Raw genomic sequence first — 217,535 nt, forward strand, 5'->3', positions numbered from 1 at the left:
GTGATGGACGAGCTGGCCGAGATCTTCGCCGATCTCGGCTTCGCGGTCGCGACGGGCCCGGAGATCGAGGATGACTGGCACAATTTCACCGCGCTCAACATCCCCGCGAGCCATCCCGCGCGGGCGATGCACGACACATTCTATTTCCCGGAAAACCAGCAGCGCGATGGCAAACCGACCCTGCTGCGCACCCACACCTCTCCGGTCCAGATCCGCACCATGACCTCGCAAGAGCCGCCGATCCGGATCATCGCGCCCGGCCGCACCTATCGCAGCGACAGCGACGCGACCCACACGCCGATGTTCCACCAGGTCGAGGGCCTCGTCATCGACCGCGACATCCATATGGGCCATCTCAAATGGACGCTGGAAACCTTCGTGAAGGCGTTTTTCGAGCGCGACGATATCGTCCTGCGCTTCCGCCCCAGCTATTTTCCCTTCACCGAGCCCTCGGCCGAAGTCGATGTCGGCTATAGCCTCGAAAACGGCCGGCGGATCATCGGCGGCGATCCGAACGCCGAAGAAGGCGGCTGGATGGAAATTCTGGGCTCCGGCATGGTCAACCGCCATGTCATCGAAGCCTGCGGGCTCGACCCCGACGAATGGCAGGGCTTCGCCTTTGGCTGCGGCATCGACCGGCTCGCCATGCTCAAATACGGGATGGACGATCTGCGGGCGTTCTTCGACGGCGATCTGCGCTGGCTCCGCCATTACGGCTTCTCGGCGCTCGACGTGCCGACGCTCAGCGAGGGAGTCGGCCGATGAAATTCACCGTCTCCTGGCTCAAGGACCATCTCGACACCGATGCCGATCTCGATGGCATCCTCGACACGCTGACCGCGATCGGGCTCGAGGTCGAGGGCGTCGAAAATCCGGGCGAAAAGCTCGCCGATTTCAGAATCGCCAAGGTGATTTCGGCGGCCAAGCATCCCAATGCCGACAAGCTGCAATTGCTGACCGTCGATACCGGCGAGGGCGATCCGGTGCAGGTGGTGTGCGGCGCGCCCAATGCGCGGGCCGGGATGACCGGCGTGTTCGCGGCGCCGGGCACCTATGTGCCGGGCATCGACATGACCCTGAAACCCGCCAAGATCCGCGACGTGGAAAGCTTCGGCATGATGTGTTCGGAGCGGGAGCTGGAACTGTCGGACGCGCATGAAGGGATCATCGATCTCGGCGAAGATTCGGGCGCGGAAGTTGGCGAAGCTTATGCACACTGGGCAGGGCTCGACGATCCGGTAATCGACATCGCGATTACCCCCAACCGGCAGGATTGCATGGGGGTAAGGGGCGTGGCGCGGGATCTCGCGGCGGCCGGGCTCGGGACGCTGAAGCCCTTGCAAGTTCCTGACATCGAAGGGGAAGGCGCGGCCGATATTGCGATTCGCACCGACGACCCCGAAGGCTGCCCGGCCTTTTTCGGGCGCACGGTTTCAGGCGTGATGAACGGCGCCTCGCCGGCCTGGATGCAGAAGCGCCTGCGCGCGATCGGGCAGAAGCCGATCTCCGCGCTGGTCGACATCACCAACTATATCATGATCGATCATGGCCGCCCGCTGCACGTCTATGACCGCGCGAAACTCGGCGCGGCGCTGTTCGCCCGCCGCGCGAGCGATGGCGAAAATGTGCTCGCGCTCAATGGCAAAAGCTATCGCCTCGACGCGACGATGACGGTGATCGCGGACGATGAAGGCGTCCACGATATCGGCGGCATCATGGGCGGCGAACATAGCTCGGTGCAGCCGGAAACCACGGAAATCGTGATCGAATGCGCTTATTTCGATCCCGAAACGATCGCGCTGACCGGCCAGCGGCTCGGCCTTGCCAGCGACGCCCGCACCCGCTTCGAACGCGGCGTCGATCCGGCGTTCCTCGACGACGGCCTCGCCATCGCGACGCAGATGGTTCTCGATATATGCGGCGGCAGCGCGAGCGAAGTCGTGCGCGCCGGCACCCCGCCCGAAGGCACGAAGACGCTTCGCTACGACCCGCAACTTTGCGCAACCTTGGGCGGCCTCGACGTCCCCATCGACAGGCAGCGCGCATCGCTCGAATCCCTCGGCTTCACCGTCGAGGGAGACGGGCCGTTCACCGTTACGGTGCCGAGCTGGCGCCGCGATATCGACGGCGCGCCCGATTTCGTCGAGGAAGTGCTGCGCCTCGAACGCTTCGATTCCATCCCCTCGGTCGCCCTGCCCCGCGCCGAAGGCGTGGCGAGACCGACCGCTTCGCCCGAACAGAAACGCGAACGCACGGTGCGCCGCGCCGCCGCCGCACGCGGGCTGAACGAAGCGGTAACCTGGAGCTTCATTTCGCAAGACGAAGCCGCGCTTTCGGGCGATAGTTCAGATTCGGGAGCGCCCTGGGCGCTCGCCAACCCGATCAGCGAAGAGATGAAGGTGATGCGCACCTCGATGATCCCGGGCCTCGCCGCTGCGGCCAAGCGCAACGCGGATCGCGGCGCCGCGTCCATCCAGCTGTTCGAGGTCGGCCGCCGCTATCTGGAGGATGCCGAACACCCGACGCTCGGCCTTATACTCGCCGGCGCGCGCAGCCCGCGCCACTGGCAGGGCGGCGGCGCGCCCTTCGATGCGTTCGACGCCAAGGCCGAGGCGCTGGCGATCCTCGACGCGGCCGGCGCGCCGGTCGACAAGCTGCAGCTGTTCGGCGAAACCTCCGGTCTTTATCATCCGGGCCGTTCGGGCCGGCTGTGCCTCGGGCCGAAAAACACGCTCGCCGAATTCGGCGAACTCCACCCGGCGACCCTGAAGGCGCTCGATCTCGACGGACCTGCCATGGCCGCCGAGATCTTCCTCGACGCGATCCCGATGCCCAAGGCGACAGGCGGCCATATGCGCGCGGCCTATGCGCCGCCGGCGCTGCAGGCGGTGACCCGCGACTTCGCCTTCCTGATCGACGCCGACGCCCCGGCGGGAGACCTGCTGCGCGCGGTGAAGAATGCCGAGAAACAGCATCTGGCCGAAGCCCGCATTTTCGATATCTTCGAGGGCGAGCATGTGCCCGAGGGCAAGAAATCGGTCGCGATCGAGCTTACCCTCCAGCCCGGCGAGCGCAGCTTCACCGATGAGGAGCTAAAGGCGATTTCCGACACGGTGGTCGCCGCCGCGCAGAAAGCGGGAGGCGAACTCCGAGGATAATCCCGCCTTTGGGCCATAGGGTCGAGCGCCGCGGATGAGACAGCCCAAGATTCTCACCACGATGCGCGATTACAGCTGGGCCTTGCTGCGCGCCGACGTCATGGCCGGAGCGACCGTTGCGATGGTCGCCCTGCCGCTGAGCCTTGCCATCGCCATCGCCTCGGGCGCGGACCCCGCCGCCGGGCTCGTCACCGCGATTGTCGGCGGTTTCTTCATCTCGCTGCTCGGCGGCAGCCGGGTACAGATCGGCGGGCCGACCGGCGCCTTCATCGTCGTCGTCTTCGGGGTGATCGCCCATCATGGCTATGACGGGCTCGTCCTCGCCACCCTGATGGCCGGGATCATCCTGCTCGTCGCCGGTTTCCTGCGCCTGGGCCGGATGATCGCCTTCGTACCGGAAGCGGTGGTCCATGGCTTCACCATCGGCATCGCGATCATCATAGCGGTCAGCCAGATCGCGGATTTCTTCGGGCTTTCCGCCGCCAACCTGCCGGCCGAATTTTTCGCGAAGATCGCGGCGCTCTGGGCGGCGCGCGGCACCGTATCGCTCCCCGCGCTCGCCGTGGCGGTGACAACGCTCACCCTGATCGTCGCGTTGCGCCGCTTCGCGCCCCGTTTTCCGGGGCTGATCGTCGCGGTCGCGGCAGGCTCAGCGCTGGTCCTGTGGGGCGGCCTTCCGGCGGACACCATCGCCTCGCGCTTCGGCGAACTGCCCTCTACCCTGCCCGTGCCCGCCTTTCCCGAGATTACGGGCGCGCGGTTGCTGGAACTCTTCCCCTCGGCGCTGATCATCGCCTTCCTCGCCGGGGTCGAATCGCTGCTCTCGGCGATGGTCGCGGACCGGATGATCGGCACCAGCCACCGCTCCAATGCCGAGCTGATCGCGCAAGGGTCGGGCAATATCGCCTCCTCGCTGTTCGGCGGCCTGCCGGTGACCGGCGCCATCGCCCGCACCGCAACCAATATCCGCGCCGGCGGCAAGACGCCGATTGCAGGCATCGTCCATGCGCTGGTGATCCTGCTCGTCATGCTCGTCGCCGCGCCGCTGGCCGGCCATCTCGCCATGCCGGCCCTGGCCGCGCTGCTGATGATCACGGCGTGGAATATGAGCGAGCCATCGAAGTGGCGCGGCTTTGCCAGCCTGCCAGGCCGGGACCGGCTGCTGCTGCTGGTGACTTTGGTGCTGACGGTCGCCGTGGATCTGACCGTGGCGATCGGCGTCGGCGTTGCGCTCGGCATGGTCTTCAAGTTCCGCGACCGGAAGATCGAGCCCGAAGAGTGGGAAGCGCCGGAGCGGTGACGGAGAACGGTGCGCCACCAAATGCCGTGCCGGGCATCCGCATCAGGACGGCCGAAACGCCGTCGGACATCGCGACGATTGCCGAACTGTTCCGCGCTTACGCGGCATCGCTGGATGTCGACCTCGACTATCAGGATTTCGCGTCCGAACTGGCCGGGCTTCCCGGTGCCTATTCGCGGCCGCGCGGCGCGCTCCTGCTTGCCGAAACCGAAGCCGGAACGCCGTCCGGCTGCGCGGCCCTGCGGCCGCTTCGCGACGAGGGATGCTGCGAAATGAAGCGGCTTTACGTCGTACCCGAAAGCCGCGGCACGGGGCTCGGCCGAAACCTTATGGCGCATATCGTCGAAACCGCGCGGACCATCGGATACCGGGAAATGCGGCTGGACACGCTTTCCTCGATGGTGGCCGCGCAGGCCATGTACCGGGACGCCGGCTTCAAGCCTTGCGAGCCCTATTATGCCGGGGCGCCGCCGGGGACCGTTTTTCTCTCCTTGCGGCTTGGCGGGACGGCCGACGCCTGACGAGGGCCCTACCGGCCCAGCAGGAACACCGCCTGATCGGCCATCAGATTTGCCGCCGCGGCGCTGCGCTGCCGGTTGCCCGACAGATACCAGGCCTTTTCCACGGCAATCCCCTTGTCGCGGATCAGCGTGCGGAAATCGTGGATCGTGACATGGTGGATATTCTCGGTCTCGTACCAGTTGAGCGGCAGCGCGCCCGTCACGGGCATCCGCCCGCCGAACAGCAGCCCGGCCCGCACCCGCCAATAGGCGAAGTTCGGGAAGGAGACGAAGGCCTTGGGGGCGATGCGCAGCAATTCCTCGACGATCCGGTCGGGCGCGCGCGTCGTCTGCAACGTCTGGCTGAGGATGGCATAATCGAAGGCGGCGTCCGGATAGTCGGAAAGATCGGTATCGGCATCGCCCTGCATCACCGAAAGCCCGCGCGCCATCGCGGTGGCGACCTGCGCGGCATCCAGCTCCACCCCGCGCGCGTCGATCCGTTTCGCATCGCGCAGCGCGGCCATCAGATCGCCCTCGCCGCAGCCGATATCGAGCACGCGCACCCCTTCGGGCACATGGTTGGCGATGATTTCGAGATCGGGGCGAAGCGCGCTCATGCGGCAAAGGCCTCCGGATTGTCGTGCAGCATCAGCCGATCGGGATGCTCGGCCACGCGCCAGCCGAACTGTTCGTAAAGGCCGTGCGCATCTTGGGTGAACAGCGCCCAGCGGCGCAACCCCTTCAGCCGTTCATCGGCATGGAGATGGGCGAGCATGGCTTTCGAAAGCCCCCGCCCGCGATGATCCTCCAGCACATAGACATCGGCGAGATAGGCGAAAGTCGCCCAGTCGGTAATCACCCGCGCCATCGCGACCTGATCCGAGCCGTGCCCGATCGCGACGCAATGGCTGTTGGCGATGGCGCGCGCGACGATATCCGCCGATATCCCCGGCGACCAATAGGCGCGCGTCAGATAGGCATGGGCCGCGGCCGCATCGATCCGTGCCTGGTCATCGGTCAGGGTATAGCCCTCGGCCAGCATCACGCCCCCTCTCCCGCGCGCAGGAAGCCGTCCACCGTTGCGTTCAACTCCGGCACGTCGAGCAGGAAGGCGTCATGGCCGAACGGGCTGGAAAGCTCGACAAAGCTGACTTCGGCCCCCGCCGCGTTCAAGGCGCGGACGATGATCCGCGCTTCGGCGGTGGGATAGAGCCAGTCGCTGTCGAAGCTGATCATGCAGAAGCGGGTGCGCGTTCCGGCAAAGGCGTTGGCAAGCAGGCCGCCATGTTCCTCGGCGAGATCGAAATAATCCATCGCCCGGGTGATATAGAGATAGGAATTGGCGTCGAACCGGTCGACGAAGCTGATCCCCTGGTGGCGGAGATAGGATTCGATCTGGAAATCGGCATCGAAGCCGAAGCTTTTCGAATCGCGGGCCTGTAGCCGGCGCCCGAATTTCTCGGTCAGCCCCTCTTCGGAAAGATAGGTGATATGCGCGGCCATGCGGGCGACGGCGAGGCCCTTGGTGGGCGCATCGCCATTGGCGTAATAGTCTCCGCCATGCCAGTTGGGATCGGCCATGATCGCCTGACGGCCGACTTCGTGAAAGGCGATATTCTGGGCCGAATGGCGCGCGGCGGTGGCGATGGCAATCGCGCTCTTCACCCTTTCGGGATAGCAGGCCGCCCATTCGAGCACCTGCATCCCGCCCATCGATCCGCCGATCACCGCGGCGAGCGTCTCGATGCCGAGACGATCGAGCAGCATCGCCTGGGCGCGCACCATGTCGCGGATGGTGATGACCGGGAAGCGCATCGCATAGGGCTGGCCGTCCTCCGCCTCGCTCGCCGGACCGGAACTGCCCATGCAGCTGCCGAGCACATTGATGCAGATAACGAAATGGCGGGCGGGATCGATCGGCTTCCCCTCGCCCACCATCCTCGTCCACCAGCCCGGCTTGCCGGTCAGCGGATGGGCCGAGGCGACGAACTGGTCCAGAGTCAGCGCGTGGCAGATCAGGATCGCGTTGGATTTGTCTTCGTTCAGCTCGCCATAGGTTTCATAGGCGAAGTCGAGCGGCGCGAGGCTCGCCCCGCCATCGAGCGCGAGCGGGCCCGGCAAGGTCAGGGTGCGCGCGGCACCGAAAGGCGAAGTATCGTCGGCCATGGCCTCCATTCCCGCAAGTCCAGCGGCGCTAGGGCCGGAAGGCGCGGCTTGTCAACGCGCGCGCGCTGTCGCAAGGGATCGCCCATGACCGGACCGAACCCCAAGCTCAGGCCCAAGCCGTGGATCGACGCGATCACGCCCTATACACCCGGCAGTTCCAGGGGGCCGCGCGGCGAGGCGCTGACCAAGCTCTCCTCCAACGAAAACCCGCTCGGCACGAGCGAAAAGGCCGCCGAAGCGCTGGCGAACGCGAAGGGCCGGCTTTCCCGCTATCCCGACGGTGCGTCCGAAACATTGCGCGCGGCGATCGGCGAACGCTACGGGCTCGATCCCGCGCGGATCGTCTGCGGCACCGGGTCCGACGAGATCCTGCACCTCGCCGCGGGCGCCTATGCCGGGGTCGGCGACGAAATCCTCTATTCGCGGTTCGGATTCTCGGTCTATCCGGCCGCCGCCCAAAGGGTCGGCGCGACGCCGGTGGAAGCGCCGGACACCGATTATGCGACCGATATCGACGCGCTGATCGCGGCGATCACGCCCAATACACGCGTCCTCTTTCTCGCCAACCCCAACAACCCGACCGGGACCTTCTGCGCGGCCGCCGATGTCGCGCGACTTCATGACGCCACGCCGCCCGATTGCCTGCTCGTCGTCGACCAGGCCTATGCCGAATATCTGGAGCCGGGCGAGGGGGACGGCGCGCTGGAACTGGCGCACGCCGCAGACAACATATTGATAACACGTACTTTTTCGAAGATTTACGGGCTCGCGGCGGAGCGGATCGGCTGGGCCTATGGCCCGCCGCCGGTGATCGAGGCGCTCAACCGCATCCGCGGGCCCTTCAACGTAACGACCGGCGGGCAGGAAGCGGCGATCGCGGCGCTCGGCGACCGGGAATTCATCGAAAAGAGCCGGCTGCACAACACGATGTGGCGCGCCTGGCTCGCCGAACGGATCGGCAAGCTCGGCAATGCCGGCCTGCGCGCGATTCCCTCCAAGGCCAATTTCCTGCTCGTCCTGTTCGAAGGCCCGCTTTCGGCCGAAGCCGCCTATGAAGGGCTGGTCGAGCGCGGCTATATCACCCGCTGGCTGCCCGGGCAGGAATTGCCGCACGGCCTGCGCATCTCGATCGGCACCGAACAGGAAGTGCGCGGCCTCGCCGAAGCGCTGGAAGAGCTCGTCTCAGCCGCGCTCTAGCGTGTTGATCGCCTCATGGACCCGCCGCTCGATCTCCTCGCGGTCGAGCCCGGGCGGAATCGGATCGAAAAACCGGTAGGTGACGGTGCCCGGCCGCTTGATCCAGCTGTCGCGCGGCCAGACATGCCCGCTTTCCACCGCCACCGGCACCACCGGCAGCCCGACCATCTTGTAGAGCCCGGCAAAGCCGGATTGCAGCGGTGGCGTGGTGCCCGGCCGCACGCGCGTGCCTTCGGGAAAGATCACGATCGAGCGGCCGCTCGCCACCATGGCGCGCGTCCGCTTCAGCATCGCGCGCAGGGTTTTCGCCCCGCCCTTGCGATCGACCGAGATCCCGCCATAGCGATGGGCGAGCCAGCCCCAGGCGGGAATATCGGTGAGTTCCTTCTTCAGAACCGGCACCGGCGTATCGAGGCGATTGAGCAGATCGAGCGTTTCGAACATCGCCTGGTGCTTGGCGGCGAAGAACACCTGCTCTTCGGGAATGACGCCCTCGACCCGCGTGCGAATGCCGAGGATCCAGCGCGCGCAATGCCCGTGAAAGGCGACCCAGGCATGGATCACCGCGTGCATGGGCCGCTCGCCGAGCACGGCGCCGATCAGCGCCGCCATCACGAACGGCACGGTTATTCCATAGAAAACGAGCGTATAGACGGCTGTCCGGAGTGCCGCCATCGCGTCAAATGCCGATCAGCGCGCCGATCCGGCGCAGTAGATACTTGTTATATTCGAGAAACAGCTGGGTGAAGCTCGGCTCGCTCGCCACCGCATCGGTGATGAGGTCGACGCCGTCGTCCAGCTCGCGCGCCAGCTCGAAGCGCGCGCGCGGCATATGCCAGTCGGTGGTGACGAGGCGCACGCTGGTAAAGCGGTTTTCACGCATCCAGCGGGCGGCTTCGGCGCCGTTGCTGCGCGTATCGACCGCGTCCTGGCCCAGATCGATGCAGCATTCGAACAGGTCTTCGGGCTCTCCGGTTTCCGCGGCGAGCTCGGCCGGGCGCACCGTGCGGTTGACGCCGGAGACCAGCATCCGTTCGGCATGGCCGTCCTTCAGCAGCGCGATTCCACGGTCGATGCGGTTCTCGCCGCCGGTCAGCACGATGATGGCATCGGTTTCCGACGGCGCCGCCGGGCCGGGCAGCAGGACGACAAAGGCCGCAAACCCGAGCGCCCACAGGAGCAGGATGGCAGCGAGAATACGGCGGATCATGGCGCGATTGTCATTATGGCGGTTACAGCATCTTCCGGAGCACGCCGATCACCGTAAAGCGCGCGACGAGCGTCGCCAACACCGCACCGGCGAGCGGCAGGACGAACAGGACGAGCCACGCCGTCCAGGGCAGCGAGGCCGAGCCGAGCAGTTCGGAGCCGACCGCGCCGATCCGCTGGCCGAGCAGCAGCAGCACGATCACCGCCGAAAGGAAGCCGACCGCCCCGCCGAACAGCGCATCGAGAGCGATCCGCCGCTGGAAAAGCCGGGCAATCTGGATATCGGTCGCCCCCATCAGGTGGAGCACCTCGATCGTCGAGCGGTGGGTGTTGAGCGCGGCGCGCGCGGCGAGGATCACCGAGGCGGCCAGCGCACTGCCGATCAGGAGCACCAGCCCGAGCGCGAGCCAGCTCAGCGAACGGATCAGCCCGGCGAGCGGCGCGAGGAATTGCGCGTGATCGTCCACCCGCGCCGCCGGTGCGACGGCGGCGATATCCGCCTCCACCTCCCCGAGCTGCGCGTGCAGCGCTTCGCTGAGATCGGCATCGATCATCGTCGGCACCGGTATGCCCTCCTCCTCGGCCGCGGTGCCGAGAAAGGGTTCGATCAGCCGGTCGATCTCCTCGTCGGGCACGCGCGCGACATGACTGACCCCGTCCATCGCGGCGAGCGCCGCCATCGCCGCGCGCGTCTGTTCCTCGCGCAGGTCCGGATTGGCCTCGACAATCTGGACGGTGATCCGGTTGGCGATGCCGCCGGTCACATTGCGCGCGGCATTGGCGAGCGCAAGCCCGCTCGCCGCGGCAAGCACGGTGAGGAACATCATGATCGCGATCACCCAGGGCATCGGCCCCGACAGCCGCCCTTCGGTCAGCAGCCGGCGTTCGGCGGGGGTGGCGGAAAAAGGAAAGATCATGCGCCGGGCTTGGGGCGTCGCCCGCGCCCCGCTTCGCGCGGCGGATTGCGGAGCAGCCCGGTCGGATCGGCCAGCCGCCCGCTATCGAGCCGCATCATCTGCGCATTCGACACCCGGCTCAGCAGATGGATGTCATGGGTCGCCACCACCATCGTCGTGCCGAGCTTGTTGAGCGCATCGAACAGATGGAGCAACCGCGCCGCCATTTCAGGATCGACATTGCCGGTCGGCTCGTCGGCGATCAGGATTTCCGGCCGGTGGATCACCGCGCGCGCGATCGCCACCCGCTGCTGCTCGCCGCCCGACAGCGTCGCCGGCCTTGCGCTCGCCCGGTCGGCGAGCCCGACCCAGGCCAGCATCTCGTTGACCGGCGAGACGAGCTCGCTTTCCTCGACACCGGCGACGCGCAGCGGCAGCGCGATATTGTCGAAGGTCGAAAGGTGCGGGACGAGGCGGAAATCCTGGAAAACCACGCCGATCCGGCGGCGGAAGCCGGGCAGCCGATCGCGCGCCAGCGTCACCACATCGGTGTCGAACAGCCGGATCAACCCGCGGCTGGGCCGCTGGGACAGATAGAGCAGCTTCAGGAGTGACGTCTTGCCCGCACCCGAAGGTCCGGTCAGAAAATAGAAACCGCCCGTATCCAGAGAAAAGGAAACATCGGACAGGGTTTCCGCGCCGGTCCCGTAGCGCAGCCCGACATTTTCGAACTGGGCAATTGTCGTCGCCATGATCGCCGAGCCATGGCACAGCGCGCTATCCGCCGTAAAGCACACAATGCAAGGCGGTTAGCGGCTTGCCAGCAAGGGCCCTGCGCGCGTAGATCGGGCGAGGCTTAGAACCCTGTTTTGCAACGAGTTGGCGTCCCTTTCGCATGATCCTCCAGTGCCCGGCCTGTTCGACCCGCTATCTGGTTCCCGATACGGCGATCGGCGTCGACGGGAGACAGGTGCGCTGCGCCAGTTGCAAGCATAGCTGGTTCGCCGAAGGCGCCGCGCTCGCGCCGCCCCCTGCCCCGGCTCCTTCACCGCCGCCGCCACCCCCCGCGCCGCCGCCCGCCGAGCCCGTGCAGCGGGAATTTCCCGATACCCCGCCGCCCGTCGCCGAAGAGCCGGTGCGCGAGGAAGTGGCGAGCACGCGGCGAGTGCGCGATTTCGTACGCCATGACGCGGAGGAGGCGGATACCGATCCTTTCGGCTACGAACCGCCCTTCAAGCCGCGGCGCAACCCGGCGAAAATGTGGACGGCGATCGCGATCGGCCTCTTCCTCATCCTGGGATCGGCGATCGGCGCGCTCGCCTGGTTTGGCCCCCCCGGCTTCCTTTCGGGGATCGGAATCGGCGAGGACGCCGCCGAGAGCGCGCTCGACGTCCAGCTCGTGCGTGCGCCCGAGCGGCGAACGCTCGCGAGCGGGCATGAGCTGCTGTCGATCTCCGGCCGCATCGTCAACATGACCGACGAGGAACAGCAGGTCCCCGATATCCGCGCCGAGCTGCGCAACGCCCAGGGCACCGTCGTTTATGACTGGACGATCCAGGCGCCACAGCGCACATTGCCGGCGCGGGAAATGGTAGAGTTCAATTCGGCGGAAATCGACATTCCAAGAAGCGCCGAAGAATTGAACCTCAAATTCGTGCCTTTCGACGGGGCTTCCTGAACGGGAACCGGTGAGGGGCACCCAGCCATGGGAGACCCGCAATCCATATCGGCATTTTAACAGGGGGCGGAGACGTTCCGGGGCTCAATGCGTGTATCCGCGCGATCACGCTCGGCGCCATCGATCTCGGCTGGCAGGTCACCGGCTTTCGCCGGGGCTGGGAAGGGTTTCTGCGGATCGACCCGTCCGATCCCGAAACCATCGCCCATCAGAGCTGGACGCTCGACCGGGAAAGGGTGCGCGGCATCGATCGCACCGGCGGCACCATCCTCCATACTTCGCGCACCGATCCGCGCACGCAGGAAGCGGGCGACCGTACCGGCCATGTGCTCGACGTGCTCGACAAGCTCGGCATCGACGCGATGGTGACCTTGGGCGGCGACGGCACCCTGCGCTTTTCGGCCCATCTTTCGGGCCAGGGCTTTCCCGTCATCTCGGTGCCCAAGACGATGGACAATGACGTGTTCGGCACCGATTATTGCATCGGCTTCTCGACCGCGATCTCGCGCTCGGTCGAGGCGATCAACGCGTTGCGCACCACCACCGGCAGCCATGAACGGATCGGCATCGTCGAACTGTTCGGCCGGCGCTCGGGCGAGACCGCGCTGCTCGCCGGTTTTCTTGCCCAGGTCGATCGCACCGTCATCGCCGAAGTGCCCGCCGATCCGGGCGCGCTGCTCCCGCTGCTCGTCGAGGATCGGCACCATAGCGGCGCCAATTACGCGATGTGCGTGATTTCCGAAGGCGCGCGCATCCAGGGCGAAGAGAAGAATGCCGAGCTGGGCATGACCGGGACGCAGCGGTCCGACGAAGGCGTCGGCCACAGGCTGGCGCGGACGATCGAGGAGGAAACCGGCGTCGGCACCGTCGTCCAGGAACTCGCCTATCTGATGCGGGCGGGCGAGCCCGATGCGATGGACCGGATGGTCGGCTTCGCGTTCGGCGGGCTCGCCGTGCAACTGCTGCGCGACAAGAATGCCGGGCGGATGGTGGCGCTGAAGGACGGCAATTATTGCCATGTCCCGATCGCGACGCTGCTCGAAGGTTCGAAGACCGTCGACGTGCGCAACCTTTACGACCGCGAGGCCTATCGCGCCAAGCTGATGCGCGTCGAAGGGATGCCGATGTTCCTCTACTAGGCGCGCCCGGCGACCTAGTGGAATTCGAACAGGCGCAGCTCGCGGCGTTCCCCGGCCGGGGCGGCGCGATCCCGATAGCGGGCGAGATGGGGGACGCGATCCGCGCGCCGCTGCTCGCGGCCGAAATCCGTGAAATCGATCTCTTCGCCGGGCAGGATGACCGCGCTCGCCCGGGCCCGCGCCTCTGCGCCCGGCCGGCGCGGCGAATCCGCGACGAGAATCGCGAGGGCGAGAGCGAAAGCGGCGGCCATTGCCCCTCGCTAACCCCCGGAAAAGCGCGAAAGAAGGTTAAGAAATGGTTAACAGCAGCGAAAAGGCGTGGAAAAGAGCGTTAATTCGCGGCGTTTGCCGGTTTTTCGTCCTGCGCGTCCGTCCGGGCGCGTTCTTGTGTTGCGCGCGCCCAACCGCTTTGCTAGAGGCACGCGCCTGCCAGGGCCGGTCTGCACCGGCCTTTTTTGAAAATGTGCGGTCGTGGCGGAACTGGTAGACGCGCAACGTTGAGGTCGTTGTGGGCGAAAGCCCGTGGAAGTTCGAGTCTTCTCGACCGCACCATTTTCAAACAGTTTCAGAGATTTACGGGAAAATCGGCAAAGTCGCGCGGCGCGACTTTGTAGCGGTCAGAATTTCCCTGGCAGGAAATCGCCGCGCCAGCCCGAATAGGTCGAGTCTGACAAATCGAAGCCTTATTCGGCCGCGGCGACCGGGGCCGGGGCGGCGCTGCCGACGGCGATCGTGCCGAGGCGCACCGTGTCGTCCTCGTCGGTCACGAAGGCGCGGCGGCCGAGCTGGGCCGGGGCGCCGATCGCATCGGCAGAAAGCCGGGCGAGGCGCACCGAGTATTCGCCATAGGGCACGCCTTCGAACAGAAAGAAGCCGTCGAAATCGCTCCGCGCCGTCTTCACGACCATGCCTTCGACATCGACCAGCTCCAGATCGACGCCCTCGAGCGCACCGCCACCCGCACGGACCAGGATTCCCTCGATTTCGCCGGCGCTGACCAGCGGCAGTTCGACGACCGCCGAGATTCCGGGGCGCGGCGTCACGACCACGCCGGGTCCGCGCGGCTGGACGAAGGGATCGGACAGCGACGAGGTATCGATGCCGACGAGAACGGGGCGATAGGGCGCAAGGCCGGTGACGATCGCAAAGCCGTTTGCATCGGTCGGCTCGTTGGACGGCGCCCGGCCGGTGGTGATCTGCACGCCTTCCTCATAGGGTTCGTTCGGCTGGCGGGTGCCGTCATTGTTGAGATCGCGGAAGACCCGCGCAACCGCCTGGCCGCCGCTCGCCAGCTTGTCGGCGGTCATCTGCACGCCGCCGCGCGGGCTCGGGCCGATCGAAAAAACGAGATTGAGCCCCGCCGCCACCGATCCGTCGGTCGCCGCTTCGGCCGATGCCGTCACCGCGAGCCGGCGGAAATGCCGGACATAGCCGACGCTGGCGCGCGCGCGATCGAGATCCGCCTGATAGCCGAGCTCCGCGCGCCACGAACTGTTTTCGCCATTGCCCCATTCGGCCGTCAGCGCCGCGCTTTCAAAGGCGGTGGACGGCGCAAGCCGCCAGCGCGCTTCCCCGCGCAGGCGAACCCGTCCGATCCGGCCATTGGCCAGCATGCCGGCTATGGTTTCGGTCGGCGGATCGGCGCTGCCGGCAATCGTCTGGCGCCGGAAGCCGAATTCGCCGGTCACCGCGAAACGGCGCAGATTGGCGGAAATCCGGGCCGCGACGTCGATCTGGTCGACCCCGCCCGCGCGCGTCAGATAAGTGCCCTGCACGCGTAGCGGCATGACGGCACGCCCGAGTTGGATGCTGTGATCGACCGAAAGGCTGTGCCGGCCGGTCACATTGGTGCCGTAGCGCTCGGTACGGAAATCGCGGGCAAAAATCGATTCCGCGCTCACATAGGCGCGCCCGAAACGCCCGAGAAACTGCGCCCGCGCCGCATAACCGCCATTGTCGGACCAGGCGCCCGTCATCTCGACCAGCGCGGGGCCGACCGCCCGGCGCACCGACCCTTCGAGAACCGTGACCCGTTCGTCGGCGATCACCAGGCTGTTGACGTGAAAGGCGAGCGAGGTTTTCGCGTTGAGCCCGCGTTCGACCGCGAAACCAGCCCGCCAATTGGCCGCGCGCACGAACGCATTGGCGTCAAGATTGACGAGATCGCGATTGTCCTGGCTGACGCCCGCCCAATACCAGGTCTGGCGCGGCGGAATGCTCTCCACGCCGACATTGACGATTTCGGTTTCGCGCCGGACCTGGCCCTGGGGGCCGTACAGCACGATTTCGAAGCGGTTGATCCCGTAGCGCAGCTCGACATCGACAAATTCGTACCGGCCATCGCCGCGATCCATCGAAAAGGCCAGCAATTGGCCGTTGCGATAGAGTTCGGCCTCCCATCCGCTGGGCAATTCGCCGCGAAAGGTCCGCCGGTCGAAACTGTCGGGCTGGTCGAGCGGCCGGTTGGTGACGACCGCGCCGCGGCCCGGGGTCGGCTGGATCGCGATCGGCGAATACTGGCTCGTGACGTCACCGATCGCGAAATGGGTCGCGCCGAGCGGCCCCAGCAAATTGCCCGCCGGCGAACTGCGGAAAGCCCGCATTCTCAGCGATTGCGGCGTTCCGCGATCGTCCGAAGCGAGCCGCGCATCGACCGATGCCGTCAAGACTTCACCGGCGGCATAAATCTCGTAGCGGCGCTCGATACCGCTGCGATTGCGTTGCCGATCACGCAAACCGCCCAATGTCAGCACGACATCGACCGACGGCGTGCGCCACATCCGGTAGGGCATATCGGCCTGGGGAAGGGTCGAAAGATCGAAATCGAGGCGCGGGCGCAGCCGGGAGGCGCGCGCCTGGCGCTCGAGCGCCATTTGCACGGGCAAAGGCTGGTCGGAGCTCAGCACCAGCAGCGCGTTGCGCATATCGGCTTCCATCTCGATGCCAAGCCAGCTCGCCAGCGCCTGGGTGGCCACGCACCAGCCCTCGGGCGTGTCGTAAATGACGCCTTCGGGCAGATTCTCGCTGGCCTCGCCGAACCGGACGCGGCCCCGGCCCCTGTCTATAACTATTTGGTTTTCTTCGTTAAAAGCCCAACCTTCGGCGCGATTCGTATCCTCATCGATGGAAACGGGCACGTCCAGCGCGGCGATCGTATCGGCAAGATCGATGCAGATGCTGCCGGGCGTCTGATAGCCGCGAACCCCGTCGCCGAGCCGATATTCGCCGAGACGGACGTCGAAAAGCAGGGAATCGTCGGGATTGGGCTCCCATCCGCCGCCGCCGGCCTGGGCGTGACCGGTCGAGACGGCGAAAAACGCCGCCAGTCCGGCCAGGAAAATCTGTGTTTTACGCCCCCAGCGAAGCATGATCGCCCCGCCACCCGGATGCCGCGCCTAGCGCAGCACCGCCTGGGTTTCGGCAATCAGGCCACCGCCATCGCCATCGGGCTCGCGATACTGGATCCGTACCGGGCCGGCGAGCGTGCCCTGAAATTCCTCGCTGACCGGCACGATCACCGTGCGCTGGCCGATTTCGGTGTAAACGGCGATGCCGCGCGCCCGGGCGATCGGCAGGTCGATGCCCGGCCGGGTGACGATGACCTCGCCATAGGTCGATCGTTCCCCCTGGCGCGAAAGATCGAACTGGATCGCGCGCACGCCGTTATCCTCGACGATCCGGGGATTGGCGATGGCCGCGGTCGCCGTCAGATTGCCCTGGCGGACGATGATCGGGATGGTGACGCCGTAAACCGGGATCAGGCGGATCGCGAAGCCTTCGCTAGGCCCTTGATTTTCCTCGGCAACCGGGCGCGGGCGCGGAATCGCGCGAAACAGCATATGGACGCGATATTCGCCGTCCGGCAGGTCCTGCGGCGGCCGCACGCCGATCCGCACCGCCTGGGGCTGGTTCGGCGGCAACACCACGCGGCGCGGCGCATAGCGGATCATGTCCAGCGCCGCTTGTTCGGCTTCGTTCGCGTTTTCAATCTCTTCGAGACCGCCGTCCGGCGTCATCCGCCGCAGTTCGAGCGAAATCCGGTAGGTCGCCTCTTCGGTGCCGATATTGTTGAGGATCACCTCGGTCCCCCGCGATCCGTTGAGCACGACGCGGGTCGGCGCGACGAGCAGGTCGTTGGCATGCGCCGGGGCCGGGGCAACGGCGGCAGCGACCGCGAGGGCGGCGGCCGTGCAGGCAAAACGGGCACTTTTGGAAAGAAAGGCGAGTGTCATTATGGGATCTCCGTCGGTATCGGCCGGGCAGGAAGATGAGCGCCCGGAAACACGCGAAGAACCTCGCAAATTTTGGTTATTATTCCGTCAAAATGCCGATTTGGGACGAAGAAAATCCCGGTGGCGCCAAGGCGTCACCGGGATAGTTCAGGAAAACAGCGCCGGGGCCGAGGCCCCGGCTACCGGTTTACCGGCAAATTACTGGTAGTTCGCGCTAACCGCGATCGTACCGGTATATACGCCGGTCGGCTGAGAAATGCCGACGTTGAGCGTGCCGCCGACATACAGCGGAACCGCCGCGCCGGTCATCGCCAGCGTGGCCGACGAGAAGTTGAACGCAACGCCCATGGTGTCGCCACCGCTGGTCAGAACGGCGCTCGAACCATTGTCGGTGATGTCGACGGTCTGGCCGTTCGAACCCGTGACGTTGAACTGGCCCGACGCATTGGTGCCGGCACAGGTGAGGCCGGCGCCGCAGGTGCGCGTACCGGCGGCGTTCGCCGCGATGGCGACCGTGCTGGCAGCCGTCGTGCTCGGAACGATCGTGCCGAAATCGAGATCGGCAGCCTGAACGATCGTGACCTGCTCGAGAATCTCGGCCGTCGCGGTCGCCGTAGCATCGGCAGCCTGGGCAGCGCTGGCACCGAGGCCAAGCGCGGCAACCGCCGAACCGGCGGCGATAGCGTTAAACAGTTTGTTCATTATCTGGTCCCTTTTTTTCACATTTCCGAATTTTCGACTGAACGGAACGTGTCCCCCGCGCCATTCGGGGGCCTTTTTGGCGGGACCTGCTTCAGATTTTGCTGATGGAACTGGTTAACGCGCGATTATTTTCCAATAACGGAAATTCACTCATATTCGGCGTGGATCCGCATCCGGCCGTGAAACCGGCCGATATCGTCGCCGTCGACGAGGATCCTGCCGCCGAAGGAAAAGCGCAATTCGCCATTATTGCCGATTCTCGGCTGGCCGGGGAGGTCGGTGCGCATGTCGACAAGTTCGAGCCGGCGGCCGCCGGGCGCGTGCATCACGATCTCGTCGGGCATGTCGATGCGCACGGCGCGGCCCTGATCGCCGCGGATCAGCACTTCGCCGCGCATATACATGCCGCCGACGCTGGCGAGCCGGTCCAGCCGCCGCGCGCCGGTCACCGGATCGATTTCCGCCGCGCCGCCATTGGAATCGATAAGCGCCATGCGATCGAAATCGATGGCCGTCGTTATATCGATGCTGATCGGCCGGCGCGGACGCGCCTGGTCGACGATCGGCGCCGCTTCCTGGCATAGCCTGCAACCCTGCGCCGCCGCCTGCGAAGCAGGGGCCGCGGGAAGCAGGCAAAACGGCAGGATCGCCAGAGGAAGGGCGCGCATGTCCATCATTCCATTTTCGGCTGCAACCGTTCAATATTTCGTTAACGATCAAAGCCTGCCATAGAAGCAGGACAGCCGTGATATGCGCCTGCAAAACAGAAGCACGATCCTTCCGACGCGCCTGGAAAGGGCCTTTCTTGCCATCAGCAACGCCCCACATAAATGCGATCGGCACTGCGACGCCCACGCACGACATCCACACCGCCTTTATCGACTGGGTCGCGGCGCGGCTCGACAATAGCCGCGAACGCGGGCTGTTCGAACGCATGGTGAAGCGCGCCGGGATCGGCCATCGCTGGTCGGTATTGCCGAAAACCGCCGGCGGTGGATCGCCGGTCGCGGAGGGCGGCTTCTACGAAAACGGCATGCCGCCGACCTCCCAGCGCATGGCGATCTATGCGCAAGCCGCGCCGCAACTGGCGATGGAGGCGATCGCCGCCCTGCCCGAAGCGCCCGACCCCGCCGGCATCACCCATCTCGTGGTCGCCAGCTGCACGGGCTTCACCGCGCCGGGCCTCGACCAGCTGATCGCGAGCCGGCTGGGCCTGTCGGGCAGCGTCGAGCGGACGCTGGTCGGCTTCATGGGCTGCTATGGCGCGGTAACCGCGCTGCGCTCGGCCTGGCATATCGTCCGTTCCGAGCCCGAAGCGCGCGTGCTCGTCGTCGCGACCGAGCTTTCGACGCTGCATCTGCAGACCGGCGGATCGATCGACGAATTTCTCGCCATGCTGCTGTTCGGCGACGGCGCGGCGGCGGCGATCGTCAGCGCGGAGCCCAGCGGCCTGGCCATCGACCGGCAATTTGCCGCGACACTCCCGGAATCGGGCGATCTTATCCGCTGGCATATCGGCGATACCGGCTTTGCCATGCATCTTTCGGGCGAAGTGCCGGGACGAATCGGCGAAGCGCTCGGCACCGACGGCTTTCGCGGCGCGGTGTGCGGCGGCGCGGATCCGCAGACGGTGGACGGCTGGGCCGTCCATGCCGGCGGCCGTTCGATCCTCGATGCGGTGGAAAAGGCGCTGGGGCTCGGCACCGATGCGCTCGCCGCGTCGCGTGCGATCCTCGCCGAAAGCGGCAACATGTCGTCGGCGACACTGATGTTCGTGCTCCGCCGGCTGATGGCCGGGCCCGGCATCGACAATGGCGTCGCCATCGCCTTCGGGCCGGGGCTCGCTGCCGAAGGCTTCGGCTTCCGGAGCGCCTGATGGTCCGCCTTTCCGAGCGGACCATCGCCGAGGAGCAGATGGACGCGGCGGACCTGCCCCCCGAAACCTATGCCGCCGTGCTGGCCGATCTCGAAAAGGCCAATCGCTGGACCTTTTCGGCGCGGCCGACGCTCGGCTTTCTCCAGCGCGCGGTGGGAAGCAGGCGCAGCTTCAGCCTGCTCGATGTCGGCTTCGGCGAAGGCGGGATGCTTCGGGCGATCGCGCATTGGGCGCAAAAGCGCGGCATCGAAGCGCGGCTCGTCGGCATCGATCTCAACGCCAAGAGCCGCGCCGCGGCGCAAGCCAAAACCCCGCCCGGGCTCGGCATCGACTATCGCAGCGGCGATTATGCCGATTGCGAACCGTTCGACTGCATCCTTTCCAACCTCGTCGCCCATCATATGACCCATGACCAGCTCGTCGCCTTCCTGAAACATATGGAAGCGAAGGCATCGGCCGGCTGGCTGGTCAACGATCTTCACCGCCACGGCTTTGCCCATAGGGGCTATCCGATCCTCGCGCGGATCATGGGCTGGCACCGGATCGTGCGCGAGGACGGCACCCTGTCGATCGCCCGGTCCTACCGGCCCGGCGAATGGCCGCCGATCCTCGAAGAGGCAGGGGTTGCAAATGCCGCGCGGATATTCCGCGCCTTCCCCTTCAGGCTGTGCGTCGAACGGCTGCGCTGATCGTCGGCGGCGGGCCGGCCGGCGCGGCGGCGGCGATCACGCTGGCGCGCGGCGGCGCGGCGGCGCTGGTCGTCGAGCGCGACGCTGAAACCCGCGACCATCTGTGCGGCGGCTTTGTCAGCTGGCGGACCCTGGAAACGCTCGCGCGGTTAGGACTCTCCGCCCCGAAGATCGGCGGCTACGGGATCGACCGGGTCAGGCTGTTCGCCGGAAACAGGGCGGCGCGCGCGCGCCTGCCCTCGCCGGGCATCGGCGTGTCCCGGCGGCGGCTCGACGAGCTGTTGCTCGGCGAAGCGGAAGCGGCGGGGGCGGAGGTGATCCGCGGCATGGCGGTGCGCGAAGCCCTGCCGGGCGCGGCGCGGCTCGCCGATGACAGCGAGATCGCGGCCGAGGCGCTGTTCCTCGCCACCGGCAAATATGAGCTGCGCGGGGCCAAGCGCGCGGCATCGCCCGCCCAATGGATGGGCCTGCGCTATCGCTACGCCGCAACCCCGTCGCTCGCCGAGGCGCTGGCCGGGACGATCGAACTCCATTTCTTCGAGGGCGGCTATGCCGGGCTTTTGCTGCAGGAAGACGGAACCGCCAATCTCTGCATGGCCGTGCGCCGCGAGCGGCTGGCCGAGGCCGGCAGCGATCCCGGCGCGATGCTCGACCGGCTGGCGGCCGAAACGCCGAGCCTGGCGGAACGGCTGGGCCGGGCGGGAGACCTGGTCGCCCATGATGCGGTGGGGCTCGTCCCCTATGGCTGGTGCGCGCGGCAGGGCGAGGCCGGGCTGTTCCGGATCGGCGACCAGGCCGCCGTCATCCCCTCGCTGGCCGGCGAGGGAATCGGCATCGCGATCGCCAGCGGCATCCTTGCGGCGCGCGCCTATGCGCAAGGCGGGCCGGCGGCCGCGCCCGCCTATCAGCGGGCCTTCGCCCGGCGCGCCCGGCGGCCGCTGGCGGTGGCGGGGCGGCTGATGCGGATGGCCGAAAGCCCGCGCGCCGCCGGCCCTGCGATGCGCCTGGCGCAGATACCGGGCCTTGTCGCGCTTCTCGGCCGGTTGACGCGGATCGCCGCCTAATTCGGTTGATTTGGCGGCGCAGGCGATTCATATGCTCGAACCATGGAAAAGCTCGACCTCAGCGAGGCCGAATGGCGCGAACGGCTGACGCCCGAACGGTATCATGTGCTGCGCGAAGGCGGCACCGAACGCGCCTTTGCCGGCGATCTCTACGGAAATCACGAAACCGGCACCTATCTATGCGCGGGCTGCCAGCTCCCGCTGTTTTCGAGCAGCGCCAAATATGACAGCGGTTCGGGCTGGCCGAGCTTCACCAAGCCGCTGAGCGACGAGGTCGTCACCGATCATGTCGATACCGGCCATGGCATGGTTCGCACCGAAAGCCGCTGCGCCCGCTGCGACGGGCATCTCGGCCATGTTTTCCCGGATGGCCCGCCGCCGACTGGCCTGCGCTATTGCATCAACAGCCTGTCGCTCGAATTCGAGCCCGAGAAATGAGGTGGCCGCGGCGCGTCACGAGAGGTGACGGCTCGCCGCCAGCCGGTATCCCGACCGGCGATTCAGCATTGGTTCAGTCGCAAATCGGGCTTGGTGGGGCCATCGTGAGAATGGACAAGGCGCGCACTTAGGGCGGGACGGTATATGGCGAGAAGCAAAGCGGCGCGCGGACCATTTTGGCGGTTCACGATCGGCTTCATCAAATATGGGCTTTATGCCGCCTTGCTCGGCTTCATCGCGCTCGCCGTCGCGGTCGGCATCGCGATGTCCTCGCTGCCCGATTTCGAGACGCTGCAATCCTCGCCCAACGGCCAGACGGTACGCGTGCGCGCGGCCGACGGCACGGTGATCTTCGCGATGGGGCCGAGCTACGGCCAGTGGCTCAGCCATGACGATATCCCGCCGGTGATGCGCGACGCGATGATTTCGGTCGAGGATCGGCGCTTCAACTATCATCTGGGCATCGATCCGATCGGCATCGCCCGGTCCGGCTGGGTGCGAATCCAGCGCGGCAGCTGGGCGCAGGGCGGATCGACCATAACCCAGCAGCTCGCCCGCAACCTGTTCCTTACCAACACGCGCACCTTCGGCCGCAAGATCCGCGAGATGATTCTCGCCATCGCGATGGAGATACGCTTTTCCAAGGACGAGATCCTCGAACTCTATCTCAACCGCGTCTATTTCGGCGGCGGCGCCTATGGCATCGACGCCGCTTCGCGCCGCTTCTTCGGCCATTCGGCGCGCGAGCTCGACCTGAACGAGGCCGCCGTCATTGCGGGGCTGGTGAAGGCGCCCTCGCGCTATTCGCCGACCGCCGACGCCGAGGCCGCGATCGGCCGGGCATCGGTGGTGCTCGACCTGATGGTCGAAACCGGGCGGATCAGCGCGGCCGAAGCTGCGCAGGCGGCGCCGACCGAGGTTCGCCTGGCCGCGCAGCCGCGCCAGAATTCGGTCCGCTATTTTACCGACTGGGCGCTCAACCAGCTCGATTTCATGATCGACGAAACGCGCGCGCCGATCGACGTCTGGACGACGCTCGATCTCGACATGCAGGCGCGCGCCGTCGCCTCGATCCGCACCCATACGCCCCAGGGCGCGCAGGGCGCGCTCGTCGCGCTGGATCGGGACGGCGCGGTGCGCGCGATGGTCGGCGGCACCGATTATGTAACCTCCAACTATAATCGCGCGGTCACATCGGTGCGCCAGCCGGGATCCTCCTGGAAGCTGTTCGTCTATCTCGCCGCGCTCGAAAACGGCTATACACCGGGCGACCGCGTGGTCGACGAACCCGTCGAATGGAATGGCTGGCAGCCGCGCAACAGCTCCGGGCGGTTTGCGGGCGAAATGGATGTGCGGTCGGCCTTTGCCTATTCGGTGAACACCGTCGCGGCCCAGCTTGGCGCCGAGGTCGGCCTGCACAATGTCGCCAATATGGCGCAGCGCTTCGGCATATCGACGCCGATCAACACCCACCCTTCGATGGTGCTCGGCACCTCCGAAGTGCGTGTGATCGACATGGCGCGTGCCTTCGCCTCGGTGCAGGCACAGGGCATCGCCGTCGAACCCTATGGCATCGTGCGGGTGACGATGGAGGATCCGCGCACCCATGAGGAACGCGAACTCTACCGCGCCGAAGTGGACCAGTCCCGGGTGCTGGTCGCCCCCTATGTCGCGGCCGAAATGACCGACCTGCTGCAGACCGCCGTCGCCACCGGCACCGGCCGGGCCGCGCAGATCGGCCGGCCGGTCGCGGGCAAGACGGGGACGACCAGCTCCAACAAGGATGGCTGGTTCATCGGCTTTTCCTCCGGGCTGACCACGGCCGTGTGGATGGGGCGCGACGATGCCCGGGCGGTTCCCGGCCTGCAGGGCGGCCGCGCGCCGGCCCGCGCCTTTGCCGATTTCATGCGCTACGCCGTCGCCAGCCGCCCGGTGGAGGAATTCGATACCGAGGTGACCCTGCCCGAATGGCAGCTGGAGGACGAGGACGACGCCTATTTCGGCAATCCGCTGGACGAGCCGGAAGTGTTCGTCGACGAGAATGGCATGCCCGTGGGGGGCGGCGGCTATGGCCAGGCCCCCGGCTATGAAGATGTGCCGGTACCGGGCAATGCCGACGAGGCCTGGCTGGACGAGGTGCTGCGCCGGAGCGAAGGCGAACGCCGGGCCGAACAGCGGCGCGACCCCGAACCCGGTTTTCCGGGCGAAGGAGGCCAGCGCCAGCCCGCGCTACGCCCTCAGGAAGACCGGCCGATCCGGTAGAGCGCCGCGCCGTTTTCCTTCAGCCATCGGCGCTCGGGCGCGGGATCGGCGCCGAATATCTCTTCGACCAGCGCATGGAAACGCGGCCCGTGATTCATATGGACGCGGTGCGCGACCTCGTGCGCGGCGGTCGCCGAAAGCACCCGTGGCGGCGCCATGACGAGCCGCCAGTTATAGCGGATCGCGCCCGATGACGAACAGCTGCCCCAGCGCGTCCGGGGATCGCCGATCGACACCTTCGCCACCGGCACGCCGGCAAGCGCGGCATAATGGGCGGTTTCTTCGGAAAGATGGCGGCGGGCCTCGGCCTTGAGCCAGCGGATCGCCCGTGTCTCGACCGCCTCTTCGGGTCCGCCGAAGCACAGCCGCTCATCTTCCAGCCGCGGGGTGCGGGGGCGCGAAGCCTCCCAGTCGATCAGGATGGTGGCGCCGCGATAGGGGAGCGGCGCGCCGGGCAGGACCGGCCGTTCGGGCGCGACGCGCGAAAGTTGGGCCTCCACCCAGTCGCGCTGGCCCTCGGCCCAGCGTTCGGCGCGGGCGAGACTGGCGCGCGGCGGCAGGCTGAGCACCACCGCACCGTCGCGCGGATCGACCCGCAGCTTCATTCCCCGGGCGCGGGGATGGCGGCGGACGACAAGCGCGCGGCGATGGCCCCCACCTTCGAAGACCACGCCTTCGGAGACGACGCCGGCGCGGGTTTCAGAGCCGGCGATCGACAATGTGATGCTCGAGCGATCCGGCATCGACTTCCGACACCGTCCAGCCGCGCGTCGATTCGCCGGCGCGGTGAACGGCCTCGGGATCGCCGCAGACCAGATAATGCCAGTCGGGCAGGGGCTCGCCATTGGCGAGCAGCCGATAGGCACAGGTTTCCGGTAGCCAGGGATGCCTGTTCACGTTGCGCGCGGTGAGGCGCAGGCAATCGGGCACCCGGGCCTTGCGGTGGCGATAGTCGCTGCAGCGCGCGCTATCCCGGTCCAGCAATTTGCACGCGACATTGGTCGGCAGCACTTCGTCGGTATCGGCATCCTGGATCTTGTGCAGGCAGCATTTGCCGCAGCCGTCGCACAGCGATTCCCATTCGGCCCGCGTCATCCGGTCCAGCGTCTTGGTTTCCCAGAAATTTCCGGTCATCGCACCCAGCGGCGCAGCGTATCGACGATGGTTTCGGTTGAATCCTGGAGCGGCAGGATGGCGAGCGGTTCGCCGTCGGGGCCGAACAGGGTGGCGTTGTTGGTGTGGTTGACGAGATAGCGGCCCGACCCGTCATCCTCCTCGATCTCGTACCAGGCGCCATAGGCTTCGACCATAGCGTCCAGCTGTTCGCGCGTGCCCGTCATGCCGATCAGGCGGGGATGAAAATTCGCGGTATATTCGGCCAGGACCTCGGGCGTGTCGCGACCGGGATCGACGCTGACGAAGATGGGCACCAGTTTCCCCGCCGCCTCCGCATCGTCGGCTTCGAAGGCCCGCAGCGCGCGGCCCAGATTCTGCATATCGACCGGGCAGACGTCCGGGCAGAAGGTATAGCCGAAATAGACGATCCGGTAGTCGCCCGCGAAATCGCTTTCCTGCGCGGTTTGGCCGCTTTCGTCGGTCAGCGTGAAATCGCCGCCGATCGCCGCGCCCTGGAGCGGCGGAGCCTCCTGCGCCGCCGTATCGCCGCCGGGCGAGCAAGCGGTGAGCGCAGCGGCAAGCAGCAGCGGGAGAAAACGGATTTTGGGGAAGGGGAGATCGTTCATGACAGCGCCAGTCATGCTTTGCTAAAGGGGTGCTGGCAAGTATCGATACGGGGTGCCCAGTTCCATGTCCTTTTCTGTTTTCCGGAAGATTTCCGCCGCCGCGATCATGGCGGTGCTGGCCGCCTTGCTCGTGGCCGAGCCGGTCGCCGCGCAATTTTCCAACCATTACAATTATCTGCGGGGCGTGCGGAATCGCAGCTACGAGGAAGTCAGCGAGATCATCGAGCAGCCGGGCGGCGCCGCGATCATCAACGCCCGCGAACGCGCCACCGGGCTCGGCGCGCTCCACATCGTGACGCGCGACCGCGATACCCAATGGCTGCTCTACCTGCTGCGTCACGAGGCCGATCCCAATATCCGCGACAATGACGGCAACACGCCGCTGCACATCGCCGCGCAGATCGATTTCGCCGAAGCCGTGCGCTGGCTGCTCGTGGTCCGGGCCGATGCGAACGCTCGCAACAGCCGCGGCGAGACGCCGCTGATCCTGGCCGTGCAGCATCGCAATCCCGATATCGTCCGCCAGCTGATCGACGCCGGCGCCAATCCCGAAGTCGCCGACAGCGTGATCGGCCTTTCGGCGCGCGATTACGCGGTTCGCGACGGCCGCTCGCAGCATATCATCGATATTCTCGACACCGCCCAGCCGGTCGCCGAACAGGCGCCCGTCGTCGGCCCGACGCCCTGACCGGCAGCCGAAGGGCGTTCAATCGAAGCCGGCGAGATGCGGGTCCGACAGCGCCAGCAGGCGCGCCGCGGCGCGCCGCCCGAAGCGCAAGGTTTCCGACTTTCGCCGGGCGGGCGCCATTTTTTGCGCCGTCGCCTCGCGAACGATCGCCGCGTCATAGGGATCGGCGACGATCAGCCCGGCAATGTCGGGCCGTAGTTCTTCGCGGGCGCACAGATCGAGATCGAACCCGGCCGGCACCGCCCAGAAATAGCGGTCGCAATAATCGAGATAATCGGGCCATTTGCGATCGCCGAGCAGATCGGCCCGGCTGACCTTGATCTCGACGATCACGATCTCGCCCTTGGCGTCGATCGCCATGATATCGGCGCGCCGGCCGTTCCCGAGCGGCACTTCGCTCAGCGTGACCAGTTCCTGCCGGTAAAAGAGGCGCGATACCCCGCGCGCGACATCCATCGCCGCCAGCGAATCGGTTTCCAGGGACATGTGCGAATCCGTCATCGCGCAAGGCTAGAACAAAGAACGAACGCTTGGAAGGCCCCGCGGGGCGCGTTCAGGATTGGCCGATAAATTCCGCGAGCCAATCGTCGGGCGGGGGGCTGTCGATCTCGACGACCCAGATATCGGGATCGAATTTGCGGCGGCGCTCCAGATATTCGGCCATCGCCGCCGGGTCTGCGGGATCGGCGGGGCCGGCTTCGACCCAGTGATAGCCGCCATCGGGCGCAAGCCCTCGTTCGCGAAGCCCGCGCGTCACGCCACGATCGGTGAGTACGAGCAGCACCGCCCCCGAAATCTCGTCGCCATGGGTCATCACCATCGCATGGCCGCCGGCCGCTTCCACCGTGCGGCGCAGGGCGCCGATCAGCATCCGGCTTGTGAGCCGCGTGTTCATGCCGGCAGGCGATAGCCGTCGAGCGAAGACAGCGCGATGCGCGATTTCATGAAGGTGCCGGTTCCGCGCGCGGCTTCTTCGCCCTCGGCATCGATGAGCCGCGCTTCGGCGACGAACACGCGGCGCTGGCCCGATACCCAGCGCCCCTCGGCCGTGACCGGCCCCGCCGTCAGCGGCCGGGTGAACAACAGGTTGAAGCCGGTCGTGAGCAGGAAGCGGTCCGAGACCAGGCTGTTCGCGGCATAAAAAGCGGCATCGTCAAGCATCTTGAAATAGCTGGTGCCATGAACCGCCCCGGCGGCGTGATAATAGCGCTCGTCGAGATCGAAGCTGATCCGCGCATGGCCGCTTTCCGGGATTTCCAGCCGGGAATCCCAGATGCGGTTGATCGGCGCGGCGGCATAAAGCGCCTCGAGCGCCCGAAAATGCGCTTCGGCGCCGGCGAGCGGCGCGCCGCTCTCGCCCAGCTCAGGCAGCGTGCGCCGCCTCGATATCGGTGAGCAGCGCAAAGAGCGCATCCTGCGAGCGCGCGCCGCGCAGCTTGGCAACGAACGCCTTGTCGCGCATCCGCCGGCTGATCTTGGCGAGCAGCCGCAAATGCACCGCGCCGTCGCCATCGGGCGAAAACAGCGCGAAGACGAGATCGACCGGAAGGTCGTCCGCCGCGTCATAATCGACCGGTTCGGCAAGGCGCAGGAACACCGTGAAGGGCTTTTCGAGACCGGGAATGCGGCCGTGCGGAATCGCGACCCCGTCCCCGAACCCCGTCGAGCCCAGGGATTCGCGCGCCTCGAGCTGGCGCGTCAGGATTTCGGAATCGATCCCGGTCAGCTCGGCGGCATGACCGGCGATCAGCCCGAACAGCGCCTTCTTGTCGGCCGCGCTCTGGCCGAACAGAATGAAGGCGGGATCTGGAAACGCGTCAAACTCGCTCATGGAACACCTTGATATCGCACGGGCGGCCGGGCCGAAGCCGGCGCCCATGCTGATGATTTTCTTCAAACGGGACGTTCTGGTTCTACCCACCCGATCGAGCCGTCCCGGCGTCGATAGACCATGTTATATATACCGGTGTCGGTATTTTTGAAGAGCAGCGCATTGGTGTTCCGCAAATCCAGCATCCAGACGGCGCTCGAGACGCTGGCATCCGGAATATCGACCTTCAGTTCGGCGATGATGGGCGGATTGTCTTCCGGCGTTTCCTCGTCTTCGCTGCCCTTGAACACCGTATAGCCGGCATTGGGCTCCGGCATGATCGCCGGCATGTCGCCATTGGCCTGTTTGTGATGGTCCTTGAGCCGGTTCATATGGCGGCGCAGCTGCTTTTCGACATGGCCGGCCGCTTCCTCGAAGGCGGCATGGGCATCGCCGGCGCTGCCGGCCTCGCCCTTCAGGATCACGCCCTGCATGACATGGGCGACGATCGTGCAGTGAAAACCGTGATCGTGCGGTCCCTTGCCGAAGGTCACCTGCGCCGAAATGGTGCGCGAGAAATATTTGTCGGCGATCGCGGTGAGCCGCTCCTCGACATGCTCCTTCAGCGCCTCGCCGGTTTCGACCTGATGACCCGATACACGAATATCCATCGCTTTATCCTTCACAATTCAGGCGCCGGAGGGGATCCGGCACCGCCACATTCAACCCGCCTTGTCCGGTTCGGCCGGCCATAACGGGTCGTCGATCCCGGCAACGAAAGCCGCGTGCCGGGCCAGTTCTTCGGCGCTCGCGCGATGCGGGCGGGGTTCGCGACGCGGACGCCGCGGCGCGCGTTGCGCCCCGTCGGCTTCGGCGCCGGCAACGACGCGCGCGGCCTCGTCATCGGCCAGCACGAGCCCGATCTGGCGGCCGCCGGTCAGTTCGACATAGACCTGGGCCAGCAACTGCGCATCGAGCAGCGCGCCGTGCAGGACGCGCTGGGAACGATCGACGCCGTAGCGCGAGCAGAGCGCGTCCAGGCTGTGCTTGGCGCCGGGATGCTTCGTGCGGGCGATCGCCAGCGTATCGACCATCCGTTCCCGGGTGAGGATGCCATGGCCGCAGCGTTCGAGCTCGGCATTGACGAAGCCGAAATCGAATTGCGCATTATGCGCGACAAGCGGGCTATCCTCCAGAAAATCGAGAAAGCCGGGCGCTTCGTCGGCAAACAGGGGCTTGTTCGAAAGAAAGGCTTCGGAAAGCCCGTGCACGGCAAAGGCTTCGCCGGGCATGTCGCGCTCGGGATTGAGATAGACGTGGAAGGTGCGCCCCGTTTCGACCCGATTGACCATCTCGATGGCGCCGATTTCCACGAGCCGGTGGCCATCGGTTGGGCTGAGGCCGGTCGTTTCCGTGTCGAAAACTATCTCACGCATTGTTGGCAATATCGGACGTCGTGATCCCTTAAGCAAGTCACGAGTGCGTCAATCTGTGCCCGCGTATCGGCCAGCGGCGTGCCCGTATCGACGATGAAATCGGCGCGTTTCCGCTTTTCCTCGTCGGGCATCTGCAACGCGAGAATATGTTCGAATTTTTCTTCGCTCATGCCCGGACGCGCCAGCACACGCTTGCGCTGGACGTCGGCCGGAGCGGAAACGACGAGCACGGCGTCGAGTCCCGCCCGGCCGGTCTTTTCGAACAGCAGCGGGATATCGAAGACCACCAGCGGCGCATCGGCATGTTCCTCGAGAAACGCCGTGCGGCCGAGGCCGACCGCCGGGTGGATCAGCTCCTCGAGCGCGGCGAGCTTTTCCGCATCGCCGAGCACGGCTTTCGAGAGTTTGGCGCGATCGACGCCGTCCGGCCCGGTGGTGCCGGGAAACAGCGTCTCGATGGCCTGGACGAGCTCGCCGCCCGGGCCCTGCAGGCGGTGCACCTCGGCATCGGCATCGAACACGGGCACGCCAAGCGCCGCGAACATCGCCGCAACGGTCGATTTGCCCATGCCGATCGATCCGGTGAGGCCCAAAATGATCATCGCGCAACCGTCACCGCGTCAACAACTCCCTGAGTTCCCCGTCATGTTCGCGCGGCGCGGCTTCACCGAAAAACGCCTCGAACGCGATTCCCGCCTGGCCGATCAGCATATGGAGCCCGTCGACGGCGCGCAATTTCGCCGCCCGCGCCGCGGCGAGCAGCGGCGTTTCAAGCGGGGCATAGACGACATCGCAGACCGTCGCGCCCGCGGGAAGCGCCGCGATATCCATCGGCAAGGGTGGATAGCCCTCCATCCCGAGCGCGCTTGCGTTGACGAGAAGGTCCGCCGCGATCCATGGCGCATCAAGCGGCCGCGCCTCGCCGCGCATGCCCAGCCCGGCAAGCAGGGCCGCCGCTTTCTCGACATCGCGGTTGTAGAGATGGACCCGGCCATAGCCGTGCAGCGCCAGCGCGATCAGCACCGCGCGGCTTGCCCCGCCCGCGCCGATGACGATCACGTCGCTATCCTCGAAATCGACATCGGCAAAGGGTTCGAGAAAACCGAAAACATCGGTGTTGGTGGCAACGAGTTCGCCCTGAATGGGGGTGACGCAATTGGCTGCTCCGGCTTTTTTCGCCGCGCCCTCGCAGCGGTCCGCAATCTCGATCACCGCCGATTTATGGGGGATGGTGACGTTGCAGCCGCGCCAAAGAGGGTCGGCCCGCCGCCCGGCGAAATAGGCGCGCAGTTCCTCCGCCTTGACATGGGCCAGCCGATATTCGGCATCGATGCCGAGCTTTTCGAGCCAGAATCCGTGAATCAGCGGCGATTTCGAATGGGCGATCGGATCGCCGATCACCTCTGCATAGGCTTTGGTCATGCGCGCATCACCCCCCGGACGCGAAGATAGTCGAGCAGCGGGAGCAGCGGCAGCCCGAGAACGGTGAAATGGCTGCCGTCGATCCGCGTGAAAAGCTGCGCGCCCGGGCCCTCGATCCGGTAGCCACCGGCGCAGCCGCCGACGGCCGGCCATTCCTCATCGAGATAGGCGTCGAGGAAATCGCCGGAAAAATCGCGCATCGCGAGCTTGGCGACATCGATATGGCGCCAGACCGGCTGGCCGCCTTCGCAGATCACCGCGGCGCTCGTCTGGCTATGGGTTTCCCCGGCGAGCGCGCGCAGCTGTTCGGCCGCTTCCTCGCGGGAGCCTGCCTTGTCGAAGATGCGGGCGCCGAGCGAGGCGACCTGGTCGCAGCCGAGAACCAGGTCCTGCGGGAAGCGCCGAGAGAGCTTGGTCGCCTTGAGCTCGGCCAGCGCATCGGCGAGGTTGCGCGCGGAGATGCCCTCGGCGGTAAGCGCGGCCTTGGCGGCCTCCTCGTCGATACCGGCGGCCATCGGGGTAAACGGCACGCCCGCCGCCTCCAGCATGGCCCGCCGCGAAGCACTTTGCGATGCGAGGATCAGACCGATGGCGCCTGCTCCTCCTTCTCATTGTTGCCCGGCGCGTCTTCGGCGTTTTCACGCGAGGAAACGATGTTGAGGATCGCCGCGGCGCTTTCCTCGATCGACCGGCGCGTCACATCGATCACCGGCCATTCATTGTCGGCGAAGATGCGGCGGGCAAAGGCGACCTCTGCCTTGACGCGCTCCTCGTCGACATAATCGGTTTCGGGCGCCTGGTTCAGCGTCAAGAGCCGGTTGCGGCGAACCTGGACGAGCCGGTCCGGGCTGGTCGTCAGGCCGACGATGATCGGGTTTTTCAGGCGGTAGAGCGTATCGGGCGGCGGCGCTTCGGGCACCAGCGGAACATTGGCGACCTTGTAGCCGCGATTGGCGAGATAGATGCTGGTCGGCGTCTTCGAGGTGCGCGAAACCCCGGCAAGGACGATATCGGCGGCGTCCCAATCTTCCGCGCCGACGCCGTCGTCATGCGCAATCGTATAGTGGATCGCCTCGACGCGCCGGAAATAGGCCGCGTCGAGCGTATGCTGGCCGCCCGGCCGCTCCTTGGCTTCCATGCCGAGCAGGCGCGAGAGCGCGTCGATCACCGGATCGAGCGCGGAAACCGCGGGCAGGCCCATCGCCCGGCAACGCATTTCCAGCCGCCGGCGGACATTGTGATCGACCAGAGTATAGAGGACGAGGCCCGGCTGTTTCCCGACATCGTCGAGCACCCGGTCGATATGGCCTTCCGAGCGCACCATCGGCCAGAAATGCTTGATCGTCTCGACATCGTCGAACTGGGCAAGCCCGGCCTTGGCGATATTCTCCAGCGTCTCGCCCGTGGAGTCCGAGATCAGATGGAGGTGAAGGCGGATCATCGAATGGAAGACTTTCCAGCAGCGGTGCGACGCGGACAAGCCTGTGGACAAGCCTGCGCGTCAAGCTAGCGGAAAGCGCGGGATAGAGGCAAGCCATCGATTCGGCCCCGCAATGCGATTTTCGATCCCGAACCTCTTCCACAGGGAATGGAATCCGTGCACAGCCTGTGAATCACCGGGATAAGCAAGGCGACTCCGGCCCGGCTGGCGGCCTATCGCGAGTCAAGCTGTTGGCATTCCCGGCAACCGCGCATAAACCCCGCTCTCAAGCCTCCAACTGACTCCATCAATTTAAGATTCTTATAAGTATAGATAGTGATAGAAGAGCCCTCCGAGACGATCGAACCTCTGACCGGCGAGCGCAAGCTGCTCGGCGTGCTGAAGGGCGAACGGCGCGATCCGCCCCCGCTCTGGCTGATGCGCCAGGCCGGCCGCTATCTTCCCGAATATCGCGAGCTCAGGGCGAAGAAGGGCGGCTTTCTCGATCTCGTCCATGACAGCGAAGCGGCCGCGGAGGTGACCCTGCAGCCGATCCGCCGTTTCGGCTTCGACGGTGCGATCCTGTTTTCCGACATTCTCGTCATTCCCCATGCGCTCGGCCAGGATCTCTGGTTCGTGGAAGGGGAAGGGCCGCGGCTCGCGCCCCCGCTCGTCGATGCGGCGCTCACCTCGCTGGAGCGCGCGCCCGAACGGCTCGATCCGGTCTACGGGACGGTCGAGACGGTGGCCGGGCTGCTGCCCGATGAAACGACGTTTCTGGGTTTTGCCGGTAGCCCCTGGACGGTGGCGACCTACATGGTAGCCGGGCGCGGCAGCCGGGACCAGGGCGAGACGCGGCGCGCGGCCTATGGCGATCCGCAGGCCTTCGGCGCGATCATCGACGCGATCGCCGAGATCACGATCGGCTATCTTTCGCGCCAGATCGAAGCGGGCGTCCATGCCGTGCAGCTGTTCGACAGCTGGGCGGGCAGCCTCTCGCCCGCGCAGTTCGAACGCTGGGTGATCGCGCCCAATGCGCGGATCGTAGCCGCGCTCAAGGATCGCCACCCGGACGTTCCGGTGATCGGTTTCCCCAAGGGATCGGGCGAGAAGCTGCCCGCCTATGCGCGCGAGACCGGGGTCGATGCGCTGGGCCTCGACGAGACGGTCGATCCCGTATGGGCGAATGCCGCCCTGCCCGACGATCTCCCGGTGCAGGGCAATCTCGATCCCCTCGCGCTGATCGCCGGCGGCGCGGCGCTCGATGCCGCGACCGACCATATCCTTCGCGCCTTTGCCGGCCGGCCGCATATCTTCAATCTCGGCCATGGCATCCTGCCCGACACGCCGATTTCTCATGTTGAACGGCTGGTCGGCCATGAGCGAAAAGGCTGAGCGATGACGACCATGCTTGCCCTTGCCTATCCCTGGATCAAGGCCGCCCATATCATCTTCGTGATCTTCTGGATGGCGGGATTGTTCATGCTGCCGCGCTTCTTCGTCTATCACCAGGAAGCGCCCGAAGGATCCGAAGAGGCGCGGCGCTGGATCGAGCGCGAGGACAAGCTGGCGACGATCATCATGAACCCCTCGATGCTGATCGTCTGGGTGCTCGGCTTCACGCTCGTCTATCTGCTCGATCTCTGGCTGCAGCCCTGGCTGATCGCCAAGCTCGCCATCGTCATCGGGCTGTCGGGCTATCAGGGCTGGCTGATGGGATACCGGAAAAAACTGGCGCGCGGCGAACGGCCGCTCTCGTCGAAAAAGCTGCGGATGATCAACGAGATTCCGGGCGTCGCGGCGGCGATCATCGTGATCCTGGTGGTCGTGAAGCCCTTTTCCTGAAGGGGCGCTGGCCCATCCAACAGCTTGACTCAGCGGCCATGCTTACCTAATTCGCTGGCCAAGCACCCGCTGCCTATCCTTGCGCAGCGCGAAACCATTCCAGCGCCAATTTCCTGACATCGACGCTCGAATACCCCCATATTTTCCGCCGGGAATCCGACAATGCATCTCAAAGACCTGAAACAGAAAAAGCCCGCCGAACTCGTCAAGATGGCCGAGGATCTGGGCGTCGAGGGCGCTTCGACCCTGCGCAAACAGGATCTTCTGTTCGGCATCCTCAAGGCCGAGAGCGAAGAGGGCGAGGAAATCTTCGGCATGGGCACGATCGAGGTGCTGCCCGACGGTTTCGGCTTCCTGCGCAGCCCCGAGGCCAATTATCTCGCCGGCCCCGACGATATCTATGTTTCACCCAACCAGGTTCGCAAATTCGGCCTGCGCACCGGCGACACGGTCGAGGGCGAGATTCGCGGGCCCAAGGACGGCGAACGCTATTTTGCGCTGACCAAGCTCAACCAGATAAATTTCGACGATCCCGAATATCTGCGCACCCGCGTCAATTTCGACAATCTGACGCCGCTCTATCCCGACGAGAAGCTGACGCTCGACAGCGACGATCCGACCGTGAAGGACAAGTCGGCGCGCGTCATCGATATCATCTCGCCCCAGGGCAAGGGCCAGCGCGCGCTGATCGTCGCGCCGCCGCGGACCGGCAAGACCGTGCTTCTGCAGAATATCGCCCGCGCGATCACCGACAATCATCCCGAGGTCTATCTGATCGTGCTGCTCATCGACGAGCGCCCCGAGGAAGTGACCGACATGCAGCGTTCGGTGAATGGCGAGGTCATCTCCTCGACCTTCGACGAACCCGCCCAGCGCCACGTCCAGGTCGCCGAGATGGTGATCGAAAAGGCCAAGCGCCTCGTCGAGCACAAGAAGGACGTCGTGATCCTGCTCGATTCGATCACGCGCCTCGGCCGCGCCTACAACACCGTCGTGCCGAGCTCCGGCAAGGTGCTGACCGGCGGCGTCGACGCCAATGCGCTGCAGCGTCCGAAGCGGTTCTTCGGCGCCGCGCGTAACATCGAGGAAGGCGGATCGCTCTCGATCATCGCCACCGCGCTGATCGATACCGGCAGCCGCATGGACGAGGTGATCTTCGAAGAGTTCAAGGGCACCGGCAACTCGGAAATCGTTCTCGATCGCAAGGTTTCCGACAAGCGCATCTTCCCGGCGCTCGATGTCGGCAAGTCCGGCACCCGCAAGGAAGAGCTGCTCGTCGACAAGGACAATCTGGCCAAGATGTGGGTGCTGCGCCGCATCCTCATGCAGATGGGCACCGTCGATGCGATGGAATTCCTGCTCGACAAGATGAAGGATTCCAAGACCAACGAGGATTTCTTCGATTCGATGAATCAGTAGGCTTTCGGGCGCGCGATGGTTCTCGAGCACGCCCTTCTCCATGTCCGGCCCGGCGAAGCCGAGGCCTTCCAGGCCGCGATGCGCGAAGCGAAGCCACTGATCGAAGCCTCGCCCGGATTCCGCTCCATCGAACTGCGCCCCGCCGCCGAACAGCCGGAACTGTTCCTGCTGCTCGTCGGTTGGGACGATATCGCCAGTCATCGCGATGGATTTCGCGGTTCTGATCGCTACAAGGCGTGGAGCGATATCCTCCATCGCTTTTATGAGCCGATGCCCTCGATAACCTATTTCGGAGCCAGCCTGTTCGATGCTTGACCTGATCGCCTTCGTTTCCCACGCGGCACCGCCCTCAGGGCTCGGCTCGCTGGCCGAAATCTGGCAGGCGATCGTCACCGATTTCAGCAATATCGGCTCTCCGGCGGCGATGGCGGCCTTTGGCCAGGTCGTGCTGATCGATCTGGTTTTCGCCGCCGACAACGCGATCGTCGTCGGCGCGCTCGCCGCCGGGCTTCCGGCCGAACAGCGCCGCAAGGTCATCCTGATCGGGATCGGCGCGGCGCTCGTCCTGCGCATCATTTTCGCGCTGATCGTCACCGTGCTGCTCGGCATCGTCGGGCTTATTTTCGCGGGCGGCCTGCTGCTGCTCTGGGTCGCCTGGAAATTCTGGCGCGAGCTGCGTCATGAGGGCGAATCGGGCGGTTCGGACGAGGTCATGGGCGACGAACATTCGGGCCTGAAGCCCGCGCGCAGCTTCTGGGGCGCCGTCTGGGCCGTGACCGCGGCCGATGTCAGCATGAGCCTCGACAATGTGCTGGGCGTCGCCGGCGCGGCCCGCGAACATCCGGGCATCCTGGTGATCGGCCTGTTGCTCTCGGTGGCGCTGATGGGCCTCGCGGCCAATGTCATCGCCCGCTATATCGAGCGCTACAAATGGATCGCCTATCTCGGCCTGCTCGTCATCCTCTGGGTTGCGGCGCGGATGATCTACGAAGGTATCATCAATCCCCAGGTCGGGGTGATGACGCTGCTCGGCTAGCGCGTTCGATCAGCAGCCTGTTGCGCGGATAATCGATCACGAAGCGGTGATTGGAGAGCGCTTCGGCGCTCAGCAGCATCGCCGGTCCGTCGCCGATGCCCAGCGTATCGAAAATGGCGAGATCGGTTACGCCGAGCCGCGAGCGGCCGAATGTCGCGCCGCCGATGCTGAACTGGCTGACGGTAAGCTGCGCCATATCCTGGACATGGCCCGAAGCGCCGGTGATCGGTTCGCTGCCTTCGCTACCGGGGAAGGGGCGCAAGCCGATTTGCCGGGCGGCTTCGTGATTGACGATATTCTGGACAGCGCCGGTATCGAGCAGGGCGGGTATCCTGAGGCGGCCGATCCGCACCTCGATCAGGATCAGCCCGTCGCGGCGTTCGTAAAAGGGAATGATCGCCCAGTCGGCGCCCGAGCGCGCGAAATCCGCACGCGGATCGAACAGCCGCAGGCGTCGTCCGGCAAGATCGAACTCCACGACATGGCGGCGCAGGAGATCCGCGCCAATCAGCCCGTCGGCTTCGACGGGCGAGGCGAGGCGCGGGAAACCGAAGGCGCCGACGCGCTGGAAACGCCGTTCGCCCAGCCGCAGGCTGGCAAGGCGGTAGAAAAGGATCGCAGAGCTGCCGGTCGCGCCCTCGACCTCCGCCGGTTCGCCGCTACCCGCAAGGCCCAGCCGGGCGATGGTGGCGTCGGTCAGCACGGTTTCACTAGCCGCGGTATCGACGATGAACCGGCCGGTCACCCGGTCGTTGAGTGTCACCGGAACCTGCGGCAGGCCGAGCCAGGGCGCGTCGAGCGGCAGGCTGGTGACGCGCTGGGCCTGGGCCGGGGCGAAGGCCGAAGCGGCAAGGCCGAGCGCGAGGAAAAGGGCTATGAGACGGGAAAGCATGGCGCGTACTTGTAGCCCGGCCCGTGAACGCGTGTTGAATAATGATACGGAAAAGAGCGTTAACTCGCGGCCTTTTCAAGCTGGGCCGCCATCATTTCCCATAATTTGTTGATCGCTTTGAGCGGCCGCACCATCACCTTGAAATCCGCGATCTCGCCCGCCGCGTTCCAGCGGATGATGTCGATGCCGTTGATATGAACGCCGTCGATCTCGGCGGTGAATTCGAGCATCGCATTATCGCCCGCGGCGATCGTGCGGACATAGGCGAAGTTCGCATCGCCAAACACCTGGTCGGCGGCGCGAAGATAGGCAGCGGCGCGTTCGCGCCCTGCTTGCGGCGTATGGACGACCGGCGAGTGGAAAACGGCATCCTCGGCCAGCAGGCCGAGCAGCGTTTCGGGCGCATGATCGCCAGTTGCATAATCGAGCCAGCGCTGGAGCCGGGGGTCGGTCATCGATAAACCTCCATTCCGATTGGTCAAAGCAGATGTGTTCCCTGCCATTCGACGCCGACGGGGCCGGGATCGTGGGCCAGCGAATCCATGCCCACTATGTCGCCGGGTTCGAGCATGTCCGCCGTCTTGGTTCGCCACCTGAGCGTTTGACCTTGCGCGATGGGTGCCCGTTCGTAGATGAGTTTGGGTTCGCCTGCGATTTCGAAGCTGTCGAGCCGGGAACGGCTAACATATCCGGCTTCCAGCGCGACCAAGGTAAGGATTGAGCCGCCGAAAACGCGCCTGCGTTTTCCGACGAGCTCGAACCGCATCTAGAGATGCTCGGCGAAAAAGGCTTCTGTGCGGCTGTCGGCGAGCGTTGCGCCCGCCTCGTCGCGGCGGTTGCCGGTTTCGGTCGCAAAGCCGTGATCGAGGCCTTCATAATCGTAGAGCGTCACCTTGGGATGATCGTCGAGCCCTGCATGCATTGCGGCCTGCGCTTCGGGCAGGACGAAATGATCGCCGGTCGGGACGTGCAGCAGAACGGGATGGGCGATGGCATGGGATTCGCCGATCAGCCCGTCGATACCGACGCCGTAATAGCCGACGCTCGCATCGATATCGGTGCGCGCGGCGGTCATGAAGGCGAGGCGGCCGCCGAGGCAATAACCGACACAGCCGACCTTGGGCCGTCCTTCGCCGCCATCCAGTTCTTCACGCGCGGCATGGATTGTCGCCTCGATATCGCGGATCCCTTCGTCCTGATCGAACTTGCCCATCAGCGCGAGCGCGGTCTTGAACTCCTCCTCGACATCGGGATCGAGCTCGACCCCGGGCTTCAGCCGCCAGAAGAGATCGGGGGCAAGCGCCAGATAGCCGAGCGACGCCCAATGGTCGCACTTCGAACGGATGCCAGGATTCACGCCGAATATCTCCTGTATGACGATGATCGCGGCCTTCGCTTCGCCCTCCGGCGCGGCGCGATAGGCACCGAACATCTGATCGCCTTCCAGGGTTTCTATCTTGGTCATGCCGCCCATCTTCGTCCTTCCTTTCCTGCTTCGTGGTTGAGCAGTGCTGCTTTGGTGTCGATCCCGCTGCCGCCCGAATAATAGCCGATCGTACCGCCGCTCGCGATGACCCGGTGGCACGGGACGATCAGCGGCAGCGGATTGCGACGGCAGGCCTGGCCGATGGCGCGCGGGCCCGACGAAGCGCGCCGGGCCAGCTCGCCATAGCTTTGGGTTTCACCGTAGGGCACGGCAATAATCGCCGCGCGCAGCTCCTCGCCGCGCTGCGTCGAGCAGGGCGCGAGCGGCAGGTCGAAGCGGGTCAGTCGCCCGGCGAAATAGGCGCCGATCTGCCTGGCCGCCTCGTCGAGCAAGGGGTGGTCGGCGGCTTCCGGGTCCGCGTCGGCGGCCAGCAGCCGGACTTGCTCGATCGCCTCGGCGCCGGCCGAGATGGCGATCGCGCCGATCGGACTTGCGATAATCCGGCAGGTCATGGACGGGGTTTCGCGCATCTCCTAAAGAAAGACCAGCCTTTTGAGGAGCCAAGCCCGATGAAAGTCACCGTCGATGTCGATTGCACGCCCGAGGAAGCCCGGCGCTTTCTGGGTCTTCCCGATCTGGGGCCCGTCCATGACGTCTATCTGGACAAGATCAAGGAGACGATGAAGGACGGGATCACGCCCGACACCATCGAGACGCTGGTCAAGAGCTGGGGCCCGATGAGCGATGCCGGGCTTTCGATGTGGACGCGTTTCTTCGATCAGCTCGGCAACGCGGGCTCCTCCTCCAAAAAATAGCGGCGGCGGCGTGGCGATATTATCGGACGATGGCGCGACGATCTTCGCGCTGTCGACGGCGGGCCTGCCGAGCGCGATCGCGATCGTGCGCACCAGCGGGCCGGCAAGCCGGAGTGCGCTCGAAGCGCTGGCGGGCCGCGTGCCCGAGCCGCGCTACGCGGCGCTGATGTCGCTGCGCGATCCCGCGGACGGGACGCCGATAGACCGCGCGCTCATTCTCTGGCTCCCCGGGCCGGCGAGTGAAACCGGCGAGGATATGGTGGAGTATCACCTTCATGGCAGCCGCGCCGTAGCGTCCAAGTTACTGGAAACACTCGGTAAATATGATGAAATGCGGCCTGCGGAAGCGGGCGAGTTTCTGCGCCGCGCCTTTTTGAATGGCAAGATGGACCTGACCGCGGCGGAGGGGCTGGGCGATCTTCTCGACGCGGAAACCGAAAGCCAGCGCCGCCACGCGCTGGCGATAGCCGAAGGCGGGTTGGCCGCGCGGATTGCCGGCTGGCGCGAACGGCTGCTGGGCGCCGAGGCGCGGCTGGAGGCGGTGCTCAATTTTTCCGACGAGGGTGATGTCGGCGAGGGGGATGAAAGCTTCGCGCTGGACGCCGCGGACGATGTTCACGGTGAAATTATGGAAACGCTCGCGGCGCCGCCGGCCGAGCGGTTGCGCGACGGAATCCGGGTTGCGCTCGCCGGGCCGCCCAATGCCGGCAAGTCGACCCTGTTCAACGCGCTAGTCGCGCGGGAGGCGGCGATCGTCTCGCCGGTCGCGGGCACGACGCGCGATGTGATCGAGGCGCCGGTCGATATCGACGGGATCGCCTTCGTCTTCAGCGATACCGCAGGGCTGCGCGACAGCGGCGAGGCGATCGAGGAAGAAGGGGTTCGGCGGGCGCGCAGCGTATCCGAGCGATCCGATATCCTTTTCTGGATGGGCGAGACGGCCGACGCGCCGAAGGGGGATCATATCATTATCCTGCATCCGCGCGCGGACGAGCCGCGGCGGGCAGCCAAACCCGCCGAGGCCGCCCTGTCGGTTTCCGCCACGACAGGAGAGGGGATGGCGGCCTTGCGCGCATTGCTGCTGGAACGCGCACGATCGCTTCTGCCGCGCGAAGATCAGCTCGCGCTGAACCAAAGGCAGCGCCTGGCGTTGCGGGAAGCCGCGGATGCGCTGGCCGAGGCGCGGGCGGGGGACTGGATCCTCCTCGTAGAAGCCCTGCGTGGCGCGCGGATGGCGCTGGAGCGGCTGGGTGGGGGCGGCGGTGTCGAGACGATGCTCGACGCGCTGTTCGGCCGATTCTGCATCGGCAAATAGCACTTCGCGTCGAAATTCGCGGGGGTGTTTCACGTGAAACATCTTGGAGTCGGATGCGCGCGCTGATACAGGCGCGCCATGGCAACATCGCTATCATCGGACCGCTATGACGTGATCGTCGTGGGCGGCGGCCATGCCGGCTGCGAAGCGGCGGCCTCGGCCGCGCGGATTGGCGCGAAAACCGCTTTGGTCTCGATGCGGCGCGACATGATCGGGGCGATGTCCTGCAATCCGGCGATCGGCGGGCTCGGCAAGGGCCATCTCGTGCGCGAGGTCGACGCATTCGACGGCTTGATCGGTCGCGCTTCGGATGCGGCGGCGATCCATTACCGGATGCTCAACCAGAGCAAAGGGGCGGCGGTGCGCGGCCCGCGCATCCAGGCGGATCGCGCCAAATATCGCGCGGCGATTCATGCGCTGCTCGGTGCCGAACCGCAGCTCGACATCGTCGAGGCCGAGGCGACGGCGCTGGATCTCGCCAGTGAGGGCCGGACGGTGCGCGGCCTGGTCCTCGATGGGGGCGACCGGGCGCTGGCCGGGAAGGCGGTCATCCTGGCGACCGGAACCTTTCTCGGCGCGAAGCTGCATTTCGGCATGTCCAACCATGCCGGCGGCCGGGCCGGGGAACGCGCGGCGACGGCACTGGCACAGCAGCTCTATGCGGCCGACCTTCCGATGGCCCGACTCAAGACGGGGACGCCGCCCCGTTTGGATGGCCGCACCATAGACTGGGCGTCGCTCGCGATGCAGCCTTCGGACGGGGGCGACTGGACCATGGCGCTGGCGACAGAAAAGCGCGAGAATCCGGCGCTTTTCTGCGCGATAACCCGCACCAATGCGGTGGCCCACGATATCATCCGTGCCTCGCTGGACCGCTCGCCCTTGTTCGCCGGGGAGATTACCGGGCAGGGCCCGCGCTACTGTCCCTCGATCGAGGACAAGATCCACCGCTTCGGCGATCGCGACGGGCACCAGATATTTCTCGAGCCCGAAGGTCTCGGCGATCCTCTTGTCTATCCCAACGGTATCTCGACCTCGCTGCCCGAAGACGTCCAGCTGGCCTTTTTGCGCGCGACCGACGGGCTGGAGCAGGTCGAGATCGTCCAGCCCGGCTATGCGGTCGAATATGATCATGTCGACCCGCGCATCCTGGGTCATGATCTTGGCGTGCGGACGATGCCGGGGCTTTACCTGGCCGGGCAGATCAACGGGACCACCGGCTATGAGGAGGCGGCGGCGCAGGGGCTGGTCGCGGGCATCAATGCGGCGCGACTGGCCGCGGGCCAGGATCCCGTCCGGTTCGACCGCGACGACAGCTATATCGGGGTGATGATCGACGACCTCGTCCTGCAGGGCGTGACCGAACCCTATCGGATGCTCACGGCGCGCGCCGAATATCGGTTGCGACTGCGCGCCGACAATGCAGTAACCCGGCTAACGGACAAGGCGGAGCGCTGGGGCTGCCTTTCCTCCCGCCATCGCGCGTTTGCCAAGCTCCGCCTCGCCAAACTCGATACAGTTCGCGGCGTCATGACGTCGAAAATCGATGCCGATGCCGCGGAAAAGGCGGGGATCGCGATCGGCCAGCATCGCGAGACGCGGAGCCTCGCCGAATGGCTGCGTTTGCCGGGAGCAACCGCCGGAGCGGTTCGCGCGATGGCGCCGGAGCTTAGGGCGATATCCGATGATATTCTCGACGAGGCGATCGAGGATGTGCGCTATGCGCCCTATCTTGAACGGCAGGACCGGGAGATCGCGCGGGTCGGCGCCGACGAACGCATCCGCATTCCCGAAACGCTCGACTATGCGGCGATAGCCGGCCTGTCGAACGAGATGATAGAACGGCTGGAGACGGCCCGGCCCGCGACCCTGGGCGAGGCCGGGCGCATTCCCGGCATTACGCCCGCAGCGCTGGCTGCGATTCTCGTCCATGCCCGCCGCCGCGCGGCCTGAGCCGATGGACGAGCTAGCTGTCAAACAATGGTTGGTCGATCGGCTGGATGTTTCACGTGAAACATTGGGGGCGCTGGACCGCTTCGTTGCGCTGCTGCTGGCCGAAGCCCGGCAGCAGAACCTGATTTCGCGCGCGACGATAGAGGATGTCTGGAGCCGCCATATCCTTGATTCCGCGCAGCTCCTGCTGCTCGCGCGCGAATATGGGGCCGGGGACGGCGATTGGCTGGATCTCGGGTCGGGTCCCGGGCTTCCGGGTATCGTTCTGGCACTGGCCGGGAATATGTCGATAACCCTTGTCGAGGAGCGCGCGCGCCGGGCGGCGTTTCTGGAACAGGCGGTACGCGCGCTCGGGCTGGACGACCGCGTGACGGTAGAAGGCAAGAAGGTGCAGCGCGTCGAAAACCGGGGCTATAGCGTGATCACGGCCCGGGCCTTCGCGCCGCTGCCCAAGCTCTTCGATCTCGCCTATCGCTTTGCGCGGCCGGGCAGCTTGTGGATATTACCCAAGGGTAAGTCTGTGGAAGAGGAACTGGCCGCGGTGCGCGGGGCGTGGCAAGGTCGATTCGAAACTGTGCAAAGTGTGACCGACTCGGAGTCCTTCATACTCCTCGCACAAGATGTGAAGCCGGAGAGACGCCGATGATTCGACTGGCCGTCGCCAATCAAAAAGGGGGAGTGGGCAAAACCACGACCGCGATCAATCTCGCGACGGCTCTGGCCGCTTCGGGGTGGAAGGTGCTGCTGATCGACCTCGATCCGCAGGGCAATGCGTCGACCGGCCTGGGCATCAGCCATAGCGAACGCAAGCTTTCGAGCTACGATCTGCTGACCGGCGAGGCCGGAATCGAGGAGGCGGCGATCCCGACCCGGGTTCCGCGGCTCGATATCGTGCCTGCGACGGTGGACCTGTCGGGCGCCGAGATCGAACTTGTCGACTATGAACAGCGCACCGAACGGCTGAACATGGCGGTGGCCGAAGCGCCGCCGGGCCGCTGGGACGTCTGTCTGACCGATTGCCCGCCTTCGCTGGGCCTGTTGACGATCAACGCGCTGGTCGCGTCGCCCTCGCTGCTGGTGCCGCTCCAATGTGAGTTTTTCGCGCTGGAAGGGCTCAGCCAGCTATTGCAGACTGTGGAGCGGGTGCGCGAGCGTTTCAATCCCGATATCTCGATCTTCGGCGTCGTGCTGACGATGTACGACCGGCGCAACAACCTCTCCGAACAGGTGGCGGCGGACGTTCGCGCGGTACTCGGCAAGCTCGTCTTCGATACGGTTATCCCGCGCAACGTGCGGCTTTCCGAAGCGCCGAGCCACGGGCTTCCGGCGCTGATCTACGATTATCGCTGCCCGGGCTCCGAAGCCTATATGGCGCTGGCCCGCGAAACGATCGCGCGGCTGCCCAAGGCAGCGCGGGCAGCGTGAGAGGCGATACGATGAGCGCAGCAGATCCCGACAAGAAGAGCCCGCTGAAGAAGAAGCCGAGCGGCCTTGGTCGCGGGCTTTCCGCGCTGATGGGCGATGTCGAACAGGAGGCGCCGGTCAATGTCGCGCCCGACGACGGCGCCGTCCAGCTGCTGCCGGTCAGCAAGCTCGCGCCGCATCCCGATCAGCCGCGCCGCCATTTCGACGAGGAGGCGCTCGGCGAACTCGCCCGCTCGATCGAGGCGCGCGGCGTTATCCAGCCGATCGTCGTCCGGCCGCAGGGATCGGCCTATCAGATCGTCGCCGGTGAGCGGCGCTGGCGCGCGGCGCAGATCGCGCATCTTCATCAGGTCCCGGTCATCGTCCGCGATTTCGACGATGCCGAGACCCTGGAAATCGCGCTGGTCGAGAATATCCAGCGCGAGGATCTCAACGCGATGGAAGAGGCCGAAGCCTATAAAAGGCTGATCGACGATTTCGGGCACAGCCAGGCGGCGCTCGCGCGGCTCGTTCACAAGTCACGCAGCCATGTCGCCAACCTGTTGCGGCTGCTCGACCTGCCGAAGCGGGTACGCGATCTCGTCGTCGACGGGCGGCTCGACATGGGCCATGCGCGCGCGATCATCTCGGCACCCGATCCCGAAAGCCTGGCGCTGACCATCGTCAGCCGCGGTCTTTCGGTCCGCGAGGCGGAAGATCTGGCGCGTCGGGCCAAGTCGGGCGGCGGCAAGCCGAGCGCGGCGCCCAAGGAACGCGATCCCGATATCGTCGCGCTCGAAAAGCAGCTTGGCGAGGCGGTCGGCCTTGCGGTCAAGATCGATTTTTCCGGCAAGGCGGGCAATGTGACGGTCGGCTTCAGCTCGCTCGACCAGCTGGACATGATCTGCCAGCGGCTGTCCGGCGAGAAGATCTAGCGCAGCATCCGTGCCTTGCGGGCGATCGCGAACAATTCGTCATTCGCGGCGAGCAAGCCCGGCCCGCCCGAACTTTTCACCATCCGCTCGGCCTGGCTGGCCCGGCCGATCGCGGTGGCCAGCGCGTCGCTCGGCCAGCGCTGCAGCTGGTCGGTCACCACGCCCTTTTCTTTCCAGAAAATCGCGCGCCCGGCCTTGGCGATCACCGCCTGGGCGCTGTTGCCCTGCTCGACCTCGGCGCGGAGCGAGGCGAGCAGAATCAGGCGGCGCAGCACCGCGCGGAGCAGCGGCACGCCGACCATGCCTTCGCTCGCCAATTGGGTCAGCTCGCTGTCGAGCGCCGCGAGATCGCCGGACAGTACGACATTGGCAAGGCGGGAAAGATCGCCCTCATCGGCATTGGCGGCGACAGCGTCGAGCGTATCATGCTCGGCGCGGCGCGGCCGATCCGGCGCGGCATCGAGATAGAGCGCGATCTTGCCGATCTCGTTGGCCAGGATCGCGCGATCGCCATGGCAAGCGCGCGCCAGCCGATGGGCGATATCGGGCGCTACCTGCAGCCCCTGTTCCTGCGCAATCTCGATCACCAGCCGGTCGGCATCCCGCCCTTCGGGCGCGTAGCTCGCAAAGGCCATCGCCGCATCGCTGCCAAAGGCGAGCTTGACGAGCTTGTTGGTCGGCCGGAGCGCGCCGGCGATCGCGACCACCGGATTGCCGGCCTTTTCCGCCTCCAGCAGCGCCTCGACCGACGCGGCGATCTCATCGCCGGCGGGATCGATGCGGATATAGCGCGCGCCGCCGAACAGCGAGATCGCGGCGGCTTCGTCGGAGAGCAAGGCGGGATCGGATTTCAGATCGGCACCGGTCAGGTCGATCCGCTCGGCCTCTTCGCCCATCGTCCTGGCGAGCAGCGCGGCGAGCGCATCGGAGCCGGAGCGGTCCGGGCCGTAGAGAAGGAAAAACCGCACATCCTCGCCCGGCGAGGAAAGCGCGCGGGCGATCTGGTTGCGGTTCGCTTTCACCTTACGGCCCTTCGGATGCGGCGCCGGGGGCTTGTCCTTCGCCGGGCTCGTCCGCGGTGCGGGTCGCATAGAGCGCGATGCGCGCCACGATCTGGTCGGCGACCTGCTGGGTGAGATTTTCGAGCGCCGAATCCTCGGCGGCGATCGTCGCATATTCGGAAGATACGACGTCGACGCCGGCATCGGCGCCGGCGGTCGCATCGAGCAACACGGTGCCGCGATCGGCGGCGACCAGCTGGAAGCGCGCGCGCAGGGTGCGGCGTTCGCGCGTCACGGCATTGTCGGCGCGCACGCCGAAGCCGGTAATCTGGTCGTCGAGCTCCACCTCGAGCCGGTAGCGCGGCGGGGTGCTGCCTGCCGCGCCGAGCCGCTGTTCCAGCGCGCCGCGCATCAGATAGCCGGCCCGCCCCGGAATCTCGCCGACCTCGACCGAACCGAGTGCGGCGCGCGCCGGCGAGGATGCGCCGCCGTAAAGCGGGCGCAGTCCGCAGGCGGACAGGGACGTCAGCAGGAGGAAACACAGGGCGAAGGTGCGGATCACGCGACGATGTTTACCAGACGATCGGGGACCACGATAATCTTTTTGGGTTCGGCGCCGTCGAGTTGCCGCATGATCTTGTCGGACGCCAGCGCCAGCGATTCCAGATCGGCCTTGCCCGCGCCCTTGGCGACCGAGAGCGTATCGCGCAGCTTGCCGTTGATCTGGACGGCGATCGTCACCTCGTCTTCGACGAGCAGCGCGGGATCGGCCTCGGGCCATTGCGCATCGGCGACCAGGCCTTGCTCGCCGAACTGCGCCCAGCCCTCCTCGGCGAGATGCGGCGCCATCGGCGCGACGAGGCGTACCAGGATACGCACGGCGGCGTCCCGGCTGGCGGAGGCGTCGGCCTTTTCGATGGCGTTGGCGAGTTCGTGGATCTTGGCGACCGCCTTGTTGAAGGACAGGTCCTCGATATCCTCGGCGACCCCGGCGATCGTCTGATGGAGCTTGCGGTCCAGGGCCTTGTCCTCGCCTTCGCCGGGCTGGTTGCCGTCGATCAGCCGCCAGAGCCGCTGGACGAAGCGCCAGGCGCCCTCGATGCCGGCCTCGCTCCACGGCAGGTCGCGTTCGGGCGGGCTGTCGGACAGCATGAACCAGCGCACGGCGTCGGCGCCATATTGATCGATGATCGGATCGGGATCGACGGTGTTCTTCTTCGATTTCGACATTTTCTCGACACGGCCCGGCGTAACCGGCTCCCCGCCTTCGATCGCCACCCAGTCCTCGCCGTCCTTCGTCACCTCGCCGGGCGAAAGCCAGCTGCCGTCCCCGGCCTGATAGGTTTCGTGGGTCACCATGCCCTGGGTGAAAAGGCCGGCGAAGGGCTCCTTCACGTCGAGCATGCCCATACGGTTGAGTGCGCGCGTCCAGAAACGGGCATAGAGAAGGTGCAGGATCGCATGCTCGACCCCGCCGATATACTGGCCGACCGGCAGCCAGGCCTCGGCTTCGGCCCGGTCGAACGGCGCATCATCGGGCTGGCTGGCGAAACGGATGAAATACCAGCTCGAATCGACGAAGGTGTCGAGCGTGTCGGTCTCGCGCCGCGCGGGTTCGCCGCATTGCGGGCAATCAACATGCTTCCATGTCGGATGGCGATCGAGCGGGTTGCCGGGCGTTTCGAAATCGATGTCTTCGGGCAGGACGACGGGAAGCTGGTCCTTGGGCACGCCCACCGGCCCGCATTCCTCGCAATGGATGATCGGGATCGGCGTGCCCCAATAGCGCTGGCGCGAAACGCCCCAGTCGCGCAGCCGCCATTCGGTCGTGCCTTCGCCCCAGCCTTCTTCCTCGGCGCGCTCGATGACGGCAGCCTTGGCCGCTTCGATGGTCATGCCGTCGAGGAAACGGGAATTGACGAGCGTGCCCTCGCCCGACCAGGCCTCGTCGCCCGCGAATTCGGCTTCGCTATCGTCGCCATCAGCGACCACGCGGCGGACGGGAAGATCGTATTTTCGCGCGAAATCCATGTCGCGCTGGTCGTGTGCGGGCACCCCGAAAATCGCGCCGGTGCCATAGTCCATCAGCACGAAATTGGCGATATAGACCGGTAGTTCCCATTCGGGCTGGAACGGGTGGGCGACCGTCAGCCCGGTGTCGAAGCCCAGCTTTTCCGCGCTCTCGATATCGGCGGCCGATGTCCCGCCGGACTGGCATTGTGCGACGAAGCGCTGCGCCTCGGCGCTGTTCTCGGCCACCGCGGCGGCCAGCGGATGATCGGCGGCGACCGCGACGAAGCTGGCGCCGAAGATCGTGTCGGGACGGGTCGTGAACACCTGCAGGTTGGTCTGGCCGGTCACCGGCTGGGAAAGCTTGAAGCGGAAGCGCAGGCCGCGGCTCTTGCCGATCCAGTTTTCCTGCATCAGCTTCACTTTGTCGGGCCACTGGTCGAGCTCGCCCAGGCCCGAAAGCAGGTCTTCGGCGAAATCGGTGATCTTCAGGAACCATTGCGACAGCTTGCGGCGTTCGACGGTCGCGCCCGAGCGCCAGCCCTTGCCGTCGATCACCTGCTCATTGGCGAGCACGGTCATGTCGACCGGGTCCCAGTTGACCGCCGATTCCTTGCGATAGACGAGGCCGGCTTCGAACAGGTCGAGGAACAGCGCCTGCTCCTGACCGTAATAATCGGGTTCGCAGGTGGCGAGCTCGCGGCTCCAGTCGAGCGCGAAGCCGAGCCGCTTCAGCTGGTCGCGCATCGCGGCGATATTGGCGCGCGTCCATTCGCCCGGATGCACCTTCTTTTCCATCGCCGCATTCTCGGCGGGCATGCCGAAGGCGTCCCAGCCCATCGGGTGCAGCACTTCATGGCCGGTCATCCGCTTGAAGCGCGCCAGCACGTCGCCCATCGTATAGTTGCGGACATGGCCCATATGGATGCGCCCCGAAGGATAGGGGAACATCTCCAGGACGTAGGATTTCGGTTTGGCCGCGGCGTTGTCGGCGGCGAATGTCTGGGCGTCGTCCCAGGTCTTTTGCCAACGCGCGTCGGCCGCTTTCGGATTGAAGCGTGACGCCATGGGTAGGGGCCTTTAACCGATCACGGTGCTGCGGCGAAGCTCGCGGGCACGCGTCAGGATGATTTCCTCGAGCCGCTGGACGGTCGCGGCCTGGACCGGCGCCTCCAGCCATTGCGAGCCGTTGTAAAGCTGGCGCGAGGCGGCGACGCGCAGCGCATCGGCGCGCAGGTCCGCATCGAGGATGGTGACGGTCAGCTTCATCCGTTCGGTCGGGGCCGAAGGGTTCGCATACCAGTCGGTCACGATCACGCCGCCGGCGGAATCGACCTGCGCCATCGGAATGAAGGAGAGCGTCTCGAGGCTCGCGCGCCAGAGATAGCTGTTGACCCCGATCGTCGTGACCTGGGCGGGCGCGAGCGTTTCGCTGGGCCGATCGTTGCCGCCGCCGCACGCGGCAAGCGCCAACGGCAGAAGGGCTGCAAAAACGGCGGGACGCGAAAATGACATGATACTCACCTAAGAACGATGGGCTGTACGGGTTCGAGGCTGCGTTATAGCCGGTTGGGCTGGCCCGGCAAGCAGCGTTTTCCCGCTCGGGAGACGGCGATTGTTGAGGTTACGCAACAGTTGACGGGATTCGACTCAAGGATGTGGTGCGACTCGACGGCTTCATGCTAGGGCAAGGCCGCAGGGAGAAGAATAGAGTAATGTTTGGGCGAATTTCATTGGCAGCATTGGCGGGGACCGCCTTGGCTGCGGCCGCTTTGACGGCCATGCCCGGTGCCGCCGAATCGCAGGCGCGCTCCCTGTCCTTGCGCGAGGCGCCGGCGCTTGGAACCTTCACGCCCGCTTCCGCCGATCCTCGCATGGCGCGCGCTTTGCGCCGCGCCGGCATTTCCAGCCGCGGCCTGCGCTTCACGCCTTCGGCCTCGCGACAGGGCGATCGCCCGATCACCGTCGCGGTCCGCAGCCGCGCCTCGACCTCGGCCCGTGCCGATCGCGCCGCGGAATTCGCGATGGGAACGACATCGAGCGGCGCGACGGCGATCACGCCTTCGGCCTATAATCTGGGCGTCTCGCTCGGCTGGCGGCGGTTCGCCCTGTCCGGCGACATGACGCGGGTCGATAACGCCATAATCCCCGGCAGAAGCCGCGAATCGACCGATGTCGGCGTCAGCTATTCGGGCCGCCGCTGGTCGACCCGGGTCCAGGTTTCCGCCGACCGGCCGACGCCCGAATCGGCGCCGAGCATCGTCGACAATGAAGAGCGCGTGGCGCTCGATGTCGGCGGGTCCTACTCGATCGCCCGCAATCTCGATATCACCGGCGGCGTCCGCTATCAGCGCCAGCACCGGATCGAGCAGCAGGCCGATGAGCCGCAGGACAGCCAGGCCGTCTATATCGGCACGGCCTTCCGCTTCTAGAATTCCTTCGGCGTCAGCGCGCCGATCCCCGCCCAGCCATAAATGCCCATGCCGCGCAGGCCTTTCGCGCGCCGCGCGTCCATGCCGCCGAGCGCGATCACCGATATCCGGGTCCGCCGCGCGAGGAGGCCGAATCGCACGCGGCCCAGCATCTTTGCGCCCCGATGCGACTCGGTCGCGAAAACCGGCGACAGGAAGACGAGATCGGCGCGGGCCTGTTCGGCGATCCGCAATTCGGCCGGATTATGGGCGGCCACCGTGCGAATCATCTCTCTGGCGCCGATGCGGCGCGAGCGGTGATGGAAGCCGTCGGCCCGAACGCGCCGGGCCAGCCGCTGATCGCCGGCCATGACCATGATGAGCCCGCGCGCGCGCGCGATCCGGCGAATGCGCGCGGCCAGCCGGCGCCGGTCGTCGATCGGCAGGGAATGATGCCGCACGATCACGCCGCTGCCGCGCGGCAGGCGGGCGAGCGACGGCCATAGCCGGTCGCCCTGCCGTTCGTCGGTCATCAGCCAGAGCGTCGGGAGAGGGTGGCGGCGCGGCACGCGGCTTTCTATAGCAAGCCGCATGGCAGGCGACATCCCCGATAACCCCGAAGCCCGGCTCGCGTCCGTCCGCGAGGAGATCGCGCGCATGGCCAAAAAGGCCGGGCGCGAACCCGGCGACGTGACGCTGGTCGCAATCTCCAAAACCCATGATGCGGAGGCGGTCCGCCCGCTGATCGCCGCCGGGCAGCGGGTCTTCGGCGAAAACCGGGTGCAGGAAGCACAGGACAAATGGCCGCCGCTCAAGGCGGCGGTGCCGGATATCGAACTCCATCTTGTCGGCCAGCTCCAGTCCAACAAGGCCGAGGATGCGGTCGCCCTGTTCGACGCGATCCACGGCGTCGACCGGCCGTCGCTGATAAAGGCGCTCGCCAAAGCGCTCGCAAAGATGGAGCGGCGGCCGCTGCTTTTCGTCCAGGTCAATATCGGGGAGGAGGAGCAGAAGGGCGGCTGCGCCATCGCCGATCTGCCCGCGCTATTGGAAAAGGCCGCGGATGCCGGGCTCGGCATATCCGGGCTGATGTGCATCCCGCCTGCGGATGTCGAGCCGGCGCCCTATTTCGCGCTGCTCGCCAAGCTCGCTAAGGAAAGCGGCATCGACCGGCTCTCGATGGGCATGTCGGGCGATTATGGCACCGCCGTGATGTGCGGCGCGACCCATGTTCGCGTCGGCACCGCGCTGTTCGGGAGGCGCTAGGGGCCCTGGCTAAAGCTGGTGGCCGGTCCGGTCGCGCTTGGTCGAGAGATAATGCGCATTGTGCGGGTTCTCGCCATGTTTGTGCGGCACGCGCTCGGTGACGGTGATTCCCGCCGCTTCCAGCCCTGCCACCTTTTCCGGATTATTGGTGAGCAGGCGCACGCCGGACTGGCCGAGCAGTTCCAGCATCCGCGCCGCGACCCGGAAATCGCGTTCGTCGATCGCGAAGCCGAGCCGGGTATTGGCGTCGACCGTATCGAAGCCCTGATCCTGCAGCGCATAGGCGCGCAGCTTGTTGACGAGCCCGATGCCGCGCCCTTCCTGCCGCAGATAGAGAAGAATACCCCAGCCCTCCTCCGCCATCGCCGCGAGCGCGCCCTGGAGCTGCGGACCGCAATCGCATTTCAGCGAAGCGAGCACGTCGCCGGTCAGGCATTCGCTGTGCAGACGCACGAGCGGCGGCGTGCCGCTTGGCGAGCCGATCAGCAGCGCGATATGTTCGGCGGCATCGGCCTGGTGGCGAAAGGCGACGATCTCGGCCTTTTCGGCCGTGGCCACCGGCAGCTTCGCCCGCGCGGCGATCGTCAGTCCGGCGGGATCGTCATAGGCCTCGATATCGGCGGCGGTCACCGCGTCCGCAGCCTCGCCCGCAGTGACGAACACCGCCGGCAGCAGTCCGGCGAGCCGCGCGAGCTTGAGCGCGGCGGCCGATGCTTCCGGATACTGCACGGCGAGCGCGCGGAACGGGCCTTTCAACGGTTCTTTCAGGTCGAAGGCCGGATCGGCGATGGCGGTCGCGGCGGACAGATCGTGCCAGGCTTCGCGCCGCACGCGCACCGGCGCGCCGGGCCTTGCTGCTTCGAGCTGATTGGCGAGCTTGAGCGTTTCCGCGCGGCCCGCGCCGATCATGATGTCGGCGAGCGCCGAGCCATCGAACGCGGCGAGGCTCTCAGCGGTCGCCGTCTCGATCGCAAGCACCCGGATCGCCCCGGTTTCGTCGGCCAGCGCGGCCGGCCAGCCACGCCGCAGCGCGTCGATCGCGCGCGCGACCTTGCGGCTCTCGCCGGGAGGAGCAGATCCGTCAGACACGGAATTCGGTCACCAGCGGCACATGGTCGGAGGGCTTGAACCAGCCCCGGCAGGGTTCGTGGATACTGTGGGCAATCGCCTTTTCGGCGAGTTCGGGGCTGGCCCACATATGATCGAGCCGCCGGCCGCGGTCCGACGTTTCCCAGTCCTTCGCGCGGTAGCTCCACCAGCTGTAATAGCGTTCGGGCGGGGGAATGAAGCGGCGGCCGAGATCGACCCAGTCATGGGCTTTCCGGAGCGTATCGAGCGCCTCGACCTCGATCGGGGTGTGGCTGACGACTTTCAGCAATTGTTTGTGGCTCCAGACGTCGGATTCGAGCGGCGCGACATTGAAATCGCCCACCAGCAAGGTCGGCCGGTCAAGGCCTTTCGACCATTCGGTCATCCGCTCGAGGAAATCGAGCTTCTGGCCGAATTTGGGATTTTCGTCGCGATCGGGAATGTCGCCGCCTGCCGGCACATAGACATTTTCGAGGTGGAAGCCGCAATCGAGCTGGACGCCGACATGACGCGCCTCGCCATTGGCCTGCCAGTCGAGCCTGTCGTCCTCGCGGAACGGCACCTTGCTGACGATCGCCACGCCATGATGCATTTTCTGCCCGTGCAGCGCCTGATGTTCATAGCCCAGGGCCTTCAGCGCCTCGACGGGAAAGGTGTCGTCGACGGTCTTGGTTTCCTGCAGGCACAATATGTCCGGCGCTTCGTCTTTCAGGAACTGCTCGACGATGCCGATGCGGAAACGGACGGAATTGATGTTCCAGGTCGCGATCTTGAGGGTCTGGGCCATGAATGAGCGTCTAGCGGGCGCGGGCGGCAAGCGCCACAGCGTGTTTGATCGTCAGAATGTTGCTGACGCGGGGCTCGGCCGAACGGTCGAGTCTGAACATGGAATCAAAAGGCCCCTGCTCCGGGGGCATATATGGAGCAGGGGCCGAACCTAGCAATTCGTCACGCTAGGCGGGAGGCTGGGCGGTTTGCGGGTAACAGGGGAAATCCCGCAAGGCCTTTGGCGCCTCCACGAAACCGGTTTACCGCCGATTACCTGACGCCCGGATGAATGAATCGCGGCAATTTGACGGCGAGAGGAACCGGACCGGCCCCGAAACGCCCGTGCGCCGGGACGAACCGATGGGCGTCAGCGCCGCCGGTTGCGCGGCCGGGGGTCGCGATAGCGGAACGTGCTGTCGGCGATCGCCATGCCGAAGCGCTGATTGGCAAGATTGATCGTCGTCTGGTTGTTCTGCGAATCCAGCACCGTCCAGCCCTGCAGCATCAGCCCGCCCGGCGCGGAGGCCATGCGGCGGAAGGTGATGGTGATCGTGCCATATTCGGGATGTTCGGGATCGTGCGCGCGGATGCGGATCTCGCTGCCGGTCGCCGAGACGACGCGGGCGAAGCGCGAAATATCCCGTTCGGGGTTGAGCAGCACCGAAAGCGGCGAATCGCCGATCGGCCATCGCTGCACCTGGCGTACGTCATAATCGACGAAGGTCAGCGCGCGCCCGTCGGACACGACGAGCATGTTGACGCCGGGTTCGTACTGGAAGCGAATCTTGCCGGGGCGCTTCAGGGACATGCGGCCGCGCACGGCCTGTCCGCCGCGCCCGCTTTCGACGAAATCGGCTTCCATGGTATTCACGGCGCGCAGGTGGCGCTGGACCTGGGCGAGCGTGTCCTGCTGCGCCTCGGCGGGCGCGGGGGCAAGAAGCACGCTGCCGGCGATCGCGATCGGCGCGGCGGCAAGCATCAGGGTCGCAAGGGTGGGGGCGGCAAGGCGGTGCATATGTCTATCCGTCTTTCGTTCGTAAGGTTCGCGGCGGTTACTGCCGATCGCCCATTGAACGCAAACTGAACCTCATGGTTGCATCCGGTTCAGCTGGCGGGGCGCGTCAGGCCGGATTGCCCTCGAGATCGATCAGCACTTCGCGCCGGCCGACATGGTTGGCCTGGGACACCTTGCCCTCGGTCTCCATCCGCTCGATCAGGCGCGCCGCATTGTTGTAGCCGACCCGCAGCTGGCGCTGCAGATAGCTGGTCGAGGCCTTCTGGCTCTCGGCGACGATCTGGCAGGCCTTGCGATACAGCTGGTCTTCGGCCGAATCCTCGCCCGCCGGCTGGCCGTCGAACGTATAGCCGCCGTCCTCGGGCTCTTCGGTCACGGCCTGGATGTAATCGGGCTGGCCCTGTTCGCGCCAGTGATCGGCGACCCTGCGGACTTCCTCATCGGAAACGAAGGGGCAATGCACGCGGGCGATCTGCTTGCCGCCGGGCATGTAGAGCATGTCGCCCTTGCCGAGCAATTGTTCGGCGCCCTGTTCGCCCAGGATCGTCCGGCTGTCGATCTTGGAGGTCACCTGATAGCTGATCCGCGTCGGCAGGTTCGCCTTGATCACGCCGGTGATGACGTCGACCGAGGGGCGCTGGGTGGCCATGATCAGGTGGATGCCGGCGGCGCGGGCCTTCTGCGCCAGCCGCTGGATCAGGAATTCGACCTCCTTGCCCGCCGTCATCATCAGGTCGGCAAGCTCGTCGACCACCACCACGATCTGCGGCAGCGGCTCGAATTCCAGCTCTTCTTCCTCGTAGATCGGCTGGCCGCTATCGGCGTCATAACCGGTCTGCACGCGGCGGCCGAGCGGCTTGCCCTTGGCCTTGGCCTGGCGGACCTTGTCGTTGAAGCCCTGCAGAGAGCGCACCGAAAGCGAGGCCATCATCCGGTAGCGATCCTCCATCTGCTCGACCGCCCATTTGAGCGCGCGAATGGCTTTCGCGGGTTCGGTGACGACCGGCGAGAGCAGATGCGGGATATCGTCGTAGATCGAGAGTTCCAGCATCTTCGGATCGATCATGATCAGCCGGCATTCCTCCGGCGTCATCCGGTAGAGCAGCGAGAGGATCATGCAGTTGAGACCGACCGACTTGCCCGAACCGGTGGTGCCCGCGACGAGCAGATGCGGCATCGGCGCGAGATCGGCGATTACCGGGTCGCCGGCGATATTCTTGCCGAGGATGATCGGCAGCTTCGCGGTATTGTCCTCATAGGCGGCGCTGCCGATCATTTCGCTGAGCACGACCATTTCGCGCTTGGCGTTGGGCAGCTCGATGCCGATCACGCTGCGGCCGGGGATCACGGCGACGCGCGCCGAAATCGCGCTCATGTTGCGGGCGATATCGTCGGCGAGCTGGATGACGCGGCTGGCCTTGATGCCGCTTTCCGGTTCGAGTTCGTACATCGTCACGACGGGGCCGGGGCGGACCTCGACGATTTCGCCTTTTACCTTGAAATCGTCGAGCACGGATTCGAGCAGCCGGGCGTTCCGCTCGAGCGCTGCCTTGTCGAGCGCCACGCCGCGCTGTTCGGCGGGCGGCGTGAGCAGTTCGATGCCCGGCAGGTCATAGGCGAGGTTGAGCGAACGCTGGCGCGGCTTCTGTCCCGCCGCCGCCGGACGCTGCGAGCGCGGATCGCTGATGATCGGCGCGCGCGCTTCGGTTTCGGGCGGCGCGACCTTCTTGCGCGGTTGCGGTTTCTGGGGATCGGCGAGCTTCGCCTTGGGGGCTTCGGTGATCTTCACCGGCTTGCGGCCATCGCCCCGGCGGAACAGGAAGGCGCGCTCGCTCTCGTCGAGAGCCAGGCCGCGATACCAGAGATAGGCGCCGCCGGTGAAGGCGAGCGCGGCCAGCGCCCAGCCGGCATAGCGGGCGATGTCGGCATTGCCGAACAGGCCGGTGAGCCCGCCGAGCAGCGCGCCGCCCGCATAGCCGAGCACGCCGCCAAAGCCGAGCGGCAGGCCGCGAACGCCGGGCCCTGAAATCAGGGTGAAGGCCGATCCGATCAGCATGATCGCGACGCCGATGACCAGCGCGGAGCGCGCCCAGTTGCCGAGCGGGGCATCGCGCCAGAGCCGCAGCGCGACGAGCGCCATGAGCGGCAGCAACAGCCCGGCCAGCGGGCCGAAGAAGAGCAGCAGGAATTCCGAACCATAGGCGCCGACGCTGCCCAGCCAGTTCTGGGCGGGGCCCGGCGCGGAGGTGTTGAAGGCCGGGTCGCTGGGCCGATAGCTGACCAGCGCGAGCCCGATCAGGAGGGTCAGCAGCATCAGGCCGAGCGAAACCAGCAGCGCCGTCGACCGCTGGGCCGCTCGCCGCATTGCGTCTCGCCAGGCCGGCATTTGTGCCGCCAGACCGCTACTCGCCATCTGCGCCTCCCCGTTTGTGCGCCAAATGTTCCACTTTCGCCCGTAATGCGCTGCCCGCGGACTCGGCGTCAAGCTTTGGGCGCTGTTCGGGCGGCTTTTCGTGCGTTAAAGCGAGTCCCCATGGCGACGAACGGTATCAAAAGCAGCGATGTGATCATTTTGGGCGGCGGGCTGGTCGGCCAGACCCTGGCGCTGGCGCTCGACGCGCATGGTCTTTCCTGCGCGGTGGTGGACCGGATGCCGGCCGAAGCGCTGCTCGATACGAGCTATGATGGCCGGGTTTCCGCGGTGGCGAGCGCGAGCTGGAAGATGCTCCAGGCGATCGGGCTCGGCGAGGCGCTGGAGGGCAAGGGCTGCCCGATATCGACGATCCGGGTCAGCGAAGGGATGGAGCCCGGCGCGCTCGATTTCGAACCGGCGGAGGACGAAGGCCCGCTCGGCATCATGTTCGAAAACCGGCTGTTGCGCGCGACCCTGTTCGAAGCCGCGCAAAAGGCCGAGCATGTGGCGCTCTATATGGGGCGGAGCGCCGCGGATGTGGAACGCGGCGCCGGCGGGGTCACGGTCACTTTGGACGACGGCACGCTATTGTCCGCGCCGCTGCTGGTCGGCGCCGAAGGACGCAACTCTTCGACGCGGGAGGCGGCGGGGCTCAAAATTGCGCGCTGGCGCTATCCCCATCATGCGATCGTCGCCTGTCTCAACCATGAAAAGCCGCACGGCAATATCGCCTATGAGATTTTCTACGCCGAAGGGCCGTTTGCCATCCTGCCGATGCTCGGCGATACAAACGGCCACCGTTCGGCGCTGGTCTGGAGCGTACCCGAAAAGGACGGTCCGGCGACCCTGGCGATGAACGAGCGCGCTTTTCTGGCCGAAGTGCACAAGCGGATGGACGGCTTTCTGGGCGAAGTTTCGCTCGCCGCGCCGCGCTCGGCCTATCCGCTGGGTTTCCATAATGCCGCCAAGATCACCGCCGACCGGCTGGCGCTGGTCGGCGACAGCGCCCACGGCATGCACCCGATCGCCGGGCAAGGGCTCAATGTCGGCTTTCGCGACGTCGCGGCGCTGACGCAGGTGCTGGTCGAGGGCGCGCGGCTCGGCATGGATCTCGGCGATGCGCAGCTGATGGAGCGGTACGAACGCTGGCGCGGGCTCGACACCCTGATGGTGGCGATGGCGACCGACGGGCTCACCCGGCTGTTCGGCGTGCCCGGGAAAACGGCCTCGCGCATCCGCCGCTTCGGCCTCGGCGCGGTCGGCCGGATCCCGCCGCTCAAGCGCAAATTCGTCGACGAGGCGCGCGGATCGAGCGGAAAACTGCCGCTGCTGTTGCAGGGCGTCACCGTCTAGCGAAAAAAGCCGCCGCCCCGGGGGAGGGACGGCGGCTGAGGAGAGCCCTGGAGACGGGCTTTGGGCTATTCGGCCGAAGCGAGGGCGCTCGGCTGGGGCAGGGCAACGCTTTGCACGGTCAGCGCGACACATTCGCGGGCCTGGTTGCGGCCGCGAAGATCGAAGCTGTAGCCGGTGCCGCACACCTCCTGCGCCGCGGCGCGCACGCGGCGCTGCAATATGCTGCGATCGGCCGGATCGTTGAGGTTGAGGTCGTCAAAGCTCACCGCTGCCGAGGCGGGGTCTGCCGATACGGGCTCGGCGAGCGCGGGCGAAGGGGAGAGGGCCCCGAGGAGCATGGCTCCGGGGATCAGGATGGTAATCAGGGCTTTCATGGCTTGGTCCTTTTGTCCTTGGGGAGGAAAAGCGTCGACGCGAATTATGGAATAGCATAAGTTTCAAAACGCAACTAACAACGATGTTGCACATGCGTTCTGCAAAAATGCAGAATGGCGGTCCCCAACCGGATACCGAGATAGGCCGATATGCTTGACTGGAACGATCTTCGTTATTTCCTCGCGGTTGCCGAAACCGGCAGCACGCGCGGCGCCGGGCAGATGCTGCGGGTCAGCCAGACAACCGCCGCGCGGCGGATCGCGGCGCTGGAGGAAGAGCTGGGCCTGGCGCTCTTCGAAAAACGGCAAACCGGCTATGTGCTGACCCCGGTCGGCGAGGCGCTGATCGCGCGGGCGCGCGGCGTTGGCGAGGCCGCCGCAGATTTTGCGGACCTTGCGGCGTCGCAATCGCGCGAAGTCAGCGGTACCGTCCGCTTCACGACCGGCGATATCTATGCGGTGACGGTGCTGGTGCCGATACTCGGCCGTTTACGCGATGCCTTTCCCGGCATCACGATCGAGGTCGATACGTCGGGGGAGGTGCTCGACCTCGCTGCCGGCGCCGCCGATATCGCGCTGCGCACCAGCAAGGGCCCGCCCGAAGGCGCGGGGCTTGTCGGCCGGCGGATCGCCGACGATCCCTGGACCGTCTATTGCAGCCGATCCTATGCCGAGGCCCATGGCGCGCCCCATAGCCGCGCCGAGCTTTTGGCGCACAGCTTCGTCGGCGGCGGCGGCACCCGGGTGTGGCCCGCCTATCGCGACTGGTTGCAGCACAATAATCTCGAGGGCCGGGTCTCGATGCATCACAGTTCGGCGACCGGCATGCTTTCGGCGGTGCGCGCCGGGCTCGGCCTTGCCGTGCTGCCGATGTTCATCGCCGAAGGCGATCCCGAGCTGGTCCGTTGCCTGCCGCCGCGTTCGGACAAGGATCACGGCCTGTGGCTGCTCACCCATGAGCGGCTGCGCCATACCCCGCGGGTCCGCGCGGTGATCGATTTTCTCGCGGCGGAACTCAAGCGCGCGGCGCTGTCAATCGAGGCGGGTCAATCCGAAGCCGCCGCCAGCTGACGCGCCTCTTCGGCGATCATAACGGGCACGCCGCCTCGCACCGGATAGGCGAGCCCTGCCGCGTCCGAGACGAGCTCTCGCGTTGCCGGGTCATAGCGCAGCCGGGTGCGGGTGAGCGGGCAAACCAGGATTTCCAGCAGCGCCTGATCGAAGCCGGGTTCCGTCCCGCGCTCGCTCATGGCCTCAGCTTCACTGCAATGTCGCGCGGTCGTCGCCGCCCGTGGCCTGGTGCATACGGAAAAATTCCATGAACTGGATCAGCATTTCGGACCGTTCTTCCATGCTTGCCGCTTCGAGCAGCGCCTGTTTCGAGGCGATGTCGAACGGCGCGACCTGGGTGATCATGTTGACCAGCGCCTCGTCGTCCAGCTCCTGCACCGCGTCCCAGTCCACTGCATAGCCGAGCGCGGTCGCGAATTTACGGGATTCGTCGAACAATCCCCCGCGCATGGCGATCGACAGCGGATCGGGTTCGATATCGTCGCCAAAGCCCTCGATGCTGCCTTCGATCTGACGAAAGGGGGTCGTCACATCGAGTTCGCGGATCACCCGGAAACGCGAAACGCCTTCGAGGATGACGTTGAACCGTCCATCGTCCAGCGCCTCGACCTCGGCGACCTTGCCGACGCAGCCGACTTCGAAGAGCGGCGGATTCTCGTTGTCATCCTCTTCGGGTTCGCGCGGCTGGATCATGGCGATCCGCCGGTCCCGGGCCATCGCGTCCTTGACGAGCGCGCGGTAGCGCATCTCGAAGATATGGAGCGGCAGCTGCGCACGGGGCAGCAGGATCGCCCCGGCCAGCGGGAAGATCGAAAGCCGGACGCGGGTTTCGCCCATCAGCCGAAAAGGATCGCGGAAAGCCGGCGTCGCTGCTGGGCGACCCAGGGATCTTCAAGCCCGGTAACCTCGAACAGCTGGAGCAGCTTTTGCCGCGCCGCGCCCTCGTTCCAGTCGCGGTCGGCCTCAATGATATGGAACAGATGGTCGGCCGCCGCGTCGCGATCGCCATTGGCGATCAGCGCGCCGGCGAGCGCGAGCCGAGCCTCATGATCGCCGGGATCGGCGTCGACCTTGGCCTGAAGCGGCCCGGTATCTTCCTTGGCCGCCGCGTCACCGGCGAGGTCGAGCGCGGATTGCGCGCGCTGGATTTCGGGATCGGTGGCAACTTCTTCGGGAATCTGCGCCAGCATCTCCCTCGCGTCCTCGGTCTTGCCCATCGCCACGAGCGCACGGACGAACCCCGAAATCGCCTTGGTTTCGGTCGGCGCCATTTCCATGATCTGGCCGAAAATGTTGAGCGCGCGTTCGGCATCGCCCTCGGCCAGCACATTTTCGCCCATCTCGATCAGCGGCTCGATCTCGGCCTGTTTCTGCTGCGCCTCGCCTTCGATCGGAATCTGCGTCAGGATCTGGTCGAGCGCCTGTTTCAGCGCGGTTTCGGTGCGCGCCGGTCCGAGATCGGCGACCGGCTTGCCCTGGTACATCGCATAGACGGTCGGGATCGACTGGATCTGGAACTGCGCGGCGATGAACTTGTCTTCCTCGACATTCACCTTTTTCAGCACCACGCCCTTGTCGGCATAGTCGGCGGCGACCTTTTCGAGGATCGGCGTCAGCTGCTTGCACGGCCCGCACCATTCCGCCCAGAAATCGAGGATCACGAGCTGCGTCATCGAGGGTTCGACAACGTCCTTGCGGAATTTTTCGACTTCCGCCTTCTGGTCTTCGGTCATGCCCAATTGCGTAGCCACGGGGTATCGACTCCTGCTGGATGATTTTGCCCTATATGGGCGAGCGGATGGCAGAACCCAAGGGGTGGCTAGGAGATCGCCCGCGCGGCGGAGGCCGCGTCGAGGATCTGCCGCAATTGCACGGCGCCATAATCGGGGTTCATATGGGTATGGTCGCGGGCTTCGTGCGGCACGTCCAGATCGCCGATCATCCGGACGGAGCCGGCCGAATAGATGTCCCGGGTCATGCCGTTTTCCGTACGCGTTTCCGGGTCTTGCGCCAGGATTTCCACGCCGAAGGGGTCGAGCAACGCGGCGATAGCGGCAAATGCCTCGCGATAGGCGGTTTCGATCGCGTTCCCGTCGAGCGCGCGATAGGCGGCCCGTTTCGCAAAGCGCTCCGAAGGCATGGCCTGGGGCAGCACGAAGATCGGCCTGTCGGTCGCGCCGCGGAGCGTTTCCGCGATCGAAACCGCTGCGGCGTGCTGCAGATAATCGCGCATCGCCGCCCGCATGGCCGCCGCGCTGACCAGCCTTCGTCCTTCGCCCGCGCCATGGACCGCGAAGGTCAGGGCCGTGGCGAGCGCGGTTTGAAACCGCAAGCCCAGGCCGATCAGGACGAAGCCGTCGAACTGCCGCGTGTCGAGACGGTCGGCGCCGTCCAGCTGGCTGTTGAACTGCCCGGCCACCACCCTGTCGCGCGGGTGCAGGCAGCCGGCGCGCGCCTCGATCATCGTCAAAGTGTCGCGCACGCCGGCGATGAAGGTGAGATCGACCGGCCGGTCGGGACTGGCGATGTCGAGCCAGTGGCGCTTCAGCGCCGCCAGATGCGAATCGCCGAACAGGCAAAGGCGCAGCCGCTTCTTGCGGAACAGGCTCATCATCGCGGGCGGATCATCGCGGGGCGAAGGCGTCGAGCAGGATTTCCTCGCAGACCGCATCGTCTTCGTCGTCGGCCGGATCGAGCGCATCCGTCCGTCCGGTCGCGTCTTCGCCTTCGGCGGGCCCGGATCCAGGGTGTTCGGCGAAAAACAGGCGCATCACGGCGGCGACGCCGCCGGGGTTCACCGCGCGCAGATTGGGTTCGTAGAACATGCCGCGCGCGAAGGGCGAGGCGACCATCTCGTAGGACGGGAAATAGTCGACATTGTCGAAACGCTGCTCGAGCGTACCCGCGACCGCGCGCAGCACGGATTTCGAATAGGTCGTCGCCGCGAGCACATGCGCGTCGGAGGCCGTCGCGGTGAGCGGCACCGGCGATACGGTGAGCAGGAACTTGATGTCGGGATTATGCGCTTCGATCAGCTGTTTGAAGGCCAGGAACTCGTCGAGCACTTCGCCTGCCTCGGCGTTGCGAAAATGATGATGATCGGCATTGTAGCGGCCGGCGATCGTGCCCGGGGCGGTCGGATAGGCCAGGCCGAAGCGCGTATCTTCCCAATATTCGGTCAGCCCGAAGGTGAACACGAACAGCCGCGCCTCGCGAAACGCCTCGCGCACCGCGTCGAGATGCTGGGCGCGATGCGCGAAAAGCTCCTCCGCGCTTTCCAGTCCCTCGGGCTCGACGCCGGGCCGCATCGCATCGAAATACCGGCCCTCGCGCTGCCAGATCAACGCTTCGGGATCGTCGATCGCCAGTTCGCCAAAGGCTTCGCGCGCGATCTGCAGCAGCTGGCGGGTCGTATAGATGTTGCCGTAGCGCGCCGAAAATAGGCCATAGCCGAAGCGCGCCGCGGTATCGGGTGTCATCGCGCCGGGCGGTGGTTCCTTGTCGATCACGGTAAAGCCGCGAGCCCGCATGAAACGCGCAATATGCTGGGCGAAACAGCTCCCCGCCGTGACGACCGGCATGTCGGGCGCGATATCGAATTTCTTGCGGTAGAGGTTCCGGATCGTCAGCGGGTGCTGGGCGGCGACGCCGGTTCGCCAGAATGCGCGCTCCTCGAGATTTTCATAGGGCGAATCCATGGGCATGATCCTTACCCGGCGGATCCGGCGGCTGTCATCCTTAAAGGCTTGCCCCCTTCCCGATCCCGTGCTAGCTGCGCCGCCTCTTCACAGGGTGGCAAGCATTGGCCGCTACCGACGAAGGGCGCTTAAGCGGGCGTAGCTCAGGGGTAGAGCACAACCTTGCCAAGGTTGGGGTCGGGCGTTCGAATCGCCTCGCCCGCTCCATTTTCTTCTCGAGATTTTCTTCCAGAAGCACGGCGAAGGCCGCGGCGCGCGGTCAGCAGCGCTCGTCCTTCGGCGATTCCATGACGATATAGGAAATCATCGTCGCGACCTGCGGGATCGCGCCGATCACCTCTGTGTGGAAATGCTTATAGGCGGCGAGATCGGCGGTCTCGACGCGCAGAAGATATTCCACCGTTCCGGTGACATTATGGCATTCGCGCACTTCGGGCGCATTGGCGATGGCGCGCTCGAACGCCTCCTGTTCGGCCTTGGTGTGACGGGAAAGGCCGACGGTGAGATAGGCGATAAAGTTCACGCCGCGCGCTTCCGGGCTGACGATGGCGCGGTAGCCGCGAATGGCGCCCGATTGTTCGAGCGCCTGGACGCGGCGCAGGCAGGCCGAGGGCGAGAGCGCCACCTTGGCCGCGAGCTCGACATTGCTGATTCGCCCGTCCTTTTCGAGCGCGTGCAATATATTGCGGTCAATACGGTCGAAATCGGTCATCTATTGTCGATTATGCGCGTAATTACGCAAAAAATGCAACCATTCATCTGTGTAATGCAACTATTATGCACCCATGACCTTGCTCGATACGCTTCTGGGCCTCACCGCCTTTGCTTTCGTCTCGTCGATCACGCCGGGGCCGAACAATCTGATGCTGATGGCATCGGGGATGAATTTCGGCTTCCGGCGCACCATCCCCCATATGCTGGGCGTGTCGGGCGGTTTCGTGCTGATGGTCTGCCTTGTCGGACTCGGCCTTGCCGGGCTGTTCGAAGCCTATCCGGCGGCGCGCACGGTGCTGCAGGTCGCGAGCATCGGCTATCTGCTCTATCTCGCATACCGCATCGCGACGGCGGAAGGATCGGCCGACGCGCCCGAAGCGGCCGGCGAGGATGCGAAGCCCTTCACCTTCCTCCAAGCCGCGCTCTTTCAATGGGTGAATCCCAAGGCCTGGACGATGGCGCTGACGGCGATCACCGTCTACGCCTCGCCCGCCGATCCGATCGTCGGGCTGGCGCTGATTGCCCTGGTCTTCGGGGCGGTCAACCTGCCCTCGGTCGGCCTCTGGGCAGCGGCCGGAACGCGATTGCGGCTGTTGCTGCGCAATTCCGCGCGGCGGCGGATCTTCAACGTGGCGATCGCCGCGCTGCTCGTCGGATCGCTCTATCCGGTGGTGTTTCCCTCGGTCTGAACCGTGCCGCAAACACACCCTGTCCATTCGCGCTTGCTTCCCTATGAAGGGCGCGAGGAGGCGGATGCTATGGGACATCGGGATATTCTTGCGGCCTGCGGGCTGGCCGAAGGCGCGCTTTCGGGCGGCGACCTTGCCGTGACGACCCCGGTCGACGGCAGCGTGATCGCGCAACTTTCCACCGACGATGCGGCCGCGCTCGCCGCGAAGATCGAGCGCGCGAGGGCGGCGTTTCGCGCCTGGCGCGATGTACCTGCGCCGCGGCGGGGCGAGCTTGTCCGGCTGCTCGGCGAGGAATTGCGCGCGGAGAAGGACAATCTCGGCGCGCTGGTGACGCTCGAATGCGGGAAGATCCTGCCCGAAGGGCTGGGCGAAGTGCAGGAGATGATCGACATCTGCGATTTCGCGGTCGGGCTCTCCCGCCAGCTCCATGGCCTCACCATCGTGTCCGAACGGCCCGGCCATGCGATGCGCGAAACCTGGCTGCCGATGGGCGTCTGCGGGATCATCAGCGCGTTCAACTTCCCGGTCGCGGTCTGGAGCTGGAATGCGGCGCTGGCATTGGTTTGCGGCGATCCCGTCATCTGGAAGCCGTCGGAAAAGACGCCGTTGACGGCGCTCGCGGTGCAGAAGATCTGCGAGCGCGCGCTGGCGCGCTTCGGCGATGACGCGCCCGAGGGACTGATCCAGCTTGCCCTTGGCGGGCGCGATATCGGGGAGGCGCTGGCCGCGAGCCCGGACGTCGCGATTGTCTCGGCAACGGGATCGGTGCCGATGGGTCGGGCGGTCGCCGAAAGCGTGGCGAAGCGGCTGGGGCGCTCGATCCTCGAACTCGGCGGCAACAATGCGATGATCGTCGCGCCTTCGGCGGACCTCGATCTTGCCCTGCGCGCGATCACTTTCTCGGCGGTCGGCACCTGCGGCCAGCGCTGCACGAGCCTGCGCCGGCTGATCGTGCACGAGGAGGTTTACTCCGCCCTGCTGCCCAAGCTGAAGGCGGTGTATGACGGGCTCGCCATCGGCGATCCGCTGGCCGGCGGCACGCTGGTCGGCCCGCTGATCGACGGAGATGCGCTGGCGGCCATGGCGGCGGCGCTGGAAGAGGCCGAGGCGCAGGGCGGCACCGTGCATGGCGGCGGGCGGGCGCTCGAAGACGAATATCCCGATGCCGCCTATGTCCGCCCGGCGATCGTCGAGATGCCCGGGCAGAGCGATATCGTGCGTAGCGAGACCTTCGCGCCGATCCTCTACGCGCTCAGATATCGCGATCTGGATGAGGCGATCGCGCTCCAGAACGGCGTGCCGCAGGGGCTCTCCTCCTGCATCTTTTCGACCGATGTCCGCGAGACCGAGGCGTTTCTCGCCGCTTCGGGCTCGGATTGCGGCATCGCCAACGTCAATATCGGCCCCTCGGGTGCGGAGATTGGCGGGGCGTTCGGCGGCGAAAAGGAAACCGGGGGCGGGCGCGAAAGCGGCTCGGACGCCTGGAAAGCCTATATGCGCCGCCAGACCGCGACCGTGAACTGGTCGCGCGACCTGCCGCTGGCGCAAGGGATCACGTTCGACGTTTGAGGTGTGTTTGTCAGAATTTCCCTAGCGGGAAATCGCCGTACCGGCCCGCACCCCCACCCGGCCTCCCACGAGTGTATCCTGATGGGAGGCCGGGTGGGGGTGCGGGCCGGTGCGGCGCTCGACCGCAAGGTCGAGTCTGACAAAAATCACCCCGCCGCGAAGAACATCAGATGCACGAGCCGCCCGGTTTCCGGCGAACTGCCGAAACCCGGCCCGGCATTGTGGAACTGCCAGGGCTTGAACAGGATCAGCCGGTTGAAGCGCATCGGGACGCGCGTCGTCCGCTCCCATCTGGCGGCGTTGGTCGTGTCCCGGTTGACGACATCCTCGATCAGCGCGTTGGCGTCGGCATAGCCGGTCGCGGCGATCCTGGCGGGATCGCCGGGCACCGCGTCGAGCCCGGTGCGGCGATGGCGGAAGAAATCGGTGCCCCCCCGGCAATGCTCGTCGAGGCTCAGATAGAGGATCCCCGAATAGAAGCAGGGATCGACATGGACGCCGCTCTTTCCCTTGTCGGCCTTCAGGGTCAGCCGGCAATGATTGTGGGTGGTATCGGGCGCCGGGGCGACGGGGCGGCCGACGATCTTCGAAACGCTCGCTTCGAGCCCCTGGATCGGCAGCGGGTTCGTCGAAAGCAGGCCGGGATAGTTTCCGCGCTTGAACTTCGGATCGTAATCAAGCGCCAGCGCCCGGCGCCGCGCGGCGTGCGGATCGGCAAGGAAATCGTCGAGAACGATCAGCGAAGGGAGCATGGCGGCGGTTCCCGGTGCGCGGTCATCCGCGCGGGGTGTTGCAATCGCCCGCTCCTGTCAACTTGGCGATCCTGCGGGCCGGGCGTTCGGCGCGGAGTTTCATTTGCCAGCCCGCATCGCATCCGGCATCATTCGCCGACTCGATCCGGGAGGATGCCATGAACCGACTTTCGCTATTCCCTATCGCCCTTGCCCTGCCGCTCGGCCTTGCCGCCTGCACCAGCGCGCCCGAAGCCGGCGATTTCGCGGCGGCCTGCAACGCGACCGGCAATCTCAACGAAGAGCTGTGCGACTGCCTCGACGCGCAGGCGCAGAATCTTTCGCCCGAAACCCATGAATTCGTGATCGCGACGATCGCCGAGGACGAGGACCGCGCCCGCGAACTGGCGCTCGGCCTCGATAGCGCCCAGCAGCTTGAGGCCGGGCAGTATCTGTCGATCGCCATCCAGCAGTGCATCATCGAGCTGCCCGAGACGAGCTAGCCGGAAGACCGCCGCGACATGACCGAACCGAGAAGCTGGCTGTTCGTGCCGGCCGACAGCGAAAAGAAGATCGCCAAGGCGCTGGCCGGCGATGCCGATGCGATCATCCTCGATCTGGAAGATTCGGTGGCCGAGGCGAACAAGCCTGCGGCGCGCGACCTGGTCGTCGAAACGCTGCGCGATGCCGCGCCGTCCGCGCAGCAACGCTGGGTGCGGGTAAACCCGCTGGGCGGGGGCGGCGCGGAGGCCGATCTCGCGGTGGTGATCGCCGCGCGGCCCGACGGCATCGTCCTGCCCAAGAGCGAGAATGGCGAGGATGTGCGCACGCTGGCGCGGCTTCTGGAGATTCACGAGGGCGTCGAACGGGTCGATCCGGGTATCCGCATCGCGGCGATCGTTACCGAGACGCCGAAAAGCCTGTTCGGGCTCGATCGATATGCCGGGGCGAGCCCGCGTCTCGCCGCGATGACCTGGGGCGCGGAAGACCTGTCGGCGGCACTAGGCGCGTCGAGCAAGTTCGATGCCTCGGGAGAGCTCAGCTTTACCTACAAGCTCGCCCGGTCGCTGTGCCTCGCCGGTGCGGTGATGGCGGGCGTCCAGCCCGTCGATAGTCTCTACGCCGATTTCCGCGACGAAGACGGGCTCAAGGCGGACTGCGAGGCGGGGCGCCGCGAGGGCTTTACCGGCAAGCTCGCCATCCATCCCGCGCAAGTGCCGGTCATCAACGCGGCCTTTACGCCCAGCGATGCGGAAGTGGCGCATGCGCGCGAGATTGTCGCGCTGTTCGCCGCCCATCCCGATGCCGGGACGATCGGCCTCGATGGCAAGATGCTGGATCGCCCGCACCTGGTGCAGGCGCAGCGCGTGCTGGCGCGGGCGGAAAAAGGCTAGGCGCTAGTCGCGGCTCTCGCCATGCGCTTCCTCGGCGGCGGTTTCGGCCGGAGCGCTTGACCGGCTTGCGGCAGACGCCCGTTCGCGCTGCCGTTCGGCAATGCGCGGTTCCATCAGCGCGATCGTCTCGATCCGGTCCAGCGCGTTGCGCGCCGCGATATAGCGCCGGGCATCGGTGATCCACTGATCGGCGGCTTCGCGCCCCGGCAGGCGCAGCACCTCGGCGAGCGCGGTATCGACCTGACCGACCGCCAGCTTGTCGCGCGCCCGCTGGAAACGCTGGCGCGGTGCGGGCGACGGCGTGCCTTCCTGGCGCAATATGAAAAGCTCGGACATTTCGCGCCGGGCGGCATCCCACCAGCTTTCGTCCTCGCCGATGCCGATCAGCGCGGGCTCGAGTTCGTTGAGGCGCGATTGCAGGCCGTCGAGCGTCACCGGTTGCTGCGAAGCGGCGATCACCCGGGCAACGGCCTCGGGCGCGGACCGGCCGAAGCGTTCGCGCAGCAGGCCTTCGATATAGCCGAGCGCGACCCCGCGATCGAGCGCGCGGCGCGCGGCAAAGGCGACCAGCAGTCCTTCGGCGCGGTCGGCATTGCCCGCGGCGGCGCCGGCGCGGGTGCCGATCCGGTCGATCCGCTGTTCGAGTTCGGCGACGCGGCGCGACAGGGTCACCCGTTCGGCTTCGATCTCCGCGGTGCCGGGCGCTTCGCCGACCGGGGCGCCGGGGGTTCCCGGTTCGGCAGCGTTGAGCTGGCGTTCGAGCGCGGCGACCGCATCCTGGCTTACTTCGGACGGCGCCGCTTCTTCCTCGACGGCCAGCACGCCCATCGTGCCGCCATAATTGACGAGAAACCAGCCCATCGCGATCAGCCCGCCGAGAAAGGCGACGCCGGCGATCACCAGCACGCGGACGAGCGAGCGTTGCGGGGTTTCTTCGCGTTCGATGGGTTCATAGTCGCGCGGCATGGGACGAGGGTACTTTCTGGGCTACCTTCTGGCGGTTTTCGCCGCCGCTTTACCCGATCGCTTTGGCCGCGCCTAGAGCGAGGATGCAAGCCTCGCGGCGGCGGCGAGCATGGCGTCATCGCGGGGTCGCTCGGCGGAAACCGCCCGTTTCCAGCCCGATCCGGCTTCGGCGAGCGCGGCCTTGCTGATCGCGGCGAGCGATATTCCGCGCCGCGCGATACCCAGCCGGTCGCAGTGGGCGGCAAAGAGACGCGCGGCGCGCGGCGAATGGAGCAGGGCGATGACACTCTCGCCGATCGCGTCTCGCAGCGCCCCCGGCTCGGCCGGCTCGGCGGCGTAGACGGGCAAATGGAGGATTTCGAGCCCGCTTTCGTCGAAGGGCCGGGTTTCCGCGCCGCAGGGATGAAAGATTCGCTTTCGCCCGTCCCGCCGCAGCATCTCCGCAATCGCCTCCGCCCCGCCCGATCCGGTGACGATGGTCTCGAACCCCGCTTCGCGCGCGGCGGCGGCGGTCCGCTCGCCGACCGCATAGAGCGGCAGGTCGCGGAAAGCCGCGAGCCCGCCAAGCCGCGCGGCATGGGCTGACGTCATGACGGCAGCATCGAAACCCGCCGGGTCCGGCGCGTCCCAGTCGAGGGGCAAGACGTTGAAAAGCGGGACCTTGTCGACGGCCCATCCGGCGGCTTGCGCGCGCGCGGCGGTTTCCGAGGCGCCGGGTTCCGGCCGCAGGATCAGCAGGCGTGACGTCACGCCATGCTCACCAGGCGAACAGGGCGCGCAGGGCGGGGCTCGCGCCCTCGTAAAGTGTAACCGCCAGATCCTGCGCGATTTTTTCCGGATCGTCGCCGGCCTGCGCGCTGGCGGCGCGCGCCACCGCGTCACTGCCGTCGGGCGTCAGGATCTGGGCCCTTACTGTCATGACGCCATCGGCGATTTCCGCGAGCGCGGCGACCGGCGAATGGCAATCGGCGCCGAGCGCGAACAGGAAGGCGCGCTCCGCGGCGACGCAAAGGGCGCTGGCCTGGTCGTCGAGCGCGCCGAGCAAGGCCCGGATTTCGGCCCTTTCGGCCAGCGTCTCGATGCCGATCGCGCCTTGCTGCGCCGCCGGCAGCAAGGTTTCGGTCGCGATCGCGGCGCCGATTTCGCCATGGCCGAGCCGGTCGAGCCCGGCCGCTGCCAGCAAGGTCGCATCGACCGCGCCCGTTTCGACCGCGGCGAGGCGGGTGGCGACATTGCCCCGCAAGGTCTTGATCCGGCAGTCGGGCCGCAGCGCCAGCATCTGCGCGGCGCGGCGCGGCGAGGACGTGCCGATCCGCGCGCCTTCGGACAGATCTTCGACGCCCTGCGCGCCGATCAGCCGATCGCGGACATCGGCGCGGGGCAGGATCGCGGCGATCGCGATTTCGGCGGGCCGGATCGTCTCGACATCCTTCATCGAATGCACGGCGAAATCGATGTCTCCGGCGGCGAGCGCCCGATCGAGCTCCTTGGTCCAGAGCGCCTTACCGCCGATTTCGGCGAGCGGCCGGTCCTGCACCTTGTCCCCGGTCGTTTTCACCGGAACGATCAGGATATCGGCGGGATCGAGCCCGTGCGCCGCGATCAGCGCGGCCTTGGTCAGCTCCGCCTGCGCCAGGGCAAGCGGCGATCCACGGGTGCCGAGGCGCAGGGGCAGGGCTGGCGGCGGGTTCATCGGGCTTGTGCTAGCCGGTGGCGCGGTGGCAGGGAAGGGGGATGGCGATCATCCTCGGCCTCGAATCGAGCTGCGACGAAACCGCGGCCGCGCTGGTGACTTCCGAGCGCGAAATCCTCGCCCATTGTCTGGCGGGGCAGGAAGAGGCGCATCGCCGGTTCGGCGGCGTCGTGCCCGAAATCGCGGCGCGCGCGCATGTTGACGTCATGACCCCGCTCGTCGCGCAAGCGCTTGAAGAAGCGGGGCTTTCGCTCGACCAGGTGGACGCGGTCGCGGCGACGGCGGGCCCCGGGTTGATCGGCGGCGTGATGGTCGGGCTGATGACGGGCAAGGCGCTGGCGCTCGCGGGCGGCAAGCCGCTGGTCGCGGTCAACCATCTCGAAGGCCATGCGCTCTCGCCGCGGCTTGCCGATCCCGGCCTCGCCTTTCCCTATCTGCTGCTGCTGGTTTCGGGCGGCCATTGCCAGCTGCTGCTGGTCGAGGGCGTCGGCCAGTATCGGCGATTGGCGACGACGATCGACGATGCGCTCGGCGAAGCTTTCGACAAGACGGCCAAGGCGTTGGGCTTCGGCTATCCCGGCGGGCCGGCGGTCGAAGCGGCGGCGAAGCGGGGCGATCCGGGCGCGGTGCCGCTGCCCCGGCCGCTGCTGGGTTCGGCCGAGCCGCATTTCTCCTTTGCGGGCCTCAAGTCCGCCGTGCTGCGCGCCCGCGACAGCGGCGACCATGCGGCGGACGATATCGCGGCCGGTTTCCAGGCAGCGGCGATCGACTGCCTGATAGACCGGACACGCAAAGCGCTGGAAATCGCGGGGGATGTCGCCGCGCTCGTGGTCGCCGGCGGGGTCGCATCCAATGCTTCGGTGCGCGCAAGCCTGCAGGCGCTGGCGGCGGAGGAAAAAATTCCCTTTGTCGCGCCGCCGCCCTGGCTGTGCACCGACAATGCGGCGATGATCGCCTGGGCGGGCGCCGAGCGCTTTGCCGCGGGCCTTGTCGATCCGCTCGATTTTCCGGCCCGCGCGCGCTGGCCGCTCGATCCGGATGCCGCTAAGGCTCGCGGGGCAGGAGTGAAGGCATGACGATGGAAAAGATCGGCGTGATCGGCGGCGGCGCCTGGGGCACGGCGCTCGCGCAAACCGCGGCTTCGGAGGGCGAGCCGGTGTTGATCTGGGCGCGCGAGGGCGAGGTCGTCCGCGCGATCAACGATCATTGCGAAAACCCGCTCTTCCTCCCCAATGTCCCGCTGTCGCGCAAGATCCGGGCGACGAGCCAGCTCGACGATCTCGCCGATTGCGACGCGATTCTCGTCGTCGCCCCGGCCCAGCATATGCGCGAAACGCTGGGTTCGGCCTCGATCGGCTTCGCGCCGCTGATCCTCTGCGCCAAGGGCATCGAGGCGGGCAGCAAGAAATTGATGAGCGAGGTCGCGGCCGAGGTCTATCCGGGCGCGCCGATCGCCGTGCTTTCCGGGCCGACCTTCGCGCACGAGGTCGCCAAGGGGCTGCCGGCGGCCGTTACCCTGGCCTGCGAGGATGCCGAACTCGGCGCGTCGATCGCCCAGCGGCTCGCCCGTCCCAATTTCCGGCCCTATCTCTCCAGCGACGTGGTCGGCGCCGAAATCGGCGGCGCGGTCAAGAATGTCCTCGCCATCGCCTGCGGCGTCGTCGAGGGGCGCGGTCTGGGCCAGAATGCGCGCGCCGCGCTGATTTCGCGCGGCTTTGCCGAAATGACGCGCTTCGGCCTGGCACGCGGCGCGCAGGCCGAAACCCTGGCCGGGCTTTCCGGGCTCGGCGATCTCGTGCTGACCTGTTCCTCGGTCAATTCGCGCAATTTTTCGCTGGGCAAGGGGCTCGGCGAAGGAAAGTCGGCCGAAGACCTGCTCGCCGACCGGGCGACGGTGGCCGAAGGCGCGTTCACCGCGCCGGTGCTGCGCGAGGCGGCGGTCGATGCCGGCGTCGAAATGCCGATCACCGAAGCGGTGTGCGCGCTCATCGACGGCCATGTCTCGGTCGACTTCGCGGTGGAGGCGCTAATGGCGCGGCCGCTCAAGAGCGAGGTGCGCTGAGGAGGGCGCTATGGCCGCAAGCGACGATGCCGAACAGCAGCTCGCGGCGTTCCTCGCCAAATATTCGCCGGAGATAGCGGAGCAGGGGCGCGCGGCGGTCGATCGGCTGGCGGTGCGCCTGCCCTGGGCCGACCGGCTGGTCTATGACAATTACAACGCGCTGGCGGTGGGCTTCGGCCCCGGCGAACGGCCGTCCGACGCCATCTTCTCGATTGCCCTGTTCCCGAAATGGGTGACGCTGTTCTTTCTGAAGGGCGCGGCTCTGCCCGATCCGGATGGCCTTCTCGAAGGCAAGGGATCGACGGTGCGTTCGATCCGGCTGATCGACGGCGCGCCGGATCTTGAACGACCGGATGTGCAGGCGATGATCGACCTTGCGCTCGCCAGCGAAGGTCAGCCCGCGGATCCGGTGCGCAAGGGGCGGCTTGTCATCAAGTCGATTTCGGCGAAACAGCGGCCGAGAAAACCCGCCTAGAACGCAGGTTTCCGGGCGTTTCGCGGGCATGACGCCACCGATGATGTCAGAAATCCCAGCAGATTCCCTTATGCTCCCAGTCGCCGTACCGGGTCGGCTCGAGCATCTCCTTGCCGCTATGCTCATGCGCATATTCTATCGGTTTCGGCTCGGGAACCGGCGGGTTTTCCGAAAGATGCGCGGGCGGTTTCACCCAGTCGGGCCGTTTGCCTGCCATTCCTCGCGCTCCTCGATTGCCAAAAGCGGCTTCGCACCCCATTTTGTCACGAGGAGGCGAAGACGCAAGATGAATCAGTTCAAGACCCTCATGATGCTGGCGGTTATGACGGCGCTCTTCATGGGCGTCGGGCTGCTGCTCGGCGGCCGCACGGGGATGATCCTGGCCTTTGTCGTGGCGGCGGGCATGAACCTTTTCACCTATTGGAACGCCGACAAGATCGTCCTGCGCATGCACAGCGCGCGCGAGGTCGACGCGCGCACGGCGCCGGAATTCTACGCGATCGTTCAAAGGCTTGCCCAGCAGGCCGGGCTGCCCATGCCCAAGGTCTATATCGTCGATTCCCCGCATCCCAACGCCTTTGCCACGGGCCGCAACCCCCAAAATGCCGCCGTCGCCGCGACCAGCGGGCTGCTGCAGATCCTGACCCCCGACGAGGTCGCCGGGGTGATGGCGCACGAGCTTGCCCATGTCCGCAATCGCGACACCCTGATCATGACGATGACGGCGACGATCGCCGGCGCGATCTCGATGCTGGCAAGCTATGGCTATTTCTTCCGCGGCAATGACAGGAGCGCCGGGATTGCGGGGCTCGCCGCGGTGTTCCTCGCGCCCTTTGCCGCGATGATCGTCCAGATGGCGATCAGCCGCACCCGCGAATTCGGTGCGGACCGGGGCGGCGCGGAGATTTCCGGCAATCCGCGCGCGCTGGCGACCGCGCTCGACAAGCTCGCCAATGGCGCGGCGCGGATCCACAATCCCGTCGTCGACCGCAACCCGGCGACCGCGCAGCTCTATATCGTGCCCGCGCTGTTCGGCCGCGCGCGCAGCCTGTTCTCGACCCACCCGCCGACGGGGGACCGGATCGCCGAGCTCGAAAAGATGGCGGCGGTCATCGATGTCGGCGGGCCGGGCGGCAGTGTTGGCTCCTCCGCGCGGCGCGGCGGCAGCGCGCTCGATCCGCTCGGGCCCGGCCGCTGACCGAAAACCGCCAAAAACCGGCCCAAAATCCCGAAGGCCTGGAAAGCCGGCAGGCCGCGCTGCGCCTGCTCGATGCGGTGCTGCGCCAAGGCAAGGCGCTGGACGCCGCGGCGCCGCGCGCGGTGCGCGCCCTCAAGCGCGAGGACGACAAAAGGCTGGCGACGGCAATTGCCGGCGAAGTGTTGCGCCGCCTGCCCGATTATGACGCGCTGATCGACAGCGCGACCCGGCAGAATCTGCCCCATGACGCCAAGGTGCGCACGGTGTTGCGGATGGCGCTGGCGCAGACGCTGGCGCTGGGAACCCCGCCGCATGCGGCGATTTCCACCGCCTTGCCGCTGCTCGCCGGCGGTCCGCGGCGGCTGGCACATGGCGTGTTCGGCACGCTGTCGCGCAACGGCGCGGTTTTGCCGGACATTCCGACCCTGCCCGATGCGGTGGCGAAGCGCTGGCGGAGAAACTGGGGCGAGCCGGTTGTCGCGGCGGCGGCCGCCGCCATCGCCGCTCCGCCGCCGCTCGATCTGACGCTCAAGGCGTCCGCCGAAACGGCGGCCTGGGCGAAAAAGCTCGGCGGCAAGAGCCTGCTTCCCGGCCATGTCCGCTGCGAACGCGCCTCGGTCACCGGCCTGCCGGGCTATGAGGACGGCGCCTGGTGGGTGCAGGATATCGCGGCGTCGATCCCGGCGCGGCTGATGGGTTCCGGAGAAGGCCGCCGGGCGCTCGATCTGTGCGCGGCGCCGGGCGGCAAGACGTTGCAGCTGGCCGCGCAGGGCTGGCAGGTGACGGCCGTCGACCGCGCCGAAAGTCGTCTGGCGCGACTTTCCGACAATCTCGCGCGAACCGGGCTTTCGGCGGAAGCGGTTGTCGGCGATGCGCTCGATTGGGCGCCGGATGCGCCGTTCGACGCGATCCTGCTCGACGCGCCCTGTTCCGCGACCGGCATTTTCCGGCGCCATCCCGATGTCCTCTATCGCGCGCATCCGCCTATCATCGCCGAATGCGCGGAGATCCAGGCCGCGATGCTGGGCCGCGCCGCCGGCTGGATCAAGCCGGGCGGCATCCTCGTCTATGCCGTTTGCTCGCTCGAACCCGAGGAAGGCGAGGCGGTTGCCGCCGCTTTCCTCGAAACCCATCCCGGTTTTGCCGTGGAGCCTCCGCAAAGCGCCGACCTGCCGGACGGAATCGCGCCCGCCGCCGCCGGCTTCGTGCGCGTGCTGCCCGGCGCGATCGCCGATCCGGGCGGCGCGGACGGCTTCTTCATTGCCCGATTTCGGCACAGTTGATCGCGCCTGAGCGGTTTATCCCCAAATTCTCGCGGCTTGCCGCCTTCGCTGCTTGCCCGATTCCAAGGCCTCTCCTAAGCCTGCCGGATTATGGGCCACCCCGTCCGAATTGCGCCATCGATCCTTTCCGCTGACTTTGCGAAGCTCGGGGAAGAAGTCCGTGCGGTCGACGAAGCCGGCGCGGACTGGATCCATATCGACGTGATGGACGGGCATTTCGTGCCGAATCTCACGATCGGTGCTGGCGTCGTGAAGTCATTGCGTCCCCACACCCAGAAGCCCTTCGACGTGCATCTGATGATATCGCCGGTCGATCCGTTTCTCGAAGGGTTTGCCGAAGCGGGCGCGGATACGATCACCGTTCACCCCGAAGCCGGACCGCATGTCCACCGCACGGTGCAGCGGATCAAGGCGCTCGGCTGCCGCGCCGGAATCTCGCTCAATCCTGCCACGCCTGCGAAAACGCTCGATTATCTGCTCGAGGATATCGATCTCGTGCTCGTCATGAGCGTCAATCCCGGCTTTGGCGGCCAGAGTTTCATCGAGAGCCAGCTCAGGAAGATCGAGGCGATCCGCACCCGCATCGACAAGCTGGGCAAGCCGATCGATCTCGAGGTGGATGGCGGCATCGATGCGGACACCGCGCCGCGCGCGATTGCCGCGGGCGCCGACGCGCTGGTTGCCGGAACCGCAACCTTCCGGGGCGGGCCCGAACGCTATGCCGCCAATATCGCGGCGTTGCGGGGCGAGGCATGACGATCACCGGACGCATCGCCATGCCCGATGCCGCGACGGGCGACAGCATTGATGCCGGCCGCCGGTTGGTCCGGCTCGGCGATGGCGGGCTTTCGCTTTCGGAAAAGATGGCGACGCGGTTTCGCCGTTTCGTCTGGCGCACCCCGCTCCACCGGCTGCGGCTGCGCGGCAAGTTCCCGCTCAAGCTCGTTGCCGTCCCCGAAGATCCGATCCCCGGCGATCGTACGCGCGGCCAGGCGCTGCTTGAAGGCCGCGCGCTCTATCATGGCGCCCAGATCGGGCTCGCCGATCTCGATTTCGGCGCGCTCGACGTGCCCCATGGCCTCGCCGATTACCTGCAGAGCTTCGAATGGCTGCGCGATCTCGCCGCGGTGGCCGGGCGCGACGAAACCGCGCCCATCGCCGAAAAGCTGATGCGCAACTGGCTGGAAGCCTATGCGCCGAAAGTCGCCGAATCCGGCTGGGGCCCGGATATGTGGGGGCAGCGGATCTTCTTCTGGACGGCCTATGCGCCGCTGATCCTTTCGTCGACCGATCTCGTCTATCGCTCGACGGTGCTCAACACCCTGGCGCGCGGCGCCCGGCATCTCGATCGCGCGGCCACCAAGGAATCCCCCGGGCTCACCCAGGTGCGCGCCTGGGCCGGGATCGTCGGCGCCGGACTGCTCGTCCAGGGCGGCGAACCGCGCGTCGCGCGCGGAGAGGCCGGGCTCGCCCGTGCGCTCGCCCAGACATTGACGTCAGACGGTGGCGTCATCTGCCGCTCGCCGGTCTCCCAGCTTGCGCTGGTCGAGACGCTCGGCATGCTCCGCGCCGCCTATGATGTCCGGCGGATCGAATTTCCCCAGCCTTTTCAGAATGCTGTGAGCTTCGCCGTGCCGGCGCTGCTTGGCGTCACAATGGGCGATGGCGGGCTTTCGAGCTGGCAGGGCGGATTGCCGGTGCCGGCTGGGCGCGTCGCCGCCGCGGTCGAAGCGTCGGGCCATCGCGCGCTGCCGCTGCGCCATGCGCGCGACTGGGGCTATCAGCGGCTTGCGGCCGAAGACACGATCGCGATCGTCGACGCCGCGCCGCCGCCCTCGATGCGGCTCGAAACCGGGGGCTGCGCCTCGACCCTGGCCTTCGAAATGTCGCACGGGCCGCACCGGATCGTCGTCAATTGCGGCGGCGCCGGCGGCAGCCTGCTTCCGCCGGCGCTCGCCGAAGGCCTGCGGACCACCGCGGCCCATTCGACATTGGCGCTGGCCGACAGCAATTCGACCGCGCTCAACGGCGATGGATCGCTGGGCCGCGGTGTCGTCGAGATCGAAATGAGCCGGCGCGACAGGAACGGGATCGCCCGGCTGGAAGCGAGCCATGACGGCTATGTCCAGCGCTACGGCTTTGTGCACCGCCGGCAAATCGGGCTTTCGAAGGAAGGCGACGAGCTGCGCGGCGAGGATGTGCTGCTACCCGGCGGCCGACACAAGGCGGAAAGCGCGGCCTTCGCAATCCGTTTCCATCTTGGCCCGGACGTCGACGTCACGCCGACTGCGGACAATCGCGGCGCGCTGCTGCGGATCGAGGGCGGCCCGGCCTGGCATTTCCGCTGCCGCGGGACGGGGCTGATGATCGACGAAAGCATCTGGATCGACGAGAAATCCCGCATCACCGAGACGAAGCAGCTCGTCCTTGCCGGCGAAACCGCGCCCGGCGGCGCGACGATCGGTTGGCTCTTCCGCCGCGCGGGCTAGGCCGCTAACAGGGCGGCCGATCCCGCCCCGTCAGACAATCAGGATTCTCCCATGAGCGACGTCAAAGTCACCCGCGCCCTGCTTTCGGTTTCGGACAAGAGCGGCCTTGCCGATCTCGGCCAGGCGCTCGCCCGCCACGGCGTCGAGCTGGTTTCGACCGGCGGCACCGCCAAGGCGCTGCGCGATGCCGGGCTCGACGTGCGGGATATTTCGGATCTCACCGGCTTTCCCGAGATGATGGATGGCCGGGTGAAGACCTTGCACCCCAAGGTGCATGGCGGTCTGCTCGCCGTGCGCGACAATGCCGAGCATGTCGCGGCGATGGAAGCGCACGATATCGGCGCGATCGATCTGGTGATCGTCAATCTCTATCCCTTTGCCGCGACCGTCGCGCGCGGCGCGGACCGGCCCGACATCATCGAGAATATCGATATCGGCGGCCCGTCCATGGTCCGCTCGGCGGCGAAGAACCATGCCCATGTCGCGATCGTCACCGATCCCGCCGATTATGGCGAGCTGGTCGAGGCGCTGGATGCGAGCGGCGGCATGACGTCACTCGATTTCCGCAAGCGATTGGCCGCCAAGGCTTTTTCCGCGACGGCGACCTATGATTCGATGATCGCCAGCTGGTTTTCCTTCGCCGACCAGGCGCAGATGTTCCCCGAGCGGCTGCAACTGCCGCTGCGTCACAAGCAGGAATTGCGCTACGGCGAAAACCCGCACCAGGTCGCGGCGCTCTACGTCCCGGAAATGCCGGGCGCGCCGGGGATCGCCCAGGCCGAGCAGCTGCAGGGCAAGGAACTCAGCTATAATAATTTCAACGATGCCGATGCCGCGCTCGAGCTGGTCGCCGAATTCGACGCCGCAACCCCGGCCTGCGTGATCGTCAAACACGCCAATCCCTGCGGCGTGGCCGTCGCGGGCTCGCTGCGCGAGGCCTATGAGCAGGCCTTTGCCTGCGACACGGTTTCGGCGTTCGGCGGGATCGTCGCGCTCAATCGGCCGCTTGATGCGGAAACCGCGCGGGCGATCACCGAGATCTTCACCGAAGTCGTGATCGCGCCCGAGGCCGACGAGGCGGCGAAGGAAATTTTCGCGGCGAAGAAGAATCTTCGCCTGATGCTGACCGGCGGCTTCGCCGATCCGAAGCGGCCGGGGCTGCAGATCAAGACGATCGCCGGCGGCGTCCTCATCCAGTCGCGCGACAATGGCTCGATTTCGAAGGACGATCTCCAGGTCGTCACCGAACGTCAGCCGAGCGAGCAGGAACTGGCCGATTGCCTGTTCGCCTGGACGGTGGCCAAGCACGTCAAGTCGAACGCGATCGTTTACGCCAGGGACGGCGCGACCGCGGGCGTCGGCGCCGGGCAGATGAACCGCATGGAATCGGCGCGCATCGCCGCGTGGAAAGCCCGGGATGCCGCCGAGAAGGCCGGCTGGGCGGAATCGCGGACGATCGGCTCGGCCGTCGCGTCGGATGCGTTTTTCCCCTTCGCGGACGGCCTCATGACGGCAGTCGAAGCCGGCGCGACCGCGGTGATCCAGCCCGGCGGCTCGATCCGCGACGACGAGGTGATCGCTGCGGCCAACGAGGCCGGGCTCGCCATGGTCTTCACCGGCATGCGGCATTTCCGGCACTAGCTTGTCAGGCCTTCGCTAGCGCTCGACCGCCCGGTCGAGTCTGACAAACACATCGCCGCCTGAAATCAGCTCTTCTTCCCGGCGCCGAGCTTGAAGAGCATCCGGTCTTCCGGGCCGAAGCCGCGATACCAGATGATCAGGCAATAGACCGAGAGCACGACCGGCACGCCGATCACGAGTTCGCTCCATTCGGGGATCAGGGTCGCGAGCCAGCCGAGCAGGGTCGCTGCGGCGGTCGCCCAGACCAGCGCCCAGCGCCACGGGCTGACCGGCGCGCCCAGCAGCCGCGAGAGCAGCCGTGCCTTGGCGATCGAGGCGAGGCCCAGCGCCAGCATCAGCGCGATCGCCGGGCCGGTCGCCTGATAGAGCGGCGGGAGCGCGAACTGGCGCATGATCAGGATGATCGCGACGCTGAGCGCCGCCTGGATCGCCAGCATGGCGCAGGAAATCATGAGGTTGCGGTGCCGGGCGACGTAGATCAGCGCCGCTTCGGATACCGCGGCGGTCGCCGCCACGACCTCGGCCGCGAGCAGGAAGGCGAGCACGCCGGTGCCGCCGACGAACGTCGCGCCGACCAGGCCCATCCAGGCCTCGCCCGGAATGCCGAGCGCCAGCGCCACGCCGGCTTGCGCGGCGATGATCCAGAATCCGGCCTGCCGCACCTGCTTCGCCACCGCCGCCTTGTTGCCGTCGCGCAAATTCTGGGTGATCACCGGGCCGAGAATGGGATCGAAGCTGGTCTTCAGTTTTTGCGGCAATGACGCCAGTTGCTGCGCAACATAATAGATGCCGACGATCGCCGGCGAAAAGAACAGGCCGAGGATCGCGATGTCGATGCGGCGCGACACCCATTCGATGGCGTCGGCGCCGGCCATCGGCAGGTTGCGCCAGGCGAGCTTCAGGATCCGCACGGGATTGGGCCGCCATCCGCGCGGCAGGCCATAGCTTCGCAGCAGCGGCCAGAGCGAGGCGATGAGCGCCGCGAGCATCGAAAGCACATAGGCGAGGATCAGCCCGTCGCGCAGCGAATAGAAGGCGAGCGCGAAGGCGGCGATGCTGATCGTCCAGGGTTCGACGATCGCCCGGGCGCGCACCGTGGAGGCGATATCGTGGCGATAGGCGAGCGCGGCGAGCGCGATATCCGAGGCCGCGAGCGCGAAGATGGTCAGCGGCAGCAGCCGCTCGAAGCCGACGATCGGGCTGTTGGGGAACATCGCCTGGGGAAAGGCGAACAGGATCGATGCGGCGATGGCCGAGGCCACGAAACCCGCGACCATCGCGTCCCATACGACATCGACATGCGGCCGCGAGGTCGTCGAAAGCTGCTCCGCCAGCCCGCGCTTCAGGCCGAGCGTGGCGAGCTGCGCGGAAAATTCGACGACGATCACCGCATAGGCGAACACGCCGAGCGCCTCGGCGCCGTACCAGCGGCCGGCGATGAACAGGAACGGGATACGGGCGGCGAGCCGCAGCACGAAACCGAACAGATTGGTTTGCCCGCCCTTGGCGAGCGCGGCGATATCGGACGATTGGGTCATCGCGCGGCCTTCGTCCGATCCAGCCTTTCCATGGCGGGCGTGACGCTGACGCCATGCAGCAGGATAGAGATGAGGATTACCAGGCCGATCGTTCCCCACATGCGGCTCGGTTCCTCGAAGCTGCCATGGTTGATGCCGTAGGCGAAATAGAAAACCGAGCCCAGTCCGCGAATGCCGAAAAAGGAGATCACGGCGCGTTCCGCCCGGGGGATGGCGCTACCGGCCAGCGAAAGCCAGCCGACCGCCGGCCGTATGAGGAAGATCGCGGCAAGAGCGAAGGCGATATCGGCCCAGCCGAGAAGTGCGAACAGGCCGCCGGCGGTCATCATGCCGCCGAACACGACGAGCAGGCCCATCATCAGCAGCCGTTCGGTCTCGTCGGCGAAGTCGTGCAGTCGGACGTTGAACGCGTCGTCCGGGGCTGCGTGCCGGAGCATGAGCCCCGCGACGAACACGGCCAGAAAACCGTAGCCGTGCAGCATCTCGGTGCCCGCATAGATGGTCAGCGTGGCGGCCAACGCGACGAAGCCGTCGCCGGATTGCGAGAGCCGCCCGGTCTTGGGCAGCCGGTATATGATCCATCCCAGCAGGCGCCCGCCCCCCCATCCCAGCGCGCCGCCGATCACGAGTTTGAGGATGAGGGCGTCGAGCACCCATTCGCCCACCGCCGCGACCGTGGCGCCGCTTGCCGCCAGCGCGATCGCCAGGTGCACGAAGGGAAAGGCGAGGGCATCGTTGAGTCCGGCCTCCGAGGTCAGCGCGAACCGCGCCTCGTCATCCTGCGGGCTGTCGGGCTTTTCGATCTGGATGTCGGCGGCAAGCACGGGGTCGGTCGGCGCGAGCGCGGCGCCGAGCAGCAGCGCGGTCGCCGCGCCCACGCCGAACAGCAAATGCGCCGTCACGGCCAGCGCGACGATGGTCAGCGGCATGGCGATGCCGAGCAACCGCGCCGGTATCGCCCAGCTTCGCCAGTTCAGGGCGCGGTCGATCTTGAGGCCGGCGCCCATCAGCGAAATGATGACGATGAACTCCGCCGCCTTCTCGACCAGGATCGGCTGTTCGAGGGGATGGAGCGCATAAGGGGCGAACCGGTCGAACGAATAGATGCCCATGCCGATACCGACGCAGATGATCGGCAACGACAAGGGCAGGTGCCGGACGATCAGCGGCAGCCAGGCGACGAGGAAAATGAGCAGCCCGACGCCCATCAGAAAAGGAATGTAGAGCTGCTGGAAATCCTCTGACAGCGTGAAGAGCGTCAATGCGCCGCGCCCCAGCTTGGCCCCGTTCCGATATCGACGCCCAGCGGCACGCTGATCTTCACCAGCGGCTCGGCGGCTGACGCCATGACGTCACGAATCACGGAAGTGGCTGATTCTACGTCCTTTTCCGGAAGTTCGAAGACGAGTTCGTCATGCACCTGGAGCAGCATCTTCACGCTGCCAAGCCCGGCCTTGTCGAGCGCCGGGCCCATCCGCGCCATCGCCCGCTTGATGATGTCCGCGCTCGTGCCCTGGATCGGCGCGTTGATCGCAGCGCGTTCGCTGCCCTGGCGCTCATGCTGCGTCTTGCTTTTCAGGCGCGGGAAATGCGTCTTCCGCCCGAACAGGGTTTCGGTGAAGCCGGTTTCGCGCGCCATGGTCAGCGTGTCGGTGATATAGCGGCTGATCCCGGGGAAACGCTCGAAATAGCGGTCGATAATCTCCTGCGCTTCGTCCGGCGATATTTCGAGCCGTCCGGCGAGCCCCCAGCGCGAAATGCCGTAGAGAATCGCGAAATTGACGGTTTTCGCCCGGCCGCGCGTTTCGCGGTTGACCGCGCCGAACAGTTCCTCGGCGGTGCGGTTGTGAATGTCCTCGCCGGCTTCGAACGCCGTCTTCAATTGCGGCACGTCCGCCATATGCGCGGCGAGGCGCAGCTCGATCTGGCTGTAATCCGCGGCAAGGATCACATTGCCGGGCTCGGCGACGAAGGCGTGGCGGATCTGGCGGCCGATCTCGGTGCGGATCGGGATATTCTGGAGATTGGGTTCGGTCGAGGCGAGCCGGCCGGTCTGCGCGCCGGTCAGGCTGTAGCTGGTATGGACGCGGCCGGTCTTCGGGTTGATCTGCGCCTGCAGCGCGTCGGTATAGGTGGATTTCAGCTTCGAAAGCTGGCGCCAGTCGAGAATCTTCTGCGCGATCGGTTCGCCGTCGCGCGCCAGCCGCTCCATCTCGTTGACATCGGTGGACCAGACGCCGGACTTGCCCTTGCGCCCGCCCTTCAGGCCCATCTTGTCGAACAGGATCTCGCCCAGCTGCTTGGGGCTGCCGATCGTGAACTTCTCGCCGGCGATATCGTGGATCTCGCCCTCGGTGACGTCCATCTGCTCGGCGAATTCGGCCGAAAGCCGGGCCAGCTCCTCGCGGTCGACCTTGATGCCCGCGCATTCCATGCCCGCGATCACCGGCACCAGCGGCCGGTCGACAAGCTCATAGACCCGCGTCACCCGGTCCGCCGACAGCCGCGGCTTCAGCCGTTTCCACAGGCGCAGGGTAACGTCGGCATCCTCGCCCGCATATTCGGTCGCCCGGTCCAGCGGCACTTCGGAAAATTCGATCTTCTTCTTGCCGGTGCCGACCATGTCCTTGAACTTCAGGCATGTGTGGCCGAGGAACAGTTCGGCGATCTCGTCCATGCCATGGCCGTGCAGCCCGGCCTCGAGGTCGAAGCTCATGACGATCGTGTCGTCGAGCGGCGCGATGCGGATATCGTGCTGGGCGAGCACGCCGATATCATATTTGAGATTCTGGCCGATTTTGAGGACCGCCGGGTCTTCGAAGAGCGCCTTCAGCTTGGCGAGCGCGGTATCGAGCGGAACCTGGTCGGGATTTTCGCCGAGCAGGTCGCCGCCGCCATGGCCGAGCGGAATATAGCAGGCCTTGCCCGGCGCCGTCGCCAGGCTGACGCCGACCAGCCGCGCGGTCACCGATTCGAGGCTGTCGGTTTCGGTGTCGACGGCGACATAGCCGCTATGCCGGGCGTCCGCGATCCAGCGGTCGAGCGCGGCTTCGTCGGTCACGGTTTCATAGGCGCTGCGATCGACCGGCGGTTCGTCCCCGGTTTCGGCGCCGTCGGCTTCCACCGAATGCTGGGCCCTTTCGGGGGCGGCGTCGGCCGCGCCGAGCCGGGTCAGCAGCGATTTGAAGCCGTGATGCTGGAGAAAGGCCTTGAGCGGATCTTCGGGGATGCCCTTGAGCGCGAAATCCTCGAGCGGTTCGGGAAGCTCGCAATCTTCCTTCAAGGTGACGAGGATGCGCGAGAGCCGGGCATTCTCGGCATGCTCGATCAGATTGTCGCGCATCTTGGATTTCTTCATCTCGGGTGCGGCGGCGAGCACGGCTTCGACATCGCCATATTCGATGATCAGCTTGGACGCGGTTTTCGGCCCGATGCCCGGCACGCCGGGAATATTGTCCGAACTGTCGCCCATCAGCGCCAGCACATCGCCGAGCTTGTCCGGCTCGACGCCGAATTTCTCGAGCACATGCTCGCGGCCGAGCTTGCGGTCGTTCATCGTGTCGTAGAGATCGAGCCCCGGTTCTATGAGCTGCATCAGATCCTTGTCGGAACTGACGATGGTGACCTTCCAGCCCTCTTTCAGCGCTTCCTTGGCATAGGTGGCGATGATGTCGTCGGCCTCGACGCCATCCTCTTCGAGGCAGGGCAAGGAAAAGGCGCGGGTCGCATCCCGGATCATCGGGAATTGCGGGACGAGATCCTCGGGCGGCGGCGGCCGGTGCGCCTTGTACTGGTCGTAAAGATCGTTGCGGAAGGTGTGCGATCCCGCGTCGAGGATCACCGCCATGTGCGTCGGCCCGTCCTCGGCGTTGAGCTGGTCGACAAGCTTCCAGAGCATCGTCGTATAGCCATAGACCGCGCCGACCGGTTCGCCATGCTGGTTGGTCAGCGGCGGCAGCCGGTGATAGGCGCGGAAAATATAGCTCGACCCGTCGACGAGATAGAGATGCTTCTCTTCAGACACCGAGCGGCTCTAGCCGATGGGGCGCGCCGGGCAAAGACTTTCAGGGCGCGAGAACCGTGTCCTCGGCGGCGGGGAGCGTGTCGGGAAAGTCGGTCGTGAAATGCAGGCCGCGGCTCTCGTGCCGGGAAAGCGCGGATTCGACGATCAGCGCGGCGACTTCGATCAGGTTGCGCAATTCGATCAGATCGGGCGTGACGCGGAAATTGCCGTAATATTCGTCGACTTCGCTGCGCAGCAATTCCACACGGTGCTGGGCGCGCTGCAGGCGTTTCGTGGTCCGGACGATGCCGACATAATCCCACATGAAGCGGCGGATTTCGCGCCAGTTATGCTGCACCACGACTTCCTCGTCGGAATCGGTGACGCGGCTTTCGTCCCAGGGCTGCACCTCGGGCGGCGCGGGCAGTTCGTCCCAGTGCGCGGCGATATGGCGGGCCGCCGCCTCGCCGAACACGAAACATTCGAGCAGCGAGTTGGAGGCGAGGCGATTGGCGCCGTGGAGCCCCGATTCGCTGACCTCGCCCGCGGCATAGAGGCCCGGCAGGTCGGTCCGCCCGTCGAGATCGATCAGCACGCCGCCGCAGGTATAATGTTGCGCGGGGACGACCGGGATCGGCCCCTTGGTCATGTCGATACCGAGCCCGAGCAGCTTTTCATGGATGTTCGGGAAATGCTCCTTCACGAATTCCGGCTCGCGGTGCGAGATATCGAGATGGACGTAATCGAGGCCCAGCCGCTTGATCTCATGGTCGATGGCGCGGGCGACGACGTCGCGCGGCGCGAGCTCGGCGCGCTCGTCGAAATCGGGCATGAAGCGATAGCCGGGATCGGGCGCGTCGCCGGGCAGTTTCAGCTGCCCGCCCTCGCCGCGCACGGCCTCGGTGATGAGGAAGTTCTTGACCTCCAGATTATAGAGGCAGGTCGGGTGGAACTGCATGAATTCCATGTTCGATACGCGGCAGCCGGCGCGCCAGGCCATGGCGATGCCGTCTCCGGTGGCGCCGCGCGGCGCGGTGCTGAACAGATAGGTGCGGCCCGCCCCGCCGGTGGCGAGGATCGTCGCGCGCGCGGTATGCGCCTCGACATGGCCGGTCGCCTTGTTGAAGGCATAGGCGCCCCAGACATGGTCTTCGCCCCTGGGGCTCGCGACGTGACGGTCGATGATCAGGTCGATCGCCACCATGTCCGGAACGAGCGTGATGTTGGGATTGGCCTCGGCCGCGCGCTCCAGCGCCTCCTGCACGGCCCAGCCGGTGGCGTCGTCGACATGGACGATACGGCGGTGCGAATGCCCGCCTTCGCGCGTCAGATGCAGGTCGCCGTCATCTTCATGGGTGAAGGGAACGCCGAGCCGGATCAGCCGGCCGATCGCCTCGGGCGCGTTTTCGACCACGAACTCGACCGTCTCCCTGCGGTTGAGCCCGGCGCCCGCGACCATCGTGTCCTCGATATGGCTGTCGAACGTATCGCCGGGTTCCAGCACCGCCGCGATCCCGCCCTGCGCCCAGGCCGTCGACCCGCCCGAGAGCGCGCCCTTGGCCATGACGAGAACCTTGTGCGTTTCCGCCAGCGTGATCGCCGCCGTCAGTCCTGCCGCGCCCGAGCCGATGATCAGGACGTCGTGGTCGTTCACCCGCTGCCCTCGAAATCGCAGCTGAAGCTTGCCCGGTCGGCATCGCCATAGGCTTCGTGCAGGCTGTAGACGGGGACGTAGTCCTGTTCGGCATTGTAAGGCCCTTCGACGCTTTCGCCGGCCCGCACCGGGAAGCCGGCCGCCCGAAGCGCGGGCGCGGCCTCTGCGGGCGGCACGTCGAAAACGATGCTCAGATCCCAATTATATCCGACATGCCAGGAGGCGATTTCGCCGACCGGCAGGCCCAGCCATGTGCCCTGGACCGGAATGCGCAACAAGGTGCTGCCGTCGTCGAGCCGCTCCGCCGCTGCTTCGCCAAAGGCCGGGCGATAGGCGTCGGGGATGACGATTTCGCCGGTGCGCGCTTCGGCGAGGGGATCGTCCGACCGGGCCCACAGGCTCTGATCGAGGGCGTCCAGCGCGGCGGCGCGGACGCAATTGGCCGGATCGCTATAGGCGAACAGATCGTCGAGCGCCGGTGCCGCAGGCGATGCGTCGCCGGTATTGGCCGCCGGTGCCGTGTCGCCGGCCCCGTCGCCGGTATCGGCGGACGTGCCGCTGCCGCAGGCGGCGACGAGCAGAAAAGCGGATGTCAGAAGAACGGCCCGTTTCATGCGCTTGCCTTTTCGCGGGTCAGGTTCAGGAACACGTCCTCGAGATCGGCCTCGCGCGTCGTCACGTCGATGATCGTGTGGCCCGCCTCGCCGAGCGCGGTGAGCACCTCGCCGGCATTCACCTTGTCCTTGCGATAGGTGATCGTCATCGTGTTGCGATCGACCTTCTCGACCTTCTCGAAACAGCTCTGGGCGGGCAGCGTTTCGATATCCTTTTCGACGGTGACGACCACCGCCTTTTCCTGCGCCATGTTGACGAGCTCGCGGGTCGGCTGGTCGGCGATCACCTTGCCATGGTTGATGATCGCGATTCGGTCGCAAAGCTCCTCGGCTTCTTCCAGATAGTGCGTCGTCAGCACGACCGTGATTCCCGAGGCGTGCAGCTCGCGCACATATTCCCACAGCTGCTGGCGCAGATCGATATCGACGCCCGCGGTCGGCTCGTCGAGGACCAGCACCGGCGGCGAGTGGACCATCGCCTTGGCGACCATCAGCCGCCTTTTCATGCCGCCCGAAAGCGTCCGCGAATAGGCCCGGGCCTTGTCCTCCAGATGCACGGCGCGCAGCAGCTCCATCGTCCGCCGCTTCGCCCTGGGCACCGCGTACATGCCGGCCTGGATGTCGAGCGTCTCGGCGGGCGTGAAGAAGGGATCGAAGGTGATTTCCTGGTTGACGATGCCGATCGAGGCCTTGGCGTTGCGAGGATTCTCGTCGATGTCGAACCCCCAGACCGAGGCCTTGCCCTCGGTCTTGTTGACCAGCCCGCCCAGGATATTGATCAGCGTCGATTTGCCCGCGCCGTTGGGGCCGAGCAGCCCGTAGATCGCGCCGCGCGGTACGGTGAGGTCGACGGTATCGAGGGCCTTGAAGCCGCCTTGATATATCTTGGTGACGGCTTCGATCTTGATGGCAGCTTCGCTCATGGGGTGTGCGCATAGCGCGTTGCGGGAACTTCGCAAAGCGGCGCCGCGCCAGTTTTTCCTTGGGGTTCGTTAATCATGAGTTTCAGGACTTTATTTGCCCTGGCCGTGCCATACGGCTTTTGTGGGAATGGGCATTATCTTGTCGCGCCGTGGCGCGTGGATTTCTTGTGCAGCATTGGCATTGCTGGCCGCCGCGCCCGCGCGGGCCGGTGACGGCGCCAGCACGGGCCGCGCGGAAATTTCGAGCGGGCTGACGGTCGTCCGGATCGCCGATCTGGATTTCGGCACGATCATCCCGAGCGGCGCCAACGGGCGCGTGACGATCAACCGCAACACCGGGGCCTGCGCCGCGCAGGCCGGGGCCACCCTGATCGGTTCCGATTGCCGCCGCGCCGAGTTTCTCGTCACCGGCGCGCCCTCCGCTTCGGTCAGCGTCGGTATCGATCCGGCGCCGATCACGCTGACGCGCATCGGCGGCGGCGCGACGATGGAGATGGATCAGCTGCGCGTGAATGCGGGCCCCAACAAATCGATCGGGGCGGCCGGAACGCTCACCTTTTACGCCGGCGGACGGCTGCAGGTCGGCGCCGGCCAGATGCCCGGCGTCTACGAAGCGACCTTCGCGGTTTCCGTCGACTATCAATAGCAGGGGCGGGCGCGCCATCGCGGCGCACGCGCGGCAATCGTCCTAGAAATAGGTGACGATGATCGTGAACTCGCCCTCATACAGGCCCGGCTGCTGATTCGCGCCGACCTGAAGCGTGCCGCCGACCCGGAGATCGAGCAGGCCCGCCGATGTGAGGAAGCGGTTGACCGGGCCGTTGAGCGTCAGCTGGCTGACATTCATGCTCGCGCCGCCGCCGACGCGATCGAGCACGGGCAGCGGCCCGCGATTGACCCGGACGAATTGCAGCGGCCCGCCATAGGTCCAGAATTGCGCGGCCTGGCCGCCCGCGCCCACCGGCGTGACGCCGCCGGTCGTGGTGCGGGCGTCGGTATAGGCGTTGATGACGACGGTGCCGGGCGCGCCGCCGGAAAGCATGGCGCCGAATTCGAGGTCGCTGACATTGACGAGCTGGAGCGGCAGCACGATCACGGCGCCCGCTTCGGCGTCGTCGTCCGCCGCGTGCACGGCGGCGACCGGGCCGAAAGCCAGAATGGAGGCCATGACGGCCTTGTGCCAAAAACGTTTCATCTATCCCCCCGGATCAGATCGCCCTTTTTGCGGATCAGACTGAAGATCATGTGAAATGCTGTGGTTAACGCGGGTGTAATGATCGCCGCTTTGTAAAGATCGTCTTAAGCACGTCCTTCAAAACGGATTTAAGGACCGCCCCGCTATCCCTTGCCCATGATGTGGAAAGGTTTTTCAGGGTTCTGGCGCGCGATCGCCCATGATTTCGTCGCTGCGGCGGCGCAGGCGGCGGACACGTTCAAGTCCGGCCCGGCCTGATCGCCGCGCGAGGCGCTGCATATCCGACATTGCGAAAAGCGGCGCGTGAGCGATTGCGCGGCCCGGCGGCTGTTGCTATTCGCTCGCCCGTCATGATCGATCCGCCCGAAACCCTGCGTGTCACCACCTCGCGCGTCGCTTGCGACGGCGCGAGCGATATTCCCGGCGGCGCCGCGCTCGGCCATCCGCGCGTCTGGCTGGAGATCGACGAGGCGGGTTTCGTCGATTGCGGCTATTGCGACCGGCGCTTCGTGCTGATCGGCGGTCCGGCCGATACCGCGCCGCCTCCCGCGGCCGAAACCGACAAGGGTGTATCCGCGGAATAAACGCCTTATATCCGGTGGCATGACATTCGCACCCGATCCCCGCTCGCTCCTTTATCGTCCCGATGCTCTCGATCCCGATGCCGCCAAGCGGCTGACGGCGGATATCCTGGGCACCGCCGACGATGGCGAACTCTATCTCCAATATAGCGCCAGCGAGGCCTTCGCCTTCGACGACGGACGCCTGAAAACGGCCGATTATTCGACCGATGCCGGATTCGGCCTGCGCGGCGTATCGGGGGAAACCACGGCCTTCGCCCATGCCAACGAGATCAGCGAAGCCGCGATCCGGCGCGCGGGGGAAACCATGCAGTTGCTGGATCCGGCGAACCAGCCGCGCCAGGCGCCGCCGCGGCCGACCAACCGGCATCTCTATACCGAGGCCGATCCGCTCGCCCTGGTTCCCTTCGCGAAGAAGGTCGCGCTGTGCGAAGAAATCGATGCCGCGGCCCGCGCCCGCGATCCCCGCGTCGTGCAGGTCACGGCGGGGCTGTCGGGATCGTGGAGCGTCGTCGAGATCGTCCGCCCGGACGGCTATGTCGCCACCGATATCCGCCCGCTCGTCCGGCTCAATGTCAGCCTCGTCGTCGAGGAAAATGGCCGGCGCGAAACCGGCTTTTTCGGCATGGGCGGGCGCTATGTCTACGATCGGCTGTTCGAGCCGGAAAACTGGAACCGGGCGATCGACGAGGCGCTGGCCCAGGCGATCGTCAATCTTTCCTCCGAGGCCGCTCCGGCCGGCGAGATGCAGGTGGTGCTCGGCCCGGGCTGGCCCGGCGTGTTGCTGCACGAAGCCGTCGGCCATGGCCTCGAGGGCGATTTCAACCGCAAGGGCACGTCCGCCTTTTCCGGCCGGATCGGCGATCAGGTGGCTGCCTCTGGCGTGACCGTGGTCGATGACGGATCGATCGGGGAGCGGCGCGGCTCGCTGACCATCGACGATGAAGGCACGCCGACCGGCGAGACCGTGCTGATCGAGGACGGCATCCTCAAGGGCTATATGCAGGATCGGATGAACGCCCGGCTGATGGGCGTCGAGCCGACCGGCAATGGCCGCCGCGAAAGCTTCGCCTATGCGCCGATGCCGCGCATGACCAACACCTTCATGCGTGCCGGGGAGGACGATCCGGAAGAAATCCTGTCGCGCGTCAGGAACGGCATTTTCGCCAAAAGCTTCGGCGGCGGGCAGGTCGATATCACGAGCGGCAAATTCGTGTTCAGCTGCACCGAGGCCTATCGCGTGAAGAACGGCAAGCTCGGCACCCCGATCAAGGGCGCGACCCTGATCGGCGACGGGCCGAGCGTGCTCACCAAGGTGGCCGCGATCGGCAACGATCTCGCGCTCGACGAAGGCATCGGCATCTGCGGCAAGGCCGGCCAATCGATCCCCGCCGGCGTCGGGCAGCCGACCCTGCTGATCGACGGGCTCACGGTTGGGGGTACCGCCGCAGCTTAGTTATGTGGCTATGTCATAGAGAAATATGATTGTGGCGACCGCTGCAAGGATGGGTGACCAGCCTTCCATTGGTATGCTCATCGTGCGGTGCCGCGCCGGATAAACGAGCAGCTTGCGAAGCGCATATTTGGGGGACGCACGCTTTCTGGCGTTGTAGCGACAGCCGACATACCAGTTTATGGCTGCGGCCGAGGCCAAAGCGATGGCCCAATAATATGGGGTATCTTCAATGAGCGGCACAGCTTGGAGAATGATCCCGAAAACAGTGGCCGTTGAGAGCAAAATGACGAAGGTCAGATATCCCTTACCTTGCCACCAGACTATCATCATGACTTTGGCCTCCCCGGCGAAATGTTCTAACAAGGTGAGGTGAAAAGGCGAGGAAAGGCTTCGACGGCGGCTTGTCCGAGGATCGCCGCCAGTTTCTCTATATGCCCTTCATGCACAGCGAGGCGCTCGCCGACCAGGAACGGTCGCTCGCGCTCTTCGCGACGCTGGCCGACGGCAAGCCGCTCGCCTTCGCGCGCGAGCATCACGCGCTGATCGAGCGCTTCGGCCGCTTCCCGCATCGCAATGCCGCGCTCGGCCGCGAAACGCGGCCCGCGGAAAAAGAGGCTGTCGAGAAAGGCGCGGATTGGTAATGTCGGGCTGAAAGGATCGACCATGGCCGAATTCTTCGACGCGCTGACCGACAAGCATATCGCTTTCATCGAAAAGCAGCCGATGTTCTTCGTCGCGACGGCGGCGAAGGATGGGCGGATCAACCTGTCGCCCAAGGGCTATGATGCGTTTCGCGTGCTCGCGCCACGCCGCGTCGCCTATCTCGATCTCGGCGGGTCGGGCAACGAGACGCATGCGCATCTCGCCGCCGACGGCCGGATCACCATCATGTTCTGCGCCTTCGAAAATCCCGCGCTGATCTTCCGCATCTACGGCCGCGGCGTCCCTGTCTTGCCGCAGGATAAGGGCTGGGCCGATCTCGCGCCGCATTTCACCCTGCTCCCCGGCACGCGCCAGATTTTCGATATCCAGATCGAGAGCTGCCAGACGAGCTGCGGATGGGGCGTGCCGATGATGGAGCTTGTCCATGATCGGGAAACGCTCGCCAAATATCATGCGCAGTCGGACCCCGAAACCTGGACGGAAAAGATGCAGGATCGCACGACCAGTATAGACGGCCTGCCGACCCGGCCGACCGATCGCTATATCGGCGCGGAAAGCTAGGCCGTGGCGCTCGTCGAACTGGGCCGGTTTCCCAGCGGCATCGAGGCCGCGATCATCAGCGCGCGGCTGGAGGCGGACGGCATTCCCACCGCCTGTTTCGATACCGGGATGAACATTGCCGAAAGCGTCGGCATCATGATCCCGGTGCGGATCATGGTCGACGAGGAGGATCTCGAAGCGGCGCGCACAATTATCCGGGAGGCCGAGGCGCAATGAAGATCGCCCTGGCCCTGGGCGGCGGCGCCGGGCTCGGCTGGGCCCATATCGGGGTATTGCGGGCGCTCGAGGAAGCGGAGATCGAGGTCGGCGCGCTGGCCGGCACGTCGATCGGCGGCATCGTCGCGATCGCCCATGCAGCCGGCCGGCTCGATACGCTGGAAGAGCTCGCCCATTCGGCGTCCTCGGTGCGCGCGGTGCTGCGCTATCTCGGGCCGAACTGGCGCCCGGGCTCGGTGCTCAGCGGCAAGGCGATCGCCAAGCTCATCGAAGAGCATCTCGGCGATCTCAGTTTCGACACCCTCTCTATCCCGACCGCGGTGGTCGCGGCCGATCTCATCTCGGGCGATCCGGTCGTCCTCGATAGCGGCCCGGTCTGCGATGCGATCCATGCGACGATCGCGCTGCCGGGAATTTTCCAGCCGGTCGTGCGCGACGGCCAGGTGCTGTCGGATGGCGGCGCCGTGATGCCGGTGCCCGTGCGCCCGGCGCGCGATCTCGGCCCCGGCCTGCCGGTCATCGCGATCAACCTGCAGGGCGATTATGGTGCGCGCCGTGCTGCGGTCGGCCTGGCCGACGGCGAAGCCCCGCGCGTGACGACGCTTTCCATTGTGCGCAGCGCGACCGGCCTGATGCTTTCCAACCTCGCGCGGCTTTCCATCGATCGCGATCCCCCCGATTTCGAGCTGGCCTTGCCGGTGGGCCATATCGACGTCTCCAACTTCACCCGCGCGGAGGAACTGATCGGCATCGGCCGCCGGGCCGTATCCGATTCGCTGGAAGACATCGAAGCCTTGGCTAACATTTGATTGAAAATTTTTCGATTGCCGAAGCGCAAGGAAAACAGCCGGTTCCCGGGAAAAATATAATTTTGTTATAAGGAATACGGCTTTTTTATAGCCTTTCCCATTTGACAGATATGTTGCGATGCAGCAATCTTCGGTCAGACAGGGAGGCAGTATGAAACTTATCATAGCAATCATAAAACCATTTAAGCTGGACGAGGTGCGAGAAGCCTTGTCCGAAGTGGGCGTCCAGGGGATGACCGCGATCGAGGCCAAGGGGTTCGGTCGGCAAAAGGGTCAAACCGAGGTTTACCGCGGCGCCGAGTATGAAACCAACATGGTTCCCAAGATCCGGATCGAGACGGTGGTGGCCGACGACCTTGCCCCGCGCGTGGTCGAGGCGATCGCCGCGGCCGCCAAGACCGACTCGATCGGCGACGGCAAGATTTTCACGCTCGATGTCGGTGGTGCGCTGCGAATTCGCACCGGCGAAACAGACGACACGGCTCTGTAAGGGGGATTATGATGCGATTTCTTACCAAAATGACGGCTCTCGGCGTGGCAGCGCTCGCTGCCGCGCCAGCATGGGCACAGGAAGCGGCGGAGGCTGCGGCCGAAGCGGCTCCCGCGGTGCCCAATCCCGGTAACAATGCCTGGATGATGACGGCGACGATCCTCGTCCTGCTCATGATCCTCCCGGGCCTCGCTTTGTTCTACGGCGGCCTTACCCGCACCAAGAACATGCTCTCGACGATGACGCAGGTCGGCGCGGTTTCCGCGCTCGCGATGATCATCTGGGTTATCTACGGCTACAGCACGGCCTTCGGCCCCGAAGGCAATGCCTATTTCAGCTGGGGCAACCTGTTCCTCGCCCAGACGACGCCGGACAGCACGGCGGCGACATTCTCGGACGAGGTTATTTCCGAATATGTCTTCATCAGCTTCCAGATGACCTTCGCGGCGATCACCGCGGCCCTCGTGCTCGGCGGTATCGTCGAACGCACGAAATTCGCCGCGGTCATGCTGTTCACGGCGATCTGGCTGACCATCGTCTATTTCCCGATCGCGCACATGGTGTGGGCGGGCGGCGGCCTTCTCTTCGAGATGGGCGCTCTCGACTTCGCCGGCGGCACCGTGGTTCACATCAATGCCGGTGTCTCGGCGCTGGTGGCCGCGATGATCTTCGGCAAGCGCACCGGCTATCCGAAAGAGCCGATGCCTCCGCACTCGCTGACGATGACGATGATCGGCACCGGTCTGCTCTGGGTCGGCTGGTTCGGCTTCAACGCCGGGTCGGAACTCGAAGCCGACGGCACCGCCGGTCTCGCGATGATCAACACCTTCGTCGCCACCGCCTCGGCGGGCCTGTTCTGGATGCTTGCGGAAGCCCTTTCGGGCCGCAAGGGTTCGGCGCTGGGCTTCTGCTCGGGCGTTATCGCCGGCCTCGTCGCGGTCACACCGGCCGCCGGAAACTCCGGCCCGTTCGGTGCCCTCGTCCTCGGCGCCGTGGCGGCCATCGTCTGCTACTTCGCCGTGGCGGTCATCAAGCCCAAGCTCGGCTATGACGACTCGCTCGACGCCTTCGGCATCCACGGCATCGGCGGCATGATCGGCGCCATCGGCACCGGCATCGTCTACCAGCCGATGTTCGGCGGACCCGGCGACGGTTCCACGGCCATGGGCGCCCAGGTGACGACGCAGATCATCGCCGTGCTGGTTGCCATTGTCTGGGCAGCCGTGGGCACCGCAATCGCCGCCTTCATCGCCAAGATCGTCACCGGCGGTCGGGTCAGCGAAGAAGCCGAACGCGAGGGTCTCGACCTCGCCGAACATGGCGAACGCGCTTACAATTACTAAGAGGTTCGTTCCCGCGAATAACTGGGCCGGTGGAGCAATCCACCGGCCCATTTTTTATGGGGTCGCCGCGCCGTCCGGCTGGCGGCTTTCTTCCTTCTCGCCCTGGCTATCCTCGCGCCACCGCGCCTTGATCGTGTCGCTGGTATCGCGCGACCCATCATGGCTCCAGCCGGGCGGGCCGAACATATAGCCGAGCTTGTTCCTGAGCCCCCGCACGGTGAACACGTCCTTCGCGATGCCGACCCATTCATGGATCGCCGCCCAGATCAGGTTGAAGCTCCCGAGATTCTTGATGATGCCGTAGCGCGGCCGGTCTTCGTCGCGCTCGGCCTCGAAGGTGCCGAACATCCTGTCCCAGATGATGAAGGTGCCGGCATAATTCTTGTCGAGATAGCGCGGGTTGGTCGCATGGTGGACGCGGTGGTGCGAGGGCGTGTTCATCACCGCCTCGATCCAGCGCGGGAAACGGCCGATCGCCTCGGTATGGATCCAGAACTGGTAGACGAGGTTCAGCCCCGCGCAGAAGAACACCATTTCGGGCGGAAAGATGAAGAACAGCGGCAGGCGGAAGATGAAGGAGACGCTGATAAAGCCTGTCCATGTCTGCCGGAGCGCGGTCGAGAGATTATAATGCTGGCTCGAATGGTGGATGACATGGCTCGCCCAGAACCAACGCACCCGGTGCGCCGAGCGGTGGAAGACATAGTAAGCGAGATCGTCGAGCAGGAAGCAGAGCGGCCAGGCCCACCAGACGAAGCCGATATCGAACAGTTGGTATTGTGCGATCCACAACGACAGCGCGAACACGCTCGCTCCGGTCAGCGCCCCGGCCACCGTCGATCCGGTGCCGAGCATCATCGATGTCAGCGTGTCCTTCGGCTCGTAGCGTGAGGGATCGACCCGCCAGGATATCAGCATCTCGACGAGCACGAGGATGACGAAGGCCGGCACCGCGACCTGGGTGGGGCTCGGAAGGTCAGGCATCGGCGCTCTCCCCGCCTTGGTTTTCCCATCGCGCGGCCCAGCGGGCGGCTTCCGCCTCGTCCAGTTGCAGCGCGACGTCTCCGAACATGCGTTCGCCGGTCGCGATTTTCAATTCTCCGCCCGCGCGCGTGATCGGCGGCGCGGCGCGAAACACGCGCGCGGCGATCTGCGCGCCATGCGGGCGCAGCAGCACGATATCGCCATTTTCGCCGAGCAGCAGCGCGGCGCGGCCGTCCCGGCCCAGCGCGATGTCGATCGGGCGAAAGCCGCTATGGGCGTCGCGCGCAAGCCGGGCGGCGGCCTCTTCGCTCTCGATTTGCGGCGTCGCGCCGAGCTTCAACAACCAGGCGAATCCGGCGAGGATCAGCACCGCGGCGATCGATCCGGCGAGGACGACCCAGTTCAAGGGACTATCCAGTTCATGGGAGCCGGCTCATCCGCGCCGGCTCATTTCGCCGCGGCGAAGGCGTCCATCAGCGATCGCACCGGGCCGACATCATAGCCGCCGGCCGCGGCTTCCTCGGCAATCGCGTGCGGATCGCGCCCGCCATGCGCTTCGGCCAGGGCCCAGAGCAAGGTCGATCGCGTGCCCGAACGGCAATAGGCCAGCACCTTCCCGTCATTGCCGTCGAGCGCCGCGCGCATCGCTTCGACCTGCGGCATCGAAAAGCCGGCATGGGTAACGGGGATCGCCGCATAATCGAGCCCCGCCTCGCGCGCCGCCGCCTCGATCGCCGCGCCCTCGGGCTGGCCGGGATCTTCGCCGTCGGGCCGGTTGTTGATGACAAGCGTCACGCCCTGCTTCGCGGCCTCGGCGATTTCGGCAATGGCGATCTGCGGCGAGGCCAGGAACTTGTCGGTTATGGTGCGGAACATGGGCGCTCTCCTTCGAGGCGCTCTTATGGCGATAAGGGGGCGGGGGGCAAGCGGGGAGGGCTGTGAGTAGCTGGAAGGCCAAGCTGTTCTTTGCGCTTGTCGCCGGCATAGAATTGGGGCATTCAAAGCCAATGAGACAAAATATCATTCTTGTCGTGTTTGGCATTTTCATTGTGTTTTTGCTTTCGCCAGACGCCGCCCATGCGGACAGCTGGGTACCGCCAACTGAACGAGTCTATTTATCCACTGACGAAACGGTGCGATTTACTGTGACACCTCGGTCAATCGACAACGTGCTCAATTACTTCGAAGATCAGATCGAAGGACGGGCATTGGACGGTTCCGAACCGCGCGGGCAGCTCGCGCGGCGTGGTCCGGATCATGAATGGATAACCATCTGGGAAGTCGCTTTGATCAACGACGTTGCACCAGTCAGTGCATTGGTGACCAATTCCGCAGATTACGTCGTGACTTTCGACAACTGGCATTCGGTAGGTTACGGCGACGATGTCGTGGTCATTTACGGCAGTGGGGGCGAAGTTGTCCGGTCGTTTAGATTGACCGACTTACTAAGCGAAGACCATCTGATCTCCCTGCCTCACTCCGTCAGCTCGATCTGGTGGGGCGGCGAACATCATTTTTCAGCAGACGAAACCCAGCTCATTCTGAAGGTCGTTGCGCCGGGCGCGGGCATACAGGCAGAGACCCGCGAATATCTCGATCTTGCTGTAAACCTGTCGGATGGTTCGATTGTCGAGCGGCGGGCTTCTGATTGGGCGGGAGTCGAGCAATCGGCTCGACACATTTCCGAGGAACGGCAAGCTGCGGAACGAGAAAGAGAGGAAGCCTTTGTGCGCCCTCTTCTGGCGCCGATCGACGGCACCGTGACCGATTGGCATCAATATCTGAACGAGGCATTCAATCGGGTCGATCCGGACTGGCCCTACAGCAGTGCTTCGACCACTGTATTTTATCCCCCAGATCATGAGCGGCATGAACAGTCCATCGGTTGGGCTCGCGAGAATCTGCACGATATGCATTTCGAAGGCGATTCGATGATGTTCGCTTCGCCTTCGCAGACGGCGCTGGCCGACATCCTTATCGAACTGGCGGGCGAAATTGCGCCCGATGACCTTGATGGCGTGCAAATTTATGTCGCGGCCGATAACGAGCATAGCGAGAGTATTGAAGCGGCGTTTCAATATACCGGCGCGCAATATGTCCAACTTGACCCTGCACGAGAAATCGAACAGCGGCCTGAACGGATGACTGCAGAGGGCCGTGCGAGGGCGGCGGAACAAATGATGGAAGCGATAATGGGCGAATTGGACGCCATGGTCGACGAAGTTGCTCACGAGGAATAGGCTGGAGCGAGTCGGGGCTTAACCGTCGCGCTCGCGCCCGCTGAAAACGCTGCCAGACAAAATCCCTGTCCTATTTGGAAATACTCTGTTTCATCCTGCCGGATGACGCCCGATCCCTCGCTTCCCGAGTCGCCCGGACCGCCGCGCGCTAAGGTCACATCCGAAGCGCCTATTCGGCGCGGCCCGGACCCCGTAACGCGCACTTTTCGGGGCTTTTCGCCCGAAGGCCGCACACCGGCAAAAAGGGCGTTTCGTGTCAACCGGGGCGGGCCGGTGGCCAAGAGAACCGTCGTTGCGAGGAGCCGAAGGCGACGCGGCAATCCAGTTCAACCGGCTCGTATATGCTCACTGTCGGGACTGGATTGGTTGGCCTGCGGCCGCCTTCGGCCCGCTACGCTCGCAATGACGGTAGAGGGAGCAATGCCTATGAACTAACCCGCGCCGCCGCTCAGCCGTGCGCGGCGATCACTTCGAGGAAATCCTCGCCATAGCGGGCGAGCTTGGCTTCGCCGACGCCGGAGATCCGGGAGAGCGCGCCCAGCGAGCCGGGGCGGATCGCGGCCATCTCGCGCAGGGTCGCGTCGTGGAAGACGACATAGGGCGGCACGGCGTTTTCGGTGGCGATCGCCTTGCGCTTCTCGCGCAGCGCATCGAACAGCGGATCGCCGACCGGGTTGGGGGTGGCGTTGCGGCGGCGGCGCGCCGGTTTCGCGGGCGGCAGGACGAGCGCAACCTCCTCCTCGCCCTTGAGGATCGCCCGCGCGGCGGGGCCGAGGGCAAGGCCGCCATGGTCCGTCTGGACCAGCGCCTCGCGGGTCTGCAGCGCGCGGGAAACGGGGCGGATCATCGGCGCTTCGTCGGCATCGACGATGCCGAAGACGGAGAGCCGGTCATGGCCGAGTTTCTCGATCCGCTCGGTCGTGTTGCCCATCAGCACGTCGCCGACATGGCCCATGCCGTAGCGCTGGCCGGTGCGATAGACGGCGGAGAGGAATTTGCGGGCCGTCTCGGTCGCGTCGACGGCCTTGGGCGGATCGAGGCAATTGTCGCAATTGCCGCAGCGCTCGGGCGGGCTTTCGCCGAAATGGCGGAGCAGGATGGCGCGGCGGCAGGTCGCGGTTTCGACGAGCCCGCCCAGCGCGTTCAGCCGCGTGCGTTCGCCGGCGCGGCGTTCGGGCTCGACCTCTTCCTCGATGCGCCGCCGTGCGCGGGAGAAATCCTCCGCGCCCCAGAAGAGATGCGCCTCGGCCGGATCGCCGTCGCGCCCGGCGCGGCCGGTCTCCTGGTAATAGGCCTCGATCGATTTGGGGATGCCGGCATGGGCGACGAAGCGGACATCGGGCTTGTCGATGCCCATGCCGAAGGCGATCGTCGCGCACATCACCATGTCTTCGGAGGCGACGAAGGCGGCCTGGTTGGCGGCGCGTTCTTCGGCAGGAAGCCCGGCATGATAGGCGCGCGCGCTCCGTCCGGTCGCCGCGATCTGGGCGGAGAGCTTTTCGGCGGCGGCGCGGCTGGTCGTGTAGACGATGCCCGCGCCCGGCTGTTCGTCGGTCAGCGCCTTGATCTGTTTCGGCAGCCCGGCGCGCGGCTGGACGATATAGCGGATATTGGGCCGGTCGAACCCCGCGACGATCAGGCCCTCGTCCGGAATGCCGAGATGGGCGAGGATATCCTCGCGGGTGTGCCTGTCGGCGGTGGCGGTGAGTGCGATGCGCGGCACATCGGCGAAGCGATCGAGCATCGGGCGCAGCAACCGGTAGTCGGGGCGGAAATCATGCCCCCATTCGGACACGCAATGCGCCTCGTCGATGGCGATCAGGGAGAGCGGCGTCGCCTCCAGCATCGCCTGGAAGCCGTCGCCGCTGGCGCGTTCGGGGGCGACGTAAAGGAGGTCGAGATCGCCGGCGCGGAAGCGGTCCTGCGTCGCCGCCCAGTCGGCATCGGCGGAGGTCAAGGTCGCCGCCTTGATCCCCGCGGCCTCGGCGGCGCGCACCTGGTCGTGCATCAGCGCGATCAGCGGCGAGATGACCAGCCCGGTGCCGGGCCGGGCGAGCGCCGGGATCTGGTAGCAGAGCGACTTGCCCGCCCCGGTCGGCATCACGGCAAGGCTGTGCGCGCCCGCCATCACCCGGTCGATCACGTCGCGCTGGACGCTGCGAAAGCCGGAAAAGCCGAAGGTTTCGCGCAGGATGGAATCGAGATCAGCCACGGGCGGCCACGCTATGCAGTCTCGTCCGCTTCGCCAAGGCGCGCGGGGCTGCCGGCGGCGCGCTCCTCGCGCTGGCGGGCCCACATCTCGGCGTAGAGGCCGCCCTGTTCGAGCAGCGCCGCATGGCTGCCGCGCTCGGCGATGCGGCCATGGTCGAGCACGACGATCTCGTCGGCATCGACGATGGTCGAGAGGCGGTGGGCGATGACGATGGTCGTGCGGCCCTGTTCGGCGCGCTCGAGCGTCGCCTGGATCTCGGCCTCGGTGCGGCTGTCGAGCGCGCTCGTGGCCTCGTCGAGAATCAGGATCGGCGGATCTTTCAGGAGCGCGCGGGCGACGGCGACCCTTTGCTTCTCGCCGCCCGAAAGCTTGAGCCCGCGTTCGCCGACGCGGGTGGCATAGCCTTCGGACAGGCTCTCGATGAAGCTGTGGATCGCCGCGCCCTTCGCGGCCTCGCGGATCTCGGCCTCGCTCGCGCCTTCGCGGCCATAGGCGATATTATAACCGATCGTGTCGTTGAACAGCACGGTATCCTGCGGGACGATGCCGATCGCGGCGCGCAGCGTTTCCTGTCGCGCTTTCGCGATATCCTGCCCGTCCACCAGAATACGCCCGCCGGTCACATCGTAGAAGCGGAACAGCAGCCGCGCGATCGTCGATTTGCCGGCGCCCGACGGGCCGACGATGGCGAGCTTCGAACCCGGCGCGACGACAAGATCGATGCCGTTGAGGATCGGCCGGTCGGCGTCATAGCCGAAGCGGACATTCTCGAAGCGGATTTCGCCGCGCGGCACGGCGAGCGCGCGCGCATCCTGCGCGTCGACAATCTCGGACGGGGTGTCGAGCAGCTCGAACATCGCCTCCATGTCGATCAGCCCCTGCTGCACGGTGCGGTAGACGGTGCCGAGAAAATCGAGCGGCCGGAAGAACTGCATGAGCAGCGCATTCACCAGCACGACATCGCCGGTCGTGAACATGCCCTGGCTCCAGCCCCAGACGGTATAGCCCATCGCGCCGGCCATCATGCCGTTGGTGAGCAGCGCCTGGCCGACATTCAGGAAGGCGAGGCTGTTCTCGCTCTTCACGGCGGCGCTCGCCCAGCTGGAAACGGCGCGACTGAAGCGCTGGGCTTCGCGGGCCTCGGCGTTGAAATATTTCACCGTCTCGAAGTTGAGCAGGGAATCGACGGCATGGCTGTAGGCGGTGGTGTCGAGATCGACCATGTTCCGGCGCAACTGGGTGCGCCAGCGCGTCACCAGCCGGGTGAAGACGATATAGACGGCGACCACGCCCAGGGTGACCGCGACCAGCCCCCCGCCGAACTTGACGAAGAAGATGATGCACACCGCGATCAGTTCGATCGCCGTCGGCGCGATGTTGAAGAGCAGGAAATAGAGCATCGTGTCGATGCTTTTGGTGCCGCGCTCGATGATCTTGGTGACGCCGCCGGTCTTGCGCTCGAGATGGAAGCGTAGCGAAAGATCGTGGAGATGCGCGAAGACATTTTCGGTGAGGCGCTGCGCCGCGCGCTGGCCGACCTTTTCGAAAACGACGTTGCGCAGATTATCGAACAGGACGCCGCCGAACCGCGCGCCCGCATAGGCGACGACCAGCGCGATCGCGAGCATGACGGCGGGATCGGCCGCGTCGCCCGCCGTTCCCGGCTCGCTCATATTGTCGATTACCGCCTTATAGGCGAACGGCATGATGAGGATCACCGCCTTCGCCACGAGGACGAGGGCAAAGGCGCCGATCACCCGCGCCTTCAGCCCCGAATCGTGCCTCGGCCACAGCAGCGGCAGGAAGCGGCGCAGTACGGCGAAGCCGGGCTGGCGGGAGGCTTGGTCTGTCGAGAGGCTTTCGGGCGGCATGCGCGGCCTAGATAGTGTATTTTCGCGAAACGGCCAGCGCCGTGCGCCTTCTGTGATCTGCCGCACAGCGGGAACCATCTGCCGCAGCTAATCATTGGTGATAGGAAGGGAAGGAAAGTCCAATGGGTCCGGTTTTTTACGTCATGGCAATCATGGGATGCGGCGACGGCGCGACTATGTGTGAGCAGGTTGCGCGCGGCGGCGATGTCTATCGCAGCGAGGCGGCCTGTTATGCCCAGTCGGAACAGGCGCTGATCCGCGCGAGCAGCGAGCCCTATCCGCTGATCATGGCGGAATGCCAGCAGGTTTCACGGCAAGTGGCGGAACGCATCGAAAGCCGGCGCGGCTGGTTCACCGCCAGCTGAGCGCAAAATCCGCGCGCCCCGAGCCAAGAAGATAACAGGATTGCGGGCGGTTCGCCCGATCAGGGCATGTCGAGGATGACCAGCCGGCACCGGGCTTCAGCCTCATTTTCCGAACAGTTGCGATGCGAAATGCCGATCGGCCGCACGGACAGGCCATCGGCCTCGGCATAGCGATCGCCAAGCGCGAACAGTTCTTCACTGCGAAGCTCCGTGGCATTGGCGATGGTGGCGCTTGCGCGCGCAACGGCGGTTACGCCGCCCCGCCCGGCGCCATCCTGGGCGCTGGCGGGGCTGCTGAGCACTGCAAAACCGGCAAACAGGGCCGCCCCGGCAAGCCGGAACGGGAGATTGGCCGGTCGCGCACGGGGGAAAATGCTGCGGACCATGTGGCCGCTAGACGCATCGGCGCGCAAAAAGTTTCGTCTCGCCAGCGACCCCGGTCTGGGCCCAACTGGGGGTAACATCGCCGATTTCCGGACTTTTGCGGGGGGTTACACCCTTCAAAAGCTCGGCCGGGTTTACCGTTACATAACGCTTGCGCGCTACAAGATGGTGCGAACGGGACAGGGACGGGGCGGGAATGGCGCGATTCACGAAGGATTTGCCGCAAATAGCGATGCGCGACGATGTTCGCGCCGAACTGCTGCGCGCCTTTGCGGCACCGCAGTTCGAACGCTCGCCCGTGATGCGCCGACTGCTGTCCTTTCTCGTCGAAAAAGCGGCCCAGGGCGAAGGCGCGCGGCTCAAGGCCTATACCATCGCCGTCGATGCGCTCGGCCGCCCGCCCAATTTCGATACCCAGGCCGACAGCTATCCGCGCGTGCAAGTGGGCCGGCTGCGCAAACTGCTCGACGCCTATTATGCCGAATGCGGAATTGCCGGCGATGTCCGCTTCCATATTCCCAAGGGCGGCTATGAAATGCGCTTCGAGGCTTCGGCGGTGCCCGAGCCGGCGCCGTCCGTGCCCGCCGCCCCCGAATCGCAGGATCCGCCTCCGCCCTTTGCCGGCTGGACAGGCTGGGAGATTTTCCGCTTCGCCGCCGTCGCCTTTCTGGCCGTCATCATCGGCCTGCTCGCCTGGCAGGGGCTCGAAGCGACGGGGTTCCGCGGCTAACCCGCATCCACAGGGCGTCGCTTAGAAACTGCCGCTTATCGTAAAAGTGAAGATCGGGCCGATCCGGCGGTGCCGGTCTTCGATAAAGGCGATCGGTCCGTCGCGCCGGTCGACATAGGCGATCCGCATGAAATCGTCATGGGCGTCGATCAGATTGTAGACGCTGCCGCGAACCCGCAGGCCCAGCACATCCTTATGTTCGATATAGGCGCCGAGAAAGGCAGGCTGCGTTACGAATTGCGAGAACTCGTTAAGCCGATACCCGGCTGCCTGGCGATAGCGTTCATATTCAAGCCCCCATGCAATCTCGGTGCCGGGCACGTCGTGACGGAATTCGGCTTCGATATAGCTTTGATCGTTTTCGCTGAGTGCACGCGGCACGCCGGTCAGCGGATCGTCGAGGCGGGTCTTTTCGAGCGTGAATTCGAGATCGAGCCGCGCGCCGGTAAAGCCGACCGGATCGAAATTGATCGTGCTGTTCCATTCCAGACCGTAGCGGCGGGCGCTGTCGATATTGCCCGGGGCCTCGGTGGTCGGGCTCAGCGGGACCTGGTCAACGACATCGCTGATCGATTCGTAGAAGAGGCGCGCGGTGATCGATCCCCAGGGACCGAGCGTCTTTGTCGCTTCGAGCTCCGCGTTCCAGCTCTGCGGCGGGACGAGATTGGGGTTCGACCCATTTTGGTTGTTGGTGCTGACATTCACGCTCGACACGAAATCGCCGAAATCGAGCTGGCCGACTTCGCGTTCGATACGGGCCCGGATATCGAGCGTCTCGCTGGCCCCCCAAGCGAGCGAAAGAAACCCTTTCGGCCTGTAGAAGCTGCGGGTCAGGCCACCGGTGCCGGTCTGGCTGATCTCCGAATATTCCAGGCCGATCGATGTCTGGAGAGTCAGGTTTTCGGTGAGCGGGCGCCCATAGGTGATATTGCCTTCATAGCGATCCTCGCTGACCACGGACGCGCCGCCGGGGAGCGGCACTTCCTGAAAGTCGCCACCGGGATCGAGCTGGAAGAGACGGTTCTCAATATCGAGCGAGTTGCGCGCGCCTTCGAACGATAGCTGCCAGTCGCCGCCCATCGCCCAGCGATATTCGCTGCGCAGGATAGTTTCCGCCTCGTCCGCGTCCCGCGTGAAGCGCGTCCCGGTGGAGGGAGAGCCGTCGGCGAACTCGAAGACGGCGCTTTGCTGATAGGGGCTGCGCTCGAAGCGGCGAAGGCCGATCAGCTTCAACCGGCCCGGGCCCAGCGCGAACTCGAAATCGCCGCCGATCTCGTAATTCCATTCGTCTTCGCGTTCCCGGAACCGGCGGAACCGGTCCACCATGCCCGGAAAGGAGCGGTCGGAATCCTCTCGGCCGCGGAAGATATATTCCTCATAGGAGAGGTTGAGGTTGCCGATCGAACTTCCCGGCCCGTCGAGACGGAAGCTGCCGGCAACGCGCGGCCGGTCGCCGTCGAAAGTTGCGACTTCGTACCGCCGGTCGATGATCGTCCCGGTCGCATCGGTCACGATCTCGATCCCGTCATTGCCGCTGCGGTATGAATCGTCGAGGTTGGAAAGGCTGACGGTATAATCGACCGGGCCCTGGCTGCCATTGACCGAAATCTCGCCGGTGAAGAGCCGGGGGTCGGTGTTGTGGGCGCGGAATTGCGGGCGCCAGGTGAAATTACCGCTGACACCTGTGGTTTCCGCGACGACGTTGACGACCTGTCCCGAAAGCCCTGGAATATCGAGCGTTGCCGCATCGCGGACTTCGAGCCGCGTGACGTTGCCGGCCGAGATGCGGCCGAGCGCGGTGACGGCATCGTTCGATTTTCCCGAAATCCGCTCGCCGTTGATCAGCACATTGGCGCCGCCCTGGCCAAGCCCGCGCCGGTCTTCGGCTTCGGTTATCGTAAAGCCGGGGATCTGGCGCACCATATCGAGCGCGCTGGTCGGTGAAAAACGGGCGAAATCGGCCGGCGTATAGGTTTGTCCGGTCAGCTGGGCCGCGCCCGTTTCCGCGGTTTCCGCTGTTGCCGCCGTATCGGCCGTTTCGGTTGTGCTCGCTTCCGCCGGAACGGCGAAAAACGGTACCGAGGCCAGCAAATAGGTCGTTCGCCGCATATTCCCACACACACTCTTGTTTTGTTGTCGTGCGGCGGCCTTCGCCGATTTTCGGGCATTCATCCAGAGCGGCCAGACCCGTTTCCGACCAGTCGGCTCTATTTTTCGACAAGTGTCGTAAAAGTGGGTCCGGGGCTATCGGTCCTGTGGATCGACCTCTGCAGCGCCGGAGTCCGGGTTCTGGATCGGGAGCGACCAGACGATCTGGAGCCGCAGAAAGCGTTCAAGCGTGCCCATGCCTGCGCGGTGGGCTGCGGCGCGCTTCGATAGAAGCCTCGCCAAAACGGCTTCGCGGCTGGCGGGACGCCCCCCCCGGGTACGCCCCCTGGCCACGGCCTGGGCAAACTTGAACGAGTCTGCGGTCTCCATCACATTCCCCCCCGGGAAGCACCGTCTGCGCTGCGGTGCGAAGCCCGATTACGCTGCACAACGTAACTTTGGTCTTGAAGAACACGGCTAACACGGGCTTTACGGAAAAGGTCTCGGCAAGCGCGCCTTACGGGCAGCGCATGCGGATCGAGAGGCTGCCGTCGACGGTTTCGACGGTCAACCGCTGGCCGTTCTCGCTCAATTCATAGGCGAGCCGTTCGTCCCAGGTTTCGCCTTCACCGGTAAAACGGTGATCCGCGATTACCGCTTGTGCGCCCTGCGCTTCGACGCCCGTGATCTCGGCGCGGCTTTCATAGAAGGTCGCGGTGTTCGCGGCGATAAGGAGCCGCATTTCGCTGTTCTCGTCGGCGCAGCCTTCCTCCGAAAGGTCCCAATGGCCGCGAAAACTCTCGGGCATGGCATTCAGCGCTTGCGCCGCCGGCCCGGTATCGTCCTGCGCGGGCACTGGCGCAGGATCTTCGGACCCGGGGGCGCATCCGGCAAGGGCGATCAAGGCGGAAAGCAGTAAAGGGGTGCGCATGGTCTTCTCCGGTTTGGCTAGGCCGCGTCCAGCCGCGCGATCAGCGCCTCGGCCGCGGCGGGCGCGCGAACCTTGGCGCCGTTGATGAAGAACAGATAGACGTCGCGGTTCGTTCCCACCGCCGTTTGCGGCGCCGCATAGTCCGGTCCCTCGGGTTGTTTGCCGTCGCGCCAGGCGCGCACCGTCGCCGCCCACTCACCGAGTTCGGCGTCGGGATAGCCGGTCGCCACATCTTCGCGCGCGCCCAGCAGCCGGGCATAGGAGAAGTCGGCCGTCTGGTCCGGGATATGGGGATAGGCCTCGCTGTGTGCGGTTACGATCGCCGCGTTGTGCTTGCGGGCCAGCGCGACGAATTCCGGACAGACGAAGCTTTCATGGCGCACTTCCAGCGCATGGCGCAGCGGGACACCGTCCTGCTTGCCGGGCAGCATGGCGAGGAAATCGGCGAATTCCTCCGCGTCGAATTTCTTGGTCGGCATGAACTGCCAGAAGATCGGCCCGAGCTTGTCGCCCAATTCGACGATCCCCTGGCCGAGAAAGCGGCCGATGCTCTCTTCGGCTTCGCGCAGGTCTCGGCGGTTGGTGCAATAGCGCGAAGCCTTCAGCGTGAAGCGGAATCCGTCGGGCGTCGCGTCGCGCCATTTGGCGAAGCTTTCGGGCTTTTGCAGGCGATAATAGGTGCCGTTGATCTCGATCGCGCCGAGCCGGCCCGCGGCGTGGGAAAGCTCGTCGGCCTGGCGCAGGCCTTTCGGATAGAAGGTTCCGCGCCATGGCTTGTAGGTCCATCCGCCAATGCCGACGCGTATCGCCGCCTTGTCCATATCGATCCCTTTCCTTGCCTCGCTTCTGCCATGCACCGACGATCCGCGAAAGCGCCAATGGCGCCGGGCCGTGCGAGCGGTTAGGCGATTTGCATGCGAAGACTGCGCGCCATCGCCGATATCCTCCTTGCGCTCGGCCTCATGGTCGCGCTGATACTCGCTGCCCGCTGGACTCGCGAAACCTTCGATCCACCCGAGCGGATGGGCGGCGCGGGTGAAGCGGTGCGCATTGTCGATGGCGACAGCCTGACGATCGATGGGCGCGCGGCGCGGTTGATCGGGATCGATGCGCCGGAACTGCGCCAAAATTGCACCGGGGCGGACGGCGCGGCCTGGCCGTGCGGTCGCGAGGCGCAGGCCGCGCTGGGACGACTCGTGGGGTCCGGACCGATCACCTGCGAAAGCCGGGCGCAGGACCGCTATCGGCGGGCCCTGGTCCGCTGCCGAAATGGCGAGGATCGCGATATCGGAAAAGCCATGCTGCGCCAGGGCTGGGCGGTCGCGCTGCCGCGTTATGCGTCGCCCGGCTATGAGCTGGCGGAGAGTGCCGCCCAGGCGGCGGCGCGCGGCGTGTGGCGCGGCGATTTCACACGCCCCGCCGAGTGGCGTGCGGCCCAAAGCCGCGATTAGCCGAAAAACACGCCAATTCATGGCGCATTTCGCAGACTATTCGGCTGATAGAAAGCTGTCCGCGCTCCAGCTTTCGTTATAAGCATCTGATTTATAACGATATCGAAAAACTGGCACGACTGATGCTTAATTGGAAATATACCGGGGAATGGTCTCCGGAAAGTTTCAGGAGCAAACACAATGTCGATCAATTCCATTAACGTTCAGTCCGCCTTTTCCGTCCTCGCCGCGCTCGCCATCAGCGCCCTGTGCATCACCGCGGCCGTCGGTCCGGTTGTCCCGCTCGCCTAAGGCGCAGCGGGGCATCCGCCCCGGCCTTCAACGGAGAAAAAGGAAATCATGATGACCGAGCGTTTTGCCATCGATCGCAGCAACGCCAAATTGATGGGCGTCTGCGCCGGCTTCGCCAATTGGACGGGCTGGAATGTCCTCGCCGTGCGGCTGGGGCTGACGGCGCTGACGCTGTTCCTTCTCGGTCCGGTCGCCATTCTCGCTTATGTGCTGGTAGGCTGGGTTGCGCAGCCCTGATCGCGACGATCCCCGAGACCATTCGAATTCGTTTCGCGGCCTAACGATAATTTTACCATCGGCTGTCAATAGGGCATGGTAGTCGGGATACCATGTTCCGGCACGGGGATGGATGTCGAGGGGGACTTGCGCCGATGTTTGATGAAATCCGCGCCATATATCGAGAGCTGGGCGATATCACGACGCAATTGGATGCCGCTGCCAATTCGGACTCCGAGGAAAAGGCGCGCCATCTTGTAGGCCTGCGCCGCCGTTATGCCGAGCAGAGCGCTAAGGTTGCGACGATGGTCGAAGAGCAGGTATGCGCGCCGCTCACCGGCAAGCCCGAGGCGCAGGACGTGCTGCGGAAATATCGTGAACTGACGAATGAGGCGCGCAGCGCCATAGCCTATCACCAGGCGAGCTGGCCGGCATCGATGCTCGGCACGAAGCCCGACGAATATCGCGAAGCGAGCAACAAGCTTACCGCGTTGCACAGCGCCCACCGTCAATGGGTCGTCGGCACCTTTTTGGCTGACGCCGAGCGCCTGATCGGCTGATCCCGCCGCGGGCGGGGCGCCAAGCCCGTTCCGATAGCCCATCCTTAATGTTTTAGCGGCAATGATGGCGGCTCATCGCCTCGCCGGACGGCGTGGAATAGTGGGGAAAGACAGATGTTCGACGAAATCCGCACGCTGTTTACGGAAATGCTGGATATCAACAACAGGACGGCCGAGCTCGCCCAGTCCGATGCGCCCGATCTGGCGCGAGAAATGCTGGGTCTGCGCAAACGTTATTCAGACCTTTCCTTCCGTGCCGCGGCGATGGTCGATACCGATATCTGTACAGCCTATGGCGACCACGAGCCGGCTCGCGAGACCATTCGCGAATATCGCCAGCGGAATGCGGATTTGCGCCGTGCGCTCGCCGACCACCATGCCAAATGGCCGACTTCGCTGATCGGCCAGGATCCCGAGGGCTATAACGAGGACGGGCGCAAGCTGTGTCTGCTGCAAACCGCAACCCTGGAATGGGTGCTCGCCGCCTTCCTCCCGGAAATGAGCCGGCTCGCGCAAACCCGGCCAAAGGCCGCGACAGGTTAGAGCCGCAGCGCCGCGACCAGCAATTCCGAAAACGCAATCACGATTGCCGAATAGGTTTGATCGCCGTCTGTCGATGGCAGTCTTGCCTTGGCGGCTATTTGTGCGGACAGTGCGGGCATGGCGATGGCAGGCGAAGACGGCATCAAGCTGGAGAAAAGCTGGAAGGGGCCGCTCGCGGGCGAGTTCGCTGCGCCCTATATGGCTGAGCTTCGCGCCTTCCTTCTGGCCGAGCGGGCGAACGGCAAACGCATCTTCCCGGCCGGCTCGCTGTGGTTTCATGCGCTCGATGCGACGCCGCTGGATGAGGTTCGCGTCGTCATATTGGGCCAAGATCCCTATCATGGGCCTGGCCAGGCGCATGGCCTGTGTTTTAGCGTGCGCCCGGGCGTCCGTCCCCCGCCCAGCCTCGTCAATATCTACAAGGAGATGGAGAGCGATCTCGGCATTGCCCGTGCGCGCCACGGCCATCTCGAACATTGGGCGAAACAGGGCGTCCTGCTGCTGAACTCGGTGCTGACGGTCGAACAGCATCAGGCGGCGTCGCATCGCGGCAAGGGATGGGAGCAGTTCACCGATGCAATCGTCCGCCTGGTAGCGGAGAAGGAGCAACCCGTCGTGTTCATGCTCTGGGGCAGCTATGCGCAGAAAAAGGCGGCGTTCGTGCAAAGCGTGGAGCAGGGCGGGCGCCATCTTGTGCTGAAAGCGCCTCACCCCTCGCCGCTTTCCGCCCATAACGGCTTTTTCGGCTGTCGGCATTTTTCGAAGGCGAACGCTTTTCTGGAAGAACAGGGCCGAGCGCCGATCGACTGGGCGTTACCGGCAGAGGCGTGACCCACCGGCTGGGATTCGGACCCGAAATAAACTATACTCGCCATCGCAATCCGGCCTCCAGAAGCCGGAGCCTCATCGAGCCGGGTCGTCGGGAGAATGCGCATGCCGACCATACTCGGAAATATCGAACTCTATACCGGCCCCCAGGAACTCGGCGGCGCGGATTCGCTGATCGATCCGATCGTCGACTTCATCAATCAGGCCGGTCATCGCCAGAAGTTGATGATCGCCGTGCAGGAGATCGACAATCAGCGGATCGCCGAGGCGATCATCGAAGCGCGCATCCGCGGCGCGACGATCGACCTTGTCATCGAACAGAGCTATCTGCTGAACACGAGGCGGCCCAAGCTGCTGGAGGAAGTCTGGGAGGCGGTCGGCGAACGGGAGATCAACCGGACATTGTTCGCCGCCATCCTGCGTTCGACGACCGATGTGAAGGTCGATTTCAATCCGGCGATATTCCACCAGAAATTCATGGTGCTCGGCAATTCGGTGCTGACCGGATCGACCAATTTCACCGACACCGGGGTGACGCGAAACCTGAACCATGTCCTGATCGTGCATGACGCATCGGTCGCCAACGCCTTCAAGCGGGAATTCGCCGAAATCCGCCTTGGCCGTTTCGGGAAGGAGAGCATCGGCCACAAGGAAAAGCCGCGCGAGGTAACGGTGTCGGGCATCCGGGTAAAACCGCTCTTCGCCCCCGATCATGGCCCCGAAATGGAAATCATGAAGCAGATCCTGAAAGCCAAGGATCGCATCGACTTTGCCTGTTTCACTTTCGCCCAGTCGTCGGGGATAGACGATGCGCTGATCGCCGCGCACGATCGCGGGGTCAAGGTGCGCGGCGTGCTCGACAAGCGGCAGGCCAACCAGAAATGGGCGGCGAAATCGACGCTCCAGGATGCCGGCATCGATCTCAAGATTGCAGGCAATTCGGGGCCGCTCGGCAAGGTGCACCACAAGATGATGGCGATTGACGACCAGCTCTCCATCTATGGCAGCTTCAACTATACCGGCCCGGCCAACCTCCTGAACGACGAGAATATCGTGATCGTCGGCGATCTCGAAGAAACCGCCACCGCCGCGAAGAAGAAGCAGGGCAAGATCGCGGTGGCCGCGCGCGAAGAGATCGACCGGATCATCACGGCCTTCGGCGAATAGGTGGCCGTTCCCGCGATCGTTAGCGCCCGCCGCTACCGGGTCTCGAGCAGGAACCAGAAGGCGACGCCGGCAAGCAGGACCGCGAAGGTCCGCCGCGCGAGCCGCTGGCGGCCGGGGTCGGACAGCTGACGCTGGGCGGTTCCCGCCAGGGCGACGATGGTAAGATGGATGGCGGTTGCCAGCACGACGTACAGAATGGTGAGAAGGGCGGTTTGCGGGGCGATGGCGCGCGTCGGATCGATAAAGCCCGGCAGGATGGCGATGAAGAATATCCCGGCCTTGGGATTGAGCAGGTTGACGATCAGCCCCCGCCGGAAATGGCGCGCCGCGCTTTGCCGATGGTTGGCGCGGCTCGGCGAGAGTTCGGTCGCACTGGTCCAGGCTTCATAGGCGAGCCACAGCAGATAGGCGACGCCGCCCCAGCGCAACAGCGCGAAGGCGAGCGGCGAGGCGGCGAGCAGCGCGGCCAGGCCGAAGGCAGCGGCCAGCCCTACGATCGCCAGCCCCAATGCAATGCCGGCGGTTGCCGATAGCCCCTCGCGTCGGCCCTCGACAGCCGAAACCAGCGCCAGATAGCCCATATTGGGTCCCGGGGTCAGTTCGATGACGAGCGCCGTCAGCAGAAAGGCGGCAACGAGTCCGGTCACGCTTTATCGACCCTCCATGTGGCTGCCTGCCTATGTGCAAGCCGCGTCATGGTTCTGACCATGCCATGATTGGGCGCCGGCGCGACAGTCCTGTGTTCCTCTGCTCGCAGCTGGATGGGAGGAAAGCGCGATACTGGCCCGCTTCCTGAGGATGCGATAAGGCTTGGCCATGCAACCGATGCTTGCCCGATCGACCGCCTTCGTCACGGCGCTTCTGATTTGGGCGGCGCTCGGCATACAGCTTGCGATTCTGATCCGGCAATTCGCCGATCAAGACCTTGGGTTGGCCGCGGCGGTCTGGCGCTTCTCAGGCTTCTTCACCATCCTCACCAATATGGCAGTCGCGATCGTCGCCTCGGCGATGGCGCTGCGGCCGGAGAGCCGGCTCGCCGGTCCGCGTCTCCGGCTCGCGGTCGCCGTGTCCATCGCGCTCGTCGGCATCGTCTATTCGCTGGCGCTGCGAAGCGTCTGGAATCCGCAGGGCTGGCAGGCTGTGGTGGATCATGCGCTGCACGACGCTTCGCCGTTGCTCTTCCTGCTCGCATGGGCCTTGTTCCCCCATGGCCGGCTGGGCTGGCGCGATGCGATATGGGGGATCGTCTTCCCGCTCGCTTATGTCTGCTATGCGATGGCGCGCGGCGCGGCGGATGGCTGGTATGCCTATTGGTTTCTCGATCCGGCGGCGCTTCCGGCCGGAGACTTCGTCCGCAACATCGCCCTTCTGCTGGCCGGCTTTGCGGCGGCTTCGCTGCTGCTGATCGCGATCGACAGGATATTTGCGAAACGAGTAGCGGCGATATGACCGAACAACTCCGAGGCGGATTCCACCATATCGACCTTTCCGTTTCGGATGTCGCGGCATCGAAGGCGGTTTATGGCCCGATCCTCGAATTTCTCGGCTATCGGCAGGTGACCGATAAGCCGCATCAATGCGAATGGGATCTCGGCCCCGAAGGCCGGGGCGCTTCGCTCGGCATCAAGGCCTGCGCGCCGGAAGAGGCGGGCCATGCGCATCGCCGCTATGCCCCCGGTCTCCACCATCTTGCCTGGCGCGCGGAGAGCCGCGCGGATGTCGACCGGTTCCACGCGATGCTGGTCGAGCGCGGTGTCCCCATACTCGATCCCCCCGCGCACTATCCCGAATATTCGGGCGACTATTATGCCGTCTTCTTCGAGGATCCCGACGGTATCAAGCTTGAGCTGGTCTATGCGCCCGGCTGGATTTGACGGCTATCGATCCACTTCCGCCAGCAACAGCCGGGTCAACCCTTCGGGATCGTCGAGCATCACGATATGCCCGGTAGCGATCTCATGGACGCGCCACTGGGGCGCGTCTTTCACGGTTTCGTAAAACTGGGTGAAGATCGTCGGCGCGTCGCGGGTTGCGTAGATATAGGTGCGGTTTTTCACCTGTGCTTCTTTGCCGGTGAAATGCACGGGCTCCAGCAAGGTCAGCAGCGGGTGACGGTTCATGGTGCGCAGCGGCTTCACGCCCGGCGGCATCGGGAGCGGAGCGACGAACCCGGGCTCGTCCTTCTGCGCATCGATATAATGTTTGCGCGCCGCTTCGTCGGCGATGTCCCACAGCGCCTCGCCATCGCCGGGCAGGAAAGCATCGAGATAGACGAGCGACCGGATCTTCGCGCCGATCTTCGTCGCCACGCCGGTAACGACCATGCCGCCATAGCTGTGGCCGACAAGCACGATGTCGTCGAGATCTTCGCTCTCGATCATTCCGAGGACATCGGCCACATGGGTCGAGAGCGTAATCGCCGGCGAGGCGAGATGCGCGCGATCGCCCAGCCCGGTCATCGTCGGCACGTGCACCTCGTGCCCCGCCGCGCGCAGTTTCGCCGCGACCTCCCTATAGCCCCAGCCGCCGCTCCACGCGCCGTGCACCAGCACAAAAACTGCCATCGCCTGTCCTCTCCGCTTCACTTTGTATGTCTTGCATAAGATGGCCGCACGCCTTGCGCTACATTTTCATCGGCTAACCTTTGGGTAACCCTGTTTCGCTACGGTTCGCCGCTTACCGGCACGGATATCCCGCATGGAATTTCTTTCGACCTTTAGCGCGCCTTACGCTTCGATCGCCGCTGCGCTGCTTGCCCTTGGCCTGGCGGCGATTGTGTCTGTGCGAGACCGGCGCGGGAATAGACGGCGCGCTTTGACGGAGGGGGATTTTGGCGAACAGGGCTTTCGCCTGAAGCCCATGCCCGGCGGCAAGGTTGTTGCGGTACCCGCCTTTGGCCCGTCCGAGCAGCTGAACGCCGTGATCGAGGCGCGCTTCGGCAGGAAAAGGCTTTTCGGCAAAGAGGATGCCATCGCTCTGGGAGCCGCCGAAGCGGCGCTTCGCGAGATCGGCCTTCCCTGGCGCGCCGTGGCGCGGGTGGCGGTCGGCAATATCCTCACATGCGGAGATCCGCGCGCTCTTGCCGCGGTCGAGATGAAACATCTTGCCGTCCTGCTCGTCACCCCGGCCGGAGACCCGGTTGCGGTCATCGATAGCGGTTGCGACGCGGCGGTGCGCGAAGCGTTGCGCCGGGCCGGGATCGCGCTGATCGGCGACGACGCTGCCGACCTTCGCCGCGAATTGTCAGGGCTTTCACGGCGCAAGCCGTTTATCGCCGCCTCCGCCTGACAGGCAGCAGCGGATCGATTTTGCGCGCTTTTGCGGACCGGAACGCCTAGCATTCCGGGCACGGGTCTTTCGCCCGGCAGGAGAAGATCATGGCCAAGGGTCAGAAAAAATCGAACAAGGAAATCCGCAAACCCAAGGCGGAAAAGGCAAAAAAGACCAACGCCTCCAATCCTTCGCAAAAGCCGGGCGTCGTTTCCGGGCTCGAGCATATGAAGAAATAGGCACGGGAGGTTCGGCGGATGGCCCATGATGGCGACGCGGATGCCTATGTCTATGACGAGGCTAGCGGTGAATGGATCAGCCCGGAACAGGCCGCCGCGGGCGGCGACGCCGGGGACTCACCGGGCCTGGATGTGCGCGATGCAAACGGCACGCCGCTTGCCGATGGCGACAGCGTCGTCCTCGTCAAGGATCTCAAGGTCAAGGGTGCGGGGCAGACGCTGAAGCGCGGCACCGTCGTCAAGACGATCCGCCTGACCGCCGATCCTGAAGAGATCGATTGCCGTACCGAGGGCATCTAGGGCCTCGTCCTGCGCACCGAGTTCGTCAAGAAGCGGTAGCCGCCGTGGACGATAACGAAGCGATGATGGCTGGGCTCGCAGCGGTCGGCGAAGCGGGCGTCGATATCGTGCCGGCCCTGTTCGATCGCTTCTTCGCGCGCTTCCCCGAAACCCGTGAGCTGTTCCTCAGCCTGGAAGCGGCAACCGGGCGGATGACCAACGAGACGCTGGAGGCGATGATCGGCCTCGCGACCGACGAATATTGGGTCGAAACGACCGTCATCAATTTCGTCGATCTCCATCGCAATTATGGCGCAATCCCGATGGCGCAATATGCCGCCTTTATCGACATGACCGTCAACGCGCTGGCCGAAGCGGCGGGCACGGGATGGAGCGCGCAGGCCGGTGCCGCATGGCGGCGGCAGGCCGAGCGGCTGAAGGCGATGGTCGAAGAGGCCACCGCTTTTTGAACGGTTGCGCTCAGCCGCCGGCCGCCGCGATCGCCTGGTCGATATCGGCGATGATGTCGTCGATATGCTCAAGCCCGATGGAGAGGCGCACATAGCCGGGCGACACGCCGGTCGCGATCTGCTCTTCTTCCGAAAGCTGGCTGTGCGTCGTCGAGGCCGGATGGATGGCAAGGCTGCGCGCATCGCCGATATTGGCGACATGGTAGAGCAGTTCCAGCGCGTCGATAAACGCCTTGCCCGCTTCGACCCCGCCTTCAAGCTCGAACCCGAGCAGGCCGCCAAGCCCGCCGGTCAGCACGGCTTCGGCGCGTGCCTTCGCTTCGCCTTCAAGGCAGGAGGGATGGATGACGCGCGTCACTCCCGCGCGGGTCTTCAGCCAGTCGGCGACCTTTTGCGTGTTTTCGCAATGGCGCGGCATGCGCAACGCCAGCGTCTCTATGCCCTGGATGAACTGGAAGGCGTTCATCGGGCTCATCGCCGCGCCCAGATCCCGCAGCACCACGGTGCGCGCGCGCAGGATATAGGCGATCGGGCCGAGCGGTTTCGCCGCGTCGGTCCACACCGCGCCATGATAGCTGGGATCGGGCGTGTTGAGCAGCGGCTGGCGCTCGGCATGCGCTTCCCAGTCGAAATTGCCGCCATCGATGATCAGCCCGCCGATCGAAGTGCCATGGCCGCCGATATATTTCGTCGTGGAGTAAACCACGATCGCCGCGCCATGATCGAAGGGCCGTGCGATCAGCGGCGCGGCGGTATTGTCGACGATCAGCGGAATGCCCATCGCCCGTCCCGACGCCGCGATTTCGGCCATCGGCGCAACGACGAGTTTCGGATTGGGCAGGGTTTCGGCATACCAGGCGCGCGTCCTGTCGTCGCTGGCATTCACGAAAGCCTGCGGATCGGACGGATCGACGAAGCGCGTTTCGATGCCGAGATCTTTCAGCGTGTTGGCGAACAGGTTCCAGGTGCCGCCATACAGATCCGTGCCCGAAACGATGTTATCGCCGGAGCGCGCGAGATTCTGCACCGAAAAGGCCGAAGCCGCTTGGCCCGATGCCACGGCGAGCGCCGCCGCGCCGCCTTCGAGCGCGGCCATCCGGTCTTCGAGGATCGCCGTCGTCGGGTTGCCGATGCGGGTATAGATATTGCCGAGCTCGGCCAGTGCGAAAAGGTTGGCGGCATGTTCGGTGCTGTCGAACTGATAGCTGGTCGTCTGGTAGATCGGCGGCGCAACCGCGCCGGTGGCCGGGTCCGCCCGCCATCCCGCATGAAGCGCCAGCGTTTCGGGGTGCAGTTGCTTGTCGGCCATGATCGCGAATCCTTCTTCTCGTTCCGGTCTTTGGTTCCAAGGGTCCAAGCTTAGCGGATAAGATCGCCCGGCGGGTAGCCCCCGGCGTCGCTACCTGGCGCGGGGCGCGCGCAAAGCTATCGAATGCGCGGCTCGGCATTGCCGCAACGCGCCCGACAATGTCCTGCAGCGCGCAATACCTGTTTTATGTCCTATAGCGTCATCACCCCCGGTCGCGGCGCCTTCATTCCCATCGTTTCTTCGCTGAGCGGCGCGCCCGCCTCGATCAGCGCGGCGCGGCGGCCCTTGGCATCGGTCGATAGCTGAACCGCCTCGAACGGCGCGAGACGCGCAAAGGCCGAATGGGCCAGCGCGCGCGCAACGAAGGCAGCGGTCACCGGCCAGCGCCCGGCATCGATCTCGAACCCCGCATAGCGGCCGTTCGGGAAGAAGGTCGCGATGGCGATGTCGGCGAGCCCGATATCGCCGAACAGGAAGCCGTCCTTCGGCAGTTCGTTCTCAAGATACGCGAGCAGGCGCGGCATGTCCTCGGCCAGTGTGCGCTCGATCCGCGCTTCATCGCCCGGCTCGCCCCAGACGGCGGGGTGAACGCGGCGCTGGTAGAACAGCCCCCAGATGAAAACGTCGCCCATCCGCGTATCGGCGAATTCCTCGAGCCAGCGGGCACGCGCCCGGTCTTCCGGCGAAGCGGGCAGCAGCGGATGGACGTCCGGATAGGCCTCGTCGAGCCAGGCGCAGATCACCGAACTGTCGGTGAGCACGAGATCGCCCTCGATCAGCACGGGAATGCGGCGCAGGGGCGAGAGCTTCGCGAATGCGTCGTTGCCGTAAAAGGGCGTGATCGGATCGATCTCGTAATCGAGCCCCTTCAGCCCGAGGCAGGCGAGCACTTTGCGCACATAGGGGCTGACATAACTGCCGACGATCTTCATCGCCCGCTTATGCCATGGCACGCGGGCTGTAGGACAGGGAAAACGCGGTTTCGAATCGCTTGACCGGCCATCGCAACGCCTTAGTCTTCCCGCTTTCGAGGAGGGCGTCGTCATGCAGCAATCCCGTTCTCTTGCCTATTGGCTTTGCATCGGCTGGGTCGTCCTGGTCGTGCTCTGGGTCGGCTGGGAGGCGTACAGCTATTCCGGCCTCTATCGCTGGCTTGCCGAATGGCAGATCGAACGCTGGGGCGAATATCAGCAATTCTGGACGGCGCTGGGGCCGCTCGTCCTGCTCACCATGTTCCCGCTCTCCTGGATCGGCCGGCAGGAACGCGCCCGCAAGGCGCAGGTGGACGCCGCGACGATCGCCGAAACCGGCGCGCCCCCCGATCCGCTCGATCAACTGGTGCGCACACGGCGCTTCGGGCTCCTGTTCAGCGGCCTGGCCGCGCTGGTCGCGGTCGGCGCCTATGGCTGGTCCCAGACCCTGCCCGATGCATCCGATCCGCCCGCGGAGATCGATCTGGCAACCCTGGGCGATGGCGATGTGCCGGCCGGCCCGGTCCTGTTGACCGCCGCCATCGACACCGAGAACAGCGTCACCCAGCAATCCTCCTATTCGCGGGTCGGGAGCTCGGACGAGATCAGCTATGCGACGCTCTATGTGCCGCTGATTGCCGAGGGCGCGGCGAAGGAAGGCGAGCGAGCGCCGGTCCGCGTGTTCCTCGATCGTTCGGTCTCGAACCCGACGATGCCGCAGGGCGGCGCGAGACAGGTGTTCATGGGCAACCAGTTTCGCGGTACCCTGGTAGAAAACGGCCTGCCGGGCCCGGTGCGCGCCGAGTTCGAAAATGCCGGCATCGCCATCGCCAGCCCGCATTACCTGTTGACGAGCGATAGCGCGGGCGGCCGCAAACCCTTTTACATCACCGCCGCGATTGCGGGCTTGCTTGCCTTTGCGATGCTGGCGATGGTCCCGGCGATGCAATTGCGTATATGGCGGGAACGGCGACAGCGCCGCGATTGAACAAGACGGGAGAGAGCCGTGAACGAGACGAGTGAGACGAACCAAGCGATGGTCGGCGGCTGCCTGTGCGGCGCGATCCGGTACCGGATCACCGGCGCCCCTTTGTTCGTCAGCCAGTGCGCGTGCAAGGATTGCCAGAAGGCGACCGGCACCGGCCACACGACGATCGTCGGCGTCGAGGAGGCGGACCTTCATGTCGAGGGCGAACCGAAAATCTATACCAATAGCGGCGATACCGGCGGCGCGGTGTCGCGCCATTTCTGCGGCACCTGCGGCGGGCGGCTCTACACGACGGGCGACCTGCCGGGATCGGTGCATATCGTCCAGGCCGGTTCGCTCGACGATCCGAACCTGGTGACGCCGACCAGCGCCATCTACCTCAAGGACGCGCCGCACTGGGACCGGTTCGATCCCGCAATCGAACAGTTTCAGGAGATGCGCCCGCGCCCGGCGGCGCAATAGCAGGAGGTTGAGCCGATGACCGAGGAGACGCAGCCGACGATCGCAGGCCATTGCCTGTGCGGCGCGGTAACGGTGAGAACAGCGCCGCCTGAGCCGCATGTCGACGCCTGCCATTGCGGCATGTGCCGCCGCTGGGGCGGAGGCGCGTTTCTCTCGCTCAAGCTCGTTACCGATCCGCAGATCGACGGCGCCGGGCATATCGCGCGCTATGCTTCCTCCGATTGGGCCGAGCGCGGCTTTTGCCGGGAATGCGGCACGCACCTTTTCTTCTTCTTCAAGCCCTCGAACGGCTATTCCTTCACGCCCGGCCTGTTCGACGACGCCGAAAAGTTCGAACTCGTCGAAGAGATCTTCATCGACGAAAAGCCCGCTTATTACAGCTTCGCCGGCGACGCGGCGAAGAAGACCGGCGCCGAGGTGATCGAGGAAGCGAAAGCCGCGGGCTTCAGCTTCGATTAGCCCGCCGCATCCCGCGCCGCGCGCGCGGCGGCAAGGAAGGGCGCATAATCGGCATAGTCGCGATGCTCGACGACCAGCCCGTCCTCGATGCGCAGCAGGGTGACGAACGGCATCACGCTCTCCACGATCCTGCCCTCCCCGCTGCCGTCGCCCATGTCCAGCGCCCAATCCAGCTCGCCCTCGAAGATCGCATAATGGCCGGCATGGAGCGTGCGCAGCGGGCGGAATTCCATGCGCGTAATCCCGGCATAGCCCTGGCGGAACAGGGTCATCATCGCGGCCTTGCCGTCGGCCAGCGCGCCCCCGAAGACGAGCTCCGCCGTCGGATCGCGAAAGCTTGCGGCATCGGCGAGCAGCGGCTCCAGCGCGTCCCAGTCGCGCGCAATATAGGCGGCGAAATAGGCCTCGCCGACGGGCGCGGTTTCGGCCGAGGTCGCATCGAAGTTCGGCCGCTGCTGCGCGGCGAGCGGCGCGGCGGGCAGGGCGAGGGCCAGCGCGGCCAGCGACAGGGTGGCGGTAAATGCTTTCATGGCGATGCGGGGCTCCTCTCTTCCGGGCGCGCGGCGCCCTGTATCGTCGGTTGCCGCCTCGTGGCGCCGCGCGGCCCGGCCGTCACCCGGCTTTCGACGAAGGTTCCCCGGCAAGCGGCAGACGGGCCGGTTGACACTAAAGCCCCCTTTTGCGGCGCGGCGCCCTTGCCCGGATCGCCGCGCACGGGGCGATCCCCGGTCAGCCGGTCGGCGCGCGAAAGGGCGGCGCAAAGCGCGGAAATATCGGCCTTTCGCTCGGTTCCGACATAGCGGCCGCCGCGCAGCACCGGGCGATAAAGATCGGCGCAGAGGCGCTGGGACAGCGGAGCGGGTGTGACCTTAGCGCGCGGCCCGCGCATCCCCTCGCCGGCCGGCGCGCCCATGATCGCATCCCATGCGGCGGCAAAGCCCGCCGCGCCGCGCCGGGCGCGCAGCCGATAAGCGCTCTCCCGGCTCATGCCGACGCGGTTAGCGGCGGATGTCACGCACCGCGTCTCGGCCAGCAGCCCGAGAAACGCCGCCTGCCGCCGCGGCGTCCACCCGTCGCGGCGGGGGCGCACGGGGACGGGGGTAAAGAAGGGGATGCGCGAGAGGCGGCGCTGCTGGACGGCGGCGCTACGCGGGTGCGGGGCGGGCGACTCAGGCGGAGGGGAACCGTGCGTCATCCGACAGGATGGAACACAAGATTTCCAAATAGGACAGGAAAACTTAGTGTGCAGGATGCGAAGATATCCGTCAGTATGAGGCAGAGTGGAGGGGAGTAGGAAATCGCTTCAGCCCTATTTCATACCCTTTCCAATAACACCTAAACCATGGAAAATTTCAGCCCGCTGGCATCTAAAAATTGGACAAAGAGTGGCGATTCTGAGATTGGTTAACATTCAGGAGGACCGAGATGACACGACCGGAACAAATCGCTCAAAGGGCTAGAGAACACTCAATGCAAAAGACAAGTTTGCTGAGAGTTGTGGTAACGGAAAGAGTCGCCGGAGGGAACGCTCCTCCAAAGTCCGCGCCCCACCCTTCAAATGCAGATAGAAAACCCAATAGATAGCGTTCATAGGTGAGTTTATGGAAAATAGACTCTACCAAACCTCTGATGTCTCTCGCTTCGTTCCAGAAGACAAGGACGAAGAAACTTGGAGAGACGCGTTCAGGAGGGACTACGCGAGAGTAATACACAGCCCTTCTTTCAGACGACAGCAAGGAAAGACTCAGATATTCCCGGGGCACGAGTCTGATTTCTTTCGGAACAGGCTCACGCACTCACTTGAGGTCGCGCAGATCGCGGAATCAATCGCGCACCGGCTCAACGCCACCAGTGAGTTTCTTACAAACAACCCAATCGATCCTCGGATTTGCTTCACAGCTGCACACCTGCATGACATTGGACACCCTCCATTCGGCCACAATGGGGAAGAAGCCCTAGATGAATGCATGCGAAAATACGGAGGGTTTGAAGGCAATGCCCAGACACTGAGAATCGTTTCACAGCTTGAAAAGAAACGCTATCGACCGGGGATCGAAGATGCCTTGGAACGTCGGGCTGGCTTAAATCTAACCTATCGAACACTAGCGGCAATCTTAAAATATGACGATGAAATCGCGGAGGATCGAAGCAAAGACACCAAGATTCGTAAGGGCTACTACTTCTGTGACAAAGAAATAGTTCAAGACATAAAGAGATCTGTTTGTCCAGGCATTGATTTTTCTAAAAGGAAATTCAAAACAATAGAATGTCAAATCATGGATATTGCGGATGATATCGCATATTCGACGTATGATATCGAGGACACGTTTAAGGCAGGATTTCTTTGCCCCTCAACGATTCTTACCTATGATTCGAGTGTGATGGATGCGGTTGCTGAAGAGGTCAGCAAGAAGACTGGCGATGCAGAATTCAGCGCATCGGGCGTGCTGGGGGTCTTCTTAGATATTTTTAGCCAACTGGTTATACCGACCGAGGATTTGAGCCCTGGAGTGGAAGACTCGATTGGCGAAAGAGTCTTGGCGGCACTAACCTATCAACATGATCTAGACTCGATCGCTCAGGATGGAAATCTGCGGACCTCATTTACGTCGTATTTGGTGGGACGTTTCATAAGCGGTGTTCAGCTCCAGATCGATGAGGAGCTCCCTCAACTGAGTCAGGTCTCGATTGAACCTAATACGTTTCAAGAGATCGAAGTTCTCAAGAACTTTACATATCAAGCGACAATACGGTCCAACAGAGTGGCAGTTTCCGAGTTTCGCGGAAAAGATATTGTAAGGGAACTGTTTGAAGCCCTAGATGGTAAAAAGGGAAGACTCCTGCTTCCTGACGACTTTCAAAAACTCTACGACGCAGCCGAAGGGAATGTTCCCGCTCGGAAGCGAGTCCTTTGCGATTTTATCGCTGGAATGACAGACCGCTACGCAATGGAGTTTTGGGCGCGCTTATATAGTGACACCGGAGAAACGATCTTCAAACCACTTTAGAGCCAGCGCTCCGCCTCCACATAAATTTCTCCCCCCTCTTCCCTGAACTTTGCGTTCATCTCTTCTATGCCTTTCTCGACATTCTCGCCGCTTGCCGCGATGAATTCCTCGCCCGCCGCTATGCCGCCCGCTGCACCATCGCGAGGACCAGCAGCGCGAGCGACAGCGTCGAGGCCAGCGTGCGGATATGGTTCCAGCGCGTCCATCGCGTCAGATAGTCGGCCCAGATGCGCGCGCCATCGTCGCTGGCCGGATCGGCGGCGGCGAGGGCGTTGTTGAGCGGGACGTTGCGGGCAATCGTGACGAGGAACATACCGGCGAAATAGAGCGCGCCGCCGACGGCCATCGCCGCCGCTCCGGCCGCGCCCCATGCGAGCGCGCCGATCACGGCGAGCGCGAGGCAGGACGCGCTGCTGCCGAAGAAGAGCGGCAGGAACAGCGAGCGGACGATCACGACGTTGATCGCGTTCATCGCCGCGATGCCGGCCGCCCGGTCGATGCTGCCCAGCGCGGCCATGCCGAACGCCGAAAAGGTGAAATAGACCCCGGCCATCAGCCCCACCGACAGGACCGAAAACCAGAGCAGGATCGTCGTTACCATTGCCATGTCGCGCTTCCCCCTTTGCGCGGCGCGTGCCTAGCGGGAGGCGGGCAGGTAGATTTCCCCGCCTTCTTCCCTGAATTTCTCGGCATTCTCTCTGCTCACAGCTTCGGTCCATGCCCGTAATAGGCGAAAATTTCCAGCACACGTTCGGGCGTGATGCCCTGATCCTGCGCAACGGCGAGAGGATGGCCGTCTTCCTGAACCCATAGCAACGCCCGCTGCCGGTCCTTACGCGGTTCGACCGAGACGGCCAGCGGATCGGGCCCGACATAGTCGGCGAGTTGGTTGCATAGCCAGCCGCTCCATGGCCCCCAATCCGGGTAGGTGCCGTCGTCGAACCCTTCGATATATTTCTCGAAATTGGTGCGCGACAGGGTGGACCAACAGCCGATGCCGAACGGTTCCTCAAGGCCCTGGACCGGGATGAGCAGTACAGCGCGGATCATGAAATATTCCCCGCCGAGGACGCAGAAATCCTCCGAAAGGAAATCGCCTTTCATCCGGAGGCCCGCATTGTCCTCATAGGAAACGGGGCCCGTCCACGGATCGGGAGCGAATGCCGCCAGATCGAACGGCCAGCCATGATCTGCGCCGCACTGCGCGCAATGCCAGCTACCGCTCTTCAGCTGGTCGGCTGCCGAACGCCGTTTCCTCCCCAGGCCGAACAGCGTCAGTCCTCCGCGGCCACGTAAAGATCGCCGCCCTTGCGATATTTCTCGGCCATCTCTTCCATGCCCTTCTCGGCCTCCTCGCCACTGGCGGCGATGAAACTGTCCGCGCCGCTATTCTGCTTCGCCGCGAACTCGCGCACTTCCTGCGAAATCTGCATCGAGCAGAATTTCGGTCCGCACATCGAGCAGAAATGCGCGGTCTTTGCGCCTTCGGCGGGCAAGGTCTGGTCGTGATATTGCTCGGCGGTGTCTGGGTCCAAGGAAAGATTGAACTGGTCGCGCCAGCGGAATTCGAAGCGCGCCTTTGACAGCGCGTCATCCCGCACTTGCGCGGCCGGGTGGCCTTTCGCCAGATCGGCGGCATGGGCGGCAAGCTTGTAGGTGACGACGCCGACCTTCACATCGTCCCGGTCGGGCAGGCCGAGATGCTCCTTGGGGGTGACGTAGCAGAGCATCGCCGTGCCGTACCAGCCGATCTGCGCGGCGCCGATGCCGCTGGTGATATGGTCATACCCCGGCGCGATGTCCGTGGTGAGCGGGCCCAATGTATAGAAGGGCGCTTCTCCGCACGCTTCGAGCTGCTTTTCCATATTCTCCTTGATCTTGTGCATCGGGACGTGCCCGGGGCCCTCGATCATCACCTGCACGTCCTGCTCCCACGCCAGCTTGGTAAGCTCGCCCAGGGTATAGAGCTCGGCGAACTGGGCTTCGTCGTTGGCGTCGGCGATGCTGCCGGGGCGCAGGCCGTCGCCAAGCGAAAAGGCGATGTCATAGGCCTTCATGATCTCGCAGATTTCGGGGAAGCGTTCGTAGAGGAAGCTCTCCTTGTGGTGGCTGAGGCACCATTTCGCCATGATGCTGCCGCCGCGGCTGACGATGCCGGTCACGCGTTTCGCGGCGAGCGGAACGTAAGCCAGCCGCACGCCGGCATGGATGGTGAAATAGTCGACGCCCTGCTCGGCCTGCTCGATCAGGGTGTCCCGGAAAATTTCCCAGGTCAGGTCCTCCGCGACGCCGCCGGTCTTCTCCAAGGCCTGATAGATCGGCACCGTGCCGATGGGGACGGGCGAGTTGCGGATGATCCATTCGCGGGTGTCGTGGATATTGCGGCCGGTGGAGAGATCCATGACGGTGTCCGCGCCCCAGCGGATCGACCAGACCATCTTGTCGACCTCGTTGGCGACGTCCGAGGCGACCGCCGAATTGCCGATATTGGCGTTGACCTTGACGAGGAAGTTGCGCCCGATCGCCATCGGTTCGCTTTCCGGATGGTTGATATTGCTGGGGATGATCGCGCGGCCGCGCGCCACCTCGTCGCGGACGAATTCGGGGGTGACGTAATCGGGGATGCTCGCGCCGAAATCCTCGCCGTCGCGCCTATATTCGGCCAGCCGTTCGCGGCCGAGATTCTCGCGCTCGGCGACATATTCCATCTCCGGCGTGACGATGCCCTTGCGGGCATAATGCATCTGGCTGACATTCATGCCGGGCTTGGCGCGCAGCGGGCGCTTGATGACGTTCGGGAAGCGCGCGACGCCGCCCGAGCGGTCCGGCCCGAGCTGGCCGTTATCCTCGGGCTTCAGTTCGCGCGCGTCATAGCTTTCCACGTCATCGCGCGCCATGATCCAGTCGCGCCGCAGCGCCGGCAGGCCCGCCATGATGTCGATATGCGCATTGTCGTCGGTATAGGGCCCGGACGTGTCATAGACGCGCACCGGGGCTTCGCCGCCTTCCAGGTGGATCTCGCGCATCGCGACGCGGATGCCGCTGCCCGAATGCGCGGCGACATGGATTTTCTTCGATCCGCGAATGGCGCCGGTGGTAACGCCGATTTCGGTTTTTGCGGGAACGTCTGCCATGATGAACAGGCCTTTCTGGAAGCTGGAAAAAAATGCGAACTAGACGAGCGTGACGGTGGAATTCCGGACTTCGCACCAGCCGAAAACGACCAGCGCGATGCCGAGGAGAAGCGCGATGATGCCCCAGAGGCGCGTGTTGGCCTTCAGGAAGGGCCGGGCGATGGCCCACATCACGTTCGGCACGGCGAGGAACAGCAGCCCTTCGACCAGCGCCCCCCAGCCCATGATCGCGACGAGGATCTCGGGCCAGCGGGCGCTCGACGGGTGGACGAGCAGGATCGCGGTGCCGATCGAGAAGACGAGCAGGCCGGTGATGAAGTTGATCCCGGGCGAAGCTTCGATATCGGCGAACATGCGCTGGAAGCGTTCGGGGGAAAAGGCCATGCCGAATCCGGCCGCGGCGCTGTAAAGCCCCATCGCCATGATCAGCCATCCGGTCAGTGTCAGGGAATCGGCCATCGTCTCTCTCCTCCTATGGAAGAGGGGCGGATGGCTGCTCTCGGGCCTCTAGCCGCTCCCTCCCTCCGCCGGTAAGTCCCTGTTTGAAGAGGGGCCGGATCAGGTTCTGCGGGTCGCGCGGACTTGCACCGCACCTCTCAGCCTAAGGGCTCCCCGGGGATGCGGACGATCTAGCAGCTTTGTCCGGCGTGCGAAAGCGTCAGAATGCGAGACCCAGCTGTGCGGCCTCGTCTTCGCTGTCCACCGCGATCTCCGGCTCGCCGAAACCCGACATGGTGAGGCCGAGCAGGCGCACCCCGCGTTCGTCCGGGATCAGCGTGTCGAGCAGCGCGATGCCGGTGGCGAGAAGTTCGTCGCGGCTGGCGACCGGGCGATCGAGGGACCGGGCGCGGGTCGGCGTGTCGAAATCGGCGTAGCGCAGCTTCAGCGTGACCGTGCGACCGAAGCTTTGGGATTTTTCGGCGCGCTCCCAGACCGTGTCCGCAATCTCTTCCAGCCGGGCGATCATCGCATCGCGATCGTGCAGGTCCTCGAAATAGGTGCGTTCGGCGCCCAGCGACTTGCGCTCTCGGTTCGGGCGCACCGCCCGGTTGTCGATGCCGCGCGCCGCGCCGTGAAAATAGCCCGCGCTCTTGCCGAAATGGGCGGCGAGGAATTCCAGGCTCTGCGCGGCGAGATCAGCGCCCGTCTCAATGCCCAGCCGCTGCATCTTCGCTTCGGTCGCCGGGCCGACGCCGTGGAAACGGCGCACCGGCAGCCGCGCGACAAAGGCCGCGCCCTGTTTCGGCGTGACGACGCAGATGCCGTCGGGCTTGTTCTGGTCGGATGCGATCTTGGCGATAAATTTGTTGTAGGAGACGCCCGCCGAGGCGGTGAGGCCCGTGGCTTCGTTGATGCGCGCGCGGATTTCCTCGGCGATGGCCGTCGCGGTCGGCAGTTTGCGGCAGCGCGTGACGTCGAGATAGGCCTCGTCGAGCGACAGCGGCTCCACGAGATCAGTATAGTCGCGGAAGATGGCCCGGATCTGGTTGGAAACGGCCCGGTAGACATCGAAGCGCGCGCGCACGAAGATCAGCTCCGGGCAGCGCCGTTTCGCGGTAACCGATGGCATGGCGGAGCGCACGCCGAATTGCCGCGCCTCATAGCTTGCCGCCGCGACGACGCCGCGCCCGGTCGATCCGCCGACCGCGACCGGCTTCCCGCGCAGCTCCGGGTTGTCGCGCTGTTCGACCGACGCATAGAAGGCGTCCATGTCGATATGGATGATCTTGCGCGCAGGCGGGGTTTCGGGGGCATCGGGCACGGTGGCCGTTTGGTACTCCTTCAATAAAAGGAGTCCAGTGGGGCGATGGAGCCGGGGGTATCCCGGCTCTTACAGGAAGTAGCGCATCCGGATGCGCTGGGTTCCGCCGGCGCTGTCGAGATGGAAGACGGCGGCGGCGAAGGAAGGCGGGCCGAAGGAGAAGCGCGGGTTGCGCGAAAAGCCGATGCCTTCGCGCGGGATGCCGGCGAACCGGTCGAGCTGCCGGTTCGAATTCTCGTCATGGATGATCGAGACGGCATAATTGCCCGAAGGCAGGTTGGAAAAGCGGATCGAGTGGGTGTCGGCGGCGCGGATGCTGTTGCGCGTCGCGGCCGGATCATTCTCGCAATCGGGGAAATAGTCGGCCTCGCGCGTCACGCAGACATGGATCAACCCCTGGTTGGAGCGCAATTGCTCGACATCGATCTCGAGCGTGCCGCCGCCGCTCATGCCGCCAAGCGAGAGAAAAGCGAGCGCGGCGAGCGCGGCCTTAGGTGTTGAAATGCCCGAGCCCCTTGTCGGTCCCGCAGAGCCGGTCCCAGAAACGGAAATAAAGTCCATAATTACACCTGTAATCCGCATGGTGCCGTTGATGATGGCTTGCCGTTATCAGCCAGCGCCCTGCTGCCCCCTGAACGATTATCCTCGGGAAAATCTCCCACCCCATATGGTTGGTTACTCCCATTATCGTCATGATGGCCAGCACAATAGCGAGCGCGCCGATATGGATGGGGATGAGGAAAACCAGCGCCGGAATCACGACCGCGCCGGTTACCGCCTCGATCGGGTGAAAGCTCATCGCGGCCCAGGCGGTGGGCGGGCGGCTGGCATGATGGACGGCATGGGCGATGCGGAAGAGTTTCGGCTCGTGCATCCAGCGGTGCGTCCAGTAGAACCAGCAGTCGTGCGCGAAGAGATAGGCGAGGATCGAGAGCGGCAGGTACCAGAGGGGATAGGCGGCGATATCGGCATAGATCAGCGTCCAGCCGCGGGTGTCCCAGCCCCAGGCGACGATGCCGGCGGGAACGCCGTAGATCGCGGCGCTCAGCAGCGACCAGTAGATCTCCTTGCCGATCTGCGGGCGCAGGCCCTGATACAGCCCGGGCCTTACCTTGGCCGTCAGCCAGGCGAAGCCGCCGCTCGAGAGCAGATAGCGTATGCCGACGATCGCCGTCATGGCGAACGCGGAGAGGAGGATGGCGGGGCCGGGCTGCATGAGCCTTCTCTAGACGCCCGCCCGCGTCCGATAAAGCGTTGCCGCAGTGGCGTTGGCGCGCGGGCTCGGCTAGCGATGGCGGCCGATGGACGGGTTGCATCACGATCTGGCGATTGCCGGCGGCGGGCTGGCGGGCGGACTGACCGCGCTCGCGGTTCATCGAGCGCGTCCCGATCTCAAGCTGCTGCTCGTCGAGGGCGAGACGCGCCTCGGTGGCAACCATGTCTGGTCCTTCTTTTCAAGCGATGTCGATGCGGAGGGGCTGGCGCTTCTGCAGCCGATGATCGCGCAGAGCTGGGACGGCTATGATGTCCGCTTTCCGGCGCGCGAGCGGCGGCTTTCGACGCGCTATCATTCGATCCGCTCGGCGGATTTCGACCGGGTGGTGCGCGCTGCGTTGCCGGTGGAAACGGTGCGACTGGGTGCCGAGATTGCCGATGTCGCGCCCGATGCCATCATGCTCGCTTCGGGCGAAACGATCGCAGCGCGCGCGGTGCTCGATTGCCGGGGCGGCGGCGATCTCTCGGCGCTCGATTGCGGCTGGCAGAAATTCGCCGGGCTGGAGCTGGAGCTGGCCGCGCCGCACGGGCTCGCCCGGCCGATCGTGATGGATGCGGGCGTCGAGCAGATCGACGGCTATCGCTTCGTCTATGTCCTGCCGTTCGGCGAAAAGCGCCTGTTCGTCGAGGACACCTATTATAGCGATGGCCCGGAGCTCGACGCCGACGCCATCGAAGCGCGTATTCTGGCCTATGCGCAGGCGCAGGGCTGGGCGGTCGATCGGGTTGCGGCGCGCGAGACCGGCGTGCTGCCGGTCGTAATCGGCGGCGATTTCGAGCGCTATTGGCAAGCGGGCGGGAAGGCGGCCAAGGCGGGGGTGCGCGCCGGGCTTTTCCATCCGGTGACCGGCTACAGCCTGCCCGATGCCGTGGCCGCCGCGCATTTCATCGCGCGACTTTTGCCGCTGGATGGGGTGGCGCTTGCCGAGAAGCTGCATAGATATGCCAAGGACCGCTGGACCGAGAGAGGCTATTACCGGATGCTCGACACCATGCTCTTCCGCGCTGCGGAGCCCGATGAGCGCTACCGCATCTTCGAACGCTTTTACGGCCTCGGCGAACCGCTGATCGAGCGTTTCTATTCCGCCTCCTCCACCCTGGCGGACAAGATCCGCATCCTTTCCGGCAGGCCGCCGGTTCCCGTCCACCGCGCCGTAAGAGCCTTGGCGAGTTCCAGAGGGGCAGGCAAGCGATGAGCAAGGCAGCGGTCATCGGTTCGGGTTTCGGCGGGCTCGCGCTCGCCATCCGCCTGCAATCGGCGGGCATCGACACGACCGTGATCGAGGCGCGCGACAAGCCCGGCGGGCGAGCCTATTATTGGGAGCGCGACGGCTTCACCTTCGATGCCGGGCCCACGGTGATCACCGATCCCAATTGCCTTGCGGAACTGTGGGAGCTGACCGGCGCGGACATCAAGGACGATGTCACGCTCGATCCGGTCATGCCCTTCTACCGGCTCAACTGGCCCGACGGGACGAGCTTCGACTATTCGAACGACGAGGTGGAGCTGACGCGCGAAATCGCCAAGCTCAACCCCGCCGATGTCGAGGGCTATCGCCGCTTCCTCGAATATTCGGCCGGGGTGTATGAAGAAGGCTATGTGAAGCTGGGCGCGGTGCCGTTCCTCGATTTCAAATCGATGCTGAAGGCCGCGCCGCAGCTCGCCCGCAAACAGGCCTGGCGCTCGGTCTATTCGGTCGTTTCCGGCTTTGTCGAGAATGAGAAGCTGCGCGAGGCATTATCCTTCCACACCTTGCTGGTCGGCGGCAATCCGATGAAGACGAGCGCCCTTTATGCGCTCATTCACAAGCTCGAAAAGGATGGCGGCGTCTGGTTCGCGCGCGGCGGCACCAACACGCTGGTCGCGGGCATGGTCGCGCATTTCGAGCGGCTCGGCGGCATCGTGCGGCTCGGCGATGCGGTCACCGAGATCGAGACCAAGGGCGACCGGGTGACGGGCCTCGCATGCGCCAGCGGCTGGCGCGACGATTTCGACGCGGTCGCTTCGAACGGCGATATCGTCCACACCTATCGCGATCTGCTCACCGGCACGCGGCGCGGCGACCGCGCGGCGAAGGCGCTGGAGAAGAAGCGCTTTTCGCCCTCGCTGTTCGTCGTCCATTTCGGGATAGAGGGCCGCTGGCCGGGCATCCCCCACCATATGATCCTGTTCGGCCCGCGCTATGAAGGGCTGCTTACCGATATCTACGATCATGGCGTCGTGCCGGAAGATTTCTCGCTCTATCTCCACCATCCCACGGTCACCGATCCCTCGATGGCGCCCGAGGGCCATTCGACCTTTTACGCGCTCGCACCGGTGCCGCATCTCGGCAAATTCCCGGCGGATTGGGATACGATCGGCGAGGATTGTGCCAACCGCATCCTTTCGCATATCGAGGCGCGGCTGATCCCGGAGCTGCGCCAGCGCATCGTCACCAAATTCTGGTACACGCCGAAGGATTTCGCGCAGGACCTGAATGCCTATCAGGGCAGCGCCTTCAGCCTGGAGCCGATCCTGACGCAAAGCGCCTGGTTCCGCGTCCATAATCGCGACGATATCGTGCCCAATCTCTATTTCGTCGGCGCGGGCACCCATCCGGGCGCGGGCATTCCCGGCGTCGTCGGCAGTGCGAAAGCCACCGCCGGGCTGATGCTCGACGATCTGAGGCCGTGACGGCAGCGACGGCCGATCGCGCCGCGCTCGTCGCCGCCGCGCGGGACAGTATCGCCCGCGGTTCGCAAAGCTTCGCCATGGCCTCGAAGCTGTTCGACCGGCGGACGCGGGAGCGGGCCTGGCTGCTCTATGCCTGGTGCCGGCGCTGCGACGATCTCGCCGACGGGCAGGCGCTCGGGCACGATATGCACGGGGCCGACGATCCGGCGGCGCGGCTTGCCGAGATCCGGACGAAGACCGATGCGGCATTGGCGGGCGCAGCGACCGGCGACCCGGCCTTTGACGGGCTTGCCCTGGTCACCGCCGAATGCCGCATCCCGCGCGCCCTTATCGAGGATCATATCGCCGGCTTCGCGCTCGATGCCGAAGGCTGGGCGCCCCAGACCGAGACCGACCTTCTCCAATATTGTCACCATGTCGCGGGCGTCGTCGGGATGATGATGGCGCTCGTCATGGGAGTATCGCCGAAGGAGGAAGAGACGCTGCAGCGCGCCCGCGATCTCGGCCTTGCCTTCCAGCTTGCCAATATCGCGCGGGACATCGGCGAGGACGCACGCAACGGCCGCTGCTACCTGCCGCGCACCTGGCTCGCGGAAAAGGGCGTCGATCCGCACAATCTCGGCGATCCCGCCAGCCGCCCGGCGCTGGTCCGCCTCGCACGCCGCCTCGCGGAGCTGGCCCAGCGCTACGAGGAAAGCGCGCGGCGCGGCACGGCGGCACTACCCTTCCGATCGGCCTGGGCGGTGCTCGCCGCCGCCGGCATCTATGGCGATATCGCCCGCAAGGTCGTGGCGCGCGGCGAAGCGGCGCTCGACGAGCGGGTGTTCACGACGCGCCGCGAAAAGCTCGGCTGGCTGTTCAAAAGCTGGCGGCAGGCGCTGGGCCGCTCCGGCTATGCGGGCAGGGGCTGACATGGAATTTTCCGGCCGCCTCACCATAGACAGGCCCGGCCTGGTCGACAGCCTCCGCGCTGCGCTGCCCGACAAGCTCGCCCGGGACGGTTTCCTGATCGCCGCCGCCGTGCCGTTGCGGGCGAAGCGCAATCTGGGCTGGTTCCGGCGGCTGCGGCGCGAATTGCGACGGGCGGGCGGGCGGCGCGATTTTTCGCTGCGGATGGCCAGCGCGGTGCGCTTCGAATTTCCGTTCGGGCCGGTCGGCGAGATTTCCTACTCGGTGAGCATTCCGCACCACGGGCGGGTGCTGTCGCTGTTCGTCATCGCGGCGACCCTGCTTGCCTATTGGTGGGACGGCGTGATGCCGGCGACGCTGGTCCTGCTGCTCGGCAGCGGCGCACTCGGCATCGCGCTCCACTACGCGATGCGCAAAAGCGTGATCCGCTATCTCGGCCTCTTGCCGAGCCAATATTCCGATCACCGGCTTTCTATGGGGTGACTTGCGGGGGCTGGCCGGCCGGTGCGCGCACGCCTTCATGGCCGCGCCGCTTGAGCTCCGCCTTCAGCACTTCCGGCTTCGGTGCATAGAGAAAGCCGAAGCTTACCGTGCCGTGCTTGGTCTCGACGACATGGTGGATGCGGTGCGCCTGGACGATGCGTTTCATGTAATTCCAGCGCGGGACGTAACGGTGCCTCACCCGCTGGTGCACGATCACGTCGTGAAAGCCGAAATAGATCGCGCCATAGCCGGCGATACCCGCGCCGATCCAGGTGCAGCCCGGCCACCAGCCCAGTTGCACCCCGCCGAGCAGCAGCACGAAGGAGGGGATGGCGAAGATCAGCGCATAGAGATCGTTGAGCTCCCAGTTCCCCGTGCGCGGCTCGTGATGGCTCTTGTGCAGGAACCAGCCGAAACCGTGCATCACCCAGCGATGCGCGACATAGGCGACGCCCTCCATGAACAGGATGGTGCCGAAGAACAGGAAAAGGCCGAGCGACCAGTGCATGGGGGCGATATAGCGCTGCGGGAGCGGGAGTGCGAGCAAATGCGAGGTGGCGCTCCCTTTTCTTGCGCGCGCGACTATGCTTTAGCGCTTCGCGAATTCACCCGACTCAACCGACCCAAAGAGAAGGAGCGCGCCCGCGCCATGAACATCCACGAATATCAGGCGAAGGAATTGCTGGCGAAATTCGGTGTCGGCGTGCCGACGGGCTATGCGGCCGAGAATGTCGACGATGCGGTCGCCGCGGCCGAGAAGCTGCCCGGGCCGCTTTACGTCGTGAAGGCGCAGATCCATGCCGGCGGACGCGGCAAGGGCAAGTTCAAGGAATTGGGGCCGGACGCCAAGGGCGGCGTGCGGCTGGCGAAATCGGTCGACGATGTCCGCGCCGATGCGCAGGAGATGCTCCACAATACGCTGGTCACCGTGCAGACGGGCGAGGCGGGCAAGGAAGTGAACCGCCTCTACGTCACCGACGGCGTCGACATCAAAGAGGAATATTATCTCGCGATGCTCGTCGACCGGGCTTCGGGTCGGGTCGCGATGGTCGTTTCGACCGAGGGCGGCATGGATATCGAAACGGTCGCGCATGACACGCCCGAAAAGATCGCGACGATCACCATCGATCCGCTGGCCGGCTTTACCGAGGCCGACGGACGCAAGGCGGCCGAGGCGCTGGCGCTCGACGGCGATCTCGCCCAAGCGTGCGTCGATCTGACGGGACGGCTCTACGAAGCCTTCACCAAGCTCGATTGCGAGATGCTCGAAATCAATCCGCTGGTCGAAACCGATGACGGCCAGTTGCTGGTGCTCGACACCAAGATGAGCTTCGACGGCAATGCCGAGTTCCGCCATCCCGACTGGGCCGCGCTGCGCGACGAGAGCGAAGAGGATCCGATGGAGCTCGAAGCCTCGAAGCACGACCTCGCGTACATCAAGCTCGACGGCAATATCGGCTGCATGGTCAACGGCGCCGGGCTCGCCATGGCGACGATGGACATCATCAAGCTGAACGGCGCTTTCCCGGCGAACTTCCTCGATGTCGGCGGCGGCGCGACCAAGGAAAAGGTCACCGCCGCGTTCAAGATCATCCTCTCCGATCCGGCGGTCGAGGGCATTCTCGTCAACATCTTCGGCGGCATCATGCGCTGCGACATCATCGCCGACGGCATCGTCGCGGCGGCCAAGGAAGTGGAACTCGACGTGCCGCTGGTGGTTCGTCTGGAAGGAACCAATGTGGCGCAGGGCAAGGAAATCCTTGCCAATAGCGGCCTGCCGATCGTTTCGGCGGACGATCTCGGCGATGCCGCGCGCAAGATCGTCGCCGAGGTGAAGAAATAAGGCTGCCCGGCTGGTCAGGCGCCAGCCCGGGGGTTGGCATATTACGGCGCAGCCTGTATTGACGTTTACGTGAACGTAAGGGCAAATCGAAGAACAAGCCCAGGAGGAATGAAACCATGAAGATATTGGTCCCGGTGAAACGGGTGATCGATTACAATGTGAAGCCGCGGGTGAAGGCCGATGGCTCGGGCGTCGATCTCGCCAATGTGAAAATGTCGATGAACCCGTTCGACGAGATTTCCGTCGAAGAGGCGATCCGGCTGAAAGAGGCCGGCAAGGCGGACGAAATCGTCGCCGTGTCGATCGGCCCGGTCAAGGCGACCGAAACGCTGCGCACCGCGCTCGCCATGGGCGCGGACCGCGCGATCCTGGTCGAGACCGATGACGAGATCGAGCCGCTCGCCGTCGCCAAGATCCTCAAGGCCATTGTCGACGAGGAGCAGCCGGGGCTGGTGATCCTCGGCAAGCAGGCGATCGACGATGACAGCAACCAGACCGGCCAGATGCTCGCCGCCCTGCTGGGCTGGGGCCAGGGCACCTTCGCCAATACCGTGGAGGTCGGCGACGGTTCGGTCGAGGTGAAGCGCGAAGTCGATGGCGGCCTGCAGACGGTGAAGCTCAGCCTTCCGGCGATCGTCACCACCGATCTTCGCCTGAACGAGCCGCGCTACGCTTCGCTGCCCAATATCATGAAGGCGAAGTCCAAGCCGCTCGATACCAAAACGCCCGGCGACTATTCGGTCGATATTTCGCCGCGCCTGACCACCAGCAATGTCAGCGAGCCGCCCAAGCGCGAGGCCGGGGAAATCCTTCCCGATGTCGATGCGCTGGTCGCCAAGCTTAAAGAAATGGGAGTCGCCTGATGAAGACGCTCGTCTGGGTTGAACATGAGGGCGGCGATCTGAAAGACGCCACCCTTTCCGCCGTTACCGCCGCCGCCAAGCTCGGCGAGGTTCATTTGCTCGTCGCCGGGTCCGATGTCGGCGGCGTCGCCGAAGCCGCCGCGAAAATCGCCGGCGCGGGCAAGGTCCATGTCGCCGACGATGCGGCCTATGACCACGCCCTGCCGGAAAATGTCGCGCCGCTGGTCGCCGCGCTGATGGCCGATCACGACGCCTTCGTCGCGCCCGCCACCACCACCGGCAAGAATATCGCGCCGCGCGTCGCGGCAATGCTGGACGTGATGCAGATTTCGGACATCCTCTCGGTCGAGGGCGAGAAGAGCTTCACCCGGCCCATCTATGCGGGCAACGCGATCGCCACGGTGACGAGTTCGGATAGCAAGCTCGTCATCACGGTCCGCGGCACGGCTTTCGAAAAGGCGGCCGCCGAGGGCGGTTCGGGCACGATCGAGGCGGTCGGCAGCACCGGCGATGCCGGGCTTTCGAGCTTCGTTTCCGAGGAAATCGCGCAGAGCGACCGGCCGGAGCTGACATCGGCCAAGATCATCGTCTCGGGCGGCCGCGCGCTCGGCTCTTCGGAAAAGTTCGAGGAAGTCATCACGCCGCTCGCCGACAAGCTGGGCGCGGGTATCGGCGCGTCGCGCGCCGCCGTCGACGCCGGCTATGTGCCGAACGACTATCAGGTCGGCCAGACCGGCAAGATCGTCGCGCCGGAGCTGTATATCGCGATCGGCATTTCCGGGGCGATCCAGCATCTCGCGGGCATGAAGGACAGCAAGACGATCGTCGCGATCAACAAGGATGAGGACGCTCCGATCTTCCAGGTCGCCGATTACGGTATCGTCGCCGATCTCTTCAACGCCGTGCCGGAACTGACCGGAAAGCTGTAACGCTTTTGCCCGATTTGCGGGCAGCACAGCATGGGGAAAGGGCCGCTTTTGCGGCCCTTTTTCGTGCGCGGGCGGATGCCCGTCCGCCGCGGTTCCGGGCGAAACGGAAAATCCAGCAAAATGAAGCGGTAACAATCAGATCGCGCGGCAATTCGGAATGAAATTTTTTATCTCCAACCCGTTGACCCGGATACTAATAAAAGCCTAACCCCGCATTCAGGTTGCGGCCCCGGACAATTTCGGGGCCGTCCATGCTGTGGTCGCACCGTAGCTTGTACCTTTTAGGGGGAAAATAAATGCCGATCGAACGTCCTAGCGTTATTTCCAGCGCCGAAGCAGCCATGGCTGCAAAGCCGCGAAAAGCGCGAACCGCGATCCGCAACAGCACGGCACTTGTCGGCGTTGCCGCGGCGATGTTCTTTGCCTCTCCGGCCTCGGCCGCGGACGAATGCGGCGTGCTTCCGGGTGGCGGCGGCACCGTTACCTGCGATCCGGGCAATAACGATTTCCCCGACGGCATCCTCTACATCACCCCGACCGATCCGATCACCGTCGTTCTCGGCAGCACGGTCGTCGTCGATACCGACGCGAATGGCGAGCATGGCGTCAACATCCAGGGCGGCACGGGCGCGGCGGCCGTTCAGCACGACGGTTCGATCACGACCGCGGGCGATAACGCCCAGGGCATCCGCGTCACCACGAGCGACGGCGATATCACCGTCACCGGCGCGGGCACCATCTCGACGAGCGGCGACTATTCCGAGGCCGTGGCGCTCTACTCCACTGGCACGGGCAACATCCTCGTCAACATGACGGGCGATATTTACGCCGGCGGCGCCCTGTCCGAAGGCGTTCTCGGCTTTGCCTCTGGCGACGGTTCGGTCGATATCACCGTCAACAATGTCACCGTCACGGGTAACGATGGCACGGGTGTCATCGGGATCGCCGCCGGCAATGGCGACATCACCCTCACCAGCACCGGCGCGATTTCGACGACGGGCGGCAATTTCAGCCATGGCCTGAGGGGTCTTGCCCAGGGCACCGGCAACGTCACGGTCAACGCCGTTGATATTTCGACGACGGGCGGCGGCTCGGATGCTGTCGAGGCGCGCGCCTATGGCGGTGGCGACGTCGCGGTTACCGTCACCGGTTCGATCTCGACCCAGGGCTATGACAGCGAAGGCGTCACCGCCTCGGCGGTCGGCGACGGCACCGTCACGGTTTCGACCGCCGACATAACGACGGTCGGCGACGGCGCCGAAGGCATCTATGCGCGCAGCGAGGACGGCGCGATCAGCGTCACCGCGACGGGCGCGATCTCGACGACCGGCAACGGTGCCGAGGGCGTCGATGCGGTCAGCCGGGGCAGCGTAACGGTTTCCGTTGTCGATGTGACGACGGTCGGCGGCGGATCAACGGGCATCAACGCGGAGAGCTATTACGGCGATGTCAGCGTCACCGCGACGGGCGCGATCCAGACGGCGGGCGGGGGCGCATATGGCGTCGACACCTATACGCGCTATGGCGATACGACGGTCAATGTCGTCGATGTGACGACCCAGGGCGGCGCGGACGCCGTTCGCGCGGAGAGCTATTTCGGCGATATCTCGGTCACGGCGACGGGCGCGATCCAGGCGGCGGGCGGGGGCGCATACGGCGTCGATGCAGATACCCGCTATGGCGACATCACGGTCAATGTCGTCGATGTGACGACCCAGGGCGGCGGCGACGGCATCCATGCCAACAGCTATACCGGCGATGTCTCGGTCACCGCGACGGGCACGATTTCGACGGCGACCGGGGGCGGATACGGCGTCTTCACCGCGACCCGCTATGGCGACATCACGGTCAATGTCGTCGATGTGACGACCCAGGACGGCTCAATGGGTATCGTTGCTCGGGGCTATACCGGCGATGTCGCCATTACGAGCACCGGCAGCATATCGACGGCCGGCAACGGCGCGAACGGCGTGGATGCCTATACCCGCCTTGGCGATCTGACGGTGGCCGTCGTCGATGTCGCGACATTGGGCGATAACGCGGACGCCGTCCAGGCCACGGGCTATTACGGCGATGTCGCCGTCACCGCCACGGGCATGATCTCTACGGAGGGCAACAGTTCCACCGGCATCAATGCCTCCAGCTATGACGGCGCCGTCACGGTCAATGCCGCCTCCATCTCCACCCTCGGCGATAGCTCGCTGGGCGTGGACGCCGATAGCTATGGCGATGTCAGCGTTACCGTCACCGGCGCGATCGCGACGATGGGCGCCGATTCCGGCGGCGTCGATGCGTATAGCCGCGATGGCGACGTTACGGTGAGCGTGGCCGATGTAACGACCATGGGCGACAGTTCGACCGCCATCTACGCCAATAGCTATAGCGGCAACGTCAGCGTCACATCGACCGGCACGATTTCGACCGCGGGTGCGGATTCGACCGGCGTCGACGCGGAGAGCTATGACGGTTCGCTCTATGTCTCGGTCAACAATATTACCACGACCGGCGATAACGGCGATGGCATCCTCGCCGAGACGCATGGCAATGGCACGACCACGGTGGTCGCCACCGGCACGATTTCGACCCAGGGCAATTACAGCTACGGCATCTATGCGCATGGCCATAACGGCGTCTCGGTGACGGCCAACAATGTCTATACGGCGGGCAACAACTCCGACGGCATCGATGCCGAGGATTATACCGGCGGCGACGTTACGGTGGTCGTAACCGGCACGATCGCCACCACCGGTGCCACGGGCACGAACCATGGCGTCGATGCCGATGCCTATACCGGCAACATCTCCGTCAGCGTCAACAATGTCTCGACGGTCAGCTACGGTTCGGACGGCGTATCGGCGGACAGCTATACCGGCGACATCACGGTCGCCGCCTCGGGCGCGATTTCGACGATGGGCAATTACGCCCAGGGCATCGATGCCGAAAGCAATTCCGGCGACGTCTCGGTCACCTCGACCGGCTCGATCTCGACGACCGGCGACTATTCCGAGGGCGTTTATGCCGCTTCCTATGACGGCGACGTCACGGTGGCGGTGAATACGGTTTCGACCACCGGCTATGAAGCATCCGGTGTCGCGGCATATAGCTATACCGGCAATGTCTCGGTTACGGCGACCGGCGCGATCTCGACGACCGGCGACGATGCCGAGGGCGTCAATACCGAAAGCTATTACGGCGATATCACCGTCTCGGTCGCGTCGATCACGACGACCGGTGAGGGCGCTCAGGGCGTCGACGCGGACACATATAATGGCAATGTCTCGGTCACCGCTTCGGGCGCGATCTCGACGATGGGCGACGATGCCGAGGGCGTCGATGCTTATAGCTATTATGGCGATGTGACCGTTTCGGTCGCCTCGGTCACGACCGCGGGCGAGGATTCCGAAGGCGTCGATGCCGAAAGCACCTATGGCACGGTCAGCGTGACGGCTTCGGGCCCGGTCACGACCGCCGGCCTGTATGCGACGGGCATCGAGGCCGTCAGCGGAACCGGCGATGTCACCGTTTCGGCCGCCGATGTCACGACCGCGGGCGATTATGCCGCGGGCATTTACGCCGTGAGCGATGCCGGCGCCGTTTCGGTGACGAGCACCGGCACGATTTCGACGGCCGGCCTCTACAGCTATGGCGTCTATGCCAGCAGCGCGACCGGCAATGTGGATGTTGCCGGCAACAATGTTGCGACGACCGGCGATTACGCCGTCGGCGTTCTCGCCAATGCCTATGGCACGGTGAACGTGACGACGACTGGCGCGGTTTCCACGACGGGCGCCTATGCGCCGGGCGTGGTCGCCACGGCGGCGGGCGACGTTACGGTGGCGGTGGCCGATGTTTCGACCTCCGGCGTCTATTCGGACGGCGTCTATGCCTATAGCCCGGACGGCGCGGTCAGCGTTACGAGCTCGGGCAGCGTTTCGACGGTCACCGACGGATCCTTCGGCATCCGCGCGACCACCAATACCGGGGCGGTCACCGTCGCCGCGACCGACGTTTCGACGACGGGCGGTTATGCGGCCGGCGTGTTCGGGTTCAGCTATGCGGGCGATGTCACGGTCTCGGCCAGCGGCGATGTCTCGACCGCCGGCGATCTTTCCGCCGGCGTGTTCGGCTTCTCCTATTCCGGCGACGTGTCGGTCTCGGGCAACAATGTGACGACGGCGGGCGATCTTTCGGCGGGCGTGTTCGGCGCCAGCGTTACCGGCGCGGTCAGCGTTACCGGCACCGGGCAGATCACGACGAGCGGCGACTATTCGGCCGGTGCGGGCGCTTTCGCGCTCACCGGCACCGCCGCGGTTTCGGTCGCCAATGTCTCGACGAGCGGCGATTATTCGCCGGGCGTCCTCGCCGCGGGTTATAGCGGCGCCACGGTCGTCGCCACGGGCGCGATCTCGACGGCGGGCGTCTATGCGGACGGTATCGCCGCCTATGCCTATGCCGGCGACGTGACCGTCACGAGCACCGGTCCGATCACGACCGCCGGCGCCGAGAGCGCGGGCATCGAAGCATCCACGACGGGGGGCAACGTCACCGTCAACACGGCGACGATCACCACGGCGATCGACGATGCGGTCCAGGCGACCGCCTACGGCGACGTCGCGGTCAATGTCACCGGCGGCACGGTTACCGGCGGCGGCAACGGCATCGTTGCGGAAACCACCGGCGGCGGGGTGATCGCGGTCACCAATGCCGGGACCCTGAACAGCGGCGGCGGCTTCGCGGTCGTCGCGACCGGCGGTGAAACCAGGGTCACCAATAACGGGATCCTCACCGGCGGCGTGCAGCTCAGCGCACTCGACGATGTCGTGACCGGAACCGGGCGCTTCAACGCCCGCTTCGACAGCGATTTCGGCGCCGGCACCGATACCTTCATCAACAACGGCGTGATCAGCGTCGACGGGGTCATCACCTTTACCGGCCTCGAATCGATGGTGAACAACGAAACCATCACGATGATCGACCAGGCGGTCGGCGACAGCCTGATCCTGCCTGGCGATTACACGGCGAACAGCACGCTGGCGATCGACGTCAATTCGGACGGCGCGGGTTCGGCGGATACGCTGGTGATCGCGGGCGCGGCGAGCGGCTCCACCGATGTCTTCATCAACGAGATCGGCGCGAGCCCGGTGATCGGCAATTCGGTCCTGGTGGTCGATGCGGGCGCCGGATCGCTGGACTCGGCCTTCCAGGTCTCGGACAATTCGCGGATCGTCGGTTTCCTGTTCTACACGATCAGCTACGACGCCGCGAACAACGACTATTATCTCGGCAACACCATCGCGACGCCGGTCTTCCAGCTGCCGAAATTCGGCGAAGGGGCGACCTCGCTCTGGTATCGCTCGGCCGATGCCTGGGGCGCGCACATGACCTCGCGTCGCGACGCACCGGCTGCCCGGCGGACGCCCTTCTGGATGCAATTCTACGGCGCGAATACGAACCGGGACGAGAGCTTCCCGTTCACCTCGGGCGGCGTCACCCAGCAGGTCGTGGTCGATTACAACCAGGATTATTACGGCTTCCAGACCGGCTATGAGCTCGGTCAGGGAACGTCCGGCGACGGTCTCGTCTACGGCGCGACCGGCGGCTATCTGACCTCGCATCTCGGCTTTGACGGAACCGCCGACCAGGTCCGCTACCAGGATTTCAACGTCGGCCTCTATCTCGGCTATATGCAGGGCGGCTTCTTCGCCAATGCGCTGGCCAAATATGATTTCCTCAACATGGAAATCGTCAACGCCACCGCCGGCTACGGCACCAACACCGATGGCGAGGCCTATGGCGTGCGCGGCGAGGTCGGCTATCGCTGGGACGGCGGCGGCTGGTTCATCGAACCGATGGCGAGCATCGAATGGCAGCAGGCCGATATCGACAGCTTCTCGGCGCTTGGCGCGACCATCGATTTCGACGGTTTCGACGGGCTTCGCGGACAGGTCGGCGCGCGTCTTGGCGGCCAGAGCGGCATCGGCGGCGGCAACACGCTGACCTATTATCTGGGCGGCCATGCCGTGCACGAATTCGCCGGCGAGGGGGATGTCCTCTTCACCAGCGGCGGCGTTCCGGTTTCGGTGACCAACGATCCGATCGATACCTATGGCCGGTTTGAACTGGGCTTCAACATCCTCACCGTGGCCGGCGTGTCCGGCTTCATCGAGGGCAGCGCCGATATCGGTAGCGAATATGATGGCTGGGGCGGCCGCGCCGGGATCCGCATCCCCTTCTAGGGGATCGCCGCAGGAAAGGCGGGCGCCGTCGGCTTGACGGCCCGCCTGCCCTTGCGGCAGGACGTGAGCCATGAGCGAAGAGCAGCAACCCCCCGCCACACCGGCGCCCGAAGAGGCCGCGCAAGCGGCCGAAGGAAAAACCAACATCACCGTGTCGCGGGGAATGGCCGACTGGCTGATCTCCAACAAGACGAGCTTTGCCTTTACCTCCTACCAGACGGGCCAGCTCTTCCTTGTCGGCATCACCGCGGACAACAAGGTTTCGTTCAACCAGCAGAATTTCCAGCGCGCGATGGGTGTCTGTTACACGCCCGGGCGGCTGTATCTCGGCAGCCTGTTCCAGGTCTGGCGTCTCGAAAACATGCTGATGCCCGGCCAGATCGGCAACAAGCAGTTCGATATGGTGCTGATCCCGCGCAACGCGCAGACGGTCGGCGATGTCGATGTCCACGAAGTCGGCATCGATGCCGGCGGCCATGTGCTGTTCGTGAACACCAAATATAGCTGCCTTGCGCAGCTCGATCTCGTCCACAGCTTCAAGCCGATCTGGAAGCCGCCCTTCATCTCGAAACTGGTCGGCGAGGATCGCTGCCATCTGAACGGCCTGGCGATGGATGGCGGCCAGCCGCGCTTCGTTACGGCGGTCAGCCGCTCGGACACCGTCAATGGCTGGCGCGAACGGCGGCATGAGGGCGGCGTGCTGATCGAGGTCGAAACCGGCCGCATCGTCACCGACCAGCTTTCGATGCCGCACAGCCCGCGCGTCCATGACGGAAAGGTCTATGTGCTCGATTCCGGCCGCGGCCAGCTCGTCCGCGTCGATCCCGAAAGCGGTGAGAAGACCGATATCGCCTTCTGCCCGGGCTTCCTGCGCGGGCTCTCCATCCATAACGGCCACGCCATCGTCACCATCTCGAAGCCGCGCGACGGCAGCTTTTCGGGGCTCGCGCTCGACGGCGAGATGGAAAAGCGCGACAGCGAACCCTGGTGCGGCGTGCTCGTCATCAACCTCGCCAATGGCGATATCGCCGAATGGGTGCGGCTCGACGGCCATATCGTCGAGCTATTCGATGTTGCGGCGATGCCCGGTGTGCGCTGCCCGATGTCGATCGGCCCGAACACGATCGAGATCCGCAACACCCACAGCTTCAACGCCGCTGCGCTGGATGCGCCGGCAGAGGAAGCAAAAGCCGAACCGGCGAAGCAGTCGGAAGCGGCGGCGAAGTAGCCATCTCTGCAACGTTCACTGTCTGCGGGTTCCAGGGAGCTGAAAACTGATAAAGTTTGCATAGGGCGCGGCAACCGGCTGCCCATCGCTGTCCAGCGCCGGAGCGAATTCCGCGCGTTCCATAAGATGAGCGCAAACTGCTTCATCCAACAACTCAGATCCGCTGGGCTGGATTATCTGGCATCGCGTGGGATTACCGGTTTCGTCTATCTCGAGCATGAAACCCAGCTCGCCCTGTATACCTCGGCTTAGCGCCGAGTTCGGATAGTCCGATGAGGTGACCCACCGCCCGGGGTTTCCCTGCGGTTCCGGTCCAGACTGCAAGCTGTCAAGCAGCGCCCGGTCAATATTCCATGTCCTCAGCAGATCGTCGACGCATGCTGACCACGCTTCGCGGGCCAGTTCGACATGATCGAACTGAAAAGCCACGCTACGGCGCCTTCCGAGTTCGACAGTGAGAAGCTGCTCGTCGTTCCAGGAATCGAAGAAAGCGAGATCCAATGTCGGTACGCGAATGGCATGGCTGCGATCGCTCTCGACATTGTAGATGACGGTTTCGTCCTGAACCGATTCCTCTTGCGGTGAGAGTGTTAGCGTCACGCCGAACCGTCCATATTCGGACGGTACGTCGAGCCCGATAACGGCGAGCCGGAACTGGTCGAGCGGCAGATTTCGCTCCAGCGTCACAATTACAGGATCGTCAGCATCCCCGAAACGGCGTGCCAATATGCAGGAATGATCGGCATATTCCATCTGCCACGGCGATGCCGGGCTCATGGCTCGACTTTCGGGCGTTTGGGCCGCAAGCGTAAAAGGAACAAGGCCGAGCAGTGCGCTTAAAAGAACCGAGGCCGGGCGCAGAATCATGAGTGGCTCATAGAATTATATCGACCTAATAAAAAGCCCGGCCGGGCGCGATGCCAGGCCGGGCTTTTTATTTTCGCTGGTCGAGATCGCGGTTAGGCGTTTTCTTCCTCTTTGGCGGCGTTCCAGATGGCGGCCGCCTTGTTGAGGATGACGAGGATCTTTTCCAGCGCCGCCGGCTCGTCGGTTTTTTCCATCGCCGCGAGCTCGCGGGCGAGGCGCGACGAGGCCGCTTCGAAGATCTGCCGTTCCGAATAGCTCTGCTCGGGCTGGTCGTCGGCGCGGAACAGGTCGCGCGTCACTTCGGCGATCGAGATGAGGTCGCCGGAATTGATCTTGGCTTCATATTCCTGGGCGCGGCGCGACCACATGGTGCGCTTGACCTTGGGCTTGCCCTCGAGCGTCTTCAATGCGTCCTTCAGCGTCTTGTCGGAGGAGAGCTTGCGCATGCCCACGCCCTCGGCCTTGTTGGTCGGGACGCGGAGCGTCATCTTTTCCTTTTCGAAGCGCAGGACGTAAAGCTCGAGCTGCATGCCCGCGATTTCCTCGTTCTGCAGTTCGACGACGCGACCCACGCCATGTTTGGGATAGACGACATAATCGCCGACTTCGAAGTCCAGCGCACTGGTTGCCATGCAAAGAGACCTTTCTTGGCGGATGGCCTACCGATTCGCGCAGTCGCCCCTCGCCGGACGGTGCCGCACTCCCGATTTATCCAGCCTTTTCCGCATGTTAGACAAAGCGCAGGAACTAATGTTCCCGCTTCAGGACATTATGTAACATATTTGTAGGAAAATTTCCAGTGTTGCGGCGCGGCATAGGGCCGGGCCGGCCTGGTTTTCTCCATACGGGTCCCGATCAGTCCCCTTCGCCCGGCTCCGGCGAGAAGTATTTGTCAAACTTGCCTTCTTCGCCCTTATGCTCGTCGGCATCGGCGGGCGGTTCGCGGCTCTGGGTGATATTCGGCCAGTCCTCGGCGAACTTGGCGTTGAGCTCCAGCCATTGCTCCTGGCCCGGTTCGGTATCGGGCAGGATCGCCTCGGCCGGGCATTCCGGTTCGCACACGCCGCAATCGATGCATTCGGCAGGATGGATGACGAGCATATTGTCGCCCTCGTAGAAACAATCGACGGGGCAGACCTCGACGCAGTCCATATATTTGCATTTGATGCAGGCGTCGGTGACGACATAAGTCATGGCAAGGCTTTCTCTTACGAACGCGTAAGGTGCTGCTAGCTTCGCCGGCCCCTGCCCGTCAACGCTTTCCATCAGAAGCAATTTCGAGGGTGCTATATACCTGCGCTACGCCCGCGGCCGCGATCCGCCGCTCGGGCAGGCTCTCGATCCGCAGCACGCGTACGCCGCCGGGCAGCGGAACGCTCAGCACGTCGCCGATCCGCACCATGGCATGGGCCCGGTCGATCCGCCGGCCGTCGCAGCGGACATGGCCCTTTTCGGCGATCTTGCGGGCGAGGGTGCGGGTGCGCGCGAGCCGGGCAAACCAGAGGAATTTGTCGATCCGCAGGCCGTTGTCCGCCGCGCCCATCATCCCTGGCCGAAATCGAGCTCGGCAAGCTTGGCGAAGGCATTGCCGGGCGCAGGTTTGGCGGGCCGGGATCGTGCCGTCCGCCGCCCCCGCCAGATCCATTGGGCGGGCACATCCGCGCCGTCAGTCTTCCCCGCATGCTGGAAACCGAGCGCGTGCATCAACCGCGCCAGCGCCTCGCCGGTAAGTCCGAGCGAGGTGGCGAGCGCCGGATCGGGGGTGAAGGGCCGCTTGCCGTCGCGCGCGTCATGCGCGGCGCGGGCCAGCCGCTCGGCCATGTCGATACGCAGCATCTGCCCGGCAAAGCCGCGATAGCCGGCGGTACGATAGGCGGCGAGCGCCTTGCCCTTGGGCTCGTCCAACAGCGTGGCGCCGGCGGGCGGCACCGGAGGCATTTTTTCGCCGGCCTGCGCGGCCGCCAGCGCCAGCCGCCAGCGCATGGCTTCGGGCTTCAGCAGTTTCGCGTGAAAGATGTCGAGCGCGCCGATCGTGAGGCCGAGCCGGGCCGCGCGGTGGCGCTGCCCCTTGTCCAGCGCCGACAACGGGCCGAGCGCGGTCTTGCGCGGGATCATGCCGCCGGCCTCGGCCAGCGGCGCCAGCAGGGCGCGAATCGGCGGCGGGGTATCGGGATTTCGGATCGCGGCGTCGATCTTCAGCAGCGGGCCGACCGCGGCGATGAGGGCGCGGCCGAACCAGCCTGCAAGCCGTTCGGCGATCCGTCGCTGCTGGTCGCCGCTCAGCCTGCCCAGCGTGCGTTCGAGCGCGATTTCGGGCGCGAGCAGCGTCTTGCCCGGTTTGAGCGTCGCGAGCCGTTCCCCTTTCCATCCGATGCCGATTGCCGCGCCGGGCTCCGCGATCAGCGCAAAGGCATCGTCATCCTCGGCGACCAGCGCCGCGGTCCGTGCGGCCCATTCCCCGCCCAGCCGCCGTTCGGCCGCCGCCATCAACCGCCGGGTGTCCGCGTGGCTCTCGCCGTCGCCGACGATGAAGCGGAAGCCCTCGATCCGCCCGATCGGCTCGTCGTCGACGGTCACGATGCCCGCGCCGTCGACCTGTACCGGCAGCTCGTCTTCGCCGCGCGCGCCGAGATCGCGCATCAGAACGGTCGTCCGCCGGTCCACGAAACGCTGGGTCAGGCTGTCGTGCAGCGCGTCGGACAGGCGTTCTTCGATGGCCAGGGTGCGCTCGGCCCATTTTTCCGGATCGGCGAGCCAGTTGCTGCGCTGGGCGACATAGGCCCAGATGCGGACGGCGGCGAGCCGCCCGGCCAGGGTGTCGACATCGCCGGCAAGATTTTCGAGCGCGGTGATTTCCTGCGCGAAGACCGGGCCCGGGATATGGCCCTGGCCTTCCGAGAGATGCCGGAACAGCCGCCCGGCGAGCCGCGAATGCGCCTCGCCGCCGGTCTTGCGAAAATCGGGAAGCCCGCACACGGCCCAGAGCCGCGCGACCATCGCCGGGCTCGTCGTCCGCTCGCGCACCCAGGGTTCCTGTGCCAGCGTCTTGAGGACCGCCAGGTCGACGGCCTCGGGCGCGGCCTGCAGCAGATCGTCCTCGGGCACCGTTTCGAGATCGGCGATCAGCGTATCGATATCGTCGAACCGGGGATCGCCCTCGCGCCAGTAGAGCCTGCGCAGCGGCGGGAAGCGGTGCGCCTCGATCCGCTCGATCTCGATCTCGGTAAAGGCGGTGCGCTCGTCACTTTCGAGGCCCAGGGTGCCGAACGTTCCATCGCGCTGATGGCGGCCGGCGCGGCCCGCGATCTGCGCCATTTCATGGATATGCAGCCGCCTTTTGCGGCGTCCGTCGAATTTGGAAAGCGAGGCGAAGGCGACATGGTGGACATCCATGTTGAGCCCCATGCCGATCGCGTCGGTCGCGACGAGATAGTCGACCTCGCCGGCCTGGAACATCGCGACCTGGGCGTTGCGGGTGCGCGGGCTGAGCGCGCCCATCACCACCGCCGCGCCGCCGCGCAGCCGCCGCAGCATTTCGGCGACCGCATACACCTCCTCGGCGCTGAACGCGACGATCGCCGAGCGTGGCGGCAGGCGCGACAGCTTTTTGGCGCCGGCATGGGAGAGCGTCGAGAAGCGCGGGCGGGAGATGATGTCGGCGTCCGGCGTCAACGCGGAAAGCATGGGGCGCAGCGAGTCTGAACCGAGGATCATCGTCTCCTCGCGCCCGCGCATATGCAGCAGCCGATCGGTGAAGACATGGCCGCGCTCGGGATCCGCGCCGATCTGCGCCTCGTCGATGCCGACAAAGGCAAGGTCGCGGTCGCGCGGCATCGATTCCGCCGTGCAGCAGAGCCAGCGTGCACCTTCGGGAAGGATCTTCTCTTCGCCGGTAATCAGGCCGACATTCTGCACGCCCTTGGCGGCGACCACCCGGTCATAGACTTCGCGGGCCAGCAGGCGCAGCGGGAAGCCGATCATGCCGCTCGCATGGCCCATCATGCGTTCGACGGCGAGATGCGTCTTGCCGGTATTGGTAGGGCCGAGCACGGCAGCGAGCGGCGCGCGGGCAAAATTGCTCATGGGCTCGATAATCGGCGCTGCCGCGGCCCAATGCAACCCGGCCCTGCGCCGGCAAAGCGCAAGGATTCGGCCCGTCGCCGGGGTTCAACGGCTCGCCGCATCGCGGATTCGATCCGTCTCTCCTTAATTTGACTTTAACGCTTTTTAACCACAACGCTTAAGCCCGATATCGCGCCCGATGCGCCCGGGCGCCAGACAGTCATGGAGCGGGGTCGCTTTTGTTTCAGCGCACCGAATTTGAAGGCGGACAGGCAGGCGGCTCGGCCGCCCTTTCCATCGATTCCGCCATTCCCCGCTTCGGCGAAGCCTTGCGCGCGCCCGTTTCCGGCGCCGCCAAGGGCGATCCCGGCTGGCGCGATAAGCTCGCCCAGCTTGATCTGATCGTCGACCTCGGTTCGCAGATCGGTACCAAAACCTGGTGGCGCGGCACCGCAACCTGCGCGCTGCTGTGCGGCGCGACCCTGCTGCTCGCGCCCGGGGTCAAGGCGATTCCGACGGCCGCGCCGGTGATGGACCAGACCCAATGGGACGAAGCCCGGGCCCAGGCGATCACGCCGCTGGCCTTTGGCGGCGATACCGGACGGCGCATGGCGGCGACCGAAGCGGTCGAACCGCTCGCCAACATGCCCGAACGCCCGCATATCGAACTCTCCGCGACCCTGGGCCGCGGCGACGCCTTTGCCCGCGTGCTCGAACGCGCCGGTGTCGCGCCCGACGAAGCCAATGAACTGGCAACGATGATCGGCGCGGTGGTGGCGCTCGACGATGTCCGTCCCGGCACGGTGATGGATATCGTGCTCGGCCGCCGGCCCAACCGCACGGTGCCGCGCCCCGTCGATGCGCTGGCCTTCCGCGCGCGCTTCGATCTCAAGATCGAGGTCGCCCGGGTGGATGGCGCGCTGCGCGTCAACCCGATCGCCATCGCGGTCGATGAAACGCCGATGCGCATTCGCGGCCGTGTCGGCTCCAGCCTTTATCGCTCGGCCCGCGCGGCCGGTGCGCCGCCCTCGGCCATCCAGGAATATCTGCGCGCGATCGGCACGCAGATGTCGGTGTCGGGCGATATCGGCGCCAACGCCACGTTCGACATGGTCGTCGAGCATCGCCGCGCCGAAACCGGCGAGGTCGAGATTGGCCGCCTGCTCTATGCGGGCGTCGAACGCGGCGAGCGCCGGACGCAGCTTTTGCGCTGGTCGGCGGGCGGGCAGGACCAGTGGTTCGAAGCTTCGGGCGTCGGCCGTTCGACGGGCAGCTGGCTGATGCCGGTTCCGGGCCGCATCTCTTCGGGCTTCGGCTATCGCCGCCATCCGATCCTAGGGTATCGCCGGATGCACACCGGCCTGGATATCGCGGCCGGCCACGGCACGCCGATCCGCGCCGCCGCGGCGGGTACGATCAATTTCTCGGGCCGCAACGGCGGCTATGGCAATTATGTCCGGATCAATCATGGCAACGGGCTGCAGACCGCCTATGCCCATATGAGCCGGATCGCCGCGTCCAACGGCGCGCATGTGTCGCAGGGCGACGTCATCGGCTATGTCGGATCTACCGGCCTTTCGACCGGCGCACACCTCCACTACGAGATGCTGCGCAACGGCCGGAAGGTCGATCCCCGCTCGGTGAGCTTCATCCAGCAGGCGCAGCTGACCGGCGACGAGCTGCGCCGCTTCCGCGCCACGCTCGCCAATCTCCTCGAAATCGAGCCTGGCGCCGCGATGGCCCGGCGCGAGAACAGCGAAGGCGGAGAGACGGCGGCGAACGCCCGCAGCGCGGGCGCGTCGACCCGCAGCTAGTTTCCACCAGGAACCGCAAAGGAAAAGGCCGCCCCCGCTATTGGCGGGAACGGCCTTTTGAAAGCATAGCGAGAGGCTAGCGGCCCTGGCTGCGCCAGCGCTTGATCGTGCGCTCGACGATGCCGGCTTCGTCGCCGGTCTGGGTCCAGAGTTCGGAGAAGAGCGGATCGCCCGATGCGGGGCGCTTTTCTTCTTCGAGATTGTCGAAGGCGATGCGGACGGGCACCGAAACGCCCTCGCCGCAGACGATGACTTCGCGGTTCCGCAGGGCCGGGATCACATCGAGAAAGCCGCGCGCGCCTTCGGGCATCGCGGAGCGGACATGCGCCTGATCTCGGTCGTTGTTGAGGCGCATGGCGAGGATCGTGCCGCATTGCGAAAGCACGCCCTCGGCAAGGTCGGACGGACGCTGGGTCACCAGGCCCAGCGAAACGCCGTATTTACGGCCTTCCTTGGCGATCCGGGCGAGGATCTTGCCGACCGCGCTGTCGCCGTCGATATGGCCGGCCGGGATGTAGCGGTGGGCCTCTTCGCAGACGAGCAGGATCGGGCGCTTGGCTTCGTTGCGCGACCAGATCGCATAGTCGAACACCATGCGCGAAAGCACGGCGACCACCACCGAGGTGATGTCGGAAGGCACGCCCGACACGTCGACGATCGAAATCGGCTTGCCGTTGCCGGGCAGGCGGAACACCTTGGCGATGAACTCGGCCATCGTGTCGCCGACGAGCATGCCGGAAAACATGAAGCTGTAGCGCGGATCCGCCTTCAGCTCTTCGAGCTTGGATTTGAGGCGCATGTAAGGCGCGGTATCTTTCGCCGAATCCAGATGGCCCATTTCGGTCGTGATGTTCGAAATCAGGTCGGACAGCATATAGGGAATCGGGCTGTCGACGGTGAGCTGCGGAATCTCTTCGGCAAGCCGGTTCTTGTTGCGCGCGGCCAGCAGGCATTTGGCAAGGATGTCGCGATCGCGTTGCTTGTCCGCGCCCGTCGTCGTGATCAGGACTTCGCAATGTTCCTCAAAGTTCATCAGCCAATAGGGAAGCTGGATATTGTTGACGTCGAAAATCTCGCCCGCGCCCTTGAACGCGGCGCTATATTCGCCGTGCGGATCGACCATCACGATATGGCCTTCGGGGGCGAGCTCGCAGATCCGGTGCAGGATCAGCGCGACGCTGGTCGATTTACCGGTACCGGTCGATCCCAGCACCGCGAAATGCTTGCCCAGCATCGCATCGACATACAGCGCGCCGCGAATATCCTTGGTCGGATAAACATTGCCGATCTCGATATGGGCGCGGTTTTCGGCCGCGAACATCTGGCGCATGTCCATGTCCGACACGGCGAGCACCGGCGTGCCGGGTATCGGAAAGCGGGTGACGCCGCGGCGGAAACCGCTGACGCCGGTTGAGCCGGGGATCGCGACGCCTTCGCCGAGAAAGTCGATATAGGCCGTTACATGGCTCGGATCGTCGGGATTGGCGGAGAGCGTACGGACATTGGCGACAAGCCAGGAATCGCCGACCTTCATTTTCACCTGGCTGCCGACCTGGCCGGCCATGGCGAGCGTGGGATCTTCTACGGTCCGCACTTTTTTCAGCATTTCGGCATCGACCGCGATCCGCGAGCCGGAGCCCGCAATCTCGATCACCTTGCCGATGATGACGCCCTTTTCGGGCGAATCCTGAACGGCGGAAAGGCTGCTGCCCTCGGCGTTTTCGTCTTCAGCTACCGGCCGGAAAGTGCCCAAATCGTCCATGCCAAAACCACCTTGCCCTAGAGTTTTCGATTGGCCCGGGCCTAGCAGCACAAGGGTAAATATTTCGCTTACCCTGAATCCGGGCCCGTCGGGCTAGAGACGGCGGAAAACCGCGCCTGCGATCCAGCCGAGCAGCAGCGAGAGGATCACGGCGGCAAGGCCGTAGAAAAAGCCATGTTCGGCCGAAGCGGTGGCGACGAAACGTTCGAAACCCGATTTGCCGATCCGGATCTCGCGCACTTCGCCCGCCAATACGCGTCCGTCCTGGATGAGGAAGGTTTCGGCGGTATATTCGCCAACCGGCACGCGCGCCGGAATGTCGATCCGCGCGCTGTAGAGCACGCCCTCGGTAACTTCGACCGCATCGGGCTGCTCGATATAAAGGCCGTTGCGGCTGCGCAGCTCGACCAGCCCTTCCTCGAAGCGCCGGGCTTCCTCGGACGGATTGGCGCTGGCGGGCGAAAGCTGCAGGCTGTCGACGCCGAGTTCGTAGATCGCGGCCGTGCGTTCGTCGACGATGTCGCGCATCGGCCGGGCGCTGGCGATCGCGTAGAAAGCCGGCGCCGAGCGGAACCGCGCCTGCGCGGCGTTGATCCAGATCCCCATGCGCTGCTGCTTTTCGCGCAGCAGGATCGATTGCTCGGGCCCCTTGAGCACGACGACGATATCGACGGGATCTTCCGGCACACGGCCGCCGGGATACAGGATCGCGCCGAACACCATCAGTTCGGAACCGGTGAAACTGTAGATGATCTCGATCTCTTCCTGGTCGACGGCGGGCACGAGACGCGGACGGGCCTGGCCCAGCAGCATCGGCACGAGCGCCAGGAACAGAAGGAGGCGGATCCGGTTCACGAGATTTCGATCGAATAGATTTCGTCGGGCCGCCAGCCGAGGCCGAGCGCCATGCGGATCGCGACCATGATGACGAGCGCGGCGAGGACGAGGCGCAGCCATTCGGCGTTGATCCGCGTCGAGAGCCGCGCGCCGATCTGCGCGCCGGTGACGCTGCCGATCAGCAACAGCACGGCGAGGACGATATCGACCGCATGGGTCGTCATCGCATGAACCATCGTCGTCGCCGCCGCCACGAACAGGATCTGGAACAGCGAGGTGCCGACGACCACACGCGTCGACATGCCGAGAATGTAAATCATGCCGGGGACGAGGATGAAACCGCCGCCGATGCCCAGCATCACGGTGAGCGTGCCGACGGCAAAGCCGAGCCCGAGCGGGGCGAGCGGCGAGATATAGAGCCCGGAGCCATAGAAGCGCCAGCGCAGCGGCAGGCTGGCGACGATCGGATGATGGCGGCGTGCGGGCGGCTTTATCGGAATGCCCGTGCGCCGCGCCTGGATCACCGTCCAGGCCTCGCGGATCATCAGCACGCCGATGCCGACGAGCAGGATGATGTAGAGGATCGAGACGACGACATCGATCTGTCCGGCCTTTTGCAGCTCCAGAAACAGGAAGCCGCCGAGAATCGTGCCGAATATGCCGCCGACGATCAGCACGGCGCCCATCCGGAAATCGACGCCCTTGCGCTGGGAATGGGCGGCCACGCCCGAAACGCTGGCGCCCGTAATCTGGGTGGTTGCGGAAGCGACGGCGACGGCCGGCGATATCCCGGAGAAGATCAGAAGCGGCGTCGTCAGGAAGCCGCCGCCGACGCCGAACATGCCCGAAAGCACGCCGACCAGGCCGCCCAGCAGGATGATGAGCAGCGCATTGACGGAGATTTCGGCGATCGGGAGATAGATATCCATCGTGTCCCGGGCCTACCGTTTTTCACGAGGCGGCGGAAGATGGAGTCTGGCGTTCCAGCCCGGCAATTACCGTCCCGAAACCGGCCCGGAAAAGCGGACTCTAGAAATCGGCGCCCAGGGTGAGCGCCGGGCCCGATCCCGGGCTGGCCGATCCGGCGACCCTCTCCCGCCAGCTGAGCGAAAGGCGGACATTGCCCTCGGCCGCGGGAAGGCGGAGCACCGCTTCGGGGCCGATATCGACGCGCGAGGCGCCCGGTTGGGCGGCGGCCCAGGCTGCGCCGCCAATCGACAGCGTCGTGTGCGGGGCCACGCGGATCGGTCGGGTAACGGCGGCATTGGCATCGACGAAAAGGTCGCGGCGATCGAGCCCGACGATGCCGGCCTGTGCATAGCCGTCGAACTCCAGCCCGAAGGGAAGGGGGCGCCGGTAGAGCCCGGCCGCCGCGCCCAGCGACCAGGCGTTGCGCCCGCCCCGTTCGATGGCGATCCGGCGCTCCGCGAGGATTTCGAGCGGGATGTCTGGCGACGGGCGCAGCGCGAGCCCGATCGCCGCCTCGCCGCCGTCCGCGCCCTCGAGCGGACGCGAGGCGCGTGCGATCGCCGCGATCTCGGTGCGGCGGGTGCGGCCAAGGCTGTACTGGACGCGTACGCCCGCCTGGCTGCCGCCGAGCTCGCCGCCTTCCGCCAGAGCGCGCGGCCCGCTTCCCGATCGCCATTGCCCCCAAAAGGCGACCCGCCAGGGCGAATATTCCTCGGCCCGGTTGTGATAGCCGCTATCGGCGGGCAGCGGTCGCCGGGCAAAGCGCATCAGCATCGGCTGCGCGAACGAAGGCGTGAAGGCGGCGATCCACATCTGCTGGCGGCGACGATCGTCCCGGCGGGCGGATCGGGCCGGGGCGCCGGGGGCCGGCGCCATGGCCGGGCGCGCATAGGGATCGCGCAGAACGAGGAACGGCCGTGGGTGCGGGGCCGCGCGGGCCGGGTTGCGAACTACATTCTCGTCGGAAATCGGCGATTCCGCCTCGGCCCGCCGCAGCGGAGGAAATCCGGGGATCGGCAAGGGGAGCGCCTGGGGCGCGTCGGCTGCGGCGAACCAGAAGCTCAGCCTTACGCCGATCCACAGGGTCAGGACGCCGGCGACAAAACGGATCGGCGGCGTGAACCGCATTACCGGATCTCCGCAATTGCCGGGAAGACATGGTCTGTCTTGTCCCATTGCGGCCTGCGATCGCGCGGGGCGAAGAGATAGCCCGTCACCGCGCGGCGCGCGGCCATCATGGCGATGATGTTGCCGATCACCGCGCGGGGTATCGCCAGCAATCCTTCCATCCAGCCATAGGTCTTGCCCGTGAAAAAGGCGCGCACCACGAGCCGCCAGCTCAACAAGGCGGCGTTGACCTGCAGCAGCAATATCAGGCCCCGGGGCGGCACCGGCAATGTATAGGAGGTCGTCAGCGAGACGAGCAGGAGCGCAAAGGCGAGGACCATGGCGAGATAGGCCGCCGAGAGGATGAGCGCGGCGAGAATCGAGCTGCGGTCGCGCAGCCGCATTCCGAAATCGGCCGCCCCGCGATGCCAGCCGAGCCGTTCCCAGCCATATAGCGCGATGCCCTGCACCCAGCGCGTTTTCTGCCGCACGGCCGCGCCGAGCGTGGCCGGAAAATGGCTGCGGATCGCGATCGGTTCGCCGTCCGGTTCTTCGCGCACGCGCACGAAGCGCCCGCTGGCGCCCCGTTCGGCGATGCTGAGGCCCAGTTCGTAATCCTCCGTCAGGCTGTCGGGCTGGAAAGGTGCGCCGCCGCGTTCGTCCGCGATCTTCTGCAGGATGTCGCGGCGGATGGCGCAGCCGACGCCGGCGGAGGGAACGCCGGCGCGCAGCGCGTCGCGAACCACGAGATCCTTGCCATGGGCTTCGGCGAATTCGTCGCAATAATGGCCTGCGATCCAGCGTGAGCGGATATCCGGCAGCGGCACGACCGGGATCTGGACGAGCGCATGATGCTCGATCATCGTGTCGAACAGCGGAATTTCGCGGGCATGGACGAGATCCTCGGCATCGTGAAGGATCACGGATTTGAACCGGGTCGCCATGCGGCGCTCCTCGGCGACCAACACGTGGTACAGCGTGTTCAGGCAATCGGCCTTGGTCGTCGGCCCCGCCTGGCTGTTGATCACGACACGGATATTGGGTTGCCGCGCGGCGACCGCCTGGACCTCGGCGATCGTGCCCGGGTCGTTGGCATAGCAGCCCACGAAGAGGCGATAATCCTGTCCGGCGAAACGCCAGCCGGTGGTTTCCAGCATCGTGCCGATAACGCCTGTCTCTTGCCAGGCCGGCACGAAGACCGCGTGGCAACCCGGCCGGGCCGGGCGCGGCAAGTCCGCGATATGTGTTTCGTCCCGGGCTTTGCCGAACAGGCGTTTGAGCTGGAGACCGATCCACAGCCCGTCGATGACGAGGTCTCCCAGCGCGCCGACGAGAAAGCCCGCCGCCGCGAACAGCGCCAGTTCTCTCACCGCGATCTCGGCGATCGCCAACAGCGGCTCGACCCCCAAGCTTGCCCCCTTTCGCCGGTTGCAAGCCTAGTCGAGCCTTCCTACCTCGGACAAGGCGAAATCGCGCCTCAAGTGCGGTTCCGGCGGTTTTCATCGGCCGGATTTGCCTTTAGAGCCAGTGCCGAAACCAAGAGGAGTGATCATGGCTGAACGTACAGGTGTCCGATCCGCACTGCGCGCTTTCCTGCGCAGCGAGGCTTCGGGCGGTATCGTTCTCATGGTCGCTGCCGTGCTGGCGATGATCGTCGCCAACGGTCCGCTGTACGGGGACTATCATCACATCCTCCACGACGTGCCGATGGGCCGCCTGCCGGGCTCGCATCACACGATGAACCTGCACATGTGGATCAACGATGCGCTGATGGCGATTTTCTTCCTGTTCGTCGGGCTCGAGATCAAGCGCGAATTCATCGACGGGCGGCTGGCCACATGGGAGCGGCGGCGATTGCCGGTGATGGCGGCGGCCGCGGGCATGGTCGTGCCTGCGCTCATCTATCTGTTTTTCGTGTCCGGTCACCCCGAAAGCGCGACGCTAACCAATGGCTGGGCGATTCCGGCGGCCACCGATATCGCCTTTGCGATCGGCGTGCTGGCGCTGCTCGGCAAGCGCGCGCCGACATCGCTCAAACTGTTCCTCGTCACCGTCGCGATCGTCGACGATATGGGCGCGGTCGCGATCATCGCGCTCGTCTATACGGCCGATCTCAACACGCTCGCGCTGCTGGGCGCGGCGGTGGTGATGATCGTCATGTGGTGGATGGGGCGATCGGGCATCGTCAAGATCTGGCCCTATCTGATCGCAGGCACCCTCCTTTGGTATCTGGTCTTCCTGTCGGGCGTCCACGCCACCATCGCCGGCGTGCTGACCGCAATGATGGTGCCGCTGCGCAAGACGCCGGGCGCGCCCGATGCGCAGGATTCGACGCTCCACCGGCTGGAACATGCGCTCGACTGGCCGGTCGCCTTCCTGATCGTGCCGCTGTTCGGTTTCGCCAATGCCGGCGTGTCGATGGCCGGGCTGGGGATGGAGCATATCTTCGCGCCGCTGCCGCTCGCCATCGCCGCGGGCCTGTTCTTCGGCAAGCAGGTCGGCATTTTCGGCAGCGTCTGGATCGCCGTGAAGATGGGCGTCGCCGGCAAGCTGCGCGGCGCGACCTGGCTGCAGATATACGGCACCGCTCTGCTTTGCGGCATCGGTTTCACGATGAGCCTGTTCATCGGCGCGCTGGCCTTTCCCGGCAACCAGGAACTGATCGAGGAAGCGAAGATCGGCGTGCTCATGGGATCCTTCGTCTCGGCGCTCATCGGCTATCTGGTGCTGCGCTTTGCGCCGCTCCACAAGCATCATGACGAGATCGAGGCCGCGGAAGCCGGCGAAATCGAGCGTGACGGCGACGTCGAAACGGTGTCCGAGGCATTGGCCGCCCGCAAGGCCCCCGCGCGCTGAGGCTTGCGATCCGGCCAACCTTGCTGTATTAATCAAGCAATACAGTGAGGAGAGTCGCAATGCGCACGATTATGGGAATGATAGGGCTGGTGGCGCTCGCCGCCTGCAACTCGGGTTCGTCGGAAGCGGCGGAGATCAGCGTGACACAAGCGGACGGCGAAGGCGCGACGGTGACCGGCGATGTCGCCCTCGAAGGGTTCGACCAGGTAGCGCTTCGCGGCCCGGACAATGTCGACATCACGATTGGCGATACATTTTCGGTCCGCGCCGAAGGGCCCCCGGAGGTCATCGAACTGCTCGAATTCGAACTGCATGGCGACCGGCTGGAAATCGGCCGGAAGAATGAGCGCTGGAGCGCGAGCGCGCCCAACGGCAGGGCGACGATCCATATCACGATGCCGATGATCCGCGGGGCCTCGGTGGCCGGCTCCGGCGACATGACGATCGACCGCGCCGAGGCCGAGGAGTTCGAGGCATCGGTGGCCGGATCGGGCAATATCGCGCTCGGCGAATTGCGGGCGACCAGCGTCGAATTCGATATCGCCGGGTCGGGCGATATCCGCGCGGCGGGCTCCGCGAGCGACGTCGAAATCGGGATTGCCGGATCGGGCAATGTGCGCGCCGGCGATCTGCGCGCCGAGCGGCTGGATATCAGCGTTGCCGGATCGGGCGATGTCGACGGCTATGCGACCGAACGCGTCGAGGGCAATTTCATCGGTTCGGGTGATGCCACGATCCGTGGCGGCGCCCGGTGCAACGCGCGTTCTATCGGCTCGGGGTCGCTGCGCTGCAGCTAGGCTCGTCGCTAGTCTAGGCGTGCGGCCTTTTCGACAAGGCCCGACACGCCGTCGCGCCGGTCGAGCTCGGCCAGCACGTTGCCAAGCGGCACATCGCGTTCGGCGAGCAGGACGAGCAGGTGAAAGAGCAGGTCGGCCGCTTCGCCGGTCAGGGCTTCGTCGCTTTCGCTGAGCGCGGCGATGACCGTTTCGGTCGCTTCCTCGCCGAGTTTGGCCGCGATCTTGCCGCGGCCCTTTGCGAACAGCTTGGCGACATAGGACGCGTCCGGATCGCCGCCCTTGCGGCTCCGGATCACGTCTTCGAGGCGGCTTAGTGTATCGACCATGGCCTGCATCTGCGCGGGCCGCGCGGCGGCGTCAACCGTGCCCGGCTGAAGCTCAGTTCAACCCTCGGGGTCGGGTTCCTTCTTCTTGCGGCGCTTGCTGATCTGGCGGCCGATAATCAGGCCGGTCACGCCCAGTCCGAAGAGCATCATGTCGCCGGGCGCATCGACGCTGATCGCCGAGGCCGCGAGCGCCGGCGCGCCGCCGATGGCGAAGGCGGCAGCGAAGGCGAGCATGATCCTCAGATATGACATTCTGGTGTTCCGGAAATTCTGCATGTTCCTGATATAACGCAAGAAACCGGCCAGTTTCGGGAGCAGCGCCCTGCGCGGCCCCCTTCATGGTTAATTTGGTTTTGAGATTCACGGTTACTGTAAAGTTACCCGACATTTTTAACGCCGCGCACCGGGATACCGGCGCCCGCAAGCGCCGCCCGCGCCTCGGCGATGCTGTGCGTGCCATAGTGGAAGATCGAGGCCGCGAGCACGGCATCGGCATGGCCTTCGGCGACACCCGCGACGAGATGGTCGAGCGTGCCGACCCCGCCCGAGGCGATGACCGGCACCGGCACCGAATCGGCGATAGCGCGAATGAGCTGCAGATCGTAGCCGTCCTTCGTCCCGTCCCGGTCCATCGAGGTGACGAGCAGTTCGCCCGCGCCGAGCGATGCGAGCCGCTGGGCATGGGCAAGGGCATCGATGCCAGTCGCGCGGCGGCCGCCATGGGTGAAGATCTCCCAGCCGCTTCCCGTGAGCCGGGCGTCGATCGAACCGACGACGCACTGGCTGCCGAAGCGCTCAGCCATGTCGGCGACGAGTTCGGGGCGGGAGACCGCGGCGGAATTGACGGCGACCTTGTCGGCGCCGGCGAGCAATAGCCGCCGCGCATCTTCGGGCGCGCGTACCCCGCCGCCCACGGTCAGCGGCATGAAGCACACCGCCGCCGTGCGCTCGACGATATGGAGCAGGGTGTCGCGTTCCTCGTGGCTCGCGGTGATATCGAGAAAGCAGAGCTCGTCAGCCTCGGCCGCATCATAGACGCGCGCCTGTTCGACCGGGTCGCCGGCATCCTGCAGCTCGACGAAATTGACGCCCTTGACCACCCGGCCATTGGCGACGTCGAGACAGGGGATGATGCGGGTGCGGACGGTCATCGCGAGGCCAGCGCGATCGCCGTGGCGAGATCGAGCGTGCCGTCATAAAGCGCCCGGCCGGTAATCACGCCCTCGATGCCGCTTTCGGCATGGATATTGAGCGCATGGATGTCGCCGATCCCTTTAACGCCGCCCGAGGCGATGACGGGAATATCGGTGGAGCGGGCGAGATCGACCGTGGCTTCGACATTGCAGCCCTTGAGCAGCCCGTCGCGGCCGACATCGGTGAACAAGAGCGCCGCGACGCCGGCGTCCTCGAACCGCCGGGCCATGTCGATGACGCTGACTTCGCTGGTTTCGGCCCAGCCCTGGGTCGCGACGAAGCCGCCTTTGGCGTCTACCGCGACGACGATGCCGCCTTCATTTTCGCGCGCCATATCCTTGACGAAATCGGGATCGGTGAGCGCGGCCGTGCCGATCACGATGCGCGAGACGCCGATATCGAACCAGCGCTCGACGGATTCGCGGTTGCGGATGCCGCCGCCCAGCTGGACATGGCCGGGAAAGGTTTCGACGATCCTCTCCACCGCATCGGCATTTTTCGCTTCGCCGGCAAAGGCGCCGTCGAGATCGACGACATGGAGATATCCGGCCCCGGCTTCGGCGAACAGCCGCGCCTGATCGGCGGGATCGTCGCCGTAAACGGTGGCCCGGTCCATATCGCCCTCGGCAAGCCGGACGACCTGGCCGGCCTTCAGATCGATCGCCGGAAAGATGATCATGCTCATATGTCGAACCTCAGGGTTGCCAGTCCAGGAAACGGCGCAGGAAGGACAGGCCGTAGCCTTGGGATTTTTCGGGGTGGAACTGGACGCCGATCATATTGTCGCGGCCGATCGCGGCGGTCACCGGGCCGCCATGATCGGTGACGGCATAGGCCGCGCCCGGATCGTCGAGTTCGACCGCATAGCCGTGCAGGAAATAGGCCTCGCCGCTTTCCAGCAGCGGCGGCGATCCGGCGAGATCGACATCGTTCCAGCCCATATGGGGAATTTTCAGCCGGGGGTCGGACGCGACCAGCGGCCGCACCGTACCGGCGATCCAGCCCAGTCCCTCATGCACGCCATGTTCCTCGCCGCGCGCCGCCATCAGCTGCATGCCGACGCAGATGCCGAGAAAGGGCCGCGCCCTGTCGATCACCGCGTCTCCGAGCGCCTCGATCATGCCCGGCAGCCCGGCCAGCGCGTCGCGGCAATGGCCGAAGGCGCCGACGCCGGGAAGGACGATGCGGTCGGCGGCGCGCACGATATCGGCATCGGCCGTCACCGCGACGCCCTCCGCCCCGGCAGCGGCCAGCGCATTATGCACCGATCGAAGATTGCCGGCGCCATAATCGATGAGCGCAATGCGCTCGCTCATCCGCCAAGCGTTCCCTTGGTCGAGGGAATGGCGCCCTCCTTGCGCGGATCGATCTCCACCGCGTCGCGCAGCGCCCGCGCCAGCCCCTTGAAGATGCTTTCGCAGATATGGTGGTTATTCTCGCCGTACAGCGTTTCGATATGCAGCGTGATTCCGGCCGATCCGGCAAAGCTGTGGAACCAGTGCTGGATGAGCTCGGTATCCATCTCGCCGAGCCGTTCCTGGGTGAAACCCGAATGCCATACCAGGAAGGGCCGGCCCGAAATGTCGAGCGCGACCCGGCTCAGGGTTTCGTCCATCGGCGAATAGGCCGAGCCGTAGCGGCGGATCCCGGCCTTGTCGCCCAGCGCCTTGGCCACCGCTTCGCCCAGCGCAATCGCGCTGTCCTCGGTCGTGTGATGCTGGTCGACATGCAGGTCGCCCGCGACCTTGAGATCGATGTCGATCAGCGAATGGCGGGAAAGCTGTTCGATCATGTGATCGAGAAAGCCGATGCCGGTCGAAACGGTATAGTTTCCCTTGCCGTCGAGGCTGATCTCGACGGCGATATCGGTCTCGCCGGTCTTGCGCGTGATGGTGGCCGTCCGCATGCGCCGCGCTATACCTCAAAAAGCCGGGCCTGCAACGTTCCGGCTTGACCCTCGGCGCGCGGGCGTTCACCAAAACGCCATGAGCGACGACGCCCCAGACAGCCTGATTCCCTATGACGAGATCGTCCAGGAGGCGCTGCGCGCCGTTGTCGGCCGCGTATTGAGCGAAGTGGGCGAGGCGGGAGACCTGCCCGGCGAGCATCATTTCTACATCACCTTCAAGACCCGCGCGCCGGGCGTCGATATTCCCGATCACCTGATGGAACGCTTTCCCGACGAGATGACGATCGTCCTGCAGAAGCGCTTCTGGGACCTGACGGTGACCGAAGAAGGTTTTTCGGTGGGGCTCAGCTTCAACCAGGTTCCCGCGATACTGGTCGTGCCCTTCGCGGCGATCACCGGTTTCGTCGATCCGGCGGTGAATTTCGCGCTGCAATTCCAGGCCCAGACCGAAGGCGCCGGGCCCGAAACCGCCGACCATGCCGAAAACGATCCGCCGCCGGTCGAACCGGTCGAGGACGGGTCGAACGTCGTCGCGGTGGATTTCAAACGCAAGAAATAGTCGAAAACCCCTATATTGGGGCGGGCAAAGCAGCAGGGTGTGATTCGCCATGACCGAAGAAACGCGCACGGAAACCGATTCCATCGGCCCGATCGAGGTGCCGGCCGACGCTTACTGGGGCGCGCAGACGCAGCGCAGCCTCGAGAATTTTCCTTTTCCCGCGCATGAGCGGATGCCGATCGGCATCGTTCATGCCCAGGCGGCGGTGAAGCAGGCGGCGGCGCGGACCAACAAGAAGCACGGGCTCGATCCGAAGATCGCCGATGCCATCGAGGAAGCGGCGACCAAGATTCGCAGCGGCGCGTTCGACGCAAGCTTTCCGCTGACGATCTTCCAGACGGGCAGCGGCACCCAGACGAACATGAATGTCAACGAGGTGATTGCGGGCATCGCCAACGAGGCGCTCGCCGGTACGCGCGGCGGCAAGGAGCCGGTGCATCCCAACGATCACGTCAACATGTCGCAAAGCTCGAACGACAGCTTCCCCACCGCGCTCCATGTCGCGACCGCGGTGGCGACGCGCGACGCGCTGCTGCCCGCGCTCGATGTGCTGACGAAAGCGCTGACGGCCAAGGCCGAGGCCTGGGATCATATCGTCAAGATCGGGCGGACGCATACGCAGGATGCGACGCCGCTCACCCTGGGCCAGGAATTTTCCGGCTATGCCGCGCAGCTCGTCAGTTGCAGGGCCCGGATCGAGGGCGCGCTCAAGGGCAATATCGCCAAGCTGGCGATCGGCGGCACGGCGGTCGGCACCGGGCTCAACGCGCCCGAAGGCTGGGCGACCGACATGGCCGAAACGATCAGCGACATCACCGGATTCGCTTTCGAAAGCGCGCCTAACAAGTTCGAACAGCTCGCCGCCAAGGACGGGCTCGTCTTCTTTTCCGGTGCGCTCAACACGCTTGCGGTGGCGCTCAACAAGATCGCCAACGATATCCGCTTCCTCGGCTCCGGGCCGCGTTCGGGGCTGGGCGAACTCTCGCTGCCCGCCAACGAACCGGGCAGCTCGATCATGCCCGGCAAGGTCAATCCCACCCAGTGCGAGATGATGACGATGGTCGCCGCGCAGGTGATCGGCAATAATCAGGCGGTCACCGTCGGCGGGATGCAGGGGCATTTCGAGCTCAACGTTTTCATGCCGCTGATCGGATCGAACGTGCTGCGTTCGATCGAGCTGCTTTCGATCGGCATGACCAGCTTCGCCGAGCGCTGCGTCGAGGGCATCGAGGCCAATGAGTCGCAGATCAAGGCGCTGGTCGACCGTTCCCTGATGCTGGTCACCGCGCTGGCGCCCGAAATCGGGTACGACAATGCCGCGGCGATCGCCAAACATGCCCATAAGAAGGGCCAGACCTTGAAAGAGGCCGGCCTCGATCTCGGCCTGGTCGACGAGGAAACCTTCGACCGGGTCGTGAAACCGGAGAAGATGCTGGGCCGCTAGCTTTGTAATCCCGGCGCCGGGATTCCGCCGCCGGAACCCTATTGCCGCCCCGCCCGTTAGTTGCGTGACTGCAACGAAGGAGGCGGAATCCGCAATGGAACTCGACGGCAATTTCCTGACGATATTACGCGATCAGCTCGGCGACATGGCCGAGGGATTCATCCGCATGTTGCCGCAACTCGCCGTCGGTATCGTCATCCTGCTGCTGACCTGGCTCGTCGCCAAGGGCGGGCGAAAGATCGCCCGAAAGCTGACCGGCACCACCGAGATCCGGCCGAGCCTGCTCACGCTGATCGAAACCTTCGTGACCATCGCCATCTGGATCGTGGGCGTGTTCGCCACGGCCGCGATCATCCTCCCGGGCGTTACGCCGGGGAGCATCCTTGCCGGGCTCGGGCTCGGCGCGGTCGCCATCGGTTTCGCCTTTCAGGATATTTTCGAGAATTTCTTCGCCGGGATCCTGATCATGCTGCGCGAGAAGATGCGGATCGGCGACGTCATCGAATGCGAGGGCATTTCCGGGAAGGTTGAGGCGATCAACCTCCGCGAAACCTATATCCGCAAGCTTTCGAACGAGGTGACTGTCGTTCCCAATGCGATGCTGTTCAAGAATCCGGTGGAGATTTTTACCGACGCGCCCGGGCGGCGGCACGAGGTTGTCGCCGGCGTTTCCTACGACACCGATCTCGACGAGGCGGCCAGGGTCATCGAGGATGCGGTCCGGAGCTGCGAGAAGATCGACGCCGATCGCGGGATCGACGTCTTCGCCAAGGAATTCAATTCGAGCTCGGTCGATTTCCTCGTCCGCTGGTGGTCGGGCTCCAAGCCGCGCGACGGGCATGAGAGCCGCGACGCGGTCGTCCGCGCGATCAAGCGCGCGCTCGACGAAGCGGGAATCGAGATTCCCTTCCCCTATGTCACCCATACGTTCAAACAAGCCGTACCGCTGGAGAGTGCCGAATGAGCCTGATCAGAAACATCGCCCGCACCGCGCTGGGAAGCGCCGTCACCGGAAAGACCGCAGGCCGGGGCCTGCTCGGCGCCGGTATCGGCCTTATCGCGACGCGCATAGCCACCCGGTCGCTGCCCGGCGCGGCCGTGGTCGGGGGCGGTCTGATCGCCAAATATCTCTGGGACCGCCGCCGCGAGGCGCAGAATGACGACGAGGCCTTTGGCGAGGAAGACGCGGAAATGGGCGAGGCTCGCGCCACCGGCGAAACCGATATCGCCGATGCCGCGTCGCCGGAACGGGATGAGCGCGGCCGCTAGAGCGCGGCCTGCCATTCCCGAATGGCGTCGATCGGCCATAGGAGCATGACGACGTTGAGGGTCAGATTGTCGCGGATCGTCCACAGCGTGAAGAGTTCGAAGCCAAGGGCGATCATTACTGTCGGCCACAGCCCGATCCGTCGCGCGACGAGAAAACCCAGCGCCATCCAGCCGATATCGGCCATCGAATTGATGATCGAATCGCCCGAATAGCCGAAGGCCGCCGTCGCCTCGCGGTAGCGGTTGATGATGATCGGCGAATTTTCGAGCACTTCCCAGCCCGCCTCGATCGCCACCGCCAGCGAGAAGCGCAGGCCCAGCGGCCTTCTCCGCATCCACCACCAGAGCAGGCCGTAGAAGATAAAGCCGTGGATGATATGGCTCGGCGTGTACCAGTCGGCGATATGCTGGCTGTTGTCGGGGCCATGGACCTCGCCGACCCAGAGCTTGATCTCGCCGCAGGTGCAGATCGGGTTGCGTCCCATCAGATAGAGGGCGAAGGCGGCGGCAACGGCGATCGCCGCGGCAACGAACCACCATTTGCGCGATAGGCCCAAGGTCACCCGGCCTCGCCTTCGTCGCCATTCTCCGCGGGGGGCTGGCGCGTATTCTGATCGTGGACGAGCCGCCATTCGCCGTCCTGAAGCGCGAAGACCAGCAGCAGGTAGAAGCGCGAGGGCGTATCCTGCCCTTCCACCGCGAAGGTGACGTCGAGCAGCGCGAAGCCCATTTCGGCGGTCACCTGCTTCTCGACGATTTCATATTGGAAATCGAAATCGAGCGCGAGAAACTCCCGCATGTCGGCCATATAGGCTTCGAGCCCTTCCACCCGTTCGCCGCCCGGATAGATGAGCTGGAAATCGGGGCGTTCGGTGATCGTCGCTTCGAAGGCCGGAAAGTCGCCCTGTTGGATCGCCGCCATGTGGCGCTCGAAGGTGCAATCGAAATCGCATTCGGGCGCGGGCGCTTCGGCGCTGCATCCCGCTATCAACACCAACGCCGCCAATCCTGCTAATTTCCGCATAGCGCGCCCCTTCGTCTTGACCTTTTCCGCTGCGTGCGCGAACCGGCGCTATGGCAGATCCGATTACGCGTCGCGGGCTTCTCTACGTTCTTTCATCGCCGAGCGGCGCGGGCAAGTCCACAATCGCGCGCAAGCTTCTGGCCTCCGATCCCGAGCTTACCCTGTCGGTATCGGCGACGACGCGGCCGATCCGCGCCGGCGAGGTCGACGGCAGCCATTATCACTTCAAGACCGATGCCGAGTTCGACGCGATGATCGAAGACGGGGCCTTTCTCGAATGGGCGCATGTCTTCACCAATCGCTACGGCACCCTGAAAGCCGAGGTGGACCGGACGCTGGCAGCCGGGCGAGACGTGCTGCTCGATATCGACTGGCAGGGCACGCAGCAGCTGAAACAGGTCGATCCCGACATCGTCCGGGTCTTCATCCTGCCGCCCTCGATGGCGGAACTGGAGCGCCGGCTGCGCGGGCGGGGCACCGATAGCGACGAGGTGATCGCCGGGCGGATGGAGCGCGCCGCGGCCGAGATCAGCCATTGGGCCGAATATGATTATGTTCTCGTCAATGACGATGCCGAAAGCTGCGCCGCCAAGGCGCAGGCGATCCTCGAGGCGGAACGGCTGCGGCGCGCCCGGCGCACCGGCCTCGTCGATTTCGTCCGCACGCTGATCGGCTGAGGGATCGGCCTTTTCAATTCCCCGCAACAGGCTTAGCCTTTACCTGAGAAACAGGGAGAGGGCCTCATGATACGCGTCTTCATCGGTTCGATCGCGGCGGCCGTCGCGATGTTCGTCATCGGATTCGTCTTCTATGCGACGCCGCTCGCCAATATCCATGTCGGCGGGCTGGGCGACGAGGAAGCGGCGGCGATCCAGTCGGTGCTCGCCGCGAATATGGACGCCAGCGGTGCGGATACCGTGCTCGTGCCCTATCCGGACGGCGAAGCGCAGCAGCGTATGTATATCGACGGCCCGATCGCGATGATCCACTATAATCCGAGCGGTTTCGCGCTCGGCGACAGCGGGTCCCTGGTCGGCGGTTTCGTGCATATGCTGATCACCGCCTTCCTGCTGGGCGGCGCGCTTTATTCGCTGGCCGGCCATGTCCGCGATTTCGGCGCGCGGCTGTCGATCATCATACTGTTCGGGATAGCCGCGTCGGTGTTCATGCACGCCGGAACCCCGATCTGGTATCATCAGGACTGGACCTATCATATCTACGTCGCCATCGCCGACGCGGTGATCTTCATCGCCGGCGGTGCCGTGATCGCGAAATGGTTCCTGCCGAACCGGATCGACAGCGACGACCGCTTCGGGGAAGAGAAGGCCTAGGAGGCGTCGAGCAGCCGCAGGAAGCGCATCGCGGCGGCGAATTCGCGCCGCTTCGCATCGCGGGTGGCGATCGCTTCCTCATCCTCGCCCCATTGTGCTTCCTGCCAATCCTCGTCGAGCCGGGTCGCCTCCCAAACCGCGTCCTCTTCGAACGCGCCTTCGACGAGCGCCAGCGCGCCGATCAGCGATCCACTGAGCCGGACGAGCGGCGAGAGCGGCGCGAGATGAAAGGCGTCATAGGCCTCCACCGCGGCCTTGAGCCGCGCGACGGTTTCATCGGGCTGGGCGCGGTGGACGATATCGGTCGTCGTTTCGAAGCCGATATCGTAGCGCCGCATCGCCCAGTCGAGCAGCGGATCCCAGGCCTCGTATTGGCGTTTGGCGAGTTCCGCCGGGCTGTCGACACGATAGCAAAAGAGATCGGTTTCGCCGAACACGGCCAGCTCCGAAGCGAAGCCTTCGGGATCGGGCGCGATTCTGTCGATCGCCGCATTGGCAAGGCCGGTCAGTGGCATCGAAAGCGGATCGATTTCCTCGGCCTGGCCGTTCCATTCCGCAGCGATGCCATAGCCGAGCTGCTCGCTCGGCACGGCCAGCGCGGCGCGCGCGGGCGTCTTCACCGGCCGGCCGTCGAGCGCGATCCCCCAGCCGCGATCGGTGCGGACCGCCTTGGCTTCGTCGTAAAAGCGCTTCATCGTCCAGCCTTCATTTGGAGGGCGGGCTCTTCCACCGGCGGGCGAGGATCGTGGGCAGCAGGATCGCCTCGAACGCGCCGAGCGCGAACAGCGGAAGGCCGACCAGCGGCCAGCCGCCGATGCGCAATATGTCGCCGGCCCAGATCCACATCCCCAAGATCATCAGCACGATACCGGTGAAGCGCAGCAGTTGCAGCATCTGCCAGCGGGATTTGGCCAGCCGTTCGCGGTCTTCGGGGCTCATGCAATCCTCTCCAATATACCGGCAAGTTCGTCGGGATGCTCGGCGACGATATCCGCCCCTGCCGAGACAAGTTCGTCGGCCTCGTGATAGCCCCAGGCGACGCCGACGGCCAGCACGCCCGCCGCCTTGCCCATCGCCATGTCGAAGCTCGTATCGCCGATGATCGCTGCGCGTGCTGCTTCCGCACCGGTATCGGCAAGGCAGGCCTCGATCATCGAAGGGTGCGGCTTGGAGGGATGGCGGTCGGCGGTGTGCAGGGTGGCGAAACGGTGGGTGAGGTCATGCTTGGCCAGCACATGGGCGAGCCCGCGGTCCGATTTGCCGGTCGCGACGCCGAGCAGCCAGCCCGATCCTTCGAGCGTGTCGATGGTCTCGGATATGCCCTCGTACAGCGGCTCATGGACTTCGCCGCCGGCGCGCAGCGCGAAAAAGGCGGCCTTGTAGGCATCGGCCATCGTGACATGCTCGTCGGGATGGGCGCGGGGAAGCAGCACCTGCATCGCTTCGACCAGGCTCAGGCCGACGACGCGGCGGGTGGCGGACCGGGGCGGCGGCTCGAGGCCTGCATCCGTGAAGGCGCGTTCCATCGCCTCGCAGATATTGCCCTGGCTATCGACGAGCGTGCCGTCGCAATCGAAAATGGCGAGGCGAATGCTCATGCGTCGAGATTGCGCATCCAATGGGCGATGGCGGCGCGGCCGTTCGCCTCGATCGCATCGGCGGCGCCCCTTCGCGCTTGCTCGCTCTGGTTCTGGCCGAGCTTGATCGTGCCGCGCCAGGCCTTCACCTCCATCGCGAAGCCGGTGATCGCGCCGGTCATCTTGTCGAACAGCCCATCGGCCATCTTGGCGCGCGTCCAGGGCGTTTTTTCGAGCCGGCCTTCATGCTCGGCCGCCAGCGCGTCGATCCCCGCGACCAGCTCGTCCTTCGAAAGCTTCGCCACGCTTCCTTCAAGCTCGACGGAAACATAATTCCATGTCGGCACGTGATCGGGCTCGCCATACCAGTCCGGGCTCACATAGGCGTCGGCGCCGGTTATCACGAACAAGGCGGTCTTGCCTTCGAGATGCCGGCGCAACGCATTGCCATTGGCGAGATGGAAGAACAGCCGGTCGCCCTCGAGCAGGCCCGGCAGATGGGCAACGCGCGGGCCGTCCGGCGTTTCGGCGAACAGCGTGCCGAAGCCGATCGTGCGCACGAAATCGGCCATCGCCTCGCGGTCCTGCCAGTGGAAGCGGGTATTGGGGTGCATCAGCGGCGTCCTTTCTTCGCATCGCCATTCCTCATATTGCCGGTGCCGCGCTGGCGCCGTTCGCCGCGCCGCGCCTTCCGGACATCTTTGGCATAAGCCTTGGCGGCACGCTTTTGCGCGGCGCGCTGGCCTTCCGGCGGCGCTTCGTCGAGGGCATGATCGGCGAGCGCCGGATCGAAGCCGAGACTGGCGAGCGTCGCCGTGAAATGCTCGGGCAGCTCCGCGGTGACGTCGAGCGTGCCGCCATCGGGATGGGGCAGGACGAGACGGCGGGCGTGAAGGTGCAGTTTGCGGCTGATATTGCCGGTCAAAAAGGCTTCGGAGGCGCCATATTTGCCGTCGCCGACGATCGGGTGGCCGATCGCCGCCATATGCGCGCGCAGCTGGTGCGTGCGCCCGGTATAGGGCTGCAGCGCGACAAAGGCAGCGCGGTTGCCGGCGCGCTCGATCACCTTGTAACGCGTTTTCGCCTGCTGGCCGCTTTCGTCGACATGCATTTTCTCGCCGCCCGTGCCGGGCTGTTTCGCGAGCGGCAGGTCGATCACGCCATCCTGAATTTCGGGCACGCCGATCACGATCGCCCAGTATATCTTCACCGTCTTGCGCGTCGAAAAGAGCTTGGAGAAATAGGCGGCGGCCCTGGGCGTGCGCGCGACGAGCAACACGCCGCTCGTATCCTTGTCGAGCCGGTGGACGAGTTTCGGCCGGGTATCGAGATCATAATCGAGCGCGTCGAGCAGCCCGTCGACATGATCCTTGGTCTTGGTTCCGCCCTGGGTCGCGAGGCCCGGCGGCTTGTTGAGCACGAGCGCGGATTTGTCGCGATGGAAATCCAGGCTGCGCGCGAAATCGATCTGGTCCCGGCTCAGCGGTGCGCGCTCGCGTTTCGGCTTTGCCGATTTGGGCGCTTCGGCCGGGGGCACGCGGATCAGCTGCCCGGTCTCGATCCGGTCGCCCGGCGCGGCCCGCTTGCCGTCGAGCCGCAACTGGCCGGTACGCGACCAGCGCGAGACGATGTTGAAGGTCGCTTCGGGCAGATGCCGTTTGAACCAGCGATCGAGGCGGATGCCGTCATCCTCGGCATCGACCGTGAACTGGCGGACATCGTCGGTGAAAGTCTTGCTCATGCGGTTGCCCTGACGATCCACAGGCCGATAAACAGCGCGCCGACCGAGGCGAGCACCGAAACCAGCGCATAGCCGATAGCGATGCCGAACGCCCCTCTCTCGATCATGTTGACGGTTTCGAGGCTGAACGCGGAAAAGGTCGTGAAGCCGCCGAGCAGGCCGACGCCGACAAAAAGCCGCCAGCCTTCGCCGCCATCGACATAGCGCGCGAGTATGCCGACCAGCAGCCCCATCGCGAAGCCGCCGATGATGTTCGCGCCCAGCGTGCCCCAGGGAAAGCCGGGCCCGAACTGGTGCAGCGTATAACGGCCGAGCAGGAAGCGCGTCCCCGCGCCGATCGCCCCGCCGGCCATGACGAGAAGGATAGGTGGCATAGCCGCCCTCTAGCCGAGGCCGCAGCGCTTCGCCAGTCGTGCGAACCATTCCGGCGTTCGTGCGTTTAAGGCGCTATGGAAACAATGTTTACGCCTTATTCGCTGGGCTGGGGGGACATGCTCGCCCGGCTCGGCTCCGCCTTCCTGTTCGCCGCCGCCCTTGGCTATGAACGATCCTACCACGAAAAGCCGTTCGATTTCCGGCCGTTCATCATGGTTGCGGTCACCTCCGCCGCACTGGTCATCGGGATTACCGAATTTGCCGTCCAGTCGGACGATCCGCAGCTCTCGATCGATCCCGGCAAGGTGTTTGCCGGAATCATGACCGGGATCGGCTTTCTGGGCGCCGGCGCGCTGTTTCGCGACGAACAATATGTGCGCGGCGCGGGTTCGGCCGCCGCCATCTGGGCGGCCGGCGGAATCGGGATCGTGTGCGGGCTCGGCTATCTGTGGCTGGCCGCCGTCGTCAGCGTCATTCTGGTCGCGCTGCTGTTCGCTTCGAACGGCCTGTCGAGCGTCCACGCCGTCAACGGCGACGACGAAAAGGACGGCGGCGACTAGATCCCGTTATTGGCGATGATGTCGACATCGGTGCCGCCGCCCGAACGCGGGGCGAAGATGATATAATAGGCACCCTCGTCGCGCGCGTGATAGCCGCCCAGCACATGATCGCCGTGGCGAAGCTGGTGTTCGGACGAATAGCCCGAACGAACGGCGCGCGTATAATACCAGTCGAGCAGCCGGTCCATCGAGGCCGCGGTACGGAAGCTGACGACGCGAACGCGGCAGCCTTCCGTGTTCTTGCCGGCGGCCTCTATCACCTCGGACCCCGGATAGACGGAGAAGGGCCGCGGCAGGGCGGAGGCCCATTGCATGCCATAGACGACGGGTTCGGGGCATTCGCGGAAATCGGGTTCGCTCGCCTGGCGCTGGGCCAGTGCGCCGAGCGTCGTCTCGCCCTGCGCGGCGCTGCGGCTGCCGGCCGAGCAGTCGGTGCAGTCTTCGCCCTGGGTCGGCGCGGGAACGGAGAGCAGGCGGCCCTGGGCGATGGCGCGCTGGGCGTCGGCCATGCTGTGCATCGTATCGGGGATCGGAACGCCGCTCACCGCGTCGCCGGGCAGCGCCGCATTGGCGTTGGACTGGCCGGCCAATTCCTGATCGACCATGATCTGGTCTTCGAGCGCCGTGGTCAGCGCCGGATCGCTATTGTCGGCTTCGCCGAGCAGCGCTTCGTCCATCGCCTGCGCGTCGGCATCGGTTTGGCCCGTCCCGCAGGCGGCAACGCCGAGCCCCAGAGCGAGGATCGCGGCAGTCGTTGAGAATCGGTTAAGCTTCATCGTCGGGGCTCCATCGAAGGAAGCCCGGATTTTCGCCGCCAAAGGTTACCAAAGCGTTGAAACTTATGGTGAACGCAAAAAAATTTTACGATTTCTTCACTTTTCCGCCAAAGGCGGGGCCGTGGGGCCAGCCCGCCTATTCGACATTGCCGACGACCAGCGAAACCATCGTGCTATTCGGCCCGGTGGCGGTCGCGGTGATGTTCGCGCCGCTCTCGCCGTCATTGCGGCTAGCGCTCACCGCATGCATCTGCGTACTCGTGACCTCGGTCTCGATCGTATAGCCGCGGCTTTCGAGCGCTTCGCGATAAAAGGCGATCACCTCTGCGGGGGGATCGTCGGTCTGGAAGGTGACGACCTGTCCGGAGCCACCGTCGGCGGCGCTGGCCTCCATCTGCGCGCTGCCATGGGGCTGCCCGCCGGGATAGGAGGGCAGATCGCCGGCGCGGGTGCCGGTGGAATTGCCGGTATGGATCGTCACGCTGCCGTCTTCGGAGGTGATGGTCATGCCGGGGGTTTCGCCGTCGGCATCCCGCGCGGCGACGTCTTCCCGTTCGGCCTCGCCGCCGCCCGGCATGCAGGCCGCCATCGCCAGCCCGGCCGCCGCGATCACACAGATATTCCGCATTCCGCCCTCCCTCGATCCTTGATTCGACCCGATGAGTGCCTTATATCAATAATACAGTAGAATATCGCGTAGACGGAGCCTAGCCAATGCTGAATCTTCTCTCCTTTGTCGTTGGGCTGATCGCCGCCGTGATTGCCTTTGTCGGGCTGATCCCGGTGTTCGGCATGCTCAACTGGCTGATGCTCCCGATCGCCTTTGTCGGGGTCGTCCTCGGCCAGCTCTCGTCGAGCAATGGCGGTCGCAATTTCAACCTGATCGTGATGGCGATCGGTATCGTTCGCCTCTGGCTGGGCGGTGGGATACTCTAGGCGAAACCGCCTGCCGTATCGCGCGGCTTGTGGCGGATGAGCCGCGAGGTTTCGACCGCCGCCTGTCGGTGGACGACGGCTTTCTGATAGTCGGGATCCGCGATCATTTCGAAAAAGGCGTTGGCGGCCGGATAATGGGCGACAAAGGCGGCGTCCCAGCGCTCCTCCTCCGGCCCGATCACCATGCATTGCGGTTCGCCCGACCATAAAAGCGTGCCGCCGACGCGCCGGAACACCGGCCCGCTCTCCTCCCCGTAAAGCCGATAGGCCTCGGCGCCGCTCAGGCCCTTGCCGGCCAGGTCGTGGCCCTCGGGATAGGCCGCCCTTTCGAGAAAGCGGACGAGGTTGAGCATCGCGATCGGCTGGTCCCGTTCGAGCGCCTTGAAAGCGTCGAAATGGGCGCGGCTGGGATCGACATAGCGGGGCTCTGTCATGCGCGGACTGTCCCCCGCGCCGGGCCCGTCGTCAAGCTTGCGCCCCTTGCAGCGATAATATAACATTATATTATCGCTTCCGGTTCGAGGAGAGAGAGAATGTTTCGCCACGGAATCCAGACCATCGACGCCAAGCCGATGAGCGACCTCAACACGACGCCGCTGATCGACGTGATGCTGGTATTGCTCATCATGTTCCTCGTCGCGATCCCCGTGATGACGCACAAGATCCCGATGACCGTGCCGGCCGGGCCGCCGATGATCGGTGAACCCACCGCCACGCACAGGCTCGACATTACCGCCCAGGGCGCGTTGCTCTGGGATGGCGCGGCGATCTCGACGCCCGAACTGGCGATGCGGCTGGACGCAGTCGTTGCCGATCCGGCGGCGCCCGCTCTGGAGGTCGCTGCGGCGCCTCAGGCGCGCTACGAACGGGTCAACCGGGTGTTGGCGACGATCGCGCGATCCGGTGCGCAGCGGGTCGGCTTTGTCGGCAATCGCGAGTTCGCCGGCGGCTTCTAGCGGCCGCTTGCGTGGGCGCGCGTTTCCCGGCACTATCGGGCGATGGGAAAAGCGCGATGGATTGCGGCGGCGGCAGCCGGAACGGCGGCGGTTGCGGCGGCGGCCTATTATCTCAATGAACGCAATAGCGAAAAGCCCGATTACGACCTGCTGATCGAGGAAGGGCGCTTTGCGCTGCGCGATTACCCGCCGCTCAGGGTGGCGGAAACGGTGCAGTCCGGACAGCGCGAAACGGCTTTTGGCAACGGTTTTCGCGTACTCGCCGATTATTTTTTCGTCCGCTCGCGCCCCGGCAAGAAAATCCCGATGACATCGCCGGTTCTCTGCAATCGCATCGGCGACGAGGATGAATGGCGCACCCGCTTCATGCTGCCGGTCCGGTTATCGGCCGAAGAAACGCCACCCCCGCCCGCCGGCGTCGGTATCGACGAAATCCCGGCGCGCAGGATGGCCGCGATCCGCTTCGCCGGGAACGCGGACGATGCGATGCTCGCGGAGAAAGAGGCCGAACTGCGCGAATGGATGGCGGCGAACGAAATCGAGGCGTCCGGCCCGGCAGAATATGCCTTTTACAATTCGCCGTTTATCCCTGGAGCACTGCGCCGCAACGAGGTGCTGATTCCGGTCGCCTAGCGTCCGCCGCCGATATCTTTCGCCTGCTTCAGCGCTAAATTGCCGGCGACCATGATCACGATCGCCGCGATGACAAAGCCGGTGAAGCCGCCAACCATCACGGAGACGGCGATCATGAACACGGCGATACCGGCGATCTGGGCTATGGAGATCTTTGGCAGCAGTGTCTGGCCATCGTCGGAGACGTCCTGACGCTGCCCCGCCGTTTCCGGTCCGGATGTACCGAACGCGTCGTCAAAAAATTCTTCGATACGGTCGCGGCCCATTCCGGCCGAACGGTCGGGCGGCGGCGTTTCCGCGCTTCGGGCGCTTGGCGGCGGTGGAGGTGCGGGTCGCCGGTCGGGGCGTCCGGGCATAAGCTCGGCGGCGCGTTTGGGCGGCCGGTTGGTCCGGGTTTCAAGGACGATAAGACGACCGTCCCGCTCGATTACCCGATATTCTGATGGCGGAGCATCCAAGGCGCTTTCCCTTCCGCTGCCTGTCTATACCGACAGGGCCGGACGGAAAAGCGCCTTGGTTCGGTGCGACCCGAAACGGGATTAACGGCATTCGGCATCGCTGCGGTCGATCTCCCGGCCGATCAGCGCGCCGGCGGCGGCACCGATGATCGTGCCGACGGTGCGATCGCGTCCGCCGTCGATTTCGCGGCCGACAAGCGCGCCGACCCCGCCGCCGATCAGCAGGCCGACCGTGCCGTCTTCGCGCTGGCAGCGATAGCGGCCCTCGCCGTCGCGCCAGATACGGCCGTCATAACCGCGGTGGCGACCATTGTCGTGGCCGTGGCGATAGGCGATCTGCTGGTGCCCGGCATGGCCCCAGGCGGGCGCATGGGCGGGCGGATTGGCCAGCGCAGGCGTGGAAATCGCGACAGCGGCGAAAGCAAGAAGGGGAATACGCATCACAAGGTCCTTTCCGGGGATCTTTTCGGGCATCGGTTTTTCGACCCGATAACAGCATAACTCGATTCCCTGACGAGTGGTTTCATGAACCTCCTACAACGCGCCGAAATGCGTCAAAACGTGCGGTGGGGCGGACTGGCCGTGCGGCGAACGGCCGATCAGCCGCCCTCGGCTCGGCGGAAATGCTGCCGGTTGCCAATTCGCCAGCTTTCGCCGCCATCGGTCGATATCTCCATGCGCGAGCGGAAACTGTCCCGCCCGATATCGTAGCGGGTGAAACGCAGCATGAGGCTCGATCCATCGGCCATCGGGGTGTCGGGGGTTACGCGCGTCTCGCCCGTATCGGGTCCGGTCATCCGCCACAGATGTCCGTCGGCGCCGACCGAAACCATCTCGATTTCATGCGAGGCGGGGCGCAGGAAGAAAAGGATGCCCGATGCCTGGTTGAGCGCGGGCAATGTGCTCATGCCCGATACCACGCGGTCGGGCACGACCCAGCCGAAACGATATTGCCCCTCCAGCACCCGGCTGGACCCGTCTTCGCCGATAAACTCGGTCGTCACGTCCCACAGCCCGATGACATGGCGAAGCTGGGAAACGCCTTCGGGCGCAGGCTCGGGCGGCGATGCCTGGGCCCATAGCGGGCCGGCCCATAAAAGCAGGGCGGCGGCGATCGAAGCGATGGCGCGGGCCATGGCGGTCTCTCCCTTCGGACGAGCGCCGATCATTGCGTATCGGGGGCCGCGATGGCTAGAGCGGATTCGATGAGCGACGGGGGCAAACGACGGAGAGCCGAGGCCGGGGCCAGCGAAATCGCTGCGCTGATCGGCGTGGACGGGCGGTTGCGGCTGCGCGTCACTCCGCACGCGAAGCGGGACCGGCTGACGGTCGAGCGCGATGCGCCGGGCGGGCCGCGCCTGCGCGTCTGGGTGATCGCCGTGCCCGAGGATGGCAAGGCCAACAAGGCGGTGGTGAAGTTGCTCGCGAAAGCGCTGGGGAAGCCGAAATCGGCGCTGACCATCGAGCGGGGATTAACGAGCCGGGACAAGACCATCCACATAGCGGGGGGGTAGGGGGAAGCGAACGGCCCCGTCCCGGCTCTCTCAGGGAAACGGCGCTATTCGTCGCCGCCCCAGATCACGATGCCGTCGCGAATCCCGCGCTCGGCCATTTCTCCGGCATAATCGCTGCGCGCGTCGGCGAGTTCGCCATAATATTCGTCCCAGGCGTCGCGGGCGTCCTCGGGATCGGTGGCGCGGGCAAGATCGCTGTCGAGTTCCTGCTGCGCCTCGCGGATGTCGGCGAGATAATCGTACCAGTAATCATTCTCCTCGCCGCCGATCGGTCCGGCCAAGGTTTCCGGGCCTTCCCCCTTGTCGGCGCCGGCGGCGGCGAGGGGAATGGCGAAGGCCGTGGCGAGGGCTATCGAAACAAGGCTGTTACGCATGGTAAAATCTCCTTCCGGTCAACACCCAACGGCCCGCAAGCGAGTCGGTTCATCCACGCCGCGCGATAGGCGGCGGTCCGTGAGCGCGACGCGACGAAGCGCCGCGGCAACCCGATCGGCGTTTTCAGCCCTCGCGGCGGGCGCAGGCGATGCAGAGCGCGGCTTCGGGCCGGGCGTCCAGCCGCGCGGGCGCGATATCCCCGCCGCAGCGCACGCAGATGCCGTAATCGCCCTGTGCGATGCGGTCGATCGCGCGCTTGACCGAGGCGATCTCGCGGGTCACGAGCGCCGCTTGCCCCTCCAGCGCGTCGTCATCCTCGCGCTCCACCGCGCGTTCAGAACTGTCGGGATCGGCGGGCTCGCCCAGATCGCGGGCAAGATGCGCCTGGCGCTCCTCCAGCTCGGCGAGCTGGGCTTCGAGTTTCGATTGTGCGGGGGAATGATCGGTCATCGGGTCATACTCCAAGAGAGGAAAGTCCAGCGTGCTATCCGCCGTGCCGAGTCGCTAGCCCGGGCCCGGCCGCCGGACCTTGATCGAGCGCAAAGCCGCCGGCCGGGGCAAGGGGAAGGGCGGATTGGCCTGCAGCGCCGGTTTCGCCCATTCCATGTTACCGTTCCGTCCTGCCCAGCGGGCCGGATTGTAACCGTAACATAACGTAATTTAACGGTTTCTTGGCATTTCAGGCGCAGATCAGGACTTAATTAACGCTGGGAAGAAAAGCTATGGAAACCACCGTTCACAATTCGCCGCAGCCGCCCCGGTTCGGCCGCAAGCCCCTCTCCTACCCGCAAGGGCTGCTGCGCACCAACCCGCAAGGCAATGGCGTCGTTTCGACCGATCGCTGCGCGTCCGGCCGGTCCGGCACCGGGCACAGGGCTTCCAACAGCGGCGCCGCTTCGGAGAAAAAGAGCGGTTCGCTTGTCGGGGGCATGGCCCTGTTCGGCATCGCCCTTGCCGCTTTCGGCATCGCCTTTTCCGCCTTCGGCCTTCAGGGTCCGGTGACCACCGCCTCCGCCAATGTCGCCGCGCGGATCACCAGCTTTTCCGATTGCGGCTATGATGCCAGCGAAAACTGCGTCATCAACGGCAGCAGCTTCGTGGTCCATGGGGACCGGATCCAGCTGGCCGGCATCGTCGCGCCCGATCGCTTCTCCAACTGCGCCGAGGAACGCGAAAAGGGCGCCGAGGCGCAGGCGCGGCTGATCCAGCTGCTCAACGCCGGCCCGGTGGAGCTGGTCGGCACCGGCACTACCGGCGGCCGGCTTGTCCGCGAGGCCTATATCGGCCGCACCTCGATCGGCGATACGCTGGTCGACGAAGGCCTTGCGCTGTCGGCCGGCCGCCGCTGGTGCGCCTAGCGCTTTAACCGGTTGTTGACGCTCTTGCCGCTAATCGGGCCGCGGGGGTTTTATGGACGATTATTACGCCATTGCATTGGGAGCGCTGGTCGCCATTGGCGGCTTCCTGGCGCTGTTCGTTTTCCTGGGCCTGCGCGGCAACCGGCCGGATTTGCTGGGCCCGCCCGCCGATTTCGGAAAGCGGGAGTTCGGCAAGAAGCCGGTCGTGCGCCCCGCGCCGGTCGCGCGCACGCCGCTGCCGCGCCCCGCGCCGCCCAAGCCGCAGCCCGCCATCGCCGCCTCTACCCGTCCCATCGCCGCCGAGCCGGAAGCCTTTGACCCGGCACCGGCCGATCCGGCGCCATCCAATCCGGCGCCGGGCCCCGCGCCCACGCCCGAACGCGCCGAGTTCGATCGCGTCTGGCGGCGCGAAGGATCGGCCGGCCGCGCGCAGATGAGCGAAAGCGATTACACGCCCGAACAATATGTCGAGCGCGAGGTGAAGGCGCTGCTTCTCCAGGGCCAGCGCGCCCGCGCGCTTCGCCATGTCATGTTCGCGCTCTCGATGCCCGCCGACCAGGCCGATGCCTATGTCGACCGGCTCGCCTCCGCCACGCGCTTTTAAAGGCCCCGCCTCGCCCGGTTCCATCCCCGGCTTGCGCCATGTTATGGCGAATCGGGCAAAGGGGGAAAGATGGGCAAGATTTTCCTGTCCTATGCGAGCGACGACCGGAAGCTCGCCAAGGATATCCAGGCGCGCCTCAGGCAGCACGGCCATGACGTCTTCTTCGACGAAGACAAGCTCAAGCCGTCCGACGGCTATGACCGGATCATCCGGCGGCGGATCGCGAAAAGCGATCTCATGGTTTTCCTGTGCTCCGAGCATTCGCTCAAGGAAGGCCGCTATACGCTGACCGAGCTCGAGCTCGCCGAGCGGCAATGGCCCGATCCATCGGGCCGGGTGCTGCCGATCCTTGTCGGCACCATGACGTTCGACGATCTTCCCTCTTATCTCAAGGGGCTCAGCGCCTATCGCTACAAGGGCGATCCGGTGTCGGAAATCACGCATCTCGCCGAGGAGATGGTCGGCACGCGCCGCCGGGCGCGGCGGATGCGCTATGGGGGGGCGATCGCCGGGGCCGCCGCGCTGGCGATCGGCATCGCGCTGGTCGCCGCGCAGATCGGCGGCGGGGAATCCGCCGATAGCGGCGCGCAGGCGGACGAGGTTGCGCAGGGGGATGCGCCCCGGCCGGATCCCGATATTCCCCGGGTCAATATCACGGACCAGGAGGTCGACAATTTCCACGATTACGAAACGGTATTGGAACGGCCGCTCGGCATTTCCGTCTGCCCCAAATCGCGCTTCAACGTCTTCAACTCCTCCTCGCGCCGGATCATGCTGCGCGTCGCGGTCGCCTATTCGGACGTCTACCAGGATCTCGGCCCGCTGGAGCCGGACGGCTTCCAGGAAGTCGAGACCGATACCGGGCTCGGCATCTATCTCGTCGATGCGCGGACCGACAATGTCCTCCACTTCGTCGATTTCGAAGGCGCGAACTGCGACTGACCGAAGGGCTCCGATTGCCCGCGTTCGGCCTCAGCCCGTGTGGCAATCGTTGCAGCAATAATAGCAGCCGTTCGATTGCAGATAGCGCTTCTTCGCCTCGGCCACCGCGCCATGGCAATTGGCGTGCCAGCCCAGCCCCTCGCGGTTCTTCGGTTCGGGTTCATGGCCGCAATCGGCATCCTTCTGATGGACTTCATGATCGCCATTGGCCTGCGCATTCGCGTTCACATAGAAATAGGGCATCGCCGCCTCCTCCGCCGCCCAGGCTAGCGCGCCGGGCCCGGCGATGGAGCCGCAGATGCATCCGAAACGGCGCCGCACCGGCGCGGCCGCCGGGCGGGCAAGGGCGGGACGGAAGAGCCCCGACGATTTCGTTTCGCGTCCGGCGCGGCCGGGTGTAAAATGGCTGGCCGCACAGTGCGCGCCGGAGCTGTCGCCATGATCAAGCTTGTCGCCGCCTTCCTTATCCTCCTGATTTTCGCCGCAGGCGCCGCCGCCGCGGAGGTTCCCCCCTATCCCGATGGTTTCCGGACCGAACGGATCGCCACCAACGGCACCACGCTCCATGTCCGCATCGGCGGGGCCGGCCCGGCGGTGATCCTGCTCCACGGCTATGGCGAAACCGGCGATATGTGGGCGCCGATGGCGGCCGATCTGATGCGCGATCACACCGTCATCGCGCCGGACCTGCGTGGCATGGGCCTGTCGGACCGGCCCGAGGGCGGCTATGACAAGCGCACGCAGGGGCAGGATATCGCCGGGCTGATGGACGCGCTCGGCATCGCGCGGGCGGATATCGTCGCGCACGATATCGGCAATATGGTCGGTTTCGCGCTCGCCGCCGGGCATCGCGGCCGGGTCACCCGGCTGATGCTGATCGACGCGCCGGTGCCGGGCATCGGGCCGTGGGAGGAAATCCTGACGAACCCGCTGCTCTGGCATTTCCGCTTCGGCGGGCCGGACATGGAGCGGCTGGTGGCGGGGCGCGAGCGCATCTATCTCGATCGCTTCTGGAACGAGTTTTCCGCGCATCGCGAACGTTTCGACGAAGCCTCGCGCGCGCATTATGCCGCGCTCTACGCGCTGCCCGGCGCGATGCATGCCGGCTTCGCCCAGTTCGCCGCGTTCGACCAGGACGCGATCGACAACCGCGCGATGATCGCCGAGGGCGGGCCGCTGGCGATGCCGGTGCTCGCGGCGGGCGGCGAAGGATCGTTCGGCCCGCAGATGGCGGCGGTGATGCGCGCCGCGGCGAGCGACGTGACCGAGGCCGTGATCCCCGATTCCGGGCACTGGATCATGGAGGAAAACCCGGCCGCGACCGTGGCGATGGCGCGGGCCTTTCTGGACGCGCGCTAGGGCGCAGCCGCCGCTTGACACGGAAGGGGTGTAAACACGGGGCATCGGCGCGCCGGGGCGAAGCGCGGCCATCCCCCGATTTCCGCGGGCTTGCGGCGATCGGCGGGCGCCCGCGCGGCGCGGCGGGTGTGACCTTCGAAAAAGGGCGCCGACGGCGGCAATCGGATCCAGGCGGCATCTCCCAAACGGCTATCCGGGCTGCGGACGCGCGAGGATAGCCGATCGCCCCGCCTGTAGGACAGCAAATAGGATCGTAAGCCGGACCGGTGTCGGCTGCGCGCATTGCGGACTATGGGAGAGGTTGCGCTGGGAGCCTCCGGGCGAGACCGGGACCGCTATGGCCGCCTGCTCCGCCGCACCTCAGTGAGCGGGTAATCGGTGGGCGCGGTGCTGATCGAGGAAGGAATGGCCCGGCCCTATGCGAGAGGACGACGCTAATTAGTGAACTGTCACCGCAATCCGCAATTTTCCATTCGATGGCCGATCCGATGATGACGGCTTTCGGCCTAGGGCCGGTTTTGGCGCGCAGGAGCGCGTCAAACGTCGGTTGTAGTTTGCGGTCCATCGTCTTTTTCTGGCCAAATCAGATCGACTTGGCTTTTGTTAAATCTGATGTCTGTGAATACCGCCACGAACCCGATCTCCGGAATTCGAAGCACATTTTCCCAGAAATGGAATCGAGCGTTGCTCCATCTCCACGGCGCAATTCGGGTTAATGCAGTTTCTCCATCCTCGCCCGAGCGTCCCCATGTCGCCATGTTCTTGTTATAGACTCTGTCTTGGATTTCGAGGCGCACTTTTTTCGCCCACTTCTGATAAGACTCGGCGTCCTCAGGTACCGGCCCCAATATAGATTCGAGGCGCATCGCCACCTGAATTCCCGTCATATCATAGTCTAATTCAGCTTCTTGTCTCGCCCTGGCTCGTTTCGCAGCAAGTTCGTTTTTGCGGAATTTCTCAGTTCCTTCTCCAGCGGTACGGGAGGATTCGGCCTGTCGTGCGGGTTGCGCTGCCGCCGGGGCGGGCGGTCCGCCAAAAATAGCGGTTTCAATTTTCGCGCCGGGCAAGTGCCAAGCTTGTTGGGTCGAATTGTCGCCAGCTTTTTGGCTTGAGCCGCCTGCACCTGACTGTTCGACGACGGTATTCGTGGGCTTCAGCAACCATAGCGCAGCAAAATAGAACACCGAGACGCCCAGCATGACGATGCCGATTGTCTGAATAGTGTCGGCGGTCATAATGTCACCCACGGCATTCCGCGCGTCTTCTGATGCAAAAGTTCCGAATAAGCCTGCGGCGGTGTTGATGAAGCCCACGGCAACACCGGGAGTGCTAACTAGGCTTCGGTAAACTTTCTCCCGCATATCGACTCCGTGTCAGTTGCTATGTCACGTATAGCAGACTCTGATACTTGCCGACTTGATCTGGGGTCTAGGGCTTGGGCAGTTTCGCTTGCGGCTCTGGATGCAGGATTAAGTTGGGCATGACGGAAAGACGCATGCGACGACGGTGCTAGTTAGTGAACTGTCACCGTAATTCCGCTACCTTATTTCCGTCGCGGCCCTGTTGGCGGCGGTGGCGGTGGCGTTCGCGGTACAGACCGACCGGGGCTATCGTGTAGTGGCCGTGGTGAAGGAGGCGGTGGGGGAGGTGTAGGGCTGTTCGCCAATTTCAACTCCATGGTCCTCTAAGAATGGCGTACGCCAGCAATAATATACCTAAAATAAATCCAGCGAAAGATGTGAGCAGAAGGCGAGAGACCCACAATGAAATATCCGGTGGATCTATATCAGATATCTCCATTTTATAGTATTTTTCCGTTTTTGATATCTGAGACGTATACGCTCGTGAGCTAAGGTATTGCTCTGACAGGCTCGCCAGCAATGAAATGGCTATCAGGCTCAATCCGCATATCAGTATGTTGGAAGGCTTTTGACCTTGCAATGCCTGTGAGCTGAAAAATGTTGGAACAAGTAAGAGAATCGCAGCGCTAAGCTGAATGATCGTTTTTACGAAACCATCTTCGGTTTCTCGCTTCGCTTGAGTGAGATAGTTAAGCTCTTCTAAAAGCTGATCGTAACGTTCCCATTTATCCACTTTCCGGAGTGGATGTTTGATTTTGGGCGATTTTGATATTTTCGCCATCTACTATCCCTACTCCGCCGCAACCCCCGCCTTTTCGAACATATCGTCGCCCTCGTCCTCGCCTTCTTCGTCATTGGCGTTGGCTTTCTGGCGCTTGTCGAAATTGTCCCAGACCTCGTTCCAGTTGCCGCGCGTCGCGGCCTTGGAATATTCGGTGGCGCGGGTCTCGAAGAAATTGGCGTGCTCGACGCCGTTCAGCAGCGGGGCGAGCCAGGGCAGGGGATGGTCGTCGACCATGTAGATCTGCTGCAGGCCCAGCTGGTCCAGCCGCCAGTCGGCGATATAGCGGATATATTTCTTGATCGCCTTGGGCGTCATCCCCTCCACCGGGCCCTGCTCGAAGGCAAGGTCGATAAAGGCGTCTTCCAGCCGCACCGTCTTCTGGCAGCAATCGATGATATCTTCCTTCACCGCCTTGGTCAGGCAGTCGCGCTCGGCGCAGAAGGCGTGGAACAGCTTGGTGATGCCCTCGCAGTGCAGGCTCTCGTCGCGCACGGACCAGCTGACGATCTGCCCCATGCCCTTCATCTTGTTGAAGCGCGGGAAGTTCATCAGCATCGCGAAGCTGGCGAACAGCTGCAGCCCCTCGGTAAAGCCGCCGAACATGGCGAGCGTGCGGGCGATGTCGGCATCGTTATCGACGCCGAACTCGTTGAGATAATCGTGCTTCGCGGCCATTTCCTCATATTCGAGGAACATGCCATATTCGCTTTCGGGCATGCCGATCGTGTCGAGCAGGTGCGAGTAAGCGGCGATATGCACCGTTTCCATGTTGGAAAAGGCGGCGAGCATCATCTTGATCTCGGTCGGCTTGAACACGCGGCCATATTTGTCGTGATAGCAATTCTGCACCTCGACATCGGCTTGGGTGAAGAAGCGGAAGATCTGGGTGAGCAGGTTGCGCTCGTGATCGGAAAGCTTCTGCGCCCAATCCCGGCAATCCTCGCCCAGCGGCACTTCCTCCGGCATCCAGTGGATCTGCTGCTGCCGCTTCCAGAAATCATAGGCCCAGGGATATTCGAACGGCTTGTAGGTCTTGCGGGCTTCGGTGAGGGACATGGACGGTTACTCCGGGCGGTTAGCTGTTGAGGGCGAGCGTGAAGCCGCCGAGGAAAAGGCCGAGCGCGAAGAGCATCGCGCCGACAATACGAAGGGCATAGGCGCTGGCCTCGCTGTCGCTCAGCCCAAGGCGCGCGCGCAGCGCGCCGGGCTTCAGCAGGACGGCGAGGCCGGCGATCGCGGCGACCGCGCCGATCAGCGGCATGATGGCGGCGGCGCGCGTCATCCGCGCCGGTCCCTGTACCGGTCCCGATAGACGATCACCTTCTTGCTGCTGCGCGCGCCGACGCCGATGAAGACGATGCCGATAAAATAGCCGAAATCGTACCAGCCGCCATTATTGGGCACCGCGTAGATCGCGACATTGTCCATGAACAGCGAGAGGATCCAGGCGACCGGGAAGATGAAGCCGTGCCACACGCCGAGCAGGAAGCCCGGCGCTTCGGGCGCGACCCCCGCCGCCTCCTGCCGCGCGCACGCGGCGAGCAGGATAAGCGGCGCCGAGACGGCAGCGAGGCGCGCCGCGCGGATCATTGGCAGGCCAGGCACTCGTCATAATCGGTGGTCTCGGCCGTCGCGAGTTCCACCTGTTTCGGGTCGAGCGTGTTGTCGGCCTCCACCCCGCCGGCGAAGCCCGCGCGCTGCACGGATTTCGAGCGCAGATAATAGAGCGACTTGATGCCGAGCTCCCAGGCGCGGAAGTGGAGCATCAGCAGGTCCCATTTGTCGACGTCCGCCGGGATGAACAGGTTCAGCGACTGCGCCTGGTCGATATAGGGCGCGCGGTCCGCGGCCAGCTCCAGCAGCCAGCGCTGGTCGAGCTCGAAGCTGGTCTTGAAGGATTCCTTTTCCTCGGGCGTGAGGAAATCGAGATGCTGGACGCTGCCGCCCTTTTCGAGGATCGAATTCCAGACCTTGGTCGAATCCTTCGATTTCTCGATCAGGATCTTTTCGAGATATTTGTTCTTGACGATGAAGCTGCCCGACAGCGTCTTGTGGGTATAGATATTCGCCGGGATCGGCTCGATGCAGGCGCTGGTGCCGCCGCAGATGATGCTGATCGAGGCGGTCGGCGCGATCGCCATCTTGCAGGAAAACCGCTCCATCACGCCCTGGTCGGCGGCATCCGGGCACGGCCCCCGCTCGTTCGCCAGCATCATCGAGGCTTCGGATGCCTTGGTCTGGATATGCTTGAAGATCTTGAGGTTCCAGCTCTTGGCGAGCGCGCTTTCGAAACCGAGGCCGCGGGCCTGCAGGAAGCTGTGATAGCCCATCACGCCCAGGCCCACCGAGCGCTCCTGCGCCGCGGAATATTTGGCGCGCGCCATTTCGGGCGGGGCGCGGTCGATATAATCCTGCAGCACATTGTCGAGGAAGCGCATGATATCCTCGATGAACATCGGATCCCCGTTCCACTCGTCCCAGGTTTCCAGGTTGAGCGAGGAGAGGCAGCATACGGCCGTGCGGTCGACGCCATGCTGGTCGACGCCGGTCGGCAGGGTGATTTCCGAGCAGAGGTTGGAGGTGGAGACCTTCAGGCCCACGTCGCGCTGATGCTTGGGCATCATCCGGTTCACGGTATCGGCGAAGACGATATAGGGCTCGCCGGTCGCCAGCCGCGTCTCGACCAGCTTCTGGAACAATGCGCGCGCATCCACGGTGCCGCGGACGCTGCCGTCCTTGGGCGATTTCAGGTCGAACGGGGCGCCGTCGCGCACGGCTTCCATGAATTCGTCGGTAATCAGCACGCCGTGATGCAGGTTCAGCGCCTTGCGGTTGAAGTCGCCCGAAGGCTTGCGGATTTCGAGGAACTCCTCGATTTCCGGATGGTGGACGTCGATATAGCAGGCGGCCGAACCGCGCCGCAGCGAGCCCTGGCTGATGGCGAGGGTCAGCGAATCCATCACCCGGACGAAGGGGATGATGCCGCTGGTCTTGCCGTTGAGGCCGACGGGTTCGCCGATGCCGCGGACATTGCCCCAATAGGTGCCGATGCCGCCGCCGCGCGAAGCGAGCCAGACATTCTCGTTCCAGGTGTCGACGATATTTTCGAGGCTGTCGCCGACGCTGTTGAGATAGCAGGAAATCGGCAGGCCGCGCCCGGTGCCGCCATTGGAAAGGACGGGGGTCGCCGGCATGAACCAGAGCCGCGAGATATAGTCGTAGAGCCGCTGGGCATGCTCCTGATCGTCGGCATAGGCGGATGCGACGCGTACGAAGAGATCCTGGAAGCTTTCGCCGGGGAGGAGGTAGCGGTCCTTCAGCGTCTCCTTGCCGAATTCGGTCAGGAGATCGTCGCGCGAGGGATCCTGGACGATGTCATAGGCTTGCGGGCGCACCGACTTGCTGTCGATCGCTTCCTCGGCCGGGGCGGCTTCCGGCGCATTTTCGATAAGCTTGGCCATCGCCTCTTCGGGCGTGAATCCGTCTTCCTGCGCGGCCTGCTTGTCGCCGGCCTTCGCATTTGCCTCGCTTTTCGTCGTTTCGAGCGTCTCGGCCATATCGTCCACCGGCACTTCGCCGTTATTCGCCAGATCCATCATCATAACCCCTTATCCGCCCCCTCGATATAGGAATGTTCTTCCTTCGTTCGAGTCGGGACCCATTTTCCTACACATGTTTCGTGGCCTTGCGGGAACTCATTTGCTCTTGTCCCCGATATCCACATGGCCTGTCCGAAAGGGGCGCAAACAGGAATGCCGCGAAGCGCGATCGCGGAAAATCACCACAACCTGTTGGGTAGCCCCCGGGCCAAACCACTAGTCATAGTGTCTTAACCACGATTCGGGCACAAGAGGGTAGATGCGAATTTTGTGATTCGATTCGGCGCTATTTTGATTCGCTTCATCGCAGGCGTAACGATTGTTATCGCGCGCGACGCGTGGACCAAGCTGGCCTTGCGGATATGCAAGGGAACGAAACTGGAACAAAATAATTTTTGGCAAATGTGGCTGCCAGCGGTTTGAAAAGCCCGGCGAATCGATAGGCCTCCACCCGCCGCGCCGGCTTTTCAGGCGGTTTCCCGCTCGTTCGCATCCATCGCGCGTTTGAGCGCCGGGCCGAACAAAAGGATGGCGATCGCTCCCGAAAGCGAAATCCCGCTATTGAGGATCCAGAAGCCGGTCGCGCCCATGCTTTCGTAAAAGCCGGCAATATAGCCCGAGCCGATGCCGGTCACGAAGGCGGTCAGATAGACGGTCGCCATCATCAGGGCGTTGGTTTTGGCGGGCGCGCGCCGCGATACCAGCGCCAGCATCGTCGGCCATGACCACATGAACGCCACGCCGGACAGGGTGAAGGCGATCAGCGGAAAGACGATTCCCGCCGGGCCGGCGCCGGCGAGCCAGGATCCGACGGCGAGCGACGCCATCGAGGCGGCCATGACCGCCGCGCCGATGCCGATCTTGCCGAGATCGCCGGGTTCGCGGCCGTGCCGTGCCTGCCAGCCCCAGAGCAGGATGAGCAGCGGGACGACCAGCACCGAAGCCAGCGAATCGAGCGACGCAAACCAGGGCACGGGAACCGTGCCGGCGGCGGTGGCCAGATCCACCTGCTCGGAAACCCAGATCATCCCGACATTGAAGATCTGGTCGTAAGCGAGGAACTGGCACAGGCTGATGACCAGGATTACGCCGATCAGGCCAAGCATCCGGCGTTCATGCCTTTCGAGCGGGGTAATCGGCTCGGCGCTTTTCGCGCGCGGCCGTTCGGCGGCGAAATGGCGCATGCCGCTAAAATAGATGAGGGCCGCGACGAGCATGAAGAGCCCGGCCGCGCCGAACCCGATATGCCAGCCATAGAGCTGCGCGAGCAGGCCGCAGACCACCGGGCCGGCAACCGCGCCGATATTGATCCCGGTCGAAAAGATCGTGAAACCGCGCGTTCTGCGCGCCTCGTCGGCCTTGGGATAAAGATGGCCGACCTGCGCGGCGATATTGCCCTTGAGGCAACCCGATCCGAGCACGAGCAGCGTCAGCGCGAACAGCACCGTGACCTCGAACGCCATCGCGAAATGGCCGAGCGTCATCAGCACGATGCCGATCATCACGGTCTTCTTCGCGCCCAGCCAGCGGTCCGCGATCCACCCGCCGAACAGCGGGGTGAAATAGACGAAGCCGGCATAAAGCCCGAACACCTGGCTGGCGAAGGCCTGGGTCGATAGCGGCCCGGTCATCGATTCCAGCCCGCCGCGCAGGGCGGCCATGCCCGCGACATTTTCGATATGGCCGGGCAGGAGCAGTTCCTGGACCATGTAGAGCACCAGCAGCGCGCGCATCCCGTAGAAGGAGAAACGCTCCCAGGCCTCGGTCATGGCGAGATAGGCCAGGCCCTTGGGATGTCCGAGAAAGGTAGCGGTGGGTGGCGGCGCACTGCTGGCGAGCCCGGCCCCAGTGTCGGTTGCGATACGCTTTGCCCCCCGGCTTGTCGCCGCCCGGCCCGGCAATATGCCGCGGCGCGAGGCGTGATTCCTCCAAAATAGGCGCATTGTGCAGCGAGTCCAGCGGCTTGGGCGATCTGCCCGTCAGAGGCGCTGGCTGCGCATCGGCGCGGCTGCTAGCGTCGGGCGATGCTCTGGATCGTCTTCGTCATGGGGATCGCCAATTTCTTCCTCCATCGCAGCGTGATGGAAGGGCGCGGTCCGGTGTTCGCCGAAATCGCCGCGACGCTCCGGCGATTCGGCGGCGGCTGGGGCAGCTATGTCTTCGAGTTCGCCCTGCTCGTCGCCGCGCTCGCCTTTGCAAAACAGGGCCAGCCGATGGCGCTGTTCCTCTACGGCGCCTATACCGCGCTCAACGCCGGCGCCTATATGCTGCTCAGCCAGATGAACCGCGGCCCCTAGGCGAAGCTTCAGGCGGCTTCCATGTCCATCAGCGCGTCGGGCATGGCGATATGCGCGGCGAAATCGACGATTTCGGCATTGGGCGCGCCGTTCACCGCGAAGCCCGCATAGCCCTTGTCCGCCACCTCGCGGCTGATCGAACGATAGCTGTTCACGCCGCCCACATAGGGCATGAAGATGCGCGGCTTGCCGGGAATATTGGCGCCCAGATACCAGCTGTTGGCGCGCATATAGATGGTCGGCTGGGCGATCATGTTGACATGCTCGACCCAGGCGTCCTCGGCCTCGGTCAGCGGCTCGATCGTGCCGCCGCCGATCGCCGCGAGGCAATCGGCGATCCAGCCGACATGCTGCTCGATCGACACGATCATGTTGGACAGCACCGAGGGGCTGCCCGGCCCGGTGATCAGGAAGAGGTTGGGGAAGCCCGCGCTCATCAGGCCCAGATAGGCGCGCGGGCCGGCCGCCCATTTGTCGGCCAGCTTTGCGCCGCCCCGGCCGCGAATGTCGATCTTGCCCAAGGTGCCCGTCATCGCGTCGAAGCCGGTCGCGAAGACGATGGCGTCGAAATCGCGATGCCCGGTCGCCGTGTCGATGCCGGTCGCGGTCAGCCGCTCGATCGGCTCCTCGTTGATATCGACGAGATGGACGTGATCCAGGTTGAAGGTCTCGTAATAGCCGATATCGACGCACATCCGCTTGGCGCCGGCCGGATAGTCTTTCGGGCAGAGCTTCTCGGCGGTTTCGGGATCGCGCACCTTTTCGCGGATACGGGCGCGCAGGAATTCGGCGATGGTCTCGTTCGCCCGAAGGTCGATGCCGATATCGGCATAGGATGCGAGCATGGTGAGCCCGCCATAGTCCCAGAGCTTGCGATAATGGGCCTCGCGTTCCGCGTCCGGCACCGCGAGCGCCAGCTGTTCGGGCGGGCCGAAGGGCAGGCGGATGCCGATTGCCGTATCCCGCGCCTCTTCGCGAAAGTCGGGATAATGCGCCTTCACGTCCGCCACATAATCCGGATCGAGCGGGTGGTTGTGCGCGGGCGCGATATAGTTGGGCGTGCGCTGATAGACGGTGAGCGCGCTCGCCTGCTTCGCGATGAGCGGGATCGACTGGATGGCGCTCGATCCGGTGCCGATCACCGCGACCTTCTGCCCGGTAAAATCGACGCCTTCATGCGGCCAGAGCCCGGTCATATAGGTCGGCCCCTCGAAATCCGCGATGCCGGGAATGCCCGGCACCTGCGGCGAGGAGAGGCAGCCGGTCGCCATCACGCAATAGCGCGCCGAAACGGTCTCGCCGCCATCGGTGGTCACCGTCCACCGGTCCGATGCTTCGTCGTAATGCGCGCTTTCGACGCGGGTCGAGAATGTGATGTCGCGCCTGAGGTCGAACCGTTCGGCGACATGCTGGGCGTAGCGCAAGATTTCGGGCTGGGTCGCGTAGCGCTCGGTCCAGTCCCATTCCTGCTGGAGATGCTCGTCGAAGGAGAAGCTATATTCCATGCTCTCGACGTCGCAGCGCGCGCCGGGATAGCGGTTCCAGTACCAGGTGCCGCCGACATCGTCCCCGGCCTCGAACACCCGGGCGCTGAGCCCCAGGCCGCGCAATCTGTGGAGCATGTAGAGCCCGGCGAAACCGGCTCCCACGATCACCGCATCGACGTCATTCTCCCGCATGCCATCCTCTCCCAAAGATGTCTCGGCGCGCATGATGCGGCAGGAGCGGGGTGGAGTCGAGAGGCGCAGCCTAGCCGGGAAGATCGAGGGTCAGGCGCTGCGGCGCGCCGTCGTTCACGCCATCGAACAGGACGAGCAGCGAGAGCCGGTTGCCCTCCAGCCCGATCACCGCGATCGCCTCGGCCTTGCCCTCATAGGGCGCGGAGACCGTGGCGAGCGGGGCCAGCCCGCCATCCTCGCCGCGCAGCAGGATGCGGTAGGCAATGTCCTGGTTCTGCGCCGGGCCGGTGAGGATCAGCAGCCGCCCGCCGGGCAGGAAGGCGAGATCGCGTACGCCTTCGTCCGGATCGAGGGCCAGGGGAATGGCGCGGCCCGTCCCCGCAATCTCGCGCGAGAAGAGCGCGGTCGCGCTGGTTTCGAAGAGGAAGGCGGTGCCGTTTACCGCCGGCGCGCGCAGCCCGAAGATCATGCGGTCGCCATCGACGGCGAGCCCTTCGATATTGAGCCCGTTGCCGCCTTCGAGCCGCGCGCCAAAATAGCCGGCGAGTTCGGGCGCGCGCCTGAGCAGGCCGGACAGGCGATAGCTTTGCTCGACCGCTACGGTGCCCGGCGCGACATCGGTGCCCGGCTGGTCGTCGGGCGTGATGCGCACGACGAGGAAGGAGGCCGCGTCGAATTCGTCATTGTTGCGCGAACAGCCATGCGAGCCGGTGACATAATAGGCGCCGTCGCTGAACGCGGCCGCCTCGCCATCGAGTTCGCCGTCGCCGGAAATGCCGCCGCCGCAAATGCCGGAAGGCGGGGTGCCGAGCGGGCGTTCGGGGCCGAGCAGGGCGAAACGCCGCCCGGCGCGCAGCATGTCGTTGCCGAACGCCGCCCATTGCGCCTCGGCCTCCTCGTCCTCGATGGCGAGGCAGCGCATTTCGCCGCCACCGGCCGCCTGCCAGTCGCAGGCAAGGCCGCTCACATCCTCGGACGCTTCGCCCGCCGCGCCGAAATGCCCGGCAACGGTGACGACGGGGCCGAAATCGCGCGGCGGCGCGCTGCTCTCGCCGCAGGCCGCCAGCGCCAGCAACAGGATGCCTGTCAAAGCCGCTCTCATGCCGCGCACCCCACGCATTGCGTCGCCATCGGATCGATCTCCAGCCGTTTCTCCGCGATCGCCTCGCCGCAGCCCAGGCACCAGCCATATTCGCCATCGTCCAGCCGCTTCAGCGCGGCGTCGATGCGCGCGATATCGGACTTGCGCCGCCGCGCCTCGGCATCGGCCATCGCCTGTTGCTGCATCGCGTCCATGCGCGACAGCCGGCCGACGCTTTGCTGGTCGAGCTCGACGGGCTTGCGCCATTCGGCGGCGCCTTCGTCCTCGGAGGCGAGCGCGCGGCGCAGCTCTTCCAGCCGCTTGCGCCATGTCCGTTCGTCGAAGCCATTCGCCATAAGCGATGTGTCGGGCTTGGCCGGGGCAAGATCAAGCGCTAGTCGATGCCGATGGTCAAACGTCTCGCCCGCTGGATCGGCAGCGGCCTGCTTTTCCTCCTTATCGCGATCATGCTGGCACCGGTGGTGATCCCGCCCTTTCTCGACCGCATCTATTATGAAGGCGCGCCGAGCGACCATTTCGACGGCGAGCATTTCTTCAACCCCGACGAGGGCGAAGGCGAATGGGTGGGCGATCCGACCAGCCGGACCGAGCCGCGCCGCCGGGGCAGCTTCGTGCGCGGCGCGCTGTTCGGCGATGCGCGCCCCGAATGGCCCGATCATGTCGCGGTGACGCCCGTCATTCCCGAAGCGCGCGTCGAGGGGGACCGGATGGTCGCGACCTGGGTCGGCCATGCGACGGTGCTGGTGCAAACCCAGGGGCTCAACATCCTTACCGATCCGATCTGGTCGGACCATGCCTCGCCCTTCCCGCCGCTGGGGCCGGAACGCGTGGCCGAGCCGGGCGTACGGTTCGCGGACCTGCCGCCGATCGATCTCGTCCTGGTCAGCCACAATCACTACGACCATATGGACCTGCCGACCTTGCGGCGGCTGTGGGAGCGGGACCGGCCGACCATCGTCACCAGCCTCGGCAACGATGCCGTGATCGCCAATGCCGGCGCGCAGGCGGTGACGCGCGATTGGGGCGGGCGGGTGCGCATCACCGACAATGTGGAGGTGATCGTCACCCGCAACCATCATTGGGGCTCGCGCTGGTTCGTGGACCGGAACCGGGCTCTATGGTCGAGTTTCGTCGTGCGGACGCCGGGCGGCAATATCTTCTTCGCCGGCGATACCGGGCCCGGCGACATGCGCTGGCCGCAAGAGGCGGCGGCCTACGGCCCCATCCGCCTCGCGCTCATCCCGATCGGCGCCTTTCGCTTCCAGCCCGGACAGAACTGGAGCGGCAGCCATGTCGGGCCGGATCACGCGGTGCAGGTGTATGAAGCGCTCGGCGCGGCGAACGCGCTCGCCATCCACTGGCGCACCTTCCGCCTCAGCTGGGAAGAGATCGATACGCCGCGCGCACTGCTCGCGCGCCATCTCGCCGAAGCCGGGATTTCCGAAGATCGTTTCCGCGCCGTGCCCCAGGGCACGGTTTGGGCGGTACCCGCGCTGGCGGCGCGCTAGCCCGCTTCCTCAGCGGTGCATTCGCGCCGCCATTCGCCTTCGAGCCGGCCGTTGACGGTGATATTCTCGCTGCCCGTGCCGGTGCGCATCGTGGTTATCGCAAGATCGAAGCCGGTCTCGCTGTAGCTGCCGTCGAGCGCGAGGGTGATCGAACCCGGCGTCGCATTGCAGGTCAGCCGCGCCGTAAGGGCGTCGTCGGCCATGCGGAATTCGTCATATTGGCAGGCATTGCCGCTTCCCGCCCAGAACTCCGCGGGCGGGCGATCGGCATATTCGACCGGCAGGCAAATCGTACGGGCATTGCCGCGCCGATCGCCGTCCGCCTCGATCTCGGCTTCCTGGGCGCCGCTCATCGTGGCCTGATCGACCTCGCCGATCGTTTCGGAGAGCGACCAGAGGCCGGGGCGCAGCGGCTGCTCGGCAAGCTCGCCGGTCTGCACGCGATTTTCGACGAGTTCGGTCTCGTAGGGCATTTCGGGTTCGGAATCGCCGCACCCCGCGAGCGCAAACGGCGCGAGGGCGGCCAGCGGCAGGGTATTGGGAATGAGGCGCATGGGGGAATCCTTCAATCACTTGAATTGATTGAGAAAACCTAGTCGCGGGGCGTAAAGAAACCGTATGACCGCTCTTGGGCCGGGATTAACCTTAGGCCGGCCCCACTTTGAACACGCACAGCTTGTTGCCATCGGGATCGCGGAAATAGGCGCCGTAAAAGGCCTGCGGGCCCAATTCACCGCGCACGCCCGGCGCGCCTTCGTCGGCGGCGCCCAGCGCGAGCGCCTTGGCGTGGGTCGCGTCGACCTCGGCGCGGCTTGCGGCCGCCAGCGCGATCATCGATCCGTTGCCGGCGCTGGCCGGCTGGCCGTCATGGGGCGGGGTGATCGCGATCATCGGCCGTTCCATGTCGGTGCCATAGGCGGTCGCGCCGGTCGGGAACTCCATGACCCGCTTGGCGCCCAATTCGCCGAGCACCGCGTCGTAAAAGCCGCGCGCTTTTTCAAGATCGTTGGTGCCGAACATTGCATAGCCGATCATCGCGTCATCCCTTCCGGAAGGTTCAGCAGGCCTTGCCCGCATAATAATAGTGGAACGCGACCCGATAAAGGGTGCGCGCGCCGGTGTCGTCGCTGATCGTGAGATTGCCCGCGGCGCCGATCTTCGTGCTTTGATCGGTCGTCAGCTCGAGCGCGAAGCTGGCGGTGCCGCCGTCGAGCGCTTCGGGGCGGCAGGTGAGTTCGGCGAGCAGGTCGCCGTCCCCGTCCCGGCCGATCTGGTCCATCGAACAATTATTATGGCCGTCGAGATCGAAAAAGGAGACGCCGGGACTGTCGGCATCGGCCGGGCCGATACAGCCCTGCGCGCTGTCGAGCGTCAGCCGGTCGAACAGGGCCTCGGCGGCGTCGGGCTCGATACCGCGGGTCACGAGGCTGTGGCTTTCGAGCTCTCTTAGCCAGCCGCCGGAAAGAACCTTGAACTCATGGGCTTCCTTCTCGCTCCAGAAAAGCCAGCCCAGCCCGATCGCCAGGGCGGCGAGGGCCGCGATGCCGCCGATCCACCACCATCGCCTGCCCGGCGCACGGCGGCGCCGCGGACGGGTCGGCGGGTCCGCCTCGCCGGTGTTCCGGTCGCCCGGCGACTGGCGGTGGATCGTGTCGATCAGTTTCTGGATGGTTTCGTCGCGCTGGTCGAGCCAGTCGATCCACTGATAGCCGCTCAGCCAGTAAGCCAGGCCCTGCACGTCGATATCCTCGAGGCGGACCGGGTAGATGAGTTTCTTGTGGTCGACGCCCAGCGTCAGTTCGCGGCGGACATGTTCGGACTGGTCGGATCGCGCGCAGAACAGCAGCACGATCATGTCGCACGTCCGGACCTGGTCGACGATTGCCGTATCGAACCGCGTGCCCGGCGCGATATCGTCGGGCGCCATCCAGCCCGTGATGCCGTTGCGTTCGAGGATTTCCTTCAGGTGCCGCGCCGTGCGTTCCTGCGAGCTGTGATGGCTGATGAACGCGACCGGGCGCTGCTCGTCCGAGGCGTCGGGCTTGTCGCTCATGTGCCGCTATGCTCCTTTCCCCTCAGTCCCCATAGGGCTGGTCGGGTTAACGCTTTCGCGTCAGTCGCAGGGGCCGATATGGCGTTTCGTCTCCGTGGTGACGAAACGGAATTCCCGGTTGGTCCCGGGCGCGATGGCATATTCGGCCTCGGCGTTGATTTCTTCCCAATCATAAGTGCCGCGCAGCCAGACGCGCATCGGTTCGCCGTTCAGCCAGTCCGGCCGGCATTGGAGCTGCGCGCTGAATTCGCCGCCGGTCATTTCGAGATTGCTCATCTCGCAATTGCCGCTGCCGTCGGGATCGAAGAAATCGTCGCCGGGGCTGCGGGCATCGTCCTCGTAGATGCACTGGGCGACCGCCGCCTCGTCGATCTGACGGATAAAGGCTTGCGTCTCGCTGGCATTGAGCCGCGAATTTTCGAGCGTCCGTTCGAATTCATAGCTGGTCGCCCATTGGCCGGGGCGGACCTTGAACTCCGATTCGCTGCCGCCGACCAGCGCGTTGACGAGCAGGCCCAGCACGATCGCGAGAAAGACCGCGACCGCGCCGATCACGATCCATGTCGCGCGGCTCAAGCCGGCAGCCCCATTGCCGCCGTCCGGCGCGCTGCCGGCAAGCCCCAACGGCGCCGCGTCGCCCGGTCCCGGCTTGGCTGCCGCCGGGGGCGGAGGCGGAGGGGGTGGCGGCTTCGGCGCTTCGGCTTTGGGCGGCGGCGCCTTGTCGGCTTTGCTTGCCGCTTTGGAATCTTCGGCTTTGGCGGTTTCGGATTTCGGCGGCGCAGCGGCGGTTTTGCCGGGCGCAGCCTCGGGGGCCGGTTCCGCCGGTTCCGGGTTCTCGGCGGCCGGTTCTTCGGGTGGCGGTGAAGCGGCGGCCTCGGCGGTGCCGACCTGGCGCTTGATCGTGTCGATCATCTTCTGGATGGTCGCGTCGCGGCGGTCGATCCAGTCGACCCATTGATAGTCGTTCAGCCAATAGGCGAGGCCCTTGGCATCGATATCCTCCAGCCGCACGGGATAGATGAGCTTCTTGTTGTTCTCCGCCATCATCAGCTCGCGCTTCACATGGCGCGACTGATCGGATTTCGAACAGAAGAGCAGCAGGATGAGGTCCGAGCGTTCGACCTGTTCGATGATCGCCTGGTCGAAGGCGACGCCGGGTTCGATATCGTCGGGCGCCATCCAGCCGGTCACGCCGTTGCGTTCCAGCACATTTTTCAGGTGGCGCGCAGTCTTTTCCTGCGAGCTGTGATGGCTGATGAACGCCACCGGACGTCTCGATTCCGGTTTTGCCCCCGTTGCCGCCATCGTGCCGATCCCCCTCGATATTGCCCTACAGGCCCTTGGTAGAGGCGCGCCGCGCCGCGATCAATGCGCCGCGACGCCCCCTCGGGGCGTTATTCGCCGGCTTCGGCCAGGCAGCTTTCGCCGACATGGCGGCCGTTGACCCGGCCCGCCATGTGCATCGGCCCGGCCGGGCTCGAATCGACGTCCATCGTCATCGTCATTTCATAGCTGGTCGGCGTGTAACTGCCTTCCATGCGCATGCTCATCTCGCCGCCCATCCCTTCGGGGCTGCAGGTCGCGGCGATCAGCATATTGCCGCCCGACATGTCGAACTCGCTATAGGTGCAATTGCTCTCGTCATTATTGGCGAACATGTTCGCCTGCGGATTTTCGGCCTCTTCGCGGGTGATGCACGAATTGGAGGTCTGCGCCCGGCCCATCTGCTCGCGCATCACGGCGCGCGCTTCCTCGGGCATTTGCGGCATGTCGAACTCGGTCAGCTGGATGGTCGCTTCCCAGTCGCCCGGGGTGATCGAGATATTGGCCGCCTCGACGGCCGCCTCGGCTTCTTCCTGGCTGATTTCGCCGTCGCCATCGCCGTCGGCGCTGCCGGAAGAGCAGCCCGCCACGAGCGCCAGCGGTGCCGCGAGCAAAAGGAATTTTTTCATTCTCAACCTCTCTTGAAAGCCGTGATTGCGCGCGCCCCTGTTACGCGAGCGCGCGACCCGCTTCAATCGCGATGCCGCCGCGCCGGGCCCTGCCGGCCGCGCAAAGAAAAGCCGCCAGGGCCCCAAGGGGCCAAGGCGGCTTTCCCTATCGATCGGACGCGAAACCCCTAGGCTTCACATTCGCCCGTGCGTTCGCCGCTCATCGTGCCCGACATGTTCATTTCCATCGGGCCGCCTTCGACGGCGACGGACATTTCGGCTTCCATCGTCGTCGCGGTATAGGTGCCTTCGATGGCCATGGTGGCCGTGCCCGGCTGGCCGCCCGGCGCTTCGCAGGTCGCGCTGATGTTGATCACGCCGCCTTCGAAGGTGGAATCGCCAAAGTCGCAATTCTCGCCCATCTCGTTGTTCGAGAACATGCCCTCGAGCGGATTGGCGGCTTCTTCGTCGGTGATGCATTCGGTTTCGGTATTGGCCTGGTCGCCCATCGATTCACGCATCTGGGCCACCATTTCTTCCGGCATGCCCGGCACTTCGATGTCGGTCATCGTCGTCGTCATCGTCCACTCGCCGGCCTGCAGCGAATCGCTGCCGCCGCCCGAACAGGCTCCGAGCAACGCAAGCGGCGCCGCAGCGATCAAAAACTTCTTCATTCTAACTTCCCCTCAGCTTTGAAAAATAGGAAAAATCGACCCGCTGGCGCGGACCTTGGCGGTTCGCGCATCATTGCGCAAGAGCGTTTAGCCCGTGCAGGCGCCGGTTCGTTCGCCGTTCATCTCGGCGGTAAATTCCAGCATCTCCGATCCGTCTTCGATCCGCGCTTCCAGAACCGCTTCCATCGTCGTGCCGCCATAGGCGCCCTCGATCGTCAGCACGCCGCCATCGCCGCAGCTGCCCGAGATGCTGATCATGCCGGCTTCGACGGTCGAACCCGCAAAGTCGCATTCGCCCTCCGCTTCGGCCGGCAGGAACAGCCGGGGCGCCGGATTTTCGGAATCGGCCTGGGTCACGCAAACCGGATCCATGGCGAGCTCGCGGTTGAGTTCGGCGACAAGATCGGCGCTCATCTCGTCCGACAGGCCGGGCGCGGTCGCCTCGGTCACGTTCAGCGTCATTTCCCATTGGCCGGGTTGCATCGTCTCGCTCACGCCGCCGGAACAGCCGGCGAGCATCGCGAAGCCCAGGGGCGCGCCAAGCATATTATGCTTCGTCATATATCCTCCGATCGCAGCCGGAACCAAAGATCGCGCAACCCGAAACGAATTTCTGCCGTCTTGTCGGCGCAAAGGCAAGGCTGCGGCGTTGCGAAACCGGTGCCGGGCAGCCATATCCCTTTCATCATGGCAATCGCGATCCGCACCGGCCTCGAAGAGCCCGAAACCGGCGAGGGCTTCGTTCCGCACCGCCCCGAACGGCCCGAAAAGGCCGAAGGCGGCAAGCGGTTCGAGCTGGTCTCCGACTATGAACCCTCGGGCGACCAGCCGACGGCGATCGCCGAACTCGTCGAAACGGCGCAGGCCGGCGAGAAGGACCAGGTCCTGCTCGGCGTCACCGGATCGGGCAAGACCTTCACCATGGCCAAGGTCGTCGAAGCCCTGCAGCGGCCCGCCCTGGTGCTCGCGCCCAACAAGATTCTCGCCGCGCAATTATACGGGGAATTCAAGAGCTTCTTCCCGAACAATGCGGTCGAATATTTCGTCAGCTATTACGATTATTACCAGCCCGAAGCCTATGTCGCGCGCTCGGACACCTATATCGAGAAGGAAAGCTCGGTAAACGAGGCGATCGACCGGATGCGGCACAGCGCCACGCGCTCGCTGCTCGAACGCGACGATGTGCTGATCGTCGCGTCGGTCTCCTGCCTCTACGGCATCGGCTCGGTCGAAACCTATTCGGCGATGACCTTCGAGATCAGGAAGGGCCAAAGCGTCGACCAGCGCGATATCATCCGCAAGCTCGTCGCGCTCCAGTACAAGCGCAACGATGCCGCCTTCGCGCGCGGCAATTTCCGGGTGCGCGGCGACAATCTGGAAATCTACCCTTCGCATTATGAAGACATGGCCTGGCGCATCTCGATGTTCGGCGACGATATCGAGGAGATCGCCGAATTCGATCCGCTGACCGGCAAGAAGGGCGCGATGCTCGATCGGGTGAAGGTCTATGCCAATTCGCACCATGTGACGCCGGGGCCGACGCTCAAACAGGCGATGGAAGCGATCCGGCGCGAACTCGAAGTGCGGCTGAAGGAGTTGCAGGACGAGGGCAAGCTGCTCGAGGCCCAGCGGCTGGAGCAGCGCACCAATTTCGATCTCGAGATGATCGCCGCGACGGGAAGCTGCGCGGGGATCGAGAATTATTCGCGCTTCCTCACCGGCCGTTTGCCGGGAGAGCCGCCGCCGACGCTGTTTGAGTATCTGCCGGAAAACGCGCTGCTCTTCGTCGACGAAAGCCACCAGACGATCCCGCAGATCGGCGCGATGTCCAAGGGCGATCACCGCCGCAAGCTGACGCTGGCCGAATATGGCTTCCGCCTGCCGAGCTGCATCGACAACCGCCCGCTGCGCTTCAACGAATGGGATGCGATGCGGCCCCAGACGGTCAGCCTGAGCGCCACGCCCGGTCCCTGGGAGATGGAACAGACCGGCGGCGTATTCTCCGAACAGGTCATCCGTCCGACCGGCCTGATCGACCCGCCGGTCATCATCCGCCCGGTCGAGGAACAGGTCGACGATTGCATCAACGAATGCCGCGAAACCGCGAAAAAGGGGTATCGCACGCTGGTTACGACCCTCACCAAGCGGATGGCCGAGGATCTGACCGAATTCATGCACGAAGCCGGGCTCAAGGTCCGCTACATGCACAGCGATGTCGAGACGCTCGAACGGATCGAGCTGATCCGCGATTTGCGGCTCGGCGTCTATGACGTGCTCGTCGGCATCAACCTGCTGCGCGAAGGGCTCGATATTCCCGAATGCGGGCTGGTGTGCATCCTCGATGCCGACAAGGAAGGCTTTCTCCGTTCCGAAACCTCGCTGGTGCAGACGATCGGTCGCGCCGCGCGCAATGTCGAAGGCCGTGTGATCCTCTATGCCGACCGGATGACCGGATCGATGGAGCGCGCGATCGCGGAAACCGACCGGCGCCGCGAAAAGCAGCGCGAATATAATCTGGAGCATGGCATCACGCCGACGACGATCATCCGCAACATCGCCGATATCGTCGCGCACACCGCGTCGAAGGACAGCGTCACGGTCGATACCGGTGACGAGGCGGTCAACAATCTCGTCGGCCATAATCTCCGCGCCCATATCGAAGACCTCGAAAAGCGCATGCAGGCGGCGGCGGCGGATCTGGAGTTCGAGGAGGCCGGCCGGCTGCGCGACGAAATCCGCCGGCTCGAAGCCGAGGAACTGGGCCTGCCAGAGGGCGAGCAGATCGCCCAGCCCAGGGGCCGCGCCACCGAAGGCCGGCCCGGCACCCGCAAGATGCGCTACGGCAAGACGCAGCGGAAGATGCGCTAGCCTTCGCGCCGACGCTTGACCTCCGTCCCGCGCGCTCCATAGTCGCGCCTGCAATTTTCGGGGGAGCACCAGCCGCATGACCATTTTCCGACCGCTCGCCTTGCTGACGGCCTGCGCCCTTTCCGCCCTCGCCGCCCCGGTCGCGATCGCGCAGGATGCCGCCGCCGAGGGCGAAAGCGCCCAGCCCGCGCCGCCCGAACCGCAGGTCCGCACGCGCGACATGTCGGGCACGTTCGGCGGACAGCGGATCAATTATCGGGTGACGATGCAGGAAAATCTGCTCTCCGCCGAAGACGGCACACCCGAAGCCATGGTCGTCACCACCAGCTATGTGCGCACGCCGCGCGATAGCTCGCGCCCGGTCTTCTTCCTGTTCAACGGCGGGCCGGGCTCGGGCTCTGTATGGCTGCAGATGGGCGCCTTCGGGCCGGTGCGCGTCGCCATCCCCTCCGACGCGCGCGACGATGGCGGGCCGCCCTATCCGCTGCTGCCCAATCCCGACAGCCTGCTCGACGTGGCGGATCTCGTCTTCATCGACCCGCCGGGCACCGGCTTCAGCTATCTGCTCGAAGACACCGATCCCGAACGCTATTACGGCCTGACCCAGGATGCCGAGGCGGTGGCGCAGGTGATCCGGCGCTGGCTGAACGAAAACGGGCGCTGGAACAGCCCGAAGTTTCTCGGCGGGGAGAGCTACGGCACCACGCGGACAGCGACCGTCGTCAACCAGCTCGAAGGTTCGACCTACAACGATGTCGGCCTCAACGGGCTGATCCTGATCTCCACCATTCTCGATTTCGCCGCGCGCGAACCGACGCCGGGCAACGAAATGGCCTATGTCGTCACCCTGCCCAGCATGGCGACGGCCGCCTATTATCACGGCCGCGCCCAGGCCCCTTCCGCCGCCGCCATTGCCGAGGAGGCGCGGCGCTTCGCCATCGGTCCCTATATCACCGCGCTGCTGAAGGGCGCCGACCTGCCCGCCGACGAACGTGCCAGCGTACGCGCCGAGCTCTCCCGCCTGACCGGGCTTTCCGAAGCCTATCTCGACCGCGCGGACCTGCGCGTGACGTCGCAGCGCTTCTACAAGGAACTGCTGCGCGACCAGGGGCTGACCGTCGGGCGGCTCGATTCGCGCTATACCGGCACCGATTTCGACGATGCGGGCGAGACTCCCGATAATGATCCGAGCTTTTACGGCATCGACGCCGGCTATACCGCCGCGATCAACAGCTGGACGCGCGAGACGCTCGGCTATGAGACCGACCGCGAATATCAGTCGATCGGCCGGGATCCGGGCCGGCAGTGGGACTGGTCGCTGGGCGACAACGGACGCAACGCCTATCTCAACGTCGCGCCCTATATCGGCCGGGCGATGCGCGAAAATGCCGGCCTGCGCACCTTCGTGGCGCAGGGCTGGTACGATTTCGCCACGCCCTTTTTCGGCGCCGAACTGTCGCTCAACCGCACCGGTATCCCGCAGGACCGGGTGGAGTTCCATTATTACGACGCCGGCCACATGATGTATGTGCGCGACGAGGACCGGCACCGTCTGGCCGAGGATATTCGCGCCTTCATCCGCGCGCGATAGAGAGCCGGTCGATCGCGGGTACCCTCCCTTTTGCTCCCGAAAAATGCTAGGTAAATCCGACTCATAGGGCGCAAGGGGGCACAGGGTGAGCGACGCGGATACCGGCCAGGTCACGGCCAGCGCCGCTGAAATCTACGACACATTCTTCCTGCCCGCGCTGTTCCAGCGCTGGGCGGCGCCGGTCTGCGAGGCCGCCGATATCCGTCCCGGCGATCATGTGCTCGATGTCGCCTGCGGCACCGGCGTGCTCGCGCTGGAGGCCAAGCGGCGCGCCGGCGACGGCGGTATCGTCCGCGGTCTCGACTGCAATGCCGGCATGCTGGCGGTGGCGCGCGGCGCGTCCGCCGACATCGTCTGGGACGAGGGCCGTGCCGAGGCGCTTCCCTTTGCCGACAACAGCCTCGATGCCGTGGTCAGCCAGTTCGGGCTGATGTTCTTCGAAGATCGCGGCCAGGCGCTTGCGGAGATGTGGCGGGTGCTGCGCCCCGGCGGAAGGCTGGCGGCGGCGGTCTGGGCGGGGCTCGAACGGGTGCCCGGCTATATGGCGATGGTCACCCTGCTCGATCGGCTGTTCGGCGCCGAAACCGCCGACGCGCTCTATGCGCCCTATTGTCTGGGCGACGAGAAGGCGCTGGCCCGCCTGTTCGCCGCGGCGGGCATCGCCGATGCGCAGGTGACGCTGCATGGCGGGCCGGCGATTTTCCCCTCGGTCGCCTCCTGGGTGCATACCGATATCCGGGGCTGGACGCTGGCCGATGCGATCGACGACGCGCAGTTCGCAAGGCTGCTGGCCGAGGCCGAGACCGAATTCCGGGATTTCGTCGCCGCCGACGGAACCGTTTCCTTCGCCCATCCGGCGCTGATCGTCACCGCTTCCAAGCCCGGCTAGGCGCGGGCGATGGGCCGATTTTCCGTCGCCCTTGCTTGATCTTGCGGCCCATGCGCCCCATTGATGGCTGTATGGAAATCCGTGGAGAAATGATCGTGCGCCCGCTTGTCCTTTTGGCCCTGACCGGGCTTGCGCTGACGGCCTGTGCGCGAACCGAAACCCCCGACGAGGCGCACAGCGCGGCGCTTGCGGCGCAGGAAGACTATGACCGGACCGCCGCCGACGCGCGCGGCAGCGGCGAGGACGATATCCTCGACGCCGGTTCCTCGCCCGGGCAGATCGACACCAGCGGTTCGGCGGCGCTGACGCCGGGCGAATGGACGGTGGTGACCGTCGACGGCGAGCGCATGGCCCGGTTCGGCGAAGAGGGCGAGGCGCCGCGCATCACCATCGCCTGCGAAATCGGCGGCGGTATCGATGTCCGGCTCGTCGGCATGGCGCCGCAGGGCGGATCGGAAACCGTCTATATCAGCACGCCCGAGGGGGGATCGACCTTCACCGCGTCCAATACGATCGGCGACCGGGTCGAGGCCTATATCTCGGTTCCGGCGGCGGCGCCGTTCATCGGCCGCTTGATCGCCGCCAACGGGCCCTACAGCGTCCGCCTTGGCGGCTCGGCGCGGATAACCTTCCCCGCCTCCGATGTGCTCACCAGCGTCGTGAGTTCCTGCGATCGCCGCGACACCGCCGTCACCGCAACCGAAGCCGGCACTGTGGTTCCCGCCGCCGGGGAGGAGGAATGATGCTCCGGCCGCTGCTCGCCCTATTGGCCGGGACGGCCGGAAGTTTCGTCGCCCTGTCCGCCTGTTCGGCGCAGGTGCCGTCGGCCGACGCTCCGGAGGCCGAAAGCGCGCCGGGCTGGCAGGATGCGCCGCTGGCCGCCGGAACCTGGGTGTATCGGCAGGACGATCGCGGTTCGGTGGCGCTGTTCGGCGAACCGGAGAGCGAAGCCGTGTTCCTCGTCCGCTGCGCGCTGGCCGAGCGACGCATCTATTTCTCGCGCGAAGGCACGCTCGAAGGCGGGGGGACGATGACGATCAGCACCACGCACGGCGCGAAAAGCTATCCGGCGCAGGGCGGCACCGGCGCCTTGCCCTATGCCGTGGCGGCCGCCGAAGCGCGCGACGATTTTCTCGACAAGATGGCCTTCACCCGCGGCCGCATCGCGGTGTCTGTAAACGGTATGCCGCTGGTCGCCATACCCAACTGGCCCGAGATGATCCGGGTGTTCGAGGATTGCCGCGCCTGAGCGATGCGCCGGCCGTGGATGCCGTAAAATTGTAACATTGCCGTGCAATGCGGCGCTCTTTCGCAATGCCCGAAGGGAGCGACGAGGAATGACCAAGCGTATCTGGAGCGCGTTGCCGCTCGCCCTGGCCCTGGTGGCCTGCGGCGGGGGCGAAGAGGCGGTTACCGAACCGGCGGCGCTGGAGCTGACGCCCGGCAGCTGGGCCGCGAACGACGAGCAGGCGAGCTTCGCCGATCTCGAGGGCAATCTCCTCGCGACCTTTCGCTGCGACACGGCCAGCGCCGAGCTGATCCTCGAAGCCCCGGGCGATTTTCCCGACGGCGCCCGCCCGGCGATGCTGTTGCGGGCGGGGGACTTCATGCACGGGGTCGATCCGGTCGAAGTTCGTGGCGACGCATCGGGGCCGATAAAGGTGGCGCGGCTCCCCTCGGGCGGGCCGATTTCGCGCACATTGATGACGACGAATGCGCCGATGACCATCGAAACCGAGAGCGCGCCGGCGGTGATGCTGGAGAATGGCGAAGCGCTTCAGGGCTTCCTGGAACGTTGCGCTAACGAAACAGGCCAGGAAACAAGCGCGATTGCGCGGGCCGGCGCGTCATCCGAAGGCGGTGAATAAAAAACGCCGCCTGTTTCAGGCAGCGAGCGGATGAGAATCGCTCAAAAAAAAATGAAAAACAAGCCTTGTTCGCGACTCGCGGTTGATTCAATGATTCGCCTTGAGTTCAACAGCGCGAAAGGAGGTGATCCGATGTCTCATGGTTCAGCAAGGGGGTCGGTTCAGCCGTTTCGGGAGGCGCGGGGCTAGCACCCGCCAAGGTCTTCCGGGCCGGACTCCGGCCGCTGACCATGTAAGAGGCCGCCGGGCATTGCCCCGGCGGCCTTTTTCATAGGAGCCGGCGCAACGATTTCGCCGCGGCGAAATTCTGACCCGGAATCCCGTTAGCCCCGCCTTCGGAACGGATAGGCGAGTAGCCCGCCGAAGCCCAAATCATGTTCGCCCTCCACGCCGATCGCCATGCCGATCGTGCGCGGCCTTGGATTGGCCGATCGGAACAGCCGGTCCCATAGCGAGAGTATCGCGCAATAATTGCTGTCGGTATCGGCGCGCCGATTGTGGTGATGCCGCCAATGGATGGCCGGCGTCACGATCAGGTGCGAAAGCGCGCGTTCGAACCGTTCCGGAAGCCGGATGTTCGAATGGTGGAAGACGGCGTTGGCGGTCAGGATCGCCTCGAACAGCAGCAAGGTCGCCGGGCCGATGCCGAGGATCAGGGCGGGGACCAGCCGCGCCGCCGCCGAGATCAGGATTTCGCCGAGATGGAAGCGAAAGGCGGAGCTCGCATCGAGATGCTCGTCGAGATGATGCGGGGCGTGGAAGCGCCAGAGCAGCGGGATTTCGTGATAGGCGCGGTGCATTCCGTAGGTCCAGATATCGAGCGCCAGCAGCTGGACGATCAGCGCTCCGGCCGCGCCGAGCGCCGCGAGCGGCACCAGCGGCTCGATCCCCGATGCGATCCGCCCGGTCAGGATCAGCAGCAGCGGCGCGGTCGTCAGCGCGATCACCCCGAGGCCGAAATTGCGTGCGATCCGGCGGCAATTGCCCGGAGGCGTCCTTTCCGCTGCGAACAGCCGTTCGAGCAGGAAGACGAGCGCGATCCAGAGGGCGAGCGCTATGGTCGGGGCAGAGCCGGTGAGGATGCCGTTCATGCGCCGCGGAAGCGCCGCGCGATCCGTGCCTGCCAGAGCATGAGCAGCGGTACGACGCCCAGCTCCATCGCCAGGCCGAAGCGATGGCCCGCGCCCGGCCAGCCATATTGCGCGGCCGACAGCGCCCGGGCGAGCCCGCCCGCGACCACCATCGCCCCGAGCAGGCGGAACAGGGCGGTCTTGCGTTCCACCCCCGGGATGCAGCTTGCAAAGGCGAGGCCCATGACCAGAAAGATGCCCGAAAGATAGCGGAAATGGCTGTCCAGATCGCGCGCCGGCGGATTGTCGACGCCCGAAAGTATCGCCGGGCCGGCGATCACGCTCGCCGCGCCCATCAGGATCGGCACCAGGCAGGCGAAGGCGATGGCCGTCTGCAAAACGCGCTTTTCGCCGTCCCGCGTCATTGGCGGCTGCGCGGACCGATCAGGTCGGTCCGGACATGGATCGCCTTGTTGGCGAGCCGCACCTCGTAGAGGAAGAGGATCAGCCCGGTTACCAGCAGCGCCATCACCGCGACGAAGGCGATAGCGATCGAGACCCCGAAATCGACGGCGGCGAAGCGCGTGACGAACAGGCTCGCGACCACGAGGCAGACGCCGATCATCGCCGCGGTTCCGAAAAAGACGGACCAGTTGACGATCGTCATCCGCCGGTCGAGCAGGCGCAATTCCTCGACACAGGCCGCGTCTTCGGGGCGCGGTACGGCGGGAATGCGCTCGGCGAGCTCGCGGGCCCGGTCGATAACCCGGGCGAGGCGGCCGGCGGCGAGCACGAGGAACTGCCCGATGCCGACCAGCAGGAAGGCCGGCGCAAGCGCGAGATCGATCAGCACGGCGATGTCCGCGGGCATCTGGTTCATGGCCGCTACCCTTCCCGCACCGGGCCGGGTGGGTCAAGCATTTGCAAAATGTCGGCAAAAGCGATGGGTGCGGCAGGATTTCTTATGGTGCGGGCACTGGCGCTCGCGCGCGCTTTCGCCCATGGGACTGCGACAATGACTGATACTCAAGGGGCAACCGGGCCTTCCGAGCAGCTCGGCTTTCGTGAATTCGTGGCGATGATGGCGGCAATGATGGCGCTGATCGCGCTCGCCATCGATGCCATGCTGCCCGCGCTTCCCGATATCGGCCAATCGCTTGCGGTGACCGACGACAATGAGCGGCAATGGATCATCGCCATCTTCATGATGGGCTTCGGCGTGACCCAGCTCATCTATGGCACGCTGTCCGATCGTTTCGGCCGCAAACGGGTGCTGTTGACGGGCGTGGCGCTCTATATCGTCTTTTCGGTGGTGTGCGCGCTGGCGCCGACCTTCGAGCTGCTGCTCATCTCGCGCTTCCTGGCGGGCGCCGCGCTCGCCGTCAGCCGGGTGCTCGTCATCTCGATCGTCAGGGACTGTTTTGTCGGCCGCCACATGGCCCGCGTCATGAGCCTCGTTTTCATCGTCTTCATGGGCGCGCCGGTGCTGGCGCCGGCGATCGGGCAGATCATCCTTTTCTTTGCGCCGTGGCGCTGGATTTTCGGGATGCTCGCCATTGCCGGCTCGGCCGTGTTCGTCTGGGTCGCGTTGCGGCTCCCCGAAACGCTGGCCGTCGAAGACCGACTGCCGCTCAGCTTCGCCCGCGTCGCGCAGAACTGGAAGCGTGCGCTCACCGAGCGCTATTCGCTCGGCTATACGCTGGGCTTCACCATGTTCCAGGGCGCGCTGGTCGGCTTCATCACGTCGGCCCAGCAGATCTTTTTCGAAGTGTTCGATGCCGAGCTGCTCTTCACCCCGGTCTTCGCGATGGTCGCCGGGGCGATGGCGCTCGCCAACTGGCAGAATTCGCGGCTGGTGATTCGGCTCGGTACGCGCTTCCTCGCCCATTGGGCGCTGATCGGCTTTATCGGTTTCGCGGCTATCCACCTCGCCTTTGCGATGAGCGGCTATGAGACGATCTACAGCTTCGCCATCCTGCAGGCGTTGACTATGGGATGTTTCGGCCTTGCCAGCTCCAATTTCGGCGCGATGGCGATGAACAATATGGGCCATATCGCCGGCAGCGCCGCTTCGGTGCAGGGCTTCGTCGCCACCGTATTCGGCTCGTTGATCGGGATTTCCATCGGCCAGAGCTATGACGGCACCACCGTGCCGATGATCGGCGGATTCCTGACCTGCGGCCTGCTGGCGCTGGCGATCGTCTTCTTCACCGAGAAGGGCAAATTGTTCGGCGACACTGTGGACCCCGATCTCGGCTAGGGCGTTCCGCCGGTTAACGGATATTAACGCGTGCAAAACCGGAAATCACGGATGCGGCAATTCGGCTTGCCGGATTGCTGCGCCGCAACATATGATTGGCACACATAACAAACAGGGGATCCTAGAGGCATTCGACATAGGGAGATGACTTATGAGAATGCTATTTTCCGCCATCGTCGCTTCGACGATCCTGATGAGCGCCCCGTCCCACGCCGAACCCGGCGAGCACAGCTTCGAATATGACGGCGTTTCCTACACATATACCGAAACCGTGGACGGCGATCGGACGATCCTGCGCGGCACGGCGTCTCCAGGCGGCTCGTTCCGCCTGATTATCGAGGATGGAATCGTCAGGGGCTATTCCGGTGTCGGACGCGTCCATTTTTCGGTCGCCGAAGCCTATGCGATGGCCGGTGCCGATCTCGTCGAGCTAGCATCGACCGACGATTGAGCCATGTCCGCATGGCCGCCGCCTTCCTGTAGCGGCCATGCGGGCCTGCTCCCGATAGCCGTGCCCTAGCTCGCTGGCGTTTGAGCGCCGGTGCTTCTATCGCTTCGCCCATGGGGGGCCTGCTACTCATCGTCCTGCCGGCGATCGCGTTCGTCACCGCGCTGATTTCGGGCATATTCGGCATGGCGGGCGGGCTCGTCCTGATGGGCGCGCTCGCGCTGATCGTCCCGGTCAGCGCCGCCTTCGTCACCCATGGCCTGATCCAGATGGTTTCGAACGGCTGGCGGGCCTGGCTCAATCGCGGCGATATCGTCTGGCCGATCATCGGCTGGTATGCGCTCGCCTCGCTGATCGCCGGGCTCGTTTTCGGCTTTGTCGCATGGGTGCCGTCGCGCCCCGCGGTGTTCATCGGCCTCGGGCTTGTCGGCCTATCGGTCTGGCTGCCGGCCAAACGCTTCCGGCTCGACGCGCAAAAGCCGCTTCACGCCTTCGCGTCCGGCCTGCTCGTGACCGCGACCAATCTGCTCGCCGGCGTCGCCGGGCCGCTGCTCGATATCTTTTTCGTGCGCACCGAACTCACCCGCCACCAGATCGTCGCGACCAAGGCCTTCACCCAGGTGTTCGCCCATCTCGCCAAGGTGCTGGTCTACGGCCTGCCGCTGCTCTTCGCCTCGATGGCCTCGGAAGTCCCCTGGCTTGCCATCGCCCTAGCGATTCCGCTCACCATGGCCGGAACGCGCGCCGGCAAGGCGGTGCTGGACCGGATGAGCGACCGTCATTTCCTGGCATGGACGCGCTGGATCGTCAGCGCGATCGGCGCCGTCTATCTGGTTCGCGGCCTGATGGTGCTGACGGCCGGCTAGAGCGCGTGGACAAGCCCGCGCGAGAGCAGTCGGCGGATCAGGTCGATACCGTCTTCCTCGCTGATTTCCGGCAGGTCGGCGCGAACAAAGGCGTCGCCCGATAGCGCGCGATCGAAGGCCGGGCGTTTCGAACCGATAAATTCGCTCGCGCCGCCGCGGGTGACGACCGCGAACTCGCCGCTCTCCTCGTCCTCGATGATCCGGTAGAGGCCGTTCTCGGCGGCCTGGTAGCGCTGATCCTCGGCGATCCGCTCCGATGCATATCTGATGATCCCGGCCATGTCGGGAACGCGCGATTTGAGATAATCCTCGGCGATCACGTCCAGCGGTTCGTCGATCTCGGCCTTGGCGGCAAGTTCTTCGACGAAGGCGCGGAACTGCGCCCTGGCCGGCTCGCGGTCGAAATCGCGATTGGCATAGCCCGGCGGCAGCGCGCGGCGCAGCCCTTCGGTTTCCAGCGCCGCCTTCGATATCGCTTCCAGCACGACATCGGCCCAGGTCTTGGTGACGAGGCCAAGCGTGATGTGCAGGGACGCCTCGTCGTCATGCGCCTGGGCGTCGTGCATCATGCCGCGCGGAATATAGACGGTGTCGCCGGCGCGCAGCACGAACTCTTCCTCCGGCTCGCCGATTTCGTGGACGCCGGGCTCGAAACCCTCGCCGCGAAACGGCTTGCCGACCGGTTCGTCGTAAAGCCGCCAGCTCTTTGCGCCCGATACCTGCATCACGAACACGTCGTGATTGTCATAATGCGTGCGGAAGCCCTTGGCGCCGGGCGGCGTCAGATAGACATTGGTCTGCATCGAGGCGCTGAACACGGTTTCGAGCGCGCGCACGAAATCGCCAAGCGGCTTGTGGTGCGAATGGAGGTGCGGCGCGATGATCGTCGCCTTGTCCTGATAGAGGCGCAGCAGTGCGCTGCGGTCGATCTGGTCGTTTTCCAGCGTGAAGGCGTCGCGGCGGATCTGCGGTTCGGCCCGGGTCGCGTCGATCATGCCGGCGAACAGGATATTGCCGGCGATGAAATCGTCGAGCGTCGAGACCGAGACGAGATCGTCGAACCGTCCCGGCTCGCCGCGCGAAATGACGTGCCAGCGTTCCTCGAAAATCTCGGTGAAAAACTGGCTGGGATCGACCGGGTCGAGCACGCGCTTGAGCGCGGCCAGGCATTCGGCGGGCAGGTTCTGGGTCGGGTCGTATTTGTGCATGATCTCGATATCCGTGGGGCGATGCAGCGCCATTCTGGCCGCGTGGCGGTTGCCCCTGTCTTGACCTGAAACACATAGCGCCGGGATTTTTAAGGCCCGGCGCTAGATGACAGATAGTGCAGGCGGCCTAGTTGCCGCGGCCCCGCCCGGCCGGATCGGCGCTCGGCCCGGTATCGGAATCGGTAATGCCGCTGCCGCCGCCGCGCCCGCCATTGACGGGGTCGGCGCTCGGGCCGCTATCGCTGTCGGTGACGCCGGTATAGGCGCCCCGGCCCTGGCCGACGGGATCGGCGCTCGCGCCGGTATCGTTGTCGGTCACGCCGCGGCTGGTGGCGGATCCGCCCCGGCCGTTGCCGACCGGATCGGCGCTGGTGCCGGTGTCGCTGTCGGTGATGCCGCTGCGATTGCCGCCCCGGCCCTGGCCGACGGGATCGGCGCTGGCGCCGGTGTCGCTGTCGGTAACGCCATTGCGGCTGCCGGTCGTCCGGCTGCCGTTGCTCGGGCCGCCGCGGCCATTGCCGGCGGCGTCGGCGCTGGCGCCGGTGTCGCTGTCGGTCAGCCCGCTCGGCGTGCTCGATCCCGAAGTGCTGCTGCCCTCGGTGCTGCCTTCGGTTTCGGGCGCATCGTCGCCCGGATCGGTGCCCGGCGTATCGGTATCCTCACCGCCGCCCAGGCCCAGCTGGTCGCAGGCGCCGGTTACGACCGCCATCGCCCCGATGCTCACCGTCGCGCCGACGCGCCCCAGAAACGATCGTCTGTTGAATTTGGAAGACATGCCCTCTTTCCTTCCTAGCCGTGGAGACCTTGTAAACAGCAAACGGGGCGACCGCCTCTGTGTCAAGAGGTAGCCGCCCCGGTTACATTATCGGTCTCTAGTGATCGGAGCCGCGGCCATAGCCCGCGCGGTCCGCTGTCGAGCCGCTGTCGGCGTCGGTGAGGCCGGTGCGCGAGGAGCGCCGTCCGCCACGTCCGTTACCGCCCGGATCGGACATCGAGCCGCTGTCGCTGTCGGTCACGCCGGTCCTGCTCGAGCAGCGTCCGTTGCCGCCGGGATCGGCGTAGCGCCCGCTGTCGCTGTCGGTGCAGCCGGAACGGCTGCTATTGGCGTTGCCGCGGCCATAGCCGCCGCGATCGGCGTTCGAACCGCTGTCGCTGTCCGTGACCCCGGTCTGATAGTTGCGGCGCGGGCCGCGTCCATTGCCGCCGGGATCGGCATTCGATCCGCCATCGCTGTCGGTATAGCCGGTCTGGGCGCGCACGGCGCTGGTACCGGTGACGACGCTGAGCGCGCCGATGCCCGCGGTTGCCCCTACGCGCCGGAGAAAGGACCGGCGATCAATTTTCTTACTCATACAATTCCCCTTTTCATTCTGTGGTCAATCCGATGGCGAAACACGGCGTTCCGCAATGTGGGCGGGCCGGCGAGGCGCGATGCCTTGCCGGCCCAGATGTTCATCCTGTGGCGGAAGCGTTCAACCGTTCCACGCCTAGTGATCGTTGCCGCGGCCATAGCCCGCGCGGTCTGCCGTCGAGCCGCTATCGGCGTCGGTAATTCCGGTGCGATAGTTGCGGCGCGATCCGCGTCCGTTGCCGCCCGGATCGGCCATCGAGCCGCTATCGGCATCGGTATAGCCCGATCGGCTGGAGCAGCGTCCGTTTCCGCCGGGATCGGCATAGCGGCCGCTGTCGCTGTCGGTGCAACCGGATCGGCCGCCGCGGGAATTGCCGCGGCCATAGCCGCCGCGATCGGCCGTCGAGCCGGAATCGCTGTCGGTAACGCCGGTGCGATAGTTGCGCCTGGGGCCGCGGCCCTGGCCGGCGGGATCGCGGTTCGAACCGGAATCGGCGTCGGTAACATTGCCGCTGCTGCCGCGTCCGCGCCCGACCGGATCGGCATAACGCCCGGTGTCGCTGTCGGTGACGCCGCGACTGCCCCGTCCATTGCCGGCGGGATCGGCATAGCTGCCGGTGTCGCTGTCGGTAACGCCGCTTCGGCCGCGTCCATTGCCGACGGGATCGGCATAGCGCCCGGTGTCGCTGTCGGTGG

Annotated in this window: 244 protein-coding genes, 2 tRNA genes and 1 pseudogene (2 of these 247 only partly in view); 108 read left to right on the top strand and 139 right to left on the bottom strand. The window is 65.3% G+C overall.

Annotated elements, in window-relative coordinates:
- The 4 genes in view from pheS to H6P80_RS16430 are tightly spaced (at most 34 nt apart) and all read left to right on the top strand, a layout consistent with a single transcriptional unit that may run on beyond the window.
- On the top strand, window positions 1-765 hold the 3' portion of the coding sequence (gene pheS, locus H6P80_RS01285; RefSeq protein WP_185799545.1) for a phenylalanine--tRNA ligase subunit alpha. The gene continues 345 nt to the left of window position 1, outside the view; 765 of the gene's 1,110 nt are visible here — the last part of the coding sequence; its start codon lies beyond the left edge, outside the window; it ends in the stop codon at window positions 763-765.
- Complete coding sequence (gene pheT, locus H6P80_RS01290; protein ID WP_185799546.1) at window positions 762-3,158, top strand: phenylalanine--tRNA ligase subunit beta; 2,397 nt, start codon at window positions 762-764, stop codon at window positions 3,156-3,158. Before pheS ends, pheT begins: the two co-directional genes overlap by 4 nt.
- Window positions 3,159-3,192: 34 nt before the next feature.
- Complete coding sequence (locus H6P80_RS01295; protein WP_185799547.1) at window positions 3,193-4,458, top strand: SulP family inorganic anion transporter; 1,266 nt, start codon at window positions 3,193-3,195, stop codon at window positions 4,456-4,458.
- Window positions 4,455-4,979: a GNAT family N-acetyltransferase gene (locus H6P80_RS16430; RefSeq protein ID WP_221892851.1), complete on the top strand. Its 525-nt coding sequence runs from the start codon at window positions 4,455-4,457 to the stop codon at window positions 4,977-4,979. Before H6P80_RS01295 ends, H6P80_RS16430 begins: the two co-directional genes overlap by 4 nt.
- An 8-nt stretch (window positions 4,980-4,987) precedes the next feature.
- On the opposite strand, the gene metW is transcribed toward H6P80_RS16430, so the two are convergent.
- From metW to metX, 3 genes are read right to left on the bottom strand one after another with little or no spacing between them, the layout of a single operon-like run.
- Window positions 4,988-5,578 carry a methionine biosynthesis protein MetW gene (metW, locus tag H6P80_RS01305; RefSeq protein WP_185799548.1) on the bottom strand — a complete coding sequence of 197 codons (591 nt, stop codon included), beginning with the start codon at window positions 5,576-5,578 and terminating at the stop codon, window positions 4,988-4,990.
- Window positions 5,575-6,003, bottom strand: coding sequence for a GNAT family N-acetyltransferase (locus H6P80_RS01310; protein ID WP_185800926.1), 429 nt, complete (start codon window positions 6,001-6,003; stop codon window positions 5,575-5,577). The genes metW and H6P80_RS01310 overlap by 4 nt, the downstream gene beginning before the upstream one ends.
- Entirely contained in the window at window positions 6,003-7,136 is a 1,134-nt protein-coding gene (gene metX, locus H6P80_RS01315) for a homoserine O-acetyltransferase MetX (protein WP_185799549.1), read from the bottom strand. Before metX ends, H6P80_RS01310 begins: the two co-directional genes overlap by 1 nt.
- Window positions 7,137-7,211: 75 nt before the next feature.
- Between metX and H6P80_RS01320 the strand changes: the two genes are divergently transcribed.
- On the top strand, window positions 7,212-8,324 hold the full coding sequence (locus H6P80_RS01320; protein WP_185799550.1) for a pyridoxal phosphate-dependent aminotransferase: 1,113 nt from the start codon (window positions 7,212-7,214) through the stop codon (window positions 8,322-8,324).
- On the opposite strand, the gene H6P80_RS01325 is transcribed toward H6P80_RS01320, so the two are convergent.
- From H6P80_RS01325 to ftsE, 4 genes are read right to left on the bottom strand one after another with little or no spacing between them, the layout of a single operon-like run.
- Window positions 8,310-8,999: a lysophospholipid acyltransferase family protein gene (locus H6P80_RS01325; protein WP_185799551.1), complete on the bottom strand. Its 690-nt coding sequence runs from the start codon at window positions 8,997-8,999 to the stop codon at window positions 8,310-8,312. The two genes, H6P80_RS01320 and H6P80_RS01325, sit on opposite strands and share 15 nt — an antisense overlap.
- 4 nt (window positions 9,000-9,003) lie before the next feature.
- Window positions 9,004-9,534, bottom strand: coding sequence for a YdcF family protein (locus tag H6P80_RS01330; RefSeq protein ID WP_185799552.1), 531 nt, complete (start codon window positions 9,532-9,534; stop codon window positions 9,004-9,006).
- A 22-nt stretch (window positions 9,535-9,556) separates the two neighbouring features.
- Window positions 9,557-10,450: a cell division protein FtsX gene (locus H6P80_RS01335; RefSeq protein WP_185799553.1), complete on the bottom strand. Its 894-nt coding sequence runs from the start codon at window positions 10,448-10,450 to the stop codon at window positions 9,557-9,559.
- Window positions 10,447-11,181 (bottom strand): cell division ATP-binding protein FtsE, encoded by a 735-nt coding sequence (ftsE, locus tag H6P80_RS01340; protein WP_185799554.1) that lies wholly within the window; start codon window positions 11,179-11,181, stop codon window positions 10,447-10,449. Before ftsE ends, H6P80_RS01335 begins: the two co-directional genes overlap by 4 nt.
- 143 nt (window positions 11,182-11,324) lie before the next feature.
- Here ftsE and H6P80_RS01345 point away from each other — a divergent pair, with 143 nt between their 5' ends.
- Both H6P80_RS01345 and H6P80_RS01350 read left to right on the top strand, forming a co-directional pair.
- The gene (locus H6P80_RS01345; protein ID WP_185799555.1) at window positions 11,325-12,107 is read left to right on the top strand and encodes an MJ0042-type zinc finger domain-containing protein; all 783 of its coding nucleotides are present in this window, start codon (window positions 11,325-11,327) and stop codon (window positions 12,105-12,107) included.
- A gap of 53 nt (window positions 12,108-12,160) precedes the next feature.
- On the top strand, window positions 12,161-13,246 hold the full coding sequence (locus tag H6P80_RS01350) for a 6-phosphofructokinase (RefSeq protein ID WP_328804964.1): 1,086 nt from the start codon (window positions 12,161-12,163) through the stop codon (window positions 13,244-13,246).
- A gap of 14 nt (window positions 13,247-13,260) precedes the next feature.
- Here the strand turns inward: H6P80_RS01350 and H6P80_RS01355 are convergent, their stop codons facing one another.
- Window positions 13,261-13,497 carry a hypothetical protein gene (locus tag H6P80_RS01355; RefSeq protein ID WP_185799556.1) on the bottom strand — a complete coding sequence of 79 codons (237 nt, stop codon included), beginning with the start codon at window positions 13,495-13,497 and terminating at the stop codon, window positions 13,261-13,263.
- Between the two features lie 214 nt (window positions 13,498-13,711).
- Between H6P80_RS01355 and H6P80_RS01360 the strand changes: the two genes are divergently transcribed.
- Window positions 13,712-13,798 (top strand) — tRNA-Leu (locus H6P80_RS01360).
- Between the two features lie 131 nt (window positions 13,799-13,929).
- On the opposite strand, the gene H6P80_RS01365 is transcribed toward H6P80_RS01360, so the two are convergent.
- The 4 genes from H6P80_RS01365 to H6P80_RS01380 form a co-directional block, all read right to left on the bottom strand.
- Entirely contained in the window at window positions 13,930-16,614 is a 2,685-nt protein-coding gene (locus H6P80_RS01365; RefSeq protein ID WP_185799557.1) for an MSCRAMM family protein, read from the bottom strand.
- A gap of 27 nt (window positions 16,615-16,641) precedes the next feature.
- Window positions 16,642-17,478: a fimbrial biogenesis chaperone gene (locus H6P80_RS01370; RefSeq protein WP_185799558.1), complete on the bottom strand. Its 837-nt coding sequence runs from the start codon at window positions 17,476-17,478 to the stop codon at window positions 16,642-16,644.
- Window positions 17,479-17,676: 198 nt separating this feature from the next.
- Complete coding sequence (locus H6P80_RS01375; RefSeq protein WP_185799559.1) at window positions 17,677-18,180, bottom strand: DUF4402 domain-containing protein; 504 nt, start codon at window positions 18,178-18,180, stop codon at window positions 17,677-17,679.
- 146 nt (window positions 18,181-18,326) lie between these two features.
- A complete protein-coding gene (locus H6P80_RS01380; protein ID WP_185799560.1) occupies window positions 18,327-18,848 on the bottom strand; it encodes a DUF4402 domain-containing protein in 522 nt (173 codons plus the stop codon).
- A 137-nt stretch (window positions 18,849-18,985) separates the two neighbouring features.
- Here H6P80_RS01380 and H6P80_RS01385 point away from each other — a divergent pair, with 137 nt between their 5' ends.
- From H6P80_RS01385 to H6P80_RS01405, 5 genes are all read left to right on the top strand, one after another.
- A complete protein-coding gene (locus H6P80_RS01385; RefSeq protein WP_185799561.1) occupies window positions 18,986-20,056 on the top strand; it encodes a type III polyketide synthase in 1,071 nt (356 codons plus the stop codon).
- The gene (locus tag H6P80_RS01390) at window positions 20,056-20,745 is read left to right on the top strand and encodes a methyltransferase domain-containing protein (protein ID WP_185799562.1); all 690 of its coding nucleotides are present in this window, start codon (window positions 20,056-20,058) and stop codon (window positions 20,743-20,745) included. Before H6P80_RS01385 ends, H6P80_RS01390 begins: the two co-directional genes overlap by 1 nt.
- Window positions 20,724-21,809 (top strand): NAD(P)/FAD-dependent oxidoreductase, encoded by a 1,086-nt coding sequence (locus H6P80_RS01395; RefSeq protein WP_185799563.1) that lies wholly within the window; start codon window positions 20,724-20,726, stop codon window positions 21,807-21,809. The genes H6P80_RS01390 and H6P80_RS01395 overlap by 22 nt, the downstream gene beginning before the upstream one ends.
- Before the next feature lie 42 nt (window positions 21,810-21,851).
- Window positions 21,852-22,247: a peptide-methionine (R)-S-oxide reductase MsrB gene (gene msrB, locus H6P80_RS01400; RefSeq protein ID WP_185799564.1), complete on the top strand. Its 396-nt coding sequence runs from the start codon at window positions 21,852-21,854 to the stop codon at window positions 22,245-22,247.
- Between the two features lie 144 nt (window positions 22,248-22,391).
- On the top strand, window positions 22,392-24,509 hold the full coding sequence (locus tag H6P80_RS01405) for a transglycosylase domain-containing protein (RefSeq protein ID WP_185799565.1): 2,118 nt from the start codon (window positions 22,392-22,394) through the stop codon (window positions 24,507-24,509).
- On the opposite strand, the gene H6P80_RS01410 is transcribed toward H6P80_RS01405, so the two are convergent.
- Genes H6P80_RS01410 through H6P80_RS01420 form a run of 3 tightly spaced genes read right to left on the bottom strand, consistent with a single transcriptional unit; the run spans window position 24,485 to window position 26,251 of the window.
- Window positions 24,485-25,252: a M48 family metallopeptidase gene (locus H6P80_RS01410; protein WP_235973684.1), complete on the bottom strand. Its 768-nt coding sequence runs from the start codon at window positions 25,250-25,252 to the stop codon at window positions 24,485-24,487. The two genes, H6P80_RS01405 and H6P80_RS01410, sit on opposite strands and share 25 nt — an antisense overlap.
- On the bottom strand, window positions 25,209-25,643 hold the full coding sequence (locus tag H6P80_RS01415; protein ID WP_185799566.1) for a YcgN family cysteine cluster protein: 435 nt from the start codon (window positions 25,641-25,643) through the stop codon (window positions 25,209-25,211). Before H6P80_RS01415 ends, H6P80_RS01410 begins: the two co-directional genes overlap by 44 nt.
- The gene (locus tag H6P80_RS01420) at window positions 25,640-26,251 is read right to left on the bottom strand and encodes an SCO family protein (protein WP_235973685.1); all 612 of its coding nucleotides are present in this window, start codon (window positions 26,249-26,251) and stop codon (window positions 25,640-25,642) included. The genes H6P80_RS01415 and H6P80_RS01420 overlap by 4 nt, the downstream gene beginning before the upstream one ends.
- Window positions 26,252-26,315: 64 nt before the next feature.
- Here H6P80_RS01420 and H6P80_RS01425 point away from each other — a divergent pair, with 64 nt between their 5' ends.
- A complete protein-coding gene (locus H6P80_RS01425; protein ID WP_185799568.1) occupies window positions 26,316-26,939 on the top strand; it encodes an ankyrin repeat domain-containing protein in 624 nt (207 codons plus the stop codon).
- Window positions 26,940-26,957: 18 nt separating this feature from the next.
- Here the strand turns inward: H6P80_RS01425 and H6P80_RS01430 are convergent, their stop codons facing one another.
- The 10 genes from H6P80_RS01430 to H6P80_RS01475 form a co-directional block, all read right to left on the bottom strand.
- A complete protein-coding gene (locus H6P80_RS01430; RefSeq protein WP_235973686.1) occupies window positions 26,958-27,425 on the bottom strand; it encodes an MmcB family DNA repair protein in 468 nt (155 codons plus the stop codon).
- Window positions 27,426-27,492: 67 nt separating this feature from the next.
- Window positions 27,493-27,834, bottom strand: a complete 342-nt coding sequence (locus H6P80_RS01435) for a DUF1491 family protein (protein ID WP_185799570.1) — start codon at window positions 27,832-27,834, stop codon at window positions 27,493-27,495.
- Entirely contained in the window at window positions 27,831-28,301 is a 471-nt protein-coding gene (locus tag H6P80_RS01440; RefSeq protein WP_407947226.1) for a PaaI family thioesterase, read from the bottom strand. The genes H6P80_RS01435 and H6P80_RS01440 overlap by 4 nt, the downstream gene beginning before the upstream one ends.
- Before the next feature lies 1 nt (window position 28,302).
- Window positions 28,303-28,770, bottom strand: a complete 468-nt coding sequence (locus tag H6P80_RS01445) for a PTS sugar transporter subunit IIA (RefSeq protein WP_185799572.1) — start codon at window positions 28,768-28,770, stop codon at window positions 28,303-28,305.
- Window positions 28,771-28,832: 62 nt separating this feature from the next.
- Window positions 28,833-29,420 carry a ribosome hibernation-promoting factor, HPF/YfiA family gene (hpf, locus tag H6P80_RS01450; RefSeq protein WP_185799573.1) on the bottom strand — a complete coding sequence of 196 codons (588 nt, stop codon included), beginning with the start codon at window positions 29,418-29,420 and terminating at the stop codon, window positions 28,833-28,835.
- 51 nt (window positions 29,421-29,471) lie between these two features.
- Window positions 29,472-30,185 (bottom strand): DNA polymerase III subunit epsilon, encoded by a 714-nt coding sequence (dnaQ, locus tag H6P80_RS01455; RefSeq protein ID WP_185799574.1) that lies wholly within the window; start codon window positions 30,183-30,185, stop codon window positions 29,472-29,474.
- Window positions 30,173-30,787, bottom strand: coding sequence for a dephospho-CoA kinase (coaE, locus tag H6P80_RS01460; RefSeq protein ID WP_185799575.1), 615 nt, complete (start codon window positions 30,785-30,787; stop codon window positions 30,173-30,175). The genes dnaQ and coaE overlap by 13 nt, the downstream gene beginning before the upstream one ends.
- Window positions 30,788-30,797: 10 nt before the next feature.
- Entirely contained in the window at window positions 30,798-31,607 is an 810-nt protein-coding gene (locus H6P80_RS01465) for a shikimate dehydrogenase family protein (RefSeq protein ID WP_185799576.1), read from the bottom strand.
- On the bottom strand, window positions 31,604-32,155 hold the full coding sequence (locus H6P80_RS01470; protein WP_221892853.1) for a Maf family protein: 552 nt from the start codon (window positions 32,153-32,155) through the stop codon (window positions 31,604-31,606). Before H6P80_RS01470 ends, H6P80_RS01465 begins: the two co-directional genes overlap by 4 nt.
- Window positions 32,156-32,187: 32 nt before the next feature.
- Window positions 32,188-33,048, bottom strand: a complete 861-nt coding sequence (locus tag H6P80_RS01475) for a pyruvate, water dikinase regulatory protein (RefSeq protein ID WP_185799577.1) — start codon at window positions 33,046-33,048, stop codon at window positions 32,188-32,190.
- A gap of 339 nt (window positions 33,049-33,387) precedes the next feature.
- Between H6P80_RS01475 and hemE the strand changes: the two genes are divergently transcribed.
- The 5 genes from hemE to H6P80_RS01500 all read left to right on the top strand — a co-directional run bounded on the left by hemE (window position 33,388) and on the right by H6P80_RS01500 (window position 37,327).
- Window positions 33,388-34,422: a uroporphyrinogen decarboxylase gene (hemE, locus tag H6P80_RS01480; RefSeq protein WP_185800930.1), complete on the top strand. Its 1,035-nt coding sequence runs from the start codon at window positions 33,388-33,390 to the stop codon at window positions 34,420-34,422.
- A gap of 3 nt (window positions 34,423-34,425) precedes the next feature.
- Window positions 34,426-34,872: a CopD family protein gene (locus H6P80_RS01485; protein WP_185799578.1), complete on the top strand. Its 447-nt coding sequence runs from the start codon at window positions 34,426-34,428 to the stop codon at window positions 34,870-34,872.
- Between the two features lie 162 nt (window positions 34,873-35,034).
- Window positions 35,035-36,291: a transcription termination factor Rho gene (rho, locus tag H6P80_RS01490; protein ID WP_185799579.1), complete on the top strand. Its 1,257-nt coding sequence runs from the start codon at window positions 35,035-35,037 to the stop codon at window positions 36,289-36,291.
- Window positions 36,292-36,306: 15 nt separating this feature from the next.
- On the top strand, window positions 36,307-36,606 hold the full coding sequence (locus H6P80_RS01495; protein ID WP_185799580.1) for an antibiotic biosynthesis monooxygenase family protein: 300 nt from the start codon (window positions 36,307-36,309) through the stop codon (window positions 36,604-36,606).
- Window positions 36,599-37,327 (top strand): TerC family protein, encoded by a 729-nt coding sequence (locus tag H6P80_RS01500; protein ID WP_185799581.1) that lies wholly within the window; start codon window positions 36,599-36,601, stop codon window positions 37,325-37,327. Before H6P80_RS01495 ends, H6P80_RS01500 begins: the two co-directional genes overlap by 8 nt.
- Here the strand turns inward: H6P80_RS01500 and H6P80_RS01505 are convergent.
- From H6P80_RS01505 to H6P80_RS01525, 5 genes are read right to left on the bottom strand one after another with little or no spacing between them, the layout of a single operon-like run.
- Entirely contained in the window at window positions 37,290-38,219 is a 930-nt protein-coding gene (locus tag H6P80_RS01505) for an aspartyl protease family protein (protein WP_185799582.1), read from the bottom strand. The genes H6P80_RS01500 and H6P80_RS01505 overlap by 38 nt on opposite strands.
- 59 nt (window positions 38,220-38,278) lie before the next feature.
- A complete protein-coding gene (locus H6P80_RS01510) occupies window positions 38,279-38,674 on the bottom strand; it encodes a nuclear transport factor 2 family protein (RefSeq protein ID WP_221892854.1) in 396 nt (131 codons plus the stop codon).
- 23 nt (window positions 38,675-38,697) lie between these two features.
- A complete protein-coding gene (locus tag H6P80_RS01515) occupies window positions 38,698-38,985 on the bottom strand; it encodes a hypothetical protein (protein WP_185799584.1) in 288 nt (95 codons plus the stop codon).
- Window positions 38,986-39,693 (bottom strand): dienelactone hydrolase family protein, encoded by a 708-nt coding sequence (locus H6P80_RS01520; protein WP_185799585.1) that lies wholly within the window; start codon window positions 39,691-39,693, stop codon window positions 38,986-38,988.
- Complete coding sequence (locus H6P80_RS01525) at window positions 39,681-40,175, bottom strand: methylated-DNA--[protein]-cysteine S-methyltransferase (RefSeq protein ID WP_235973688.1); 495 nt, start codon at window positions 40,173-40,175, stop codon at window positions 39,681-39,683. The genes H6P80_RS01520 and H6P80_RS01525 overlap by 13 nt, the downstream gene beginning before the upstream one ends.
- A gap of 39 nt (window positions 40,176-40,214) precedes the next feature.
- On the opposite strand from H6P80_RS01525, the gene H6P80_RS01530 reads away from it, so the two are divergent.
- The 6 genes from H6P80_RS01530 to H6P80_RS01555 all read left to right on the top strand — a co-directional run bounded on the left by H6P80_RS01530 (window position 40,215) and on the right by H6P80_RS01555 (window position 46,067).
- Window positions 40,215-40,460, top strand: coding sequence for a DUF6489 family protein (locus H6P80_RS01530; protein WP_185799586.1), 246 nt, complete (start codon window positions 40,215-40,217; stop codon window positions 40,458-40,460).
- Window positions 40,461-40,470: 10 nt separating this feature from the next.
- A complete protein-coding gene (gene mnmE, locus H6P80_RS01535; protein ID WP_328804915.1) occupies window positions 40,471-41,775 on the top strand; it encodes a tRNA uridine-5-carboxymethylaminomethyl(34) synthesis GTPase MnmE in 1,305 nt (434 codons plus the stop codon).
- A gap of 78 nt (window positions 41,776-41,853) precedes the next feature.
- Window positions 41,854-43,728: a tRNA uridine-5-carboxymethylaminomethyl(34) synthesis enzyme MnmG gene (mnmG, locus tag H6P80_RS01540; protein WP_185799588.1), complete on the top strand. Its 1,875-nt coding sequence runs from the start codon at window positions 41,854-41,856 to the stop codon at window positions 43,726-43,728.
- Window positions 43,706-44,374: a 16S rRNA (guanine(527)-N(7))-methyltransferase RsmG gene (gene rsmG / locus H6P80_RS01545; RefSeq protein WP_235973689.1), complete on the top strand. Its 669-nt coding sequence runs from the start codon at window positions 43,706-43,708 to the stop codon at window positions 44,372-44,374. Before mnmG ends, rsmG begins: the two co-directional genes overlap by 23 nt.
- Window positions 44,371-45,153, top strand: a complete 783-nt coding sequence (locus tag H6P80_RS01550) for a ParA family protein (protein ID WP_185799589.1) — start codon at window positions 44,371-44,373, stop codon at window positions 45,151-45,153. Before rsmG ends, H6P80_RS01550 begins: the two co-directional genes overlap by 4 nt.
- Before the next feature lie 11 nt (window positions 45,154-45,164).
- Window positions 45,165-46,067: a ParB/RepB/Spo0J family partition protein gene (locus H6P80_RS01555; protein ID WP_185799590.1), complete on the top strand. Its 903-nt coding sequence runs from the start codon at window positions 45,165-45,167 to the stop codon at window positions 46,065-46,067.
- Here the strand turns inward: H6P80_RS01555 and holA are convergent.
- From holA to H6P80_RS01575, 4 genes are read right to left on the bottom strand one after another with little or no spacing between them, the layout of a single operon-like run.
- Entirely contained in the window at window positions 46,064-47,089 is a 1,026-nt protein-coding gene (holA, locus tag H6P80_RS01560) for a DNA polymerase III subunit delta (RefSeq protein ID WP_185799591.1), read from the bottom strand. The two genes, H6P80_RS01555 and holA, sit on opposite strands and share 4 nt — an antisense overlap.
- 1 nt (window position 47,090) lies before the next feature.
- Window positions 47,091-47,630 (bottom strand): LPS assembly lipoprotein LptE, encoded by a 540-nt coding sequence (gene lptE, locus H6P80_RS01565; RefSeq protein ID WP_328804916.1) that lies wholly within the window; start codon window positions 47,628-47,630, stop codon window positions 47,091-47,093.
- On the bottom strand, window positions 47,627-50,146 hold the full coding sequence (gene leuS / locus H6P80_RS01570) for a leucine--tRNA ligase (protein ID WP_185799592.1): 2,520 nt from the start codon (window positions 50,144-50,146) through the stop codon (window positions 47,627-47,629). The genes lptE and leuS overlap by 4 nt, the downstream gene beginning before the upstream one ends.
- Window positions 50,147-50,158: 12 nt before the next feature.
- Window positions 50,159-50,593, bottom strand: a complete 435-nt coding sequence (locus H6P80_RS01575; protein ID WP_185799593.1) for a DUF3576 domain-containing protein — start codon at window positions 50,591-50,593, stop codon at window positions 50,159-50,161.
- A 242-nt stretch (window positions 50,594-50,835) separates the two neighbouring features.
- Here H6P80_RS01575 and H6P80_RS01580 point away from each other — a divergent pair, with 242 nt between their 5' ends.
- Window positions 50,836-51,510, top strand: coding sequence for a porin (locus tag H6P80_RS01580; RefSeq protein WP_185799594.1), 675 nt, complete (start codon window positions 50,836-50,838; stop codon window positions 51,508-51,510).
- Here H6P80_RS01580 and H6P80_RS01585 read toward each other — a convergent pair.
- Window positions 51,507-52,082: a thiamine phosphate synthase gene (locus tag H6P80_RS01585; RefSeq protein WP_185799595.1), complete on the bottom strand. Its 576-nt coding sequence runs from the start codon at window positions 52,080-52,082 to the stop codon at window positions 51,507-51,509. The two genes, H6P80_RS01580 and H6P80_RS01585, sit on opposite strands and share 4 nt — an antisense overlap.
- Between H6P80_RS01585 and H6P80_RS01590 the strand changes: the two genes are divergently transcribed.
- Window positions 52,081-52,755 (top strand): YggS family pyridoxal phosphate-dependent enzyme, encoded by a 675-nt coding sequence (locus H6P80_RS01590; RefSeq protein WP_185799596.1) that lies wholly within the window; start codon window positions 52,081-52,083, stop codon window positions 52,753-52,755. The two genes, H6P80_RS01585 and H6P80_RS01590, sit on opposite strands and share 2 nt — an antisense overlap.
- A 9-nt stretch (window positions 52,756-52,764) precedes the next feature.
- Here H6P80_RS01590 and ribA read toward each other — a convergent pair whose 3' ends face one another.
- The 4 genes from ribA to H6P80_RS01610 form a co-directional block, all read right to left on the bottom strand.
- Window positions 52,765-53,844: a GTP cyclohydrolase II gene (ribA, locus tag H6P80_RS01595; protein ID WP_185799597.1), complete on the bottom strand. Its 1,080-nt coding sequence runs from the start codon at window positions 53,842-53,844 to the stop codon at window positions 52,765-52,767.
- Complete coding sequence (locus tag H6P80_RS01600) at window positions 53,837-54,631, bottom strand: exodeoxyribonuclease III (protein ID WP_185799598.1); 795 nt, start codon at window positions 54,629-54,631, stop codon at window positions 53,837-53,839. Before H6P80_RS01600 ends, ribA begins: the two co-directional genes overlap by 8 nt.
- 348 nt (window positions 54,632-54,979) lie before the next feature.
- Window positions 54,980-55,627 carry a LolA family protein gene (locus H6P80_RS01605; protein WP_185799599.1) on the bottom strand — a complete coding sequence of 216 codons (648 nt, stop codon included), beginning with the start codon at window positions 55,625-55,627 and terminating at the stop codon, window positions 54,980-54,982.
- A 106-nt stretch (window positions 55,628-55,733) separates the two neighbouring features.
- Entirely contained in the window at window positions 55,734-58,040 is a 2,307-nt protein-coding gene (locus tag H6P80_RS01610) for an FtsK/SpoIIIE family DNA translocase (RefSeq protein WP_185799600.1), read from the bottom strand.
- 120 nt (window positions 58,041-58,160) lie between these two features.
- On the opposite strand from H6P80_RS01610, the gene H6P80_RS01615 reads away from it, so the two are divergent.
- Window positions 58,161-59,393, top strand: coding sequence for a UbiH/UbiF/VisC/COQ6 family ubiquinone biosynthesis hydroxylase (locus H6P80_RS01615; protein WP_185799601.1), 1,233 nt, complete (start codon window positions 58,161-58,163; stop codon window positions 59,391-59,393).
- A 65-nt stretch (window positions 59,394-59,458) separates the two neighbouring features.
- Here H6P80_RS01615 and H6P80_RS01620 read toward each other — a convergent pair whose 3' ends face one another.
- Window positions 59,459-59,767, bottom strand: coding sequence for a UrcA family protein (locus H6P80_RS01620; protein WP_185799602.1), 309 nt, complete (start codon window positions 59,765-59,767; stop codon window positions 59,459-59,461).
- Window positions 59,768-59,917: 150 nt separating this feature from the next.
- On the opposite strand from H6P80_RS01620, the gene H6P80_RS01625 reads away from it, so the two are divergent.
- Complete coding sequence (locus H6P80_RS01625; RefSeq protein ID WP_185799603.1) at window positions 59,918-60,838, top strand: LysR family transcriptional regulator; 921 nt, start codon at window positions 59,918-59,920, stop codon at window positions 60,836-60,838.
- Here the strand turns inward: H6P80_RS01625 and H6P80_RS01630 are convergent.
- From H6P80_RS01630 to H6P80_RS01650, 5 genes are all read right to left on the bottom strand, one after another.
- A complete protein-coding gene (locus H6P80_RS01630; RefSeq protein WP_185799604.1) occupies window positions 60,814-61,017 on the bottom strand; it encodes a Trm112 family protein in 204 nt (67 codons plus the stop codon). The genes H6P80_RS01625 and H6P80_RS01630 overlap by 25 nt on opposite strands.
- A gap of 10 nt (window positions 61,018-61,027) precedes the next feature.
- A complete protein-coding gene (locus H6P80_RS01635) occupies window positions 61,028-61,675 on the bottom strand; it encodes an LON peptidase substrate-binding domain-containing protein (protein ID WP_185799605.1) in 648 nt (215 codons plus the stop codon).
- Entirely contained in the window at window positions 61,675-62,571 is an 897-nt protein-coding gene (locus H6P80_RS01640) for a tetratricopeptide repeat protein (RefSeq protein ID WP_185800934.1), read from the bottom strand. The genes H6P80_RS01635 and H6P80_RS01640 overlap by 1 nt, the downstream gene beginning before the upstream one ends.
- 86 nt (window positions 62,572-62,657) lie before the next feature.
- Window positions 62,658-63,452, bottom strand: coding sequence for a hypothetical protein (locus tag H6P80_RS01645; protein ID WP_185799606.1), 795 nt, complete (start codon window positions 63,450-63,452; stop codon window positions 62,658-62,660).
- 10 nt (window positions 63,453-63,462) lie between these two features.
- Window positions 63,463-64,536, bottom strand: coding sequence for a GSCFA domain-containing protein (locus H6P80_RS01650; protein ID WP_185799607.1), 1,074 nt, complete (start codon window positions 64,534-64,536; stop codon window positions 63,463-63,465).
- Between the two features lie 132 nt (window positions 64,537-64,668).
- Between H6P80_RS01650 and H6P80_RS01655 the strand changes: the two genes are divergently transcribed.
- A tRNA-Gly gene (locus H6P80_RS01655) sits at window positions 64,669-64,743 on the top strand.
- Between the two features lie 52 nt (window positions 64,744-64,795).
- Here the strand turns inward: H6P80_RS01655 and H6P80_RS01660 are convergent.
- The gene (locus tag H6P80_RS01660) at window positions 64,796-65,248 is read right to left on the bottom strand and encodes an Lrp/AsnC family transcriptional regulator (protein WP_185799608.1); all 453 of its coding nucleotides are present in this window, start codon (window positions 65,246-65,248) and stop codon (window positions 64,796-64,798) included.
- 73 nt (window positions 65,249-65,321) lie between these two features.
- On the opposite strand from H6P80_RS01660, the gene H6P80_RS01665 reads away from it, so the two are divergent.
- Together H6P80_RS01665 and amaB are read left to right on the top strand one after the other, a co-directional pair.
- The gene (locus tag H6P80_RS01665) at window positions 65,322-65,939 is read left to right on the top strand and encodes a LysE family translocator (protein WP_185799609.1); all 618 of its coding nucleotides are present in this window, start codon (window positions 65,322-65,324) and stop codon (window positions 65,937-65,939) included.
- A gap of 69 nt (window positions 65,940-66,008) precedes the next feature.
- Window positions 66,009-67,511 (top strand): L-piperidine-6-carboxylate dehydrogenase, encoded by a 1,503-nt coding sequence (gene amaB / locus H6P80_RS01670; RefSeq protein ID WP_185799610.1) that lies wholly within the window; start codon window positions 66,009-66,011, stop codon window positions 67,509-67,511.
- A gap of 146 nt (window positions 67,512-67,657) precedes the next feature.
- Here the strand turns inward: amaB and H6P80_RS01675 are convergent, their stop codons facing one another.
- On the bottom strand, window positions 67,658-68,263 hold the full coding sequence (locus H6P80_RS01675; RefSeq protein WP_185799611.1) for a DUF6445 family protein: 606 nt from the start codon (window positions 68,261-68,263) through the stop codon (window positions 67,658-67,660).
- Window positions 68,264-68,421: 158 nt separating this feature from the next.
- Between H6P80_RS01675 and H6P80_RS01680 the strand changes: the two genes are divergently transcribed.
- Together H6P80_RS01680 and H6P80_RS01685 are read left to right on the top strand one after the other, a co-directional pair.
- Window positions 68,422-68,745 carry a hypothetical protein gene (locus H6P80_RS01680; RefSeq protein ID WP_185799612.1) on the top strand — a complete coding sequence of 108 codons (324 nt, stop codon included), beginning with the start codon at window positions 68,422-68,424 and terminating at the stop codon, window positions 68,743-68,745.
- An 18-nt stretch (window positions 68,746-68,763) separates the two neighbouring features.
- Window positions 68,764-69,636, top strand: a complete 873-nt coding sequence (locus H6P80_RS01685) for an HpcH/HpaI aldolase/citrate lyase family protein (RefSeq protein ID WP_185799613.1) — start codon at window positions 68,764-68,766, stop codon at window positions 69,634-69,636.
- Window positions 69,637-69,639: 3 nt separating this feature from the next.
- Here H6P80_RS01685 and H6P80_RS01690 read toward each other — a convergent pair whose 3' ends face one another.
- The 3 genes from H6P80_RS01690 to hemC all read right to left on the bottom strand — a co-directional run bounded on the left by H6P80_RS01690 (window position 69,640) and on the right by hemC (window position 72,295).
- Window positions 69,640-70,602 carry a hypothetical protein gene (locus H6P80_RS01690; protein WP_185799614.1) on the bottom strand — a complete coding sequence of 321 codons (963 nt, stop codon included), beginning with the start codon at window positions 70,600-70,602 and terminating at the stop codon, window positions 69,640-69,642.
- A gap of 72 nt (window positions 70,603-70,674) precedes the next feature.
- Complete coding sequence (locus H6P80_RS01695; protein ID WP_185799615.1) at window positions 70,675-71,352, bottom strand: uroporphyrinogen-III synthase; 678 nt, start codon at window positions 71,350-71,352, stop codon at window positions 70,675-70,677.
- Window positions 71,353-71,359: 7 nt separating this feature from the next.
- Window positions 71,360-72,295 carry a hydroxymethylbilane synthase gene (gene hemC / locus H6P80_RS01700; protein ID WP_185799616.1) on the bottom strand — a complete coding sequence of 312 codons (936 nt, stop codon included), beginning with the start codon at window positions 72,293-72,295 and terminating at the stop codon, window positions 71,360-71,362.
- A 41-nt stretch (window positions 72,296-72,336) separates the two neighbouring features.
- On the opposite strand from hemC, the gene tsaD reads away from it, so the two are divergent.
- The 3 genes from tsaD to H6P80_RS01715 are packed head-to-tail and all read left to right on the top strand — an operon-like array spanning window position 72,337 to window position 74,832.
- Window positions 72,337-73,371: a tRNA (adenosine(37)-N6)-threonylcarbamoyltransferase complex transferase subunit TsaD gene (tsaD, locus tag H6P80_RS01705; RefSeq protein ID WP_185799617.1), complete on the top strand. Its 1,035-nt coding sequence runs from the start codon at window positions 72,337-72,339 to the stop codon at window positions 73,369-73,371.
- Entirely contained in the window at window positions 73,368-74,357 is a 990-nt protein-coding gene (locus H6P80_RS01710) for an NAD(P)H-dependent glycerol-3-phosphate dehydrogenase (protein ID WP_185799618.1), read from the top strand. The genes tsaD and H6P80_RS01710 overlap by 4 nt, the downstream gene beginning before the upstream one ends.
- Window positions 74,358-74,367: 10 nt before the next feature.
- Window positions 74,368-74,832, top strand: a complete 465-nt coding sequence (locus tag H6P80_RS01715) for a hypothetical protein (protein WP_185799619.1) — start codon at window positions 74,368-74,370, stop codon at window positions 74,830-74,832.
- Between the two features lie 46 nt (window positions 74,833-74,878).
- Here the strand turns inward: H6P80_RS01715 and H6P80_RS01720 are convergent, their stop codons facing one another.
- Entirely contained in the window at window positions 74,879-75,049 is a 171-nt protein-coding gene (locus tag H6P80_RS01720) for a DUF1674 domain-containing protein (protein WP_185799620.1), read from the bottom strand.
- 69 nt (window positions 75,050-75,118) lie between these two features.
- Between H6P80_RS01720 and htpX the strand changes: the two genes are divergently transcribed.
- The 5 genes from htpX to purH all read left to right on the top strand — a co-directional run bounded on the left by htpX (window position 75,119) and on the right by purH (window position 81,443).
- A complete protein-coding gene (htpX, locus tag H6P80_RS01725) occupies window positions 75,119-76,030 on the top strand; it encodes a zinc metalloprotease HtpX (protein WP_185799621.1) in 912 nt (303 codons plus the stop codon).
- The gene (locus tag H6P80_RS01730) at window positions 76,027-77,313 is read left to right on the top strand and encodes an RsmB/NOP family class I SAM-dependent RNA methyltransferase (RefSeq protein WP_407947227.1); all 1,287 of its coding nucleotides are present in this window, start codon (window positions 76,027-76,029) and stop codon (window positions 77,311-77,313) included. The genes htpX and H6P80_RS01730 overlap by 4 nt, the downstream gene beginning before the upstream one ends.
- A gap of 90 nt (window positions 77,314-77,403) precedes the next feature.
- Complete coding sequence (gene rpe / locus H6P80_RS01735; protein WP_185799622.1) at window positions 77,404-78,069, top strand: ribulose-phosphate 3-epimerase; 666 nt, start codon at window positions 77,404-77,406, stop codon at window positions 78,067-78,069.
- Window positions 78,066-79,802: a heparinase II/III family protein gene (locus H6P80_RS01740; RefSeq protein ID WP_185799623.1), complete on the top strand. Its 1,737-nt coding sequence runs from the start codon at window positions 78,066-78,068 to the stop codon at window positions 79,800-79,802. Before rpe ends, H6P80_RS01740 begins: the two co-directional genes overlap by 4 nt.
- Before the next feature lie 51 nt (window positions 79,803-79,853).
- Window positions 79,854-81,443: a bifunctional phosphoribosylaminoimidazolecarboxamide formyltransferase/IMP cyclohydrolase gene (purH, locus tag H6P80_RS01745; protein ID WP_185799624.1), complete on the top strand. Its 1,590-nt coding sequence runs from the start codon at window positions 79,854-79,856 to the stop codon at window positions 81,441-81,443.
- 65 nt (window positions 81,444-81,508) lie between these two features.
- On the opposite strand, the gene H6P80_RS01750 is transcribed toward purH, so the two are convergent.
- From H6P80_RS01750 to H6P80_RS01775, 6 genes are read right to left on the bottom strand one after another with little or no spacing between them, the layout of a single operon-like run.
- Complete coding sequence (locus tag H6P80_RS01750; RefSeq protein ID WP_185799625.1) at window positions 81,509-82,981, bottom strand: lipopolysaccharide biosynthesis protein; 1,473 nt, start codon at window positions 82,979-82,981, stop codon at window positions 81,509-81,511.
- Window positions 82,978-84,243 carry a cation:proton antiporter gene (locus H6P80_RS01755; protein ID WP_235973690.1) on the bottom strand — a complete coding sequence of 422 codons (1,266 nt, stop codon included), beginning with the start codon at window positions 84,241-84,243 and terminating at the stop codon, window positions 82,978-82,980. The genes H6P80_RS01750 and H6P80_RS01755 overlap by 4 nt, the downstream gene beginning before the upstream one ends.
- The gene (polA, locus tag H6P80_RS01760) at window positions 84,240-87,005 is read right to left on the bottom strand and encodes a DNA polymerase I (RefSeq protein WP_185799626.1); all 2,766 of its coding nucleotides are present in this window, start codon (window positions 87,003-87,005) and stop codon (window positions 84,240-84,242) included. The genes H6P80_RS01755 and polA overlap by 4 nt, the downstream gene beginning before the upstream one ends.
- 40 nt (window positions 87,006-87,045) lie before the next feature.
- Window positions 87,046-88,638, bottom strand: coding sequence for an L-aspartate oxidase (gene nadB / locus H6P80_RS01765; protein ID WP_185799627.1), 1,593 nt, complete (start codon window positions 88,636-88,638; stop codon window positions 87,046-87,048).
- Window positions 88,635-89,252 (bottom strand): hypothetical protein, encoded by a 618-nt coding sequence (locus H6P80_RS01770; RefSeq protein WP_185799628.1) that lies wholly within the window; start codon window positions 89,250-89,252, stop codon window positions 88,635-88,637. Before H6P80_RS01770 ends, nadB begins: the two co-directional genes overlap by 4 nt.
- Window positions 89,249-90,175: an ABC transporter ATP-binding protein gene (locus H6P80_RS01775; RefSeq protein WP_185799629.1), complete on the bottom strand. Its 927-nt coding sequence runs from the start codon at window positions 90,173-90,175 to the stop codon at window positions 89,249-89,251. Before H6P80_RS01775 ends, H6P80_RS01770 begins: the two co-directional genes overlap by 4 nt.
- 175 nt (window positions 90,176-90,350) lie before the next feature.
- Here H6P80_RS01775 and H6P80_RS01780 point away from each other — a divergent pair, with 175 nt between their 5' ends.
- Window positions 90,351-90,821, top strand: a complete 471-nt coding sequence (locus H6P80_RS01780; protein WP_185799630.1) for a DUF4402 domain-containing protein — start codon at window positions 90,351-90,353, stop codon at window positions 90,819-90,821.
- Between the two features lie 42 nt (window positions 90,822-90,863).
- Here H6P80_RS01780 and H6P80_RS01785 read toward each other — a convergent pair whose 3' ends face one another.
- Window positions 90,864-91,370 carry a DUF4402 domain-containing protein gene (locus H6P80_RS01785; RefSeq protein WP_185799631.1) on the bottom strand — a complete coding sequence of 169 codons (507 nt, stop codon included), beginning with the start codon at window positions 91,368-91,370 and terminating at the stop codon, window positions 90,864-90,866.
- A 350-nt stretch (window positions 91,371-91,720) separates the two neighbouring features.
- Between H6P80_RS01785 and H6P80_RS01790 the strand changes: the two genes are divergently transcribed.
- The gene (locus tag H6P80_RS01790) at window positions 91,721-91,954 is read left to right on the top strand and encodes a zinc-finger domain-containing protein (RefSeq protein WP_185799632.1); all 234 of its coding nucleotides are present in this window, start codon (window positions 91,721-91,723) and stop codon (window positions 91,952-91,954) included.
- A 19-nt stretch (window positions 91,955-91,973) separates the two neighbouring features.
- Window positions 91,974-93,407 carry a metalloprotease TldD gene (gene tldD / locus H6P80_RS01795; protein ID WP_185799633.1) on the top strand — a complete coding sequence of 478 codons (1,434 nt, stop codon included), beginning with the start codon at window positions 91,974-91,976 and terminating at the stop codon, window positions 93,405-93,407.
- Here the strand turns inward: tldD and H6P80_RS01800 are convergent, their stop codons facing one another.
- The gene (locus H6P80_RS01800; RefSeq protein WP_185799634.1) at window positions 93,408-93,737 is read right to left on the bottom strand and encodes a hypothetical protein; all 330 of its coding nucleotides are present in this window, start codon (window positions 93,735-93,737) and stop codon (window positions 93,408-93,410) included.
- A gap of 62 nt (window positions 93,738-93,799) precedes the next feature.
- Between H6P80_RS01800 and H6P80_RS01805 the strand changes: the two are divergent.
- From H6P80_RS01805 to H6P80_RS01830, 6 genes and pseudogenes are all read left to right on the top strand, one after another.
- Window positions 93,800-94,048, top strand: a pseudogene (locus H6P80_RS01805) (DUF924 family protein); the annotation flags it as partial.
- 22 nt (window positions 94,049-94,070) lie between these two features.
- Window positions 94,071-94,631, top strand: coding sequence for a pyridoxamine 5'-phosphate oxidase family protein (locus H6P80_RS01810; protein WP_185799636.1), 561 nt, complete (start codon window positions 94,071-94,073; stop codon window positions 94,629-94,631).
- Window positions 94,632-94,634: 3 nt separating this feature from the next.
- Window positions 94,635-94,847, top strand: a complete 213-nt coding sequence (locus tag H6P80_RS01815; protein WP_185799637.1) for a putative signal transducing protein — start codon at window positions 94,635-94,637, stop codon at window positions 94,845-94,847.
- Window positions 94,844-95,656, top strand: coding sequence for a patatin-like phospholipase family protein (locus H6P80_RS01820; RefSeq protein ID WP_185799638.1), 813 nt, complete (start codon window positions 94,844-94,846; stop codon window positions 95,654-95,656). The genes H6P80_RS01815 and H6P80_RS01820 overlap by 4 nt, the downstream gene beginning before the upstream one ends.
- A gap of 151 nt (window positions 95,657-95,807) precedes the next feature.
- Entirely contained in the window at window positions 95,808-96,146 is a 339-nt protein-coding gene (locus H6P80_RS01825; RefSeq protein WP_185800937.1) for a P-II family nitrogen regulator, read from the top strand.
- An 8-nt stretch (window positions 96,147-96,154) separates the two neighbouring features.
- Window positions 96,155-97,489: an ammonium transporter gene (locus H6P80_RS01830; protein WP_407947214.1), complete on the top strand. Its 1,335-nt coding sequence runs from the start codon at window positions 96,155-96,157 to the stop codon at window positions 97,487-97,489.
- Window positions 97,490-97,543: 54 nt separating this feature from the next.
- Here the strand turns inward: H6P80_RS01830 and H6P80_RS01835 are convergent, their stop codons facing one another.
- Genes H6P80_RS01835 through H6P80_RS01845 form a run of 3 tightly spaced genes read right to left on the bottom strand, consistent with a single transcriptional unit; the run spans window position 97,544 to window position 99,349 of the window.
- A complete protein-coding gene (locus H6P80_RS01835) occupies window positions 97,544-98,473 on the bottom strand; it encodes a sterol desaturase family protein (RefSeq protein ID WP_185799640.1) in 930 nt (309 codons plus the stop codon).
- Complete coding sequence (locus H6P80_RS01840; protein ID WP_185799641.1) at window positions 98,466-98,879, bottom strand: hypothetical protein; 414 nt, start codon at window positions 98,877-98,879, stop codon at window positions 98,466-98,468. The genes H6P80_RS01835 and H6P80_RS01840 overlap by 8 nt, the downstream gene beginning before the upstream one ends.
- Window positions 98,880-98,920: 41 nt before the next feature.
- On the bottom strand, window positions 98,921-99,349 hold the full coding sequence (locus H6P80_RS01845; protein ID WP_185799642.1) for a TIGR01244 family sulfur transferase: 429 nt from the start codon (window positions 99,347-99,349) through the stop codon (window positions 98,921-98,923).
- Between the two features lie 62 nt (window positions 99,350-99,411).
- Here H6P80_RS01845 and H6P80_RS01850 point away from each other — a divergent pair, with 62 nt between their 5' ends.
- Window positions 99,412-100,713 carry a hypothetical protein gene (locus H6P80_RS01850; protein ID WP_185799643.1) on the top strand — a complete coding sequence of 434 codons (1,302 nt, stop codon included), beginning with the start codon at window positions 99,412-99,414 and terminating at the stop codon, window positions 100,711-100,713.
- Between the two features lie 448 nt (window positions 100,714-101,161).
- Here H6P80_RS01850 and recQ read toward each other — a convergent pair whose 3' ends face one another.
- Entirely contained in the window at window positions 101,162-102,925 is a 1,764-nt protein-coding gene (gene recQ, locus H6P80_RS01855; RefSeq protein ID WP_185799644.1) for a DNA helicase RecQ, read from the bottom strand.
- A gap of 11 nt (window positions 102,926-102,936) precedes the next feature.
- A complete protein-coding gene (locus H6P80_RS01860; RefSeq protein ID WP_185799645.1) occupies window positions 102,937-104,796 on the bottom strand; it encodes an ABCB family ABC transporter ATP-binding protein/permease in 1,860 nt (619 codons plus the stop codon).
- A gap of 122 nt (window positions 104,797-104,918) precedes the next feature.
- Between H6P80_RS01860 and H6P80_RS01865 the strand changes: the two genes are divergently transcribed.
- Complete coding sequence (locus tag H6P80_RS01865; RefSeq protein ID WP_185799646.1) at window positions 104,919-105,161, top strand: hypothetical protein; 243 nt, start codon at window positions 104,919-104,921, stop codon at window positions 105,159-105,161.
- A 59-nt stretch (window positions 105,162-105,220) separates the two neighbouring features.
- Here the strand turns inward: H6P80_RS01865 and H6P80_RS01870 are convergent, their stop codons facing one another.
- Window positions 105,221-105,547 (bottom strand): hypothetical protein, encoded by a 327-nt coding sequence (locus tag H6P80_RS01870; protein WP_185799647.1) that lies wholly within the window; start codon window positions 105,545-105,547, stop codon window positions 105,221-105,223.
- 194 nt (window positions 105,548-105,741) lie between these two features.
- On the opposite strand from H6P80_RS01870, the gene H6P80_RS01875 reads away from it, so the two are divergent.
- Window positions 105,742-106,275: a hypothetical protein gene (locus H6P80_RS01875; RefSeq protein WP_185799648.1), complete on the top strand. Its 534-nt coding sequence runs from the start codon at window positions 105,742-105,744 to the stop codon at window positions 106,273-106,275.
- 21 nt (window positions 106,276-106,296) lie between these two features.
- On the opposite strand, the gene H6P80_RS01880 is transcribed toward H6P80_RS01875, so the two are convergent.
- From H6P80_RS01880 to H6P80_RS01890, 3 genes are all read right to left on the bottom strand, one after another.
- Entirely contained in the window at window positions 106,297-108,384 is a 2,088-nt protein-coding gene (locus H6P80_RS01880; protein ID WP_185799649.1) for a TonB-dependent receptor plug domain-containing protein, read from the bottom strand.
- 496 nt (window positions 108,385-108,880) lie between these two features.
- A complete protein-coding gene (locus H6P80_RS01885) occupies window positions 108,881-109,294 on the bottom strand; it encodes a hypothetical protein (RefSeq protein ID WP_185799650.1) in 414 nt (137 codons plus the stop codon).
- A gap of 17 nt (window positions 109,295-109,311) precedes the next feature.
- Window positions 109,312-110,115: a DUF72 domain-containing protein gene (locus H6P80_RS01890; RefSeq protein ID WP_185799651.1), complete on the bottom strand. Its 804-nt coding sequence runs from the start codon at window positions 110,113-110,115 to the stop codon at window positions 109,312-109,314.
- Between the two features lie 93 nt (window positions 110,116-110,208).
- On the opposite strand from H6P80_RS01890, the gene H6P80_RS01895 reads away from it, so the two are divergent.
- The 6 genes from H6P80_RS01895 (at window position 110,209) to H6P80_RS01920 (ending at window position 114,350) form a co-directional block, all read left to right on the top strand.
- A complete protein-coding gene (locus H6P80_RS01895) occupies window positions 110,209-110,745 on the top strand; it encodes a thermonuclease family protein (RefSeq protein WP_221892856.1) in 537 nt (178 codons plus the stop codon).
- 342 nt (window positions 110,746-111,087) lie between these two features.
- A complete protein-coding gene (locus H6P80_RS01900) occupies window positions 111,088-111,273 on the top strand; it encodes a PspC domain-containing protein (protein ID WP_185799652.1) in 186 nt (61 codons plus the stop codon).
- A gap of 134 nt (window positions 111,274-111,407) precedes the next feature.
- Window positions 111,408-111,812, top strand: coding sequence for a hypothetical protein (locus tag H6P80_RS01905; protein ID WP_185799653.1), 405 nt, complete (start codon window positions 111,408-111,410; stop codon window positions 111,810-111,812).
- A gap of 114 nt (window positions 111,813-111,926) precedes the next feature.
- The gene (locus H6P80_RS01910) at window positions 111,927-112,355 is read left to right on the top strand and encodes a hypothetical protein (RefSeq protein WP_185799654.1); all 429 of its coding nucleotides are present in this window, start codon (window positions 111,927-111,929) and stop codon (window positions 112,353-112,355) included.
- Between the two features lie 117 nt (window positions 112,356-112,472).
- Window positions 112,473-113,186: a uracil-DNA glycosylase gene (gene ung / locus H6P80_RS01915; protein ID WP_185799655.1), complete on the top strand. Its 714-nt coding sequence runs from the start codon at window positions 112,473-112,475 to the stop codon at window positions 113,184-113,186.
- A 102-nt stretch (window positions 113,187-113,288) separates the two neighbouring features.
- Entirely contained in the window at window positions 113,289-114,350 is a 1,062-nt protein-coding gene (locus H6P80_RS01920; protein ID WP_185799656.1) for a phospholipase D-like domain-containing protein, read from the top strand.
- Window positions 114,351-114,382: 32 nt separating this feature from the next.
- On the opposite strand, the gene H6P80_RS01925 is transcribed toward H6P80_RS01920, so the two are convergent.
- Window positions 114,383-114,997 carry a LysE family translocator gene (locus H6P80_RS01925; RefSeq protein ID WP_185799657.1) on the bottom strand — a complete coding sequence of 205 codons (615 nt, stop codon included), beginning with the start codon at window positions 114,995-114,997 and terminating at the stop codon, window positions 114,383-114,385.
- A gap of 169 nt (window positions 114,998-115,166) precedes the next feature.
- Here H6P80_RS01925 and H6P80_RS01930 point away from each other — a divergent pair, with 169 nt between their 5' ends.
- Together H6P80_RS01930 and H6P80_RS01935 are read left to right on the top strand one after the other, a co-directional pair.
- Window positions 115,167-115,799 (top strand): Pr6Pr family membrane protein, encoded by a 633-nt coding sequence (locus tag H6P80_RS01930; protein WP_185799658.1) that lies wholly within the window; start codon window positions 115,167-115,169, stop codon window positions 115,797-115,799.
- Window positions 115,796-116,224: a VOC family protein gene (locus tag H6P80_RS01935; protein ID WP_185799659.1), complete on the top strand. Its 429-nt coding sequence runs from the start codon at window positions 115,796-115,798 to the stop codon at window positions 116,222-116,224. Before H6P80_RS01930 ends, H6P80_RS01935 begins: the two co-directional genes overlap by 4 nt.
- 3 nt (window positions 116,225-116,227) lie before the next feature.
- Here H6P80_RS01935 and H6P80_RS01940 read toward each other — a convergent pair whose 3' ends face one another.
- Complete coding sequence (locus H6P80_RS01940; RefSeq protein ID WP_185799660.1) at window positions 116,228-116,914, bottom strand: alpha/beta fold hydrolase; 687 nt, start codon at window positions 116,912-116,914, stop codon at window positions 116,228-116,230.
- 250 nt (window positions 116,915-117,164) lie between these two features.
- Between H6P80_RS01940 and H6P80_RS01945 the strand changes: the two genes are divergently transcribed.
- The 4 genes from H6P80_RS01945 to H6P80_RS01955 all read left to right on the top strand — a co-directional run bounded on the left by H6P80_RS01945 (window position 117,165) and on the right by H6P80_RS01955 (window position 118,608).
- A complete protein-coding gene (locus tag H6P80_RS01945) occupies window positions 117,165-117,638 on the top strand; it encodes a hypothetical protein (RefSeq protein ID WP_185799661.1) in 474 nt (157 codons plus the stop codon).
- An 89-nt stretch (window positions 117,639-117,727) separates the two neighbouring features.
- Entirely contained in the window at window positions 117,728-117,859 is a 132-nt protein-coding gene (locus H6P80_RS16620; RefSeq protein WP_268938854.1) for a hypothetical protein, read from the top strand.
- A gap of 18 nt (window positions 117,860-117,877) precedes the next feature.
- Entirely contained in the window at window positions 117,878-118,159 is a 282-nt protein-coding gene (locus H6P80_RS01950; protein WP_185799662.1) for an alkylphosphonate utilization protein, read from the top strand.
- Between the two features lie 44 nt (window positions 118,160-118,203).
- Window positions 118,204-118,608, top strand: coding sequence for a globin (locus H6P80_RS01955; protein WP_185799663.1), 405 nt, complete (start codon window positions 118,204-118,206; stop codon window positions 118,606-118,608).
- A 10-nt stretch (window positions 118,609-118,618) separates the two neighbouring features.
- On the opposite strand, the gene H6P80_RS01960 is transcribed toward H6P80_RS01955, so the two are convergent.
- Both H6P80_RS01960 and H6P80_RS01965 read right to left on the bottom strand, forming a co-directional pair.
- Window positions 118,619-119,917, bottom strand: a complete 1,299-nt coding sequence (locus H6P80_RS01960; RefSeq protein ID WP_185799664.1) for an O-acetylhomoserine aminocarboxypropyltransferase/cysteine synthase family protein — start codon at window positions 119,915-119,917, stop codon at window positions 118,619-118,621.
- Window positions 119,918-120,108: 191 nt separating this feature from the next.
- Window positions 120,109-120,849, bottom strand: a complete 741-nt coding sequence (locus H6P80_RS01965; protein ID WP_185799665.1) for a glutathione S-transferase family protein — start codon at window positions 120,847-120,849, stop codon at window positions 120,109-120,111.
- A 112-nt stretch (window positions 120,850-120,961) separates the two neighbouring features.
- Here H6P80_RS01965 and H6P80_RS01970 point away from each other — a divergent pair, with 112 nt between their 5' ends.
- From H6P80_RS01970 to H6P80_RS01980, 3 genes are read left to right on the top strand one after another with little or no spacing between them, the layout of a single operon-like run.
- The gene (locus H6P80_RS01970) at window positions 120,962-121,876 is read left to right on the top strand and encodes a hypothetical protein (RefSeq protein ID WP_185799666.1); all 915 of its coding nucleotides are present in this window, start codon (window positions 120,962-120,964) and stop codon (window positions 121,874-121,876) included.
- Window positions 121,877-121,894: 18 nt separating this feature from the next.
- Window positions 121,895-122,338 (top strand): GFA family protein, encoded by a 444-nt coding sequence (locus H6P80_RS01975; protein ID WP_185799667.1) that lies wholly within the window; start codon window positions 121,895-121,897, stop codon window positions 122,336-122,338.
- A gap of 15 nt (window positions 122,339-122,353) precedes the next feature.
- On the top strand, window positions 122,354-122,797 hold the full coding sequence (locus H6P80_RS01980) for a GFA family protein (protein ID WP_185799668.1): 444 nt from the start codon (window positions 122,354-122,356) through the stop codon (window positions 122,795-122,797).
- Here H6P80_RS01980 and H6P80_RS01985 read toward each other — a convergent pair.
- Both H6P80_RS01985 and H6P80_RS01990 read right to left on the bottom strand, forming a co-directional pair.
- A complete protein-coding gene (locus H6P80_RS01985) occupies window positions 122,794-123,327 on the bottom strand; it encodes a nuclear transport factor 2 family protein (RefSeq protein WP_185799669.1) in 534 nt (177 codons plus the stop codon). The two genes, H6P80_RS01980 and H6P80_RS01985, sit on opposite strands and share 4 nt — an antisense overlap.
- Window positions 123,324-123,812, bottom strand: a complete 489-nt coding sequence (locus H6P80_RS01990; protein WP_185799670.1) for a hypothetical protein — start codon at window positions 123,810-123,812, stop codon at window positions 123,324-123,326. Before H6P80_RS01990 ends, H6P80_RS01985 begins: the two co-directional genes overlap by 4 nt.
- A 586-nt stretch (window positions 123,813-124,398) precedes the next feature.
- Between H6P80_RS01990 and H6P80_RS01995 the strand changes: the two genes are divergently transcribed.
- The gene (locus tag H6P80_RS01995) at window positions 124,399-125,805 is read left to right on the top strand and encodes an anti-phage deoxyguanosine triphosphatase (RefSeq protein WP_185799671.1); all 1,407 of its coding nucleotides are present in this window, start codon (window positions 124,399-124,401) and stop codon (window positions 125,803-125,805) included.
- Window positions 125,806-125,923: 118 nt separating this feature from the next.
- Here H6P80_RS01995 and H6P80_RS02000 read toward each other — a convergent pair whose 3' ends face one another.
- The 7 genes from H6P80_RS02000 to H6P80_RS02030 all read right to left on the bottom strand — a co-directional run bounded on the left by H6P80_RS02000 (window position 125,924) and on the right by H6P80_RS02030 (window position 131,917).
- Window positions 125,924-126,412 (bottom strand): anthrone oxygenase family protein, encoded by a 489-nt coding sequence (locus H6P80_RS02000; RefSeq protein WP_185799672.1) that lies wholly within the window; start codon window positions 126,410-126,412, stop codon window positions 125,924-125,926.
- A gap of 95 nt (window positions 126,413-126,507) precedes the next feature.
- On the bottom strand, window positions 126,508-127,122 hold the full coding sequence (locus tag H6P80_RS02005) for a DUF2199 domain-containing protein (RefSeq protein WP_185800939.1): 615 nt from the start codon (window positions 127,120-127,122) through the stop codon (window positions 126,508-126,510).
- A complete protein-coding gene (gene thiC, locus H6P80_RS02010) occupies window positions 127,080-128,939 on the bottom strand; it encodes a phosphomethylpyrimidine synthase ThiC (protein WP_185799673.1) in 1,860 nt (619 codons plus the stop codon). Before thiC ends, H6P80_RS02005 begins: the two co-directional genes overlap by 43 nt.
- A gap of 39 nt (window positions 128,940-128,978) precedes the next feature.
- Window positions 128,979-129,398, bottom strand: coding sequence for a hypothetical protein (locus H6P80_RS02015; RefSeq protein ID WP_185799674.1), 420 nt, complete (start codon window positions 129,396-129,398; stop codon window positions 128,979-128,981).
- 199 nt (window positions 129,399-129,597) lie between these two features.
- Entirely contained in the window at window positions 129,598-130,725 is a 1,128-nt protein-coding gene (gene dinB, locus H6P80_RS02020; protein WP_268938855.1) for a DNA polymerase IV, read from the bottom strand.
- Window positions 130,726-130,770: 45 nt separating this feature from the next.
- Entirely contained in the window at window positions 130,771-131,151 is a 381-nt protein-coding gene (locus H6P80_RS02025; RefSeq protein WP_185799675.1) for a DUF2141 domain-containing protein, read from the bottom strand.
- 40 nt (window positions 131,152-131,191) lie between these two features.
- Window positions 131,192-131,917, bottom strand: a complete 726-nt coding sequence (locus H6P80_RS02030; protein ID WP_185799676.1) for a sterol desaturase family protein — start codon at window positions 131,915-131,917, stop codon at window positions 131,192-131,194.
- Between the two features lie 85 nt (window positions 131,918-132,002).
- On the opposite strand from H6P80_RS02030, the gene crtY reads away from it, so the two are divergent.
- Genes crtY through H6P80_RS02050 form a run of 4 tightly spaced genes read left to right on the top strand, consistent with a single transcriptional unit; the run spans window position 132,003 to window position 136,042 of the window.
- Window positions 132,003-133,172, top strand: a complete 1,170-nt coding sequence (gene crtY, locus H6P80_RS02035; RefSeq protein ID WP_185799677.1) for a lycopene beta-cyclase CrtY — start codon at window positions 132,003-132,005, stop codon at window positions 133,170-133,172.
- On the top strand, window positions 133,169-134,650 hold the full coding sequence (locus H6P80_RS02040; RefSeq protein ID WP_185799678.1) for a phytoene desaturase: 1,482 nt from the start codon (window positions 133,169-133,171) through the stop codon (window positions 134,648-134,650). Before crtY ends, H6P80_RS02040 begins: the two co-directional genes overlap by 4 nt.
- A complete protein-coding gene (locus H6P80_RS02045; RefSeq protein WP_185799679.1) occupies window positions 134,647-135,561 on the top strand; it encodes a phytoene/squalene synthase family protein in 915 nt (304 codons plus the stop codon). Before H6P80_RS02040 ends, H6P80_RS02045 begins: the two co-directional genes overlap by 4 nt.
- A 1-nt stretch (window position 135,562) precedes the next feature.
- Window positions 135,563-136,042, top strand: coding sequence for a hypothetical protein (locus tag H6P80_RS02050; protein WP_185799680.1), 480 nt, complete (start codon window positions 135,563-135,565; stop codon window positions 136,040-136,042).
- Here the strand turns inward: H6P80_RS02050 and H6P80_RS02055 are convergent.
- The gene (locus H6P80_RS02055; RefSeq protein ID WP_185800941.1) at window positions 136,032-136,550 is read right to left on the bottom strand and encodes a sterol desaturase family protein; all 519 of its coding nucleotides are present in this window, start codon (window positions 136,548-136,550) and stop codon (window positions 136,032-136,034) included. The two genes, H6P80_RS02050 and H6P80_RS02055, sit on opposite strands and share 11 nt — an antisense overlap.
- A 141-nt stretch (window positions 136,551-136,691) precedes the next feature.
- Between H6P80_RS02055 and sucC the strand changes: the two genes are divergently transcribed.
- The 5 genes from sucC to H6P80_RS02080 all read left to right on the top strand — a co-directional run bounded on the left by sucC (window position 136,692) and on the right by H6P80_RS02080 (window position 147,141).
- The gene (gene sucC / locus H6P80_RS02060) at window positions 136,692-137,885 is read left to right on the top strand and encodes an ADP-forming succinate--CoA ligase subunit beta (protein WP_185799681.1); all 1,194 of its coding nucleotides are present in this window, start codon (window positions 136,692-136,694) and stop codon (window positions 137,883-137,885) included.
- Window positions 137,886-138,001: 116 nt separating this feature from the next.
- Window positions 138,002-138,748 (top strand): electron transfer flavoprotein subunit beta/FixA family protein, encoded by a 747-nt coding sequence (locus tag H6P80_RS02065; protein WP_185799682.1) that lies wholly within the window; start codon window positions 138,002-138,004, stop codon window positions 138,746-138,748.
- The gene (locus H6P80_RS02070; protein ID WP_185799683.1) at window positions 138,748-139,677 is read left to right on the top strand and encodes an electron transfer flavoprotein subunit alpha/FixB family protein; all 930 of its coding nucleotides are present in this window, start codon (window positions 138,748-138,750) and stop codon (window positions 139,675-139,677) included. The genes H6P80_RS02065 and H6P80_RS02070 overlap by 1 nt, the downstream gene beginning before the upstream one ends.
- A gap of 296 nt (window positions 139,678-139,973) precedes the next feature.
- On the top strand, window positions 139,974-145,913 hold the full coding sequence (locus H6P80_RS02075) for a hypothetical protein (RefSeq protein WP_185799684.1): 5,940 nt from the start codon (window positions 139,974-139,976) through the stop codon (window positions 145,911-145,913).
- A gap of 70 nt (window positions 145,914-145,983) precedes the next feature.
- Window positions 145,984-147,141: a TIGR03032 family protein gene (locus tag H6P80_RS02080; RefSeq protein ID WP_185799685.1), complete on the top strand. Its 1,158-nt coding sequence runs from the start codon at window positions 145,984-145,986 to the stop codon at window positions 147,139-147,141.
- Between the two features lie 15 nt (window positions 147,142-147,156).
- Here H6P80_RS02080 and H6P80_RS02085 read toward each other — a convergent pair whose 3' ends face one another.
- From H6P80_RS02085 to H6P80_RS02105, 5 genes are all read right to left on the bottom strand, one after another.
- Window positions 147,157-148,008, bottom strand: a complete 852-nt coding sequence (locus tag H6P80_RS02085; RefSeq protein ID WP_185799686.1) for an energy transducer TonB — start codon at window positions 148,006-148,008, stop codon at window positions 147,157-147,159.
- 92 nt (window positions 148,009-148,100) lie between these two features.
- Window positions 148,101-148,640, bottom strand: a complete 540-nt coding sequence (locus tag H6P80_RS02090; RefSeq protein WP_185799687.1) for a CarD family transcriptional regulator — start codon at window positions 148,638-148,640, stop codon at window positions 148,101-148,103.
- A 223-nt stretch (window positions 148,641-148,863) separates the two neighbouring features.
- Window positions 148,864-149,202 (bottom strand): ferredoxin FdxA, encoded by a 339-nt coding sequence (gene fdxA, locus H6P80_RS02095; protein ID WP_185799688.1) that lies wholly within the window; start codon window positions 149,200-149,202, stop codon window positions 148,864-148,866.
- Window positions 149,203-149,260: 58 nt separating this feature from the next.
- On the bottom strand, window positions 149,261-149,551 hold the full coding sequence (locus tag H6P80_RS02100; RefSeq protein WP_235973691.1) for an RNA-binding S4 domain-containing protein: 291 nt from the start codon (window positions 149,549-149,551) through the stop codon (window positions 149,261-149,263).
- A complete protein-coding gene (locus tag H6P80_RS02105; protein ID WP_185799690.1) occupies window positions 149,551-152,091 on the bottom strand; it encodes a helicase-related protein in 2,541 nt (846 codons plus the stop codon). The genes H6P80_RS02100 and H6P80_RS02105 overlap by 1 nt, the downstream gene beginning before the upstream one ends.
- 218 nt (window positions 152,092-152,309) lie before the next feature.
- On the opposite strand from H6P80_RS02105, the gene H6P80_RS02110 reads away from it, so the two are divergent.
- Window positions 152,310-153,884, top strand: coding sequence for a M23 family metallopeptidase (locus tag H6P80_RS02110; protein ID WP_185799691.1), 1,575 nt, complete (start codon window positions 152,310-152,312; stop codon window positions 153,882-153,884).
- Window positions 153,885-153,960: 76 nt separating this feature from the next.
- Here H6P80_RS02110 and H6P80_RS02115 read toward each other — a convergent pair whose 3' ends face one another.
- From H6P80_RS02115 to H6P80_RS02135, 5 genes are all read right to left on the bottom strand, one after another.
- Window positions 153,961-155,646 carry an ATP-binding protein gene (locus H6P80_RS02115; RefSeq protein ID WP_185799692.1) on the bottom strand — a complete coding sequence of 562 codons (1,686 nt, stop codon included), beginning with the start codon at window positions 155,644-155,646 and terminating at the stop codon, window positions 153,961-153,963.
- A 93-nt stretch (window positions 155,647-155,739) separates the two neighbouring features.
- Entirely contained in the window at window positions 155,740-156,459 is a 720-nt protein-coding gene (locus H6P80_RS02120; protein WP_185800942.1) for a TIGR02186 family protein, read from the bottom strand.
- Between the two features lie 38 nt (window positions 156,460-156,497).
- Window positions 156,498-157,412: a sulfite exporter TauE/SafE family protein gene (locus H6P80_RS02125; protein ID WP_185799693.1), complete on the bottom strand. Its 915-nt coding sequence runs from the start codon at window positions 157,410-157,412 to the stop codon at window positions 156,498-156,500.
- 100 nt (window positions 157,413-157,512) lie between these two features.
- Window positions 157,513-158,580 (bottom strand): hypothetical protein, encoded by a 1,068-nt coding sequence (locus H6P80_RS02130; RefSeq protein ID WP_185799694.1) that lies wholly within the window; start codon window positions 158,578-158,580, stop codon window positions 157,513-157,515.
- Window positions 158,580-159,968 carry a glycosyl transferase family protein gene (locus H6P80_RS02135; RefSeq protein WP_185799695.1) on the bottom strand — a complete coding sequence of 463 codons (1,389 nt, stop codon included), beginning with the start codon at window positions 159,966-159,968 and terminating at the stop codon, window positions 158,580-158,582. The genes H6P80_RS02130 and H6P80_RS02135 overlap by 1 nt, the downstream gene beginning before the upstream one ends.
- Before the next feature lie 142 nt (window positions 159,969-160,110).
- Between H6P80_RS02135 and nhaA the strand changes: the two genes are divergently transcribed.
- Window positions 160,111-161,415, top strand: a complete 1,305-nt coding sequence (nhaA, locus tag H6P80_RS02140; RefSeq protein ID WP_185799696.1) for a Na+/H+ antiporter NhaA — start codon at window positions 160,111-160,113, stop codon at window positions 161,413-161,415.
- 59 nt (window positions 161,416-161,474) lie between these two features.
- Window positions 161,475-162,212, top strand: coding sequence for a GIN domain-containing protein (locus H6P80_RS02145; RefSeq protein WP_185799697.1), 738 nt, complete (start codon window positions 161,475-161,477; stop codon window positions 162,210-162,212).
- Between the two features lie 8 nt (window positions 162,213-162,220).
- Here the strand turns inward: H6P80_RS02145 and H6P80_RS02150 are convergent, their stop codons facing one another.
- The 6 genes from H6P80_RS02150 to hisB all read right to left on the bottom strand — a co-directional run bounded on the left by H6P80_RS02150 (window position 162,221) and on the right by hisB (window position 165,638).
- Entirely contained in the window at window positions 162,221-162,538 is a 318-nt protein-coding gene (locus H6P80_RS02150; RefSeq protein WP_185799698.1) for a phosphoribosyl-ATP diphosphatase, read from the bottom strand.
- 57 nt (window positions 162,539-162,595) lie between these two features.
- On the bottom strand, window positions 162,596-162,790 hold the full coding sequence (locus H6P80_RS02155) for a hypothetical protein (protein WP_185801032.1): 195 nt from the start codon (window positions 162,788-162,790) through the stop codon (window positions 162,596-162,598).
- Between the two features lie 125 nt (window positions 162,791-162,915).
- Window positions 162,916-163,689, bottom strand: a complete 774-nt coding sequence (gene hisF, locus H6P80_RS02160) for an imidazole glycerol phosphate synthase subunit HisF (RefSeq protein ID WP_185799699.1) — start codon at window positions 163,687-163,689, stop codon at window positions 162,916-162,918.
- Window positions 163,686-164,417: a 1-(5-phosphoribosyl)-5-[(5-phosphoribosylamino)methylideneamino]imidazole-4-carboxamide isomerase gene (gene hisA, locus H6P80_RS02165; RefSeq protein WP_185799700.1), complete on the bottom strand. Its 732-nt coding sequence runs from the start codon at window positions 164,415-164,417 to the stop codon at window positions 163,686-163,688. Before hisA ends, hisF begins: the two co-directional genes overlap by 4 nt.
- A 10-nt stretch (window positions 164,418-164,427) precedes the next feature.
- On the bottom strand, window positions 164,428-165,048 hold the full coding sequence (hisH, locus tag H6P80_RS02170; RefSeq protein ID WP_185799701.1) for an imidazole glycerol phosphate synthase subunit HisH: 621 nt from the start codon (window positions 165,046-165,048) through the stop codon (window positions 164,428-164,430).
- Window positions 165,045-165,638, bottom strand: coding sequence for an imidazoleglycerol-phosphate dehydratase HisB (hisB, locus tag H6P80_RS02175; RefSeq protein WP_185799702.1), 594 nt, complete (start codon window positions 165,636-165,638; stop codon window positions 165,045-165,047). Before hisB ends, hisH begins: the two co-directional genes overlap by 4 nt.
- 79 nt (window positions 165,639-165,717) lie before the next feature.
- Here hisB and H6P80_RS02180 point away from each other — a divergent pair, with 79 nt between their 5' ends.
- The 4 genes from H6P80_RS02180 (at window position 165,718) to H6P80_RS02195 (ending at window position 168,913) form a co-directional block, all read left to right on the top strand.
- Window positions 165,718-166,200, top strand: a complete 483-nt coding sequence (locus tag H6P80_RS02180) for an SspB family protein (protein WP_185799703.1) — start codon at window positions 165,718-165,720, stop codon at window positions 166,198-166,200.
- A gap of 49 nt (window positions 166,201-166,249) precedes the next feature.
- Window positions 166,250-167,644 carry a class II fumarate hydratase gene (fumC, locus tag H6P80_RS02185; RefSeq protein ID WP_185799704.1) on the top strand — a complete coding sequence of 465 codons (1,395 nt, stop codon included), beginning with the start codon at window positions 166,250-166,252 and terminating at the stop codon, window positions 167,642-167,644.
- Window positions 167,645-167,738: 94 nt separating this feature from the next.
- Window positions 167,739-168,608 (top strand): mechanosensitive ion channel family protein, encoded by an 870-nt coding sequence (locus tag H6P80_RS02190; RefSeq protein WP_185799705.1) that lies wholly within the window; start codon window positions 167,739-167,741, stop codon window positions 168,606-168,608.
- Window positions 168,605-168,913, top strand: a complete 309-nt coding sequence (locus H6P80_RS02195; RefSeq protein ID WP_185799706.1) for a hypothetical protein — start codon at window positions 168,605-168,607, stop codon at window positions 168,911-168,913. The genes H6P80_RS02190 and H6P80_RS02195 overlap by 4 nt, the downstream gene beginning before the upstream one ends.
- Here the strand turns inward: H6P80_RS02195 and H6P80_RS02200 are convergent.
- Both H6P80_RS02200 and H6P80_RS02205 read right to left on the bottom strand, forming a co-directional pair.
- Window positions 168,910-169,476: a DUF2585 domain-containing protein gene (locus H6P80_RS02200; protein ID WP_328804918.1), complete on the bottom strand. Its 567-nt coding sequence runs from the start codon at window positions 169,474-169,476 to the stop codon at window positions 168,910-168,912. The two genes, H6P80_RS02195 and H6P80_RS02200, sit on opposite strands and share 4 nt — an antisense overlap.
- Window positions 169,473-169,937, bottom strand: coding sequence for a YybH family protein (locus H6P80_RS02205; protein ID WP_185799708.1), 465 nt, complete (start codon window positions 169,935-169,937; stop codon window positions 169,473-169,475). Before H6P80_RS02205 ends, H6P80_RS02200 begins: the two co-directional genes overlap by 4 nt.
- Window positions 169,938-169,987: 50 nt before the next feature.
- Between H6P80_RS02205 and gmk the strand changes: the two genes are divergently transcribed.
- On the top strand, window positions 169,988-170,614 hold the full coding sequence (gene gmk, locus H6P80_RS02210; protein ID WP_185799709.1) for a guanylate kinase: 627 nt from the start codon (window positions 169,988-169,990) through the stop codon (window positions 170,612-170,614).
- A gap of 66 nt (window positions 170,615-170,680) precedes the next feature.
- Window positions 170,681-171,268, top strand: a complete 588-nt coding sequence (locus H6P80_RS02215; protein WP_185799710.1) for a hypothetical protein — start codon at window positions 170,681-170,683, stop codon at window positions 171,266-171,268.
- Here H6P80_RS02215 and H6P80_RS02220 read toward each other — a convergent pair.
- The 6 genes from H6P80_RS02220 to crcB are packed head-to-tail and all read right to left on the bottom strand — an operon-like array spanning window position 171,265 to window position 174,960.
- Window positions 171,265-171,963, bottom strand: a complete 699-nt coding sequence (locus H6P80_RS02220) for an ATP12 family chaperone protein (protein ID WP_185799711.1) — start codon at window positions 171,961-171,963, stop codon at window positions 171,265-171,267. The genes H6P80_RS02215 and H6P80_RS02220 overlap by 4 nt on opposite strands.
- A 10-nt stretch (window positions 171,964-171,973) precedes the next feature.
- Window positions 171,974-172,207: a hypothetical protein gene (locus H6P80_RS02225; protein ID WP_185799712.1), complete on the bottom strand. Its 234-nt coding sequence runs from the start codon at window positions 172,205-172,207 to the stop codon at window positions 171,974-171,976.
- Entirely contained in the window at window positions 172,204-172,866 is a 663-nt protein-coding gene (locus H6P80_RS02230) for an HAD-IA family hydrolase (protein WP_185799713.1), read from the bottom strand. Before H6P80_RS02230 ends, H6P80_RS02225 begins: the two co-directional genes overlap by 4 nt.
- Entirely contained in the window at window positions 172,863-173,459 is a 597-nt protein-coding gene (locus tag H6P80_RS02235; protein WP_185799714.1) for an FMN-binding negative transcriptional regulator, read from the bottom strand. Before H6P80_RS02235 ends, H6P80_RS02230 begins: the two co-directional genes overlap by 4 nt.
- A complete protein-coding gene (locus H6P80_RS02240) occupies window positions 173,459-174,586 on the bottom strand; it encodes an RluA family pseudouridine synthase (RefSeq protein ID WP_185799715.1) in 1,128 nt (375 codons plus the stop codon). Before H6P80_RS02240 ends, H6P80_RS02235 begins: the two co-directional genes overlap by 1 nt.
- Window positions 174,583-174,960 carry a fluoride efflux transporter CrcB gene (gene crcB / locus H6P80_RS02245; protein WP_185799716.1) on the bottom strand — a complete coding sequence of 126 codons (378 nt, stop codon included), beginning with the start codon at window positions 174,958-174,960 and terminating at the stop codon, window positions 174,583-174,585. Before crcB ends, H6P80_RS02240 begins: the two co-directional genes overlap by 4 nt.
- An 84-nt stretch (window positions 174,961-175,044) precedes the next feature.
- Between crcB and H6P80_RS02250 the strand changes: the two genes are divergently transcribed.
- A complete protein-coding gene (locus H6P80_RS02250) occupies window positions 175,045-175,521 on the top strand; it encodes an MgtC/SapB family protein (protein WP_235973692.1) in 477 nt (158 codons plus the stop codon).
- On the opposite strand, the gene H6P80_RS02255 is transcribed toward H6P80_RS02250, so the two are convergent.
- Both H6P80_RS02255 and H6P80_RS02260 read right to left on the bottom strand, forming a co-directional pair.
- Entirely contained in the window at window positions 175,518-176,297 is a 780-nt protein-coding gene (locus H6P80_RS02255) for a hypothetical protein (protein WP_185799718.1), read from the bottom strand. The two genes, H6P80_RS02250 and H6P80_RS02255, sit on opposite strands and share 4 nt — an antisense overlap.
- A gap of 136 nt (window positions 176,298-176,433) precedes the next feature.
- Window positions 176,434-176,925 carry a hypothetical protein gene (locus H6P80_RS02260; protein ID WP_185799719.1) on the bottom strand — a complete coding sequence of 164 codons (492 nt, stop codon included), beginning with the start codon at window positions 176,923-176,925 and terminating at the stop codon, window positions 176,434-176,436.
- Window positions 176,926-177,011: 86 nt separating this feature from the next.
- Here H6P80_RS02260 and H6P80_RS02265 point away from each other — a divergent pair, with 86 nt between their 5' ends.
- Complete coding sequence (locus H6P80_RS02265) at window positions 177,012-177,233, top strand: hypothetical protein (RefSeq protein ID WP_185799720.1); 222 nt, start codon at window positions 177,012-177,014, stop codon at window positions 177,231-177,233.
- Here the strand turns inward: H6P80_RS02265 and H6P80_RS02270 are convergent.
- Window positions 177,230-177,667: a DUF1330 domain-containing protein gene (locus tag H6P80_RS02270; RefSeq protein ID WP_185799721.1), complete on the bottom strand. Its 438-nt coding sequence runs from the start codon at window positions 177,665-177,667 to the stop codon at window positions 177,230-177,232. The two genes, H6P80_RS02265 and H6P80_RS02270, sit on opposite strands and share 4 nt — an antisense overlap.
- A gap of 99 nt (window positions 177,668-177,766) precedes the next feature.
- Between H6P80_RS02270 and H6P80_RS02275 the strand changes: the two genes are divergently transcribed.
- Both H6P80_RS02275 and H6P80_RS02280 read left to right on the top strand, forming a co-directional pair.
- Window positions 177,767-178,189: an ExbD/TolR family protein gene (locus H6P80_RS02275; RefSeq protein ID WP_185799722.1), complete on the top strand. Its 423-nt coding sequence runs from the start codon at window positions 177,767-177,769 to the stop codon at window positions 178,187-178,189.
- 42 nt (window positions 178,190-178,231) lie between these two features.
- Entirely contained in the window at window positions 178,232-178,822 is a 591-nt protein-coding gene (locus H6P80_RS02280) for an SOUL family heme-binding protein (protein ID WP_185799723.1), read from the top strand.
- On the opposite strand, the gene H6P80_RS02285 is transcribed toward H6P80_RS02280, so the two are convergent.
- From H6P80_RS02285 to H6P80_RS02295, 3 genes are all read right to left on the bottom strand, one after another.
- A complete protein-coding gene (locus tag H6P80_RS02285) occupies window positions 178,819-179,088 on the bottom strand; it encodes a hypothetical protein (protein ID WP_185799724.1) in 270 nt (89 codons plus the stop codon). The two genes, H6P80_RS02280 and H6P80_RS02285, sit on opposite strands and share 4 nt — an antisense overlap.
- 273 nt (window positions 179,089-179,361) lie before the next feature.
- On the bottom strand, window positions 179,362-179,721 hold the full coding sequence (locus H6P80_RS02290; RefSeq protein WP_185799725.1) for a glycine zipper 2TM domain-containing protein: 360 nt from the start codon (window positions 179,719-179,721) through the stop codon (window positions 179,362-179,364).
- A gap of 158 nt (window positions 179,722-179,879) precedes the next feature.
- Window positions 179,880-180,416 (bottom strand): hypothetical protein, encoded by a 537-nt coding sequence (locus H6P80_RS02295; protein ID WP_185799726.1) that lies wholly within the window; start codon window positions 180,414-180,416, stop codon window positions 179,880-179,882.
- Window positions 180,417-180,485: 69 nt separating this feature from the next.
- Between H6P80_RS02295 and H6P80_RS02300 the strand changes: the two genes are divergently transcribed.
- The gene (locus H6P80_RS02300; protein WP_185799727.1) at window positions 180,486-180,794 is read left to right on the top strand and encodes a DUF167 domain-containing protein; all 309 of its coding nucleotides are present in this window, start codon (window positions 180,486-180,488) and stop codon (window positions 180,792-180,794) included.
- A 44-nt stretch (window positions 180,795-180,838) separates the two neighbouring features.
- Here H6P80_RS02300 and H6P80_RS02305 read toward each other — a convergent pair whose 3' ends face one another.
- Together H6P80_RS02305 and H6P80_RS02310 are read right to left on the bottom strand one after the other, a co-directional pair.
- A complete protein-coding gene (locus H6P80_RS02305) occupies window positions 180,839-181,168 on the bottom strand; it encodes a hypothetical protein (RefSeq protein WP_185799728.1) in 330 nt (109 codons plus the stop codon).
- A 124-nt stretch (window positions 181,169-181,292) separates the two neighbouring features.
- Complete coding sequence (locus tag H6P80_RS02310) at window positions 181,293-181,619, bottom strand: TraR/DksA family transcriptional regulator (protein ID WP_185799729.1); 327 nt, start codon at window positions 181,617-181,619, stop codon at window positions 181,293-181,295.
- A 272-nt stretch (window positions 181,620-181,891) separates the two neighbouring features.
- On the opposite strand from H6P80_RS02310, the gene H6P80_RS02315 reads away from it, so the two are divergent.
- From H6P80_RS02315 to H6P80_RS02325, 3 genes are all read left to right on the top strand, one after another.
- Complete coding sequence (locus tag H6P80_RS02315) at window positions 181,892-182,527, top strand: thermonuclease family protein (RefSeq protein WP_185799730.1); 636 nt, start codon at window positions 181,892-181,894, stop codon at window positions 182,525-182,527.
- A gap of 52 nt (window positions 182,528-182,579) precedes the next feature.
- Entirely contained in the window at window positions 182,580-183,131 is a 552-nt protein-coding gene (locus H6P80_RS02320; RefSeq protein WP_185799731.1) for a hypothetical protein, read from the top strand.
- A gap of 69 nt (window positions 183,132-183,200) precedes the next feature.
- The gene (locus tag H6P80_RS02325; RefSeq protein ID WP_185799732.1) at window positions 183,201-184,073 is read left to right on the top strand and encodes a toll/interleukin-1 receptor domain-containing protein; all 873 of its coding nucleotides are present in this window, start codon (window positions 183,201-183,203) and stop codon (window positions 184,071-184,073) included.
- A 30-nt stretch (window positions 184,074-184,103) separates the two neighbouring features.
- Here the strand turns inward: H6P80_RS02325 and H6P80_RS02330 are convergent, their stop codons facing one another.
- Window positions 184,104-184,316 (bottom strand): hypothetical protein, encoded by a 213-nt coding sequence (locus H6P80_RS02330; RefSeq protein WP_185799733.1) that lies wholly within the window; start codon window positions 184,314-184,316, stop codon window positions 184,104-184,106.
- 195 nt (window positions 184,317-184,511) lie between these two features.
- Between H6P80_RS02330 and H6P80_RS02335 the strand changes: the two genes are divergently transcribed.
- Window positions 184,512-185,432 carry an alpha/beta fold hydrolase gene (locus H6P80_RS02335; RefSeq protein ID WP_185799734.1) on the top strand — a complete coding sequence of 307 codons (921 nt, stop codon included), beginning with the start codon at window positions 184,512-184,514 and terminating at the stop codon, window positions 185,430-185,432.
- A gap of 536 nt (window positions 185,433-185,968) precedes the next feature.
- On the opposite strand, the gene H6P80_RS02340 is transcribed toward H6P80_RS02335, so the two are convergent.
- The 7 genes from H6P80_RS02340 to H6P80_RS02370 all read right to left on the bottom strand — a co-directional run bounded on the left by H6P80_RS02340 (window position 185,969) and on the right by H6P80_RS02370 (window position 193,119).
- Window positions 185,969-186,793, bottom strand: coding sequence for a hypothetical protein (locus tag H6P80_RS02340; RefSeq protein WP_185799735.1), 825 nt, complete (start codon window positions 186,791-186,793; stop codon window positions 185,969-185,971).
- A gap of 307 nt (window positions 186,794-187,100) precedes the next feature.
- The gene (locus tag H6P80_RS02345; RefSeq protein WP_185799736.1) at window positions 187,101-187,574 is read right to left on the bottom strand and encodes a hypothetical protein; all 474 of its coding nucleotides are present in this window, start codon (window positions 187,572-187,574) and stop codon (window positions 187,101-187,103) included.
- A gap of 9 nt (window positions 187,575-187,583) precedes the next feature.
- On the bottom strand, window positions 187,584-188,633 hold the full coding sequence (locus H6P80_RS02350) for a ribonucleotide-diphosphate reductase subunit beta (protein ID WP_185799737.1): 1,050 nt from the start codon (window positions 188,631-188,633) through the stop codon (window positions 187,584-187,586).
- Between the two features lie 19 nt (window positions 188,634-188,652).
- Entirely contained in the window at window positions 188,653-188,859 is a 207-nt protein-coding gene (locus tag H6P80_RS02355; RefSeq protein ID WP_185799738.1) for a hypothetical protein, read from the bottom strand.
- Window positions 188,856-189,167 (bottom strand): hypothetical protein, encoded by a 312-nt coding sequence (locus tag H6P80_RS02360; RefSeq protein WP_185799739.1) that lies wholly within the window; start codon window positions 189,165-189,167, stop codon window positions 188,856-188,858. The genes H6P80_RS02355 and H6P80_RS02360 overlap by 4 nt, the downstream gene beginning before the upstream one ends.
- Window positions 189,164-191,173: a ribonucleoside-diphosphate reductase subunit alpha gene (locus tag H6P80_RS02365; protein ID WP_185800943.1), complete on the bottom strand. Its 2,010-nt coding sequence runs from the start codon at window positions 191,171-191,173 to the stop codon at window positions 189,164-189,166. Before H6P80_RS02365 ends, H6P80_RS02360 begins: the two co-directional genes overlap by 4 nt.
- 470 nt (window positions 191,174-191,643) lie before the next feature.
- Complete coding sequence (locus H6P80_RS02370; RefSeq protein ID WP_185799740.1) at window positions 191,644-193,119, bottom strand: peptide MFS transporter; 1,476 nt, start codon at window positions 193,117-193,119, stop codon at window positions 191,644-191,646.
- Between the two features lie 81 nt (window positions 193,120-193,200).
- Between H6P80_RS02370 and H6P80_RS02375 the strand changes: the two genes are divergently transcribed.
- Window positions 193,201-193,473 (top strand): hypothetical protein, encoded by a 273-nt coding sequence (locus tag H6P80_RS02375; protein ID WP_185799741.1) that lies wholly within the window; start codon window positions 193,201-193,203, stop codon window positions 193,471-193,473.
- A gap of 8 nt (window positions 193,474-193,481) precedes the next feature.
- Here the strand turns inward: H6P80_RS02375 and H6P80_RS02380 are convergent, their stop codons facing one another.
- The 3 genes from H6P80_RS02380 to H6P80_RS16435 all read right to left on the bottom strand — a co-directional run bounded on the left by H6P80_RS02380 (window position 193,482) and on the right by H6P80_RS16435 (window position 196,589).
- A complete protein-coding gene (locus H6P80_RS02380) occupies window positions 193,482-195,152 on the bottom strand; it encodes a flavin-containing monooxygenase (RefSeq protein ID WP_185799742.1) in 1,671 nt (556 codons plus the stop codon).
- A 70-nt stretch (window positions 195,153-195,222) separates the two neighbouring features.
- Complete coding sequence (locus H6P80_RS02385) at window positions 195,223-196,254, bottom strand: DUF3616 domain-containing protein (protein ID WP_185799743.1); 1,032 nt, start codon at window positions 196,252-196,254, stop codon at window positions 195,223-195,225.
- The gene (locus tag H6P80_RS16435) at window positions 196,251-196,589 is read right to left on the bottom strand and encodes a TraR/DksA family transcriptional regulator (protein WP_185799744.1); all 339 of its coding nucleotides are present in this window, start codon (window positions 196,587-196,589) and stop codon (window positions 196,251-196,253) included. Before H6P80_RS16435 ends, H6P80_RS02385 begins: the two co-directional genes overlap by 4 nt.
- 45 nt (window positions 196,590-196,634) lie before the next feature.
- On the opposite strand from H6P80_RS16435, the gene H6P80_RS02395 reads away from it, so the two are divergent.
- Complete coding sequence (locus H6P80_RS02395; RefSeq protein WP_407947215.1) at window positions 196,635-197,762, top strand: MBL fold metallo-hydrolase; 1,128 nt, start codon at window positions 196,635-196,637, stop codon at window positions 197,760-197,762.
- Here H6P80_RS02395 and H6P80_RS02400 read toward each other — a convergent pair.
- From H6P80_RS02400 to H6P80_RS02430, 7 genes are all read right to left on the bottom strand, one after another.
- A complete protein-coding gene (locus H6P80_RS02400; RefSeq protein ID WP_185799745.1) occupies window positions 197,759-198,316 on the bottom strand; it encodes a DUF3617 domain-containing protein in 558 nt (185 codons plus the stop codon). The two genes, H6P80_RS02395 and H6P80_RS02400, sit on opposite strands and share 4 nt — an antisense overlap.
- Before the next feature lie 91 nt (window positions 198,317-198,407).
- Window positions 198,408-198,797: a VOC family protein gene (locus H6P80_RS02405; RefSeq protein WP_185799746.1), complete on the bottom strand. Its 390-nt coding sequence runs from the start codon at window positions 198,795-198,797 to the stop codon at window positions 198,408-198,410.
- Between the two features lie 22 nt (window positions 198,798-198,819).
- Complete coding sequence (locus tag H6P80_RS02410) at window positions 198,820-199,815, bottom strand: toll/interleukin-1 receptor domain-containing protein (protein WP_185799747.1); 996 nt, start codon at window positions 199,813-199,815, stop codon at window positions 198,820-198,822.
- 60 nt (window positions 199,816-199,875) lie between these two features.
- A complete protein-coding gene (locus H6P80_RS02415; protein WP_185799748.1) occupies window positions 199,876-201,081 on the bottom strand; it encodes a TIR domain-containing protein in 1,206 nt (401 codons plus the stop codon).
- 128 nt (window positions 201,082-201,209) lie between these two features.
- Window positions 201,210-201,767, bottom strand: a complete 558-nt coding sequence (locus tag H6P80_RS02420; RefSeq protein WP_185799749.1) for a DUF3617 domain-containing protein — start codon at window positions 201,765-201,767, stop codon at window positions 201,210-201,212.
- 167 nt (window positions 201,768-201,934) lie between these two features.
- A complete protein-coding gene (locus H6P80_RS02425) occupies window positions 201,935-202,420 on the bottom strand; it encodes a DUF3617 domain-containing protein (protein WP_185799750.1) in 486 nt (161 codons plus the stop codon).
- Between the two features lie 87 nt (window positions 202,421-202,507).
- Window positions 202,508-202,981, bottom strand: coding sequence for a DUF3617 domain-containing protein (locus H6P80_RS02430; protein ID WP_185799751.1), 474 nt, complete (start codon window positions 202,979-202,981; stop codon window positions 202,508-202,510).
- 126 nt (window positions 202,982-203,107) lie between these two features.
- Between H6P80_RS02430 and uvrB the strand changes: the two genes are divergently transcribed.
- The 6 genes from uvrB (at window position 203,108) to H6P80_RS02460 (ending at window position 209,636) form a co-directional block, all read left to right on the top strand.
- A complete protein-coding gene (gene uvrB / locus H6P80_RS02435; RefSeq protein WP_185799752.1) occupies window positions 203,108-205,288 on the top strand; it encodes an excinuclease ABC subunit UvrB in 2,181 nt (726 codons plus the stop codon).
- A 76-nt stretch (window positions 205,289-205,364) separates the two neighbouring features.
- A complete protein-coding gene (locus tag H6P80_RS02440; RefSeq protein WP_185799753.1) occupies window positions 205,365-206,879 on the top strand; it encodes a S10 family peptidase in 1,515 nt (504 codons plus the stop codon).
- 85 nt (window positions 206,880-206,964) lie between these two features.
- Window positions 206,965-207,768, top strand: a complete 804-nt coding sequence (locus H6P80_RS02445; protein ID WP_185799754.1) for a methyltransferase domain-containing protein — start codon at window positions 206,965-206,967, stop codon at window positions 207,766-207,768.
- Between the two features lie 95 nt (window positions 207,769-207,863).
- Window positions 207,864-208,511 carry a hypothetical protein gene (locus H6P80_RS02450; RefSeq protein ID WP_185799755.1) on the top strand — a complete coding sequence of 216 codons (648 nt, stop codon included), beginning with the start codon at window positions 207,864-207,866 and terminating at the stop codon, window positions 208,509-208,511.
- Window positions 208,508-209,017, top strand: coding sequence for a hypothetical protein (locus H6P80_RS02455; protein ID WP_185799756.1), 510 nt, complete (start codon window positions 208,508-208,510; stop codon window positions 209,015-209,017). The genes H6P80_RS02450 and H6P80_RS02455 overlap by 4 nt, the downstream gene beginning before the upstream one ends.
- 88 nt (window positions 209,018-209,105) lie before the next feature.
- Window positions 209,106-209,636, top strand: a complete 531-nt coding sequence (locus H6P80_RS02460) for a hypothetical protein (protein WP_185799757.1) — start codon at window positions 209,106-209,108, stop codon at window positions 209,634-209,636.
- Window positions 209,637-209,959: 323 nt separating this feature from the next.
- Here H6P80_RS02460 and H6P80_RS02465 read toward each other — a convergent pair whose 3' ends face one another.
- Genes H6P80_RS02465 through H6P80_RS02475 form a run of 3 tightly spaced genes read right to left on the bottom strand, consistent with a single transcriptional unit; the run spans window position 209,960 to window position 211,586 of the window.
- On the bottom strand, window positions 209,960-210,727 hold the full coding sequence (locus tag H6P80_RS02465) for a sterol desaturase family protein (RefSeq protein ID WP_185799758.1): 768 nt from the start codon (window positions 210,725-210,727) through the stop codon (window positions 209,960-209,962).
- Entirely contained in the window at window positions 210,724-211,131 is a 408-nt protein-coding gene (locus H6P80_RS02470) for a DUF4345 domain-containing protein (protein WP_185799759.1), read from the bottom strand. Before H6P80_RS02470 ends, H6P80_RS02465 begins: the two co-directional genes overlap by 4 nt.
- Entirely contained in the window at window positions 211,128-211,586 is a 459-nt protein-coding gene (locus H6P80_RS02475) for a DUF2721 domain-containing protein (protein WP_235973694.1), read from the bottom strand. Before H6P80_RS02475 ends, H6P80_RS02470 begins: the two co-directional genes overlap by 4 nt.
- 135 nt (window positions 211,587-211,721) lie before the next feature.
- Here H6P80_RS02475 and H6P80_RS02480 point away from each other — a divergent pair, with 135 nt between their 5' ends.
- From H6P80_RS02480 to H6P80_RS02490, 3 genes are all read left to right on the top strand, one after another.
- The gene (locus H6P80_RS02480) at window positions 211,722-212,966 is read left to right on the top strand and encodes a multidrug effflux MFS transporter (protein WP_185799760.1); all 1,245 of its coding nucleotides are present in this window, start codon (window positions 211,722-211,724) and stop codon (window positions 212,964-212,966) included.
- Between the two features lie 151 nt (window positions 212,967-213,117).
- Window positions 213,118-213,417, top strand: coding sequence for a hypothetical protein (locus tag H6P80_RS02485; protein ID WP_185799761.1), 300 nt, complete (start codon window positions 213,118-213,120; stop codon window positions 213,415-213,417).
- A gap of 110 nt (window positions 213,418-213,527) precedes the next feature.
- Window positions 213,528-214,280: a sulfite exporter TauE/SafE family protein gene (locus H6P80_RS02490; RefSeq protein WP_185799762.1), complete on the top strand. Its 753-nt coding sequence runs from the start codon at window positions 213,528-213,530 to the stop codon at window positions 214,278-214,280.
- On the opposite strand, the gene H6P80_RS02495 is transcribed toward H6P80_RS02490, so the two are convergent.
- From H6P80_RS02495 to H6P80_RS02510, 4 genes are all read right to left on the bottom strand, one after another.
- Window positions 214,277-215,521 (bottom strand): cupin domain-containing protein, encoded by a 1,245-nt coding sequence (locus tag H6P80_RS02495; protein WP_185799763.1) that lies wholly within the window; start codon window positions 215,519-215,521, stop codon window positions 214,277-214,279. The two genes, H6P80_RS02490 and H6P80_RS02495, sit on opposite strands and share 4 nt — an antisense overlap.
- Window positions 215,522-215,615: 94 nt before the next feature.
- Window positions 215,616-216,263 carry a hypothetical protein gene (locus H6P80_RS02500; protein WP_185799764.1) on the bottom strand — a complete coding sequence of 216 codons (648 nt, stop codon included), beginning with the start codon at window positions 216,261-216,263 and terminating at the stop codon, window positions 215,616-215,618.
- 97 nt (window positions 216,264-216,360) lie between these two features.
- Window positions 216,361-216,840 carry a hypothetical protein gene (locus H6P80_RS02505; protein WP_185799765.1) on the bottom strand — a complete coding sequence of 160 codons (480 nt, stop codon included), beginning with the start codon at window positions 216,838-216,840 and terminating at the stop codon, window positions 216,361-216,363.
- A gap of 135 nt (window positions 216,841-216,975) precedes the next feature.
- Window positions 216,976-217,535, bottom strand: the 3' portion of a protein-coding gene (locus tag H6P80_RS02510) for a hypothetical protein (protein ID WP_185799766.1). Its footprint extends 235 nt past the window's final position; 560 of the gene's 795 nt are visible here — the last part of the coding sequence; its start codon lies beyond the right edge, outside the window; the stop codon is at window positions 216,976-216,978.

Source organism: Parasphingopyxis marina (assembly GCF_014237875.1).
GTDB lineage: Bacteria > Pseudomonadota > Alphaproteobacteria > Sphingomonadales > Sphingomonadaceae > Parasphingopyxis > Parasphingopyxis marina.

Bases quoted from the DNA above. Each gene is read 5' to 3' on its own strand.
- H6P80_RS02400 (WP_185799745.1), bottom strand. From the start codon at position 198,316: ATGCGCCTCATTCCCAATACCCTGCCGCTGGCCGCCCTCGCGCCGTTT.
- H6P80_RS01320 (WP_185799550.1), top strand. From the start codon at position 7,212: ATGACCGGACCGAACCCCAAGCTCAGGCCCAAGCCGTGGATCGACGCG.
- H6P80_RS01625 (WP_185799603.1), top strand. From the start codon at position 59,918: ATGCTTGACTGGAACGATCTTCGTTATTTCCTCGCGGTTGCCGAAACC.
- hpf (WP_185799573.1), bottom strand. From the start codon at position 29,420: ATGGATATTCGTGTATCGGGTCATCAGGTCGAAACCGGCGAGGCGCTG.
- tldD (WP_185799633.1), top strand. From the start codon at position 91,974: ATGACATTCGCACCCGATCCCCGCTCGCTCCTTTATCGTCCCGATGCT.
- H6P80_RS02470 (WP_185799759.1), bottom strand. From the start codon at position 211,131: ATGACGCGGGACGGCGAAAAGCGCGTTTTGCAGACGGCCATCGCCTTC.
- H6P80_RS01620 (WP_185799602.1), bottom strand. From the start codon at position 59,767: ATGAAAGCCCTGATTACCATCCTGATCCCCGGAGCCATGCTCCTCGGG.
- H6P80_RS02320 (WP_185799731.1), top strand. From the start codon at position 182,580: ATGGACGATTATTACGCCATTGCATTGGGAGCGCTGGTCGCCATTGGC.
- fdxA (WP_185799688.1), bottom strand. From the start codon at position 149,202: ATGACTTATGTCGTCACCGACGCCTGCATCAAATGCAAATATATGGAC.
- H6P80_RS02290 (WP_185799725.1), bottom strand. From the start codon at position 179,721: ATGCGTATTCCCCTTCTTGCTTTCGCCGCTGTCGCGATTTCCACGCCT.
- H6P80_RS01910 (WP_185799654.1), top strand. From the start codon at position 111,927: ATGTTCGACGAAATCCGCACGCTGTTTACGGAAATGCTGGATATCAAC.
- H6P80_RS01825 (WP_185800937.1), top strand. From the start codon at position 95,808: ATGAAACTTATCATAGCAATCATAAAACCATTTAAGCTGGACGAGGTG.
- H6P80_RS02315 (WP_185799730.1), top strand. From the start codon at position 181,892: ATGGAAACCACCGTTCACAATTCGCCGCAGCCGCCCCGGTTCGGCCGC.
- H6P80_RS02280 (WP_185799723.1), top strand. From the start codon at position 178,232: ATGGGAAAAGCGCGATGGATTGCGGCGGCGGCAGCCGGAACGGCGGCG.
- H6P80_RS01985 (WP_185799669.1), bottom strand. From the start codon at position 123,327: ATGAAAGCATTTACCGCCACCCTGTCGCTGGCCGCGCTGGCCCTCGCC.
- H6P80_RS01960 (WP_185799664.1), bottom strand. From the start codon at position 119,917: ATGGCCGACAAGCAACTGCACCCCGAAACGCTGGCGCTTCATGCGGGA.
- H6P80_RS01410 (WP_235973684.1), bottom strand. From the start codon at position 25,252: ATGCCGGATCGCTCGAGCATCACATTGTCGATCGCCGGCTCTGAAACC.
- H6P80_RS02350 (WP_185799737.1), bottom strand. From the start codon at position 188,633: ATGTCCCTCACCGAAGCCCGCAAGACCTACAAGCCGTTCGAATATCCC.
- H6P80_RS01690 (WP_185799614.1), bottom strand. From the start codon at position 70,602: ATGCCGCGCGACTATGAACCCATCGAACGCGAAGAAACCCCGCAACGC.
- H6P80_RS01950 (WP_185799662.1), top strand. From the start codon at position 117,878: ATGGCCCATGATGGCGACGCGGATGCCTATGTCTATGACGAGGCTAGC.
- H6P80_RS01980 (WP_185799668.1), top strand. From the start codon at position 122,354: ATGACCGAGGAGACGCAGCCGACGATCGCAGGCCATTGCCTGTGCGGC.
- H6P80_RS02300 (WP_185799727.1), top strand. From the start codon at position 180,486: ATGAGCGACGGGGGCAAACGACGGAGAGCCGAGGCCGGGGCCAGCGAA.
- msrB (WP_185799564.1), top strand. From the start codon at position 21,852: ATGGAAAAGCTCGACCTCAGCGAGGCCGAATGGCGCGAACGGCTGACG.
- H6P80_RS01715 (WP_185799619.1), top strand. From the start codon at position 74,368: ATGGCCGCAAGCGACGATGCCGAACAGCAGCTCGCGGCGTTCCTCGCC.
- H6P80_RS02115 (WP_185799692.1), bottom strand. From the start codon at position 155,646: ATGGACGATTTGGGCACTTTCCGGCCGGTAGCTGAAGACGAAAACGCC.
- H6P80_RS01900 (WP_185799652.1), top strand. From the start codon at position 111,088: ATGACCGAGCGTTTTGCCATCGATCGCAGCAACGCCAAATTGATGGGC.
- H6P80_RS02090 (WP_185799687.1), bottom strand. From the start codon at position 148,640: ATGGCAACCAGTGCGCTGGACTTCGAAGTCGGCGATTATGTCGTCTAT.
- H6P80_RS01650 (WP_185799607.1), bottom strand. From the start codon at position 64,536: ATGGATTCGCCCTATGAAAATCTCGAGGAGCGCGCATTCTGGCGAACC.
- H6P80_RS02000 (WP_185799672.1), bottom strand. From the start codon at position 126,412: ATGGCAATGGTAACGACGATCCTGCTCTGGTTTTCGGTCCTGTCGGTG.
- H6P80_RS02395 (WP_407947215.1), top strand. From the start codon at position 196,635: ATGCCGATGGTCAAACGTCTCGCCCGCTGGATCGGCAGCGGCCTGCTT.
- H6P80_RS02040 (WP_185799678.1), top strand. From the start codon at position 133,169: ATGAGCAAGGCAGCGGTCATCGGTTCGGGTTTCGGCGGGCTCGCGCTC.
- metW (WP_185799548.1), bottom strand. From the start codon at position 5,578: ATGAGCGCGCTTCGCCCCGATCTCGAAATCATCGCCAACCATGTGCCC.
- H6P80_RS02345 (WP_185799736.1), bottom strand. From the start codon at position 187,574: ATGGCGAAAATATCAAAATCGCCCAAAATCAAACATCCACTCCGGAAA.
- H6P80_RS01510 (WP_221892854.1), bottom strand. From the start codon at position 38,674: ATGACCGACCCCCGGCTCCAGCGCTGGCTCGATTATGCAACTGGCGAT.
- H6P80_RS02480 (WP_185799760.1), top strand. From the start codon at position 211,722: ATGACTGATACTCAAGGGGCAACCGGGCCTTCCGAGCAGCTCGGCTTT.
- H6P80_RS01995 (WP_185799671.1), top strand. From the start codon at position 124,399: ATGGAAAATAGACTCTACCAAACCTCTGATGTCTCTCGCTTCGTTCCA.
- H6P80_RS02015 (WP_185799674.1), bottom strand. From the start codon at position 129,398: ATGGCCGATTCCCTGACACTGACCGGATGGCTGATCATGGCGATGGGG.
- H6P80_RS01555 (WP_185799590.1), top strand. From the start codon at position 45,165: ATGAGCGCAGCAGATCCCGACAAGAAGAGCCCGCTGAAGAAGAAGCCG.
- H6P80_RS02240 (WP_185799715.1), bottom strand. From the start codon at position 174,586: ATGAGCAAGACTTTCACCGACGATGTCCGCCAGTTCACGGTCGATGCC.
- H6P80_RS02130 (WP_185799694.1), bottom strand. From the start codon at position 158,580: ATGCGGTTCACGCCGCCGATCCGTTTTGTCGCCGGCGTCCTGACCCTG.
- H6P80_RS02260 (WP_185799719.1), bottom strand. From the start codon at position 176,925: ATGCGGAATATCTGTGTGATCGCGGCGGCCGGGCTGGCGATGGCGGCC.
- H6P80_RS01820 (WP_185799638.1), top strand. From the start codon at position 94,844: ATGAAGATCGCCCTGGCCCTGGGCGGCGGCGCCGGGCTCGGCTGGGCC.
- H6P80_RS01335 (WP_185799553.1), bottom strand. From the start codon at position 10,450: ATGATCTTTCCTTTTTCCGCCACCCCCGCCGAACGCCGGCTGCTGACC.
- htpX (WP_185799621.1), top strand. From the start codon at position 75,119: ATGAATCAGTTCAAGACCCTCATGATGCTGGCGGTTATGACGGCGCTC.
- H6P80_RS02360 (WP_185799739.1), bottom strand. From the start codon at position 189,167: ATGATCCGCGCGGCGCGCCTCGCTGCCGTCTCGGCGCCGCTTATCCTG.
- H6P80_RS01345 (WP_185799555.1), top strand. From the start codon at position 11,325: ATGATCCTCCAGTGCCCGGCCTGTTCGACCCGCTATCTGGTTCCCGAT.
- H6P80_RS01630 (WP_185799604.1), bottom strand. From the start codon at position 61,017: ATGAGCGAGCGCGGGACGGAACCCGGCTTCGATCAGGCGCTGCTGGAA.
- H6P80_RS01875 (WP_185799648.1), top strand. From the start codon at position 105,742: ATGGCGCGATTCACGAAGGATTTGCCGCAAATAGCGATGCGCGACGAT.
- H6P80_RS01710 (WP_185799618.1), top strand. From the start codon at position 73,368: ATGACGATGGAAAAGATCGGCGTGATCGGCGGCGGCGCCTGGGGCACG.
- H6P80_RS02430 (WP_185799751.1), bottom strand. From the start codon at position 202,981: ATGACGAAGCATAATATGCTTGGCGCGCCCCTGGGCTTCGCGATGCTC.
- H6P80_RS01830 (WP_407947214.1), top strand. From the start codon at position 96,155: ATGATGCGATTTCTTACCAAAATGACGGCTCTCGGCGTGGCAGCGCTC.
- H6P80_RS02500 (WP_185799764.1), bottom strand. From the start codon at position 216,263: ATGTCTTCCAAATTCAACAGACGATCGTTTCTGGGGCGCGTCGGCGCG.
- H6P80_RS02255 (WP_185799718.1), bottom strand. From the start codon at position 176,297: ATGAAGCTTAACCGATTCTCAACGACTGCCGCGATCCTCGCTCTGGGG.
- H6P80_RS01890 (WP_185799651.1), bottom strand. From the start codon at position 110,115: ATGGACAAGGCGGCGATACGCGTCGGCATTGGCGGATGGACCTACAAG.
- H6P80_RS02485 (WP_185799761.1), top strand. From the start codon at position 213,118: ATGAGAATGCTATTTTCCGCCATCGTCGCTTCGACGATCCTGATGAGC.
- H6P80_RS01465 (WP_185799576.1), bottom strand. From the start codon at position 31,607: ATGACCAAAGCCTATGCAGAGGTGATCGGCGATCCGATCGCCCATTCG.
- H6P80_RS01895 (WP_221892856.1), top strand. From the start codon at position 110,209: ATGCGAAGACTGCGCGCCATCGCCGATATCCTCCTTGCGCTCGGCCTC.
- H6P80_RS01475 (WP_185799577.1), bottom strand. From the start codon at position 33,048: ATGATCCGCCTTCACCTCCATCTGATCTCGGACTCCACGGGCGAGACG.
- ftsE (WP_185799554.1), bottom strand. From the start codon at position 11,181: ATGGCGACGACAATTGCCCAGTTCGAAAATGTCGGGCTGCGCTACGGG.
- H6P80_RS01785 (WP_185799631.1), bottom strand. From the start codon at position 91,370: ATGAAACGTTTTTGGCACAAGGCCGTCATGGCCTCCATTCTGGCTTTC.
- H6P80_RS02230 (WP_185799713.1), bottom strand. From the start codon at position 172,866: ATGAGCATTCGCCTCGCCATTTTCGATTGCGACGGCACGCTCGTCGAT.
- H6P80_RS01505 (WP_185799582.1), bottom strand. From the start codon at position 38,219: ATGCTTTCCCGTCTCATAGCCCTTTTCCTCGCGCTCGGCCTTGCCGCT.
- H6P80_RS01740 (WP_185799623.1), top strand. From the start codon at position 78,066: ATGACGATCACCGGACGCATCGCCATGCCCGATGCCGCGACGGGCGAC.
- hisH (WP_185799701.1), bottom strand. From the start codon at position 165,048: ATGAGCGAGCGCATTGCGCTCATCGATTATGGCGCCGGCAATCTTCGA.
- H6P80_RS02180 (WP_185799703.1), top strand. From the start codon at position 165,718: ATGAGCGACGACGCCCCAGACAGCCTGATTCCCTATGACGAGATCGTC.
- H6P80_RS01635 (WP_185799605.1), bottom strand. From the start codon at position 61,675: ATGGGCGAAACCCGCGTCCGGCTTTCGATCTTCCCGCTGGCCGGGGCG.
- H6P80_RS01800 (WP_185799634.1), bottom strand. From the start codon at position 93,737: ATGATGATAGTCTGGTGGCAAGGTAAGGGATATCTGACCTTCGTCATT.
- H6P80_RS01470 (WP_221892853.1), bottom strand. From the start codon at position 32,155: ATGCTGGAGGCGGCGGGCGTGCCGTTTACCCCGATGGCCGCCGGTATC.
- H6P80_RS01390 (WP_185799562.1), top strand. From the start codon at position 20,056: ATGGTCCGCCTTTCCGAGCGGACCATCGCCGAGGAGCAGATGGACGCG.
- H6P80_RS02250 (WP_235973692.1), top strand. From the start codon at position 175,045: ATGTTTACGCCTTATTCGCTGGGCTGGGGGGACATGCTCGCCCGGCTC.
- H6P80_RS02270 (WP_185799721.1), bottom strand. From the start codon at position 177,667: ATGACAGAGCCCCGCTATGTCGATCCCAGCCGCGCCCATTTCGACGCT.
- H6P80_RS02405 (WP_185799746.1), bottom strand. From the start codon at position 198,797: ATGATCGGCTATGCAATGTTCGGCACCAACGATCTTGAAAAAGCGCGC.
- H6P80_RS01615 (WP_185799601.1), top strand. From the start codon at position 58,161: ATGGCGACGAACGGTATCAAAAGCAGCGATGTGATCATTTTGGGCGGC.
- H6P80_RS01600 (WP_185799598.1), bottom strand. From the start codon at position 54,631: ATGGCCCAGACCCTCAAGATCGCGACCTGGAACATCAATTCCGTCCGT.
- H6P80_RS01930 (WP_185799658.1), top strand. From the start codon at position 115,167: ATGCAACCGATGCTTGCCCGATCGACCGCCTTCGTCACGGCGCTTCTG.
- H6P80_RS01790 (WP_185799632.1), top strand. From the start codon at position 91,721: ATGATCGATCCGCCCGAAACCCTGCGTGTCACCACCTCGCGCGTCGCT.
- H6P80_RS01550 (WP_185799589.1), top strand. From the start codon at position 44,371: ATGATTCGACTGGCCGTCGCCAATCAAAAAGGGGGAGTGGGCAAAACC.
- uvrB (WP_185799752.1), top strand. From the start codon at position 203,108: ATGGCAATCGCGATCCGCACCGGCCTCGAAGAGCCCGAAACCGGCGAG.
- H6P80_RS01605 (WP_185799599.1), bottom strand. From the start codon at position 55,627: ATGCACCGCCTTGCCGCCCCCACCCTTGCGACCCTGATGCTTGCCGCC.
- H6P80_RS01295 (WP_185799547.1), top strand. From the start codon at position 3,193: ATGAGACAGCCCAAGATTCTCACCACGATGCGCGATTACAGCTGGGCC.
- H6P80_RS02380 (WP_185799742.1), bottom strand. From the start codon at position 195,152: ATGCGGGAGAATGACGTCGATGCGGTGATCGTGGGAGCCGGTTTCGCC.
- hisA (WP_185799700.1), bottom strand. From the start codon at position 164,417: ATGAGCATGATCATCTTTCCGGCGATCGATCTGAAGGCCGGCCAGGTC.
- H6P80_RS02370 (WP_185799740.1), bottom strand. From the start codon at position 193,119: ATGCGCCTATTTTGGAGGAATCACGCCTCGCGCCGCGGCATATTGCCG.
- H6P80_RS02055 (WP_185800941.1), bottom strand. From the start codon at position 136,550: ATGCACTGGTCGCTCGGCCTTTTCCTGTTCTTCGGCACCATCCTGTTC.
- H6P80_RS02190 (WP_185799705.1), top strand. From the start codon at position 167,739: ATGGAACTCGACGGCAATTTCCTGACGATATTACGCGATCAGCTCGGC.
- H6P80_RS02440 (WP_185799753.1), top strand. From the start codon at position 205,365: ATGACCATTTTCCGACCGCTCGCCTTGCTGACGGCCTGCGCCCTTTCC.
- H6P80_RS02120 (WP_185800942.1), bottom strand. From the start codon at position 156,459: ATGCTGCTGGGCCAGGCCCGTCCGCGTCTCGTGCCCGCCGTCGACCAG.
- H6P80_RS01330 (WP_185799552.1), bottom strand. From the start codon at position 9,534: ATGATCCGCCGTATTCTCGCTGCCATCCTGCTCCTGTGGGCGCTCGGG.
- H6P80_RS02220 (WP_185799711.1), bottom strand. From the start codon at position 171,963: ATGAAGCGCTTTTACGACGAAGCCAAGGCGGTCCGCACCGATCGCGGC.
- amaB (WP_185799610.1), top strand. From the start codon at position 66,009: ATGGGACATCGGGATATTCTTGCGGCCTGCGGGCTGGCCGAAGGCGCG.
- H6P80_RS02215 (WP_185799710.1), top strand. From the start codon at position 170,681: ATGATACGCGTCTTCATCGGTTCGATCGCGGCGGCCGTCGCGATGTTC.
- H6P80_RS02335 (WP_185799734.1), top strand. From the start codon at position 184,512: ATGATCAAGCTTGTCGCCGCCTTCCTTATCCTCCTGATTTTCGCCGCA.
- H6P80_RS02080 (WP_185799685.1), top strand. From the start codon at position 145,984: ATGAGCGAAGAGCAGCAACCCCCCGCCACACCGGCGCCCGAAGAGGCC.
- H6P80_RS02050 (WP_185799680.1), top strand. From the start codon at position 135,563: ATGGAATTTTCCGGCCGCCTCACCATAGACAGGCCCGGCCTGGTCGAC.
- H6P80_RS01660 (WP_185799608.1), bottom strand. From the start codon at position 65,248: ATGACCGATTTCGACCGTATTGACCGCAATATATTGCACGCGCTCGAA.
- H6P80_RS01640 (WP_185800934.1), bottom strand. From the start codon at position 62,571: ATGACCGAAGACCAGAAGGCGGAAGTCGAAAAATTCCGCAAGGACGTT.
- H6P80_RS02340 (WP_185799735.1), bottom strand. From the start codon at position 186,793: ATGCGGGAGAAAGTTTACCGAAGCCTAGTTAGCACTCCCGGTGTTGCC.
- H6P80_RS02410 (WP_185799747.1), bottom strand. From the start codon at position 199,815: ATGAGCGACAAGCCCGACGCCTCGGACGAGCAGCGCCCGGTCGCGTTC.
- H6P80_RS02365 (WP_185800943.1), bottom strand. From the start codon at position 191,173: ATGGATCTGGCGAATAACGGCGAAGTGCCGGTGGACGATATGGCCGAG.
- H6P80_RS01675 (WP_185799611.1), bottom strand. From the start codon at position 68,263: ATGCTCCCTTCGCTGATCGTTCTCGACGATTTCCTTGCCGATCCGCAC.
- H6P80_RS02285 (WP_185799724.1), bottom strand. From the start codon at position 179,088: ATGGGCCGCGACCGTATCGAAGAATTTTTTGACGACGCGTTCGGTACA.
- H6P80_RS01365 (WP_185799557.1), bottom strand. From the start codon at position 16,614: ATGCTTCGCTGGGGGCGTAAAACACAGATTTTCCTGGCCGGACTGGCG.
- H6P80_RS01590 (WP_185799596.1), top strand. From the start codon at position 52,081: ATGGCAGGCGACATCCCCGATAACCCCGAAGCCCGGCTCGCGTCCGTC.
- H6P80_RS02475 (WP_235973694.1), bottom strand. From the start codon at position 211,586: ATGAACCAGATGCCCGCGGACATCGCCGTGCTGATCGATCTCGCGCTT.
- H6P80_RS02455 (WP_185799756.1), top strand. From the start codon at position 208,508: ATGATGCTCCGGCCGCTGCTCGCCCTATTGGCCGGGACGGCCGGAAGT.
- H6P80_RS16620 (WP_268938854.1), top strand. From the start codon at position 117,728: ATGGCCAAGGGTCAGAAAAAATCGAACAAGGAAATCCGCAAACCCAAG.
- H6P80_RS02025 (WP_185799675.1), bottom strand. From the start codon at position 131,151: ATGAGCGGCGGCGGCACGCTCGAGATCGATGTCGAGCAATTGCGCTCC.
- crtY (WP_185799677.1), top strand. From the start codon at position 132,003: ATGGACGGGTTGCATCACGATCTGGCGATTGCCGGCGGCGGGCTGGCG.
- dnaQ (WP_185799574.1), bottom strand. From the start codon at position 30,185: ATGCGTGAGATAGTTTTCGACACGGAAACGACCGGCCTCAGCCCAACC.
- H6P80_RS01610 (WP_185799600.1), bottom strand. From the start codon at position 58,040: ATGGCGAGTAGCGGTCTGGCGGCACAAATGCCGGCCTGGCGAGACGCA.
- H6P80_RS02295 (WP_185799726.1), bottom strand. From the start codon at position 180,416: ATGGCCCGCGCCATCGCTTCGATCGCCGCCGCCCTGCTTTTATGGGCC.
- mnmG (WP_185799588.1), top strand. From the start codon at position 41,854: ATGGCAACATCGCTATCATCGGACCGCTATGACGTGATCGTCGTGGGC.
- H6P80_RS02085 (WP_185799686.1), bottom strand. From the start codon at position 148,008: ATGATTCTGCGCCCGGCCTCGGTTCTTTTAAGCGCACTGCTCGGCCTT.
- H6P80_RS01835 (WP_185799640.1), bottom strand. From the start codon at position 98,473: ATGCCTGACCTTCCGAGCCCCACCCAGGTCGCGGTGCCGGCCTTCGTC.
- H6P80_RS01530 (WP_185799586.1), top strand. From the start codon at position 40,215: ATGAAAGTCACCGTCGATGTCGATTGCACGCCCGAGGAAGCCCGGCGC.
- hisB (WP_185799702.1), bottom strand. From the start codon at position 165,638: ATGCGGACGGCCACCATCACGCGCAAGACCGGCGAGACCGATATCGCC.
- H6P80_RS02195 (WP_185799706.1), top strand. From the start codon at position 168,605: ATGAGCCTGATCAGAAACATCGCCCGCACCGCGCTGGGAAGCGCCGTC.
- nhaA (WP_185799696.1), top strand. From the start codon at position 160,111: ATGGCTGAACGTACAGGTGTCCGATCCGCACTGCGCGCTTTCCTGCGC.
- H6P80_RS02075 (WP_185799684.1), top strand. From the start codon at position 139,974: ATGCCGATCGAACGTCCTAGCGTTATTTCCAGCGCCGAAGCAGCCATG.
- H6P80_RS02495 (WP_185799763.1), bottom strand. From the start codon at position 215,521: ATGGCGCTGCATCGCCCCACGGATATCGAGATCATGCACAAATACGAC.
- fumC (WP_185799704.1), top strand. From the start codon at position 166,250: ATGACCGAAGAAACGCGCACGGAAACCGATTCCATCGGCCCGATCGAG.
- H6P80_RS01965 (WP_185799665.1), bottom strand. From the start codon at position 120,849: ATGAAGATCGTCGGCAGTTATGTCAGCCCCTATGTGCGCAAAGTGCTC.
- H6P80_RS01880 (WP_185799649.1), bottom strand. From the start codon at position 108,384: ATGCGGCGAACGACCTATTTGCTGGCCTCGGTACCGTTTTTCGCCGTT.
- purH (WP_185799624.1), top strand. From the start codon at position 79,854: ATGAGCGACGTCAAAGTCACCCGCGCCCTGCTTTCGGTTTCGGACAAG.
- H6P80_RS01500 (WP_185799581.1), top strand. From the start codon at position 36,599: ATGCTTGACCTGATCGCCTTCGTTTCCCACGCGGCACCGCCCTCAGGG.
- H6P80_RS01845 (WP_185799642.1), bottom strand. From the start codon at position 99,349: ATGTTCCGCACCATAACCGACAAGTTCCTGGCCTCGCCGCAGATCGCC.
- H6P80_RS01920 (WP_185799656.1), top strand. From the start codon at position 113,289: ATGCCGACCATACTCGGAAATATCGAACTCTATACCGGCCCCCAGGAA.
- H6P80_RS01720 (WP_185799620.1), bottom strand. From the start codon at position 75,049: ATGGCAGGCAAACGGCCCGACTGGGTGAAACCGCCCGCGCATCTTTCG.
- H6P80_RS02150 (WP_185799698.1), bottom strand. From the start codon at position 162,538: ATGGTCGATACACTAAGCCGCCTCGAAGACGTGATCCGGAGCCGCAAG.
- H6P80_RS01645 (WP_185799606.1), bottom strand. From the start codon at position 63,452: ATGATGAGCCTGTTCCGCAAGAAGCGGCTGCGCCTTTGCCTGTTCGGC.
- H6P80_RS02235 (WP_185799714.1), bottom strand. From the start codon at position 173,459: ATGCACCCCAATACCCGCTTCCACTGGCAGGACCGCGAGGCGATGGCC.
- H6P80_RS02030 (WP_185799676.1), bottom strand. From the start codon at position 131,917: ATGCAGCCCGGCCCCGCCATCCTCCTCTCCGCGTTCGCCATGACGGCG.
- H6P80_RS01355 (WP_185799556.1), bottom strand. From the start codon at position 13,497: ATGGCCGCCGCTTTCGCTCTCGCCCTCGCGATTCTCGTCGCGGATTCG.
- H6P80_RS01525 (WP_235973688.1), bottom strand. From the start codon at position 40,175: ATGCGCGAAACCCCGTCCATGACCTGCCGGATTATCGCAAGTCCGATC.
- rpe (WP_185799622.1), top strand. From the start codon at position 77,404: ATGGGCCACCCCGTCCGAATTGCGCCATCGATCCTTTCCGCTGACTTT.
- H6P80_RS01970 (WP_185799666.1), top strand. From the start codon at position 120,962: ATGCAGCAATCCCGTTCTCTTGCCTATTGGCTTTGCATCGGCTGGGTC.
- rho (WP_185799579.1), top strand. From the start codon at position 35,035: ATGCATCTCAAAGACCTGAAACAGAAAAAGCCCGCCGAACTCGTCAAG.
- thiC (WP_185799673.1), bottom strand. From the start codon at position 128,939: ATGGCAGACGTTCCCGCAAAAACCGAAATCGGCGTTACCACCGGCGCC.
- gmk (WP_185799709.1), top strand. From the start codon at position 169,988: ATGGCAGATCCGATTACGCGTCGCGGGCTTCTCTACGTTCTTTCATCG.
- H6P80_RS02265 (WP_185799720.1), top strand. From the start codon at position 177,012: ATGCTGAATCTTCTCTCCTTTGTCGTTGGGCTGATCGCCGCCGTGATT.
- H6P80_RS01810 (WP_185799636.1), top strand. From the start codon at position 94,071: ATGGCCGAATTCTTCGACGCGCTGACCGACAAGCATATCGCTTTCATC.
- H6P80_RS02425 (WP_185799750.1), bottom strand. From the start codon at position 202,420: ATGAAGAAGTTTTTGATCGCTGCGGCGCCGCTTGCGTTGCTCGGAGCC.
- H6P80_RS01585 (WP_185799595.1), bottom strand. From the start codon at position 52,082: ATGCGGCTTGCTATAGAAAGCCGCGTGCCGCGCCGCCACCCTCTCCCG.
- H6P80_RS01405 (WP_185799565.1), top strand. From the start codon at position 22,392: ATGGCGAGAAGCAAAGCGGCGCGCGGACCATTTTGGCGGTTCACGATC.
- H6P80_RS01420 (WP_235973685.1), bottom strand. From the start codon at position 26,251: ATGAACGATCTCCCCTTCCCCAAAATCCGTTTTCTCCCGCTGCTGCTT.
- crcB (WP_185799716.1), bottom strand. From the start codon at position 174,960: ATGCCACCTATCCTTCTCGTCATGGCCGGCGGGGCGATCGGCGCGGGG.
- H6P80_RS01425 (WP_185799568.1), top strand. From the start codon at position 26,316: ATGTCCTTTTCTGTTTTCCGGAAGATTTCCGCCGCCGCGATCATGGCG.
- H6P80_RS01885 (WP_185799650.1), bottom strand. From the start codon at position 109,294: ATGCGCACCCCTTTACTGCTTTCCGCCTTGATCGCCCTTGCCGGATGC.
- H6P80_RS02305 (WP_185799728.1), bottom strand. From the start codon at position 181,168: ATGCGTAACAGCCTTGTTTCGATAGCCCTCGCCACGGCCTTCGCCATT.
- H6P80_RS01665 (WP_185799609.1), top strand. From the start codon at position 65,322: ATGACCTTGCTCGATACGCTTCTGGGCCTCACCGCCTTTGCTTTCGTC.
- H6P80_RS02420 (WP_185799749.1), bottom strand. From the start codon at position 201,767: ATGAAAAAATTCCTTTTGCTCGCGGCACCGCTGGCGCTCGTGGCGGGC.
- H6P80_RS01935 (WP_185799659.1), top strand. From the start codon at position 115,796: ATGACCGAACAACTCCGAGGCGGATTCCACCATATCGACCTTTCCGTT.
- H6P80_RS02325 (WP_185799732.1), top strand. From the start codon at position 183,201: ATGGGCAAGATTTTCCTGTCCTATGCGAGCGACGACCGGAAGCTCGCC.
- H6P80_RS01770 (WP_185799628.1), bottom strand. From the start codon at position 89,252: ATGAAACGGGCCGTTCTTCTGACATCCGCTTTTCTGCTCGTCGCCGCC.
- H6P80_RS01905 (WP_185799653.1), top strand. From the start codon at position 111,408: ATGTTTGATGAAATCCGCGCCATATATCGAGAGCTGGGCGATATCACG.
- H6P80_RS02460 (WP_185799757.1), top strand. From the start codon at position 209,106: ATGACCAAGCGTATCTGGAGCGCGTTGCCGCTCGCCCTGGCCCTGGTG.
- H6P80_RS02100 (WP_235973691.1), bottom strand. From the start codon at position 149,551: ATGGGCGCGGCGGACAACGGCCTGCGGATCGACAAATTCCTCTGGTTT.
- H6P80_RS02275 (WP_185799722.1), top strand. From the start codon at position 177,767: ATGTTTCGCCACGGAATCCAGACCATCGACGCCAAGCCGATGAGCGAC.
- H6P80_RS01415 (WP_185799566.1), bottom strand. From the start codon at position 25,643: ATGACCGGAAATTTCTGGGAAACCAAGACGCTGGACCGGATGACGCGG.
- H6P80_RS02330 (WP_185799733.1), bottom strand. From the start codon at position 184,316: ATGCCCTATTTCTATGTGAACGCGAATGCGCAGGCCAATGGCGATCAT.
- H6P80_RS02070 (WP_185799683.1), top strand. From the start codon at position 138,748: ATGAAGACGCTCGTCTGGGTTGAACATGAGGGCGGCGATCTGAAAGAC.
- tsaD (WP_185799617.1), top strand. From the start codon at position 72,337: ATGGCGATCATCCTCGGCCTCGAATCGAGCTGCGACGAAACCGCGGCC.
- H6P80_RS02205 (WP_185799708.1), bottom strand. From the start codon at position 169,937: ATGCGGAAATTAGCAGGATTGGCGGCGTTGGTGTTGATAGCGGGATGC.
- H6P80_RS02505 (WP_185799765.1), bottom strand. From the start codon at position 216,840: ATGAGTAAGAAAATTGATCGCCGGTCCTTTCTCCGGCGCGTAGGGGCA.
- H6P80_RS01865 (WP_185799646.1), top strand. From the start codon at position 104,919: ATGGGTCCGGTTTTTTACGTCATGGCAATCATGGGATGCGGCGACGGC.
- H6P80_RS01430 (WP_235973686.1), bottom strand. From the start codon at position 27,425: ATGTCCCTGGAAACCGATTCGCTGGCGGCGATGGATGTCGCGCGCGGG.
- leuS (WP_185799592.1), bottom strand. From the start codon at position 50,146: ATGGCGTCACGCTTCAATCCGAAAGCGGCCGACGCGCGTTGGCAAAAG.
- H6P80_RS01485 (WP_185799578.1), top strand. From the start codon at position 34,426: ATGACGACCATGCTTGCCCTTGCCTATCCCTGGATCAAGGCCGCCCAT.
- H6P80_RS01940 (WP_185799660.1), bottom strand. From the start codon at position 116,914: ATGGCAGTTTTTGTGCTGGTGCACGGCGCGTGGAGCGGCGGCTGGGGC.
- metX (WP_185799549.1), bottom strand. From the start codon at position 7,136: ATGGAGGCCATGGCCGACGATACTTCGCCTTTCGGTGCCGCGCGCACC.
- H6P80_RS02155 (WP_185801032.1), bottom strand. From the start codon at position 162,790: ATGTCATATCTGAGGATCATGCTCGCCTTCGCTGCCGCCTTCGCCATC.
- H6P80_RS01685 (WP_185799613.1), top strand. From the start codon at position 68,764: ATGACCGAACCGAGAAGCTGGCTGTTCGTGCCGGCCGACAGCGAAAAG.
- H6P80_RS01750 (WP_185799625.1), bottom strand. From the start codon at position 82,981: ATGACCCAATCGTCCGATATCGCCGCGCTCGCCAAGGGCGGGCAAACC.
- hemC (WP_185799616.1), bottom strand. From the start codon at position 72,295: ATGAACCCGCCGCCAGCCCTGCCCCTGCGCCTCGGCACCCGTGGATCG.
- H6P80_RS01860 (WP_185799645.1), bottom strand. From the start codon at position 104,796: ATGCCGCCCGAAAGCCTCTCGACAGACCAAGCCTCCCGCCAGCCCGGC.
- hisF (WP_185799699.1), bottom strand. From the start codon at position 163,689: ATGACCGTCCGCACCCGCATCATCCCCTGTCTCGACGTCGCCAATGGC.
- H6P80_RS01445 (WP_185799572.1), bottom strand. From the start codon at position 28,770: ATGAGCGAGTTTGACGCGTTTCCAGATCCCGCCTTCATTCTGTTCGGC.
- H6P80_RS01325 (WP_185799551.1), bottom strand. From the start codon at position 8,999: ATGGCGGCACTCCGGACAGCCGTCTATACGCTCGTTTTCTATGGAATA.
- rsmG (WP_235973689.1), top strand. From the start codon at position 43,706: ATGCCCGCCGCCGCGCGGCCTGAGCCGATGGACGAGCTAGCTGTCAAA.
- H6P80_RS02355 (WP_185799738.1), bottom strand. From the start codon at position 188,859: ATGACGCGCGCCGCCGCCATCATGCCGCTGATCGGCGCGGTCGCCGCG.
- H6P80_RS02310 (WP_185799729.1), bottom strand. From the start codon at position 181,619: ATGACCGATCATTCCCCCGCACAATCGAAACTCGAAGCCCAGCTCGCC.
- H6P80_RS01520 (WP_185799585.1), bottom strand. From the start codon at position 39,693: ATGGGCGGCATGACCAAGATAGAAACCCTGGAAGGCGATCAGATGTTC.
- H6P80_RS01370 (WP_185799558.1), bottom strand. From the start codon at position 17,478: ATGACACTCGCCTTTCTTTCCAAAAGTGCCCGTTTTGCCTGCACGGCC.
- H6P80_RS01310 (WP_185800926.1), bottom strand. From the start codon at position 6,003: ATGCTGGCCGAGGGCTATACCCTGACCGATGACCAGGCACGGATCGAT.
- H6P80_RS01495 (WP_185799580.1), top strand. From the start codon at position 36,307: ATGGTTCTCGAGCACGCCCTTCTCCATGTCCGGCCCGGCGAAGCCGAG.
- H6P80_RS16435 (WP_185799744.1), bottom strand. From the start codon at position 196,589: ATGGCGAATGGCTTCGACGAACGGACATGGCGCAAGCGGCTGGAAGAG.
- H6P80_RS01380 (WP_185799560.1), bottom strand. From the start codon at position 18,848: ATGCGCGCCCTTCCTCTGGCGATCCTGCCGTTTTGCCTGCTTCCCGCG.
- H6P80_RS02490 (WP_185799762.1), top strand. From the start codon at position 213,528: ATGGGGGGCCTGCTACTCATCGTCCTGCCGGCGATCGCGTTCGTCACC.
- H6P80_RS02145 (WP_185799697.1), top strand. From the start codon at position 161,475: ATGCGCACGATTATGGGAATGATAGGGCTGGTGGCGCTCGCCGCCTGC.
- H6P80_RS02065 (WP_185799682.1), top strand. From the start codon at position 138,002: ATGAAGATATTGGTCCCGGTGAAACGGGTGATCGATTACAATGTGAAG.
- H6P80_RS02225 (WP_185799712.1), bottom strand. From the start codon at position 172,207: ATGAGCCCCGAAGACCGCGAACGGCTGGCCAAATCCCGCTGGCAGATG.
- H6P80_RS01680 (WP_185799612.1), top strand. From the start codon at position 68,422: ATGAACCGACTTTCGCTATTCCCTATCGCCCTTGCCCTGCCGCTCGGC.
- H6P80_RS01515 (WP_185799584.1), bottom strand. From the start codon at position 38,985: ATGCGGTTCGAGCTCGTCGGAAAACGCAGGCGCGTTTTCGGCGGCTCA.
- sucC (WP_185799681.1), top strand. From the start codon at position 136,692: ATGAACATCCACGAATATCAGGCGAAGGAATTGCTGGCGAAATTCGGT.
- H6P80_RS02375 (WP_185799741.1), top strand. From the start codon at position 193,201: ATGCTCTGGATCGTCTTCGTCATGGGGATCGCCAATTTCTTCCTCCAT.
- H6P80_RS01575 (WP_185799593.1), bottom strand. From the start codon at position 50,593: ATGTCATTTTCGCGTCCCGCCGTTTTTGCAGCCCTTCTGCCGTTGGCG.
- pheT (WP_185799546.1), top strand. From the start codon at position 762: ATGAAATTCACCGTCTCCTGGCTCAAGGACCATCTCGACACCGATGCC.
- H6P80_RS01375 (WP_185799559.1), bottom strand. From the start codon at position 18,180: ATGAACAAACTGTTTAACGCTATCGCCGCCGGTTCGGCGGTTGCCGCG.
- H6P80_RS01870 (WP_185799647.1), bottom strand. From the start codon at position 105,547: ATGGTCCGCAGCATTTTCCCCCGTGCGCGACCGGCCAATCTCCCGTTC.
- H6P80_RS01775 (WP_185799629.1), bottom strand. From the start codon at position 90,175: ATGAGCGAAGCTGCCATCAAGATCGAAGCCGTCACCAAGATATATCAA.
- H6P80_RS01435 (WP_185799570.1), bottom strand. From the start codon at position 27,834: ATGAACACGCGGCTCACAAGCCGGATGCTGATCGGCGCCCTGCGCCGC.
- H6P80_RS02125 (WP_185799693.1), bottom strand. From the start codon at position 157,412: ATGGATATCTATCTCCCGATCGCCGAAATCTCCGTCAATGCGCTGCTC.
- H6P80_RS02105 (WP_185799690.1), bottom strand. From the start codon at position 152,091: ATGAGCAATTTTGCCCGCGCGCCGCTCGCTGCCGTGCTCGGCCCTACC.
- H6P80_RS02465 (WP_185799758.1), bottom strand. From the start codon at position 210,727: ATGAACGGCATCCTCACCGGCTCTGCCCCGACCATAGCGCTCGCCCTC.
- H6P80_RS02385 (WP_185799743.1), bottom strand. From the start codon at position 196,254: ATGAGAGCGGCTTTGACAGGCATCCTGTTGCTGGCGCTGGCGGCCTGC.
- ung (WP_185799655.1), top strand. From the start codon at position 112,473: ATGGCGATGGCAGGCGAAGACGGCATCAAGCTGGAGAAAAGCTGGAAG.
- coaE (WP_185799575.1), bottom strand. From the start codon at position 30,787: ATGATCATTTTGGGCCTCACCGGATCGATCGGCATGGGCAAATCGACC.